The sequence below is a fragment of the Roseibium alexandrii DFL-11 genome (assembly GCF_000158095.2).
GTDB lineage: Bacteria > Pseudomonadota > Alphaproteobacteria > Rhizobiales > Stappiaceae > Roseibium > Roseibium alexandrii.
The window spans coordinates 4,377,703-4,608,388 of the sequence record NZ_CM011002.1 but is presented as its reverse complement, the minus strand read 5'-3'; the positions used below and the strand labels follow the sequence as shown (position 1 = coordinate 4,608,388).

Annotated in this window: 199 protein-coding genes, 3 tRNA genes, 2 rRNA genes, 1 other RNA gene, 2 pseudogenes and 1 riboswitch (1 of these 208 cut by a window edge); of the genes and pseudogenes, 78 read left to right on the top strand and 129 right to left on the bottom strand. The window is 55.3% G+C overall.

Going from position 1 to position 230,686, the window contains the following annotated elements; genetic code table 11:
• Positions 1-5,520 carry the 5' portion of a cadherin domain-containing protein gene (locus SADFL11_RS21320; RefSeq protein ID WP_008191551.1) on the bottom strand. 4,572 nt of this gene lie to the left of the window's left edge, so only the first 5,520 of its 10,092 coding nucleotides appear in the window; the start codon lies at positions 5,518-5,520; its stop codon lies off the left edge, out of view.
• Positions 5,521-5,694: 174 nt separating this feature from the next.
• On the opposite strand from SADFL11_RS21320, the gene SADFL11_RS21315 reads away from it, so the two are divergent.
• From SADFL11_RS21315 to SADFL11_RS21305, 3 genes are read left to right on the top strand one after another with little or no spacing between them, the layout of a single operon-like run.
• The gene (locus tag SADFL11_RS21315) at positions 5,695-7,470 is read left to right on the top strand and encodes a peptidase domain-containing ABC transporter (protein WP_081450504.1); all 1,776 of its coding nucleotides are present in this window, start codon (positions 5,695-5,697) and stop codon (positions 7,468-7,470) included.
• 1 nt (position 7,471) lies between these two features.
• Positions 7,472-9,658, top strand: coding sequence for a peptidase domain-containing ABC transporter (locus SADFL11_RS21310; protein ID WP_008196372.1), 2,187 nt, complete (start codon positions 7,472-7,474; stop codon positions 9,656-9,658).
• Positions 9,659-9,713: 55 nt separating this feature from the next.
• On the top strand, positions 9,714-11,054 hold the full coding sequence (locus SADFL11_RS21305) for an HlyD family type I secretion periplasmic adaptor subunit (protein WP_008192662.1): 1,341 nt from the start codon (positions 9,714-9,716) through the stop codon (positions 11,052-11,054).
• 67 nt (positions 11,055-11,121) lie between these two features.
• Here the strand turns inward: SADFL11_RS21305 and SADFL11_RS21300 are convergent, their stop codons facing one another.
• From SADFL11_RS21300 to SADFL11_RS25885, 5 genes and pseudogenes are all read right to left on the bottom strand, one after another.
• Positions 11,122-12,153: a quaternary amine ABC transporter ATP-binding protein gene (locus tag SADFL11_RS21300; RefSeq protein ID WP_008191930.1), complete on the bottom strand. Its 1,032-nt coding sequence runs from the start codon at positions 12,151-12,153 to the stop codon at positions 11,122-11,124.
• On the bottom strand, positions 12,146-13,033 hold the full coding sequence (locus SADFL11_RS21295; protein ID WP_040451003.1) for an ABC transporter permease: 888 nt from the start codon (positions 13,031-13,033) through the stop codon (positions 12,146-12,148). Before SADFL11_RS21295 ends, SADFL11_RS21300 begins: the two co-directional genes overlap by 8 nt.
• Positions 13,034-13,108: 75 nt before the next feature.
• Entirely contained in the window at positions 13,109-14,101 is a 993-nt protein-coding gene (locus SADFL11_RS21290; RefSeq protein WP_008195388.1) for a glycine betaine ABC transporter substrate-binding protein, read from the bottom strand.
• Positions 14,102-14,562: 461 nt separating this feature from the next.
• Positions 14,563-15,252, bottom strand: a complete 690-nt coding sequence (locus SADFL11_RS21285; RefSeq protein WP_228198228.1) for a LysR substrate-binding domain-containing protein — start codon at positions 15,250-15,252, stop codon at positions 14,563-14,565.
• Between the two features lie 36 nt (positions 15,253-15,288).
• Positions 15,289-15,444, bottom strand: a pseudogene (locus tag SADFL11_RS25885) (helix-turn-helix domain-containing protein); the annotation flags it as partial.
• Positions 15,445-15,548: 104 nt separating this feature from the next.
• Between SADFL11_RS25885 and SADFL11_RS21280 the strand changes: the two are divergent.
• The 3 genes and pseudogenes from SADFL11_RS21280 (at position 15,549) to SADFL11_RS21270 (ending at position 17,823) form a co-directional block, all read left to right on the top strand.
• Complete coding sequence (locus SADFL11_RS21280; protein ID WP_040451004.1) at positions 15,549-15,962, top strand: VOC family protein; 414 nt, start codon at positions 15,549-15,551, stop codon at positions 15,960-15,962.
• On the top strand, positions 15,959-16,906 hold the full coding sequence (locus tag SADFL11_RS21275) for a 2-hydroxyacid dehydrogenase (protein ID WP_008194620.1): 948 nt from the start codon (positions 15,959-15,961) through the stop codon (positions 16,904-16,906). The genes SADFL11_RS21280 and SADFL11_RS21275 overlap by 4 nt, the downstream gene beginning before the upstream one ends.
• A 98-nt stretch (positions 16,907-17,004) precedes the next feature.
• A pseudogene (locus SADFL11_RS21270) lies at positions 17,005-17,823 on the top strand (sugar phosphate isomerase/epimerase family protein).
• 442 nt (positions 17,824-18,265) lie between these two features.
• Here SADFL11_RS21270 and SADFL11_RS21265 read toward each other — a convergent pair.
• Positions 18,266-19,957 carry an AsmA-like C-terminal region-containing protein gene (locus tag SADFL11_RS21265; RefSeq protein ID WP_167579021.1) on the bottom strand — a complete coding sequence of 564 codons (1,692 nt, stop codon included), beginning with the start codon at positions 19,955-19,957 and terminating at the stop codon, positions 18,266-18,268.
• A gap of 650 nt (positions 19,958-20,607) precedes the next feature.
• Positions 20,608-21,174: a TetR/AcrR family transcriptional regulator gene (locus SADFL11_RS21260; protein WP_167579019.1), complete on the bottom strand. Its 567-nt coding sequence runs from the start codon at positions 21,172-21,174 to the stop codon at positions 20,608-20,610.
• Positions 21,175-21,359: 185 nt separating this feature from the next.
• On the opposite strand from SADFL11_RS21260, the gene SADFL11_RS21255 reads away from it, so the two are divergent.
• A complete protein-coding gene (locus SADFL11_RS21255; protein WP_040452547.1) occupies positions 21,360-22,100 on the top strand; it encodes an SDR family oxidoreductase in 741 nt (246 codons plus the stop codon).
• 73 nt (positions 22,101-22,173) lie between these two features.
• Here the strand turns inward: SADFL11_RS21255 and gndA are convergent, their stop codons facing one another.
• A complete protein-coding gene (gene gndA / locus SADFL11_RS21250; protein ID WP_008195137.1) occupies positions 22,174-23,598 on the bottom strand; it encodes an NADP-dependent phosphogluconate dehydrogenase in 1,425 nt (474 codons plus the stop codon).
• 241 nt (positions 23,599-23,839) lie between these two features.
• Here gndA and SADFL11_RS21245 point away from each other — a divergent pair, with 241 nt between their 5' ends.
• Genes SADFL11_RS21245 through SADFL11_RS21235 form a run of 3 tightly spaced genes read left to right on the top strand, consistent with a single transcriptional unit; the run spans position 23,840 to position 27,082 of the window.
• On the top strand, positions 23,840-24,820 hold the full coding sequence (locus SADFL11_RS21245) for an ABC transporter substrate-binding protein (RefSeq protein WP_040452548.1): 981 nt from the start codon (positions 23,840-23,842) through the stop codon (positions 24,818-24,820).
• Between the two features lie 6 nt (positions 24,821-24,826).
• Positions 24,827-26,542, top strand: a complete 1,716-nt coding sequence (locus SADFL11_RS21240) for an ABC transporter permease (RefSeq protein WP_008193617.1) — start codon at positions 24,827-24,829, stop codon at positions 26,540-26,542.
• Positions 26,543-26,566: 24 nt separating this feature from the next.
• The gene (locus SADFL11_RS21235; protein WP_040451006.1) at positions 26,567-27,082 is read left to right on the top strand and encodes a GNAT family N-acetyltransferase; all 516 of its coding nucleotides are present in this window, start codon (positions 26,567-26,569) and stop codon (positions 27,080-27,082) included.
• Here SADFL11_RS21235 and SADFL11_RS21230 read toward each other — a convergent pair.
• Together SADFL11_RS21230 and SADFL11_RS21225 are read right to left on the bottom strand one after the other, a co-directional pair.
• A complete protein-coding gene (locus SADFL11_RS21230; RefSeq protein WP_040451007.1) occupies positions 27,074-28,138 on the bottom strand; it encodes an ABC transporter ATP-binding protein in 1,065 nt (354 codons plus the stop codon). The genes SADFL11_RS21235 and SADFL11_RS21230 overlap by 9 nt on opposite strands.
• Positions 28,139-28,197: 59 nt before the next feature.
• A complete protein-coding gene (locus SADFL11_RS21225) occupies positions 28,198-29,118 on the bottom strand; it encodes an aminoglycoside phosphotransferase family protein (protein ID WP_008192653.1) in 921 nt (306 codons plus the stop codon).
• Between the two features lie 253 nt (positions 29,119-29,371).
• Between SADFL11_RS21225 and SADFL11_RS21220 the strand changes: the two genes are divergently transcribed.
• From SADFL11_RS21220 to SADFL11_RS21210, 3 genes are all read left to right on the top strand, one after another.
• On the top strand, positions 29,372-30,955 hold the full coding sequence (locus tag SADFL11_RS21220; RefSeq protein WP_008191758.1) for a trimethylamine methyltransferase family protein: 1,584 nt from the start codon (positions 29,372-29,374) through the stop codon (positions 30,953-30,955).
• A 62-nt stretch (positions 30,956-31,017) separates the two neighbouring features.
• Positions 31,018-33,453 (top strand): GcvT family protein, encoded by a 2,436-nt coding sequence (locus tag SADFL11_RS21215; RefSeq protein WP_008194572.1) that lies wholly within the window; start codon positions 31,018-31,020, stop codon positions 33,451-33,453.
• 53 nt (positions 33,454-33,506) lie between these two features.
• Positions 33,507-34,883 carry a M24 family metallopeptidase gene (locus SADFL11_RS21210; RefSeq protein WP_008189764.1) on the top strand — a complete coding sequence of 459 codons (1,377 nt, stop codon included), beginning with the start codon at positions 33,507-33,509 and terminating at the stop codon, positions 34,881-34,883.
• A 19-nt stretch (positions 34,884-34,902) separates the two neighbouring features.
• On the opposite strand, the gene SADFL11_RS21205 is transcribed toward SADFL11_RS21210, so the two are convergent.
• Positions 34,903-35,199, bottom strand: a complete 297-nt coding sequence (locus tag SADFL11_RS21205; RefSeq protein ID WP_008190700.1) for a hypothetical protein — start codon at positions 35,197-35,199, stop codon at positions 34,903-34,905.
• 104 nt (positions 35,200-35,303) lie between these two features.
• Positions 35,304-36,215 carry a LysR family transcriptional regulator gene (locus SADFL11_RS21200; RefSeq protein ID WP_008195926.1) on the bottom strand — a complete coding sequence of 304 codons (912 nt, stop codon included), beginning with the start codon at positions 36,213-36,215 and terminating at the stop codon, positions 35,304-35,306.
• Between the two features lie 170 nt (positions 36,216-36,385).
• On the opposite strand from SADFL11_RS21200, the gene SADFL11_RS25720 reads away from it, so the two are divergent.
• Positions 36,386-36,520 (top strand): hypothetical protein, encoded by a 135-nt coding sequence (locus SADFL11_RS25720; protein ID WP_008194590.1) that lies wholly within the window; start codon positions 36,386-36,388, stop codon positions 36,518-36,520.
• A gap of 16 nt (positions 36,521-36,536) precedes the next feature.
• Here the strand turns inward: SADFL11_RS25720 and SADFL11_RS21195 are convergent, their stop codons facing one another.
• Both SADFL11_RS21195 and SADFL11_RS21190 read right to left on the bottom strand, forming a co-directional pair.
• Entirely contained in the window at positions 36,537-37,364 is an 828-nt protein-coding gene (locus SADFL11_RS21195; RefSeq protein WP_008189321.1) for a phosphate/phosphite/phosphonate ABC transporter substrate-binding protein, read from the bottom strand.
• Positions 37,361-38,287 (bottom strand): fatty acid desaturase, encoded by a 927-nt coding sequence (locus tag SADFL11_RS21190; protein WP_050776150.1) that lies wholly within the window; start codon positions 38,285-38,287, stop codon positions 37,361-37,363. Before SADFL11_RS21190 ends, SADFL11_RS21195 begins: the two co-directional genes overlap by 4 nt.
• 536 nt (positions 38,288-38,823) lie before the next feature.
• On the opposite strand from SADFL11_RS21190, the gene SADFL11_RS21185 reads away from it, so the two are divergent.
• Positions 38,824-39,945: an ATP-dependent DNA helicase gene (locus tag SADFL11_RS21185; RefSeq protein WP_008196598.1), complete on the top strand. Its 1,122-nt coding sequence runs from the start codon at positions 38,824-38,826 to the stop codon at positions 39,943-39,945.
• On the opposite strand, the gene SADFL11_RS21180 is transcribed toward SADFL11_RS21185, so the two are convergent.
• Positions 39,929-40,516 (bottom strand): TetR/AcrR family transcriptional regulator, encoded by a 588-nt coding sequence (locus SADFL11_RS21180; protein WP_167579017.1) that lies wholly within the window; start codon positions 40,514-40,516, stop codon positions 39,929-39,931. The genes SADFL11_RS21185 and SADFL11_RS21180 overlap by 17 nt on opposite strands.
• A 508-nt stretch (positions 40,517-41,024) precedes the next feature.
• Between SADFL11_RS21180 and SADFL11_RS21175 the strand changes: the two genes are divergently transcribed.
• Positions 41,025-43,454 carry a Tex family protein gene (locus SADFL11_RS21175; RefSeq protein ID WP_008191539.1) on the top strand — a complete coding sequence of 810 codons (2,430 nt, stop codon included), beginning with the start codon at positions 41,025-41,027 and terminating at the stop codon, positions 43,452-43,454.
• 15 nt (positions 43,455-43,469) lie between these two features.
• Here SADFL11_RS21175 and SADFL11_RS21170 read toward each other — a convergent pair whose 3' ends face one another.
• From SADFL11_RS21170 to SADFL11_RS21135, 8 genes are all read right to left on the bottom strand, one after another.
• The gene (locus SADFL11_RS21170; RefSeq protein ID WP_040452551.1) at positions 43,470-44,711 is read right to left on the bottom strand and encodes an NAD(P)/FAD-dependent oxidoreductase; all 1,242 of its coding nucleotides are present in this window, start codon (positions 44,709-44,711) and stop codon (positions 43,470-43,472) included.
• A 147-nt stretch (positions 44,712-44,858) separates the two neighbouring features.
• Positions 44,859-45,923, bottom strand: coding sequence for an ACR3 family arsenite efflux transporter (gene arsB / locus SADFL11_RS21165; RefSeq protein WP_008196704.1), 1,065 nt, complete (start codon positions 45,921-45,923; stop codon positions 44,859-44,861).
• A 60-nt stretch (positions 45,924-45,983) separates the two neighbouring features.
• A complete protein-coding gene (locus tag SADFL11_RS21160) occupies positions 45,984-46,481 on the bottom strand; it encodes an arsenate reductase ArsC (RefSeq protein ID WP_008196664.1) in 498 nt (165 codons plus the stop codon).
• A 27-nt stretch (positions 46,482-46,508) separates the two neighbouring features.
• Positions 46,509-46,862, bottom strand: coding sequence for an ArsR/SmtB family transcription factor (locus tag SADFL11_RS21155; RefSeq protein WP_008193377.1), 354 nt, complete (start codon positions 46,860-46,862; stop codon positions 46,509-46,511).
• Between the two features lie 209 nt (positions 46,863-47,071).
• A complete protein-coding gene (locus tag SADFL11_RS21150; RefSeq protein ID WP_134853103.1) occupies positions 47,072-48,676 on the bottom strand; it encodes an ABC transporter substrate-binding protein in 1,605 nt (534 codons plus the stop codon).
• Between the two features lie 179 nt (positions 48,677-48,855).
• A complete protein-coding gene (gene glpK, locus SADFL11_RS21145; protein ID WP_008197291.1) occupies positions 48,856-50,349 on the bottom strand; it encodes a glycerol kinase GlpK in 1,494 nt (497 codons plus the stop codon).
• 82 nt (positions 50,350-50,431) lie between these two features.
• A complete protein-coding gene (gene glpD / locus SADFL11_RS21140; protein ID WP_008194130.1) occupies positions 50,432-51,952 on the bottom strand; it encodes a glycerol-3-phosphate dehydrogenase in 1,521 nt (506 codons plus the stop codon).
• A 160-nt stretch (positions 51,953-52,112) separates the two neighbouring features.
• Entirely contained in the window at positions 52,113-54,383 is a 2,271-nt protein-coding gene (locus SADFL11_RS21135) for a mechanosensitive ion channel domain-containing protein (protein ID WP_209002670.1), read from the bottom strand.
• Between the two features lie 272 nt (positions 54,384-54,655).
• Between SADFL11_RS21135 and SADFL11_RS21130 the strand changes: the two genes are divergently transcribed.
• The gene (locus SADFL11_RS21130; protein WP_008192680.1) at positions 54,656-55,771 is read left to right on the top strand and encodes a DUF2336 domain-containing protein; all 1,116 of its coding nucleotides are present in this window, start codon (positions 54,656-54,658) and stop codon (positions 55,769-55,771) included.
• Here SADFL11_RS21130 and SADFL11_RS21125 read toward each other — a convergent pair whose 3' ends face one another.
• The 3 genes from SADFL11_RS21125 to fliI form a co-directional block, all read right to left on the bottom strand.
• The gene (locus SADFL11_RS21125) at positions 55,772-56,215 is read right to left on the bottom strand and encodes a paraquat-inducible protein A (protein ID WP_040451008.1); all 444 of its coding nucleotides are present in this window, start codon (positions 56,213-56,215) and stop codon (positions 55,772-55,774) included. It abuts the gene before it with no gap.
• A gap of 171 nt (positions 56,216-56,386) precedes the next feature.
• Complete coding sequence (gene fliJ / locus SADFL11_RS21120) at positions 56,387-56,797, bottom strand: flagellar export protein FliJ (protein WP_008193062.1); 411 nt, start codon at positions 56,795-56,797, stop codon at positions 56,387-56,389.
• Between the two features lie 28 nt (positions 56,798-56,825).
• Positions 56,826-58,151, bottom strand: a complete 1,326-nt coding sequence (fliI, locus tag SADFL11_RS21115; RefSeq protein WP_008197082.1) for a flagellar protein export ATPase FliI — start codon at positions 58,149-58,151, stop codon at positions 56,826-56,828.
• 373 nt (positions 58,152-58,524) lie between these two features.
• On the opposite strand from fliI, the gene ctrA reads away from it, so the two are divergent.
• The gene (ctrA, locus tag SADFL11_RS21110; protein WP_008194123.1) at positions 58,525-59,217 is read left to right on the top strand and encodes a response regulator transcription factor CtrA; all 693 of its coding nucleotides are present in this window, start codon (positions 58,525-58,527) and stop codon (positions 59,215-59,217) included.
• 130 nt (positions 59,218-59,347) lie between these two features.
• Here ctrA and SADFL11_RS21105 read toward each other — a convergent pair whose 3' ends face one another.
• Positions 59,348-60,319 (bottom strand): MBL fold metallo-hydrolase, encoded by a 972-nt coding sequence (locus tag SADFL11_RS21105; RefSeq protein ID WP_040451009.1) that lies wholly within the window; start codon positions 60,317-60,319, stop codon positions 59,348-59,350.
• Positions 60,320-60,574: 255 nt separating this feature from the next.
• On the opposite strand from SADFL11_RS21105, the gene SADFL11_RS21100 reads away from it, so the two are divergent.
• Positions 60,575-61,471 carry a LytTR family DNA-binding domain-containing protein gene (locus SADFL11_RS21100; RefSeq protein WP_008195524.1) on the top strand — a complete coding sequence of 299 codons (897 nt, stop codon included), beginning with the start codon at positions 60,575-60,577 and terminating at the stop codon, positions 61,469-61,471.
• Between the two features lie 127 nt (positions 61,472-61,598).
• On the opposite strand, the gene SADFL11_RS21095 is transcribed toward SADFL11_RS21100, so the two are convergent.
• The 7 genes from SADFL11_RS21095 to SADFL11_RS21065 form a co-directional block, all read right to left on the bottom strand.
• Complete coding sequence (locus tag SADFL11_RS21095; protein WP_008196371.1) at positions 61,599-62,486, bottom strand: CheR family methyltransferase; 888 nt, start codon at positions 62,484-62,486, stop codon at positions 61,599-61,601.
• Positions 62,483-63,712, bottom strand: a complete 1,230-nt coding sequence (locus SADFL11_RS21090; protein ID WP_040451010.1) for a protein-glutamate methylesterase/protein-glutamine glutaminase — start codon at positions 63,710-63,712, stop codon at positions 62,483-62,485. Before SADFL11_RS21090 ends, SADFL11_RS21095 begins: the two co-directional genes overlap by 4 nt.
• A 15-nt stretch (positions 63,713-63,727) precedes the next feature.
• The gene (locus SADFL11_RS21085) at positions 63,728-64,093 is read right to left on the bottom strand and encodes a response regulator (protein ID WP_008190394.1); all 366 of its coding nucleotides are present in this window, start codon (positions 64,091-64,093) and stop codon (positions 63,728-63,730) included.
• A 38-nt stretch (positions 64,094-64,131) separates the two neighbouring features.
• Positions 64,132-64,623: a chemotaxis protein CheW gene (locus SADFL11_RS21080; protein ID WP_040451011.1), complete on the bottom strand. Its 492-nt coding sequence runs from the start codon at positions 64,621-64,623 to the stop codon at positions 64,132-64,134.
• Positions 64,620-67,415, bottom strand: coding sequence for a hybrid sensor histidine kinase/response regulator (locus SADFL11_RS21075; protein ID WP_040451012.1), 2,796 nt, complete (start codon positions 67,413-67,415; stop codon positions 64,620-64,622). The genes SADFL11_RS21080 and SADFL11_RS21075 overlap by 4 nt, the downstream gene beginning before the upstream one ends.
• Positions 67,416-67,547: 132 nt before the next feature.
• Entirely contained in the window at positions 67,548-68,192 is a 645-nt protein-coding gene (chpT, locus tag SADFL11_RS21070) for a histidine phosphotransferase ChpT (RefSeq protein WP_040451013.1), read from the bottom strand.
• 197 nt (positions 68,193-68,389) lie between these two features.
• The gene (locus SADFL11_RS21065; protein ID WP_050776151.1) at positions 68,390-68,842 is read right to left on the bottom strand and encodes a YHS domain-containing (seleno)protein; all 453 of its coding nucleotides are present in this window, start codon (positions 68,840-68,842) and stop codon (positions 68,390-68,392) included.
• Between the two features lie 156 nt (positions 68,843-68,998).
• On the opposite strand from SADFL11_RS21065, the gene SADFL11_RS21060 reads away from it, so the two are divergent.
• The 3 genes from SADFL11_RS21060 to SADFL11_RS21050 all read left to right on the top strand — a co-directional run bounded on the left by SADFL11_RS21060 (position 68,999) and on the right by SADFL11_RS21050 (position 71,886).
• Entirely contained in the window at positions 68,999-69,604 is a 606-nt protein-coding gene (locus SADFL11_RS21060) for a DUF1134 domain-containing protein (RefSeq protein ID WP_008192942.1), read from the top strand.
• 119 nt (positions 69,605-69,723) lie between these two features.
• A complete protein-coding gene (locus SADFL11_RS21055) occupies positions 69,724-71,031 on the top strand; it encodes a coiled-coil domain-containing protein (RefSeq protein ID WP_134853102.1) in 1,308 nt (435 codons plus the stop codon).
• Positions 71,032-71,112: 81 nt separating this feature from the next.
• The gene (locus SADFL11_RS21050; protein WP_008194524.1) at positions 71,113-71,886 is read left to right on the top strand and encodes a DeoR/GlpR family DNA-binding transcription regulator; all 774 of its coding nucleotides are present in this window, start codon (positions 71,113-71,115) and stop codon (positions 71,884-71,886) included.
• Positions 71,887-71,966: 80 nt separating this feature from the next.
• Here SADFL11_RS21050 and SADFL11_RS21045 read toward each other — a convergent pair.
• Both SADFL11_RS21045 and SADFL11_RS21040 read right to left on the bottom strand, forming a co-directional pair.
• Positions 71,967-72,042, bottom strand: a tRNA-Glu gene (locus tag SADFL11_RS21045).
• A gap of 111 nt (positions 72,043-72,153) precedes the next feature.
• Positions 72,154-72,510 carry a hypothetical protein gene (locus tag SADFL11_RS21040; protein ID WP_040451014.1) on the bottom strand — a complete coding sequence of 119 codons (357 nt, stop codon included), beginning with the start codon at positions 72,508-72,510 and terminating at the stop codon, positions 72,154-72,156.
• Between SADFL11_RS21040 and SADFL11_RS21035 the strand changes: the two genes are divergently transcribed.
• The 3 genes from SADFL11_RS21035 (at position 72,509) to SADFL11_RS21025 (ending at position 76,950) form a co-directional block, all read left to right on the top strand.
• Positions 72,509-73,534, top strand: a complete 1,026-nt coding sequence (locus SADFL11_RS21035) for an RluA family pseudouridine synthase (RefSeq protein WP_008190028.1) — start codon at positions 72,509-72,511, stop codon at positions 73,532-73,534. The two genes, SADFL11_RS21040 and SADFL11_RS21035, sit on opposite strands and share 2 nt — an antisense overlap.
• A gap of 167 nt (positions 73,535-73,701) precedes the next feature.
• Positions 73,702-74,589, top strand: coding sequence for an RNA polymerase sigma factor RpoH (gene rpoH / locus SADFL11_RS21030; RefSeq protein ID WP_040451015.1), 888 nt, complete (start codon positions 73,702-73,704; stop codon positions 74,587-74,589).
• Between the two features lie 141 nt (positions 74,590-74,730).
• Complete coding sequence (locus tag SADFL11_RS21025; RefSeq protein ID WP_008194773.1) at positions 74,731-76,950, top strand: CHASE2 domain-containing protein; 2,220 nt, start codon at positions 74,731-74,733, stop codon at positions 76,948-76,950.
• A 37-nt stretch (positions 76,951-76,987) separates the two neighbouring features.
• Here SADFL11_RS21025 and SADFL11_RS21020 read toward each other — a convergent pair whose 3' ends face one another.
• From SADFL11_RS21020 to SADFL11_RS21005, 4 genes are all read right to left on the bottom strand, one after another.
• Complete coding sequence (locus SADFL11_RS21020) at positions 76,988-77,929, bottom strand: ABC transporter substrate-binding protein (protein ID WP_008193459.1); 942 nt, start codon at positions 77,927-77,929, stop codon at positions 76,988-76,990.
• A 23-nt stretch (positions 77,930-77,952) separates the two neighbouring features.
• Complete coding sequence (locus SADFL11_RS21015; RefSeq protein ID WP_040451016.1) at positions 77,953-78,705, bottom strand: ABC transporter permease; 753 nt, start codon at positions 78,703-78,705, stop codon at positions 77,953-77,955.
• 154 nt (positions 78,706-78,859) lie between these two features.
• Positions 78,860-78,966: riboswitch (TPP riboswitch) on the bottom strand.
• 78 nt (positions 78,967-79,044) lie between these two features.
• On the bottom strand, positions 79,045-80,787 hold the full coding sequence (locus tag SADFL11_RS21010; protein WP_008196437.1) for a hypothetical protein: 1,743 nt from the start codon (positions 80,785-80,787) through the stop codon (positions 79,045-79,047).
• A 239-nt stretch (positions 80,788-81,026) separates the two neighbouring features.
• Entirely contained in the window at positions 81,027-82,319 is a 1,293-nt protein-coding gene (locus tag SADFL11_RS21005) for an adenylosuccinate synthase (RefSeq protein ID WP_008190479.1), read from the bottom strand.
• A 302-nt stretch (positions 82,320-82,621) separates the two neighbouring features.
• Here SADFL11_RS21005 and SADFL11_RS21000 point away from each other — a divergent pair, with 302 nt between their 5' ends.
• A complete protein-coding gene (locus tag SADFL11_RS21000) occupies positions 82,622-83,527 on the top strand; it encodes a DMT family transporter (protein ID WP_008188639.1) in 906 nt (301 codons plus the stop codon).
• 39 nt (positions 83,528-83,566) lie between these two features.
• On the opposite strand, the gene serA is transcribed toward SADFL11_RS21000, so the two are convergent.
• The 18 genes from serA to ruvC all read right to left on the bottom strand — a co-directional run bounded on the left by serA (position 83,567) and on the right by ruvC (position 103,355).
• A complete protein-coding gene (gene serA, locus SADFL11_RS20995; RefSeq protein WP_008196533.1) occupies positions 83,567-85,153 on the bottom strand; it encodes a phosphoglycerate dehydrogenase in 1,587 nt (528 codons plus the stop codon).
• A gap of 78 nt (positions 85,154-85,231) precedes the next feature.
• Complete coding sequence (locus tag SADFL11_RS20990) at positions 85,232-86,410, bottom strand: phosphoserine transaminase (protein WP_040451017.1); 1,179 nt, start codon at positions 86,408-86,410, stop codon at positions 85,232-85,234.
• Between the two features lie 158 nt (positions 86,411-86,568).
• Positions 86,569-87,384 carry an outer membrane protein gene (locus SADFL11_RS20985; protein WP_040452557.1) on the bottom strand — a complete coding sequence of 272 codons (816 nt, stop codon included), beginning with the start codon at positions 87,382-87,384 and terminating at the stop codon, positions 86,569-86,571.
• Between the two features lie 232 nt (positions 87,385-87,616).
• Positions 87,617-88,960, bottom strand: coding sequence for a phosphoglucosamine mutase (glmM, locus tag SADFL11_RS20980; protein WP_008194793.1), 1,344 nt, complete (start codon positions 88,958-88,960; stop codon positions 87,617-87,619).
• Between the two features lie 172 nt (positions 88,961-89,132).
• Positions 89,133-91,049, bottom strand: coding sequence for an ATP-dependent zinc metalloprotease FtsH (gene ftsH, locus SADFL11_RS20975; protein ID WP_008191089.1), 1,917 nt, complete (start codon positions 91,047-91,049; stop codon positions 89,133-89,135).
• Between the two features lie 181 nt (positions 91,050-91,230).
• Positions 91,231-92,610: a tRNA lysidine(34) synthetase TilS gene (gene tilS / locus SADFL11_RS20970; protein ID WP_008194442.1), complete on the bottom strand. Its 1,380-nt coding sequence runs from the start codon at positions 92,608-92,610 to the stop codon at positions 91,231-91,233.
• Positions 92,582-93,517 (bottom strand): tol-pal system protein YbgF, encoded by a 936-nt coding sequence (ybgF, locus tag SADFL11_RS20965; RefSeq protein WP_040451018.1) that lies wholly within the window; start codon positions 93,515-93,517, stop codon positions 92,582-92,584. The genes tilS and ybgF overlap by 29 nt, the downstream gene beginning before the upstream one ends.
• Positions 93,518-93,750: 233 nt before the next feature.
• Positions 93,751-94,236, bottom strand: coding sequence for a peptidoglycan-associated lipoprotein Pal (pal, locus tag SADFL11_RS20960; RefSeq protein WP_040451019.1), 486 nt, complete (start codon positions 94,234-94,236; stop codon positions 93,751-93,753).
• 130 nt (positions 94,237-94,366) lie between these two features.
• Positions 94,367-95,716, bottom strand: a complete 1,350-nt coding sequence (tolB, locus tag SADFL11_RS20955) for a Tol-Pal system beta propeller repeat protein TolB (protein ID WP_008191213.1) — start codon at positions 95,714-95,716, stop codon at positions 94,367-94,369.
• A 46-nt stretch (positions 95,717-95,762) separates the two neighbouring features.
• Positions 95,763-96,704, bottom strand: a complete 942-nt coding sequence (locus tag SADFL11_RS20950; protein ID WP_008189508.1) for a hypothetical protein — start codon at positions 96,702-96,704, stop codon at positions 95,763-95,765.
• A 6-nt stretch (positions 96,705-96,710) separates the two neighbouring features.
• Positions 96,711-97,163 carry an ExbD/TolR family protein gene (locus SADFL11_RS20945; RefSeq protein ID WP_040451020.1) on the bottom strand — a complete coding sequence of 151 codons (453 nt, stop codon included), beginning with the start codon at positions 97,161-97,163 and terminating at the stop codon, positions 96,711-96,713.
• Between the two features lie 3 nt (positions 97,164-97,166).
• Positions 97,167-97,874, bottom strand: coding sequence for a protein TolQ (gene tolQ, locus SADFL11_RS20940; RefSeq protein ID WP_008192718.1), 708 nt, complete (start codon positions 97,872-97,874; stop codon positions 97,167-97,169).
• A 267-nt stretch (positions 97,875-98,141) separates the two neighbouring features.
• Positions 98,142-98,603, bottom strand: a complete 462-nt coding sequence (gene ybgC, locus SADFL11_RS20935; RefSeq protein ID WP_008194127.1) for a tol-pal system-associated acyl-CoA thioesterase — start codon at positions 98,601-98,603, stop codon at positions 98,142-98,144.
• 81 nt (positions 98,604-98,684) lie between these two features.
• Complete coding sequence (locus SADFL11_RS20930; protein ID WP_008197310.1) at positions 98,685-100,796, bottom strand: methyl-accepting chemotaxis protein; 2,112 nt, start codon at positions 100,794-100,796, stop codon at positions 98,685-98,687.
• 154 nt (positions 100,797-100,950) lie between these two features.
• Positions 100,951-101,994, bottom strand: a complete 1,044-nt coding sequence (gene ruvB / locus SADFL11_RS20925) for a Holliday junction branch migration DNA helicase RuvB (protein ID WP_008192220.1) — start codon at positions 101,992-101,994, stop codon at positions 100,951-100,953.
• A complete protein-coding gene (locus SADFL11_RS20920) occupies positions 101,984-102,229 on the bottom strand; it encodes a hypothetical protein (protein WP_008196106.1) in 246 nt (81 codons plus the stop codon). Before SADFL11_RS20920 ends, ruvB begins: the two co-directional genes overlap by 11 nt.
• The gene (gene ruvA / locus SADFL11_RS20915; RefSeq protein ID WP_008196538.1) at positions 102,226-102,843 is read right to left on the bottom strand and encodes a Holliday junction branch migration protein RuvA; all 618 of its coding nucleotides are present in this window, start codon (positions 102,841-102,843) and stop codon (positions 102,226-102,228) included. Before ruvA ends, SADFL11_RS20920 begins: the two co-directional genes overlap by 4 nt.
• Positions 102,840-103,355, bottom strand: a complete 516-nt coding sequence (gene ruvC, locus SADFL11_RS20910) for a crossover junction endodeoxyribonuclease RuvC (RefSeq protein WP_008196595.1) — start codon at positions 103,353-103,355, stop codon at positions 102,840-102,842. Before ruvC ends, ruvA begins: the two co-directional genes overlap by 4 nt.
• 95 nt (positions 103,356-103,450) lie before the next feature.
• Between ruvC and SADFL11_RS20905 the strand changes: the two genes are divergently transcribed.
• Positions 103,451-104,212 (top strand): sulfite exporter TauE/SafE family protein, encoded by a 762-nt coding sequence (locus SADFL11_RS20905; RefSeq protein WP_008192161.1) that lies wholly within the window; start codon positions 103,451-103,453, stop codon positions 104,210-104,212.
• Here SADFL11_RS20905 and SADFL11_RS20900 read toward each other — a convergent pair.
• The 7 genes from SADFL11_RS20900 to SADFL11_RS20870 form a co-directional block, all read right to left on the bottom strand.
• Positions 104,201-104,497, bottom strand: a complete 297-nt coding sequence (locus SADFL11_RS20900) for a MazG-like family protein (protein ID WP_040451021.1) — start codon at positions 104,495-104,497, stop codon at positions 104,201-104,203. The two genes, SADFL11_RS20905 and SADFL11_RS20900, sit on opposite strands and share 12 nt — an antisense overlap.
• A 79-nt stretch (positions 104,498-104,576) precedes the next feature.
• Positions 104,577-105,323, bottom strand: coding sequence for a YebC/PmpR family DNA-binding transcriptional regulator (locus SADFL11_RS20895; protein WP_040451022.1), 747 nt, complete (start codon positions 105,321-105,323; stop codon positions 104,577-104,579).
• Positions 105,324-105,419: 96 nt separating this feature from the next.
• Positions 105,420-106,247, bottom strand: coding sequence for a TIGR00282 family metallophosphoesterase (locus tag SADFL11_RS20890; RefSeq protein ID WP_008189430.1), 828 nt, complete (start codon positions 106,245-106,247; stop codon positions 105,420-105,422).
• Positions 106,248-106,287: 40 nt separating this feature from the next.
• Positions 106,288-106,866 carry a 5-formyltetrahydrofolate cyclo-ligase gene (locus SADFL11_RS20885; RefSeq protein WP_008188888.1) on the bottom strand — a complete coding sequence of 193 codons (579 nt, stop codon included), beginning with the start codon at positions 106,864-106,866 and terminating at the stop codon, positions 106,288-106,290.
• Positions 106,867-106,921: 55 nt separating this feature from the next.
• A non-coding RNA gene (gene ssrS, locus SADFL11_RS20880) (6S RNA) lies at positions 106,922-107,076 on the bottom strand.
• Between the two features lie 89 nt (positions 107,077-107,165).
• Positions 107,166-107,543 carry a cell division protein ZapA gene (locus SADFL11_RS20875; protein ID WP_040451023.1) on the bottom strand — a complete coding sequence of 126 codons (378 nt, stop codon included), beginning with the start codon at positions 107,541-107,543 and terminating at the stop codon, positions 107,166-107,168.
• Positions 107,544-107,549: 6 nt separating this feature from the next.
• Positions 107,550-107,828, bottom strand: a complete 279-nt coding sequence (locus SADFL11_RS20870) for a DUF4164 domain-containing protein (protein ID WP_040452559.1) — start codon at positions 107,826-107,828, stop codon at positions 107,550-107,552.
• A 444-nt stretch (positions 107,829-108,272) separates the two neighbouring features.
• Between SADFL11_RS20870 and tkt the strand changes: the two genes are divergently transcribed.
• From tkt to SADFL11_RS20805, 13 genes are all read left to right on the top strand, one after another.
• The gene (gene tkt / locus SADFL11_RS20865) at positions 108,273-110,261 is read left to right on the top strand and encodes a transketolase (protein ID WP_008188908.1); all 1,989 of its coding nucleotides are present in this window, start codon (positions 108,273-108,275) and stop codon (positions 110,259-110,261) included.
• Between the two features lie 139 nt (positions 110,262-110,400).
• Complete coding sequence (gap, locus tag SADFL11_RS20860) at positions 110,401-111,411, top strand: type I glyceraldehyde-3-phosphate dehydrogenase (protein ID WP_008190614.1); 1,011 nt, start codon at positions 110,401-110,403, stop codon at positions 111,409-111,411.
• 102 nt (positions 111,412-111,513) lie between these two features.
• Complete coding sequence (locus SADFL11_RS20855; protein ID WP_040451024.1) at positions 111,514-112,137, top strand: LysE family translocator; 624 nt, start codon at positions 111,514-111,516, stop codon at positions 112,135-112,137.
• A gap of 16 nt (positions 112,138-112,153) precedes the next feature.
• On the top strand, positions 112,154-113,347 hold the full coding sequence (locus tag SADFL11_RS20850; RefSeq protein ID WP_040451025.1) for a phosphoglycerate kinase: 1,194 nt from the start codon (positions 112,154-112,156) through the stop codon (positions 113,345-113,347).
• Between the two features lie 24 nt (positions 113,348-113,371).
• On the top strand, positions 113,372-113,752 hold the full coding sequence (locus SADFL11_RS20845) for a VOC family protein (protein ID WP_008188624.1): 381 nt from the start codon (positions 113,372-113,374) through the stop codon (positions 113,750-113,752).
• A 216-nt stretch (positions 113,753-113,968) separates the two neighbouring features.
• On the top strand, positions 113,969-115,036 hold the full coding sequence (gene fba, locus SADFL11_RS20840; RefSeq protein WP_008195820.1) for a class II fructose-bisphosphate aldolase: 1,068 nt from the start codon (positions 113,969-113,971) through the stop codon (positions 115,034-115,036).
• A gap of 135 nt (positions 115,037-115,171) precedes the next feature.
• Positions 115,172-115,810 (top strand): thiamine phosphate synthase, encoded by a 639-nt coding sequence (locus SADFL11_RS20835; protein ID WP_040451026.1) that lies wholly within the window; start codon positions 115,172-115,174, stop codon positions 115,808-115,810.
• A 7-nt stretch (positions 115,811-115,817) separates the two neighbouring features.
• Positions 115,818-116,951, top strand: coding sequence for a tetratricopeptide repeat protein (locus SADFL11_RS20830; RefSeq protein ID WP_134853101.1), 1,134 nt, complete (start codon positions 115,818-115,820; stop codon positions 116,949-116,951).
• A 157-nt stretch (positions 116,952-117,108) separates the two neighbouring features.
• A complete protein-coding gene (gene efp, locus SADFL11_RS20825; protein ID WP_008196321.1) occupies positions 117,109-117,672 on the top strand; it encodes an elongation factor P in 564 nt (187 codons plus the stop codon).
• A gap of 66 nt (positions 117,673-117,738) precedes the next feature.
• On the top strand, positions 117,739-118,545 hold the full coding sequence (locus SADFL11_RS20820) for an inositol monophosphatase family protein (protein ID WP_008191746.1): 807 nt from the start codon (positions 117,739-117,741) through the stop codon (positions 118,543-118,545).
• Between the two features lie 168 nt (positions 118,546-118,713).
• Positions 118,714-119,703: a flagellar motor protein MotA gene (locus SADFL11_RS20815; RefSeq protein ID WP_040451027.1), complete on the top strand. Its 990-nt coding sequence runs from the start codon at positions 118,714-118,716 to the stop codon at positions 119,701-119,703.
• Between the two features lie 6 nt (positions 119,704-119,709).
• Complete coding sequence (locus SADFL11_RS20810; RefSeq protein ID WP_008188981.1) at positions 119,710-120,744, top strand: peptidoglycan -binding protein; 1,035 nt, start codon at positions 119,710-119,712, stop codon at positions 120,742-120,744.
• A 61-nt stretch (positions 120,745-120,805) separates the two neighbouring features.
• Positions 120,806-121,189 (top strand): GFA family protein, encoded by a 384-nt coding sequence (locus tag SADFL11_RS20805; RefSeq protein ID WP_040451028.1) that lies wholly within the window; start codon positions 120,806-120,808, stop codon positions 121,187-121,189.
• A gap of 139 nt (positions 121,190-121,328) precedes the next feature.
• On the opposite strand, the gene SADFL11_RS20800 is transcribed toward SADFL11_RS20805, so the two are convergent.
• Together SADFL11_RS20800 and SADFL11_RS20795 are read right to left on the bottom strand one after the other, a co-directional pair.
• Positions 121,329-122,075, bottom strand: a complete 747-nt coding sequence (locus tag SADFL11_RS20800) for a DUF1013 domain-containing protein (protein WP_040451029.1) — start codon at positions 122,073-122,075, stop codon at positions 121,329-121,331.
• Positions 122,076-122,229: 154 nt separating this feature from the next.
• Positions 122,230-123,234: an NAD(P)H-quinone oxidoreductase gene (locus tag SADFL11_RS20795; protein ID WP_008190959.1), complete on the bottom strand. Its 1,005-nt coding sequence runs from the start codon at positions 123,232-123,234 to the stop codon at positions 122,230-122,232.
• A 139-nt stretch (positions 123,235-123,373) separates the two neighbouring features.
• On the opposite strand from SADFL11_RS20795, the gene SADFL11_RS20790 reads away from it, so the two are divergent.
• Together SADFL11_RS20790 and rcdA are read left to right on the top strand one after the other, a co-directional pair.
• Complete coding sequence (locus tag SADFL11_RS20790) at positions 123,374-123,571, top strand: DUF1192 domain-containing protein (protein ID WP_008195307.1); 198 nt, start codon at positions 123,374-123,376, stop codon at positions 123,569-123,571.
• A gap of 404 nt (positions 123,572-123,975) precedes the next feature.
• On the top strand, positions 123,976-124,518 hold the full coding sequence (rcdA, locus tag SADFL11_RS20785; RefSeq protein ID WP_008195268.1) for a protease adaptor protein RcdA: 543 nt from the start codon (positions 123,976-123,978) through the stop codon (positions 124,516-124,518).
• A 128-nt stretch (positions 124,519-124,646) separates the two neighbouring features.
• Here the strand turns inward: rcdA and rpmE are convergent, their stop codons facing one another.
• A complete protein-coding gene (gene rpmE / locus SADFL11_RS20780; protein WP_008196026.1) occupies positions 124,647-124,871 on the bottom strand; it encodes a 50S ribosomal protein L31 in 225 nt (74 codons plus the stop codon).
• 319 nt (positions 124,872-125,190) lie between these two features.
• Here rpmE and SADFL11_RS20775 point away from each other — a divergent pair, with 319 nt between their 5' ends.
• Positions 125,191-126,978 carry an ABC transporter transmembrane domain-containing protein gene (locus tag SADFL11_RS20775; protein ID WP_040451030.1) on the top strand — a complete coding sequence of 596 codons (1,788 nt, stop codon included), beginning with the start codon at positions 125,191-125,193 and terminating at the stop codon, positions 126,976-126,978.
• Between the two features lie 42 nt (positions 126,979-127,020).
• Here SADFL11_RS20775 and SADFL11_RS20770 read toward each other — a convergent pair whose 3' ends face one another.
• Positions 127,021-127,812, bottom strand: a complete 792-nt coding sequence (locus SADFL11_RS20770) for an SDR family NAD(P)-dependent oxidoreductase (protein WP_040451031.1) — start codon at positions 127,810-127,812, stop codon at positions 127,021-127,023.
• 135 nt (positions 127,813-127,947) lie between these two features.
• Positions 127,948-129,855, bottom strand: a complete 1,908-nt coding sequence (locus SADFL11_RS20765; protein ID WP_008195132.1) for a propionyl-CoA synthetase — start codon at positions 129,853-129,855, stop codon at positions 127,948-127,950.
• A gap of 167 nt (positions 129,856-130,022) precedes the next feature.
• Here SADFL11_RS20765 and SADFL11_RS20760 point away from each other — a divergent pair, with 167 nt between their 5' ends.
• Together SADFL11_RS20760 and SADFL11_RS20755 are read left to right on the top strand one after the other, a co-directional pair.
• Positions 130,023-130,787: a sulfite exporter TauE/SafE family protein gene (locus SADFL11_RS20760; protein ID WP_008192987.1), complete on the top strand. Its 765-nt coding sequence runs from the start codon at positions 130,023-130,025 to the stop codon at positions 130,785-130,787.
• Positions 130,788-130,874: 87 nt separating this feature from the next.
• Positions 130,875-132,506: an acyl-CoA synthetase gene (locus SADFL11_RS20755; RefSeq protein ID WP_008190725.1), complete on the top strand. Its 1,632-nt coding sequence runs from the start codon at positions 130,875-130,877 to the stop codon at positions 132,504-132,506.
• A gap of 70 nt (positions 132,507-132,576) precedes the next feature.
• Here the strand turns inward: SADFL11_RS20755 and SADFL11_RS20750 are convergent, their stop codons facing one another.
• Complete coding sequence (locus SADFL11_RS20750) at positions 132,577-132,756, bottom strand: YdcH family protein (RefSeq protein ID WP_040451032.1); 180 nt, start codon at positions 132,754-132,756, stop codon at positions 132,577-132,579.
• A gap of 349 nt (positions 132,757-133,105) precedes the next feature.
• Here SADFL11_RS20750 and SADFL11_RS20745 point away from each other — a divergent pair, with 349 nt between their 5' ends.
• The 3 genes from SADFL11_RS20745 to SADFL11_RS20735 all read left to right on the top strand — a co-directional run bounded on the left by SADFL11_RS20745 (position 133,106) and on the right by SADFL11_RS20735 (position 135,052).
• Entirely contained in the window at positions 133,106-133,303 is a 198-nt protein-coding gene (locus SADFL11_RS20745) for a YdcH family protein (protein ID WP_008193508.1), read from the top strand.
• A 135-nt stretch (positions 133,304-133,438) separates the two neighbouring features.
• Complete coding sequence (gene purE / locus SADFL11_RS20740; protein ID WP_008197025.1) at positions 133,439-133,933, top strand: 5-(carboxyamino)imidazole ribonucleotide mutase; 495 nt, start codon at positions 133,439-133,441, stop codon at positions 133,931-133,933.
• Positions 133,934-133,957: 24 nt separating this feature from the next.
• Positions 133,958-135,052: a 5-(carboxyamino)imidazole ribonucleotide synthase gene (locus SADFL11_RS20735; protein ID WP_040451033.1), complete on the top strand. Its 1,095-nt coding sequence runs from the start codon at positions 133,958-133,960 to the stop codon at positions 135,050-135,052.
• Here SADFL11_RS20735 and SADFL11_RS20730 read toward each other — a convergent pair whose 3' ends face one another.
• Positions 135,053-136,453, bottom strand: coding sequence for an MATE family efflux transporter (locus tag SADFL11_RS20730; RefSeq protein ID WP_008194922.1), 1,401 nt, complete (start codon positions 136,451-136,453; stop codon positions 135,053-135,055).
• Between the two features lie 353 nt (positions 136,454-136,806).
• On the opposite strand from SADFL11_RS20730, the gene rpsU reads away from it, so the two are divergent.
• The 3 genes from rpsU to SADFL11_RS20715 all read left to right on the top strand — a co-directional run bounded on the left by rpsU (position 136,807) and on the right by SADFL11_RS20715 (position 138,755).
• Complete coding sequence (gene rpsU, locus SADFL11_RS20725) at positions 136,807-137,034, top strand: 30S ribosomal protein S21 (RefSeq protein ID WP_008188883.1); 228 nt, start codon at positions 136,807-136,809, stop codon at positions 137,032-137,034.
• Positions 137,035-137,195: 161 nt separating this feature from the next.
• A complete protein-coding gene (locus SADFL11_RS20720) occupies positions 137,196-138,059 on the top strand; it encodes a tetratricopeptide repeat protein (RefSeq protein ID WP_209002668.1) in 864 nt (287 codons plus the stop codon).
• 102 nt (positions 138,060-138,161) lie between these two features.
• Positions 138,162-138,755 (top strand): NAD(P)H-dependent oxidoreductase, encoded by a 594-nt coding sequence (locus tag SADFL11_RS20715; RefSeq protein ID WP_008191632.1) that lies wholly within the window; start codon positions 138,162-138,164, stop codon positions 138,753-138,755.
• A 13-nt stretch (positions 138,756-138,768) separates the two neighbouring features.
• On the opposite strand, the gene SADFL11_RS20710 is transcribed toward SADFL11_RS20715, so the two are convergent.
• From SADFL11_RS20710 to SADFL11_RS20675, 8 genes are all read right to left on the bottom strand, one after another.
• Complete coding sequence (locus SADFL11_RS20710) at positions 138,769-139,440, bottom strand: pseudouridine synthase (protein ID WP_040451035.1); 672 nt, start codon at positions 139,438-139,440, stop codon at positions 138,769-138,771.
• 83 nt (positions 139,441-139,523) lie between these two features.
• Positions 139,524-140,918, bottom strand: coding sequence for an NAD(P)(+) transhydrogenase (Re/Si-specific) subunit beta (locus tag SADFL11_RS20705; protein WP_040451036.1), 1,395 nt, complete (start codon positions 140,916-140,918; stop codon positions 139,524-139,526).
• 12 nt (positions 140,919-140,930) lie between these two features.
• Entirely contained in the window at positions 140,931-141,401 is a 471-nt protein-coding gene (locus tag SADFL11_RS20700) for a proton-translocating transhydrogenase family protein (RefSeq protein WP_008188999.1), read from the bottom strand.
• Positions 141,401-142,552 (bottom strand): Re/Si-specific NAD(P)(+) transhydrogenase subunit alpha, encoded by a 1,152-nt coding sequence (locus SADFL11_RS20695; RefSeq protein ID WP_008195039.1) that lies wholly within the window; start codon positions 142,550-142,552, stop codon positions 141,401-141,403. Before SADFL11_RS20695 ends, SADFL11_RS20700 begins: the two co-directional genes overlap by 1 nt.
• Before the next feature lie 61 nt (positions 142,553-142,613).
• Positions 142,614-142,895, bottom strand: a complete 282-nt coding sequence (locus tag SADFL11_RS20690) for an aa3-type cytochrome c oxidase subunit IV (protein ID WP_008190938.1) — start codon at positions 142,893-142,895, stop codon at positions 142,614-142,616.
• Positions 142,896-143,072: 177 nt separating this feature from the next.
• Positions 143,073-144,452, bottom strand: coding sequence for an ABC1 kinase family protein (locus tag SADFL11_RS20685; RefSeq protein ID WP_008195103.1), 1,380 nt, complete (start codon positions 144,450-144,452; stop codon positions 143,073-143,075).
• Positions 144,453-144,551: 99 nt separating this feature from the next.
• Complete coding sequence (locus SADFL11_RS20680) at positions 144,552-145,466, bottom strand: heme-dependent oxidative N-demethylase family protein (protein ID WP_008196420.1); 915 nt, start codon at positions 145,464-145,466, stop codon at positions 144,552-144,554.
• Positions 145,467-145,488: 22 nt separating this feature from the next.
• On the bottom strand, positions 145,489-147,309 hold the full coding sequence (locus SADFL11_RS20675) for a M3 family oligoendopeptidase (protein WP_008196801.1): 1,821 nt from the start codon (positions 147,307-147,309) through the stop codon (positions 145,489-145,491).
• Between the two features lie 189 nt (positions 147,310-147,498).
• On the opposite strand from SADFL11_RS20675, the gene SADFL11_RS20670 reads away from it, so the two are divergent.
• Complete coding sequence (locus tag SADFL11_RS20670) at positions 147,499-149,061, top strand: sigma-54-dependent transcriptional regulator (RefSeq protein WP_008194989.1); 1,563 nt, start codon at positions 147,499-147,501, stop codon at positions 149,059-149,061.
• Positions 149,062-149,392: 331 nt separating this feature from the next.
• Positions 149,393-151,102: a peptidoglycan L,D-endopeptidase MepK gene (locus SADFL11_RS20665; protein WP_050776003.1), complete on the top strand. Its 1,710-nt coding sequence runs from the start codon at positions 149,393-149,395 to the stop codon at positions 151,100-151,102.
• Positions 151,103-151,173: 71 nt separating this feature from the next.
• On the opposite strand, the gene SADFL11_RS20660 is transcribed toward SADFL11_RS20665, so the two are convergent.
• From SADFL11_RS20660 to SADFL11_RS20650, 3 genes are all read right to left on the bottom strand, one after another.
• A complete protein-coding gene (locus SADFL11_RS20660) occupies positions 151,174-151,440 on the bottom strand; it encodes a DUF2312 domain-containing protein (RefSeq protein ID WP_040451037.1) in 267 nt (88 codons plus the stop codon).
• Positions 151,441-151,579: 139 nt separating this feature from the next.
• Positions 151,580-151,876: a DUF1244 domain-containing protein gene (locus tag SADFL11_RS20655; protein WP_008190008.1), complete on the bottom strand. Its 297-nt coding sequence runs from the start codon at positions 151,874-151,876 to the stop codon at positions 151,580-151,582.
• 41 nt (positions 151,877-151,917) lie between these two features.
• Entirely contained in the window at positions 151,918-152,727 is an 810-nt protein-coding gene (locus SADFL11_RS20650; RefSeq protein WP_008190339.1) for an N-formylglutamate amidohydrolase, read from the bottom strand.
• A 466-nt stretch (positions 152,728-153,193) separates the two neighbouring features.
• Here SADFL11_RS20650 and SADFL11_RS20645 point away from each other — a divergent pair, with 466 nt between their 5' ends.
• Both SADFL11_RS20645 and pyk read left to right on the top strand, forming a co-directional pair.
• Complete coding sequence (locus SADFL11_RS20645; RefSeq protein ID WP_008190404.1) at positions 153,194-153,637, top strand: DUF1036 domain-containing protein; 444 nt, start codon at positions 153,194-153,196, stop codon at positions 153,635-153,637.
• Positions 153,634-155,070, top strand: coding sequence for a pyruvate kinase (pyk, locus tag SADFL11_RS20640; protein ID WP_040451038.1), 1,437 nt, complete (start codon positions 153,634-153,636; stop codon positions 155,068-155,070). Before SADFL11_RS20645 ends, pyk begins: the two co-directional genes overlap by 4 nt.
• 49 nt (positions 155,071-155,119) lie before the next feature.
• Here the strand turns inward: pyk and SADFL11_RS20635 are convergent, their stop codons facing one another.
• The 5 genes from SADFL11_RS20635 to cpdR all read right to left on the bottom strand — a co-directional run bounded on the left by SADFL11_RS20635 (position 155,120) and on the right by cpdR (position 157,837).
• Positions 155,120-155,998: an alpha/beta fold hydrolase gene (locus tag SADFL11_RS20635; protein WP_228198226.1), complete on the bottom strand. Its 879-nt coding sequence runs from the start codon at positions 155,996-155,998 to the stop codon at positions 155,120-155,122.
• A 176-nt stretch (positions 155,999-156,174) separates the two neighbouring features.
• Positions 156,175-156,837, bottom strand: coding sequence for a tetratricopeptide repeat protein (locus SADFL11_RS20630; protein ID WP_008197297.1), 663 nt, complete (start codon positions 156,835-156,837; stop codon positions 156,175-156,177).
• Positions 156,838-156,990: 153 nt separating this feature from the next.
• Complete coding sequence (gene ykgO / locus SADFL11_RS20625; protein WP_008196524.1) at positions 156,991-157,116, bottom strand: type B 50S ribosomal protein L36; 126 nt, start codon at positions 157,114-157,116, stop codon at positions 156,991-156,993.
• A 152-nt stretch (positions 157,117-157,268) separates the two neighbouring features.
• Positions 157,269-157,343, bottom strand: a tRNA-Val gene (locus SADFL11_RS20620).
• A gap of 134 nt (positions 157,344-157,477) precedes the next feature.
• Complete coding sequence (gene cpdR / locus SADFL11_RS20615) at positions 157,478-157,837, bottom strand: cell cycle two-component system response regulator CpdR (RefSeq protein WP_008196017.1); 360 nt, start codon at positions 157,835-157,837, stop codon at positions 157,478-157,480.
• Positions 157,838-158,087: 250 nt separating this feature from the next.
• Here cpdR and SADFL11_RS20610 point away from each other — a divergent pair, with 250 nt between their 5' ends.
• Together SADFL11_RS20610 and hisN are read left to right on the top strand one after the other, a co-directional pair.
• The gene (locus SADFL11_RS20610) at positions 158,088-158,933 is read left to right on the top strand and encodes an N-formylglutamate amidohydrolase (RefSeq protein ID WP_008191454.1); all 846 of its coding nucleotides are present in this window, start codon (positions 158,088-158,090) and stop codon (positions 158,931-158,933) included.
• A 278-nt stretch (positions 158,934-159,211) separates the two neighbouring features.
• Entirely contained in the window at positions 159,212-160,018 is an 807-nt protein-coding gene (gene hisN / locus SADFL11_RS20605) for a histidinol-phosphatase (protein WP_008191679.1), read from the top strand.
• Positions 160,019-160,059: 41 nt separating this feature from the next.
• Here hisN and SADFL11_RS20600 read toward each other — a convergent pair whose 3' ends face one another.
• Both SADFL11_RS20600 and SADFL11_RS20595 read right to left on the bottom strand, forming a co-directional pair.
• Complete coding sequence (locus tag SADFL11_RS20600; RefSeq protein WP_008194915.1) at positions 160,060-161,139, bottom strand: alpha/beta fold hydrolase; 1,080 nt, start codon at positions 161,137-161,139, stop codon at positions 160,060-160,062.
• Positions 161,140-161,245: 106 nt separating this feature from the next.
• Entirely contained in the window at positions 161,246-161,671 is a 426-nt protein-coding gene (locus SADFL11_RS20595) for a hypothetical protein (protein WP_134853098.1), read from the bottom strand.
• Between the two features lie 270 nt (positions 161,672-161,941).
• On the opposite strand from SADFL11_RS20595, the gene SADFL11_RS20590 reads away from it, so the two are divergent.
• Positions 161,942-162,388: an Hsp20 family protein gene (locus SADFL11_RS20590; protein WP_040451040.1), complete on the top strand. Its 447-nt coding sequence runs from the start codon at positions 161,942-161,944 to the stop codon at positions 162,386-162,388.
• Positions 162,389-162,466: 78 nt separating this feature from the next.
• On the opposite strand, the gene SADFL11_RS20585 is transcribed toward SADFL11_RS20590, so the two are convergent.
• From SADFL11_RS20585 to SADFL11_RS20565, 5 genes are all read right to left on the bottom strand, one after another.
• On the bottom strand, positions 162,467-163,525 hold the full coding sequence (locus SADFL11_RS20585) for a threonine aldolase family protein (RefSeq protein ID WP_008192122.1): 1,059 nt from the start codon (positions 163,523-163,525) through the stop codon (positions 162,467-162,469).
• A gap of 45 nt (positions 163,526-163,570) precedes the next feature.
• Entirely contained in the window at positions 163,571-164,149 is a 579-nt protein-coding gene (locus tag SADFL11_RS20580; RefSeq protein WP_008190465.1) for a DoxX family protein, read from the bottom strand.
• Positions 164,150-164,191: 42 nt separating this feature from the next.
• Complete coding sequence (locus SADFL11_RS20575) at positions 164,192-164,983, bottom strand: HvfC/BufC N-terminal domain-containing protein (RefSeq protein WP_008189148.1); 792 nt, start codon at positions 164,981-164,983, stop codon at positions 164,192-164,194.
• Position 164,984: 1 nt separating this feature from the next.
• Complete coding sequence (gene bufB / locus SADFL11_RS20570; protein ID WP_008190335.1) at positions 164,985-165,881, bottom strand: MNIO family bufferin maturase; 897 nt, start codon at positions 165,879-165,881, stop codon at positions 164,985-164,987.
• Between the two features lie 101 nt (positions 165,882-165,982).
• Positions 165,983-166,288: a BufA1 family periplasmic bufferin-type metallophore gene (locus SADFL11_RS20565; RefSeq protein ID WP_008197134.1), complete on the bottom strand. Its 306-nt coding sequence runs from the start codon at positions 166,286-166,288 to the stop codon at positions 165,983-165,985.
• A 600-nt stretch (positions 166,289-166,888) separates the two neighbouring features.
• Between SADFL11_RS20565 and gltB the strand changes: the two genes are divergently transcribed.
• Positions 166,889-171,622, top strand: coding sequence for a glutamate synthase large subunit (gene gltB / locus SADFL11_RS20560; protein WP_040451041.1), 4,734 nt, complete (start codon positions 166,889-166,891; stop codon positions 171,620-171,622).
• An 86-nt stretch (positions 171,623-171,708) separates the two neighbouring features.
• On the top strand, positions 171,709-173,142 hold the full coding sequence (locus SADFL11_RS20555; RefSeq protein ID WP_008196526.1) for a glutamate synthase subunit beta: 1,434 nt from the start codon (positions 171,709-171,711) through the stop codon (positions 173,140-173,142).
• A 90-nt stretch (positions 173,143-173,232) separates the two neighbouring features.
• Here the strand turns inward: SADFL11_RS20555 and SADFL11_RS20550 are convergent, their stop codons facing one another.
• The 3 genes from SADFL11_RS20550 to SADFL11_RS20540 all read right to left on the bottom strand — a co-directional run bounded on the left by SADFL11_RS20550 (position 173,233) and on the right by SADFL11_RS20540 (position 177,287).
• Positions 173,233-174,417 carry an SGNH/GDSL hydrolase family protein gene (locus SADFL11_RS20550; protein ID WP_209002664.1) on the bottom strand — a complete coding sequence of 395 codons (1,185 nt, stop codon included), beginning with the start codon at positions 174,415-174,417 and terminating at the stop codon, positions 173,233-173,235.
• Between the two features lie 37 nt (positions 174,418-174,454).
• On the bottom strand, positions 174,455-175,741 hold the full coding sequence (locus tag SADFL11_RS20545) for a lytic murein transglycosylase (protein ID WP_008193396.1): 1,287 nt from the start codon (positions 175,739-175,741) through the stop codon (positions 174,455-174,457).
• A 73-nt stretch (positions 175,742-175,814) separates the two neighbouring features.
• Positions 175,815-177,287: an outer membrane beta-barrel protein gene (locus SADFL11_RS20540; RefSeq protein WP_008190895.1), complete on the bottom strand. Its 1,473-nt coding sequence runs from the start codon at positions 177,285-177,287 to the stop codon at positions 175,815-175,817.
• Positions 177,288-177,479: 192 nt separating this feature from the next.
• On the opposite strand from SADFL11_RS20540, the gene SADFL11_RS20535 reads away from it, so the two are divergent.
• From SADFL11_RS20535 to SADFL11_RS20525, 3 genes are all read left to right on the top strand, one after another.
• Positions 177,480-178,493: a KpsF/GutQ family sugar-phosphate isomerase gene (locus tag SADFL11_RS20535; protein WP_008193309.1), complete on the top strand. Its 1,014-nt coding sequence runs from the start codon at positions 177,480-177,482 to the stop codon at positions 178,491-178,493.
• A gap of 156 nt (positions 178,494-178,649) precedes the next feature.
• Positions 178,650-179,417 carry a motility protein A gene (locus tag SADFL11_RS20530; RefSeq protein WP_008189559.1) on the top strand — a complete coding sequence of 256 codons (768 nt, stop codon included), beginning with the start codon at positions 178,650-178,652 and terminating at the stop codon, positions 179,415-179,417.
• Positions 179,418-179,443: 26 nt separating this feature from the next.
• Positions 179,444-180,298: an OmpA/MotB family protein gene (locus tag SADFL11_RS20525; protein WP_008191608.1), complete on the top strand. Its 855-nt coding sequence runs from the start codon at positions 179,444-179,446 to the stop codon at positions 180,296-180,298.
• A gap of 27 nt (positions 180,299-180,325) precedes the next feature.
• On the opposite strand, the gene SADFL11_RS20520 is transcribed toward SADFL11_RS20525, so the two are convergent.
• The 10 genes from SADFL11_RS20520 to SADFL11_RS20475 form a co-directional block, all read right to left on the bottom strand.
• Positions 180,326-180,796 carry an NfeD family protein gene (locus SADFL11_RS20520; RefSeq protein ID WP_008191973.1) on the bottom strand — a complete coding sequence of 157 codons (471 nt, stop codon included), beginning with the start codon at positions 180,794-180,796 and terminating at the stop codon, positions 180,326-180,328.
• Positions 180,793-181,779 carry an SPFH domain-containing protein gene (locus SADFL11_RS20515; protein WP_008191273.1) on the bottom strand — a complete coding sequence of 329 codons (987 nt, stop codon included), beginning with the start codon at positions 181,777-181,779 and terminating at the stop codon, positions 180,793-180,795. The genes SADFL11_RS20520 and SADFL11_RS20515 overlap by 4 nt, the downstream gene beginning before the upstream one ends.
• Positions 181,780-181,977: 198 nt before the next feature.
• Positions 181,978-183,054, bottom strand: coding sequence for a ferrochelatase (gene hemH / locus SADFL11_RS20510; protein WP_008195374.1), 1,077 nt, complete (start codon positions 183,052-183,054; stop codon positions 181,978-181,980).
• 130 nt (positions 183,055-183,184) lie between these two features.
• Positions 183,185-184,423, bottom strand: a complete 1,239-nt coding sequence (locus tag SADFL11_RS20505) for a phenylacetate--CoA ligase family protein (RefSeq protein ID WP_008194152.1) — start codon at positions 184,421-184,423, stop codon at positions 183,185-183,187.
• Between the two features lie 26 nt (positions 184,424-184,449).
• Positions 184,450-185,304: an ABC transporter ATP-binding protein gene (locus SADFL11_RS20500; protein WP_008196185.1), complete on the bottom strand. Its 855-nt coding sequence runs from the start codon at positions 185,302-185,304 to the stop codon at positions 184,450-184,452.
• 54 nt (positions 185,305-185,358) lie between these two features.
• Positions 185,359-186,687 carry an ABC transporter substrate-binding protein gene (locus SADFL11_RS20495; RefSeq protein WP_008190380.1) on the bottom strand — a complete coding sequence of 443 codons (1,329 nt, stop codon included), beginning with the start codon at positions 186,685-186,687 and terminating at the stop codon, positions 185,359-185,361.
• 107 nt (positions 186,688-186,794) lie between these two features.
• Positions 186,795-187,871 (bottom strand): branched-chain amino acid ABC transporter permease, encoded by a 1,077-nt coding sequence (locus SADFL11_RS20490; protein WP_008196334.1) that lies wholly within the window; start codon positions 187,869-187,871, stop codon positions 186,795-186,797.
• A gap of 4 nt (positions 187,872-187,875) precedes the next feature.
• Entirely contained in the window at positions 187,876-188,829 is a 954-nt protein-coding gene (locus SADFL11_RS20485) for a branched-chain amino acid ABC transporter permease (RefSeq protein WP_008191716.1), read from the bottom strand.
• 13 nt (positions 188,830-188,842) lie between these two features.
• Positions 188,843-189,670: an ABC transporter ATP-binding protein gene (locus SADFL11_RS20480; protein WP_008191173.1), complete on the bottom strand. Its 828-nt coding sequence runs from the start codon at positions 189,668-189,670 to the stop codon at positions 188,843-188,845.
• Entirely contained in the window at positions 189,667-191,652 is a 1,986-nt protein-coding gene (locus SADFL11_RS20475; RefSeq protein ID WP_008188597.1) for an AMP-dependent synthetase/ligase, read from the bottom strand. The genes SADFL11_RS20480 and SADFL11_RS20475 overlap by 4 nt, the downstream gene beginning before the upstream one ends.
• 166 nt (positions 191,653-191,818) lie before the next feature.
• On the opposite strand from SADFL11_RS20475, the gene SADFL11_RS20470 reads away from it, so the two are divergent.
• A complete protein-coding gene (locus tag SADFL11_RS20470; protein ID WP_008188620.1) occupies positions 191,819-193,861 on the top strand; it encodes a PAS-domain containing protein in 2,043 nt (680 codons plus the stop codon).
• The gene (locus SADFL11_RS20465; protein ID WP_008191452.1) at positions 193,858-194,601 is read left to right on the top strand and encodes a response regulator transcription factor; all 744 of its coding nucleotides are present in this window, start codon (positions 193,858-193,860) and stop codon (positions 194,599-194,601) included. The genes SADFL11_RS20470 and SADFL11_RS20465 overlap by 4 nt, the downstream gene beginning before the upstream one ends.
• An 83-nt stretch (positions 194,602-194,684) precedes the next feature.
• Here the strand turns inward: SADFL11_RS20465 and SADFL11_RS20460 are convergent, their stop codons facing one another.
• The 3 genes from SADFL11_RS20460 to SADFL11_RS20450 all read right to left on the bottom strand — a co-directional run bounded on the left by SADFL11_RS20460 (position 194,685) and on the right by SADFL11_RS20450 (position 199,587).
• On the bottom strand, positions 194,685-197,351 hold the full coding sequence (locus SADFL11_RS20460; protein ID WP_008189715.1) for a TRAP transporter large permease subunit: 2,667 nt from the start codon (positions 197,349-197,351) through the stop codon (positions 194,685-194,687).
• Positions 197,352-197,372: 21 nt separating this feature from the next.
• Entirely contained in the window at positions 197,373-198,407 is a 1,035-nt protein-coding gene (locus SADFL11_RS20455; RefSeq protein WP_008192054.1) for a TRAP transporter small permease subunit, read from the bottom strand.
• 79 nt (positions 198,408-198,486) lie between these two features.
• A complete protein-coding gene (locus tag SADFL11_RS20450; protein WP_008195146.1) occupies positions 198,487-199,587 on the bottom strand; it encodes a TRAP transporter substrate-binding protein in 1,101 nt (366 codons plus the stop codon).
• Positions 199,588-199,776: 189 nt separating this feature from the next.
• Between SADFL11_RS20450 and SADFL11_RS20445 the strand changes: the two genes are divergently transcribed.
• The 3 genes from SADFL11_RS20445 (at position 199,777) to SADFL11_RS20435 (ending at position 202,641) form a co-directional block, all read left to right on the top strand.
• Positions 199,777-201,138, top strand: coding sequence for a cache domain-containing protein (locus tag SADFL11_RS20445; protein WP_050776153.1), 1,362 nt, complete (start codon positions 199,777-199,779; stop codon positions 201,136-201,138).
• A gap of 7 nt (positions 201,139-201,145) precedes the next feature.
• Entirely contained in the window at positions 201,146-201,814 is a 669-nt protein-coding gene (locus tag SADFL11_RS20440; RefSeq protein WP_040452569.1) for a response regulator, read from the top strand.
• A gap of 68 nt (positions 201,815-201,882) precedes the next feature.
• Complete coding sequence (locus SADFL11_RS20435; protein ID WP_008196052.1) at positions 201,883-202,641, top strand: gamma-glutamyl-gamma-aminobutyrate hydrolase family protein; 759 nt, start codon at positions 201,883-201,885, stop codon at positions 202,639-202,641.
• Between the two features lie 41 nt (positions 202,642-202,682).
• Here the strand turns inward: SADFL11_RS20435 and SADFL11_RS20430 are convergent, their stop codons facing one another.
• Positions 202,683-204,596 (bottom strand): HoxN/HupN/NixA family nickel/cobalt transporter, encoded by a 1,914-nt coding sequence (locus SADFL11_RS20430; RefSeq protein ID WP_008194368.1) that lies wholly within the window; start codon positions 204,594-204,596, stop codon positions 202,683-202,685.
• Between the two features lie 246 nt (positions 204,597-204,842).
• Here SADFL11_RS20430 and SADFL11_RS20425 point away from each other — a divergent pair, with 246 nt between their 5' ends.
• On the top strand, positions 204,843-205,916 hold the full coding sequence (locus SADFL11_RS20425; protein ID WP_008192115.1) for a Glu/Leu/Phe/Val dehydrogenase dimerization domain-containing protein: 1,074 nt from the start codon (positions 204,843-204,845) through the stop codon (positions 205,914-205,916).
• A gap of 67 nt (positions 205,917-205,983) precedes the next feature.
• On the opposite strand, the gene SADFL11_RS20420 is transcribed toward SADFL11_RS20425, so the two are convergent.
• The 5 genes from SADFL11_RS20420 to SADFL11_RS20400 all read right to left on the bottom strand — a co-directional run bounded on the left by SADFL11_RS20420 (position 205,984) and on the right by SADFL11_RS20400 (position 210,199).
• A complete protein-coding gene (locus tag SADFL11_RS20420; RefSeq protein ID WP_008191274.1) occupies positions 205,984-206,523 on the bottom strand; it encodes a TetR/AcrR family transcriptional regulator in 540 nt (179 codons plus the stop codon).
• Between the two features lie 82 nt (positions 206,524-206,605).
• Positions 206,606-207,538, bottom strand: coding sequence for a LysR family transcriptional regulator (locus tag SADFL11_RS20415; protein ID WP_040451044.1), 933 nt, complete (start codon positions 207,536-207,538; stop codon positions 206,606-206,608).
• A 45-nt stretch (positions 207,539-207,583) separates the two neighbouring features.
• Complete coding sequence (locus SADFL11_RS20410; RefSeq protein ID WP_040451045.1) at positions 207,584-208,078, bottom strand: DUF2937 family protein; 495 nt, start codon at positions 208,076-208,078, stop codon at positions 207,584-207,586.
• A gap of 63 nt (positions 208,079-208,141) precedes the next feature.
• Positions 208,142-209,122: a WD40 repeat domain-containing protein gene (locus SADFL11_RS20405; RefSeq protein ID WP_040451046.1), complete on the bottom strand. Its 981-nt coding sequence runs from the start codon at positions 209,120-209,122 to the stop codon at positions 208,142-208,144.
• A 9-nt stretch (positions 209,123-209,131) separates the two neighbouring features.
• Positions 209,132-210,199 (bottom strand): CobW family GTP-binding protein, encoded by a 1,068-nt coding sequence (locus tag SADFL11_RS20400; RefSeq protein ID WP_008190468.1) that lies wholly within the window; start codon positions 210,197-210,199, stop codon positions 209,132-209,134.
• A 233-nt stretch (positions 210,200-210,432) separates the two neighbouring features.
• Here SADFL11_RS20400 and SADFL11_RS20395 point away from each other — a divergent pair, with 233 nt between their 5' ends.
• The 4 genes from SADFL11_RS20395 to SADFL11_RS20380 all read left to right on the top strand — a co-directional run bounded on the left by SADFL11_RS20395 (position 210,433) and on the right by SADFL11_RS20380 (position 216,224).
• Positions 210,433-211,608, top strand: a complete 1,176-nt coding sequence (locus SADFL11_RS20395; RefSeq protein ID WP_008195571.1) for a pyridoxal phosphate-dependent aminotransferase — start codon at positions 210,433-210,435, stop codon at positions 211,606-211,608.
• A gap of 149 nt (positions 211,609-211,757) precedes the next feature.
• Complete coding sequence (locus SADFL11_RS20390) at positions 211,758-213,926, top strand: sensor domain-containing diguanylate cyclase (RefSeq protein WP_008194182.1); 2,169 nt, start codon at positions 211,758-211,760, stop codon at positions 213,924-213,926.
• A 216-nt stretch (positions 213,927-214,142) separates the two neighbouring features.
• Complete coding sequence (locus SADFL11_RS20385; protein ID WP_008195424.1) at positions 214,143-214,556, top strand: universal stress protein; 414 nt, start codon at positions 214,143-214,145, stop codon at positions 214,554-214,556.
• A gap of 30 nt (positions 214,557-214,586) precedes the next feature.
• A complete protein-coding gene (locus tag SADFL11_RS20380; RefSeq protein WP_008193376.1) occupies positions 214,587-216,224 on the top strand; it encodes a BCCT family transporter in 1,638 nt (545 codons plus the stop codon).
• Between the two features lie 59 nt (positions 216,225-216,283).
• Here SADFL11_RS20380 and SADFL11_RS20375 read toward each other — a convergent pair whose 3' ends face one another.
• From SADFL11_RS20375 to SADFL11_RS20360, 4 genes are all read right to left on the bottom strand, one after another.
• Positions 216,284-217,375: a LacI family DNA-binding transcriptional regulator gene (locus SADFL11_RS20375; protein WP_008195402.1), complete on the bottom strand. Its 1,092-nt coding sequence runs from the start codon at positions 217,373-217,375 to the stop codon at positions 216,284-216,286.
• An 84-nt stretch (positions 217,376-217,459) separates the two neighbouring features.
• Complete coding sequence (locus tag SADFL11_RS20370; protein ID WP_050776154.1) at positions 217,460-217,987, bottom strand: OmpA family protein; 528 nt, start codon at positions 217,985-217,987, stop codon at positions 217,460-217,462.
• A gap of 41 nt (positions 217,988-218,028) precedes the next feature.
• Entirely contained in the window at positions 218,029-218,646 is a 618-nt protein-coding gene (locus SADFL11_RS20365) for a L,D-transpeptidase (RefSeq protein ID WP_407690695.1), read from the bottom strand.
• A gap of 137 nt (positions 218,647-218,783) precedes the next feature.
• A complete protein-coding gene (locus SADFL11_RS20360; RefSeq protein ID WP_008192096.1) occupies positions 218,784-219,695 on the bottom strand; it encodes a DMT family transporter in 912 nt (303 codons plus the stop codon).
• Between the two features lie 111 nt (positions 219,696-219,806).
• On the opposite strand from SADFL11_RS20360, the gene SADFL11_RS20355 reads away from it, so the two are divergent.
• Complete coding sequence (locus tag SADFL11_RS20355) at positions 219,807-220,262, top strand: methylated-DNA--[protein]-cysteine S-methyltransferase (protein WP_008193336.1); 456 nt, start codon at positions 219,807-219,809, stop codon at positions 220,260-220,262.
• 22 nt (positions 220,263-220,284) lie between these two features.
• On the opposite strand, the gene SADFL11_RS20350 is transcribed toward SADFL11_RS20355, so the two are convergent.
• Entirely contained in the window at positions 220,285-220,515 is a 231-nt protein-coding gene (locus SADFL11_RS20350; RefSeq protein WP_008194245.1) for a hypothetical protein, read from the bottom strand.
• Between the two features lie 150 nt (positions 220,516-220,665).
• Between SADFL11_RS20350 and chrA the strand changes: the two genes are divergently transcribed.
• Positions 220,666-222,024, top strand: coding sequence for a chromate efflux transporter (chrA, locus tag SADFL11_RS20345; protein WP_008194598.1), 1,359 nt, complete (start codon positions 220,666-220,668; stop codon positions 222,022-222,024).
• Between the two features lie 40 nt (positions 222,025-222,064).
• Here the strand turns inward: chrA and SADFL11_RS20340 are convergent, their stop codons facing one another.
• The gene (locus SADFL11_RS20340) at positions 222,065-222,583 is read right to left on the bottom strand and encodes a MarR family winged helix-turn-helix transcriptional regulator (RefSeq protein ID WP_040452572.1); all 519 of its coding nucleotides are present in this window, start codon (positions 222,581-222,583) and stop codon (positions 222,065-222,067) included.
• A gap of 152 nt (positions 222,584-222,735) precedes the next feature.
• Here SADFL11_RS20340 and SADFL11_RS20335 point away from each other — a divergent pair, with 152 nt between their 5' ends.
• Positions 222,736-223,551: a YEATS-associated helix-containing protein gene (locus SADFL11_RS20335; RefSeq protein WP_134853097.1), complete on the top strand. Its 816-nt coding sequence runs from the start codon at positions 222,736-222,738 to the stop codon at positions 223,549-223,551.
• Between the two features lie 37 nt (positions 223,552-223,588).
• On the opposite strand, the gene SADFL11_RS20330 is transcribed toward SADFL11_RS20335, so the two are convergent.
• A complete protein-coding gene (locus tag SADFL11_RS20330) occupies positions 223,589-224,611 on the bottom strand; it encodes a putative metalloprotease CJM1_0395 family protein (protein ID WP_008192812.1) in 1,023 nt (340 codons plus the stop codon).
• 153 nt (positions 224,612-224,764) lie between these two features.
• Between SADFL11_RS20330 and SADFL11_RS20325 the strand changes: the two genes are divergently transcribed.
• Together SADFL11_RS20325 and SADFL11_RS20320 are read left to right on the top strand one after the other, a co-directional pair.
• Entirely contained in the window at positions 224,765-225,565 is an 801-nt protein-coding gene (locus SADFL11_RS20325) for a creatininase family protein (RefSeq protein ID WP_008191722.1), read from the top strand.
• Between the two features lie 171 nt (positions 225,566-225,736).
• The gene (locus SADFL11_RS20320) at positions 225,737-226,675 is read left to right on the top strand and encodes a LysR family transcriptional regulator (protein WP_040451048.1); all 939 of its coding nucleotides are present in this window, start codon (positions 225,737-225,739) and stop codon (positions 226,673-226,675) included.
• A 325-nt stretch (positions 226,676-227,000) separates the two neighbouring features.
• On the opposite strand, the gene SADFL11_RS20315 is transcribed toward SADFL11_RS20320, so the two are convergent.
• The 4 genes from SADFL11_RS20315 to SADFL11_RS20300 all read right to left on the bottom strand — a co-directional run bounded on the left by SADFL11_RS20315 (position 227,001) and on the right by SADFL11_RS20300 (position 230,549).
• Positions 227,001-227,077, bottom strand: a tRNA-Met gene (locus SADFL11_RS20315).
• 95 nt (positions 227,078-227,172) lie between these two features.
• Positions 227,173-227,287 (bottom strand): 5S ribosomal RNA (rrf, locus tag SADFL11_RS20310).
• A gap of 194 nt (positions 227,288-227,481) precedes the next feature.
• A 23S ribosomal RNA gene (locus SADFL11_RS20305) occupies positions 227,482-230,206 on the bottom strand.
• A gap of 97 nt (positions 230,207-230,303) precedes the next feature.
• On the bottom strand, positions 230,304-230,549 hold the full coding sequence (locus SADFL11_RS20300; protein WP_134853068.1) for a hypothetical protein: 246 nt from the start codon (positions 230,547-230,549) through the stop codon (positions 230,304-230,306).
• Between the last annotated feature and the right edge of the window lie 137 nt (positions 230,550-230,686).

Sequence of the window (230,686 nt, the reverse complement as noted above, 5' to 3'; positions counted from 1 at the left end):
TTTTCCGTTGCTCGTCCAGGCACCTGAACTGTCTCCAGAAAATTGGCTCCACTTTCCGGTGGCAACGTCGAAGGACTCGAACGAGCCGTTTTTGATGAGATTGGTGCCGATGTCGCCATACTCAACCACGAGATCCGGCGGCTCGTTGCCGTCTCCCACATCAATAGAGAAAGTATTACTGGACGAAGATCCATCCGTAGACGTTGCCTTGACGGTTACGTCGACAGTCGGTTCAGTTTCCGCATCAAACTGCGCACCGTCTTTCACGGTGATGACGCCGGTAGTCTCGTCGATCTCGAAGCGATCGTTGCCACCCGTCAACTCATAGGTGACGGTGTCGGTTGCATCCTTGTCCTCGGCAAAAGCGGTTATGCCGGTGTCTTCGCCGCCATCAGCAGTCTCAGAAATGGTGTTGTCGCTTGTTTCGACATCTGAAACTGGTCCGATGTCGAACTCGTCTTCATCGCCGACTTCAACCCTGAAGGTTTCGGTCGTCGAAGTCCCGTCCGTAGACGTTGCTTTGACCGTGACATCGATTGACGGGGTCGTCTCGCGATCAATGTCCGCACCAGGTGCGACCGAGAGCACGCCAGACGTCGGATCGATCACAAACGGAGAGTCTTGATCAACGATCTCGTAGGTCACGTCATCGACCGTGTCCGGATCGGTCGCGAAGGCAGTCACACCAACAACAGTGCCTGCATCCGAGTTTTCCGCAACCAGGTTGTCGCTGTTATCGCTATCCGACAGCGGACCGATCGGCTCTGAGTTTTCATCGACATCGATCACGTCGACAATGACGGTTTCAGTGTCTGAAAGACCACCGCTATCGGTCGCTGTTACTTGGACCGTGACCTGCTGCTCGGTCTCATAGTCGAGCGCTTGGTCGTCTTTAAGCTTCAGAAGATATTTGCCGTCAGCGGCAACAACCTCGAACCGGTCATCGGACACAGTGAAGGTGTGCGTATCGCCCACATCGGGGTCGATAACGGAAAGAGGTGCAACTTCAGCGCCCTTGAACTCTTCCAGGATCGCGATGCGGCCATCGGCCTTGATCGACACGGTGTCGATGTAGGTGCCATGACTGTTGTCAGAGCCCTTCTCAACAAACGTCAGCGTGTTGGAGCCGTCACCAGATCCACCAACGATGTCATAGCTGTAGCTTTGCCAGCCACCGCCGCCATCGGTTGGATCAATGGTGTCGATGAGCTCACCGTTCCAATAGACCTCGGCAACGCCTTCGCCAGACCGATTGCCACGCGAGTTCATATTGAACGACAGCGTGTAGACATGCCCGTCCAATTGACCCTCGATGGTCTGAGAGATCGTGCCGTTATCGTCGGCGGTCAGGTCCAGACGGTGTGCGCCATCCGTTGTGCCCTCACCGTGACGGGCGGACTGATGGATATCGACATCATTGTAGCTCCAGCCTTCAATGGTGTCCGGAGTGTCATACCAGCCGGTGCCATCCGTGCCGCTCAAGGTTCCGGAGAAATTCTCGAAACCACCGTTGATAACCAGATCATTCGACGCATTCTCCAGCTCAACGATCAGATCCGGCGGTTCGTTGCCGTCAGTCACGTCAATGGAAAAGGTCTTGCTGGAAGAGGACCCATCCGTGGAGGTCGCCTTGACCGTGACATCAACGGTCGACTCAGTCTCCGCATCGAACTGAGCACCGTCTTTTACCGTAATGACACCCGAAGTCTCATCGATCTCGAAGCGATCGTTGCCACCTGTCAACTCGTAGGTGACGGTGTCGGTTGCATCCTCGTCCTCGGCAAAGGCCGTGATACCGGTGTCTTCGCCGCCGTCAGCAGTTTCCGAAATGGTGTTGTCGCTGGTGTCGGCATCTGAAACAGGACCGATGTCGAACTCGTCCTCATCGCCGACTTCAACCGTGAAGGTCTTCGTTGTCGAAGTCCCGTCCGTAGACGTTGCTTTGACCGTGACATCGATTGACGGCGTCGTCTCCCGGTCAATGTCCGCACCCGGCGCGACCGAGATCACGCCAGAAGTCGGATCGATCACGAATGGAGAGTCTTGATCAACGATCTCATACGATACGGTGTCAATGGTATCAGGATCAGTTGCGAACGCCGTTACGCCCACCACTGTTCCGGCATCGGAATTCTCAGCTACGAGGTTGTCGCTCGTATCGCTGTCGGAGAGCGGCCCAATCGGCTCTTTGCTCTCATTGACATCGATAACGTCAATGATGATGGTTTCCGTGTCGGACAGTCCACCGGTGTCAGTGGCCGTGACCGTTACACTGACCTGTGTCTCGGTTTCGTAATCAAGCTCCTGATCATCTTTCAGTTTCAGGACATACTTGTCCCCGGCGACGACAACCTCAAACCGGTCATCAGACACGGTAAAGGTGTGTGTATCACCCTCATCCGGGTCAATGACCGACAAGGGGGCCGCTTCGGCGCCTTCAACTTCCTCAACGATCGTTGTCCGGTAGTCAAAGTCGGTGTTTTGTGCATCGAAGACAAAATCATCGAAATCCTGATCGCCATTGTTGACCAGATCTTCGAAGCCGATCGTCACACCGCTTTCAACCGTGTGATCCAATCCGTCCGGATTAAGGCTTGCGTCTCCGGAGAAGTAGGCATCGGCCCCGTCCCCAGTCAGAAGTGTTCCATCCTGCGCAACGGCTTGCCAGTTTCCATCGCCGTCTTTCTGGAAAGTTACCATGTCGCCGGCGGCAATACCCGGGTTCTGGTCAGCGCCATCCGGGATAAGGAAATATCCGATATTGGCGGCATCAACATTCGGGAACGCGACATTCACGGTATCGCCCGGTGTAAGCTCATTACCGTTTGTCCAAACGATCTGACCTGCAACCGGATCACCGCTCGCGTCCATCACGAACACACCCAGCGAACTGCTGTAGTTTGCACCTTCGGAGACAAACGTGAGAGTCGCGCTCACGCCATCGACATCGCCGGTCTCAAAGGTGAGATCAGGCGCTTCGTTGACATCCAGGATATTGACTGTGAACGTTCCCGTTGAAGACGATCCATCAGACGAAGTCGCGGTGATTTCAACGTCAACGGCTTTGGTCTGCTCGTAATCGAAGCTAACGCCTGGCTTGACGGTCAGAACACCGGTGTCCGGATCGATATCGAACCGCGGATCATCGGTCGAATAGGTCACCGTGTCGGTCGCATCCGGATCTTCGGCGAAAGCCGTAATACCGACTTCTTCGCCGCCTGTTCCGTTTTCTGCCACTGCGTTCAAGTCATTGTTAGACTTATCGATATCGACGACGGGGCCAATGTCACCCTCGTTGTCATCGCCCACCTCAACCCGGAAGGTTTCCTGAGACGTCGATCCATCTGTGGACGTCGCTTTGACGGTCACATCAATGAACGGGGTTGCCTCACGATCAATATCCGCGTCCGGGCCAACAGTGATAACACCGCTGGCCGGATCAATCACAAATGGCGAGTCGCCAACAATTTCATACGTAACAGTGTCCGCTGTATCCGGGTCTTCCGCAAAGGCAGTGAGACCGACGACGGTGCCTGGATCAGAATTCTCCTGGACAAAGTTCTGCTCTGTATCGGTGTCGGTAACTGGACCGATACCAAACTCGTTGGCGTCACCTACAGTAACACGGAAGGTCTCCTGAGACGTTGAGCCGTCGGTCGAGGTTGCCTGTACCGTCACATCGATGAATGGGGTCTCTTCCCGGTCGATTTCCGCGCCAGGGGCAACAGTGATCACACCAGTTGCAGGATCAATAACAAAGGGCGAATCGCCAATGATTTCATAGGAAACCGTGTCCGTGGCATCCGGATCTTCTGCAAACGCCGTGACGCCTACGATAGTACCGCCATCCGAGTTTTCTTCGACAAAGTTTGTGTCGCCGTCAACATCGGTAACCGGGCCGATCTCGAATTCGTTCTCATCGCCAACTTCCACGCGGAAGGTTTCCTGAGAGGTTGTCCCATCCGTCGAGGTCGCCTGAACGGTCACATCAATGAAAGGGGTCTCTTCCCGGTCGATGACTGCACCGTCCTTGACAGTAAGCACACCTGACACCGGGTCGATAACGAACGGGCTGTCGCCCACGATTTCATAAGATACCGTGTCTGTATCATCGAGATCCTCGGCAAAGGCCGTGACATCAATGCCCGTTCCTCCAACAGCGTTCTCCTGAACGAAGTTGGCGTCTTCGTCTGTATCAATCACCGGGCCGATGGGGAATTCTGAATTGTCGTCGCCTACGGTAATCCGGAAGGTCTCCTGAGAGGTGGATCCATCAGTAGACGTGGCCTGGACCGTCACATCAAAGAACGGCGTGGTTTCCCGGTCGATCTCGGCGCCGGGTGCGACACTGATAACGCCAGTAACCGGATCGATGACAAACGGCGTGTCTCCGATGATTTCATAAGTGACCGTATCGGTGGCATCTGGATCCTCGGCAAATGCCGTCACCCCGACAACCGTGCCCGGATCAGAGTCTTCGAGAATAAAGTTGTCGGTCGTGTCCGTGTCGACAACAGGTCCGATTTGAAATTCGGTGTTGTCATCGCCGACCTCGATTACAAAGGTCTCCACGACAAACGACCCATCGCTGGAGGTCGCTTGCACTGTTACGCTGATAGTCGGTGTTTCTTCACGATCGATGACTGCACCGGGACCAACCGAAATCACACCGGTTTCCGGGTCAATGACGAATGGCGAGTCACCCAAAATCGAATAGGTGACGTCGTCTCCATCCGGATCTTCTGCGAAAGCCACCACGCCGACAGTTGTTCCAGGATCCGCGTTTTCTTCCACGAAATTGGTATCGAGATTGACATCGGTCAGGGGACCAATCGGTTCACCGAGATCATCATCGCCGCCGCCGTCACCATCATCACCGTCATCGCCACCGTCGTCGCCGGCATCACCGCCACCGCCATCGCCACCGCCATCGCCGTCGTCATCGGCCAAGACAGTGGTGCCACCGTCGCCGCCACCGCCGCCGCCGCCAATGCCGTCACCAATACCGTCGTCGCTTGTCGGAATACCCCGTCCACCGAGATCAAACTGGGAAAGCCCAGCATCAAGGCCACGAGCCTCTGGCACTTCGCCATCTCCGATGCCACCGGCATCACCCAAACCGCCGTCAGATGTTTCCGCAACATCCTGAAGGCCATCCGGGAGCGGCACATTGTCGTTACGATTTAGATCCAAACCGTTGCGAGGACCGTCGTTTCCTGCTCCGCCATTCAAGCCCCCGTCGCCGGCGAGGCCTTCGCCGTCATGGAGTGCCGAGCCGCTTCCTTCGTATTCCAAAGGCACAGCCTGGAAGAGGTTGGCAACCGTTGCCTCGCCTGTGTCCTCCGGATTGATGGACAAAGAGTAGTCGTTGCCATCCGCCGGCTTATACGGATCACCAGCCTGAGCTTCCGCACGCGCAGCATTTGGCGAGCTTGCACCTGAATTGGTCCGTGCAGCCGCTTCTGCGCCCGCGCCTTCAGTCGGTTTGCCAGATGTTTTCGGGGTGTCGGTGTCAGCCATACTCGCACAAGCTCCATTAGATCATGAAGCCATTCGCGCAGGCTTGTCTTAACAAAAACCAACCAGAACCTGTGAAATACCACTATATCTTGATGTAAATTAGCGAGTTCCATAGTTCTTGGTAAACGCTTTTGAAACACTTGCGCGCCTTAATAGAGATAGGAGGCGCCAAGTATGGTCAGTTTTATCAGCAATGCTTTAGCTAACACTGCGTTACCTCAGCTGAAATTTCATTCATCTGAGACAGGAGAACAAGTTAAAGCCCCAAATTTGCCGCGTTCGGTGGTAATGGCCTCGATACTCATAAATGTATTGGGCTTGGCGATGCCCCTGACAATTCTTCAAGTATATGACCGAATTCTTCCAAACCAAGCCATTGATACACTGGTCGTTCTAATTGTCGGGCTTGGGATCGTCCTGGCGGTCGATGCAGTATTGAAGATTGCTAGATCATTTGTTGTTGCCTGGTCAGCAGCTTCCTTTACACACAAAGCAAACATGGAAGCGACACACCGGCTGCTCTGCTCCCGTTCTGATGCCGTGACGGATGCCAGTGTTTCCAAGCATCTGGACTCTCTGAAGTCACTTCAGTCCTTGGGAGACCAGTATGGCGGACCGGCGCGACTTTTGACGATTGACCTCCCTGCTAGCCTCATCTTTCTCGTTGTCCTGTTTCTCATCGGCGGCCCAATCGGTTTCATCCCGCCAATTTTGTTGCTGATTTTCGTGTTGCGGACCGCTCACCTGAATTCAAAACTCAACACGCTCGTTGAAAAACGTGCTGTCCAGGACCAGCGTAAATACGATTTCATTTTCGAAGTCCTGTCCGGGCTCAACACGATCAAGGCGATGGCGCTTGAGCCAGTGATCCTCCGGCGATTTGAAAGACTGCAAACCCAGGTCTCCCGCCTCGGCTATGACCAGATCGATCTGAACAACATGGCGCGGAACAGCAGCGGCTTTTTCACCGTCCTGACAACGGTTTGCGTTGTTTCTGCTGGCGCATTGCTGGTGATGGGCGGATTCATAAGCATAGGTGCTGTTGCTGCCTGTACGCTCCTTGCGGGCCAAGTTGTTCAGCCTCTTTTGCGGGGCATCAACCACTGGACGGAGATGCAGAGGGTCAAGCACGATTATCGTGCCGCGCAATCCCTCTTTGATCTGCCGGTGCAAAGCAGACAGCAGTCACGGGATATTCCGGTCATCGGTAATGTACAGATTCAAAACGCTGGATACGATTCAAGGCATGACGTGATCGTCCCGATCCACGGACTGAACCTGGCCGTCAATGCTGGAGAAACCATTGCCTTTGAAGGCAAAGATGGCAGCGGACGATCGACACTCTCCCGATTGATTTCAGGCAGCCTGGAACCGACTTCGGGATCAGTCATGCTTGATGGTCATGATCTTTACGGTGAAGACCATTGGGGCCTCCGGAAACAGATTGCCTACGTCGGCAACGATTCCGAAATGTTCGCCGGAACGATCTTGCAGAATTTGACCTTGTTTGGGTCTCAGTCGACGCCGCAGACCGCACGAATGGCCGCAGAGCTCATCGGCTTGGAGAAAGACATTCACTTGCTCCCGTTGGGCTACGACACACAATTGGGCAACGCGATCGAGGAAAATCTCACGGATTCCATGATCCAGCGGATCGCAATTGCACGTGCTCTGGCCCGCGAACCGAAAATCCTGATCCTGGATGATGCAAACGGCGCTCTTGATCATCGCAGCGAAGCTGAGCTTGCAGAAGGTCTTAAGCGCATCAAAGGCCAGCTCACCATGATCATTGTCAGCCATCGCCCATCTTTCCGGGCGATCGCAGACAAGCAATATCTGGTGGAGGACGGGAAATTGAAATCAGCACCGGCGAAACCCGTCACGACAAAAAAATACAAACTTCAGCCACGTATCCGCAAAGAAGCGCCAAAAATGAGCCAAGGAGCCTGACATGTCCCTGGCAGCGTTTGAAAACACCGCCGCTTATATTCAGGGTTCAGACCCTTCTACCCGGCGCTTAAATCTGGCAAGCCGGGTCCGCCAGCAAGCGGGCACGCATATTGACCGAAACACAGCAGCTGAAGCATGCCTCTTACCGGTGCTGGAAGCACTTGGGTGGGACGGGATGGAGCGGCACCTGTTTGAGGCTTTGCCCCATCTTGAGGGCATCACCGAAATCTATGATTTACGGGCGGTGCTTACCCGGCTCAATTACCGGGTCACCAGTTCCTCAAGGCCGATCAAGCAACTCACAGCGGAGCAATTTCCCTGCCTGTTAAAGGTCGGAGAAAATATCTGTGTTGGCCTTGGACCCAGCGGGGACGGCCGGCTCCGTGTTTTCAGCGGTGAAGCTCAGCAAACGGTAAACCTTGATTACTCTGCCTTGAAAGATGCAGAGCTGTTCCTGATTGCCGAAGATGATCCAACAGCCACAGCCGGCTTTAAACACTGGTCATCCAGATTATTTCACAGATTTCGGGGCACGCTGACCTCGATCATGGCAATCGGCTTTCTTGCCAACCTGTTGGCGCTCGGCCTGCCTTTGTTTGTGATGAACGTCTACGACAAGGCAATTGGCGCAAAGTCCGTTTCCGTTCTCATTACATTAATGATCGGCATCGCAGTGATCTTATGTATGGATTGGCTGGTCAAGGGAACCAAATCCCGCCTTCAAGCGTACCTTGGCGCACGACTGGACGCTGTCGTTGCGAATACGACCTTCCGCCATTTCCTGCACCTGCCTCTGCCATTAACGACTTCGGCACCAATAGGCGCGCAGATTACCCGCCTGAAGCAATTCGACGGTGTCCGGGAAATATTTCACGGCAACCTTGCTAATGCTCTGATTGATCTGCCATTTTCCGCATTGTTCGTGGTGGTTCTTTCGCTGATCGGCGGTCCGCTTGCGCTGCTTCCGCTCGGCTTGCTGGGTCTCTACATCATTGCCGCGCTTCTCATCGTTCCGCGGATGAAACGTGCGATCAACCTGGCCGGGGAAGCAAAATCCCGCGTCCAGAACATCACGGTAGAGATCCTGTCCAAGCGCGACGCGATCCAGAACCTGTCAGCAGATGATGTATGGATCGACAAATTCCGGGCCTTGTCAGCAGATTTCGCGCAAAAGAACCTGAAAACAAAACACCTGTCTCAAATCATGCAGGTCATCTCGCAAATGATGATGACTCTCTGCGGCATCGGTGTTCTGGGTTTCGGCGCCATCATGGTGATGAACCAAAGCCTCACACAAGGCGCCTTGATCGCAGTCATGGCTCTTTCCTGGCGCGCGTTGAACCCGATGCATCAAGCCTTCCTGAGCTTTTCCCAGCTTGGCCAGGCGCAGCAAACCATTGAACGGATCAACGGTCTTTTGAAGATCGACATGGAACGTCAACCGGGTAAACTCCCGAGCTTGCATCGCCAGTTTCAAGGCACTGTCCGCTACTCCAACGTGGTGCTTCGCTATCCGGCCCGCCAGGAACCGGCCTTGCGGAATTTCTCTCTGCAAGTCGAACAAGGCGCAGTCGCTGCGATCACTGGTCCAAGTGGATCAGGGAAAACCTCTCTGGTCCGTGCTACGCTGGGGCTTTACCGGCCACAGATGGGGGCAGTCTTGGTAGATGACCTCGATATCCGCCAATTGGATCCGGGTGAATGGCGCCATGCCATTGGCTATGCGCCCGAACACTACGATTTTTTCTATGGGACCATCGCCCAGAATTTCCGGATGGCCAATCCGCAAGCCGACAATGATCAGGTTCGCGGCGCATTCGAAGACTTTGGCCTCAACAACTACGCAGAACTGCTTCCTCAGGGAGTTGAGACACGCCTCACCGGCCAGCTTCTGCAAGTGCTTCCAGACAATGTGAAACAGCGGATCCTGCTTGCGAGGGCCTTCGTACGGCCGGCCTCCATCTACGTTCTGGATGACCCGGCCGGGAACCTTGATATCGATGGCGACAAGCTGTTGATGAAAAAAATCGAACAGGTTCGCGGCAAATCGACCGTCATCCTGACGACCTATCGGCCGAGCCACATGCGGATCGCCGACCAGCTTGTCTACATGCAGAACGGCATGGTCACCATGGCAGGTCCCCCATCAGAGATTTTGGACGACGTCCTGAAACAGCAATCGAAGTAATTGGAGCGTGCGCTGACCTAAGCCGCACCTCTTAACAACCGCCGAGGAAGAACCGATGGCAGCCAAAGACACCTCAGATCCGCTTCGCAAAGCCGTTTACGGCCGGGTAGGATTGCCACTTGAACTAGAAGACGGCGTTCCGCCGGCCTTCTACACCCGGCTGCTGATCGGTCTTACGATTGCGACCCTGGCGCTCTTGGTATGGGCAGCCATTGGTCAGATCCGTGAGGTCGCCAACACAATCGGCGAAATCACGCCTGCCGGCCAGATCCTTGCTGTTGAACATCTTGAAGGGGGCATTGTCAGCGAGGTCCTCGTTGAAGAAGGCCAGCTCGTGATGGCCGGTGATCCGATAGCGCGCCTGGAAAAAGAGGATACAACCTCGGAACTTGGCCGTATTCAAAGCCGCTTGAGTTATCTGGAACTTGAGGAAGAGCGTTTGATAGCGCAAGAGTACAATGACCCCAATACGGTCGGTCTGCGCCTTGATCCCACTGTCAACGGGCTGAGCGCACAGCAACGCGCCGCTTTGACTGCTAACCGGAGAGCCGTTGCCGACGAACAGGATGCCTACACAGCCCGCGTCGGCCAGAAGCGGGCAGAGGTAGCTAGCCTGGAAGTTCAAGTGGAATTGCAGAAGTCTCAAGTCGAGTTGGAAAAGGAAAAGTTCCAGATTCAAGAAACCCTTCTCAAGGACGGATACACGTCCCGCAGGCGATACCTGGAGTCAAAAGGCGAATACCAACGGTCGCAAGTCACACTCGAACAGTTGGTAGGTAACCTGGCCCAGGCGCGTGAAATGCTCACAGAAGCTCAAGCGAGCCTCAACCAGGCTGGCGCCGAGGTCAATCGGGATGTAGCCGATGAGCGTGCCCGGATTGCCCAGGAACGGGCCGAATTGGCTCAGGAAATCTCCAAACTTAAGGACCGGCAGGATCGCCTGTTTGTAAGGGCGCCGGTCAATGGTTACATCAAAACTCTAGGGCAAACTGGGCGTGGTGCCGTTGTGAACCCGGGAGATATGATAGCGGAAATTGTCCCTCAATCGGAAAGCATGGTCGCCGAGGTGAAGGTCAACCCGCGAGATATCGGCCACATCAACGTTGGCGACAAGGCTGAAATCACGATCACCAGCTATGACCCGAACATCTACGGGACCATCGTTGCGGAAGTGGAGACAATTTCAGCATCCAGTTTCCAGGACGAATATGGTGAATACTATTTCAAGGCTGATCTCGGCTTTCCGGGCAACACGATCGGCACCGGCAATGTCACCAGCCCCGTCCGGCCGGGCATGCAGGTGAATGCGCAGGTTGTGACCGGGTCCAAATCAGTACTTGCCTATCTGCTGAACCCAGTGACCCGCGCGATGCGCACAGTGTTCTCCGAACGCTAAACATGTTGAACATATCAAACAAAAACCCCGATCGATTGACCGGGGTTTTTGTTTGACCTCTTACCGATCAGTGCGTTGCTGGCGTCACCATGGCGCTGATGGTGTCCTGGACATTCAAGACACCGATCGGCTTACCTTCCCCGTTGACAACACAGCATTCACCAAGCCCAGTTTCGGCAAACTTCTTGGCGGCTTCCTCAAGCATTATGCCGCTTTGAACCGTCAAGCCGCCCTCAAAGGTTTTGGACGGATCCATAACCGTATCAACCAGGATAACGCGGCCGCGGTTAACCTCTTTAACAAAGTCAGCGATGTATTCATCTGCCGGATTCAAGACAATATCCTGTCCGCTACCCTGCTGAATCACCGCACCGTCGCGCAAAATCGCAATCTTGTCCCCAAGGCGCAACGCCTCATCAAGGTCGTGCGTGATGAAGACGATGGTCTTATGCAGCTCTTCTTGTAGATCGAGCAAAACAGTCTGCATGTCCATGCGGATAAGCGGGTCGAGAGCCGAGAACGCTTCATCCATCAACAAGATATCGGCGTCATTCGTGAGTGCTCGGGCGAGACCAACCCGCTGCTGCATCCCGCCGGAGAGCTGGTTCGGATAATGGTCTTCAAACCCTTCCAGACCTACACGTGCAATCCACCGAGCAGCGCGTTCTTGCGCTTCCTTCATGGAAACACCCTGGATTTCCAGGCCGTAAACCGTGTTGTTCATAACTGTGCGGTGCGGCAGGAGAGCGAACTTCTGGAAGACCATCGCAGTCTTGTGACGGCGGAACTGGCGCAACTCATTTTGCGACATCTTGCAAACGTCTTCGCTGCCGTAGAGCACTTCCCCATCAGTTGGATCGATCAAGCGGTTGATGTGCCGGATCAGGGTTGATTTCCCCGAACCGGAAAGGCCCATCACCACCTCGATTTTGCCACCTGGCATGGAGATATTGATGTCGTTCAGCCCAAGCACGTGATTATGCTTTTCGTTGAGCTCTGTCTTGGACATGCCATCCTTGACCAACCGCACCATGTCTTTGCCGTTTGGACCAAAAATCTTGTAAAGATTCTTGATCTCAATGCCAGTTGCCTCACCCATGGATCACCTCCGAGTGTTTCTGAAGGCGCTTTCCGTAAGCTTGGGTCGCGCGGTCGAAAATAATTGCGATGGCTACAATCGCGAGGCCGTTCATCACGCCCATCGTCAGATATTGGTTTGCGATGGCATTCAGGACTGGCTGTCCGAGGCCTTTGACGCCAATAAGGGCGGCAACAACAACCATTGCAAGTGCCATCATGATGGTCTGGTTTACGCCGGCCATGATCGTTGGCAGAGCGAGTGGCAACTGAACATTGGTGAGCTTCTGCCACGAACTGGAACCGAAAGCGTCGGCTGCCTCGAGGACATCTGTATCGACGAGGCGAATACCAAGATTTGTCAGTCGGATCATCGGTGGAATGGCGTAAATGACCACGGCAATCATCCCCGGCACCTTGCCAAGGCCGAAGATCATTACGACTGGAATAAGATAAACGAAGCTCGGCATCGTCTGCATGAGGTCGAGCACGGGATTGATGATGCTTTGTATACGGTCAGACCGCGCCATCAGAATTCCAAGAGGGATCCCCAACACGATGGCCATCATCGTACAAACCGTCACCATTGCGATGGTTCGCATGGTGTCTTCCCACATACCGAGGTAACCGATAACACACAGCGCGACGAGTGAACCGATGGTGATTTTCGTGTTGCGGCTCATCAGGTAAACAATACCAACGAGCACAGCCAGAATAATCGGCCAAGGCGAGTTGATAAGCAGATGCTCCAGAAAGATCAGGAAGTCTTTGATTGGATCAAATGCGCTTTCGATCGCATCACCATAGGCGCGGGTGAAATCCTTAAACGCCCCATCGATTGTTTGGCGCATCACGCGCAAATTGTCCCTGCTCATAGCGGGGAATTCTTGTAGCCACTCCATCAGTCCGGTCCCGTCGTTTTGCCCCTAAATTAAAAGCCCGCGCACGTGCGCGGGCTCCTTTTTTGCTTCAACGGATTACAGAGAAGCTTTCACTTTTTCAGCGACTTCCGGGCTAACCCACTGAGTCCACACATCTTCAAAATTCTCAAGGAAGTAGTATGCACCATCTTCGTTGGTCGCCTGATTGTCAGTCATCCAAGCCAGGACCTTACCAGCCGTGCGGTTGTCCCAGGTCCGGCCTTTCACGTAGTCCATGGTCGGACCAGCTTTTTTGGAAAACTCTTCAGTGACAACTGTGAACACTTCGGATTTTACCCATGAGTTCGGCTTCGGATCAGGGCAATCCTCTACAACAGTACACTTGTCCCACTCTTCCTTGTCGTGTTCGACTTCAAAGTCGAGCAGCGTCATGTCGTACTTGCCGAGGATAGCTGTCGGAGCCCAGTAGTAACCGAGCCAGCCTTCGCCGCGCTCGTTGGCGCGTGCCAAGGAACCGTCAAGACCGGCAGCAGAACCCGGATCTACGAGTTCGAAACCAGCTTCGTCAAAACCGTTTGCGCGGAAGAGGTTACCTGTCGTGATGCGGCAGTTCCAACCGGTCGGGCAAGTGAAAAAGCCACCCTTGCTGTCGTCTTCAGCACCTTTGAAGATGTCTGGGCGCTCTTTAGCGGCAGCTACGGTGTAGATGTCATGCTCTTCAGCGATAGCGGTCGGCACCCAAAAGCCTTCCACACCGCCTTCGTTGAGGATTTCACCACCGATGATCAATGATCCTTCAGCGACGGCCTTATCAAGCGGCTCACGCACAGCATTAATCCAGAGTTCTGGAGCCATGTCCGGCTCGCCCTTCTCGTTCATGGACGTGAAGGTCGGCATCGTGTCGCCTGTGACCAGCTCAACATTGCAGCCGTATCCATTTTCAAGAATGATCTTGTCGATGTGCGCAATCGCGCCGGCAGATGCCCAGTTCATTTCCGCGACAGTGACTGTTCCGCATTCTTCGGCCATGGCGGAAGACGCCATCCCGACGAGCGCAGTCGCAGCGACTGTGACAAACAACTTTTTCATGGGGTACTCCTATGCAGTCTGTTTGTTGAGTTTTCCATTGGCGCATCGCGCGAATACTAAGGTTCTAGTATTCGCCTCCCGGCGCATCAATTGGTCATGTAAATTGGGAATGTGGATCAAATCACACAAAAAGGCGGGAAGATCTAAGATCTCCTCGACTGCCTTTACTCGTAGCATTTACTTCGACCCTGCTCCCTAATCTTCAGCATGAACCCATTGGGCCGCACGAGGTCGAAACAGGTATTTCGACCAAGCTCTTGGGCTCACTCTCAATACCATTGCATTATGCGACGGTCAGCACAACAGTTGACCTGCACTTCTTTTGCCGATCATTTCTTTTATTTCCCAGACATGCCAAGCAGCGACATTTTCCTGCCAATAAACGCCACGGAAGATAACATTATGACTTTCAAGTGCATTTCTGAATACACTATTTTGGCTAGTTTCGGAATTAAAACACTTTATAGTTGCACATTTGCGCGATCTGGATTGGATTCACGGGGAGCGCTTAATGCTGTGTTTTGCAAAAGCAAATCTATTTTGGCGACGTGGGACATGGTCCGTTGCAGTAAGACAATAGAACGCTGTGGGATGGATAGAATTGGCACCGCCGAAGCACACAGGTCGGAGTGATGAATTTCGAGACCGGACCAACGAGGCACAGCCGCTTGCCCAAGGCCTTCCTGGACCATCGCAGCAATGGTCTCTGGAGAATCCAGTTCACACAAAACAGGCACATGCGAGATTGCCTTATCGAGATAATGCCTCGCCAGCCCACCTCCCCAAGATGACCGGTCGTAGATAATCCAAGGTAGAACACCGTTCTCATCCTGCCGAAGGTGCGTTTCTGGGTGGATGTGTAGAAAGGGCTCCTCTGCAACCGGGAAACACCGGATCCCCTTCGGCAGCTGAAAGGGAGGTGCGACGCAAATCACGGCATCAACATTTTCAGCCAACAAATCTTCATAGAGCGATTGGGAGCTGCCAGGCTGTACAGTAAGTTGTACATCAGGAGCCGTTTTGCGAAACTCCCGCACAACCTTTGGCACAATATCGAGCAACGCCGTTGAAATAGCCCCAATGCGATAGGGCCCGCTCAACCGGTCCTCGGATATTCCTAACGACAACCGGCCTGCATCACGAACCAGCACGCTTGCTGCCGGGAGGAGGCGCTGACATTCCGGCGATGGACGCACTGTTTTGGCTGAACGGACCAGAAGCGTGCAATTCAACTCGGTTTCCAGCACCTTGATCCGCTGACTGATTGCAGCAGCGGTTAAGCCCTGCTGGCGTGCGGCCGCAGCAATGGATCCTGTCTCGACAACAGCAAGGAGACTTTCCAAAAATCGAGTATCCAAAATTTTTCCTACGCTCAGAGAAGAAAAAACATAGTAATTGTTTTTCTCAGGCTCTGCTATGAAACAAGAACCTCAATTGGAGACGACATATGCAGCCCTGCTTTCACCTCGCGTTTCACGTGACCAATCTTGATGACGCCCGTGCCTTCTACGGTGACCTATTAGGCTGCAAGGAAGGACGCAGCACCGACACATGGGTCGATTACAATTTCTTTGGGCACCAGCTCTCGCTGCATATCGGACAACCCTTTGAGACCACCAAAACCGGAAAAGTTGGCGACCACATGGTTCCGATGCCGCATATGGGGGCGGTGCTTGACATGGACACTTGGAAAAAAGTGGCGGACCGGCTTACGAGCGCGGGCGTCGATTTTGTTATCCCACCCACGATCCGTTTTGAAGGGCAGCCAGGGGAGCAGAGCACCATGTTTTTCCGGGATCCTTCCGGCAATCCAATCGAGATCAAAGGGTTTGCCGATGAAACGGGAGTTTTTGCTAAATGATGCCCGTAATACCGTTCGTTTCCGAGGTCGGCGGTGTGGAGCGGAAAGCCTGGAAAGATGCGCTGCCGGAAGCCCTGAGCGGGATTGCGCAAGTCAAGGCGTTCGATGATCTGACACAGGTCGAACGAGAAGAAGCCACCGTCGCTATCGTCGCAAATCCAGACCCGACAAAAGTGGCCTCCCTCCCCAACCTTGCTTGGGTTCAAAGCTTATGGGCCGGCGTTGAGCGTCTGGTCGCCGAACTGCCGGACACGGGTCCCCAGATCGTACGCCTCGCGGATCCGCAAATGGCGGAAACGATGTCGGAAGCGGTCCTTGCCTGGTCTCTCTATCTCCACCGCGACATGCCTGCATACATGCGGCAGCAGCGGGACCATGTCTGGCAACATCATCTCCTGAAAACGCCTCAGGAAGTAACGATAGGTGTGCTGGGGATTGGAGAACTCGGATCAGCTTCGGCACTGCGCTTGAAAGCCAATGGTTTTAATGTGCTTGGGTGGAGCCGGTCGCGTAAAACACTCAAAGGCATCGAGACGTTTGCCGGAGCAGAAGAACTCGGCACGGTCTTGGCCCGATCCGACATCCTTGTGCTACTGATGCCTTTGACAGGCGACACACGCGGTCTGATCGGCAAACAGGCACTGGCTTCGGTGAAGCCGGGTGCAAAGCTGATCAACTTCGCCAGGGGGCCGATCATAGATACCAACGCGCTCCTTGCCGCGCTTGACGATTGCCGCGTCGGACATGCCGTGCTGGATGTTTTTGACCAGGAACCCTTGGAGACGGACCACCCGTTCTGGTCGCACCCTGAGGTAACTGTCCTGCCTCATATCTCCGCGCCAACAATCACCAGCACTGCATCTGCGATCGTTGCTCAAAACATCAAACAGTATCTGGAAACTGGCAGCATCCCGCAAACCGTCGATCGCCAAAGGGGCTATTAGGGGGCGCCCCACGCCAGCACCGTCAACGGCCGTCGCAAAACTGTCACCGGTTACCGCCTAAGAGGCGGACATCGATATTCAATTTTTCAGAGCCGTATATGTCCAGTCTTCCTATCCTTGGCGCTGCCATGCCGCTGTCGTCTTTCGAACGCCACCGGGATCTTATGCTTGAGAAATAACGGGACCTGGAATTACAGGATTTCGTGACCGGGGAAGTCCTGAATGGAGACTGGATCCCCGTTGCGGACCACGCCAAGAAACTGCTTGATGGACATGAAGGCAGGGTTGGCATTCATGGCCCGTTCTGGGGCTTTACAGTTGATGCAAAAGACCCTGACATACGGGAGATTGTCAAGAAACGTCTGTTGCAGGGGCTAGAGGTTTGCGAGGCCATTGGTGGCACGCATATGGTCGTGCACAGCCCCTACTCGACATGGGATTACAACAATCTCGACAACTATGAGACCGGCCGGGCAAATAAGATCGAACTCTGTCACCTCACGATGCAAGAGGCGGTCAAGCGTGCAGAGGATATCGGTTGCGAACTGGTGCTTGAAAACATTGAAGACAAGGATCCACATGCGCGCATTGAACTTGCCGAGAGTTTCGGTTCGCAAGCTGTAAAGGTATCCATCGACACGGGTCATGCCCATTACGCCCACGGGTCCACAGGCGCACCGCCGGTCGACTATTTCATCAAGGCTGCGGGCAACAACCTACGGCACATTCACCTTCAGGATGCCGATGGCTATGCGGACCGCCATTGGACATTGGGAGAAGGCACCATCAACTGGCCGACCGTGTTTGCAGAACTCCGCAAACTGGACAGCGACCCGCGGCTGATCGTTGAACTGCGTGATGTTTCCGGGCTACCCGCCTCAATTGCCAACATGGAAGCTCTGGGGCTCGCCCAATAGATATTCGGCGTTCTATTTTGGACCTGTGTTTTTGGGAATGACGCACGGGCGGGCGTCTTTGTCGATGGCGCCTGATCCGGAAAAGATGCGACCGAGGACGTTGATGGGAAGTCATAAAACCTCTCCCATGGCTCGGCCCGCTCCGCTGTCTTTTACAATAAGCTCCGGGTCCAAAAGGTTACCCTTGATCTCAAATGGAGACACAATTTCAACAAGTTGCTTTTTCTTCGCGCGCGGCAGAAAGGCCAAGTCCAGATTGCCGTTTTTAAGTTGACTGAGCCGCCTCCGACAATCTGAACATTTTCGGTTTCGACAACCAGCGAGTTGCCTGACGCGTTACCGGATTTGAACCGGAGAGGCAGAACCGCACAGACCAGCTTGGCACCTTGTTCCGAGTTACCGGACATCAGCCAAGTGAAAACACTCAAACCGCTCAGCTCGATCAAACGGTCCGGAAAACGTCCCCCCACAGCGAAGTCGTCATTTTGCCGTTCAACGTATCCAAAAAAGCATCCAGAGAGCGGGTCTCTCCGTGGAGAACGAGACTGGCGTAGACAGTGCTGCTGATCGGCGCCGTGAGGCAAAGCTCATTCATCAGATTTTTGAGCGGAAACTTCTCCATCCGGCCCTTGATCGAAACCACCGGCGGTTCTGTTTTGAAGTTAAAACCGAGATCACCGCCCACCCGTCCGCCGATATATGCCAACGCCAAATCTACAATGCTCAAAACCTCGTCCCCGAAGTGAACATTTGCCGAGATGTCACCTGCTTTCTTTTTGCCCGCGACCAGGCTTTTCGCTGCGACATGAATGCTGGCCGCAAACTGGGATGCGTCACTGTCAGTGATTTCTATTCCGGTCTCCGATCCTTCAAAACCAAGCTCGGCAAGTTGCGCGAGACCCGATAACTCCGATAGGTTCAAAGCTTCAGAGCCAATATCTCCGCTCAAGAGCCATGTGGAGGTCTCAGGCTTTTGGCCGACATTAAGATCGGCCTTGATGGCGCTGCTGCCGGAAACAAACTCACCGAAAAACCCGAGTTCGCCCGATTGCAGGCTGCTTTGTCCGGAGAATGTGATCTCTGGTATGGCCTCTGAAGTTGCCCCTGATACCAACTCCACCACCGCTGCAGGATCTGGTATTGCAAATTCGGTCGCAAATTTGAGCTCATCGACCCGGCGTAGTTCAGGCACGGTCAGATCAAAACTGAAATCCAGCAGGTCGGAGCCTTCAACCGCTGCCTTAAATGTGTTGAGAGCAAACCAGCTATCTGAATCGCTGAGCTCAATCTGCCCGGCGAGCGTTCCAAGGTCCGGTAGTGGTTCTCTGTTCGCATTGAGAAAAAAAGACACCGGATATTCGAAACGTCCGGTAAGCGTAATCCCGTCCAATGCGATCACATCATCGATCTGACCGGTAAGTGTGAGGTTTGGACCGCCAACGGTCCCATTGTTGATAGTCAGCTCTTGTAAACCTACCCGGCCGTCTTCGGACTTAACAATGTGGCCCACGGAGATTGGACGGATCGTCTCAATATCCAGGATAGCGGCATTGGTTTTGACTTGCGCATTGCGGATCGCCAGATCATTCAATGGACCGTAGATTTCGCCGGCCAGCGCCAAAATCTCAATTGCGAGTTCGCTTTCAGCTGACACGAACGGCGCCAAAAGCGCGTTGAACGAGAGATCTACGAACGGGTCCAGGTTAGCGTTTTCAATCGCCCCCGTTATCGTCACCTTGTCGGAGTGCCGGCTTGTGAAATTGATCTCAATGTCTGAAATCGACAACGACTCAAGAGTTCCGGAGAGCTTCCAAGACGCATCGACTTGGCCATCGACTTCACTGGTCAATCCGCTAGAGGCCAATGCCTGAGCCAACGAGCCTGAAGACAATTCCAGCTCACCCTCAACACCGGCGTAGGCTGTCGAGGTATTGATCCTCCCGGAAATTTTGGAGTCTATGCCGGGAAACGTCAGTGCAAGTTCAAAAGCGCCATTTTGCAATGGCCCGTTATGAGGTGGCCGGGCAATTTCACCCGAAATTTGAAGCGGCGTGCCGTTCAAGTCGGCATCCAGGTCAACATCGAGCGTTTCGGCTTCATCTGACGGAGCAATGGTAAGCGAACGTATATTCACACGCTCGTTCCAACCGCTTTGGACGCCCAGATAATGCAAAGTAACGTCGGTCAGTTTCAGTGCTGCAAACACCGGCAGATTGATAAGTTCGGAAGGCAGCTGGTAATAGGCAATTTCTCCTCGGTGATCTCACCCGGAGACGCCAGCAATTCTATGTCAGCGCCAGCCATTTCAAAATTGGAGATGCCGGATAAGTCGCTCAAAAGAAGTCGATAAGGTGCATCAAACCGGACATAATCAAAGAACCTTCCGATGCCCCCTTTTGGCTAGCTGTACCGCTCGACAACGGCATCCTCAATCCGCACAACCATCTGAGATCCAAATTTAATCTGGACAGCACCTTGCACCTCAGCCTGCCGGTTGAGCTGCTCCGTCAAAATGCGGCTCGCAATGGATTGCCGGAACGCCTCGAATACGCCATGCTCAGAGTCGAGAGCACAAGGGCAGCCAATACCAACAGACCGACCACACAGCCGGCTAAAACACGCCGGACAATTATAATGGTAGGCCTGACCGCCACTTTCGGGGTTCCTGTTGCCATCTTGGAGACCGCTTGTCTTGCAGCCCCCCGCCGGGGGATCTGAGTGCGCATGACAATTACAGATCAAACAGGTATCGCTTTCAACTGAGAACTCTCCAAAGCGTAGATTTTACCCTTGATCGCCCCCGCGCGCGGGACCCGCTGGCAGCACCGACAAACTGACATCGATCATCCTTTCCAGCTCGGTCGGCGAGAGGCCTGCCTGCGCCATGGACGAAATGGCAGCGGCTTGTCCCGCGAAAAAATCTGCAATTGCATTGATATCGGTGCTAGCCGGCAGCTCGCATTCCGTTTGGGCACGCTTGAGACGGAGCAGAAAAGCGTTCCGCCGTTCAACATTGAGATCTTGCAGCGCCTGTTTCAAATGCTCGCTTTGGGCCGAACAAGAAAAGATATTGTTGATGATGAAACAGCCCTCGGGCAGCCCGCTCCCTTCTTGAGCGTGAAGAACCCCTCGCAAAGCGGTGCGCAAACTCTGTTTCAGGGAGTCGGGCGAGTGCACAAGATCTTTGATAAGTGGCGCGCCAATTTCTTCCTGATAAAGCCGCAAAGCTTTTTGGAAAATCTCGTCCTTGTCACCAAGGTTGGCATAAAGGCCTGGCTTGGCCATTCCGGTAGCGGAGACAAGGTCGGCCATGGACGTGCGGTCATAACCCTGCTCCCACAAAGTGTGCATCGCGGTTTTAAGCGCATCCTGGGGATCAATTTTTCTCGGCCGGCCTCTCGGCATGTGCTGGTTGCCCTGCTTGATCGTAAATTAAAATACCAATCCGTATTTTATTGTCTTGAATCCCGGTTTCAAGTGCTTATTAAAATACCGTATCGTACTTTATCCTATCTCCCACCAGAGGACGTATGCAAATGTCGAAAGTTGAAGGAAAGGCCGTCTTGGTTACTGGCGCGAACCGGGGCATCGGACGGGCGTTCGTCACTGCGCTGCTCGAACGCGGTGCCGCAAAAGTCTATGCAGCTGCGCGCCAGCCAGAAACACTGAGTGATGTTGTTGCGGAGAGCAATGGCAAGGTGATTCCAGTCAAGCTAGATGTGACTAAACCGGAAGAGATTGCCGCTGCGGCCAAGCACAAGGATGTGGCGCTTTTGATCAACAACGCGGGAACCGCGGGTTTCTCAAGCTTCACAAACCCGGATGCAGCAGATCTCGGGCGCTTTGAAATGGAGACCAACTATTTCGGAACCTTGAATGTGTCCCAAGCCTTTGCTCCGACCCTGAAAGCCAACGGCGGAGGCGCAATCATCAACCTCGGGTCGATCGCTTCACACGTGAACTTCCCGGTCTTGGGGACCTACAGCGCGTCGAAAGCGGCCGTACACTCGCTGACGCAGGGCCTTCGTGCTGAATTGGCAGAGCAGGGAACGCAAGTTGTAGGTGTTTACCCAGGACCGGTGGACACCGATATGGCGGAGAAGTTTGAAACTGACAAAACCTCGCCTCAGGAGGTCGTCCGGCAGATCCTCGACGCTCTGGAACGGGGGGAAGAGAATGTCTTCCCAGACCCGACATCGACGCAATTGTATGAGCAATTCCTCGCAGCGCCGGATGCAACGGCAAAGTTTGTTGGTCAAACCTATCTGCCTGCCTGACGCACCGAAAAACTCGAGCGCGCTAATCGGCGCGCTCGAGCATTAGTATTTAATCTGGCCCAATAATTCGGACTTAGCCCATCGCCCAGGGACCGTGATAACCACCGCCGTCTGTGTCAGTACGTTCAAATCCGTGGGCTCCAAAGAAGTCGCGCTGGCCTTGAAGCATGTTCGCTGTCGAACGCTGGGTCCGCATAATGTCGAAATACGACAGCGCCGCCGATAGGGCCGGAACCGGCAGACCATGAAGCGCGGCCTGCGCAACGACCTGGCGCAGTTTTACTTCCGTTTCTTTCAGTTTTTTGGTGAAGAACGGGGCCAGCATCAGGTTGCGGCTCGCATCGTCCGACAGTGCGGACGACATGTCGTTCAACATGGCAGAGCGGATGATACAGCCGTTGCGCCAGATCCTGGCGATCTCCGGCAGCGGCATGTCCCAGCCATACTGTTTTGCCGCTTCGAGAATGAGACCGAAGCCTTGTGCGTAACAGATGATTTTTCCGGCAACGAGCGCAGCTTCCAGAGCGTCAATACCAATGAGATCCTTGTCCATGCGCTGAGGCGCAGCGCCGAACACCTGTTCGCCCTTTTCACGCTCTCCAAGCCTTGCAGACATGTTGCGTGCGGCAACGGCAGCCTCGATTGCACTGGCAGGCGTGCCAAGCATCAACGCCTCGATCGCTGTCCAGCGGCCCGTGCCCTTCTGACCCGCGGTGTCCAGAATGATATCCAGCATCGGCTTGCCGGTCTCCGGATCTGCCGTCTTGGCGACCTTCCCTGAGATTTCGATCAGGTACGACTGCAGTATCCCGCCATTCCAGCGGTCAAAGACCTCACCCACGTCGGCTGCACTCATACCGAAGCCATCACGCATCACACCATAGACCTCGGCGATCATCTGCATGTCGGCATATTCAATGCCGTTGTGCACCGTCTTGACAAGATGGCCAGCACCATCGGCTCCGAGGAATGCAGCGCAGGGCTCGTCCTCATACTTGGCCGAGATAGCCTCAAGAATATGCCCGACACGGTCCCATGCGGACTTGTCGCCGCCGCCCATGATCGACGGGCCGAAACGCGCACCCTCTTCGCCGCCCGACACTCCAATCCCCATGAAGCGGGGTCCCTTCTTACCAGCTTCTTGCGCCCGCCGATTCGTATCGTGGTAGTTGGCATTGCCCGCATCGATAATCAGATCATCCGCCTCCAGAAGCGGACGAAGAGCCGCGATCTGGGCGTCAACGGCGTCCCCTGCCGGAACCATCAGAATAATGGCACGCGGGGAAGAGATCGACGCGACGAAGTCTTCGAGAGACTTGTTTGGCAAGAGTTTCTCGGCCAGCGGACCTGCCTTTTCCATGAACTGATCGGTTTTTTCCGGTGTCCGGTTGAACACGGCAATCTGAAAACCATTATCGGCGATATTGAGCGCCAGATTACCACCCATCGTGCCCAGGCCGATCAGGCCGATTTCCGCATTAGCGCCGTCAGTTGTCATGCAATGTGCCCGCAAGTTTTATTTATATCGATTTGACGTGGTGATAGCCGACCTCATGACAATCAGCAATCTCCTGGTGTCATCGTCAATTAGGCGGAGCGTATTTTATCAGTCATCCGCCGATAGGGCGAAGGCTCCAATCACGTACATTTACCTAGCAGACAAAAAAATCTGTCACACAAGCCTGATAGCCAAGGCCATCTGTTATTCACCTATGGCCTTTCGCAAAAGGATCCGTGACATGAAAAAGTTCCTGATGGCTGCCGGCATTCTAGCCGGTGCAACCGCATCCGCATTTGCCGGCGATGTTTCCGGCAAACTGGTTCTTTATACCTCCCAGCCGAACCAGGACGCCCAGGCAACGGTCGACGCTTTCACCGCAAAACACCCGGGCGTTGAAATCGAATGGGTGCGCGACGGCACCACAAAAATGATGGCCAAGCTGCGCACGGAAATTGAGGCAGGCGCACCAAAGCCGGACGTTCTTCTGATCGCGGATATGGTCACCATGGAAGGACTGAAGCAGGAAGGCCGCTTGATGGCCCACGAAGGCGCCGATGTATCCGCCTATGATCCGGCTCTGATGGACGATGACAAGACATACTTCTCCACCAAACTGATCACCAGCGGCATTGTCTACAACACCAACGCACCGATGAAGCCGTCCTCCTACAAGGATCTCCTGAAGCCGGAAGCCAAAGACAAATTGGCCATGCCGTCTCCGCTGACATCCGGTGCAGCTACCATCCACATGGCAGCTCTGACCTCCAACCCGGATCTCGGCTGGGCCTATTACGAGGGCCTTGCAGATCAGGGCGCCAATCCGAAAGGCGGCAACGGCGGCACCTACAAGGCCATCGCCGGCGGCGAAAAACTCTATGGTTTTGTCGTGGATTTCCTGCCCATCCGCGAAAAGCTGAAAGGTGCTCCGGTTGAGTTCGTTTTCCCAGAAGAAGGCGTCTCCGCTGTCACCGAACCGGTTGCGATCCTGTCCACCGCCCAGAACCCGGACGCTGCCAAGGCTTTTGTTGACTTCCTTCTTTCTGAAGAAGGCCAGAAACTGGCATCGTCACAAGGGTATCTGCCAGCCCATCCGGCTGTTGCAGCACCGGAAGGTTTCCCTGCGCGCGATCAGATCAAACTGATGGACTTCGATCCAGCAAAAGCCCTTGAGCAGGATCAAGCCAACAAGATCAAGTTCACCGAGATCTTCGGTGGCTAAGGCTTGATGGCGCAAGCCCAGAATTCAAAACTGCTGAATGGCGAGAGGATCTCTCTCGCCATTTTGCTTCTCTGCGCGACACTCCTGTGTGGGTTGCCGCTGCTCCTAGTGTTCAAGATCGGATTGACCCAGGACGGCGCGCTTGCTTTGACGCCGTTGGCAGAAGCCATATCCAGCCGGTCTGTCCAAAGGGCACTTTGGCACTCCATGGAAAGCAGCCTTTTGTCGGCGCTCGCGGCGACGGTCTTGGGAACAGTTCTGGCCCTGGTTGTCGGACTGACAGACGTTCGCGCCAAGGGATTGCTCGTCTTTTTGATCCTCCTGCCGATGATGATCCCGCCGCATGTCACGGCAATTGCCTGGATCCAGGCACTAGGGCCGGCAAGTCCGGTGCTTCGGTGGATTGGACTGGCACCCGAAATCGGTTCTACGCATCCGCTTTATTCACGCGAGGGTCTTGTTCTTCTTCTGACACTCCAGCACAGCCCCTTGGTGTTCCTGCTGGTTCGGGCAGCGCTCCGGTCCTTTCCGAGGGAATTGTCTGATGCTGCGCGCGTGTCGGGCGCAGGAGCATTCCGCCTGCTGACAAGAGTTACGCTGCCACTCCTCGCACCAGCTTTGCTCGCCGGCTTTGCTCTTGCGTTTATCGCAGCGCTTGGAAACTTCGGCATCAACGCGCTGATCGGCATTCCGGCGCGCTATACGACGCTGCCTGTCCTGATCTGGAGACGGCTGGCGAGTTTCGGCCCGGATGTCCTCCCGAATGTCGCTGTCATTTCGGTCATCCTGGCGATGGTGGCTCTTGCGGCCCTTCTGATACAGGGGTTTTTGCAAAGACGAATGCGCGCCAGCCTCATTGGCCTGCCGCAGGACCCGTTGGCAATCTCGCTTGGCTCAAAACGCATATGGGTAGAAGTGGGTCTATGGAGTTTTGTTGGCCTGGTTTTGTTGCTTCCCGCAGCTTCGCTTTTGGCGACTTCTTTGGTGAAGACATACGGGCTCCCACTTTCATCAAGCACCTTGAATCTGGACAATTTCGCGGAAGTTCTCTGGCGTCAGTCTGTGACGCTGAGAGCCTTTGCGAATTCGACGCTGATTGCCGCTATCGCAGCGGGCGTCATCGCGGTCATCAGCATCTTCTTGGGCTACTTCGTCAGTCACCGATACAAAGCTTATCGCCGTACAGGGACCGCAACGGCCGCACAGGCGGAGATCGCTTTTGCCGTGCCAGGTCTGGTCATGTCCATCGCCTTTATTTTGGCGTTCATCCATCCCCTGCCGTTCTTGAACATCTCCCTCTACAACACGCTCTGGATCATTTTGATTGCCTATATCTCCGCTTTTCTCGCGGTCGGATTAAAACCCGTTGCAGCTGCCTTTGTGCAGATGGATAGGTCGCTCGAAGACGCCGCCCGTGTATCCGGCGCAGGATTTTTCCGGAGAATCCGGCGCGTATTTGCGCCGCTTGTTGCGCCGTCCGCAGCTTCCGGCGCCATTCTGGTGTTCCTCACTGCCTACAACGAGGTCACCGTCTCGGCACTGCTGTGGTCAACGGGAAACGAGACAATCGGGACCACCATTTTCAATTACGAAGACGGTGGTTACACAACGCTCGCAGCAGCCATGTCTGTAGTGGTTGTTCTGGCAACAATTTTAGTCATGCTCGGCATGAACGGTCTGGCTAAACGGGTGCCCTCTGGAACGATCCCCTGGAAGGACTAGTATCAGCCTTGGAAAGTGTGAGATTTGAGAATAAGAAAAACGCACAAAAGCGATATATCAGCTCTTCAGACCGTGGAGATTTCCGCCAGCAAAGTCTTTCTGACAATCGAAGGATTGGAAACCTTCGCGGATGACAGCTGCGCGACCGACGAACAGCAGTTGTCTGCAATCGAACCAGGCACAAGCTGGACCGCGGAAACAGATGACGGACAACAGGTCGGCTTTCTGGCCGCGATCCCTGAAGACACCGCTCTGCATGTCTATGAGATTTCCGTCCATTCCGATTACCAGAAGACGGGGGTCGGCAAAGCGCTGATGGAACACGCTGAAGCCGATGCAAGAGCGCTCGGACTGTCAGAAATGACATTAACGACATTCAGGCACGTGCCCTGGAATGCGCCGTTTTATGAAAGACTGGGGTTCCAGATCCTGAAGCCCAAAGAGTGTGATGGACGGCTCGGCAGTATCCTCGCAGAAGAACTCGGCCGCGGATTACCCATGCCCGAACAACGCTGCGCCATGCGCAAAACGCTAACTTGAGAAGGCCAATTGCTCAGGTAATATCCATCCGCGGAGAATGTCCAGAAACAGAGTTTCACCGGGCGCAGCCGGGCGATTGAGGGTCATTAGCAATGGCTCTGTAAGCCCTTCGATGGCCACAAAAACCTCCCAGAAACCGCCGCGGTAAATCGTTCTCTCAACGTTTGCTTTAAGACCGTGCCCACCAACAGATGGCACCAGGTGTTCGGGCCGCAGCATCAACGTTGCCGAACCGGTTCTGGTATCATTAGGGCAATCCACGTCGATCCGGTGCGCGGCAAGCGTGACATTCGCATAGCCAGCTTCAACGTGGTTGACCTCAACGCCAACCAGACTGCTGCGCCCGATAAAACCGGCAACCCGCCGCGATGTGGGGCGCCGATAAAGCACATCCGGCTCGGCAACCTGCAAGATTTCGCCGTCCCACATAACCGCGACCTGATCGGCGAGAGCCATCGCTTCGCGCTGATCATGGGTGATAAACAGCGTCGTTGCGCCACTGGCCTTGTGAAACGCGGCAAGCTCTTCCTCCATGGCACCGCGCAAGTGCGGATCAAGGTTTGCGAGCGGCTCGTCCATCAACACTGTTTTTGCGCCTTGCGCCAAACAGCGGGCGAGTGCAACCCTCTGGCGCTGCCCGCCGGAAAGATCGGCCGGTTTGCGGTCGCGAAACGCCGTCAATTCCACCGTGGCAAGATGTTCATTGGTGCGCGATTTGATGTCAGCCGTTTTCAACCCAGCCGTTTCCATTGGAAAGGCGACATTTGCAGCAACGCTCATGTGCGGCCAGAGAGCGTACGACTGGAACACGACGCCAGTTTTCCTCCGCTCTGGCTCCAAATGGTACCCGTCTCGAGCGACTGTCTCGCCGCCCAGCGCGATTTCTCCACTGTCGATGGGCTCCAGTCCTGCGATCGTACGCAACAGAGTGGACTTGCCGCAACCAGACGGGCCAAGCACAACGAAGAATGTGCCATCCGGGATCGAGAGAGATACGTCCTTCAGAGCTTTGTGTGACCCGAACGACTTGGTAACGGACGCAATTTCAATAGACATAGGACCCCGTTACCGGCTTCCTATGACAGCCGGATTACACCCATTCATGGCCGCTTTGTTCACTTTCCGCGCAGTCTGAGGAGAAGGTCGACCTCTTCCTCCAGGGCACGTGCATAGGCACGTGAGGCCGGTGCATTTTCGTGGGTCAAGGTTTCCTGCCGAAACAGACAATATGCGGCCAATCGCCAATGGTAGGCGGATCGTTCAGCCAAGAAACGATCAACAATCGTGCGGTCCGGATAATGCTCCAAAAACAGGTCCTCGGCATAAAGGACGAGTGGCTTCAGGCCATAGAGCGTGAGGAGACCGGGGGAGAGAAAACAAGCGATATCTTCAACGGGATCTCCGAGACCAGCATATTGCCAATCGATCAGAGCGGGTCCGGCCGCCGTCATTTGGACTGTACCGAGGCAAAGGGACCTGTGAATCAGGGTGCACTGCGGCGCGGCAGATACTTTGATGGCACTGTCTTGAGGTCGGAGGCGTTTCAAATTGGCGGCCCGGCGACTGTTCGGAATCTTGCCCAAAATAGCATCAGCGTGAGCGAGCACCTGATGATACCCAGACGGCACCATACTGATGTCCTCAGGTGCAAGCTCCAAAGCTGCAAAGCGTCCGAGCAATTGAGCTGCATCACGCACATCAATTTCAGCTTCCGAGCCGCGTTCATATCCATAAATCACCAAAGGCGATCCAGCTGGACTATCCAGAAAACATTCCAAACGCGGTGCCAATCGATGACGTTCCAGCAAAGTCAGGGCAGTCGCTTCTTCCTGGGGCAGCGTCGGGTAGAGTGGATTGTTCTCAAGGCCCGGAAAATACTCCTTGATGACGTAATCCCGCTCGCGCGTTCGCAGGCGCCAAAACCGGTGTGTGTAGGAACTCGGAAGAGGTCGTAGCCGCGCTCCGCTCAGATCACCGAACGGATAGCGGCCTTGCAAAAAGTCCAGCAATTCAGCGTCGGTCATTCTGTCAGTCACGCAACACCTTCAAAATCCAATTCATTTTTTGAAGCCTTTGCAACGCAGACGTCAAGCTTCGTCAATAGCCGGACAGACCCGATTGACCGCCGGTTCTCGAAATGTCGCGAAAGTGGCAACTGCCGTCGTTCTGAGACGCCGTAAAAAAATAGCCCTCTCGATTAAGGTTGAACGACAGGTTTGGGCAGACATCTGCTCACGACCCCAAAGTCTTTCACGCTCTGCGTATACGGCCACGGAAAGGTGTCTCGCCATGTCCAGTCAGCTCGATCTTGTTGAGACCACGGAAGCGGCGCCAACGAGGCGTGGCCGCCGCCGGCGCGGTGGTGGAGACAAAGCGGGGGGCCCGGAGCTTTTCCCTCAAAAGCCATTCAAACAACCTCGCCACATCTACAAGCCTGTCGAGGCTGTCTCCGCTGATGAGCTGGAATCCATTCACGAAGCTTCAATGCGGGTGCTCGAAGACATCGGCATCGACTTCTTGCATGAGGAAGCGAAGGAAATCCTGAAGGCAGCCGGTGCGGATGTGACACCGGGATCAGACCGGGTTCGCATGGACCGGGCCATGGTTGAAGAGCTGGTCGGAAAAACGCCGGAGCAGTTTACTGTCCACGCCAGGAACCCCGCGCACAATTTGACCCTTGGCGGCGGGCATATTGCCTTTTCATGTGTCGCAAGTGCGCCGAATGCTGTCGACCGCGAGCGCGGGCGCCGCCCTGGCAACCAGACGGATTACCGCAATTTCCTGAAGCTTGCGCAGTTCTTCAACATCATCCACTGCGTCATGGGGTATCCGGTCGAACCGGTCGACATTCACGCCTCTGTCCGGCATCTGGATTGTGTGTCCGACATGATCCGCCTGATGGACAAGGTGTTTCACATCTATTCGCTCGGCAAGGAGCGAAACCGCGACGGCCTGGAGATGACCCGCATCGCGATGGGGCTATCGGAAGAAGAGTTCCGTAAGACCCCGAGTGTCATCACGATCATCAATTCTTCCTCCCCGCTTCGGCTCGATACGCCGATGCTCCAGGGCCTTATCGAAATGGCACGGGCCGGACAAGTAAGTGTCTTGACACCATTCACGTTGGCCGGCGCGATGGCTCCAGTAACGGTCGCAGGAGCATTGACGCTCCAAAATGCCGAAGCACTAGCGGGCATTGCCTTCACCCAAATGGTCAATCCCGGCGCGCCGATGGTCTATGGCGGTTTCACGTCGAATGTGGACATGAAATCCGGCGCACCGGCCTTCGGAACGCCAGAATACATCAAGGCTGCTCTTGTAAGCGGTCAACTTGCCCGGCGCTATAACCTTCCCTTCCGCACCTCCGGCGTATGCGCGGCCAATACGGTAGACTATCAGGCTGCACTTGAAACGACATTGTCAGAGTGGGGCGCGATCAATGGCGGCGGCAACCTGATCAAGCATGCCGCTGGATGGCTCGAAGGTGGTCTATCGGCCGGATTTGAGAAATTCATCACGGACATCGACCTTCTGCAAATGCTGGCCGAATATCTGACGCCCCTCGATGTGTCGGAAGAGGCGCTTGCCATTGAGGCCATCCGAGACGTGGGCCCGGCAGGCCACTTCTTTGGAACCGAGCACACTCAGGCGCGCTACAAGGATGCATTCTACGCTCCGATCGTTTCCGATTGGCGCAATTATGAGACGTGGCAAGAAGCTGGGAGCCCGATCGCTTACGACAAGGCGAACACGCTCTACAAGAAAGCACTTGAGGCTTACGAAGCCCCGGCACTTGATCCCGCTATTGATGAAGAACTTTCTGCCTTTGTTGCAAAGCGCAAGGAAGAAGGTGGCGCGCCAACCGACTTCTAACGAGCCAATTTAGACATGCCGCGCTTCAGGCGGATAAAACTGACTTTTTGGAGCAATTGAGAATGAAGTCCCATACTCAGGTCGTCGTGATTGGTGGCGGTGTCGTTGGCTGCAGTGTGCTCTATCACCTGACCAAGCTTGGCTGGACGGACGTGGTCCTGGTTGAACGGAGCGAACTCACATCAGGTTCCTCCTGGCACGCAGCCGGCGGCTTTCACACCCTAAACGGTGACCCGAACGTCTCCCAGCTTCAAAGCTACACAGTCGATCTCTACAAGGAACTGGAAGAGATCTCCGGCCAGTCCTGCAGTTTGCATCTGACCGGTGGCGTGATGCTGGCCGACACTCCCGAGCGGATGGATTTTCTACGCCTCGCCCAGGCCAAAGGCCGGTATCTCGGCATGGATCTGGAACTGATCTCGGTCTCTGAGGCCAAGAAGATGTTTCCGATTCTCGATGAGAAATACTTCATCGGCGCCTTGTGGGATCCGATCGAAGGGCATCTCGATCCTTCCGGCACCACCCACGCCTACGCAAAGGCCGCGCGGATCAATGGCGCAGAGATCTATCGGCACACCAAGGTCGAGGAGATGGTGCAGACCCCGGAAGGTACTTGGGACGTCATCACGGACAAAGGCACCATCCGGGCTGAACATGTCGTCAACGCGGGCGGTCTCTGGGCCCGTGAATGCGGCCGCATGGTCGGTATAGAATTGCCGGTGCTGGCCATGGAGCACATGTATCTGCTTACCGATGAAATGCCCGAGGTCGTCGCGCATAACGAGGCAACCGGCAAGGAGCTGATTGGCGTCCTTGATTTTGGCGGTGAGATCTACACCCGGCAGGAAGGCAAGGGCATGCTGCTCGGCACTTATGAGCAGAATTGCCGTCCCTGGAGCCCGAAGGAGACGCCGTGGGATTTCGGGCACGAGCTCCTGGCACCGGACCTTGACCGGATCTCCCCGGAGCTAGAGGTCGGCTTTGAGCATTTCCCGGCGCTACAAAATGCCGGCATCAAGCAGATCATCAATGGGCCTTTCACCTTCGCACCGGACGGCAATCCATTGGTTGGCCCGGTGCGGGGTCTCAAGAACTATTGGGTTGCTTGCGGGGTCATGGCCGGCTTCAGCCAGGGCGGCGGCGTCGGGTTGACACTTGCCAACTGGATGATCGACGGCGATCCGGGCTACGACATCTGGGGAATGGATGTCGCCCGGTACGGCGACTGGGCGACACTTGCCTACACAAACAAGAAAGTTCAGGAGAACTACAGCCGCCGGTTCCGCATCCGCTTCCCGAACGAGGAATTGCCCGCCGGGCGTCCACACCAGACAACACCGCTCTACGACAAGATGTTGGCGCAAGGGGCTGTGATGGGCGACAGCTGGGGGCTCGAAACTCCCCTTTGGTTTGCTCCCGATGGCGAAAAGGCTGAAGACGTCGTCTCGTTCCGGCGGTCCAACGACTTTGACGCGATAGGAGAGGAATGCCGGGCGGTACGAACCGGGGTTGGCATTACCGAAATCGCCAACTTCGCCAAGTACAAGATAACCGGCGCAGGTGCTGAGGACTACCTGTCCTACCTGATGACCAACACCATGCCGAAGGTGGGACGGATCGTGCTGACGCCGATGCTGAACGAAGCCGGCAAGCTGATCGGCGACTTCACCATCGTCCGCGCCAGTGACGAGACATTCTACATGTTCGGGTCAAGTCAGGCCGAAGTCTATCACATGCGGTGGTTCGAAAAGCACTTGCCGGATGATGGCAGTGTTGCGATTGAGGCCATCAATCTTAGCTTGGTAGGTCTTTCCATTGCAGGTCCGAGAGCCCGCGATGTCCTTGCGAAAGTTGCCGGGGACGATGTCTCCAATGACGCTTTCCGGTTCATGGACTTCCGCGAAATGGATGTCGCCAATGCGCCCTGCAAGGTCAATCGGATCAGCTACACCGGTGACCTCGGCTACGAGATCTGGATGACACCGGAATACGAGCGTCAGGTCTACACGGCTCTAATGGAGGCCGGGGCGGAGTTCGGCATCCAAAACTTTGGTATGCGCGCGCTGCTCGCCATGCGCCTGGAAAAGAACTTTGGGACCTGGTTCCGGGAGTTCCGACCGATTTATGGGCCATTCGAAGCCGATCTCGGCCGCTTTGTGAAACTCGGCAAAAACAACTTCATCGGCCAGGAAGCCGCCCGCCGGGAATTCGAGGATGGACCGAAACGATCCCGGGTGTCCTTCGTAGTAGATGCACTTGATGCTGATGTAATGGGCGATGAACCTATCTGGCACGGGAACGACGTGATCGGCTGGATCACATCGGGCGGCTACGCACACCATGTCCAGAAGTCTTTGGCTCAGGGCTATGTCCCCACTGAGTTTTCGGTAAACACGGATGACGGAGCCTTCGAGATCGAAATTCTCGGAGAACGCCGCAAGGCCACTCTCATCACGGATCCATTGTTCGACCCCAAAGCGGAACGCATGCGGATGTAGGCGGGACACGGCATTTACGGGATTGACCAGTTGGCGGAGGAGAACAGGCGGTCATGAATACGGAACACTTTGGCCGGCACCGGCGAAAAATCATGCCGGCCGTCTTGCCCGATCATCCTGGTGATGCAGCTGGATACGAGGCACTGTCAGCCTACGCGACCGAAAAGGCTTCTGCGCTCAATCGTCATGTCCTTGGATATGGCGAGCTCGCAGAAACAGAGTGGTCAGCGCTTGCCCTTGCAGCACCTGACCTGGATGCTGTGCGGGAATACCGGCTTCAACGAATTCGCCAACAACTCCAGTCCTTCGGCTTGAGCGCGGCCATTCTGTGTGACCCGCTGAACGTTCGGTATGCGACCGACAGCACCAACATGCAGGTCTGGAGCACTCACAATGCGGTGCGCTACACACTTGTGACGCTGAACGGCCCTGTCATAGCCTTTGACTTTCACAACTGCGAACATCTGTCCGCACACAACATGCTCGTTGATGAAGTCCGTCACGGTGTGCCCTGGTTCTATTTTGAATCGGGACCGCGGTCCGCGGAACTCGCACAGAAGTGGGCTGATGAGCTGGCTGATCTGATCAAGACTTATTGTGGACCAAACGCGCGGATCGCCGTCGACAAATGCCGCCGGGAAGGCGTTGCAGCACTTCAAGGCCATGGTTTAAAGCTGCATGACGGTGAAGAGGTCATGGAACTTGCCCGTGCCGTTAAATGCTCCGACGAAATCAAGGCGATGCGCCGGTCCATTGCTGCCTGTGAAGCTGCAATGTCGGAAATGGAAGCGGCCCTCCGTCCCGGCATGACTGAATGGGATCTTTGGGCACTGCTGCATGCAGGAAACATCCGTCGCGGCGGCGAGTGGATTGAAACACATTTGCTCGCTTCCGGCCCACGCACAAATCCCTGGTTTCAAGAGGCCTCAGCGCGCGAAATCCAATCCGGTGAGTTGGTCGCCTTCGACACCGATCTTGTTGGGCCCTACGGCATGTGCTGCGACATTTCCCGCACATGGCTCTGCGGCGACGGGCAACCGACCAACGAGCAGAGATCGCTCTATCAAATGGCGGTGGATCAGATTGAAGCGAACATAGAAATGCTCGCACCAGGGCGCAGTTTCCATGAGCTTTCACACAGCGCCAAGAACCTACCGGAAGACTATCAGGCGAACCGGTACTCGGTTCTGTTTCACGGTGTTGGCCTGTGTGATGAATACCCGGCAGTCCCCTACCCCGCAGACTGGGCAAGCGGTGGTTATGATGGGGTATTGGTACCTGGGATGGTGGTCTGTGTGGAAAGCTATGTTGGCCGCCACGGCGGACATGAAGGCGTAAAGCTGGAGGAGCAACTGCTCATTACAGAAACTGGCTACGAACGCCTCAGCACGTATCCGTACGATGCCCGGTTGATGGGCCGTCAGATCTGACGGCCTATTCCAACCAAGACTACTTCAGACGGACAATCTTGGCACCAAGTCCGCGGACATAGTCATCTTGGCTCATGACGACCACGTTGGTCTCATTGATTTCTGTTTGCCGGAGCTCCAGTGGCGTCTTGCCACCTGGATTAATAATCACCTTTCGGGTTGGCGGTAGACCGCGGAAAACCAACACGCCCGCTTCCTTGGTCACGATGGCGCCATACGGCTCGTCATGAAGAATACGGGTTGTGTCGCCCGCATAAGCCGATCCGGCAACAACGATCGCCGCCGCTGCGACAAAAGTTTTTGTCAGGATATTCATTTGAGCGCCTCTTCGCTGAAAACGATATGCATTATGCGAAAGAGTAACTCTTTGTTAACCATGTGGCGATGTGTTTTTACGATCTGTTAACTTTATGGTTAATGTCATCCAGATGCGAGCGCACCGCCAAGCGTGATTTCTTTGAAGCATTCCTCCACATGCTCGGCAAAAGCGTGGGTTGCGCGCCCAGCGCGCGGACGCTGCTTCATTACAATATGATAGTCACCGATCTTAGGCAGTCCGTGACGATCATCCAGGACTTGCAGAGGTGGCTCAACAACACTGGCCGGAAACGGTGCAACTGCGAGATCAGCTAACAAAGCGGCCTCCTGCCCCGCGCTGTGAAAGCTTGTGTAAGAGATGCGATAGGGTTTCTGGGCTCCGTCTAGCGCAATCCGGGCCGCACGCCGCCACGGACACCCAGGGGTCGACACAGCCAATGGAAGCGGGTCCCGGTCGTAGGCGATCCCACCCTCCAAACCCACCCAAACAAGTGGTTCGGAAAAGACAACATCCGTTCCCGTTGGCATCGGTACTCCAGGACGGACTGTTGACAGCACTAGATCCAACTCGCCCTTGCGGATTTTATCGTCCAAGGCCGAACTGCCATCCAGATGCACGTCGACATTCACGCCGGGGTGAGACCGGGCAAAGCGGGACAGGAAATTTGGCAAGAATCGTGTCCCAAAATCCGCCGGTGCGCCGAACCGCACTTCACCCTCGACAGATGGCGAAACAAACAGGCTCACAGCCTCTTCGTTCAACATCAATATCCGGCGAGCGTATCCCAGCAATGCCTCACCTTCTGGAGTTAACCGCACAGCGCGACCCTCCCTTGCAAAAACTGCAACGCCGAGAATGGTTTCCAGCTTCTTAATTTGCATGGAAACGGCAGATGGTGTCCGGCCAATTAGGTCAGATGCCTTTGAAAAACTGGATGTTTCAGCGATAACAAGGAACGTTCGATAAAGATCCATATCGATCAGTTCAGTTCCCGTACCTGGCAATTTTTTCATTGGTGAATTCCGGATTTTCTGTGTTCAATTTTTTTGAACGAACCAATGAATACTATTCGATTGATTGAACCGCAAGTTATGCCCATATAGCAGTCAAGCGGCCCGTTATTTAAGCAGCGGACCGCATTTTCAAAATCAAACTTCAAACTGAACTCAGGATTGGGAAGACCATGACCTATCTTGCACAAGCCCTCGGCACCAACCTCATGGGTGTTGTCTCCGGCCGCTCCGCTGCTGAACTCGCCCGTATGAACCAGACCCTGCGTCTGGGCGAAGCAGAAAAAGCTCGTATTCGCGGCCGCTAATCGCCGGGTGGAAGCATCAGGCAAGGACGGAGTAGTTTCGCGCCCTTGCATCAGCTTCCATATCCAGGATGATTTGATAGTCAGCCAAAGACAGTTTTGAAAAGCCGCAAATGCGAAGGCGTTTGCGGCTTTTTTCTGTCTGCGGATTTGAAAGAACACGCGACACTGCCGCACATATCTCCGCATGTGTTTCCGTGCCCAGATGCGTCGAGGTTACGAACGGCAAACTCGGAGCCTGCGCGGTTTGCGCCAGAACGCGCAACTGGTTGGCAAGACCAGGCTTTTCTTGTTCAGCAAGGGCCCAGCACACTGCATCAATGGCAGCAACATCTGTACGCCCGTTGGCAACAGCATCCATCGACGCCAAGTGACCACCACTCTCTGCGACGCTTGCAAAGAAGGGGCACCCATCCGACGTTGGTGCGATGGTATCTCGAAACGCATTCATGCCAGATTGACTGTCCGGACCGTTGAAGACAGCGCGCGCCCCTTTCAGATCGGCCAATGATTGAAATGTGCCGTTTTTCGCGACCACGATCTGACTACAATACTTCGCGCCAGTGCATCCAGTGGCCAGGTAGTTCGGCGCGCCCAGAAGATGGACCTTTCCAGCCAGTTTGTGGGTGAGCGGATACCCGCAGGTCTGTGCGAGAAGCAAGGCCGGATCGTTCCACAAATCGTAAAGACCGACTTCTGGATCCCACGGCTCCAAATCAGACGGAGCGATGGCGAGCGCGCTACAGATCTCATCCGTAAGCGCTGCCTCCAGGTCTCGGGTTTCATCGGCCACTTCCGGCCAATCGTACATCGGCAATCGAACCGGCCGGAATTTTCCATGGGTCATGACGGTGGCACTGCCCGGTCAGCATTCACAGTGCGATGGAGAGGATGCGGGACAGGTTCCTTGACCTTGAACAGAAAGGCTTTGGCCATTTCCAGATAACTCTTGAACACATACCCCTGATTGCGCACCTGCCATTCGTCCCGAGCATCACGGTACAACTTTGGAAGCGTATACCAGGGCGCCCGTGGGTGTGAATGGTGCACGACATGCAGATTGTTGTTCAAGAAGAGCAGCGAAAACAGAGGGCAAAACTCTACGATCACAGATCGCGCCTCGGCACTTTCGTGAGCCCTGTGCTCTGCGTAGGTGCGCAACATCAACAAGCTCATTCCGGGATAGGCCACTGCTAATACGTAGAACCAGAGGGGGATGCCGCCAACAATCGATACGAACGCCAGGACTAGAACAAGGCCCGCCACATGATGCGCCCAGGCTCGTGCAACACGCTTGTCTCCGGACGCTACCGCCCGAATTTCCGATCCATAGAACCCGACCAATGACACTGCCGGACCAATCAACAATCGACCGGCAAGCGTATTGTTCAAGGTCAATACAACTCGCAAGGCCTTGGGCATTTTCTGCCAGTCTCCCCAAGAGAGGTAAAAACTCTCCGGGTCATCATAGGGATCCGTCAACCGGTCATCATTGTGGTGGCGTAAGTGCAGCATCTTGAACCGGCGATACGGGATAAACAGCCCGAAAGAACAATAGATCAGGGCCTCATTCAAAACTGCATTGCGCGTCGGATGACCATGCAGGACTTCATGCTGAAGGGAAGATTGAAGCGTCACAAGGAGGACGGCCAGCGGGCAAACGATCCAGCCTCCCCACTCGGAATAGGATGAAATTAACAAAGTCCAAGCCGCCGTGGTCGCTATAATTAGCCCCAAAGTCGGCCACTCGCAGGATTTCCCAAGCGGCACGTTTTCCCCCAAATATCTGATACATTTTGAAAAATCGAAATGGTTCTGGGAGGATGCGGAGTTGGCACGTTGCATTCAACGGGAAACTTGGGAACAAATTCTACAATGTGTAATTTTTAAAATAAACTGATGATAAATATCTCATTTGTTGATTATTGACACGCCTGCGATGACCGAAAAGCGATTGTCTCAGCAAGCCGGTTCGAACGATTATCCAGAGACCTGAGCGATCGGGCTCTCACCTACGCTTATCGCTATTCCCAAAGACTGCCGAGTCCGGGCGTTTCATAACAATCGATGGGTGTCACAGACGTGTACGACGCCACGGACGACTGTCTACCTAATTACAACTGCAGCGATGTTGGAGGCTACTACCTTGCGATTGGAACCAGTGGCAATCAATGCAACAACGCTCCGATAGCCGGACAGCGCAGTCTCTGCACTCAGCTAAGACTGTTCCAGCTGGGCTTACCCTTGGCGCAAGCTGCCAAATCAGGCTATGGAGGCAACTCGATAGAGAATCCCGGAGATACGATTTGGCCTGGTCGCCACAACAAGACACCGCCTTGAAGGAAGCCGCTGCCTGGTTGAAACGCGGCGACCGGCAGGTATTCAGACTGTTCGGCTTTGCCGGGACCGGCAAGACAACCCTTGCGAGGCATCTGGCGGAAGACATAGACGGAGATGTCTGTTTTGGGGCTTTCACAGGCAAGGCAGCACATGTTCTACGCCAGAAAGGATGTGAAGACGCTGGCACTATTCATTCCCTGATCTATCGCCCCCGTTCCGCCAAGGAAGAAGAAGCGGTCGATGACGATGAAGAAGACGCAGGCCCGCAGTTTGCCATTAAGCGGGACAGCGCAGCGGCGACAGCCCGGTTGATTGTTATCGACGAATGCTCGATGGTCGACGAGGAACTTGGCCGTGACCTTCTGTCTTTCGGAACGCCTGTTCTTGTTCTGGGCGACCCGGCGCAGCTGCCACCTGTAAAAGGCGGAGGCTTTTTCACTGAAGCCGAGCCGGACATTATGCTGACGGAGGTCCACCGCCAGGCACAAGACAATCCCATTGTTCGCATGTCGATGACCATCCGCGATGGCGGCAAACTGGAATATGGTGATTTTGGCGAGAGCAAGGTGATCAACCGCCGCCAGATAGACAAGGATCAGATCCTTGCCGCCGATCAGGTTTTGGTCGGGACCAACAAGACGCGGCGGCTGTACAACAGCCGCATTCGTGAACTGAAGGACTTCACCACTCCGATGCCGGCCGTTGGCGACAAGCTGGTGTGTCTGCGCAACGACAAAACCAAAGGCTTGCTGAATGGCGGCCTCTGGACCGTCAAACGTTTGCGTCAGCCGCGCGGCAACACCTTGCGCTTCGACGTCGTGTCGGAAGACGAGCTCATCAAGACAGCGGTCAAGGTCAAAGTGCTCCCTTCAATGTTCGAAGACGGAGCTGAGAGCATTCCATACGCCATCCGGCGCAAGGCGGACGAATTCGACTACGGCTATGCCCTCACCGTCCACAAGGCCCAGGGCTCACAGTGGGACGATGTCGTGCTGTTTGACGAAAGCTGGGCCTTCCGTGAGCACCGGGACCGCTGGCTTTATACAGCCGTGACCCGTGCGGCCGAGCGGATCACTGTCGTAAAGTGAATTCCGGCAAATCGTCGAAATCAAACGGTGTCGCAGAAGGCAACGCCTTTACAGCGGTTTCGACGAACTGGTCTATCCGGAATTTGCTTGCCCCGGTTCGAGCCAGAATGGACACGGCCCCAAGCTGACCATCGACGTAGGTCGCCAGGGCATCGATGTCAGCGTCGTCTCCCAACTCGCCAGAGTCGACGGCCTTCAACAAGCGGGTCCGGATGCCCTCGTATCTCGTCTGCCCCAGATCCGACAACAGAACCTTGTGCTTTTCAGTTCCATAGGCGTTTTCAACCTGTGCGTTGAAAAGGAAACAGCCAAGCGGAGTAGCCTTGTCCGCGGCGAGATATCCGACGGTCTGAATGAGGTTCCGGATGTCGATGAGGTAGTGTTTTTCCGCCCTCATCAAGGGACCGAAAACGGTATCGCCGTAACAGTCGAAATAGTGCAGAAGCGATTTTTCAAACATCGCTTCCTTGTCACCGAACGCAGCATAAAGGCTGGGCTTCGCCATCCCTGAGGCACCGACAAGATCGTTCATGGATGTCGCCTTGTAGCCGTTCTGCCAAAAGGCGCGCATGATGCCATGCAACGCGTCTTGCGTTTCTGTTTTCCTCGGTCGGCCTCTTGTCACACCCACATCCCCACTTGCCATTGTCTGCTGATAACGTCGGCGCCCAAACCGACGGTGAGCACAAAGAACCAACTTTCTTCGCACGCACTTTGTTTTCCAACGCGCAAAGCAGTATTATCCGCTTTTCAGCACTGTCGAAACTACCAAATAACAGTGGCGCAAGAATACGCAAAACTAAGCAAATCGTTCGATTGTTGAAATTTTACGCAATATTACCGACCAATCGCCGAACAAAACTGCACTCATTACGCGATGTTCATCAACTATCTATCTTGAGTTTACAGGGTCCAGGTCTGTTGCTGGGCGTTCAAAGGTTCCTGATTTGGAAGCGCATGGCGACCGACACACCAGATATCGAGAATTGCCAGTGGATCATAGACTGGACCTCTTTTGCACGGAGAGTGTCCGAATTATCGTCCCTGTCTCGTTTCCAGTCCTGAAAGTGTAGACCCAGATGACAAGCGTCACTGCTCCAGAGCCGACATCCCAAAAGTCAGCAAACACCCTTGCCGCAGAAACCGCGCTGCGGATCGCAAGAAAAATTGCAGACGAAATCGGCTGCCAGGCCGGCCAGGTGAACGCAACAGTTCATTTGCTGGATGAAGGATCGACGGTGCCTTTCATCGCGCGGTACCGGAAAGAAGCGACGGGCGGTCTGGACGACAGCCAATTGCGCAAGCTCGAGGAGCGCCTGATTTACCTGCGCGAACTTGAAGACCGGCGCGGTGCAATCACCCGGTCCATCGATGAGCAGGGCAAGATGACCGAGGCCCTCGCCGCAAGCATTCAAGCAGCCGAGACCAAGTCTCAGCTCGAAGATATTTACCTGCCCTTCAAGAAGAAGCGCCGCACCAAGGCTCAGATTGCGCGAGAAGCGGGACTGGAACCGCTCGCGGACCTGCTGCTGGCCGATCCTGGAAAAACACCGGAAACGGAGGCTGCAGGTTTCATCGACGACGCCAAGGGCGTTGCCGATACGAAAGCAGCGCTTGATGGCGCTCGGCAGATCCTGATGGAACGATTCGCAGAAAACGCAGAGCTCGTGGGCAGGCTGCGCCGGTATATCGAAACGCGCGGAGTGGTGCAGTCGAAGCTGATCGACGGCATGGGCGACAAAGGCGCAAAGTTCGCCGATTATTTCGAGTATTCGGAGAGCTGGTCAAAGATCCCGAGCCACCGGGCTCTTGCCCTTTTCCGTGGCCGCAATGAAGGAATTCTGTCTGTCGATCTGGCGGTCGACGCCGATGATCCGGCGCCAATCCTGCCAGCCGTGAAGATGGTCGCAGACACCTACGGCATCGTCGATCAAGGCCGACCGGCCGACAAATGGCTGATGGATGTCGCCCGCTTTGCCTGGAAGGTCAAACTGGCCCTTCATCTGGAACTTGACCTGATGGGTGTTCTTCGGGACAAGGCCGAGGAAGAAGCCATCCAGGTGTTCGCCAAGAACCTCAAGGATCTGCTGCTCGCCGCTCCTGCAGGATCGAAAGCAACGCTCGGTCTGGATCCGGGTATCCGAACCGGGGTGAAGGTCGCGGTGGTAGACGAGACTGGCAAGCTGATCGACACCGCAACAATCTATCCTTTCCAGCCGCGCAATGATCTTGCCGGATCCCGCAACACGCTTCTGGCACTGATCGCAAAGCACAAGGTTGGCCTGATCGCCATCGGCAACGGCACGGCGAGCAGGGAAACCGACAAGCTGACTGGTGACGTCCTAGCGGATATTCCAGCGGCACAGAGGCCAGTGAAGGTGATCGTCAACGAGGCCGGCGCATCAGTCTATTCCGCGTCGGAACTGGCCGCGAAGGAAATGCCGGACGTTGATGTCTCGCTGCGCGGTGCCGCGTCGATTGCCCGGCGCCTCCAGGATCCTTTGGCAGAACTCGTCAAGATCGAGCCGAAGTCCATCGGCGTTGGCCAGTATCAGCACGACGTCAACCAGACGAAACTTGCCCGCGCCCTTGATGCAGTTGTCGAAGACGCTGTGAACGCGGTTGGCGTTGATCTCAACACTGCCTCCTCGGCTCTTCTTTCGCGAATTTCCGGTCTGTCCGATAGTCTTGCAAAAGCGGTCGTTGAACACCGCGATACAATTGGCCGGTTTGACAAGCGCTCGCAATTGAAGGACGTGCCGCGTCTAGGCGCAAAGGCGTTTGAACTCTGTGCCGGCTTCCTGCGCATCAACGAGGGAACTGAACCTCTCGATTCGTCCTCGGTTCACCCGGAAGCCTATCCGCTCGCCAAGCGCATCGTGAAAGCCTGTGGCCGGGATGTCCCCCATTTGATGGGCGACAGCGGCATTCTCCAGAATCTGGAACCGAAAGACTTCATCGACGAGAAATTCGGATTGCCGACGGTGAAGGACATCCTGTCCGAACTTGAAAAGCCGGGCCGTGATCCGCGCCCCGAATTCAAGACCGCAGCGCTTCAGGACGGTGTCGAGGAAATCTTGGATCTGAAACCGGGCATGAAACTGGAAGGTACGGTGACCAACGTCACGAACTTCGGCGCCTTCGTCGACGTCGGTGTACACCAGGACGGTCTGGTGCATGTCTCCCAGCTTGCGGACAAGTTCGTTGGTGATCCGCACACGGTCGTCAAGGCCGGTGACATCGTCAAGGTCACCATTCTGGAAGTCGACATTCCGCGTAAACGCATCTCTATGACAATGAAGTCACAAGCCGACTATCAGGGGCAAAAGGAGCGGACTGCGCAAAACCGGCCGGGTGGTGCCGGCGGGAAAGGATCAGGTGGTGGCCGAGGCCCGGGTAACGCCCCACACGGTGGCAAGGGCGGTCCTCAGAAGTCCTCAGGCAATGACGGCGGAAACAACGCCATGGCCGCAGCTCTTGCGGCAGCCATGAACAAGAAACGGAAGTAACTCTTTCTTTTCTGGTCAAAACCGGTCGGCGCGGAACGGGTTCGGGTCGACGGATGGCGTTGCACCGTCGATCATGTCGGTGATCATCTCCCCGGTCACTGCGGCTTCCGTCAGACCATGATGGGCATGACCGAAGGCGTAATAGACCCCATCCGCCTGCGGCGCGGCACCAATGACAGGCAGACTGTCTGGAATAGAGGGACGAAAACCCATCCAGCGCTTGCCTCCTTCGGTCTTGAGATCCGGAAAGAAACGCCGTGCCTTGGCAACCATGGCATCCACGCGTTTCCAGTTTTCAGGTAAATCCAGCCCGCCGAACTCAACAGCTCCGCCAACCCGCAGTCCGGTCGACAGCGGCGACAGGACAAACCCGTGCCCCGGCAACATGATGAAACGGTTCACGGTGACACCGGGCTCCGGAATCGTGATGTTGTACCCCCGCTCTGTATCCAAGGGGATCTTGTCGCCAAGTTGTGCCGCAAGTTTTTTGGACCAGGCACCACAAGCGATGACCAACCGGTCCGGATGTACGGTTCGGCCATCTGCAAGCGTCACCAACACTCCTGAAGGCTTAGACTGGACGCCCGCGACTTCGCCAACATCGAAAACTACCCCTTGGCTTTTCAGCCAATCGGCCAGCGACAAACACAACAATTTCGGGTCATCCACCTGCGCCCACTCGGGCACGAGGGCACCACCCACCACGCGATCGGACAATCCCGGTTCCATATCGCGGATAGCCGCCAGATCGAGCTCCTGGACATCGATGCCGAAAGCTCGCTGTTCCTCCCATCCCAAATGCGCATCTTTCAATGAGCTGACGGTATCGAACAGCTCCAGGCATCCGTCCTTGCGCACCTGATTGTGCGTTCCGGATACGCGCCACAAACGCTCCCAGGATGGCCAGGCTTCCGCATTGAGTGCGGCCAGGGCCTCAGTACTGCGCTTCATCTGGCTGTGATTGGAGGCCGCCATAAAGCGGAGCATCCATGGCAGGATCTTGACGGCGTAAGCTGGGCGAACAGTCAGCGGCCCAAGCGGATCCATCAACCACTTGATCGCCTGTTTCCAAAGGCCGGGACTTGCGAGCGGGGCAACATCAGTCCAAGCAATCGCTCCGGCGTTGCCCTGACTTGCGCCAGCTGCCGGTCCTTCCCGGTCGACAATTGTCACGTGATATCCGCGCTGCACAAGGTTGGCGGCCGTGGCAAGCCCGATAATACCGGCCCCCACTATGGTGACGTCAGGTTTGGTCATGCGGTTGATGCTTTGAGAAAGAAGGATTGCCAGAACAAGCGTGAAGCATAGCCAACTCATATAAAAATGGCCACAGGCTGAACTCCTCAGCCTGCGGCCAGTTTCGGCTTTAGTCTCAAGCCGTCAAAACTCGAGCACGAGCACCGACTATTGATAGACAGCCGCCCTGCCATCAACAAACCAATGACGGGTGCGATTGGCGAATGCGACCAGTGACAGCATCACGGGGACTTCGACCAGAACCCCGACAACCGTGGCCAAAGCAGCTCCCGAGTTCAGCCCAAAGAGACTGATCGCGACCGCAACCGCCAGCTCGAAAAAGTTCGAAGTTCCGATCAACGCAGCCGGAGCGGCGGTTGTGAACGGCACCCTCCACAAATACCCCCAGACGTAAGCGACCGCAAAGATGCCGTAGCTTTGAACCAAAAGCGGTGCCGCAATGAGTGCAATGACGCTTGGCTTTTCAACAATCGTCTGGGCCTGGAACCCGAACAGAAGCACGACAGTCGCAAGCAAACCCATGACCGAAAACGGTTTGACCCTCTCGGTAAACCTCGCGATCTGCTCATGATCCCCGGATTTGTCCAAAGACTTGCGGGTCACGTATCCAGCAGCGAGCGGGAAAACAACATACAGGATCACCGACAAGAGCAGGGTTTCCCACGGCACCACAATATCTGTCACACCGAGCAGAAATGCTGCGATCGGCGCAAAGGCAAAGACCATGATGATGTCATTGATCGACACTTGCACCAATGTGTAGTTGGCATCCCCGCGCACCAATTGGCTCCACACGAACACCATGGCCGTGCACGGAGCAACGCCCAGCAAGATCATCCCGGCAATGTATTCCTGCGCGCTTTGCGGATCGACCCAGCCGGCAAAAAGGTAGTTGAAGAAGAGTACCCCGAGCGCTGCCATCGTGAACGGCTTGATCAGCCAGTTGATCACTAGGGTAATGCAAAGGCCCTTGGGTTTCCGCCCCACATCCTTGAGGGAAGCGAAATCGACATTGACCATCATCGGATAAATCATCACCCAGATGAAGACTGCCACAACGAGATTGACGCTGGCATATTCTACGGAGGCAATAGCGGCAAAGACTCCGGGAAGAACGAGCCCCAGCACCACCCCTGCACCAATACAAAGGGCAACCCAAACCGACAGATACCTCTCAAACAGCCCGAGAGGCGACTGATCCGCATTCGACATTTTTATACTCCTGAAAGAAACGGGCATTCGAAATTCCGTGAACCCTGGTTTTTGAACAGATCAGCCGTGCGTGACTGCATTTGTCTGGATCGCAGAAAGTTGCGCCTTGCCGCCGGGTGCTGAGAAGACATCATCGCCAAGCGCGAGCATCGCAGCGATCCGGCGCTCAAGACGGTCATAAGCAAGGTCGAAAGCCTCAGCGCGGGTCGCATCATCGCCCTCAACGGAGGCTGGATCGGCAATGCCCCAATGCACGACAAACGGATGCCCCGGCCAAACCGGGCAGGCCTCGCCGGCTGCGCTGTCACAAACAGTAATGATCAGGTCCATTTTCGGCGCTGCCGCACCCGCAAACTCTTCCCAGCTCTTCGATCTGAAACCGTCAGTTGGCAGGTTCTTGCGCTGTAGGCAGGAAATTGCGTCCGGATTGACCATGCCCCGCGGTGTCGAGCCCGCTGAATAGGTGTTGAATTTTCCCTCGCTCATATGGCGTAGGATCGCTTCGCCTAATACAGAGCGCGCAGAATTGGCCGTGCAAACAAACAAGGCGTTACGCATATTATGAAGCCCCACTTCTGTCCGGTTCTAACACCGGTCCTTTTCAACGCTCACACTATCGCCGAGCATGGTCATTATCGGGGCGCACATTTCCGGATTTCCGCCGCAACAGTCTTGCAGCAGATACGTTGTGAGCGCGCCCATGGCGGAGAGATCCGCGCGGTAATGGATTGAGCGCCCGTCCCGTTCGGCGTGCACAAGGCCGGAGCGGGACAGGGCGCTCAAGTGGGTCGATAGGGTATTCGGACGCACGCTGAGAGCATCTGAAATGGCGCCCGCTGCCATGCCTTCTTTTCCCGCTTTCACCAATAGGCGAAAGACGTCGAGGCGGGTTTCCTGACCCAAGGCCGCCAATGCTCTCAAGGCATCTTCTTTTTCCATATTTCGATAATACTCGAATTATGGAAAAATGCAACCCAATCTCAAATCGAAAAAGAACCTCAAGCGGAGAAAGGCACCCAAAACAACAATGGAAGCTGGAAGAAAATGGCTAGGAGATAAAGTGCCAGGACGGAACTGATACAAAACCGTCCAGCCGACCTGACACCCCAAACCCTGACGGGGCTAACTGTCTTTAATAGCAATTGCGCTTAATCGGTCAGATCTACGCCCTTAAACGAATGACCACCGAGCGGATCCATAACGTATCCAGTGACTTTTGCAGACATCGGAACGTATGCCATGGAATGCGCAATGGTCACCCAAGGGGCTTCTTCGCTAAACACCCTTTGAGCCTCTTCGTAGAGCCTTGCGCGCTCTGCTGGATCAAAAGTAGTTCGGGCCTTCTTGATCAGAGCTTCAAACGCGTCGTTACACCATTGGGCCCGGTTGGAACCGCCCACACGCTCACAACTCAGAAGTTCGTTCAGAAAGTTGTCCGGGTCACCATTTCGACCGGTCCATCCGAACAGGACAGCCCCCTGCCGATTAATGTCTTTCGATAACGACAGGTACTTGCCCCATTTGTGGGAAACGATCTCAACGCGCACACCAGCCTTCTCCAAGTCAGCTTTGATGTATTCAGCCATCAGACGCGCATTCGGATTGTACGAGCGCGGAATCGGCATCGCCCAGATCGTTAGGGAAAGATCTTCAATGCCGGCCGCGGCAAGCATTTCCCTCGCGAGTTCGGGGTTATATCCATCGTCTTCGATTGCTGTGTCGTGTGACCAGACTGTCGGCGGGAACGGATTTCTCGCAACCTGACCAGCTCCCTGGTAAACCGCCTCAATAATCTCCTGCTTGTTGATGGCGTGATACAGAGCCTTACGAACCTCCTTGCGATCGAACGGAGGCACCTTGGTATTGTACGCCAGATAGCCGATGTTCAAGCTCGGCTGCTCCTTCAAAGTCAGATCGCTGTCTGTGCGAACATCATCGATATCCGTTGGAGCAGGACGTGACATCACATGACATTCGCCCGCCTTGAGTTTTTGAAGCCGGACTGCTGCATCCGGGGTGATTGCGAAGGTCAGGTTGTCGATAGCTTGCTTGCCATCCCAGTAGTTGGAATGCGCGGAGAAGCGAACGATCGCGCCTTTTTGGTAGCCAACAAAGGCGAAAGGCCCCGTACCGACAGGCCGGACATTCAACTGGTCTTTGGCGCCCGCGTCCTCTAGCTGATCAGCATATTCAGCTGACAAAATGGACGCGAAATCCATCGCAAGGTTTGCAAATATCGGCGCTTCCCGGCGTGTCAACACAAACTTCACAGTATGGTCATCGACTTTGACGATGTCCTTGATGAACTCCGGCATAGACATGGCATCGAAAAACTCCCAAGCTGTGCCCGGCATGTAGGCGTGCCAGGAATGGCTCTTCTTACGCTGGCGCTCGAGAGAGAACAGCACGTCGTCAGCATTCAACTCACGGCTCGGCTTGAAAAATGATGTGCTGTGGAATGTAACGCCTTTGCGGAGATTGAATGTGATCTCCAATCCATCATCAGACACATCCCAGCTCTCAGCCAAGCCAGGTTCGACTTCAGTCGTTCCGGGTTTGAACTCGACCAAACGATTGTAGAGGGGTTTGGAAGACGCGTCGAAAGTGATCTTTGAGGTGTGAAGTGCAGGGTCAAAACCTTCCGGTGAGCCTTCTGAGCAAAACACCAACGTCTTAGCTGCGGATCCCGAAGCGGCCGCCATCACAAAACAGGCGCCCAGCAGTGCGGACTTCAGTGTTCTCGAAACAGTCATCAAGCGCATCTCTTCTTTGATAAAAAAGCATAGCCCGTGACCATTGGGACGTTCTTTATGAGTAGAACTTGAGCCCGTAGGAAACAGGATGCCACGGTTTGAAAGATAACCAGATTCGATATGTTGGAAATGCGTTGCTACAAAAAAGCCCCGGCAATGCCGGGGCCTTAATTGTCTGCCTAGTCCAGACTGGAGCGCGTTCTTCTGACCGCGTCTTTCCAACCGGCCAGCAGCTGCTCCCGCCGGTCCTGGTCAAGATGGGGTTCAAACCGTTTTTCCAGTTTCCATTTGGCGGAGAATTCTTTTTGTCCAGGCCAGATCCCGGCCCGACTTCCCGCGAGCCAGGCGGCGCCGAGTGCTGTGGTCTCAGCAACGGTGGGGCGATCCACCGGTGCGCCGAGGATATCGGACAGGAATTGCATCGTCCAGTCGGACGCCGTCATGCCGCCGTCGACCCGCAATACCGGCGAATGCGCATCCGGCCAGTCAGACTGCATCGCAGAGATGAGATCACTCGTCTGATAACCGACACTTTGCAGAACCGAACGGACGATTTCCTTCGGCCCGGTATTCCGGGTCAACCCGAACATTGCCCCGCGCGCGTCCGCGTCCCAATAAGGCGCGCCGAGACCGACGAAGGCCGGGACCAGATAGACGTCCTGGTTTGGGTCGGCTTGTTCGGCAAGAGCCTGAGAGTCGGCTGCATTTTCAATGAGGCCAACGCCATCGCGAAGCCATTGGACAGCGGCACCTGCAACAAAAATCGACCCTTCGAGCGCATAAGTCGTCTCACCGTTTAGCCGATAAGCGATCGTCGTTAGCATCCGATTTGCTGATGCGACCGGCTTTGCGCCCGTATTCATCAAGGCAAAACAACCGGTTCCATAGGTCGACTTCACCATGCCAGGCTCAAAACACGCTTGCCCAACAGTGGCAGCCTGTTGGTCCCCGGCAACACCAAGGATCGGCAATTCCCGTCCGAACAGATCCGCCTTGGCTACACCGAAGTCATCCGCACTGTCTTTGACGACGGGCAGAAGACTCATTGGAATTTTCAAAAGCTCGCAAAGCTCAGCATCCCAGGCGTTGTCATGGATATTATAAATCAGTGTCCGGGATGCATTCGTGGCGTCAGTGGCGTGCACCTCGCCTTCCGTTAGATGCCAGATCAGCCAGCTGTCAACCGTACCAAATGCAAGTTCGCCGCGTTCGGCTCGTGCACGGACGCCGTCGACATTGTCCAGAATCCAGGCAATTTTTGTTCCGGAGAAATAGGGATCTAGCAGCAAGCCGGTCTTGGCTGTGAATTTTGCTTCAAGACCTTCTGCGCGAAGTCTTGCGCAAAAGTCGGCGGTCCGGCGGTCCTGCCACACAATCGCATTATAGACCGGCTCACCGGTTTTGCGATCCCAGACAAGCGTTGTTTCACGCTGGTTTGTGATTCCGATCGCTGCGACATCGGCACCGTTGCCCGGTGCGTTTTCCATCGCCTCACGGCAAACCCGGAGCGTGCTGGTCCATATATCCGATGGTGAATGCTCAACCCAACCAGACTTTGGAAAGTGTTGCGGAAACTCCTGCTGCCCGACACTTACCGGCTGAAAATCTTCACCAAAGACAATGGCACGGCTTGACGTAGTGCCCTGGTCAATCGCCAACACACATCCGGCCATGGCGCTCCTCCCAAATTTCATGCTTGTTGTTTTTAAAAAAACCGCCGGCGGCTCCCAGCGGTTCGGTCAGGGTGTGACAGCACTATGCAGCAGTGCCAACCAATTCCGCAAGATGAGCAGAGAGGTAGTTGTCGAGCGCAGCTGTTTCCACTTCGCTCAAACGCAAACCCAATTTGGTCCGCCGCCACAAGACATCTTCTGCGGTCCGGGCCCACTCACGGCTGACGAGCCACTTCACTTCAGCTTCATAAAGATTGTAGCCGAACAGCTGACCAAGATCAGAAAGCTGCGCTGCCTTGCCCAGGATAGACCGGGCATCAGTGCCGTAAAGGCGAATTAGGCGCGTGGCGAAGGTCTTGTCGAGGAAAGGATAATGAGCCTGCAGCGCTGAGACTTCTTCCTCAAAAGCCAGAACGTTGAAGTTTCCGCCTGGCAACACGTCCTGGTCCGTCCACTCATCGCGTTTGAATGGGAGATGCGGTTTCAGTTTTTCCAGAACATGTTCGGACAGCTTCCTGTACGTCGTGATTTTCCCGCCAAATACAGACAGAACTGCCGGTTTATGGTCCCCGGCATCCAACTCCAGAACATAGTCGCGTGTTGCAGCCTTCGCATCTTTCGCGCCGTCATCATAAAGTGGGCGCACACCGGAATAGGTGTGGACGACGACGTCTGGAGTGACCGGCGTCTCGAGGTATTCGCTCACCGCCTTGCACAGATACTCAACCTCGTCTTGTGAGATCTGCACCTTGCCCAGATCATCCTGGTAATCGACGTCGGTGGTCCCGATTAGCGTGAAGTCATTTTCATACGGGATCGCAAATACAATCCGGCCGTCGCCGTTCTGGAAAATGAAGCACCGGTCGTGCTCGAACTGACGCGGCACGATGATATGACTGCCTTTGACAAGGCGGATGGCCGACGAATTGTTCGCTCCGACAACCCCGCGCAACATTTCCGCAACCCAAGGCCCTGCAGCGTTCACCAAGACGGAGGCAGTCACGGTACGCTCAGTGCCGGACGACAGATCTTTCAGGACAACTTGCCAATGATCTCCATCACGGCGGGCGCTGACGCATTTTGTACGGGTCAGGACTTCTGCCCCGCGATCGGCTGCATCGCGGGCATTCAGAACCACCAGCCGCGCGTCGTCGACCCAGCAATCTGAGTACTCAAACCCCTTCTTGAAAAGCTTTTTCAAGCCCTTGCTGTAGGTTCCTTGATCCAGGGGCACGGTGTTTGTCGCCGGAAGAAGTTTGCGGCCGCCAAGATGGTCATACATGAACAGGCCAAGGCGCAGCAGCCACGCCGGACGCAGGTCCTTGTGATGGGGCAGGATGAAACGCAGCGGCCAGGCGATATGCGGTGCCAGCTTCCAGAGGACCTCGCGTTCCTTCAGCGCTTTGCGCACCAAATCAAACTCGCAATATTCAAGGTAGCGCAAGCCGCCATGGATGAGCTTGGTCGATGCAGACGAGGTCGCTCCCGCAAGATCCCCCATCTCAACAAGCATGACCGACGCGCCCCGGCCTACGGCATCACGGGCAATGCCCGCACCATTGATCCCGCCACCAATTACCAAAAGATCGTAGTCCGCCGCCATGGTCCTCTAAGGCTCCGTATATTTCGCGCGATTTCTAAAACGAAAATAATTCGAAACCAGTCGAAAATCAATCACAATTCATTCACGCATAATAAAAGCCCCTGCCAGAGGACAAGCCAGCCAGCAGAGGCTCAGAAAAATGCAGGATGGACGTGTGAGGCTAGCGGTCGCCATCCTCCGCCGGCGCATCGTCGGCGACCGGTTTCGGTTTCTTAGTTGCCTTGACTTGCGTTACTTTTGGCACGTCGTCCTGCGCATAGGCTGGCGTTGCTGCATGGTATGTCACTTGCGGGAACGGGATTTCGATGCTGCGCTCATCAAAAACCTGTTTGACAAACTCATTATAAGCCCGGCCGACCGACCATTGATCACCTGGCGTGGTTTTGATCCGGGCACGAATGTCGATCGAACTTGCGCCGAAGTTTGTGACCCCGTGCATTTCAAGGTCTTCATATATCTTTGAACCGTAGTCGGTTGCCTTGAGGCGCCGGAAGGCCTCCTGCATAGCTTCTTTCGCGTCGGCGATATCTGTGTCGTAGGACACCCCAATCAAGGCCACGTGATACGAGAACCCGCGCATGAAGTTGGACACCATGTCCACAGACGAGAACGGGATAATGTGGGTCGTCCCATTCAGATCGCGAATTCGGACAGATCTCACGGTGATGCCTTCAACAGTGCCGGTAATGCCAGCAACGGTCACAACATCTCCCTGGTTGATTGCATTCTCAATCTGAATGAAGGCGCCCGTGATGATGTCCTTAACCAGGGTCTGCGCACCGAATGAAATCGCGAGACCAACCACACCTGCACCGGCGATCAGCGGACCGATATCAATCCCGATTTCCGACAGTCCGAGCAATACGGTCATCACAAGAATGACGACGGTCGCGGCATTCCGAAACAGTTGGAAAAGTGTTCGCTCGCGCGCGGTCACGATGTGCCCACGGCGCGATTGCAGACGTAGATCCACCCATGACATCAACGCCAGCCAGATCGCGAAACCAACCAGAATAACAAGGAATGCGGACCCATAGCTGTTGATCAGCCGGCTGCCAGTTTCAGACGACAGCCAATTTAGAATGCTGAAGAGGCCCCAAACCTCAAAGAGCAGAAGGACTGTTGCGACAAAGACGAAGAAACGGACCAGCCTCAAGAGTCGCGGAACGAATGCATTTAGCCGGTGCTGAAGAGCCGGAAGCTTTGCGTTCAAATCATCCGGCAGCCGGATCCCGCCCTTGATGGCCCGGGTGACGATCAACGATAATGCCATCCCCGCCATGATCGTGACAATCGATAGGACTGTCGCCCGCAAGATAATGGTTGTTGCATCAAAGGGCCGTGTGACCCAGACAACAAAAATCGCGATGATGTAGCCAAGTGCCCCTACATGCCAAAGCTTTCCAAGGTTGGATAGAGCCCTTTGCGCCAGAGTGCTCTGCAGCGTTTCCGCATAGCCTTGCGTTCCCTCCCGTACCCGGACACGATTCCGCACAATCAGCGCCATCAGGTAGATCATCCCGCTGAGCACGATCAGGAAGCGAAGCGCATTTCCAAGAACAAATGAGACAGCAACGTTGGAAACGGGAACCAGCAAAAATATGCCGAAGTTGTTCCAGTACATGTACAGCCGAAGCCGGGTGTACCAGTAGAGCGCATTCTCGTCATCGAAGGGTAGCAAGCGCAACTCCGGACGGCGCGGCGCAAACACAAACCGAAGCGCTACATTGGCCATACCGGTTATGAAAAACGCATTGAGCGCAAGACTTTCCTGAATAGTGACGCCTGCTGCGAACCCGCCGTACGCCAAAAGAGCAACAAAATACCCAACGCCCAAACCGATGGCGACCGTGATCCCGTCAATCACCGTCGATAGGATCAGAATGGACGTGCGCATGAGCCCGCCGCCATACCGCGCCTTGAGAGCAAGCCCGGCATAGGCTTTTCGAGCAACCAACTGACCTGACCAGAAGGCCAAGTATGCGGCAATCAAGACAGCTGCGACTTGCACAAATACCGTTTGAACCCGATCCCACTTGATCGGAATATCCCCTTTGAGGATCAAAATCAGTCCGTTCAGCGAATGCCCAGCTCTGTCGAAGAAGATGCCAACTTCATCTGCAAGTTTGCGGGTGTATTCGCCTACCCTCAGCACAAAGCTCTCATTGGCCTCATTCGGGGTCGCTGTAGCGGGCTCGGACTGCGCGCCAGTTTGCCCACTGGCGTCGTCCGACGGCTGCTGGTCTTGGCTCAGTTGTTTGATGAGTGCCGCGCGGGTATCGGGATCCTCCAAAATCTTGATCAGAGCATCGCGTGCCTGGCTGATTTCATTTGCTTGCTGAGTTGAATCTGCAGTCTCTTGCGCGATCGCCGCACCTGGAACAAACACAAGGAAAATAATCAGGCAAAGACTACGCATCAAGACGGTCATAAAGGCTTCCACCGGCATAGAATTATTGCTGGAAAGACAGCATGCTAGAGGGGACGTAGGTCCGCGGCAATCCCGGTTTTATGTCTTCACCCGTTTGCTCAACAGGAGTCATGCCTGCTGCCAAGTTCAAAAAGATTGCGATTTCTGACAATATACGTCGCAAAATATCAAGAAATATCCTAAATTTCCGCAAGGTCATATTTGAATTTCGGACTAAATGGTAACGTATTAATAACAGTATCAAGCTTTCCTTCGTGTTAAGAGGAGGAAAGATGTCAGTCACGCTGTTAAAACTTGCCGAAGAGGGTACAGATTCCGCACGGGCGGCGCTGTTCGGTGAGCTTTGCAGGCTCGTCACTGATGATCTAGACCAGCGCACCACACCGGAACTCACAATATTTGCTGAGGTAACGCTCAAGCTTTACAGCGACGCAACGGCCGACGACCGCGTACGCCTCGCGCAGAAACTGTCAAACTGCCCGGACATACCCGATACGTTGGCCAAAAAAATCGCGGAAGATGATGCGCCAATTGCGTCCCCCCTCCTGGCATCTTCTCCTGTCTTCTCACAAGAAGATCTCCTTCAGTTCATTCAAGAACTGAGCAATGCTCACTTGCAAGCCATCGCCCATCGTCCGGACCTCAGCTCTGAAGTGTCTGACGCACTAGCACAAAAGGGCGACACACCGATCCACCGTATCCTTGCCGGAAACCGGGAAATTCGATTGTCCCGGGACGCCATGGTGTGCCTTGTGCGGCTGGCTGCGGAAGACAGTAAAGTCCGGGATAGTTTGTCGCATAGATCGGATCTGACGCCTGCGATCTGCCAGCAATTGCTACCCATGGTCAATGAGGACGCAAAGAAGCGTCTGACGTCAATCATTCAAGGCGCACTCTCACAGGAACAGCTTGATCAGATTGCAAAGATCAAGAACCTGAGACGAGAATTAGGGCATGCCCTGGACAACAACGACATGAGCTTGTTGTGGCCCGATGCGCAACGCGCTGGTGCAACGCCAGATGAGCTGGTCACGCTGCTGCTCCAGGACCAGCGGTTCAATCATGTCGTTGAACTGATGAGCTTGCGCGGAAGGATCGCACAAAAGGCCTTCAAGGACGCCGTTTTCAACGGAAAACTGCAAACTGTCATGCGGACTGCGGCGCGATGCGGACTGCAGCCTCAAACCTTTTCATTGTTTGTGAAAGCACGGTGCACCCACCTTAGAATTCCTGCCAAGAAGGGTTCCAGCTGGATCGGCGCATACGCTGCGCACCTCAAGGAGCTGGAAGCTTCCAAAGAGAGCCGGTGCTCAGATTTCCAGGCAAATCGCAAAGGCAGGAAATCCGAAGCATCTGCGACGGTTTCTAGCAGGCTCGCTTTTGCGTAATCATCCGCCGGTAGCCCGCCGGCATAAAGCGGCAGCAAGTGCGGTTGCAAGAGTAGCGCTGGCATAAAACCACAGCCCCGGCAGGATCGCTGCGGCAGCCAAACCGCTGGTCTTCGCCGCAAAGAGGACCAGCGCGACAAGCATTACATCCAGCATGGACCACTTGCTGAGCGTCGACAGCAACGCCAGCGATCTCAACCGTGCGCCTGTTATCACGGCGACATGCACAACGATAATCTTTGCAGCAGGGAAGACGACGGAAAACATTGCGATGATTGCTGCCAGCGCACCATCCCCTTCCAGCCACAAACCGTGAATGACCTCTAGCAGAGACGGCCGCTCCTCCAGAAAATAGAGTTTTTCAAGCCGCATCAGCGGGAGGGTAATGCCGAGTGTGAATGAAAAAGTTGCGATTGGCAGGAGTAGTGCAATCATCAACCGCATACTGGTTGCTCCTGCAGCAGGTTTATTCAAATTCAAACGACGAAGTAGTCCCACAGAATACTTCGCGAGAATAACAATCCAAATATCGCTTTAGGAAGGCGACTAGGTCACACGAACTCTACGCCGGGGCCAACCCTGCCGCTGCGCCTCATTCGCACCCGGTTATTAATGTCAGTATCTGGACCGTCCACGCGCAGCAACTTCATCCAATTGTTCCTGCTCGGCGGCTTCCTGAGCGGTGCGTTCGCGCTGCTGATCCCGCTCTTCCAGCTGTTCGAACTTCTTCAGATCCTCAATTGCCTCGCTGAGCTCGTCTTGAGCGCGCTGCAACTGATCGTCCAGTTCATGGGCCGAATTGCGCAAATTGTCTCTACGATCGGCAGCAGCCTTTGCGAATGTCGGGTAGGCGAAATGACTGACGTCGGTAATCCCTGTCCGCTCCTGCTCGGTGCGAATCTGATCATCGAGCTCGTCCGCCATCCGGTTGAACTCGGATATCATGCTCTCGATCTGGGCGAGTTGCCGCCGTTTTTCGTCAACCTGAAACCGCTTCAAACGGATCAAACTGTCTCGGGTTTTCATTACTCAATACTCCCCTTACACGGGTAGTCTATTCCTGAGTCATTTCCAAAAGGTTGGCAAGCTGCACATAACCTTCAAAAAGTGTTGTCGACTCGTCTTTGCCCTGATTCAGGAAATCATCAATTGGCCCGAAACGATAGATTGCCTCGTCAACTGTCGGGTCCGATCCCCTTCTGTAGGCTCCAAGCCGAATGAGTTCTTCCATATCTGTATATGTGGAGAGAAGCTGCTTTGCCTTTCTCAAGACAGGCTGCTGTTCTGGTGGAACACAACGCGGCATGGTCCGCGATACGGATTTCAAGACATTAATCGCTGGATACCGTCCCCGTTCCGCAATTCCCCGCTCCATCACAACGTGCCCGTCCAGAATTCCCCGCACAGCATCTGCAACAGGTTCGTTATGATTGTCGCCTTCCACAAGAACAGTGAAGAGCCCCGTAATCGAACCTGATCCGGATTTACCGGGTCCGGCCCTCTCCAGAAGGCGCGGCAGTTCGGTAAAGACCGTTGGCGTATATCCTTTTGATGTGGGTGGCTCCCCGATTGAAAGGCCGATTTCGCGTTGCGCCATGGCAAACCGGGTCACCGAATCCATCATGCACAGGACTTTGTCGCCCTCATCACGGAAATGTTCTGCAACAGTCATGGCAAGATAAGCTGCCTGCCGCCGCATCAAGACACTTTCATCAGATGTCGCGACAACAACAACCGACCGGGCCAATCCTTCTTCGCCAAGATCGTCTTCAATAAACTCTTGCACTTCGCGGCCACGTTCGCCGATCAACCCGATCACAGCTGTGTCGCACTGGGTGTTTCGGGCCAGCATCGACATGAGCACGGATTTACCTACGCCTGAACCGGCGAAGATACCCATACGCTGACCTTCACAGCAGGTAACGAAAGTATTGAGTGCCCGGACGCCGAGATCCAGCGGCGGCCCCACCCGGGCCCGTTCAGAGGCAGGCGGTGGTGCGCTTCGCAATTTGCGAGGCAGACCGCCATTTGGAAGAGGTCCTTTACCATCAATTGGTTCACCAAGAGCATTAATCACTCGGCCAAGCCAGGCGTTACTCGGATGAACAGCGCTCTCCCGGGAGGTGATAACGGCCTTGCATCCCATCCGCACACCTTCAAGCCCAGAGAAAGGCATGCACAACGCGTGCCCCTCCCGGAACCCTACAACTTCTGCAGGAACCTGCGGGTTATCCTCACCGCTGTCGATCAACAGGCGGGATCCGACACTCATCTCGTGAATGGGTCCGGCAATCTCGACAAGCAGCCCCTGAACGGCGGCTACACGGCCGTAAATTTCCGTGGCCATAAGCGAATCAATTTCCGCAAAAAGCGCCTTCACCTAAGAATCCTCTAACCATTAATGGTTTTGGTAACCGATCGTTTACGAGTCTGGTTAATCTTAACCTTTGAAAGGCAGACGAGCGAGGGTCATTTCTAAGTTAATCTGGCTTTGTTGAAAGGAATCTGAACGGAATCGGTTACGCCGGTTTCTTAACGCACCACTTTAAGAAAGATGAATCGGGATTCTTTCCGGGGATTCAATTAGTTGGGTGTTGTTCACAGAAACGTTCCAACGAGCCTTGCCGCTATGAAAGAGAATTTGTTAACCATTAACCGATAATAAATGAGTCGGGGTTAATAGCAGTCCTTCGTAGCAGGCGCCGACACAGCCGTTGCGACTTGCCCAGGAAAGGCAGAATAAGGGGATTGGCATGCGTGTATTGTTGATTGAGGATGATAACGCGACAGCGCAAAGCATCGAATTGATGCTGAAGTCCGAGAACTTCAACGTCTACACGACAGATCTTGGCGAGGAAGGTATCGACCTCGGCAAGCTGTACGATTACGACATAATTATGCTGGATCTTAACCTGCCGGACATGTCCGGGTATGAGGTTCTCCGCACACTTCGGGTATCCAAAGTTAAGACACCGATCTTGATCCTGTCCGGTAACGCCGGCATCGAGGACAAGGTTCGTGGCCTGGGCTTTGGCGCTGACGACTATATGACCAAGCCGTTCCACAAGGACGAGCTTGTGGCCCGCATCCATGCGATCGTGCGCCGCTCGAAAGGTCATGCACAGTCCGTCATCGTCACCGGCGACCTGAAGGTCAATCTGGACACCAAGACCGTTGAGGTCGGTGGACAGCGTGTGCATCTGACCGGCAAAGAATATCAGATGCTCGAACTTCTCTCCCTTCGGAAAGGCACGACCCTGACCAAGGAGATGTTCCTGAACCACCTGTATGGCGGCATGGACGAGCCCGAGCTGAAGATCATCGACGTCTTTATCTGTAAGCTGCGCAAGAAATTGGCCGCTGCGACGTCTGGAAAGAACTACATCGAAACAGTCTGGGGCCGCGGATACGTTCTGCGCGAACCGGATGTTGAAGCAGCCGCATAAACACGCTGTTGCAATAAAAATCGAAAAACCCGGCTGGAAAGAGCCGGGTTTTTTATTGGTTGAATGAGAAGCGGCTGGATCGAGCTCCAGCCGCTTCCGCCTCTCCAGTTTCAGGGATGGGGCCTGTGCACTAGAGGCTAAGCTGATAAGACGCTGGTACGTAACGGAAGCCGTCACCGTCCGTTGCGACATATCCCACGGCCGGGAATGGCATATGGTAGCCGACAAACGGGATTCGGTCGGATGCCAGCATGCTGAGGACAGATGTCCGGGTTGCTGCCGCCGCTTCCTTGTCCATGTCAAATCGGACTTCCCAGTCAGGACGCGCCAACGACCAGACGTAGTGGTTTGCCAGGTCGGCAGCGAGAAGAAGCTGCTTGCCGCCATCTTCCAGCATGTACAGCGTGTGCCCCGGTGTATGACCGTAGGCTGCCATTGCTGTAATCCCGCCAGCAACGCGGCCACCGTCATCCAGGAAAGTCATCTTGTCCGCGAGCGGCTTGACGTTTTTGGTCATCAGTTTGGTGACACCATTCGCTTCCGGATCCATGCCCGCCCAAAAGTCATACTCTTTTTGAGCAATCACATACCGCGCGTTCGGGAAAGCTGGCGCACCGCCCTCCATCAGGCCGCCGATGTGGTCCGGATGCATATGGGTGATAACTACGACGTCGACCTGCTCCGGGGTGTAGCCTGCACTTTCCAGGGCAGCACGCATGTTTCCGCGTGCCGGCCGTCCACCTTCGCCAACACCTGTGTCAAAGAGAACCAGCTCAGAGCCTGTGTTGACAAGCGTTGGCGTGAAGAACGCTTTGAATGAATCCGCGGGGATAAAGGACTCTGCCGATTTTGCCGCAAATGTGTCCGCATCGACATTCATGCCGAAGGTCTTTTGTGGCTCACCGACGGTCACGGCGCCATCCAGCAACGTGTTGACCTCAAAAGAGCCGACATTGTACCGGGCGACGGGTGCAGCCATCGGGCCTTGCTTCTCGGCAGCAGCATACACCGCGCCGGAAGACACCACTCCTGCTCCCACTGCAGCAGCCCCTGCCCCGAGAAGCGCAGCGCGCCGCGTCAGTTGGACTTGGATATCACTCATGTGTATTTCCCCTGATTGATCAACTTGGGTCCAAGGCTCTTTTGATTTCGTCGTACAACGAAGCCATGAACGAACACATTTGGATAACTGGGACATAGTAGCTGATGGGAAAGCGCCTCAGACCATTTGAGCCCTCATTAATTCGTGAATTCTTAAGCGCTCAAATAATTTCAATATTTTCAGACGCTTATTGAAGTTTCCCATTCATGCATCATCAATGGTATGGTAATTTCCGCCCGATGGAGGGAATTTTGAATGACGCGGCACGGGTCGCTGACACTGTTTGGGCTGACCCTCGCCGCAGCAGGATTGCTGGCCGCGAACCAACAGACGCGGCCGGAGGGATGGCCGGTCATCGGCGTCTATGGCTATTGGTTGGTACGGATCGGAATTGAATCCACACTGTTTATAGCCTTTTTGCAGCTTCTCAGCTTGTTGCCGAGAATTGCCAACCATACCCTTTGGGCAATCTGCCTCGCGGCATTGGCGAGCTACATTCCCTTTGTCCTATCTGTAACCGCACTGGACATTGTTCTTGGACTTCCGGAGCTCGATGCACCCCCATTGGGCGAAGCCGCATCCGCAATACGGCTTGGGGCGTTCCTGCAAGAGCTTGTCTATCTCTTGGACAATCATATCTTTCTGTGCGCCATGCTGAGCATTCCCATGGTACTGCAGGCTTGCTGGATACCGGCACAGCTTCACCCGCCCATCGCCAAACAGTCTGGCCCAGCGGACATGTTAACCGCAGACCAAACCGACCTAGCCATAACATCTCCCGATAAAGCGCCGACAAAAACATCCTTTCTGGAGAGCCTGTCACCACCATTTGCCGACCGCATTCTCCGCGCAGAAGCGCAAGAACACTATGTAAAATTGGTTGGCCCGAATGACACACAAATGGTGCTCTACAGGTTCAGCGATATTCTACGGGAACTGCCGGAAAAAACGGGCATGCAGGTTCACCGGAGCCACTGGATCGCCCACGAGGCCATTCAGCAGGTCCAGAAGGAGGGCAACAACACGCGGCTTGTGTTGAAAGATGGAACGCAAATCCCGGTAAGCCGACGCTATGTCAGCACGGTAAGAGCCTGGGCAAAGCAAAATCTGGGACAACCAACAGCAGATGTTGCAGCTCAAATCAATAAATAAGACCCTTAGGCCGTCAGGACGAGTGGAAATGGCACTCCGCAGAGAATAGCATCGCTCCAGCGCAAAAGAAAAAGCCCGCTGGCTTTCGGGGAAACCAGCGGGCTTTTCAAATATTTGGAGCTTCGCTTTAACGGAGCGTTGTTGCACCAACCGCCAACCGTGATGTTGCCCCCGCCAAAGCAGGTCGTGTCGCCGTCTGAGCAGCCTGCTTTTTCTGAAAAAGACCGCGCTTCCCAGGAACCGGTTTGAAGGCATCAGTCAAGCCAACCACCGTTTCAGCTGCGCCCAGAACCAGGAAACCATCGTCCGGAAGAGCTTTTGCAATCCTGTCGAGGATCTCGGTCTTCGTGGGCTGATCAAAGTAGATCAAGACGTTCCGGCAGAAGACGATATCGAACTCCCCAATATGGGAGAACTGCTCCAGAAGATTCAGTTTCTTCCATTCGATCATGGCCCGCAATCCGGCATTGATCTGCCACATGTCGCCTTTTTGATCGAAATACTTCAACAAAAGCTGGATCGGCAGTCCGCGTTGAACCTCGAACTGGCTATAAAGTCCAGTTTTCGCCTTTTCCAGCACTTCCTGCGAGAGGTCTGTTCCCAGGATCCGAATGCGCCAGCCGCCAACTTTTGCCGCTGCCTCTTTCAGACAAATCGCGAGCGAATAGGGTTCCTGGCCGGTAGACGCAGCCGCACACCAGATTTTCATCTGTTTGCGTGTGGCACGATTTTGAAGCATCGCCGGGAGCATTGTCTCTTTGAAATGCTCAAAGGGCGTTTTATCGCGGAAGAAAAACGACTCGTTAGTCGTCATGGCTTCGACAACTTCCGTTTCCAAAGCCCGGTTGCCACCTTTCTGCAGCGACTGAATCAGCGCGCTCAAGGTTTCGAGCTTCGAGCTGCGGGCGATCGGCAATAATCGGCTTTCCACCAGATACTGCTTGTCGTTTGACAGAACGAGGCCAGAACGGGTCTTCAAGAATGTCTTGAGGAAATCAAATTCCAAAGGAGTCATCGTGTGCTCCCCTTCAAGACCCGGGACACTTTCGGTCCAATTGCCTTCAACGGCAGAACTTCAGAGCACATTCCGGTGTTTGCAGCTGCGCCTGGCATGCCCCAAACAACACTTGTTTCTTCATCCTGAGTGATAATGCTACCGCCTCCTGCGGCAATTGTCCGGACGCCATTGGCCCCATCGGAACCCATGCCGGTCAAAATCAAACCAAGGCAGGCCGACCCATAGGCCTTCGACACACTGTCGAAAAGCGGATCAACTGCTGGTTTACAGAAATTGACAGGCGGTCCGTCATTGAGCCGTATTTTTACAGCTCCACCCTCTTTTTCCACGGTCATATGCTTACCACCCGGAGCGACATAGATGTTTCCGGGTTTCAATATCTCGCCGTCCTCGCCTTCCTTTGACGGACGTAGCGCGGCTTTCCCCATATGTTCGGCGAGAATCGCCGTAAACGTGGGCGGCATATGCTGTGTGATAACCACAGGCACATCATTCATTGCCGTGCCAATTTCCTTCATGACTTCCTGCAAAGCCTGAGGTCCACCGGTCGACGACCCGATTGCCAGGATCCGGGGGCGTGCTGAAGAATACGGCCGGGTTTTGAACTTTGGCGCAGCTACTGCCCCTTGCGGACCAGCTCCACGAAAGCTTGCTCGCGTATCAACATTTGAACGGGCGGCCGGAGAGGTCGGTGCAGATGGTTGCGAGGTCTGCCCTGCCCGCGTCTCCGCGCGCATTGTCCGCACCGGCGCGCGCATCCGGATCGCTCTGGCGCCAAGCGCTTTGACCTTGTCGATCAACTCACGGCGGAAATCGACGGAAGTTGTAACTTCAGACGTAGATTCTGGCTTTGGCACATAATCTGCGGCACCCAAAGATAGTGCCTTGAGACTGACCTCGGCATTCCGTCGTGTCAGCGTCGATGCCATAATGACAATGAGATCCCGCTTTTTAGCCAACATGAGCGGCAAAGCGGTCATTCCATCCATTTCCGGCATTTCAATATCGAGGACCACAACATCCGGATTGCTTTTCTCGATGTCTTCAACGGCCAACCTGCCGTTCCGATGAGACCCGACGACCTTGAGCGCCTTGTCTTCACCGAGCCACCTAGTCAAAAGCCCACGGATCACGACGGCATCATCCACCACCATGACCTTAATCGGGTCTGCACCCGGCGTGACTCCTGCCGTCACATTTCGTTGAGCAAATGCCATAATGATCGACCAACTCTGTACTTAGATAAGCCCAACTTCTTGAAACTTGGCTTCCACGATCTCACGATCAAACGGCTTCATGATGTATTCGTTTGCACCCGCACGAATGGCCCGGGCGATATGAGCGACATCATTTTCCGTCGTACAAAACACGACCACAGGGCTTTCGCCGCCTTCCTCTGCGCGCAGGCTGGTCAAGAACTCCAGCCCATCCATCACGGGCATGTTCCAGTCCAGAAGTATGGCATCCGGCATAGTCTTCCGGCATTCATCAAGCGCCTTCTGACCGTCCTCCGCCTCGACAATCTCGAAGTTCATATCCTCAAGGATCCGGCGTGCAACCTTTCGAATGACGCTAGAGTCATCGACGACAAGGCACTGTTTCATCGGGCGTAACTCCACTATCGACCTTCTTGCAGGTCTTTTTATGCTGCTGCCATGGGTTCGGTGAACATTGCGCCAAGCAAGCGGTCCACGTCCAAGATTACCATCAACTGACCATCAAGCCGATGGACGCCGCCTGCAATCTCGGCCCAACGGCGGTCAAGATTTGACGGATTCGGCTCGGCCGAACTAGACGTAAGGGTCAGAACCTCGCCCACCGTATCAATGACCAGACCATAGCTTTCATGTTTGTATTCGATGCCGACAGCCATCATCTGCTCGTCCTGTAGCGGCGGCAGATGCAGCCGTCGCCGCATGTTGATAGCGGTCACGATACGTCCGCGCAGGTTCAAAACACCCTGCACTTCGGGTGCCGACATCGGAACCCGGGTCACGCTTTCGGGAACGAACACATCGTGAACCTGAGAGATAGGCAACCCAAACAACTGACCACCAATCACAACGGTCACATATTGGATCATGTCATTGCCGGCACTTTTGTCTCCGGCAACCTTGTTTTCCAACATACTCATGCGGCAGCTCCCAAATCACCGGCAAATACATCTTTCAACGCTGCAATCAGGCCCGGACGGTCGAATTTTGCGACATAGTCATCAAATCCAGCCTGGCGGCCACGCTCGATGGACGCAGGTGTCACGAGCGATGACAAGGCCAAAATTGGCATCTGCCGGAACCGCGGATCACGGCGAATCGCCTCGCAGAATTCGAAACCGTTAATCTCAGGCATCTCAATATCGCTGACAATCGCGTGGAACTTGTCACCGTTCTCGAGCAACTCGAATGCCTGCGACGCACTCACACAGGTAGTCACGTCGTAACCGGCTGCTTTCAGAACCGGTGTCAGCATGTTGCGGAAGAAGGAAGAGTCATCGACAAAGAGAACTTTCTTCGTCAGCGCCTCAATGTCCATTTCTTTCCGCATGAACCAGTCTTCGAACGCCTGCGGCAGGTAGAAGCCAAGGTCGATGATCTCGGTCGCACGGTCTTTGACGATCGCAGAGCCGAGAACACCAGGGCGTTCCGAGCCGACTTCGATATTCATCAGGTCTTCGACAATGTCGACGATTTCGTCGACCACAAGGCCCATGGATCGACCCGCATCGGAGAACACAAGCATCGGCTGTGTACCCTCGGTTTTGTGGGTGTCGCCGTCGTTGACGTACACGAGCGGCATGAGCGCACCGCGGTATTGCACGAGGTCGCGGCCATTGGAACGTTCGATCTTGGAAATGTCGAATTCTTCCAGTCGCGTGACCAGCGAGAGCGGAACCGCCTTTGGTTCTGGAGCACCGGCACGGAAAAGAAGAAGCGAAATCGCGTTCTGTCCGGTCATTGCCTTTTGCTGCAAACCCTCTTGTTCGTCTTCGCTATTTTCAGCGACAGCGCTGGATGCATGGCTTGCCATTGCCCCTGCAATGCCATTCGGGTCGATGATCATGATCACCGAACCATCACCAAGGATGGTGTTGCCGGAGAACATGTCGAGATTACGCAGCATGGTGGACATCGGCTTGACCACGATTTCTTCCGTGTGGAAGACACCGTCTACGACAACACCGAAAGTCTGACTGCCGACCTGCATCACAACGATGAAGCCGTTATCGGCATCAATCGCCTCGTCTGCGTTTTCACCTTCGTAGATACCCAAGAGCTGGGACAGGTGGACGAGTGGCAGCAGCTTGTTGCGCAACCGCAGTACAGGCGTGTCCTTGATACGTTCAATCCGATGCTCGGAGTTCTTCTGAACACGCACCAGTTCCACGACAGACAGCTGCGGGATTGCAAACCGGTCACCACCAGCTTCAACGATCAATGTAGATACGATCGCGAGGGTCAGCGGGATCTTGATAATGAAGCTCGACCCCTTGCCGGCAACCGACCGTAGATCAACGGTACCGCCGATCAATTCGATGTTGTTGCGGACAACGTCCATCCCTACACCGCGGCCAGAAACGCTGGTCACTGCTGCGGCTGTCGAGAACCCTGCGTGGAAGATGAATTTCTGAACTTGGGCATCCGTCATCTTCTCGACTTCAGCCTCAGTCGCAAGACCACGCTCAATGATCTTGGCCTTCACACGTTCAACGTCGATTCCCTTACCATCATCGCGAACTTCGATGATGATGTGGCCGCCTTCATGGTAGGCCGCAAGGGTGATGATTCCCTTTTCCGGTTTGCCCGCCGCGCGGCGGTCTTCAGGAAGCTCCAAGCCGTGGTCGGCCGAGTTCCGAACCATGTGCGTCAGCGGATCCTTGATCATCTCAAGAACCTGACGGTCAAGTTCGGTATCAGCGCCGATCATTTCCAGTTCGATCGGCTTTTCCAGATCCTGGCTCAAATCGCGAACGATCCGCGGCAGTTTCTGCCAAGCATTGCCAATCGGCTGCATGCGGGTCGCCATCACGCCCTCTTGCAACTCGGCAGTCACGTTTGATAGGCGCTGAAGCGGTACCTTGAATTCGCTGTCTTCGTGGCGGCGAACGATTTCCAGAAGCTGGTTCCGGGTCAGCACCAGCTCCGACACCATCGTCATGAGGTGTTCAAGCGTATCGACCGCGACACGGATGCTCTGGTTGGATACACCACCGCCGGATGCTTTTTTCTCACCGCCTTCACTGGAAGGCTTGGCTTTCGCCGCCGGTTTCGCTTCTGCAGATTTTTCCGGGGCTTTTGCTGCCGCCGGAGCCGGGGCCTCAGTTTCTTCCGGCTGCTCGTCTTGCGCTTCGTTTTCGGCGCTTTCGGCAACCTCGACCTCAATGTCGGTTTCACGGAAAGCACGCTCGAGCTCGTCGAGCGATACCTCACCTGGCCGCAACGGCCGTTCAATGGACTGCTCAGGAAGCGTAAAATCGTCTTCGACTTTCTCTTCCGCAGGCTCCTCGGCCGCCGTAGCATCAGCGGCTCCACCGCCGGCCATCGCCACATCGGCTTCAGCCGACATAGCTTCCAGTTTGCCGATCAGCTCACTGTCGTCGCCTTGAGGTTCATCGCCCTCGGCGGCTTCGAGATCGCCAAGGATCTCCTTGATCTGATCAATGGAAATCAGAATGAGCGACACCGCATCCTGCGTCACAGGCGCACCGTCGCGGAACTTGCCCATGAGGGTCTCAGCCGCGTGTGCAATTCCTTCAAGCCGGGGAAGGCCCAAGAATCCACAGGTACCCTTAATCGTATGTACCAGACGGAATATGTTGTCTAGAATCGTAGCGTTGTTCGGTTCTTGCTCGAATTTTACGAGCTCCACGTCTACAACATCGAGACTCTCATTGGTCTCGGTAATAAATTCCCTGAGGAGGTCGTCCATGGCCTGCTCTCACCCGACTTGTTACTGGTTCCGCACCCTGAAGAGGATGTCTGGACCGGGAAGTCCATGAGAGTAGATTGGCGTCAAAGCGTTAAGATACGCTGAAGCAAAAAGATTCTTTTCAGGCCTAAGTTATTCGGTCGGAAGAGCTGTTATTTTTACGCAGTCTTCGTCTTTATCTATTGTTAACTCCATCCCGCACTCACGCGCCAGAAGCAACGAGTAAATCGGCTGAACAGAGTGTGCATCAACGCGCTCAGGCTCCTCTCCGCTCAAGGTTTCCTTCATTCCAAGCGGAATTCGCGGGTTCAAACCAGCCGCATTCAAAGTAAAGGACGGAGATTGTGGTGTCCCGCTCATTTCAACCTTGATCTCGCCGCCACGCGGAACGCACTGATTGGCGATCAGGATGAGATTTAGAAGCAACTTCACAAAATTTTTCGGCATCAAGTGCCGTTCCAGTTGCCAGTTCAGGTTGGATTTTTCATTTTCCATAAACCCGGTGGCAACCACCTGGGCGTCGCCAAGATCAATTTCAGCGCCTGCAGATCCGGCAGCACCAAAGGCGAGACGCGCGAACTGCAACTTTGCAGATGCCTGTCGCGCGCTCTTACGGATCAGATCCATGGCGAATTCGCGCATGTCCTCGGACCCTTCTTCATCCAGCACTTCCAGCCCGTTGGTGATCGCACCAACCGGGCTGATGATGTCGTGACAGACACGGCTTGCCACCAGGGCCGCAAGATCCATGGATGAAAGCTCTTTAAGTGCGGACATAGTTCGACGCTGCTCTTTGTATAAAACCTGCCAAAACGACCTGATTCGCAGATCGATACAGCAGCGTTACACATCCACAAAGGCCCTGCCAAGGCGGCAAATCAGCCGATTTCCCAGTCATCCAAGCTATTTTAGAAGATACTTCAGCCGAAATCGGCAAACCCAACTCAAATACGCACCAATGGCCGGAGGAACCGTTATTCCGGCAAGCAGCCGACAGTTTCAGCATGCGAACGGGCTTCGTTGAGCCTTTGGGTGCCATTCACAATGAACAGAAACCTGTTGACCACAGAATAGAAGAACATCAGCCGTCCCTCGACGATCGCATAGATGAAAGGATTTCCGGCCGTTGCGAAGCCTTCCGACAGGCCATATCCGCCGCAAGCCGCAAACATAGGGGCATAGGCATTGGGGTGCAGCTTGAAGGCTTCCATGTTGCCCTTGTTGACGAAAACCCACTCAGTATCGCCCCATTTATATGTGTATTCCCGGCTTCCTTTCCGCGGATATCCATCGACAAAGTAGCTGACTGGGTCGTGCCCACCAATTGCGTACCCGGTGATCGGGTCCGGCACAAAGCTCCTGGGGCGGGCATTTCCGTCGAAGCTCCACAGGCAAATAACCGCCACAAGGATTGCAGAAAGACACATCCAGGTCTTTTTTGGGGGCCAACGTTTCATTGATTCGGCGGACACGTCTTTCATCAATTGAACTGCGAATCATCACTGCATTCGTTAAGTTTAACATCGAAGAGACGCAACGCAGCGAGAAAGACGTCGCCGGTCTGGCGACAAGGAGTTTACTGAATGGCACATATGTCACGGCTCATATTATCAATTCTTCCAGCCGCCGCAGTCATTCTGCTTTTGTCTGTCGGACCCAAAATTGCGTTCGCACAAGCCACGACCAACACGCAGACACCTCCCGCCAACACCTACGATCAAGATCAAATCCTGCAAACAGGGCATCAGTTCTTCGGATCTGTATCCGGTGGGTTGGCCTCCGTTTTGGAGAGAGCTTTTGCGAGTTACGGCGAACCAAATGGGTACATTCTTGGGGAAGAAGGCTCTGGTGCATTCGTTGCAGGTGCCCGGTTTGGAGAAGGTCAGCTTTACACCCGCAATGCAGGCAACCATAAAATCTTCTGGCAAGGCCCGTCTATCGGCTTCGACTTTGGAGCGGACGGCGCACGCGTCATGATGCTGATCTATAATCTGCCGAGTATTGACCGGGTTTATGACCGGTTCAGCGGCGTCAATGGGTCCGCCTATCTGGTTGGCGGCGTCGGCATGACAGTCCTTGCAAAAGACTCAGTCTTCGTGGTCCCCATCAAGGCCGGGGTCGGCGCACGCCTCGGGTTGAATCTCGGTTACTTGAAATTCACAAGAGAACCGACTTGGAATCCTTTTTAGTGGCCTGCAAAAACTATCAAGGGCCAGCCTCAACTGGAGCCCAGACTTGGCTATTAAACCGATGTCCTCTAATGATGATGTAACGTCTTGATGCTTTAAACGGCCACCGGGAGCCTGATGTGATAGAAGCGGCGATGTATGTGGCACTAGGGTTTTGCACGGCCGGGCTGATTTGCCTTGCGATCCTGCCAGCTTTCTATCGCCGAGCTGCCAGACTGACAGAAGAGGCTCTGCGGGCTGTCAACCCATCAAGTTACGCTGAAGTCCGTGCTGCGCAAGACCAGGCGCGCGCGCAGCATGCCGTCGATCTGCGCCGCGTTGAACAATCCCTGAACGCCGAGCGGGAAAAGGCTGCGAAGTGGCATGTGGATGCGACACGGCTGAAAACAGAAATGGCTGCGCTGGAGAAAAGCCACGAAGGCGAGATTGCCAACCTCAAAGAAGAACTCTCTGCGAAAGCCTCCGATGAGAAATCAGCTGACATGCTATCTTCGGAAGTCGCACAACTAAAACAAAAACTCGCCGAAGCTGAGAAAACTCTGGCGGAAAGCTGGTCACAGAAACAAGAAACCGGCGAAGACGTGCCCGCAAAAGGCACGCAAGGCGAAGACACTTCCGATTGGCTGCCCGCAACAGACACTATGGCACTTGCGACCATCACGGGGCTGGAAGCTGAAGTTGCGACCTTGAAAGCACGTCTTGCCCGGGCGGAACCGTCCGTTGCCGGTGAACTCGACGCTGAACGAACAGAGACTGCGCGGGCCCGGCTTGCAGACCTAGAGGCCCAACTCGTGGATACTGAGGCGAATTTCATAACCGCTCAGGCGGAAGTGACACGGCTTTCCCTGCAGCTGGACGCAGCCGACATCAAAGACAGCGATCTTCAGAAGCATTTGACCGAGCAGTTGGAAGCGCTGGCGACAGAAAACGCGCAAAGACTTTCTCAGCTAAAAGACAAGGACCGCACGGTCAATCGGCTAACTGGGGAGATTAAGAAGCTTCGGCAGGACCTTTCCGCCACCTCTGCCCTTGCGCAGGTGCGTCAGGATTTCCGGCAACTGGTCGCACAAGTGTCAGCGGACCCGGCCGACAAAAAGAAAGCCGCTGCCAAACCCTCCAGCAAAACAGCCGGCAAATCGGCATCTGTGTCGAATAAAGCTGGTGACATGAAGCCCAAGAGGAGAACGCGCCGCACTGCCGCTGGTGCCGAAAAGCCAAACACAGCGCCTCCACCAACTCCCAAAGCGGCAGAGAGTTCGTCTACCACAGACATCGCCAACGCGGCGGAAGCCCTTGTTAGCCGGATTGTTGCGTCGACCCGAAAAAACAAAGAGTCCTCGAGTGACAACGATCAAGTGCCCCCGGAAAAGACAGATCCGCCGACTGTAAAAAAGCCGAAACAGCGGCGGACCGCCGGAGCTGTCTGACAAAAGCTCTGCTGCGACAGAATACGTCAATTTGTATGCGTTTTGAATTTTTGAACTTACTGCCTACCGGACCGATACCTCATGCTTATTGAACGCCATAACGCCATTCTCGAACTGGCCCGCCAGATGGGTCGTGTCAGCGTGGACGACTTGGCGAAAAGATTCGAAGTCAGTCCACAGACCATCCGAAAAGACTTGAATGAGCTGTGTGAGCGCCGTCTTCTCGCACGCACGCACGGGGGAGCCTTGCTCTCATCTGGTATTGAAAACGTCGGCTATGAAGCAAGGCGCATCATCTCCAGTAAGGAAAAGGCTGACATCGGCTCCAGTGTTGCTGCACTCATTCCCGACAATGCGTCTATTTTCATCAATATCGGCACGACAACTGAGGCGGTCGCACAGGCACTGTTGCAACACCACGGGCTGATGGTGATCACCAACAACCTAAATGTCGCCAGCTTGATGCGGGGTTATTCCCAGATTGAAGTGGTTGTTGCCGGCGGGGTTTTAAGGCATGCGGACGGCGGAATTGTCGGAGAAGCCGCGGTTGATTTCATGCGCCAGTTCAAAGTGGATTTTGCGGTGATAGGCGCATCCGCCATTGATCCGGACGGGTCTTTGCTCGACTACGATTATCGCGAAGTCAAAGTCACCAAAACGATCATGGAAAATGCTCGGCATGTGATCCTGGCGGCGGACAGCACCAAGTTTGAGCGCACCGCGCCCGTCCGGGTTGGCCACCTCTCGCAAGTTACAACGCTGGTAACCGACCGTTGCCCGAGCCCGGAATTCGCGACGATTGCAAAAGACTCAGATACGCAACTTATCGAAACTGAAAACCTGCCGGCCATCTAGAAACGGGCAAGTGGTAAGGCTTTTCGAAACCAGCCACTAGTGACCAGTTTAAAAATAGACCCTAGATATCGAGAGAAAGTTGGCACGCCCAACGGGACTCGAACCCGTGTTTCCGCCGTGAAAGGGCGGCGTCCTAGACCGCTAGACGATGGGCGCGCGGGGCTTGAAAGTTGTTTGTTCCAAGCCGAGGTCCGTGCGTATAAAGGGGGATAGAGCAGGACGCAAGCCCCCTTGGTCATTTTTTTGAAGTCAACCGGTCTATATCCACTACCGGCCTACGAAAACCGTCCGGCCCAATAATTTTCCATCTTGCGGATCAAACCGGAGCAAGGCGGTGGTGGTGCCTTCACGCACGAGAACGAGCATAATCCCTTCTGATATCGTTGCCTGCAGAACTTCGGCATCAGCACCGACATTTAGGGTTTCAACGATTGCGGCCTCAGATGGATCCGCCTCATAAGTGTTGATCTTGTAAAGGATTGCTGCAAAGACAGCGATAAACCCGGCAAACATGATCAGGGACGACCCGAGCAACAGGCGCTTCAGTTTTGCCTGAACGCGTTCGGTCGCAGGATCTAAAGGGGCATCTTCCGGACCTTCATCCCGGAAATCAGGTTGAGACATGACAGACAATTCCCAAGACGATCCGGCCAGCTTTGACGCGGATTTCATTTTAACGGTTGATCCTGAGGACGCCGGGAAGCGGATAGACGCCGTCCTTGCATCGCATTTGGAAACATTGAGCCGGAACAGAATTCAGTCACTGATCAAGGCGGGCGACGTTTCCATCGGAGGCGCGAAAATAGGGGAGCCGAAATACCGGGTCAATGAAGGTGACGAGATTACTTTGCATCTTCCTGAACCGGAGGATCCGGATCCCAAAGGCGAAGACATTCCGCTCAGTGTGGTTTTCGAAGATGCACATGTCATCGTAATCGACAAACCGGCTGGGTTGGTCGTTCACCCCGGCGCCGGCAACTGGACCGGCACACTGGTCAACGCCTTGATCCATCATTGCGGCGACAGCCTGTCGGGAATAGGCGGAGTGAAACGTCCCGGCATTGTTCACCGGATTGATAAAGACACGTCAGGTTTGCTGGTTGTCGCTAAAACAGATCAGGCACATCAAGGGCTCGCAGCACAGTTTGCCGATCATGGCCGGACAGGACCTTTAGAGCGCGCATACTCCGCACTTGTTTGGGGCGCACCTTCCAGCCTCAAGGGTACGATTGATGCCAATCTGGCCCGTTCTCAGGCAAACCGGCAGAAGATGGCGGTTGTGAAAACGAGCGGGCGTCATGCAATTACGCATTGGCAGGTCAAGGAACGTTTCGGCGCCGCGGACCAACCTCCACTTGCCTCGCTCATGGAGTGCAGACTCGAGACAGGCCGAACTCATCAGATCCGGGTCCATATGGCGCATATTGGCCATCCACTGCTTGGCGACGATGATTATGGCTCCGGCTTCAAGACAAAAATCAACCGGTTGGAAGAGCCATTAAAGAGCCTTGTCGGCGGCTTCACCCGGCAAGCTTTGCATGCTGGACTGTTGGCATTTGAACATCCGGTTTCAGGCGAGACGCTGCGCTTTGAAAGCCCATATCCCAATGATTTTGCAAATCTTTTATCCGGATTACAAAAATTTTAGAAAGCCAATTCGCATTGAAGCCATGCAATCGGCTAAATTCAACCTATATCAGTTGTTCGCGTGTGCCGATTGGGCACGCATTGTAACTTGGTTGCCTCAGCCAAACGCCTGCGCTCTGCGGGGCAAAGTGGGAAACCGGGTGATTTCGACGAGAGGGGGTGCATTCAATGGCCCAGAACTTACCGACACTCACTGCAGGGGAAGGCGGACTTAGCCGCTACCTTGATGAGATTCGCAAGTTTCCGATGCTTCAGCCGCAGGAGGAGTACATGCTCGCCAAGCGGTACAAGGAGCACGAAGATCCGGAAGCTGCAGAGCGCCTTGTAAATTCACACCTGCGCCTCGTTGCCAAGATCGCCATGGGTTATCGCGGGTATGGTCTCCCGATTGGCGAGGTCGTATCCGAAGGCAACGTTGGCCTCATGCAAGCTGTTAAACGTTTTGAGCCCGACAAAGGGTTCCGTTTGGCGACCTATGCTATGTGGTGGATCAAGGCTGCCATCCAGGAATACATTCTCCGTTCTTGGTCACTCGTCAAAATGGGGACGACAGCCAACCAAAAACGCCTGTTTTTCAATCTGCGCCGCCTGAAGGGCAAGATACAAGCGCTGGAAGAGGGCGATCTGAAGCCGCACCAGGTACAGGAAATCGCAACCCGTCTCGGCGTTTCGGAAGAAGAAGTCGTGTCGATGAACCGCCGCCTCGGCGGCGACGCAAGCCTGAACGCACCGATCCGGGCGGAAGCAGATGCTGGCGAATGGCAGGATTGGCTCGTCGACGAAAGCGATAGCCAGGAAACCTTGCTTGCCAATCAGGAAGAACTCGACATGCGTCGCAAAATGCTCAGCGACGCGATGGACGTTCTAAATGATCGGGAACGCCGGATTTTCGAGGCCCGCCGCCTGTCGGAGGACCCAATGACGCTGGAAGATCTTTCCGGAGAGTTTGGTGTCAGCCGGGAGCGCGTGCGGCAAATCGAGGTCCGTGCTTTTGAAAAGGTTCAAAAAGCGGTCCGGAACAGTGCTCGCACGCTTGACCAACAACCAGCCGCGTAAGCGTCTGGAACATAGATTTACTGAAACGCCGGGCAAAACGCCCGGCGTTTTTTGTCTGCGGGTCCGTCTGAGCTTGCTCCTTGGCGCCTTACCACCCTAGGGTCAGACCACTGCTGGTTAGTTTCAAGACATCAGGCACCAATGGCGTTTCGGATAGACCCTTTTTTTTCACGGCGCGGTTTTGTTGCGCTCACCGCAACCATCGTCCTGATTCTCATGACCGGGCTTCGGATTGCCAATCCGGACTTTCTCGTTGCTGTTCGGGAGCTCACATTCGATTACTATCAACGTTTCAGTCCGCGCGAGTATATGCCCGCCCCAGTTCGGATCGTTGACATTGACGAGACCTCCATCACCGAAATCGGGCAATGGCCGTGGCCACGCACCAAAGTTGCCGAGCTGGTTGAAATCCTGACTCAAATGGGCGCAGCCGCCATTGCATTCGACGTTGTTTTCGCTGAACCGGATCGAACGTCGCCAACACAAATCCGTGCGTCCCTTCCCCCCGAGACGCCAGCGAGTGTTCAGGAAGCTTTGCAACAGCTGCCGGACAATGATGAACGTTTCGCCGCGACAATAGCCAGCGCACCGGTTGTTCTCGGCTTCGCGATCTCGGATCAGTTAACCGGCCGAACGCCTCTGAAAAAAGCCGGCATTGCCTATGGGGGAGCAGATCCTGTTACGATCCTGCCGCCCTTCCCAGCCGCAGTCCCCAGCCTCGACGCACTTCAACAAACAGCGAGCGGAATTGGATCGATTTCTGTTTCCCTCGATGATCGCGATGGCGTCATCCGCCGCATTCCGTTGATTACGAGCGACGGGACCAACGTTTATCCCGGCCTGATCACAGAGGCCCTTCGGGTGGCCCAGGGAGCAAGCGGCTTGATAGTCCGAACGACCAGTGCCAGCGGCGAAGTGGACAGCGGTACTCCGGCAATAACAGACGTAAAGATCGGCACCTTTGAAGTTCCCACAACAGCTGCAGGGGAGATGTGGATCCATTACACACCGGACAGATCAGATCGATATGTCCGCGCGATGGATTTTTATGAACAAGAGAAACACGGCGAACTTGCACCGTTGATCGAAGGGCAAATTGTACTGGTCGGCACGTCTGCAGCAGGCTTACGAGATATCCGCGCAACTGCGATCGGCGAACTGGTTCCTGGTGTGGCAGTGCATGCTCAGGCACTAGAGCAAATCATCAGCGGTCAGTTTCTGACCCGGCCAGACTGGGCGAGTGGTCTGGAGACACTCACGACATTTTTGATCGGTGCGGTCTTCATTCTCATGTTGCCCATTATCGGCAGCCTGGGAACAGCCCTGCTTGGCGGCATAGTCGCTGCGGTGCTGATTGGCGGTTCTTTCTACTTCTTTTTGGAGAAAGGCCTTCTCATCGACCCGATATACCCAAGTCTGTCGGTGTTTCTTGTCTTCGCAGCAGCAACGGTCATGCTCTATTTTCTGACCGAGCGTGAAAAACGCTTCGTCCGGCAGGCATTCAGCCAGTACCTTTCTCCGGATCTCGTGACACAGCTGGAAAAAGCGCCGGAGCAACTGACATTGGGCGGTGAGATACGGCCAATGACTATCCTTTTCATGGACATTCGCGGTTTCACGCCAATCTCCGAGCAACTGACGCCGACAGAGCTCGTCACCTTCCTCAATACACTACTTTCTCCGTTGTCCGATGCCATCCAGGCCGAAGGAGGAACGATCGACAAGTACATCGGTGACAGCATCATGGCGTTCTGGAATGCGCCGATACCCGTGCCAGACCACGCGGAAAAAGCCGGCCGGGCCAGTCTCGCCATGCTGAGGATTGTCGATGAACTGAACGAGAAAGACGCATTCGGTTTCAAGGCGCGCGGATTGAAAGCACAGACAGTTCAGATCGGCATAGGTCTGAACAGCGGCGATGCCTGCGTTGGCAACATGGGCTCAGAGCACCGGTTCAATTATTCGGTGATCGGCGATTCGGTAAACGTGGCATCAAGAATTGAATCAAGTTGCAAGGCAGTTGGCGCAGATCTCCTCGTCTCGGAAGAGACAAGAAATCAAGCTCCGGAGCTGGCCTACCTGGAAGCCGGCGAGATTTCACTCAAGGGCAAAAGTGAAACCGTCACACTGTTTGCGCTGATCGGCGACGAGGACTACGCAAAATCCGAGGACTTTCAGAAGCTATCTCAAACTCACGATGCACTTTTAAGTGCGATCGAAGCAGGCAATGCAAAAGCCGCACATGGTGCTCTCACCGCATCCCAGCAATCCGCAGCACGGCTCAGCAGCTTTTACGCCCCGTTTGCCGCTCGGATTGCGGACCTCCCCTTGGCGCAAAATGAAAGCAGCGCGGCATCCTGAGACACCGCGCTGCCGATTTCCGAGTGGTCCGTGGTGATCAGCGGATCTCGACCGCATAGGTATCGACAGGAACCACTTTAGAAATCAGGTCATTTTCAGCCATGAACTCAGCAAAACGCTGATAGCGGCCTTCATCGAGGGCTGCAGGGCGTTTTGCGAAACGCGGGAGCGTATCGGCCCAGGCGCGTTTGTTCAGCTCGTCATTCAGGTTCGGGTAGGCTTCGATAAACGCATTCCAAGCCTCGTCCGGATGGTTCGTAAGGAAAATCGTGGCCGCTTCGATGGCTGCCATGAATTTTGCGTAGCGCGGATCATCCGTCTTGTCCTTGTGAACAACGTAAATCAGCTCGTCAAAAATCGGCACACCGTTCTCTTCCGGATAGAACGCCTTGCCTTCCTTGCCTTCAATCTCAATCTGAGTGAGTTCGAAATTCCGGTAAGCACCGATGACCGCATCGACTTGACCGGACATCAGCGACGGTGACAGAGCAAAGTTGACGTTGATCAGCTCGACATCGTCGACACTGAGGTCGACGGACCGCAGCATCTGGCCGAGCATGGCGTCTTCAAACCCGGACACCGAGAATCCAATCTTTTTCCCCTTAAGGTCTTTCAACTCCTTGATCGGACCGTCTTTGAGAACGATCAGGGAATTCAATGGTGTCTCTACGAGCGTACCGATCCACTTGAGCGGAAGTCCTTCCTCGATCTGGGCGTGTAAGGTCGGCTGATAGGAAATGGCAATGTCCGCCTGGCCCGCTGCAACCAGTTTCGGCGGCATCGCGGGGTCGGCGGGTTCTATCAATTCGACATCCAGACCTTCCGCCTCAAAGAACCCCATTGCTTGAGCGGTGATCAGCGGCGCGTGGTCGGGATTGGTGAACCAATCCATCAGGACCGTTAGCTTTTCGGCAGCCTGCACAGGTGCTGACGCAAAAAGAGTGGCTGCGAAAGCGGCAGAGAGCAGTGTTTTTTTCATTCAATCCTCCAAGGAAAAGCAGGTCAGTCTTCAACCTGCCAAGGAACAAGAAACCGGGTGAAATGGTCTACAGCGAACCGCAATAACAGAACCATGAGAGCAAGCAGGATCAGCGCGGCAAACATCACATCGGTCTGCATCCGCGCGTTGCTTTGAAGCATGATGAAAGCGAGCCCGCCCTTCGCGCCGACCCACTCTCCGACAATCGCGCCGATTGGCGCAAAAACAGCAGCGATCCTCAAGCCAGAGGCCAAGGCAGGCATGGCAGACGGCAGCCGGAACACCCAGAGTTCCTTGAGGCGAGACACACGATAAAGGCGGCTGAGGTCAGAAAGCCCGGGATCAAGGCGGCGCAGCCCATCATAGAACGTGGAGGTCACGGCAAAGAAGATCACCAAAACCGCCATGACAATTTTGGAGGCAAGGCCAAATCCGAGCCACAGAACGAGGATCGGCGCGATTGCAAAAACGGGCAAGGCCTGGGTAACGAGGATCGTCGGCATGATCGCCCGTTTGGCAACGGGAAACACCCAAATCAGGATCGCCAAAAGGCACCCTGCAGCGACCCCAAAGACGAATCCGAGAAGTGTCTCGGAAAAGGTAATGCTTGCATGGTGCAGGAGAAACAGGCCCTGGTTCTGAAACGCAACAAAAACACGCTCAGGACCAGGCAGCATATACGGTGGGATTTCAAAGAAATGGACCAAGGCCGCCCAGATAAGAACGGCAACCGCCACACCCGCACAGCGTTTTAGTAGAAAACCCAAAACCCTCATAATCTGCCGCTCCTGCACAGAAGGGCATATGGATATTTGGTTTTATAGACGGCACACAGCTGATGTGCAGCGTGTGCCCGGCGCATAAGCGCATAAGCAGACATAAGGATCTCCTGCCTTCGGCAAAGCCGAAAATGACACTGGAGATCCGGGAAGAGGCTAAGGTTTCCGTCCCTTCGCCGGCATGACCCGGATCAGGTTCTAAGGGTTCGGCGCGTTGCCATCTCAGTTCCGGAAACCGGAACACCCCTCGGACCAAGCGGGACAATGCCCCGCCAATTTACAAATTGCAAGAGAAACTGCCGACCACCGGCTAAAACGCAAGATGGCTGGATGTGTTTAGCCGGCTTGCCAGGCAGAGACTGCCTTTTCAACGGCATCTTCGCCGATCGGGCCCTTCTCGAGTGTGAGAATGCCGCGTTTGCCATTCTCATAAAGCATCGGGATGTCGATCCACCCGCGCTCACGCAGAAGGGCCAAATTGCGTTGTTGCTCATTGGGCAAGCTGGAAAGGGCGATCCAGAAGAAGCCAGGAGAGACCTTGACGGAAGCCCCGATCAACGCATCGCCGCGCGCTTCCTCGGTCGGCTTCATGACCAAGCCAGGAACGTTAACGATATCGCCACCGGAAAACCCTTCTGGTAGCTCATATTTGATTTCAACCAGGTGGCTTGCCGGAAGGGACGTATCATCGTTGGGCTTGATGCGGATATCGACTTTGATATCCCGCTCAGGAATTTCGACGGCAGCGGAAAGAACAGACTGCGCTTCACCGCCAAGATCGGTCTCTTCGCCAAGTGTCCAGATGACGGCACCTTGAGCCGCGGTGCCGGTTGAGCTGGCATCTGCCCCTTCCTCATAAAGGATGGAACGTTGCGCACCGGAAGCAGGCACCTGAGCTGCCGGGGCCGGTTCGGTTTGCTCTGGGCTCACTGCTGCTAGACTGTCCGGCTGAACGCCCTGGCTTACACCGGCACCGTCCGTTGCCGGAGTATCGACATCGGCGGGCGGAGTGCTTTCCACATTCGTCACGATCGACGGCTGAGCAACAGTCCCCGGCGCGGTGTCTTGCGGGTTGATGGTCGTAGTTGTCACTGCGCGCGCATCAGGTGCAACCACATTTGCATCGGTCTCATTCAAAAGACGATCGGTGTTCTTGCTCGCATCGTCTGCATCTTCCGAGGATGCGGACACGGTGTCTTCGACGGGTGCCGCTGGTTCCGTAACAGCCGTTTTTTCCGGCTCTTGTGAAACCGCCGGTGCGGCGTCGGTGAAAGTTTCCTCAGACGGCGCAGACAAGAAGAAATAGGCGGCGGCCCCAAGCACCAGGACGGCAACCACGGCAGCAGCTGCAATCGGCACTGTCCGGCTTTTTTCTTCCGAACTTCGGAGTGCTGCAGAAGCAGACGATCTTGAACGGCTGGCGCGGGGCGTTACTGGAGCGTCCGTTAAACCCGCTGTGCTGGTCTGCGGTTGAACCACTTCATCTTCAAAGAGAGGTTCTGTTTGAGACACTTGATCATCCGAGACCGGACCCGGTTCGACTGAAACAGGGTCATAGCCCGGATGTGTCTCAGGTGAGGATATTGGGCCTTCCGGCTCCGTCAGACTTGAACCAGCCGTACCTGACAGAGTCGAGGCTTGAGGCTGGCTTTCATATGAGGCGTCGGACGAAGGAACACTTACAGGCTCTTCGGCTGGATAGGCAGACGGCTCCGGAGATGTCACCGGCGGTGCTGGTGGAGCCGAAGTCTCAACTGGAGAAGTTGTGGCGGCTGCCGGGACCGACGGCGCGGGCTCCGGCTCGCGAACCGGCGGTGCAGCTGGTGTGGCAGGCGCCTGCGGTGCGGATGGCTGCAATCCCAGGCTTTCTCGAGCGGCTTCCGCCTCGACCTTCCGGATTGCCTCTTCCAGGCGAAGTTGCTCTGCCGTGATTTCCGATGGCGACAGCGGCGGCTCGTAGGCCTTGAGCTGATTCACGATGGCATTACGCGCACGGCTGTAAACGCTTCGCCGCGCTGCACCGTTGCTTTCGGGCAAGGACGCGATCGTTTTCTTTAATATCGAATAGTAATCAGCCATCTTCCTGCCTACCGGCCAACTGCACTCCTGCGTCTCCTGGATCAGATTCGCGACTTCTTCGTGACTTGTACCAAGTTTTCGAAGAGATTTTCGCCTACCAGATCGCGCGAGACGCGCACAATTGTCGTTCCATTTTGCTTTTGATGCCGGAGATCCCGGACTTCAAAAGCTGTCGAGTGCGTAGCGATTCGCAACGCACTCTAAGCATCTTTAATATTGTCTTGTTTACGTCAATTCGCTCAGTCTTGGAAAGGATTCTGCACAAGAATTGTGTCATCACGTTCCGGACTGGTCGATAAGATCGCTACCGGTGCACCGATCAGCTCTTCAACATGCCGTACATATTTGATCGCTTGCGCCGGAAGTTCAGCCCAGGTGCGCGCACCTTCAGTGGATTCTTTCCAACCCGGCATGCTCTCATAGATCGGCTTGACCCGTTCCTGTGCGCCTTGCGACGCTGGAAGATAGTCGAGGCGCTCGCCGTCGAGTTCGTAGCCAACGCAGATCTTGATTTCCTCAAGACCATCCAGAACATCAAGCTTGGTCAGTGCGATACCATTGATACCGGACGTACAAACGGTCTGACGCACAAGAACCGCATCGAACCAGCCGCAGCGGCGGCGGCGGCCGGTCACCGTGCCGAACTCATGACCACGCGTCCCAAGAAACTCACCAACCTCGTTTTGTTGCTCGGTCGGGAAAGGCCCCTCACCCACACGCGTGGTGTAAGCCTTCGTAATCCCAAGGACATAGTCGACGGAACCTGGCCCGAGACCGCAACCTGTCGCGGCCTGTCCGGCAACAGTGTTGGAAGATGTCACGAACGGGTATGTACCATGATCGATGTCGAGAAGAGCCCCTTGAGCCCCTTCGAAGAGAATCCGTTTGCCTTGTCGGCGTTGCTCGTCGAGCAAGTACCAGACCTTATCCATGTAAGGCAGAACCTGATCTGCGACACTGGACAGCTCTTCGAAAATGGCGTCCGCTGAGACTTCGTCCTGCCCCAGACCCCGGCGCAAAGCATTGTGGTGGGTCAGAAGCCGGTCGATTTTCGCCGGAAGCGTTGTAAGGTTTTTCAGATCCATCAAACGGATCGCACGGCGGCCAACCTTATCTTCATATGCCGGACCGATACCGCGCTTTGTTGTGCCGATCTTGGTGCCGGTGTTGGAATTTTCGCGAAGCGCGTCCAGTTCCCGGTGCAAAGACAGGATCAAGGTTGCGTTTTCAGCCACCCGCAGGCTTTCAGGCGTAACAACAACGCCTTGCTCGCCGAGCCGCTTGACCTCTTCGGCCAACGCATGGGGATCCAGCACCACACCATTGCCGATCACAGACAGTTTGCCTGGACGAGCCACACCGGATGGCAGCAAGGAGAGCTTGTAGCTCACACCGTCAATGACGAGTGTATGTCCAGCGTTGTGTCCGCCCTGGAACCTTACAATGACATCGGCTTGTTCCGACAACCAGTCGACAATCTTGCCTTTGCCTTCGTCACCCCATTGCGAACCGACAACAACCACATTCGCCATCTAGCTTTTGCTCTCCTAAAGCAGGTTCGTGACGTCCTTGACGCCAACACAACAAGCCCCGGACAAGTCCCCGGGGCAAACGGCGCGGACTATAGACAGGATTGGTTGGCCGCGCGAGTCTTCCCGGCCATTTAATTGAAGAATTGCGCAAGCTACCGATCAAACTCTCCTCAATTCCGGTGCTTGTTCATTTTATCGCTGCGCAAGACAAGCCTGCGCATCCAACATTCGCTCGGTTTTCGGGTGTCGGGAACCGAAAACACATGGTACCCGGTAGACATTCACCTGGTTGGAGCTCCCTCATGAAATTGCAGCATTGGATCTTGCTGATTTGTCTCGGCGCGATTTGGGGAGGATCGTTTATCTTTGCCAAGGTTGCGGTTGCCGAGATCCCTGCGTTGACCCTGGTGTTTTTCCGCGTCGCATCCGCCTGTCTCGCGCTTTGGCTTGTGCTCTGGGCCCAAGGCACTTTGGAGCAGTTTCCCTTAAAGATGGCGGCCTCGTTTCTGGCTATGGGCCTCTTGAACAACGTTATCCCGTTTTCACTGCTCTTTGCCGGACAGACTGTGATCGGGGCGGGTCTTGCGTCTATCCTAAACGCGACGACACCGGTCTTCACGGTTTTGGTAGCCGGTGTCCTGTTCCGCCAGGAAACTCTCGGCATTCACAAGATTGCCGGTATTGCTCTCGGAATCGCCGGCGTCGCAACGATGCTCTCCGGCAGCTTGTCCGGCATAGTCTCAGACCCTTTGTGGGCTCAGGCGGCATGTCTGGGAGCAGCGCTATCCTATGCCTTTGCAGCGACCTTTGCCAAACGCTTCAAAGGCCTCCCGCCCCTGATCTCGGCAACCGGTCAATTGTCCGGATCAACCCTGATCATGGCCCCGATCGCTCTGTTCGCATCCCGTTCTTGGAGCGTAGCGGATCCAAGCGTCATTGCCTGGCTCAACGTTCTCGCCCTCGGGATCTTCGCGACTGCACTTGCTTACCTGATGTACTTCCGGCTTCTTGCAGAAGCGGGAGCAACCAACGCTTCACTGGTCACGCTACTGGTGCCCGCCAGCGCCTTGTTTTTTGGATGGCTTTTATTGGGTGAAGAATTGTCGGCGATTCAACTGGCCGGCTTCGCACTCTTGTTAAGTGGGTTGGTCGTTCTTGATGGGCGGCTCTTCGCCCGTTTCAAACCAGTATCCACATCAGCAAAATAGCGAGCGCCCGGCTGACATCTCATCCGGGCGCTATTGGTGTCAAAAGCGAAGCGGCTTGACTTGCTTCACATGGGAGACCGTCTCCAAGCGGGCCATGACCTCTTTTGAGACCGGGGCATCCACTTCAACAAGACATATCGCTTCCTCTCCTGGCGCTGTCCGGCCGAGGTTGAAGGTCGCAATATTTACCTCGTTGTTACCCAGTTCCATTCCAAGGTGGCCGATAAAGCCCGGTTTGTCTTCATTGGTGATGTAAAGCATGTGCTCGCCGAGCTCAGCTTCCATATTGATGCCCTTCACCTGGATGATCCGGGGCTTCCCGTCAGCGAACACCGTCCCGGCGACGGAGCGGCTTTGGCGCTCCGTTTCCACAGTCAGGCGGATGTAGGTCTCATACGCCCCCTGTTTGTCGCGCCGGACCTCTTCGATCTGCATGCCCCTTTCCTTCGCCAGGATGGGTGCAGAGACCATGTTGACGGTCTGTAAAAGCGGCGTCAGCAAACCAGTGAGTGCAGCCGACGTCAGTGCCTGAACGTTCATGTCGGCAACTGCACCGGCATATTCCAGGCGAACGCGCTCAATCCCGGTTTCAGTAAGCTGTCCGGCAAAAGACCCCAACTGCTCAGCCAACCGGACAAAAGGCGCCAGTTTCGGCGCCTCTTCTGCCGTAATTGACGGCATGTTGAGCGCATTCCGGACGGCACCGCTCAAAAGGTAATCACACATTTGCTCGGCAACCTGCAGAGCAACGTTCTCTTGGGCTTCCTCCGTTGAGGCTCCAAGATGCGGTGTGGACACGAAGGTCGGCGCGCCGAAAAGCACATTTTCCTTGGCCGGTTCATCGACAAAGACGTCGAAAGCAGCGCCCGCAAGTTTCCCGCTATCAAGCGCATCACGGACGGCCTGTTCATCAGCAAGACCGCCGCGGGCACAGTTGATGAGGTAGGCCCCGTCCCGCATTTGAGCGATCGCGGCAGCATCAATGGTGTTCCGCGTCTTGTCAGTCAGCGGTGTGTGCAACGTGATGAAGTCCGACCGAGAGAGAAGCCCATCCAACTCCACCTTCTCGACGCCGAGCGCCAGTGCCCGTTCCGGCGTCAGGAAAGGGTCAAAGGCAATCACCTTCATCTTGAGACCGATACCCCGCTCGGCAACGATCGATCCGATGTTTCCGCAGCCGATCAGGCCCAAGGTTTTGCCGGTGATCTCGCGGCCCATGAACCGGGACTTTTCCCATTTGCCGGCCTGGGTCGACGCATCAGCGGCCGGTATTTGACGGGCCACCGCCATCATCATGGATATCGCATGTTCGGCCGTCGTAATGGCATTGCCGAAAGGCGTGTTCATCACGATGATGCCACGTGCCGTGGCCTTGGGAATGTCAACATTGTCGACGCCAATCCCTGCACGGCCGACAACCTTCAGGTTGTCCGCTGCAGCGATGATCTTTTCCGTCACCTTCGTAGCAGAGCGGATTGCCAGGCCATCATACTGACCGATGATCTCGCGCAGCTTTTCCTTGTCCTTGCCAACATCGGGCAGGAAATCCGCCTCCACACCGCGATCCTTGAAGATCTGTACGGCAGCTGGAGACAACTTGTCAGAAATCAATACTTTCGGGGCCATATGAGCCTCTCCTTGACATCAATACCTGTCCGGGCAGCGTACCACCCGGCATTGGACTTAGTTGTTCAAAGAACAGGCTCAGGCGGCCTGAGCGTGTTTCGCTTTTTCGGTTTGGAAGGCCCAGTCCAGCCAGGACGTCAGCGCTTTCAGATCACTGGCCTCAACGGTTGCACCTGCCCAGATCCGAAGGCCGGATGGTGCATCCCGGTAAGCGCCGATGTCATAAGCAACGCCTTCACTGTCGAGCATGGAAACCATGCCCTTCGCGAAAGCGGCCTGGTGCTCATCGGACAGCGCCAGAATGTCCGGATCAACCACAGTCAGACAGACAGATGTGTTGGACCGGGTCACAGGATCCTTCGGCAAGAAATCAACCCAGGAGGTCTGGTCAACCCAATCAGCCAGAACCTCAAGGTTGCCGTCAGCGCGCGCCACAAGACCGGCCAAACCACCCAGATCTTCCGCCCACTTCAGGGCATCGAGATAGTCTTCAACGCACAGCATGGACGGCGTGTTGATCGTCTCGCCGCGGAAAATCCCTTCAATCAGCTTCCCGCCTTTGGTCAGGCGGAAAATCTTCGGCAAGGGCCAAGCCGGAGAATAAGTTTCAAGGCGTTCGACAGCGCGCGGGCTGAGGATCAGCATGCCATGTGCGGCTTCACCGCCAAGCACCTTTTGCCAGGAAAACGTCACCACATCGAGCTTGGCAAAGTCCAGCTCCTGCGCGAATGCGGCCGAAGTCGCATCGCAGATTGTCAAACCTTCACGGTTCGCTGGAATCCAGTCTCCGTCCGGCACACGGACGCCGGATGTGGTCCCATTCCATGTGAAGACGACATCATTCGAAAAGTCGACCGTCGAAAGGTCCGGCAGCTCGCCATAAGGCGCTTCTATCTTGCGGACATTTTCCAGCTTCAGCTGTTTGACCACATCGGTCACCCAACCAGATCCGAAGCTTTCCCAGGCAAGCATGTCGACGCCCCGGGCACCGAGCAGCGACCACATGGCCATTTCAACTGCGCCGGTATCGGAAGCCGGAACGATGCCAATGCGGTAATCGTCCGGCACGTTCAGCACCTTGCGTGTCAGCTCAATGGCTTCCGCAAGTTTGGCCTTGCCCGGCTTGGCGCGGTGCGACCGTCCAAGCGGCGCATCGGAAAGCGCTTCCAGCGACCAGCCGGGACGCTTGGAACAGGGACCAGAAGAAAAATTAGGATTGGCCGGACGCACGTCCGGCTTGGAGATTACTATGCTCATTTCAAGTCTACCCTCACAGATAGGAGCCCCTCGTTGGGGAGGGGTGGCCCACCTATGGGGATAAAGCTGAAAGGCAGTTACGTCAATTCAATTGCGAAAAAGACAAGAAAAAGGGCCGGTCGATGACCGGCCCTTTCGCCAACACGTATGCTGGAAAATCAGAAATTACTCGTGATCGGCCCGGCTGGATAATATGCCGGAGCCGCTGCAGGTGCGTTGAATGTGTAGCGCGCACCAATGCGGAATTCGTGAGCGGTCAAGTCTTCCCACACTTCACGGGATTCACCCGTACCAACGTTATAAAGCTTCACGGTTTTCGCCTCGCCGAGGTCCTTATACCGGTAGCCAGCGTCGATGCTCCAATTCGGCGTGACAGCATATTCTGCACCTGCCATCAAGGCCCAGGCGAAATTCCAGTCGCCGTTGCTGCCGTCGTAGCTGGAGAACGTGCCGTCCGGATTGAGCGACGTTTTGTTGCTTGCACTCACGTATGATGCACCGATACCGGCACCGACATAAGGTGTGATCCGGTTCCAGGTCGCAAGATCGACATAACCGTTCAGCATGACTGTCCAGACGTCAATGTCGGCCTTCTCGGTTGAGAATTGACCTGCAGCTGCACAGCCACCACACGGCGCGTAGCCAGTTGCGGTTGCCTTGGCCTCATAGTCGACCGTCACATCACTTCTGAAGTAGCGGTTGAACTGGTAACCGACACCTGCACCAATCATCCAGGTGTTGTCGAGGCTCTCGCGCTCATAGCGCAGTCCACCGATCGCGGAGTCGTTGAAGCTTCCACTTGGGTCGCCGTAGACCTTGTAGCCGATGTCACCCCGCAGGTAGAAACCGCCGACGGCCGCCGGAGCGACCGGTACGTGTTCAATGACCGGCGTCGGCAAGTCTGCTGCAAAACCCGCAGTGGACAGCACAACAGCAAAGCCGGTCAAAGACAAACGTTTAAAAAATCTATCCATGTCTTCGTCCTCTTCCGATGTAGCGTCTGCATTTAATTGCCGACACACCAATCTCGAGGCCAAAAATGACGCCTATTCATTAAGGTTGACTTAACTGTGTTCTTTAACCGAGTTTTTTTACGTAAATGAATGGTAAATCTTGCCCCCTGCTTTTTACCAAACATTAAAAAAGCCAGCTGAATCAGCTGGCTTTATTGTTAAGAACATAAGCGATTCCAAGAGGCCGCAAGCGCTACGCAGCGGAAGACGCAACAACCCCGGCAATATCGTTCACAACTTGTTTAACCAAATCCGCGTCATCGCCTTCGGCCATAACCCGAATCAACGGTTCTGTCCCAGAGGCTCTGATCACGAGACGTCCGGATGTGCCGAGGCGGGCTTCGCCGTCCTCAATCGCAGATTTTACCTCGGAATGCTGAAGCGGCGCACCGCCTTTGTAGCGGACGTTTTTCAGGATTTGCGGAACAGGTTCAAACCGGCGGCAAACTTCTGACACAGGTTTATCCTGCTGCTTGATACAAGCCATAATCTGAAGTGCGGCAATCAGCCCGTCACCTGTGGTCGCGAAGTCCGACAGCACAATATGACCGGACTGCTCCCCGCCCACGTTGAAGCCATTGGCGCGCATATGTTCGACCACATAACGGTCGCCGACTTTTGTGCGCTCAAGTCCGAGCCCCAGATCCCCCAAATACCGTTCCAAGCCAAGATTGGACATAACAGTTGCAACGATACCGTTGCCCGCCAAGCGACCATTGGCTTGCCAGGATTGGGCAACCACCGCCATCAGCTGGTCACCGTCAACTACAGTTCCGTTTTCATCTACGATGATTACCCGATCCGCATCACCATCAAGGGCAATGCCGATGTCCGCGCGCACTTCATGAACCTTCTTGGACAACGCATCTGTGGACGTCGACCCGCAATCCTTGTTGATGTTAAACCCGTCCGGAGAAACGCCCATACGGATTACATCAGCACCGAGCTCAAAAAGAGCATCCGGCGCAACTTTGTAGGCAGCTCCGTTGGCGCAATCGACAACGACCCGCAGGCCTTCCAGGCTCATTTTGCGCGGCAGGGTGCGCTTTGCAGTTTCGATATAGCGCTCTTGGGCACCATCAATCCGTTTGGCACGCCCAAGCTCCTGAGCGTTGGCGAGATGCGGTGTCAGATCGCTTTCGACGAGGGTTTCGATGGACTTCTCGATTTCGTCACTCAGTTTGAAGCCATCAGGCCCGAAGAATTTGATGCCATTGTCCTGGAAGGGATTGTGAGATGCGGAGATCATCACACCAAGATCCGTACGCAAGGAACGGGTCAACATCGCAACGGCAGGGGTTGGAAGAGGCCCAAGCAGGAAAACATCCATACCGACTGATGTGAAACCCGCCACCAGAGCATTTTCCAGCATGTAACCGGATAGTCTCGTGTCTTTTCCGATGACAACGCGATGGCGATGCCCGCCATTCTTGAACACCAGGCCCGCCGCCATGCCGATCTTAAGTGCCATCTCCGCGGTCATTGGATAGGCATTCGCCTGCCCGCGAATCCCGTCGGTGCCGAAGAACTTGCGCATAAACCAAACCTTGTCGTTTTCGAATCTTTGTCGTTGTAACCGAGATTTCCGGCGCCGTGTGTCACATCTTATGAGCAAATGTTACCACCAGCAGCCGGTTCATATCTATTCAAACACATGAAAAGTGCCCGGTGAGACACCGGGCACTTTTGTTGTTCAGTCGTAGAGCGTATTAGGCCTGTGGCTGAGGCTCCATGCCGCCGCTTGGCTCATCGCCGCCGCGCTTGGCTCCCGCTTTCGGCACCGCAGAGGACCGGCCAATCGGCTGATCGTCATCAGTGTCCCGCACCGGCGGCTTGCCATCCAGCAAGCCCTTGATCTCATCGCCGGAGAGCGTCTCGTATTCGAGTAGACCTTTGGCAATGCTGTGCAATTGGTCTTCGTGATCACCAAGGATTTTCTTCGCTGTCTCATATCCCTGATTGACGAAGGATTTGATTTCAGCATCGACGATCTTCTGGGTCTCATCCGCCACGTTCTGGTTCTTTGCGACGGAATGACCGAGGAAAACCTCTTCCTGGTTTTCGCCGTACAGCAATGGCCCAAGCTTGTCGGACATACCGAATTGGGTTGCCATCGCGCGGGCAAGTTTGGTCGCCATCTGGATGTCACCAGATGCGCCTGAGGTCACCTTCTCATATCCGAAGATCATTTCTTCGGCAACGCGACCACCCATGGCAACAGCCAAATCGGCTTTACACTTGGCACGTGTCAAAGACACCTGATCTTTTTCCGGCAACCGCATGACCATACCAAGCGCGCGCCCGCGCGGGATGATCGTTGCCTTGTGGATGGGATCAGAAGCTTCCTGATGAAGAGCGACAAGTGCATGCCCGGCTTCATGGTAGGCGGTCAGCTTCTTTTCTTCCTCAGTCATCACCAAGGTGCGGCGCTCTGCACCCATCATGACCTTATCCTTGGCGTCCTCGAACTCGGCCATCGTGACCAAGCGCTTGGACCGGCGGGCGGCAAGAAGGGCGGCCTCGTTCACAAGGTTCATGAGATCGGCACCCGAGAAGCCTGGTGTGCCGCGTGCCAGTGTGCGCACATCGACATCCGGAGCCAGTGGCACTTTCCGCATGTGGACCTTGAGGATCTTTTCGCGGCCAGTCACGTCCGGGTTCGGAACGACAATCTGACGGTCGAACCGGCCCGGGCGCAGAAGCGCAGGATCAAGTACGTCCGGACGGTTGGTTGCCGCGATGATGATGATGCCCTCGTTCGGCTCAAACCCGTCCATCTCGACGAGAAGCTGGTTGAGCGTCTGCTCACGCTCATCATTCCCACCACCAAGGCCTGCACCGCGGTGACGGCCAACGGCGTCAATCTCATCGATAAAGATGATGCACGGTGCATTTTTCTTGGCTTGCTCGAACATGTCGCGCACGCGGCTTGCACCCACGCCGACAAACATTTCCACAAAGTCAGAGCCGGAGATCGTGAAGAATGGCACGTTTGCTTCACCCGCAACCGCACGGGCGGTCAGGGTTTTACCGGTACCCGGAGGGCCGACCAGTAGCACGCCGCGCGGAATCCGACCGCCGAGCCGCTGGAATTTTTGCGGATCACGCAAGAACTCAACGATTTCCTGAAGATCTTCTTTAGCTTCATCTATGCCGGCAACGTCTTCGAATGTGACCCGGCCGTGCGCTTCGGTCAGCAGTTTCGCTTTGGACTTGCCAAAGCCCATGGCTTTGCCGCCAGAGCCTTGCATTTGCCGCATTACGAAAATCCAGATGCCAAGAATGATGAGCATCGGAAGCCAAGAGAACAGAGCGCCGAGGAGCGGTGAGCTTTCAGCCGGCGGACGAGCGTTGATCAGGACGCCTTTTGTGCGAAGTTCCTCGACATATTGCGCGCCTTCGGGCGCGTATGTCTGGAACGGACCCGTCGTCGAGCTGCCGGAGATCTTCTGTTCCTGAATTGTCACCGATCGCACGTCACCGCGATCGACTTTATTCATGAACTCAGAGAAAGCGATCTCGTCCGTTACGCTGTTCTGTGTTGGGCTCTGAAACAGCTGGAACAAAGCGATCAGCAGAAGGGCGATTATCACCCAGAGCGCGAAGTTGCGAAAATGTGCGTTCATTTCTATCCCTTAACCGCCCGACGCGACTTTATTAGAATGCGCGCGGTTACATTTCTTTTAGCGAAGATAGGTCGCCCATAGCCCTATGCCAAGGTGGTGCGCCATATTGCGCATGCACACTGACTATTTTCTTAAGACACACCCCTAACAGATGTTTGCGCCCGCGAAAACCGCGGAAAACCTAAGACCCCTCAAGATCTGTCCTATAGTTACCGGCCAATTTTACCGGAACGGGGATACGCTGAAGTGAAATTTCGCACCCGCCACGCCCTGCATCATGCCAGATCAATGAGGCCGCACACCGAACGCCCACCGGCCCGTTTCCAATCCAGAAAACCGGCGCGCTTTCAAACGCCTCCTTTGGCCACCCATTTGGCCAGGAAACCTGCCGCCGGTCGACCGGCGCATTGAACAGCGGGCCGAGGCTGACAGCCATACTGCTCGAAGGTGCGCCGGCGGCGGCTTGAACATCGAACAAAAATCGGGCATCCCAATTTCCCTCTCCGCGGAGGTTCTCAAGAACCTCAGGCGGTGATCGGCCGATTTCTTTCCAAACAAATAGAGTATCCCGTTTTATTTCCAGAACGGCTCCACCCAATGTTTGGCGCCCTGCGTTGTTGTTCAAAATCCAGTGATCGAGGGCTTCGATCTTCCGTAACTTCGGCTGATAAACCCGGCCCGTTACCCGCTCGATCATGAGAATGAGCAAACGCAGCCTGAATTCTTCTGACTGGGCGCGAAACACCAGTGTCGAAGTCTTGACCGGTCCTGCCGGATGTTCCTCGACATGCTGTCGAAAAAGCTCCGCGAGGACCATCTCCAGAGCTTCGCGCGCACGCCTCAGCTGCCGTGCTGTTGTGGCAATCCGGCTCGGCGACAACCCCTCTTCGGAGAGAGTGCTCGAAATCGACCGCAAACGGCTGCGCTTGTATTTCAAACTCTTATTTGAAGGATCGTCACACCATTTTTGATCCCGTTCTTCTAAGGTTGCTAAAAGACGGCTTTTGGGCACACCGAGAAACGGGCGCAGCAAACGAAGACCGGCAGGTCCTTCAGGTTCATCTGAAGCCATGGCGCCAAGCCCGTTTAATCCGCTCCCACGGGTCAAACGATCGAGAAACGTTTCAGCCTGGTCATCGAGATGATGCGCGAGAAGAACGGCCTCAAAACCCGACACAGCTGTCTGTTTTGCGATCAACTGGTATCGCGCGCCGCGCGCCGCCTCTTGAACACCAGTTTCCGGCTTGTCATCCGTCCATTTCAGAATATGGCAGCGCAAACCATGTTGTTCACTCAGTTCCCGAACAAAGCACGCTTCTTGAGAGCTTTCTGGACGCAGTTGGTGATCAACAACGACCACCTCGCACGCTCCTTCCCAGTTTCGTCTCGATCGCCATTCACAAAAGGCGAGCAGCAAACAAACTGAGTCTCCACCACCGGAGACAGCAAGAGCAATTTTTGAGAAGTTTTTCAATGAATGAAATAGTTGGTCAATTTCCCGGTCAGTGAGCCCGGAATACGGATCCGGCTGGTTACGAACACTGGGCACTTTGGCGTTCATCCCGCGCTTGTGACAAAACCGCCGGCGCAGCATTTGGAAATTTGCTCAAGAGTTCTGAAAACGTCGCGCAGGCAACATCAGTTTCCCCGAGCCCGCGAAGCGACACGCCGAGCTTCAGCAAACTGTCCGGGCTTTTTGAATTGCCAGGATGATCCCGGTAGGTTTTCAAAAATGCGTCCGCTGCCTCGCGGAAGTTCTGCTGGGCCAGGAGGCTTTCGCCGAGCCAGTACTGCGCATTTGCCGCCAGTTGATTGTCCGGATAGCTCTCCAAGAAGGTACGAAAACCAGCCTCTGCCGCAGCATAATCTCCATTCACTGCCATGGAATATGCTCGGTCGTAATCCGTCCGCGGGTCACCACTTCCAATGATACCGGCAATCTGGTCATCGTCTGTCGAGAACTCTGGGCTGGGCGTGGTGTCTTGCGCTGCTCCCGGTGGCACGACCTGACCTTGTGCCAACGAAGACAAATCAATCGGTCCATTCGACGGAATGCCTGAGCCGGCTTCATATCCGCCCGATTGGGACCAATCACCATCTCCAGAACCGTCGGCAGGAAGGGTTGCTAATCCACCGCCGGGTGCGACCAGGCCTTCAGACTGAGGTGTGCCATCCGGCACCAGCCCAGGTGAAGCGTCCGACCGTTTGCCGGGCGTCCCGCCTTCAAGCTGCTGAAAACGGTATTCGTTGTCTTCCTGCATCCGGCGCATTTGATCCTGCAATTCACGCATTTGAAACGCCATTTGCTCGATTTGGCCGGTTAAGACCCGAATTTGCTCTTCCAACTGTCCGATACGGACACTGGAATCGTCATTCCGTTTACCGAAAAGTTGCGCATGAGATGGCGTTGCCACTGAGATGAGCATTACGGCCAATACAGGGCATACCAGCCTGTAAAACTGTTTCATTCGTCCCTCCGCTGTGCAGCCACTTGTCATATACCAATACCGATAAATGGAAAGCCATCTGATTGGCAGGGAGAGGTACTCACCCGGATGGCCGCACGCTGAATTCTAGCGCAAATGGCGCTCCGAGTTCGGCCAAATTTTGACAAACAAGCCTGGAAACGGCGTGTTTTTGCTCCGGGCAAATAAAAACGCCGGGCAAAAACCCGGCGTTTGTAGCGTTATTCGAGCGTTGATCAGTTGGTCGCGTTGTTCAACACAGTGACCGCCCGCCGGTTCTGAGACCAGCAGCTGTTGTCGTTACAAACGGCAACTGGCCGTTCTTTGCCGTACGAAATCGTTTTGATCCGGGAGGCAGAAACACCCTGGGATACGAGGTAATCACGAGCAGCTTGTGCACGTCTTGCACCAAGCGCAATATTATACTGGCGGGTACCGCGCTCATCAGCATGACCTTCAACGGTGATCGTGTACTTAGAATACCGGCTGAGCCACTTCGCCTGATTGGCCAGCGTTGCCTGACCTTGCGAGTTCAAAGTTGATTGGTCCTCTTCGAAGAACACTCGGTCCCCGACATTCACCACGAAATCCTGTCCGGTCCCCGGCTTGACGTTTGTCGCCAATCCGTCCGGCTTCGTTTGCGCACAAGCCGCGGCAAAAAGGACTGCAAAACAGACTGCAATCCAACGCGCGCCACTGGAGGCACTCACCATATTGAACATTCCTGTCTCCTTACCCCAGCCCGCGACACCGGCTTTTCCAATGTGCCCAAATATCTTGGTAAACGCTTTCTAGCCAAAGTCGGTTAATGCGCTCTCAATAAGGCTGGTAAACAAATCGTTATTCGTTGTCTCAATCGATCAATGGCGACCAAGACGGATCTGATGCAAATGCCGGGGTTTCCAGCCTTTGTTCATTGTATCCGGTTAAGTCTACGGTCCATACTTGAGGACCGCCATTGGCCCCGGGAGTATCGCGGAAAAACACAAGCACGCGGCCATTCGGAGACCATGCTGGCCCTTCGTTATGATAGCCCTCAGTGAGAACCCGCTCGCCTTTCCCATCAGGCCGCATCACGCCAATCATAAACCGGCCCTGGTGCTGCTTGGTAAAGGCGATCAGATCGCCCCGCGGAGACCAGACCGGTGTCGAATAGCGCCCCGGGCCAAAGGAAATCCGCTGAGCTTGGCCGCCAGATGCACTCATCACATAAAGCTGCTGTGAGCCTCCCCGATCGGATTCGAACACAATGCGTTGGCTGTCCGGGGAGAACGACGGGCTCGTATCAATGGCAGCTGAATTGGTCAAGCGGGTCGTCTGCCGCGACCGCAAATCCATCTTGAAGATGTTTGCATTGCTACCCTGCTGCAAGCTCATGACAACACTCTGCCCATCGGGTGAGAACCGCGGTGCAAAGGTCATACCTGGAAAGTTGCCTACAATCTCCCGCTGACCGGTCTCGATGTTCAAAAGGTACACGCTTGGATCCGCACCGGCATAAGACATGTAGGTGATTTCCTGGCTCGTCGGCGAAAAGCGCGGTGTCAAAACCAGATCATCGCCCCGGGTAAGGTACCGGACATTGGCACCGTCCTGATCCATCAGTGCCAAGCGTTTTACGCGCTTATCTTTCGGCCCCGTCTCGTCGACAAACACAATGCGCGTGTCGAAATAGCCTTTTTCGCCGGTGATGCGCTCGTAAACGGCATCCGCAATGATATGAGCGAGTCGCCGCCAGTTTTCCGGTGTCGTATAGAACTGCTGTCCGAGCATTTGTTCTGCAGCAAAGACATCCCAAAGCCGGAATTCAGCGCGCAAGCGGCCATCGGCCTGTTTGGTCACGGTACCAGTGACAAGCGCCTGTGCACTGATCGTGCGCCAATCCCCGAAGCGCGGCGTGGAATTCACGCTCATGTTCTTCTGTATGAAGCTCGCCGGGTCCAGAGGATTGAAGAGACCGGACCGTTTGAGATCCGCCGCGATCACCGCGGTCATGTCGGCAGCCAGTTTGCTGTCGCCACCTTCGGCGGAGAACTGCGGCAGGGCAATCGGCAACGGTTCGACATTCCCTTGAGTGATGTCTATTTCGACCAGGGCAGCGACCGGTAGCGGGGTTAGTGCTGCGAACAAAAAAACGAAGCCGCCGCGAACGCGGGCCGAAGACCCGACGATCCCTAGAAACTGTTTCCAAATCTGACGCATGAGCAATACCGCTCCTTCACCTTTGGGTTCCGACTGCGAAATCGGCTTAGCCCCCGAGCATCTCTCTCGGGTCAAAATTGATAATCACTTCCTGCCACGCATCATATTTCGCTATTGGCAGGCTGTAGGGCTGGCAACGCATCACGGCACGGACCGCACTGCTTGCTGCTGCGCGGAAGGCCGGATTTGCATTGGAATTCATGACTTCCGGACCATTGGACACTTCGCCGTTCTGCGACAGGTTGAAACGAACCCGCACATTCAGATCTTCCGCACCCACTGCCCCGACAGGAGGGCTCCAACACATGGCAACTTGGGAGCGTAACGCATCCAACTCCGACTGTGTCATGCGGATGTTCGGCGTACCTTGTCGTGTTCCCAGCGAAGCAGGCGTTTCGGGTTGCCCGCCGGTCTGGCCAGCTGGTTCCACCTTGTTGAGCAGGGCCGCAACGTCGCTGACAATGGATTCGTCCCTCGGTTCCTGCCGCTGCGGCCGTGGCGGTGCCGGTTTTGTCCTTGGCGCAATGCTTGTCAGGATCGGCTGAACTGCCGGTGCGGCTTCCTGCTGCGGCACAGGCTCCGGTTCAGGAGCCGGCTCCGGCTCAGCAGCCGGTACCGGTTCGGGCGCAGGTGCAGGTTCTGGGGCGTCTTCAGGCTCGGCGACTGGTTCCGGTTCAGGCGGCGTCGGAGTTGGCGCTGGCGCCGTAGTGGGAGGCGACGGCTGCTGAACTTGACTATCACCAGGTTTGTCGGCCGGTTGCGGGGTCTCTTCAGCCGGTGTATCGCTCGGCTGAAGCGCTGCAACGTCCCGGACTTCCGCGTTTTTTTCACCCAAGCGAAGCTGCGTAAATTCCTCGATTGGAACGAGATCCACCGGCAGCGTTTCGACTTGAGGAACGGAAAAACTCTTCGCGTCCGGAAAGGCAATCAAGCCCCAGACCAAAAAGACCGAGTGACCGGCCAAAGACGCAATGAGACCTGCGCGCATTCTGCGTTACGAGTCCCGTTCTTCCAGAGTGACAAGGCCGAGCCGTTTAAAGCCAGCCGCGTTGATCCGGCCCATGAGTTTCATCATGGTGCCGTAATCAGCATCCTGATCTCCGCGCACATAGATGCGCTCTTCGTACCCATTGGCTGCAATCGCCTCCAGTTTGGGAACGACTTCATCAATGAGGATCGGAGTATCCTGAATGAAAATTTCGCCTGCCGAATTGATGGAAATCGTTATCGGTTCGGTGTCCCCTTCAAGGGCCTTTGCACGTGTCTCCGGAAGATCGATTGGCACGCCAACCGTCAGCAAAGGCGCTGCAACCATGAAGATGATGAGGAGCACCAGCATCACGTCGACGAAGGGTGTGACGTTGATCTCACTTATCGGCAGACTGCGCCGGCGCCGCCGGCCGCGGCGGCCTCCGCCTGCTTGTCCACCTCCGGCCTGCATGCCCATGGATCAGACCCTCTCGTCGATCTGCCGCGACAAGATCGCGGAGAACTCGTCAGCAAAGCCTTCCATACGGGCAACTGCCCGACCGACATCCGAAGAGAATTTGTTATATGCGATAACCGCAGGAATGGCGGCCAGAAGACCCAGAGCCGTCGCGAACAGGGCTTCGGCAATCCCGGGCGCCACGACCGCAAGGTTGGTGCTCTCAGAGGCAGCAATTGCCTGGAATGCGGTCATGATGCCCCAAACGGTTCCGAACAGTCCGATGAACGGAGCAGATGATCCAACGGTCGCCAGGATCAGCAACCGATTTTCCAGCCGCTCCTGCTCGCGCTGGATTGTCACATCCATGACCCGGTCGATCCGTTGCTGAAGGCTGCCAATTGCCGGACGTGCGCCCTCGTGACTGCGCTTCCACTCCCGCATGGCTGCGACGAACAGCGCCGCCATGGAATGGTTCACGCGATTGTGCAGCGTTCCATAGAGCTCTTCCAAAGACTGCCCCGACCAGAACACGGTCTCGAACCGGTTCATTTGCCGTTTTGTCTTTCCGAAAATCATGATCTTGTCGACGATGATCGCCCAGCACCAAACCGATGCCGCAAGCAATCCCAACATTACGACCTGTACGACAATGTGCGCTTGCCAGAACAAGGCATAGAAAGAAAGATCGCCTTTAGGCGCCGCCAATGTCGTTTCGACTAGTGTTTCCATAAACCCGATGACCTCTCGGCCGAATGATGCGTGTTGCATTCAGAGAACCGGTGCTTTGATTGCACCGGTCACGGGGGAATCCGCCCCTATTCGCCGACCGCTTCTCTGACGTTTGATTTTGTCAAAACTGGGACTGATTACGCGCAATTGAGCGCTTTACTAAAAGAATCAATTAAGGTTACTGCAAGATTAACAGCCACTCGTGAGGCAGAGTATTTTGCTGTCAGCACACTCAATTATCCGTATGCGAGTGACTAGGGACAACACTCAGTCTTGCTCTGAAGGCCTGTGTTTAAGCAGCTTCTCTGAAAGGACAGACGGCAGGCGCGTTGGTCGGCCTTCAGATGAAATGACAGCAACGGTTACCGCTACCGAAACAAGAAGCTCATCGCCTCTGTAAATGAGCTGATCAAGCTTGATCCTGGCACCCTTGTACTCGGCCAGCGACGTTCGCACTTCCAGGACATCATCTATCTTCGCAGGTTTCTGGAAATCCAGAGTCATTGTGCGCACGGCAAAGGCCAGCGATGTGCCATCGTCCCCTTCTGCCAACTCACTGTGGTGAATACCTATCAGCCTCAAAAAGTCGGACCGGGCCCGCTCAAAGAACCGGACGTAGGCGCCGTGATATACGATCCCGGTAAAATCAGTGTCTTCATAGTAGACGCGTACGGGCAGAACGTGACCGCTTTGGTCCAAACGGCCTGCAAGATCCGGCCAATCATTCACGATGCAGTCTCCAAAAATCCAAAAAGGGCTCTCCAATCACAAAACCGGAAAGCCCATAACAATTCAGATTTAGGAAGACGGTCAGGCCGCTGCAACCTCATTGAGAAATTTTTCGACAGATCCTCTCAAGCGATCCGCCTGCTGTTTCATCTCGATCGTCGCGGACAACATGTCATCGACCGCGCGTGAATTCTCGGTCACACCATCGTTGAGAGACGCAACCGTGGTGGCAACAGAACGGGTCCCGTCGGCAGCTTCGGCGACGTTTCTAGAGATTTCGTTCGTCGCAGCGCCCTGTTGCTGAACCGCATCCTGGATGGTGGATGTGTACTCATTGACTTCACCAACGGAATCCGAGACACGCGCGATTTCAGCAACCGCCTCTGTGGTCGACGCCTGAATGGCCGCAATCTGCGTTGAAATCTCTTCGGTCGCCTTGGCCGTTTGCCCCGCGAGCGACTTTACCTCAGAGGCAACAACGGCAAACCCGCGGCCCGCTTCACCAGCACGTGCTGCCTCAATCGTCGCATTGAGCGCCAGCAGATTGGTCTGCTCGGCAATTTCTGAGATCAAGGAGACCACGTCACCAATCCGGTTGGCGGCGTCAGCCAATCCGGAGATTTTGCCGTTAGACACCTGCGCAGCAGTGGTTGTTTGAGCCACGATGCCAGCCGTCGTTTCCACCTGGCGGGAGATTTCCGAAATCGAAGCATTGAGCTCTTCTGTTGCAGAGGCAACGGCTTGAACGTTTGCAGATGCATTTTCGGACGACACCACAGCGGTTTGTCCTTCGTCTGCTGCGGCTCCAGACCGTTCACGCAATTCTGCCGTGACGGCCTCAACCCGGCCGATATTGGCCTCAACCAACTCCAGAACGCCCTGGGCTTCTGCGCGGAAGCCATTGATCAACGCATCGATATGCTTCTCGCGCTTCTCGCGGGCAATATGGCCAACTTTCCGTTCAGAGGCCAGCCTCTCGCGCTCTAACGAGTTGTCTTTGAAGACTTCAATACAGCGCGCCATCTCGCCGATCTCATCTGAGCGTTCGGTCGCATCTACAGGGACCTCAAGATCACCGTCTGCAATTTGCCGCGCTGCCGCAGATAGTCCCTGGAGCGGGGCAAACATCCGGCCCGTCACCCACCAGATGAGACCAACGATTGGAACCAGGCACAAAAACCCGGAAATAACCGCACCATAAGTAATTCGGTCAGCAGCAGCGGACAGCTTGGTCTGGAGAACAGCATCCACAATCCCGAACGGGGTACTTGCGAATGAGGCGTCAGCTTCCGCATACCGATAGTCGTTTTCGTCCAAAACAAGCGTTTGATTGCCCGCATAGACCGCTTGCTTGTCGTGGACGACTTCAGCAGCCCCTGTCTCGTCCAGACCGACCAACTGCCCGGCGGTGTCAATCAGAAAAACCTTTTCGCCATCTTCAAGTTCACCCGATCCGCTGACCAGGTTTGCGAATTTGGCCATGTTCACAGAGAAGGCTGCGGCACCAAAAAACCGGTCGAGATAGAAAACCGGTGTGGCGATGATCATGGAAACCTTGCCGTCTTCACCGGTCATGAAACCTGACGTAAAGATCTGGCCCGCCTCAATCGTCTCATTTGACACCGCGTCAAACAGAGGACTGAAAGCTATTTGCACAGGGTGCCCTGAGATCTCAGCATCGCCGATGTGAAACGCGAACTCATCACCCTTTGCATACGTGTAGGTGATCACACCGTCCGGAGTTGCCAGCGCCACATCCGAGAACACGCCTTGGCTGACCAAATCCTGGAAGATCGGGTGCACCACTTTGTGGTTGTTCGTGTATTGATTCCCTTCCGCCGGCTCGATCAGCAAGTGCCGTTCGTCCGGAGAATGTGGGTTGTTGGTGACATAGATCCCACGCAGGATCGCGTTCTGGCCTTCTTTGAGGTTCTTCCAGCCAACCAGTGTTTTCATCAGGCTGTTCTTGGCATCTTCGAGTGATGCAAAGAACTTTGCACTATCGGCTGCCTGACCCAAGGCGAGCTCAGCGACTTTCAATTTCGCTTTAGTTCCGCTTTGCAAAGCGGCGTCGGCCTGACCATTTGCCACATCACGCGAGAGCATCGATGTGACTGTGACAATCGCGATGCACATCGTGAGTGCACCAGCCAAAAACATAACAGCAAGTTTAGTTGAAAGCCGCTTACGCATAGGTCCCCCCAGAATTTGGACGAACCCTAGGAAAGAATTGGAAATTATTGGTTAACTAGTAAAAATCCCTACCGTTAAAACTGCAGACATCTTTAGAAGCATTTGCTCAAAGAGATAAGTTAGCCGAAACCTCAAGGAACGCTCGTCTTAAGGGTCACTGATCAGATTCGAGAAACAAACCCATTTGCGGCCCGTCCGGCCGGGAGGGCACGGCAAGGCCAAGATGCGAAAATGCGGTCGGCGTCAATATGCGTCCACGCGGTGTCCGCTGCAAAAATCCGTTTTGTATAAGGTAGGGTTCCACGATTTCTTCAATGGCATCGCGCGGCTCAGACAAGGCGGCTGCGATCGTCTCGATCCCAACCGGCCCGCCGCCGAAGTTGACGGCGATCTGATTGAGATAGCGCCGATCCAGGCTATCGAGCCCAGCGCCATCAACCTCCAGCTGCCGCAGGGCCTTATCCGCCAAGGCTCGGTCGACCTTTTCGGCACCTTCGAAAACCGCAAAATCCCGCACCCGGCGCAGCAGTCGCCCCGCGATACGCGGCGTTCCCCGGGATCGTTTCGCGATCTCAAGAGCGCCATCTTCAGCAATACCGATCCCAAGGATGGATGCACCGCGTTTAACAATGTGCTCCAGCTCTGGCACCGTATAGAACTCCAGACGAACCGGAATACCGAACCGGTCGCGCAGAGGTGTTGTGAGAAGTCCCAGACGCGTGGTGGCTGCAACCAGTGTGAATTTCGCAAGATCAATCTTCACTGAGCGCGCGGCTGGTCCCTCCCCGATTATCAGATCCAGCTGATAGTCTTCCATTGCAGGATAAAGGACTTCCTCAACGGCCGGGTTGAGCCGGTGGATCTCGTCAATAAAAAGAACGTCGCGCTCTTCCAGATTTGTCAGCAGAGCTGCAAGGTCACCCGCCTTGGCAATGACCGGCCCGGAAGTCGCCCGGAAGTTCACGCCAAGTTCGCGCGCCATGATCTGGGCAAGGGTTGTTTTGCCGAGCCCGGGAGGCCCGACGAACAAGACGTGATCCAAAGCTTCCCCACGCGCCTTGGCCGCACCAATGAAGACCTTCAGATTCGCACGGGCTTGCGCCTGACCGACAAAGTCATCAAGCGCTTGCGGGCGCATTGTGCTGTCGATCTCATCGCCCCGGATTTCCGGAGATACGATGCGCTGGTCATCCGACATGGCTGACCACCACGAACAACAAGACGAGTAGGAACAATGAGTAGGCGACTCGGATGGCATAGAACTTCCGGAACTGTTTCCGGACAAAAGGATCATCGGTCTCGATCCGGCGACCCTTAATCGCGAACGGCCGATCACCAACCGTCAGAGAAAATCGATGGTCCAGATACATGATCCCGCCGATCCCGAGCACGACGAAAGAAATCGCAATAACGGCATAGGTAAAAACAATCATCCCGCGAGCTCCTTCAGCCCAAGACGTATCAAGGTTTCCGTTGTCGCATCTTCGCCCGCAGACTGCATCGCCTTAGCAACAGCGGCACTCGCTTGAGGTTGCCCATAGCCAAGATTTGTCAAGGCCGATACGGCCTCTGCAACCGGACGAGCCGCGACATTGTCCGCCACCGTCTGAGAGACAGCAATCGTATCCTGATCAATGCTCGCAAGACCGGGCGCCTTGTCTTTCAGCTCGCTGAGGATCCGCTCTGCGACCCGTTTGCCAACACCAGGCGCCCGGGAAATCGTGGCCTTGTCGCCCAGCGCGATGGCATTGGCAACTTCGCTTGCCTTCAAGATCCCGAGTATGCCCAGCGCCACTTTTGCACCAACGCCCTGCACCGTCATCAGAATACGGAACCATTCCCGTTCGGCTTCCGCCGCAAATCCATAAAGTCGGATCATGTCTTCGCGCACAATTGTCTCGATAAACAGGACGGCTGCCTCCCCTGCCCGCGGCAAAGCTTGAAGAATCCGCGACGGGCAGTGCACCTGGTACCCGACGCCATGGACATCAAGGATCACGTGATCCTCACCATAGCTGTCGATTGTACCCTTCAGTTTTCCGATCATGCTGCCCCCCGCGCTTTGAGCTGCGCAGCCGTGGTAGCCCGGTGCTGGGCGTGACAGACGGCGATCGCGAGCGCATCGGCAGCGTCGTCCGAATTGAAGGTTGCTCGCGGCATCAAGACTTTCACCATCGCCCGGATCTGTTCCTTTTCCGCATGCCCGGTTCCGACCACGGTTTTCTTCACCAGGTTAGGAGCATATTCGGCCACAGACAGCCCGGCGAGAGAAGGAACAAGAAGTGCTACACCACGCGCTTGACCAAGTTTGAGAGTTGCACCTGCGTCTTTGTTGACAAAGGTGTGCTCGACTGCAGCCTCCGCCGGATTGTGCTGACGCACAACTGCGGTCAACCCGTCATGCAATTCGACCAGGCGCTCTGCAAGGCTCTTCTTGTTGTCGGAAGTCACGGTCCCTGAAGCAATGAAGGAGAGCCGGTTTCCGGCCGCCTCGATCATGCCCCACCCGGTCCGCCGGAGGCCGGGGTCAATGCCCAGCAATCGAATCGCATGTGTCATGGAACAAATCGGTAACAAAACTTGCCCATTGACGCCAGTTAAAGCGCTGCTTACGAACATTTCCCACAGCGTCTTTCCGCAAATTGCGAGATTGCATGTTCGACATTCTGGCGTCTTTTTCCCCACAGTTGCTGGTTTTTCTGGCGGCGATCCTGTTTGTTTCCGGGTATATCCGGGGCTTTGCAGGATTTGGCGCAGGAATGATTTTCATGCCGATCGCCGCAAGTGTGATGCTCCCTTCAACGGCGGCCGCCACGTTTCTCTTCATCGACAGCATCGTCTCATTGCCTCTGGTCCGCCGGGCACTTCATTTGTGCGACTGGTCGACGGTGCTTCCTGCAGTGTTTGGATCTGTCCTATTTGTCCATGCCGGAGCGTGGCTTCTGGCGACCATGGACGTATTGACCTTGCGCTGGATAATCAGTGCTGTCGTCGCAGCCACCCTGGCACTCGTGGTGTCCGGGTGGCGCTATCAAAAACACCCAACGCCTCCGGTTTCATTTGGCGTTGGAGCAGTATCCGGAGTTCTGGGCGGTGTCTCACAGGTCTCTGCACCGCCGGTTGCCGCTTTCTGGCTTTCCGGCAGGAACGACACGCCCGTCATCCGCGCCAACCTGATCATGTTTTTCCCGCTGGCGAGCATAGGAGCATTTGTCGCCTACATCCTGAATGGATTTTTCACGATTGAGGTCGCCCGGCTTCTGGTCATGGCCATACCGGTATACGGAATTGCGCTTTTTCTCGGGTCCAAGGGCTTTACAGGTTCAAACCAGCGGACATACAGGTGGATCGCAAACATGCTCATCGCCATTGCAGCCATCACCAGTCTGCCGCTATTAGATCCATTACTCCGCTAGTTTCGCCTGCCACTTGGCAGACTTTTCTCGCATCAAGCGGTCAAGTTCTGCCGAAAATTCTTCGGAAGTTTCGCACGTTTGCGCCAAAACACTTAAGGCAACCAAAGCCGCATCGGCCGCTTCCTCGCGCACATCGTGAAGCGTATGCGCCTTGTAGGCACTTCCAGGCGCATCGGTGACTGAAAGCACAGCTTCCGCCAACTCGCCGGTTTCCTCGGACAGTTTCAAGGTGCGCTGAAGGAGAGACTTCGGATCTGCTTGGGTGAGTTCGAAAATCTGAAACATAGCGCCGAGCTTTAGGTTCAATGATCAAAAAGAAAAACCCCGGAAAATCCGGGGTCTGACAATCGGTGTTTCGAGGGCCTTACGAAGCCAGTTCTGCCATTGTTTCTTCATCAACATCGAAGTTGGTGTAGACGTTTTGGACGTCATCATCATCTTCCAGCATGTCGATCAGTTTCATCAGCGTTTGGGCCTTGTCGGCATCGACCGGTGTCAAATTCTGCGGCTTCCAGATGATTTTTGTGGAGTCTGCTTCGCCCAGCGCCTCTTCCAATGCCTTTGCGACATCGTTCAGATCTTCAAATGCCGTGTAGATCGTGTGTCCGTTTTCATCGGATTGAACGTCCTCGGCACCGGCTTCGATGGCCGCTTCAAGAACGGCATCCGCCTCGCCGGCTTCCGGCTTGTAAATGATCTCGCCAACGCGGTCAAACATGAAAGACACAGAACCGGTTTCACCAAGAGACCCGCCACACTTGGTGAAGTAGGATCGAATGTTGGACGCCGACCGGTTGCGATTATCCGTCAAGGCCTCAACAACGACAGCAACACCGGCCGGACCGTAGCCCTCATAGCGGATTTCGTCATAACTCTCCGCATCGCCAGCTTGCGACTTATTAATCGCGCGCTGAATGTTGTCTTTCGGCATGGACTGAGCTTTGGCGTTGTTCACCGCCAGGCGCAAACGCGGATTGGAGTCCGGATCCGGGTCGCCCATCTTCGCAGCGACAGTGATTTCCTTGGACAGTTTGGAGAACATCTTGGAACGAACGGCGTCCTGACGTCCCTTGCGGTGCATGATGTTCTTGAATTTTGAATGGCCTGCCATGGCTCTTCTCGGCTCTCAGTCGGATTTGCTTTTAACGAAAACTGCGCCGCTTATAGGCAAGTTGGCACGGAAAATCCAGTTCCTGAAAATGCGGAACTAACTTGCAGACCAGAAAGGCGGCAGAACCGGTTCAAGACGCCCGCCAATTCTGACGGGTGCAATCGCTTGGGCCAGTCCGGTCCTATCATCTGTTTCGATCGCCACACCACAAATGGTCGCGGCACCAGTTGCCGGTGTGAATCTGGAGCCAGGGATCTTGCGCTGGAAGCGATTGACCGGCTCTTCCTTGTCCATCCCCAGCACACTGTCATAAGCGCCGCACATCCCGGCATCAGACATGTAGGCTGTGCCGTTTTCCAGAATCTGATGATCTGCCGTCGGCACATGCGTGTGCGTGCCAACCACCAGGCTCACCCGGCCGTCGAGGAAATGGCCCATCGCCTGTTTCTCGCTGGTGGCTTCTGCATGAACATCGATAATAATGGCATCTGCGACATCCCCAAGCGGACAGTCGCCAACCATCTTGTCAATCGCCGCAAACGGATCATCGAGTGCATCCATATAGACACGTCCCATGACGTTGGCGACCATGACCTGGGCACCATTTCGCGCGGTAAAAAGATGCGCACCCCGCCCCGGCGTCCCCGCCGGATAGTTGACCGGCCGCAGCAAACGGTCCTGACGTTCGATGTAGACGAGTGTATCCCGCTGGTCCCACACATGGTTGCCAGTGGTCACAACATCTGCACCAGCATCCAAAACATCTTGAAGGATCGCTTCGGTGATCCCGAAACCGGATGCGGAGTTTTCGCCGTTGACGATGACAAAATCGAGCTGCTGTTCTTCTACCAAGTCCGGCAGTTGTTCAATGACTGCCGTTCGGCCGACACGGCCCACCAAATCCCCCAGAAAAAGAATACGCATCAATCCTCACAGAACGCCGACTTCGCCAAACGGCCATCCATTAGCAGAACGATCGGTAACCGTCTTCCGTTAATATCCCAGCGAGGGGTTTGTCGTGCCCTTCTGCCGAGACAAGCTCCACCTCCTGCAAGGCAAACGCAAGGCCAATGCAAAGAAGCGGACCTGATTTCTCAAGAGAAGAGATCGCGGTGTCATAATGGCCTTTGCCATACCCGATCCGATTGCCCTGCCGGTCAAACCCTGCAAGCGGCATCAACAGAACATCCGGCCGCAGCTCCTCTGCATCCGGTCCAGGTGCCATTGTTCCAAAACCGGCGTCTTCCATTGCACATCCCCGGTCCAGCTTCCGGAAAATCAAATAAGGGTCTGCGACAACGGGCAAACACAAGGTATGGCCATTCTGACGAAGACGGTCCAGCAAAGGACGCGGATCGATCTCGTCCCGGATCGGCCAAAAGCCTGCAACGACTGCTCCCTCCGGGATCGGGAGATCAGAAACGTGATCGGCAAGAGCCAGGCTTTTCTCGATCCTCACGACCTCGGGCATGGCCTTGCGGCGCGCCAGAGCTTCTTTGCGGAGCCGCTGTTTTTCGTCTGCGAGTGAGAGATTTGTCGTCATGGGCGCTCATATCATCTGTTTTGACCGGCCCGGCTTAAACGAGACTTGTTCAAGCTGCGTAGCCACCCGACCGTTGGATGTGCAATCCCGGAGAACCTACAAAGTAGGTGGGCGCCGTATGCAACGGACCACGGCCCAAAGCAGGGACAGCTCCCTAAGGAATGCGTAAGGCCCCGGGGATAAGTGTCCTGACAAATCGGGCAGCCACGATTACCGCATATAGAGGCAAGCCTGCGCAATTACCAGTGCGGCGCCGCGTTGATCGCAAACGAAGTCTTGAGAAGCGCGGATTTGGCCGCTCAGTCGTTGGCCGTGCGCAGGCTCTTCGTAAGTCCGTCCGCAAGGCTTTCAATGCGCGCCGCAGCGGTGTTTACGGCTCTCGAAAGATCCTGTTCATTCTGGCTCATATTATTAAGGGCAGCCACTTGCTGATCTTTGGCGACCGCCAACTCCTGTTCCAGCCGTGTGACTTTACGTTCCAGTTCCGACAACTGATCGGTTGCCATGATGCCGGCCATCACAGTCAGGCGCTGATCACCGATCTCACCGAAGGCGGATTTGAGCTCGCCAATCCAGCCATCGAACCGCGCAGCCAATCCTTCGAGGCGCTGCTCTTCGCCATCATCACACGCCATCCGGAAGGACTTGCCATTGATGGTTACGCTAATCTGAGCCAAACCGCATCAGCCTCCGTGGGTATCCAAAACGCTGCGGATCGTTTCCATGGCGGTTACCAGCCGACGGGAAACATCTTTGTTGGCTTCTTCAAGCCGGGACGCGCGTGCTTCGCTTTCGTCCAAAGAGGCAGCCAACTGAGACCTGTCCTCCCCCATACGCTGCAGATCGTCCTGAAGGGAATTGAGAGAACGGTCTGCATCCAAACGGCGCTGGACGGCAGTCTCTAACTGGCCGAGGGCGGTTTCAAGGCGCTTTACGGCATCGGACAGGCTCGTCTTTTCCATGACATCGACTTCCGCCATATAAAGCGTCACCTCAATCCCTCTTGGAGCAGCTTTTGCCGCTTTGTGTTATGCCATACCCTCAGCGTAGCTTTTTCGCATGAAAAAAGCAGCGTCCGCAAACAACCAGCGGGTTTCGCGCTTTTCCTGGCAACCTGATAAATCAAAAAAGGCAAATCCGGCTCCGGCAGCTGAGATTAGGTGCACCGTATTCTTCCCGTCAATGGCACCATTGTTAGTTTCCTCAATTCGATAACCCCCAAATGCGGAATTTATTCCCTCTTTCCCTATTCAGGGCTTTATTGACTCGCTGACCGTTCCTGATATTTGTCTGGCGCCTGATCGGAACTGACAACAGTTGCCTTTAAAGAAACAACGCACCTTACACCTCCACGCCGGACGGTCCACGCTGGCGGCAGGGGCTCCAACGCAAGCGACGGGACACAGATGAGCGATCTTGAAAAACACCAGCGCATGGCGAATGCAATCCGCTTTCTTGCCATTGATGCCGTGGAACAGGCCAAATCCGGACACCCTGGATTGCCAATGGGCGCGGCCGATATCGCCACTGTCCTTTTTACAGAATTTTTGAAGTTTGACCCGACCGCGCCGAGCTGGGCTGACCGCGACCGGTTTGTTCTGTCGGCGGGTCACGGATCCATGCTGCTTTACAGCCTTTTGTATCTGCTCGGCTATGAAGACTTCCCGCTCGAAGAATTGAAAAACTTCCGTCAGCTGGGCGCAAAGACCGCTGGTCACCCGGAATTTGGTCATGGTGCGGGTATCGAAACGACCACAGGCCCGCTGGGTCAGGGCCTCGGCAATGCCGTCGGTATGGCGATCGCGGAACGCCTGCAAGAAGAGCGTTTCGGCAAGGATCTCGTCAATCACTATACTTACGTGCTGGCCGGCGACGGCTGCCTGATGGAAGGTATCAGTCAGGAAGCCCTGTCGCTCGCAGGTCACTTGAAACTGAACAAACTGATTGTGATCTGGGACGACAACGGCATCTCGATCGACGGCGCTGTCAGCATCACAGACTCCACCGATCAGGTCGCCCGTTTTGCTGCTTCCGGATGGAACACGCTGAATGTCGACGGGCACGACCCTGATGGCATCGCAGCTGCAATCCGGCAGGCACAGGCCAGCGACAAACCAACACTGATCGCAGCAAAAACAACCATCGGCTTCGGCGCCCCGACAAAGGCCGGTACGGCCAAGGTTCATGGCGCTCCCCTCGGCGCTGAGGAAATCGCAGGCACCCGCGAGACACTGAACTGGCCGCATGAGCCATTTGAGGTTCCAAGCGACATTCTGGACGCCTGGCGCATTGCCGGCCTTCGTTCAGCCCACGCTCACAAGGATTGGCAGAAGCGCTTTAACGATGCGGACACCGAAACCCGCGCTGAATTTGAACGCCGCAACCGCGGTGATCTTCCGGCAGGGTTTGAGCAGGCTGTACTCGACTACAAGAAGAAGCTTGCCGAAGAACAACCGACCATGGCAACGCGCAAAGCGTCCGAGGCTGTCCTTGGTGTCATCAACGGTGTCATCCCGGAAACGATCGGTGGATCTGCCGATCTGACGGGGTCCAACAACACCAAAACGGCTCAAACCAACCCTGTCACCCCGGATGACTTCTCAGGCCGCTACATCCACTACGGCATTCGCGAACACGGCATGGCAGCCGCGATGAACGGCATGGCCCTGCATGGCGGCCTGATCCCCTATTCCGGCGGGTTCCTGATTTTCTCCGACTACTGCCGTCCATCGATCCGCCTCGCAGCCCTGATGAACCAGCGCGTTATTCACGTCATGACGCACGATTCCATCGGTCTGGGTGAAGACGGCCCGACCCACCAGCCGGTTGAACATTTTGCCGCGCTTCGGGCGATCCCGAACCTGACGTTCTTCCGTCCGGCTGATATCACCGAGACGCTGGAATGCTGGCAATTGTCGCTGGAGAACAAGGATGGACCGTCCGTTCTTGCCCTGACACGTCAAAACCTGCCGTCCCAGCGTAAGACTTTTGAAGAGAAGAACCTGAGCGCAAACGGCGCGTATGTTCTGATCGACAGCGAAGATGACGCAGCCGTTACGATCTTTGCCTCGGGTTCTGAGGTGGAGATCGCCGTTGACGCGCACAAGGAACTGATGGGCTCAGGCATTGCCGCTCGCGTTGTTTCCGTGCCGAGCTTTGAACTCTTCGAAGCACAGTCTGCAGATTACAAGGAGGCCGTCATTGGCTCCAGCCCGGTCAAGGTCGCCGTCGAAGCCGGCATCCGCATGGGGTGGGACCGGTTTATTGGCAATGACGGTCTGTTCATCGGCATGACCGGCTTTGGTGCCAGTGCACCTTACAAGGAACTGTACGAGCACTTCGGCATCACGAAGGATGCTGTTGTTGCTGCAGCCAAGGAAAATCTCAACGCTTGATGTAACGTTTCCCGGCAGCGCGGCGTCTCAGCACGCTGCCGGGATTTTTTTGGCGTTCATTTTGCCTTTAAATCGATTAGATATAGTAGCCTTTGAATAGGCGCAGGGCCTAAGCTGGCTCCAAATGCGGGAGAAAACTATGGTAACCAAGGTAGCAATCAACGGCTTTGGCCGTATCGGCCGCAACATTCTGCGTGCCATTGTCGAATCTGGCCGCACTGATATTGAGGTCGTCGGCATCAACGATCTCGGCCCGGTCGAGACGAACGCTCACCTGCTGCGCTATGATTCCGTCCACGGTAAATTTCCGGCAACGGTCACAGTTGACGGTGACACGATTTCCATCGACGGCGGTAAACCGATCAGGGTAACCGCGATCCGCGACCCGAAAGAACTGCCTTGGGGAGAACTGGGTGTCGACATCGCCATGGAATGCACAGGCATTTTCAATTCGAAGGACAAAGCAGCCGCACACCTCGATGCCGGCGCAAAGCGCGTCCTCGTCTCTGCACCAGCGTCTGGTGCCGACAAGACGATCGTTTACGGAGTCAACCATGACACCCTGACGGCTGAAGACCTTGTCGTTTCCAACGCATCCTGCACCACCAACTGTCTGGCACCGGTCGCCAAGGTTCTGCACGATTCCGTCGGCATCGAAAAAGGCATGATGACGACAATTCACTCCTACACCGGCGACCAGCCGACCCTGGATACGATGCACAAGGATCTTTATCGCGCCCGTGCAGCGGCCATGTCCATGATCCCGACCTCAACCGGTGCGGCCAAAGCTGTAGGCCTTGTCCTGCCGGAACTGAACGGCAAGCTGGACGGCTTCGCAATGCGCGTTCCGACCCCGAATGTCTCAGTGGTTGACCTCAAGTTCATCGCCAAGCGCGAAACCACGGTTGAAGAAATCAATGCTGCTGTCAAAGCGGCAGCTGGCGGCGCGCTCAAAGGCGTTCTCGGCTACACCGAAGACAAGAACGTCTCCGTCGACTTCAACCACGATCCGCACTCCTCAATCTACCATATGGATCAGACCAAGGTCATGGACGGTACGATGGTGTCGGTGCTGTCCTGGTATGACAACGAGTGGGGCTTCTCCAACCGGATGGCAGACACAGCCATTGCGATGGCAAAACTGATCTAATACATGGTCTGGATGGACAGCCATCTGCTATGACATATAGGCGGATGCAGGTCTCCTGCATCCGCTTTTTGTTTGCTTAAAACATCCAACCTGGGGGCACGCTTGCTCGAGCTTTTCACTGTAATTTCACTAACGATTGTTGTTGCCATCGTTCCTGGCCCCGATTTCGCCGTTGTCCTTCGCAACGCGCTCATCGGCGGTCGTTTGGCCGGTATCATGACCGCACTTGGCATCGCCCTCGCCTTGGGCGTTCACGTTACTTACGCTCTTGCCGGGATCGGCCTGATCGTCTCGCAGTCCATTTTTCTCTTTAACGCACTCAAGCTCATCGGCGCAGCCTATCTGGTGTTTCTAGGCGTCACCATGTACCGGACAGCTTCAAGGGAAATGCCCGCAGACAGCGCACTTGCCGGTATGCCGCCGCTCAAGGCCCTGCGCTGGGGTTTCTTCACCAACGTGACAAATCCCAAGGCGACAATGTTCGCTCTCAGCGTCTTTCTGCAGGTCACCTCCCCGGAAACAGCGCTTTGGACCAAGGTCAGCTACGGTGTGATCATGGCCAGCGGCGTATTCCTTTGGTTCGTGCTTGTCACCTTCTTCTTCACGCTGCCGCCAGTGCGCCAGCAATTCATCCGCGCAAAACTCTGGATGGAACGGTCCTTCGGCGTTCTCTTGACCCTTTTCGGGATCGGCATCGCTGTTACAACCAGTTCAACCCGCCCCTGACAACTAGGTGGATCTCATGACTTTCAAGACAATCGACGACATCACCGATCTTGCAGGCAAACGTGTCCTCGTACGCGTTGACCTCAACGTTCCGATGGACAATTACAAAGTCACCGACACAACCCGTATCGAACGGGTTCTGCCAACGATCAAGGAACTCTCCGAAAAAGGCGCCAAGGTCATTCTGCTTGCACACTTTGGCCGCCCAAAAGGAGAAAAGGTGAAGGAAATGTCCCTTGCAGCAGTTGCGCGAGCCGTTTCCGACTTGCTTGGCAAGACCGTTGGCTTTGCGGAAGACTGCATGGGCCCCTCAGCGGCCGGCGCCGTTGCGGTCATGCAAAGCGGCCAGGTCCTTCTGATGGAAAACACCCGTTTCCACAAAGGCGAAGAAAAGAACGATCCGGAGTTTGCAAAAGCGCTCGCCGCCAACGGCGACGTTTATGTAAATGACGCGTTTTCCGCAGCCCACCGGGCGCATGGTTCGACGGAAGGCATCGCCCAACTTCTGCCAGCATATGCAGGCCGGACGATGCAGGCAGAGCTAGAAGCACTCGGCTCCGCGCTTGGTGAACCGGTTCGCCCTGTTTTGGCTGTTGTGGGCGGCGCTAAGGTCTCGTCCAAGATCGACCTTCTGGAGAACCTCGTTGCCAAAGTGAACATGCTGGTGATTGGCGGTGGCATGGCCAACACTTTCCTGGCCGCCAAAGGCGTCAATGTCGGCAAGTCGCTGTGCGAACATGACCTCGCGGACACGGCAAAGAAGATCATGGCTGCTGCGGAAACCGCTGGCTGCGAAATCGTGCTGCCGGTCGATGCCGTTGTCGCCAAGGAGTTCAAGGCAGGCGCTGACAACGAAACCGTGTCGGTGGACGCTATACCTGAGGATGGCATGATCCTGGATGTTGGCGCAGCGTCCGTTGAGGTGGTGAAGTCGAAAATCGACGCTGCCAAGACCCTGGTCTGGAATGGGCCCCTCGGTGCCTTTGAAATCGCCCCGTTTGATATTGCGACTGTGGCGGCTGCCAAGCACGCTGCCGAGAACACCAAATCCGGCAAACTGAACTCTGTTGCCGGTGGCGGTGACACGGTGGCAGCACTCAATCATGCAGGAGCTGCAAGCGATTTCTCCTATGTATCGACCGCAGGCGGCGCATTCCTTGAATGGCTTGAAGGAAAGGAACTGCCGGGCGTAAAGGCTTTGGAAAGCTGATCAACAGCGCTTCGGGAGATTGAAATGCAGCGCGCTTTTACAAACATTCTGACTGAAGAGGTCGCGGTCACCGCGGCCTTTTATCAGAAGCTCCTGGGTTACACGGTGAAGTTCTCTTCTGACTGGTTTGTAAACCTGGAGGCCCCTGATCGAACGGGCTTGGAGCTTGGTATACTTCTCACAAGTCATGAGATTGTGCCTGAGGCCGCCCGGCATCAACCCGCAGGCATCATCTTGACGTTTGTCGTTGACGATTGCGATGCGGTTCACGACAGAGCATCGGAGTTGGGTGCAAACATCATAGAAGCACCGCGCGACATGCCCTATGGACAGCGACGGATGATCTTGCGCGATCCAGCAGGAACCATCATCGATGTGAGCTCACTGATCAAGGCTGGCGGCTGAAGCCTCGAAAAATGCATGATTTAATTCATAGGTCAAATTAATCACAACCGGGTAGAAACCGGCATCGCCTTGAAATTAAATTGATTTAAGAAACCTCTCGCCCCTTTTCCTCTGCCGGATTCTTGATAGAACCACCGGAGATTGACGCACCGCAACACCCGGATCGTAATACAACCCTAATGTGGATGCTGCGATACCGGCTTCTGGGAGACATAGATGGCCCGCATTACACTCCGCCAGCTGCTTGATCACGCTGCCGAAAACGATTACGGCGTGCCGGCATTCAACATCAACAACATGGAACAGGCGCTGGCCATCATGGCGGCAGCCGACCAGACCGATTCGCCAGTGATCATTCAGGCCTCCCGCGGAGCACGGGCCTACGCACATGATGTTATGCTCAAGCACATGATGGATGCGGTTGTCGAAATCTACCCGCACATCCCGGTCTGTGTTCACCTGGACCACGGCAATGCGGCTCAGACCTGCATGACAGCCATTCAGGCTGGCTTTACATCCGTCATGATGGACGGCTCTTTGGAAGCGGACGGCAAAACTCCTGCGTCCTGGGATTACAACGTCGGCGTCACAAAAACCGTGACCGACATGGCGCATCTCGGCGGCATCTCGGTCGAGGGTGAATTGGGTGTTCTAGGTTCCCTTGAAACCGGAATGGGCGACAAGGAAGACGGTCACGGTGCTGAAGGCAAGCTGACAGAAGATCAGCTCCTGACCGATCCGGATGAAGCGGTAAAATTCGTCAAGGAAACCAAGGTCGACGCGCTGGCAATTGCCATGGGCACAAGCCACGGCGCCTACAAATTCACCCGCAAGCCAGACGGTGACATCCTTGCAATGCACGTAATCGAAGAGATCCACCGCCGCCTGCCGGATACACATCTTGTGATGCACGGGTCCTCTTCGGTGCCACAAGATCTTCAGGACATTATCAACCAGTATGGTGGAGAAATGCCGCAAACCTGGGGAGTGCCGGTCGAAGAAATCCAGCGTGGGATCAAAAACGGCGTGCGCAAGGTCAACATCGACACCGACAACCGCATGGCCATCACAGGTCAAATCCGCAAGATCTTGCAGGATAACCCTGGCGAATTCGATCCGCGCAAATACCTGAAGCCAGCACGCGAAGCGATGCAAAAGCTTTGCGTGGCCCGTCTGGAAGCGTTCAACACCGCAGGCCAAGCGTCCAAGATCAAGAAAATCGTCACGCTGTCCGACATGGCTGCCCGCTACCAAAATGGTAGCTTGGATCCGAAGATCGCCTGAGTATTGGCAGCATCTGACACGATGGTCAGATCAAAAACTTGAAAGAGGGGCCTTGCGTCCCTCTTTCGCCGTCTTTAGGGACAAGAAACAGCGGCAATACGTTGCCAAATTCAAGATGTATCAGGACAGACATTCGTGAACCGACCCCGCCTTTTCCTTGTGACACCGCCTGCGTTCGATACCGCAACGCTTGCAGATCAGCTGAAGCAAGCTTTCGCGGGCGGAGATATCGCGTGTGTGATGATCTACATGCCGGATGCGTCAACAAAAGACATTCAGGCTGCGGCAGATGTTCTTGTCCCGATCATCCAGGACGGCAGCGCAGCCGCCCTGGTCTATGGTGACACACAAGCTGCAGGCCGCTCTGGCGCCGATGGGGTCCATGTCGACAAGTCCCCTGAAGACGTAAAGCTCGCCGTGGAGAGCTTCCAGCCAGACCGGGTCGTCGGGACAGGTGGAACCAAAACGAAACATGATGCCATGGAATTGGCAGAGACCGGCGTCGACTACCTGTTCTTCGGCAAGCTGGATCTGACGGAAAAAGAAACCGCCCACGACAAGACCCTGTCAGGCGCCAATTGGTGGGCGGAACTTTTCGAGACACCCTGTGTCGCCTTGGCGGGCAACACACTTGATACACTTGCCGAAGTGGCGGCCACTGGCGCCGACTTCGTTGCCCTGAAGGACGCTGTCTGGCATTCTGAAGACATCGCCAAAACAATTTCAGATGCCAACACGGTGCTTGAAGCGCACCCGTTCCCGGAGGTTGACTGACAGCCGTATGAGAGGTCTCAAACCGGCCATGGATAAACTGATCACCACCCCCGTGGTTCGGCAAACTACAGCAGCAGCATTCGTGTCTGCCGCTTTGTTTGGATTACCTTCTGCCGCATCCGCACAAGCGGAAACACCGGCGGCAGATATCTCGGCAGTTGAAGCCCCAGGCACTGCGAAACTTCCTGCACTTGTCGATGTCACGACACGGGACAAGACCATTGCCAGCCTGATCGATTCTGGCCCCCCGTCTCTGGCCGATGGGGAAACGGCTTCCTCAAACACAGCCTACAGCGCCTTCCAGCGGGGCTGGCATTTGACCGCTTTGGCTCTGGCAACGCCCCTCGCGGAGAACGGCGACCGATCCGCGCAAGCGTTGTTGGGTGTTCTCCACGAGGCAGGGCTTGGTATCAAGCAGGACAAGGCAAAAGCTGCAGACTGGTATGGTCTTGCAGCGGCACAAGGCGACAATGGGTCTGCGCTTCAGCTCGCGCAACTATATCTGCTCGGCGATGCCATACCCCAGGACAAGGCCAAGGCGGCCGAACTCTTCGAACAAGCTGCCGAAGCGGACAATCCATCCGCGCTCTATAATCTTGCGATCCTTTACAAGGAGGGCGAAGGGCGGCCTTACAATGAGGAAAAGGCACGGGAACTTCTCGAAGAAGCTGCTCAACTCAACGACCCTGAAGCGCAATACACACTCGCCTTGGCATACCTTGAATCCGGTGACGGTCTCAATGATCCTGGCAAAGGCGCCTTCTGGATGGGGCGCGCTGCCCGCAGAGGTCATACCTTTGCGCAAGTCTACTACGGCATTCTCCGGTTTCAGGGCCGCGGCGTAGATCCCGATGAAAGCGAAGCTGCCGATTGGTTTGAACGCGCAGCAACTGCTGGAAACCCCGTCGCCATGAACCGGCTTGCCCGGGTCTATGCCTATGGCCGCGGGCGCGAGCATGACAATGCTGCGGCTGCCGGATGGCATCTCATTGCCCGGACACTTGGAGTGTCCGACCCGACACTGGACGGCATCTTCGGGACCCTGGACGACGAGACGCTTGCTGCTGCAAGAAAGCTGGCGGAGCAGTATTCCGCGACCTTGATGGCACCATCGGACGAATCGTACCTGAACTCTCCGTAATCCTGGCAATTGCCCGAATGTTTGTGGCCGGAGCTCGCTTTTTTCCTTGAAAGAAGCGAGCATTTATGGTGGACAGGCGCAATCCTTTGTTGGCGCGGTCTATTGAACTGATTTTTGCGCCGTACAAGATCCAGACAAATCAAAAATCGGTCGTTCCATGAAAATCAACGGTAACGAAATCAAGCCGGGCAACGTGCTTCAGCATCAGGAAACCCTGTGGGCCGTCGTCAAGGTTCAACACGTAAAGCCTGGTAAGGGCGGTGCGTTTGCACAGGTCGAAATGAAAAACCTGCTCGACGGCCGCAAGCTCAATGAGCGCTTCCGGTCTGAAGATAAAGTCGAACGCGTCCGTCTTGAGCAAAAGGACTTCCAGTACCTTTACACGCAAGACGACATGCTGATCTTCATGGACACAGAGACATACGAACAGCTGGAATTGCAGACAGAGTTTGTTGGCGATCGCGCCGCCTTCCTGCAGGACGGCATGATGGTGACCGTGGAACTCCATGAAGAGCGCCCGATCGGCATCACACTGCCGCAACACGTCACGCTGGAGATCAGCGAAGCCGATGCGGTGGTAAAAGGCCAGACCCAGTCTTCGTCCTACAAGCCGGCACTCATGGAAAATGGCGTTCGTGTGATGGTTCCGCCGTTCATCACCGCTGGCGAGAAGATTATCGTCGACACCGGTACGCTGGAATACGTGAAGCGCGCAGACTGACGCCTCAGCTAGCTGAACATCTGGCGCAGCGGGTCTGCCGTTGCGCCCAACAACAAGTGAAACAACATGGCCCGCACAGCAATCCTCAACGTCATGGTTCAAGCCGCGACCAAAGCCGGTCGCAGCCTTGTCCGCGACTTTGGTGAAGTTGAAAACCTGCAGGTATCCCGTAAAGGTCCTGGAGATTTCGTTTCGGCTGCCGACCGTAAGGCTGAGGAAATCGTGCGGTCCGAGCTGACCAAGGCCCGTCCGACTTTCGGGCTCGTTATGGAAGAAAGCGGTGAAGTTGAGGGAACGGACGGTCAGCATCGCTGGCACATTGACCCTCTCGACGGTACGACCAACTTTCTGCACGGCATTCCGATTTTCGCAACATCCATTGCGCTTGAGCGGAACGGCGAGATTGTTGCCGGGGTGATTTACAATCCGGTCATGGACGAGCTGTACACCGCCGAACGTGGCCGCGGCGCTTTTCTCAACGACCGAAGACTTCGCGTTGCGGGACGGACGGAACTGCCGGAGATGGTGTTCGGAACCGGCTTGCCGTTCATCGGACGCGGTGATCATGGCCGTACCTTGCGCGAGCTGCGCCACATCATGCCGGAAGTGGCGGGTATTCGCCGGGCTGGCGCCGCAGCGCTCGATCTGGCCTGGACAGCGTCCGGCCGGCTCGACGGGTATTGGGAGCGTGACCTAAACTCCTGGGACATAGCAGCCGGTCTGTTGATGGTCCGCGAAGCAGGCGGCTTCGTCAGCGATCTAGACGGCAAATCCAAGATGCTGGAGACCGGCGATGTTGTGGTCGGCAATGAGGATGCCCATAAGCACCTCTTGCGCCTGCTTAAAAAAGCAGCGGCCCCGCAACAAGCTTAATACCCCACATGCACCCGCAAATGTCATCTGCCGGCAGCCCAATGAGGCCTGCCGGTTTTTGTGCTTTCCAAATTTAATTGGGGTTGCAGGGCCGATTCACGGTTTCCAAGAGGTTAAAAATCACGCTATCAATCAATGACCTCTGCAGAATGGTGATTGACAGCAAACATGGCACGTGAATTTGACCCCTACAGCCTGTCGAGCCCGAGGGCCTATCTGACGTTCATGATCATCTTCCTGGTGATCGTCGCTTTCATTGCCTTCATTCTATTTCCGCAAGTCTCGACGGCTTTCATGAGTAACCCGGGCCTCAACGGCCTGATTGTCTTTGTAGGCGCCTTTGGAGTGCTCCTCCTTTTTGGCCGCGTTATTCGTTTGTTTCCCGAAATTGCATGGGTCAACAGCTTCCGGATTGGAGATCCTGCGCTCGACACCCGGTCTCCCGTTCTGCTCGCACCGATGGCAGCCCTGCTCGGCAACAAATCCGGCGACATGGCGCTGACCCCGACAATTGCTCGTTCCATTCTCGATTCCATTGGCATGCGCCTTGAAGAATCCCGGGAAATATCCCGATATCTGACCGGGCTGCTGGTTTTTCTCGGTCTGCTCGGGACGTTTTGGGGCCTCTTGCAAACAGTGAGTTCGGTTGGCGCGACCATCCAGTCCTTGGATGTCGGCTCTGGCGACGCTAATGTCATCTTTGAGGACCTGAAAGCTGGCTTGGAAGCCCCATTGTCCGGTATGGGTACTGCGTTTTCATCATCCCTCTTCGGTCTGACGGGATCCTTGATCCTCGGATTTTTGGATCTGCAAGCAGGTCAGGCACAGAACCGGTTCTACAACGAATTGGAAGACTGGCTATCAACCGTCACGGACATCGATCCGGAAGACGGTATGTTTGCCTCCGGCGATTCCCCGGGCGTCGAACAGATCCAGGCTTCGATTTCTGCCTTGCAAAAAAGCGTTGAAGAGGGCGGAAGCAAAACCGCCTCCCAAGCCATGGCAAACCTCGCCGAAGGTATTCAGGGTCTGGTCAAACATGTGCGCTCCGAACAGCAGATGATGCGCGACTGGGCAGAATCTCAAGGCGAACAACAAAAACGGATTGAGGGTCTACTGGCCTCAATCTCCGCCGCGTTCGACCGGGCGAAGGAGTAATCGCGGATGGCTGGCAGCCTCAGATCGCGCCGCCGCGCCCAACAGACCGACTACTGGCCCGGCTTCGTAGATGCGATGGCCACGCTCCTGTTGGTTATTATCTTCCTTTTGTCGATCTTCATGATCGCGCAGTTTTTTCTCTCACAGCAACTGTCCGGACGCGACACGGTTCTGAACCGGCTGAACGCCCAAATCAGCGAACTGACCGAGCTGCTCGCACTGGAACGCGCCTCCTCGGGCGAACTGGAAGACACCATTCTTGGACTTCAGGCCAGCCTCAGCAGCGCTGAAGCTGAACAATCTCGCCTACTCGGCCTTCTGGAAAGCAGCTCGGGAGATGCCGAGGCAGCCGGCGGCAGAGCAGCACAACTTGAGAATCTCCTCGACGATGAGCGTCAGGTCAGCCAGGAGGCCTTGGCGCAAGTCGAACTGCTCAACCAGCAAATTGCGGCTCTTCGCCGTCAGATCGCAGCAGCAAATGCCGCGCTTGAAGCCTCTGAAGCCAAGGAAGCCGAAAGCCAGGCAAAAATCGCGAGCCTTGGCAGACGGCTGAACGCCGCTCTGGTGCAGCGGGTTCAAGAGCTATCGCGCTACCGGTCAGACTTCTTCGGAAGGCTTCGTGAAATCCTTTCCCAACGCTCCGACATTTCGGTCGTCGGCGACCGCTTTGTCTTCCAGTCGGAGGTGCTATTTGATTCAGGCTCTGAGGATATCAACCCGGAAGGCCAGCAGGAATTGGACAAGCTTGCGGAAGCAATCCTCGAATTAAGCGGACAGATCCCGGATGAGATCAACTGGGTCTTGCGTGTGGATGGTCATACCGATGCCCGGCCGCTTTCCGGCACTGGACGCCTGCGCAACAACTGGGAACTGTCGGCAGCCCGTGCCATCTCGGTTGTCCGGTATCTCATTGAGAAGGGTGTCGACCCAAAACGGCTGGTAGCTGCGGGCTTTGGCGAGTTCCAACCGCTGGAGGAAAGTGAGACGCCGGATGCTTTGGCGAAAAACCGCCGGATTGAGCTGAAACTAACTGAGCGCTAAACTGCTAGACCCATCTCGATCTATGAAATCCGTTCTTTAAGGAAATTTTCAGGAGGCAGTATTGCTCAAAGGTCGTTGCGATTGCGGAAAAGTCCGGTTTGAAGTCCCAGAAGTTAGAAAAACAGTCACGATCTGCCATTGCGGACAATGCCGCCGCTCCAGCGGACATACTTGGGCGTCGACCCACGCCCCTTTCGAGGAATTGCAGTTCACAACTGACGAAGGCCTGACTTGGTATGAGTCTTCTGATTTTGCCAAACGCGGCTTTTGCAAATTCTGCGGGTCCAGCCTGTTTTACCGCATGAACACCGAAGATGGCATCGGAATAGCCGCCGGATGTCTGGAGAGCCCGACCGGGCTGGAAATTGGCAAACATATCTTTGTCAAAGACAAAGGTGACTACTATGACATCACCGACGACGCCCCACAGATCCAGAAATTTTAGCCGACGTCCGCACCTCGTCGCAGGTTAGGAAGAGAAACAGACGCCGGGCCGCATTGGTTTCCACCACTGACATGCAAAACAAAAAACCACCGGATGACACCTCACCCGGTGGCTCAAGAATTGTTGCTGTCACGAGCGCTTAGAGCTTGTTCGAGCTGTCGCCGTCTGTTTCGTCATCGCCATCTGCTTCTTTTGGAGAATTCAGATTCGCGAACACGGCGTCGACATCGATCTCTTCTTCTTCCTCGCGCTTCGGCGCGGTATTCGGATCGAGCGAGAACGCAGCAGCAATTGCATCTTCGCTTGTGCTATCATCAACCGACATCAGCGTTTCTGCCGGCTCGCCTACCATCGGCTGCGGTGCATTCTTCGCAGCCTTTTCGACTTCGATGTCGAGTTCAAGCTGGCTGCACAGGCCGAGCGTCACCGGATCGGAGGGCGTCAGGTTCGCCGAGTTCCAGTGGGTACGGTCGCGAATGGCGGCAATCGTCGGCTTGGTGGTTCCAACGAGACGCATGATCTGCGCGTCTTTCAGCTCCGGGTGATTGCGCACCAGCCAGAGGATTGCATTCGGACGGTCCTGACGGCGGGACACCGGCGTGTAGCGCGGCCCCCTGCGTTTGGTTTCAGGAACAACAACCTTAGAACCATGCAGCTTGAGTTGGTAGTTCGGGTCGTTCTGAGCGCGTTCAACTTCTTCACGCGTCAGCTGGCCGGTCAGAACCGGATCCAAACCCTTGATGCCCTGGGCCGCTTCGCCATCTGCAATAGCTTTCACTTCAAGCGGATGCAGCTTGCAGAACGTCGCAATCTGCGTGAAGCTCAGCGCAGTGTTGTCCACGAGCCAGACGGCAGTTGCCTTCGGCATAAGCGGCGTGTTCGCCATCGGTCAAATTCCTCTTGTCTGCTCCCCCGGCCGGCAGGACGGAAGAGCGGTGTTCCATTTCAATTTAATGGGAATTGGCGCGAATATAGGCTGAACGCGGCGGAAACGCAAATGATCTTGCGAACCACCACGGCGCACAAATCCGGCAAGTGTATCAGGATCCAACCGTCATGACGATTTTGCCAATATGGCCAGAGCTTTCCATGCGCCGATGAGCTTCGGCGGCCTCACTTAACGGAAAGGTGGAATCGATCAGCGGCTTGATCTGACCTGATTCGATCAATGGCCAAACTTTGAATCGGAGGCTATCGGCAATAGCAGACTTGAATGCATCATCTCTCGGCCGCAGCGTCGTGCCGGTGTGTGTCAGCCGCTTCACCATGAGGCGTGAGAAATTCACATCGTGGGAAACGCCGTTCAGGGTCGCGATCTGACATATCCGGCCTTCAATGGCGGCAGCCTTCCAATTCCGCTCGACATAATCACCACCAACCATATCCAAGATGACATCAACACCCTGTCCGCCAGTGACCTCAAGGATGACCTTCTCGAATGCTTGTTCCCGGTAATTGATGACGTGGTCCGCACCAAGGGCTTTCACCGCTTCGATCTTCTCTGACGAACCGACCGTGGTGAACACCTCAGCACCGAAGGCCTTCGCCAACTGAATGGCACATGTGCCAATTCCGGATGCCCCACCATGAACCAGAAAGCGCTCGCCCTTCCTTAGACCGCAACGGTCGAAAACGTTGGTCCACACAGTGAAGAATGTTTCCGGCAGCGCAGCCGCTTCGAATACACTCATACCAGCTGGCACCGGCAAGGCATGGCCCGCTGGCACCTTACAGTACTCCGCATAGCCTCCGCCCGGGCAAAGAGCTGTAACCTTGTCACCCGCAGAATGCCCCTTAACGGCCGCCCCGACAGCAACCACTTCACCGGCAACCTCAAGGCCTGGAAGATCCGATGCGCCCTTCGGCGGCGGATAGGCGCCCATCCGCTGAAGGACATCGGGGCGGTTCACACCAGCAGCCTCCACCCGGATCAGGATATCACCTTCACCCACGTCCGGCAGGGCGCGTTGTTCCAAAATGAGAACTTCAGGTCCGCCCGGTTCTGAAATCGCAACAACTTTCATGGTGTCCGGCAAATTCTGCATATGGAGCTGTCCTTATGATCCAAATTGGGACATACGGCTGCGCTTGTCCCGGTTCTATGGTAAATAATGGCCAAGTTTATGAGGATCAAACATGGGTGAGCAAGGCTGCCATTCGCGCAGATCCGGCAGGAGATATGACATGGGCCACTTTGACGATGATATCCCCAAAAAGCAGGAACCGAATGTGGTTACCGTTGGCGAAGATCTGAGCCGCTTGTCAGAGGACGAACTCCGGGACCGGATCGAAGCATTAACCCGGGAAGTTAACCGCACAAGAGAGGCGCTAGAGCAACGCAGCACTATTCGCAATGCCGCAGACGCATTCTTTCAAAAATAACCTTGTAACTATCTGCAAAAATTATGAATTTATTCGAAATAGACGCCTTTTATCCTTAACGCCTTTAATAGGTTTTTATTCATTTACCAATCATTAATCTTTCCAAATTATAAATTTATGCATCCAGTCATCTGGATAGGAGTGGTTCAGACCACTCTGTTTGACGCCTCCCTGTTAAAGACTTAGAGCCGCAGCCGTGCGGCTCTTTTTTTTGCCCTTCGAGCGTAGTACTCTGCGGTAGTTCTGGTTAACGCGGCTCAAGCGACTGCATCTGGCACACAGATTGCTGTGTAAAGGACACAAGTGCTCGCACTGTTCCAAATGTGCACACCTGACCAGAGGTGACACAAACGGGACAACAAACCGCGGGCAACCAGAATAAGTAACCGAGGCGTAGTAAGCTCATGACGGAAGATATCAAGACAATGGACCGCTCTTCTGATGCCGTGCACATCGCGCATCATCTGGCTAGCTCCGACAACTTCCAGACGCTCTTCCAGGAAGGCATGTCCCTCGTCGAAGAAACAGCGCTATATCTTGATGGCGATGGGCGCGAAGAGGCCAAGAAACTGCCACGCCCGGCTTCGCTGGCTTATGCGACTGAATCCATGCGCCTGACAACGCGCCTTATGCAGCTGGCATCCTGGCTGCTGCTGCAACGCGCCGTCAATGAAGGCGAGATGTCCCATGAACAAGCCGGCAGTGACAAAAACAAAGTCCGCCTCGACAAACTCAGCAGTGCGATGGGCGGCCCGGCTTGGGACGACCTGCCGGAAAGCCTGCGCAATCTTGTAGAACGTTCGACCCGGCTGCAGGAGCGCGTCGTTCATCTCGACAAGATGCTCTATAGGGCTGAAGAAGCCGCACCGCAGGAAGAAGCGAACAACGACAACCCTGTGGCATCTCAGATCAACCAGCTTCACGCAGCCTTCGGCAAAATCGGCTGATAGATCGTCTTCAGGTTTTTCTTCTTTTCAGCCGCCCCTTGGGGCGGCTTTTTTGTCACCAGAAAACAAGGCAACAAAAAACCCGGCCTTTCAGCCGGGTTTTGAACAGTCACGCTGTTAGCTCGGATTTAGGAACCCAGGAAGCCAGCGAACTTGTTCTTGAAGCGGGACACGCGGCCGCCGCGGTCCATCAACTGACGGTCACCACCGGTCCAAGCCGGGTGAGACGTCGGGTCAATGTCAAGCTGCAGGGTGTCGCCTTCCGCGCCATAAGTGGAGCGGGTGGTGAATTCGGTGCCATCGGTCATTACGACCTTGATGGTGTGGTAGTCGGGATGGATATCCGCTTTCATGACCGGTCCTTTCCAGCGCCTTCAAGCCATCTTTAGTCAGAATGCTATGGAGCGCAAACAAGATAAAGGGCCGCCGATCCAGTTGCGGATGCCGCCCTTAGAAACATGAGGCGGGGATATACCCCAAGGCAGCGCACAAGACAAGACCGAATTTCCCGCAAATCCGGACATTTCCGGGAAACAAATTCGCTACAGCATTTCACCGCATACATGGCTGTAGAAACCTACGGTTAGACCAATACGGGATTGGCATACCGCACCTGTCCAATTAAGTAGGCTGAGACACAGTTTTGGAAGACCGGTTTTCGCAAGGCAGTACATGACAACAAATGCCCCCTCTGACCCCAGAAGGTCTTTGCGCCCATTGAGCCGGCTGCTTCCGTACCTGTTGAAGCACAAAGGCATGGTGCTGGCCGCACTCGCTGCCCTGTTCTCCGCCGCGATCATCACATTGATACTGCCAGCCGCCGTCCGGCGCATGATCGACTCTGGTTTTGGCGCCGATGATCCGGCGCTGGTCAATTCCTACTTCGCTGTTCTGATTGGGGTGGTATGCGCCCTCGCATGCGCCAGCTCTGTCCGATACTTCCTGGTCATGTGGCTGGGGGAACGCGTTGTAGCAGAGGTTCGGGCAGATGTATTTGCCCACATGACCCGGCTGAGCCCATCATTTTACGACAGCGCAAAGTCAGGCGAAATACTGTCCCGACTGACAGCAGACACAACTCAGATCAAAGCGGCATTTGGCGCAAGTGCGTCGCTTGCAATGCGGAACACGATCATGTTCACCGGCGCCTCGGTGATGATGGTGGTAACCAGCCCGCGCTTGTCGGTCATTGTGCTGGCCGCGATCCCGATCATACTCATCCCGATCATCGGGTTTGGCCGGAAGGTCAGAAAGCGCTCGCGTTTTGCGCAAGATATGTTGGCGGACGCCTCAGCCTATGCCGGGGAAATGCTCGGATCGGTTCGGACATTGCAAGCTTTCACGCACGAAAGCCGCAGCTCCGGGATTTACCGGTCTGCTGTGGAAACGGCGTTTACCGCTGCGCGCCAGGCCATCACGGCCCGCGCCGCATTGACGGGATTTGCCATCCTCGTCATTGGCTCTTCCATCGTTGCTGTTCTCTGGATTGGCGCAAGTGACGTATTTGCCGGACGCATGACCGGCGGAGAACTTAGCCAGTTCCTTCTTTATTCAATCCTCGCCGCCGGTTCATTGGCCGCTTTGTCCGAAGTCTGGGGCGAGCTGTCACAGGCCGCTGGCGCCGCTGAACGTCTCTCCGAACTTCTGGAGATCACGCCCGAGATTCGGGCCCCTCTCAATCCCATTCCCCTGCCGGACACACCACGGGGTGAAATTCGTTTTGAGGACATGTCATTCGCTTACCAAGCAGCGGGCAATCTGCCGGTGGTGCAGGATCTGACCTTGACCATTGCTCCGGGGGAGAAAGTTGCGGTCGTCGGGCCCTCGGGCGCCGGCAAAAGCACGCTTTTCAGTCTGCTGATGCGCTTCTATGACCCGACATCCGGGGCCATTCGAATGAATGGCGTGGACCTGCGTGACCTCGACCCGGACGCACTTCGGCGCAACATTGCGCTGGTTCCGCAGGACACTGCTGTATTCGGCGCCAGCATCGCCGAGAACATTGCCTATGGCCTTCCTGATGCAAAACGTCAGGACATCATCAATGCGGCCACGGCCGCCCTTGCCTCCCCTTTCATCGAAACGATGACAAATGGCTACGACACACTCGTCGGCGAACGCGGCATCACCTTGTCGGGCGGGCAACGCCAACGCATTGCCATTGCCCGTGCCGTGTTGAAACAGGCACCTGTGCTGTTGCTTGACGAAGCAACCAGCGCCCTGGATGCTGAAAGCGAACAACTCGTCCAAAGGGCTTTGGATCAATTGATGGAAGGGCGAACGACCCTGATCATCGCACACCGGTTAGCCACGGTGCTGAAAGCGGATCGTATCGTCGTCATGGACGAGGGACGGATCGTTGAAACCGGGACACATCAGCAATTGAGTGCAGCCGGAGGCCTTTACGCCAAACTTGCAGACTTGCAGTTTGGAAACGGAAAAGAGGCGAAAGCCGTCTAGCTTCCACCCCTTTTGCGTTCTGACCCAGTCTACCGGATATAATCAGTCGTCGTCCGGAACGGCTACGGTATAATTCAGTGGCATCCGGCCGCCATCTGCGAAGATCGTCTGACCCGTGACGTATCCGGCATCTTCAGAAGCAAGGAAGGCCGCGACACCTGCAATTTCCGATGGCTCCCCGATACGCAGCATCGGTGTGCGCGACATGATCCGGTTTTTCGCTGCCGGGTCGCTGTTCACGGAGGCAAGCATCTCGGTCATGATCGAGCCGGGTCCGATCGCATTGACGCGGATACCATACTTCGCAAGAGACAGAGCCGTCGTTTTGGTCAGCTGTGTCATCCCGCCTTTGGAGACGCAGTACGGGATCTGATTCGGGATCGCGACCACCGAGTTGATCGATGACATGTTGATGATGCATCCTGGATCGCCGCCATTGTCAACCTTCTCGACCATATGCCGGGCCACCGCCTGGGAACACAGGAAAGCCCCTTTCAGGTTGATCGACAGGACCTTGTCGAAATCGTCTTCTTCCAGATCAAGAAACTCGGCTCCAACAACGATCCCGGCATTGTTGACCAAAACATCGATATCGCCATAAGCATTCAGAGTTTCGGCGACCATATTGCGAACATCCAGCCGCTCCGCAACGTTGCAGTGGATGTACATAACGGTGCCGAGACCGCTCAGGTCTTCAACAGCCGCTTCACCAGCCTCATCATCAACGTCGGCAATCACAACCTTGGCGCCGTCCATGACAAAACGCTTGGCAACAGCAAAACCGATACCTCGGGCTGCGCCGGTTACGATGGCGACTTTATTTTCTAAAGACACGGAAAACCTCACGGCTGTGCTAACAAAAACACCGCCGCAAATGCGACGGGCCGCTTCGCGGCGGCCCGACCATAAGTCCGAAAAGTACGTCTGTCGATGCCCCTGGCACACCTCCAGTTGCGTCAACTTTCCCGCTTATGCAGAAATCCCATGCGATTTCAGCGCATCGGTGATTTCATCCAGGATTGCGGGGTCATCAATCGTTGCCGGCATCTTGTACTCTTCGCCATCGGCGATCTGACGCATTGTCCCACGCAAGATTTTGCCAGAGCGGGTTTTCGGCAATCGATCGACCGTGATGGCAATTTTGAACGCCGCCACCGGGCCGATCTTCTCACGCACGAGCTTGATCAGCTCCTTTTCAATATCTGCATGGTCACGATCCACACCGGCTTTCAAGACAACAAAGCCGCATGGCAATTGGCCCTTCAGCTTGTCAGCAATCCCGATAACGGCACATTCGGCGACATCCTGATGGGTCGCCAGCACTTCTTCCATGCCCCCGGTTGACAGACGGTGTCCGGCAACATTGATGATGTCGTCCGTCCGCGCCATGATCGACAGGTATCCGTCGTCGTCGATCACACCCGCATCCGCCGTTTTGTAGTAGCCGGGGAATTCGGCAAGATAAGCGTCATGGAAACGTTTGTCCGCATTCCAGAGGGTCGGAAATGCGCCGGGCGGCAATGGTAATTTCACAACAATATTGCCAAGCGTGTTTGGACCCAGCGGGTGCCCGGCATCGTCCAAAATCTGGACATCGTATCCGGGCATCGGAACTGTAGGCGACCCAGGCTTGACGGGAAGTGCCCCCAGCCCGAGCGGGTTGCCGACAATGCACCAACCCGTTTCTGTCTGCCACCAATGGTCAATGACAGGCACCTGCAACTGATCAATCGCCCAGTTCACCGTCTCCGGATCGGCACGCTCTCCTGCAAGGAACAAAGAGCGGTAGGTCGACAGATCGTATTTCTTGATCAGCTCGCCGTTCGGATCTTCCTTACGAATTGCCCGGAACGCAGTTGGCGCGGTGAAAAGGGACGCGACGCTGTGTTCAGAGATCACACGCCAGAAGGTGCCTGCATCCGGCGTTCCCACAGGTTTGCCCTCAAATACAATCGTGGTGCAGCCATGAAGAAGCGGTGCGTACGCGATGTAACTGTGGCCGACGACCCACCCCACGTCTGACGCTGCCCAGAAAACTTCGCCGGGCTGAATGTCATAGAGGTTCGACATGGACCACTTGAGCGCGACCATATGGCCGCCATTGTCACGGACCACGCCCTTCGGCTGCCCGGTTGTGCCTGAAGTGTAGAGAATATAGAGCGGATCGGTCGCCTTGACCGGCACCGGCGGCACACGGCGGCCAGCGGCAACCGCATCTTCCATCAGCTTGCCAAGATCATGGTCCCTGCCCTCTACCAGCGAGGCAATCTCAGCCTCACGTTGATAGACGAACACGCTGTCCGGCTTGTGCGTGGACAGCCCGATAGCGTCGTCAATGAGAGGCTTGTAGGAAATGACCCTGCCCGGCTCGATCCCGCAGGACGCTGCGATAATCGTTTTAGGGGTCGCATCATTGATCCGGGTGGCAAGTTCATTGGCTGCAAAGCCACCAAACACCACAGAGTGGATCACGCCAAGACGCGCGCAGGCCAACATCGCCATGACCGCTTGCGGGATCATCGGCATGTAGATGATTGCCCGATCTCCCTTCTCCAGTCCGTTGTCCTGAAGAACAGCCGCCAGTGCCTCGACCTCTTCGAGCAGCTCAGCGTAGGTGTAGGTTGCTTGCGCTCCAGTGATCGGGCTGTCGTAGATGAGCGCCGGTTGGCCGGGCCGGCCGCGCTCCACATGACGGTCCAGGCAATTGTAGCAGGTGTTACATTCCCAATCTGGAAACCAGCGGCCGAATTGACCTTGATCGGGGTCGAAGACCTTGTCTGTCGTGCTGATCCAATCAATTTCGGAAGCGGCATTTTTCCAAAACCCCATCGGATCGGAATGCCAGCCTTGATAAACGTCATGATACCGGCTTGCCATCGTCTTCCTCCCAAACAGCAGCACTCATCGATTTTGGCGAGTGTGTTGCAAGTGTGGTTTGAAAAGCAAGTGTCACTGACTTAGCAATTCGATGAGCGGACCTTTACGTAATCCCTCCGTCGTGCTTGTTTGCAGCGCCTTTTTCCACGTCATAACAGTGATTTTTGATGCTTCTCATCACCGACCCTTGGTTCTATGCAGCTGCTGTCCCTGCCGTAATCTGCGTAGGCTTGTCAAAGGGAGGGTTCGGCGGAACGTTCGCCATGCTTGGCGTCCCCATCATGTCATTGGTGATTTCGCCGCTTCAGGCCGCCGGGATCATGTTGCCGATCCTGCTGGTGATGGATGCCGTTGCGTTGATGGCTTACAAAGGCAAAGCAGATTGGCGCAGCCTGGCTATTTTGCTGCCGGCAGCAATGCTCGGGATCGGTATCGGCTGGGGCACTGCTGCTTACGTGAATGATACATTCGTCACGCTGATGATCGGGGTGATCTCGCTGGCGTTTGTCGCCGACTACGTTTTCAAACGTAGAAAAGAGGCTGCGGCGCTCAGCCACAACATACCGAAAGGATCTTTCTGGGGAGCGGTCGCTGGTTTTACAAGCTTCATCAGCCACACGGGCGGCCCGCCGTTTCAGATGTATATGCTGCCCCTGAAACTGGCACCGATGTTGTTCGCCGGGACAGCGGTGATCTTCTTTGCCACGGTGAACGCGGTAAAGGTCATCCCCTATTTCTTTCTCGGACAATTTGATACGACGAACCTTACAACATCGGCGGTTCTGTTCCCGGTCGCACTTGTTGCCACGCTGGCCGGTGTGCGTCTTGTCCGCATCATCAAGGCGGAAACGTTTTACACCATCATTTATGTCGTTATGGGCCTAATCGGCGCAAAATTGACATACGATGGGCTCGCCGGACTGCTTGCCTGACTGCAGTACCACAAACACCCTTTGTTGCATTGCTCCCAAAGACTTTTCCGGCTTTGATACCGGACAAAGACGATTGGGAGGAATATCATGGACGCGACAGTTAGCCCCTTTGCAAAAGGACTGGACAAGACTGACGCTAACTATGCAGCGCTGAGCCCCTTGAGCTTTTTGGCGCGAGCCGCAGATGTGTTTCCAGATCACACGGCGATCATCCACGGCAAACAGCGGACTGATTATAGGACGTTCTACAAGCGCTCGAAACAACTCGCATCGGCCTTGAGCAGACACGGCATTGGAAAAGAAGACACCGTCAGCGTGATGCTGCCCAATGTCCCGCCAATGCTTGAAGCCCACTACGGTGTGCCGATGACAAAAGCCGTCCTGCATTCCCTCAACACACGACTTGATGCTGCGATCATCGCGTTCCAGCTCGATCACGCCAACTGCAAGGTCCTGATTACGGATCGAGAATATGCATCCGTCATGAAAGAAGCACTGGAACTGGCCACCGTCAAACCGACCGTGATCGATTATTCAGACCCCGAATTCCCGCAGGATAGCGAGCAGTTGGGGTCACTGGATTATGAGGACTTCCTTCAATCCGGAGACACGGAGTTCACTTGGTCCCTCCCCGATGATGAATGGGATGCCATCACGCTGAATTACACATCCGGCACCACTGGAAATCCCAAAGGTGTCGTATACCATCATCGCGGCGCCTACCTGCTGGCCCAAGCAAACGTTATCACCGCTTCGATGGCCAAGCATCCTGTCTATCTTTGGACATTGCCAATGTTCCATTGCAATGGCTGGTGCTTTCCCTGGTCCTTATCTATTGTCGCCGGGACGCATGTGTGTTTGCGCTGGGTCCGGCCAAAAGCCATGTGGGATCTGATCGCAGATGAAGGCGTGACTCACTTGTGCGGTGCACCGATTATCATGTCGACACTGCTCAATGCCGGCGACGACAAGCGCGATCTGGACCGTGAGGTTGAGTTCTTCACCGCTGCAGCGCCCCCACCGGAAAGCGTTCTGGCAGCGATGAAAACCGCCGGGTTCAACGTGACCCACCTTTATGGTTTGACTGAAGTCTATGGCCCGGCAGTGGTCAATGATTGGAAGGGCGAATGGGATTCGCTGCCTCTTGAACAACAAGCTCAGAAAAAAGCGCGGCAGGGTGTTCGCTACGTTGCGCTCGAAGATCTCAAGGTCCTCAACCCAGAGACCATGGAGCCCGTTCCAGCCGACGGCCAAACCATCGGCGAGGTCATGTTCCGCGGCAATGTCGTTATGAAAGGCTACCTGAAAAATCAGGACGCGACAGATGAAGCCTTCAAAGGTGGCTGGTTCCATTCCGGCGATCTTGGTGTGATGCATCCGGACGGCTACATCCAATTGAAAGACCGGTCTAAAGACATCATAATTTCGGGTGGAGAGAACATTTCCTCTATCGAAGTCGAAGATGTTCTTTACAAACATCCTGATGTTCAGGCTGCGGCGGTGGTGGCCCGTCCGGATGAAAAGTGGGGCGAAACGCCCTGCGCCTTTGTTGAGTTGAAATCAGGATCAGACACCACGGAAAACGAGCTGATGGCCTTTTGCAAAGAACACCTGGCCAGCTTCAAGTCACCCAGGAAAATTGTGTTTTGTGACCTGCCGAAGACCTCGACCGGCAAGATCCAGAAGTTTGCCCTGCGGGAGCAAGCGAAAGCCTTATGAGCAAAGTCTACTAAGCAATAAAAAACGCCGCACAAATCGCGCGGCGTTGAAATTTCCAAAGGCCGGACGATCAGTGGATCGTCACATCTTTTCGTATTCGCTCAATCTCATCCTTGATCTTGAGTTTTCGCCGTTTCATGTCAGCCAATTTCAGGGAGTCCGTACTCGGATGTAACAAAGCGTCTTCGATCTTGCGTTCCATTTCCGCATGACGGCGCTCAAGTTCTGCGAGATGTGACTGCATTGACATGGATAAACCTCCTGTCTGTTGGCTCAACGGAATTCATCGTGCCACACATTTTCAGGCGTTGTCGATTGCAGATTCTGCATACCGGAACCATTTTGCCGTCGTAGAATGAGTTCTCACCAGTATCCTTTAAAAATCCTAAATTCCGGCTCACACTTAAGACACTAAAAACTATCAGTTTTTGATCATGACAGATTTGCCATCTCAGAAACTTCAGCACTTAGAAAAAAGTAGCCGTCGGGACCGGACTGTTCGCCATCAGTGAATAAACAGCAAAAACCAAAGCTGTCTTGCCCGTACACCCAAAAATGGACTAGGACTAGGAACCGGTTCTTGGGGATTAAAGGCACGAATGGATACTGAGGCTTTGCGGGTGGAGCTTGCGCAGCTCCGTCAGGAACACAGGGATCTAGACGTCGCCGTAGAGGCATTGGCGGCAACACCCAATCACGACGCTCTTCAGCTTCAGCGCTTGAAGAAAAAGAAACTGATGATCAAGGACCGGATCATGGTTTTGGAAGATCAGCTGCGCCCCGACATTATTGCCTAATCTCAGCTGGTCATTGCCAAAGAGCCCTGCTTGACAGAGCTCCCTGATGTTTAGTCTGCATTGATGCTTGCGAAGCAGCGCTCCGTGCCTATACTCCGCGGCTCTTCCGGCCTCCCACAACACTTGGAGTAGAGAATGGCGCAGGCAGACGTTGCAATTATTATGGGCAGTCAGTCCGACTGGCCGACCATGAAACACGCTGCCGACACGCTTGCCGAGCTTGGCATCTCCTTCGAAGCGCGCATTGTTTCCGCGCACCGGACACCAGACCGGATGTATGAGTTTGCTAAGGGCGCCAAGGCCGAAGGTTTCAAGGTTATCATCGCTGGCGCCGGCGGTGCGGCTCACTTGCCCGGGATGACCGCAGCTCTGACCCCGCTACCGGTATTCGGCGTCCCGGTCGAAAGCCGCGCGCTTTCCGGCGAGGACAGCCTTCTGTCGATCGTACAGATGCCCGGCGGCATCCCGGTTGGCACATTGGCAATCGGCAAGGCGGGAGCAACCAACGCAGCTTTGTTGGCGGGTGCGGTCCTTGCCCTCAACAATTCCGATGTTGAAGAAGCCCTCGAAACATATCGGGCCGAGCGTACTGCCGCAGTCGCCGAATTCCCAGTCGACGACACCAATTAATCACCAGACGCAGGATAGGCTGCCATGAGCGCTTCCATTCGCCTTCAACCCGGTGACACGATCGGCATTCTTGGCGGCGGCCAGTTGGGTCGCATGTTGGCTCAATCGGCAGCCAGCATGGGCCTTAAGACCCACATTTTCTGTCCTGAGCAAAACAGCCCTGCGTTTGATGTCAGTGCCCAAAACACGATCGCAGCTTACGAGGATACAGCTGCGCTGGCGGCGTTTGCGGACGCCGTATCCGTCGTGACCTATGAGTTTGAAAATGTTCCCGGACCAACCGCGCAGCATCTTGCTAGCAAGGTACCGGTACGCCCGGGCGTCCGCGCTCTTGAAGTTTCTCAGGATCGCCTGTTTGAGAAAGAATTCCTGAAAAAATCAGGTGTGGCGATTGCTGATTTTGCAGAAATCACCTCCCAGGCAGATGTCGAAACAGCTGTTCAAAACTTTGGCGGCCAAGGCGTCTTGAAAACCCGGCGGTTCGGATATGACGGCAAAGGCCAGACCATGATCCGCTCGAAAAAGGATATTGGCGGTGCATTCGAACGGATCGGCAATACTCCTGCGGTTCTGGAAGCCCTGATCGGCTTTGACTGTGAAGTCTCGGTCATCGTCGCACGGGACTTGGACGGCAACTGCGAAAGTTATGACATTGCCCGAAACCATCACGAAAACCACATCCTGAAAACATCAACTGTTCCGGCGGGCGTCTCTGAGCAAACGCAGACGGCAGCCCGGAAAATGGCCGAACGGATCGTTTCAAGTCTCGACTATGTTGGCGTGATGGGCGTTGAGATGTTCCTTGTTCGCGACGGCGATACCGAAAAGCTGCTGGTCAACGAGATCGCGCCGCGCGTTCACAATTCAGGTCATTGGACTCAGGATGCGTGTTTGACGTCGCAGTTTGATCAGCACATTCGTGCGGTCGCCGGTTGGCCCCTGGGCTCCGCAGACCGGCATTCTGATGCCGTTATGGAAAATCTCATCGGCCGTGATGCCGAAGACTGGCACGCCGTCCTTAAAGACCCGGCGGCCCAAATGCACCTCTATGGCAAGGCCGAAATCAGGGATGGCCGCAAGATGGGGCATGTGAACCGGATCTCTCCCAAGACCGGCTGATCAATTGCGCTGAAGCAACCCGAGTTTTTCCCGGCGGGCAAAGCGGGCATTGGACAAGATCGCGACCGACAAGAGACCCCCAGCAAGACCGCACCAGACCCCGACGCCACCCCAGCCCGCCAGAAACCCTAGGCCGAGTGATAGGCTGATCCCAACGACCCAGTAGCCGAAGAGGGCATAAAATAGCGGAATGGTGGTGTCGCCAAGCCCACGCAGGTTGTTGACGCCGATGATCTGACCGCCGTCGGCCAGCTGGAAAAGTGCTGCAACCAGAATGAACGACACGCCGTAGGCGAGCACCTCTTGCGACTGCGGATCTCTGAGATCCAGATAAAGCCCGACAAGCGTCTCCGGTACAGTCCAGAACAGGACCGCGAATGCCCCCATGAATGTCATTGTGACACCGAGTGCTGTCCAGCCGGCACGGCCCACGCCTTCGCTATCGCCACGTCCGTCCGCAAGGCTCACCCGGGTCATCGCTGCAACAGACAATCCAACGGGAACCATGAATGTCAGCGATGCGATCTGGAGCGCAATGCCATGGCCGGCCAGCGGTATGGTGCCTAGCCATCCGATCATTATCGCAGATGCCGTGAACAATGATCCTTCGGCCACAATCGTAATCGCGATCGGCGTCCCCAATCGAACGATCTGGAAGAAAACGGGCCAGTCCGACCGCCAGATCCGGCCAAGAATGTGATACCGCCGCAGCCTTGGATGGTAGAGCGCATAAACGAGCAGGAACAGGAATGTGGTCGTCGCACTGAAAACGGAAGCGATACCGGCACCGATCAACTCCAGGCGCGGAAACCCGAATTCGCCGAAAATCAGAACATAATCAAGCGCCGCATTGACCAGAGCTCCGCCAATTGTCGCCCACAGAACCACCTGCGTGCGTTCCATCACGGTCAAAAAACCGCGAACCGCCATGATCAATAGCGCCGGCAGCATGGTCCATAGCAAAACGCCCATATAGACGTTGGCAAGACGGGCAAGCTCCGGGTCTTGACCAAACAGAAGCAACAACTCTTCGGTAAAGAAAAGAAGCACCCAGATTGGCAAACAATACAAAACCGAGACCCAAAACCCCATCCGGACCGCACGGCGGAGCTCCCGCGGCTGGCGGCGTCCACGGGCGCGGGCTGCAAGGGGGATCACTGCTTGCAAAAGTCCCATACCGAAGAACCAAAGCAACATATAAAAATTGAATGCCAGAACAGAGGCAGCCAGTTCTTCTGCGCCCAGGCGGCCAATCATCAACACATCGGTTGTATTGATCGCCATCTGCGCCAACTGTGCACCAGCCAAAGGCAGACCGAGCGACAGGGTCGGCAGAATATCGCTCTGCCATAGAGTTTGTTTTTTGGTCGAATCAGGAGCCCCTGCAGCGCGCTGCGCCATTCGTCACTCCAAAGTCTGGGCGGGAATTGAGTATCCACCTCTACTCGTCCCGGTCACCGGTGTCCACCACGTTTCCCTACTTGCGGAAGTTGTCGGAAATGACCAAATCACCGTTTTGCGCCATTTCTTTTTCAAATCACTGTGGACTCAATCCGCGGCCTCTGGTAATAACCCGGCTCAAAGTGAGCGACGCGTCAGCGGCGATCCGGTTTCTGTGACATAGTGGATGCATTCTTGCGTTGACTGCATGTTGTTCAGAGCAGTCGCAAGATCGTTTGACGAAGTCTCGCTTCAATCATGGTCTTAATTAGCTGCGGAATTGACCGTAGCGTATTAAAAACGGGAAAAAACGCGTGCAGGTTCTGGTTCGCGACAATAATGTCGATCAAGCGCTTAAGGCGCTCAAGAAAAAGATGCAGCGCGAAGGCATCTTCCGTGAAATGAAGCTTCGCGGTCACTTCGAAAAACCGTCTGAAAAGAAAGCGCGTGAGAAGGCTGAAGCTATCCGCCGCGCACGCAAGCTGGCGCGCAAGCGGGCTCAGCGCGAAGGTCTTTTGCCGGGCAAATCCGCTCGCCGTTAATACCGGCTTGAGCGCGCTGCTGGGAGCAAGCTTCTTGCACATCATATCTGCCGAGAGGCCGGCCGTAAGATCGGTCGGCTTTTTGGCGTTTGACGGGGATACCCGCTCCGTCTTTGATGGCGGCGGAGCCAAAAGCCACATTACCGCCCAATTGGAGGCAGATGAACGGCATGTCCATTGGCTTTAACGAAATGAGTTCCATGCGCCGGATCAGGAAGTTTGTGCCATACGCTGCCCTTTTCGGGATTGCCACGCTTCTGGGTGCCTGTCAGGGCAGCGGGGTCTATCAAGGTGTGCCGGTGAACTCGTCTGCAGGTTCTTCGACGAACATCGCCTCCCTGACATCCGTGATTGAAGCCAACCCGTCGGATGCCAACGCATACAGCACACGCGGCATTGCGTATGGTCAGGCGGGAAAACTCGATAACGCGATCGAGGACTTCAATCGGGCCCTGCAGCTCAATCCGCAGTCTTTCCAGACGTATGCCAACAGAGCTTTGGTATACCGCCGGATGGGCCAAAATGATCTGGCCATCTCCGACTACACGCGGGCGATCAACATCAAGCCGGACTATGACGTCGCCTATGTCGGCCGCGGGAACATCTACCGTCAGCAGGGCAACTTCACTGCGGCTTTGAACGACTTCAACTCCGTGATTTCTCGGGACAGCAGCGACGCACGGGCTTTCTATAATCGCGGACTAATCTATCAGGCGCAGAACCAGAACCCGCGCGCCATCGAAGATTTTGCAACAGCTATCGGCCTAAACCCGAAAGCCAGTGCTCCTTACATCGCCCGGGGAATTTCCTATCTCGCTGTCAACGACCCGAATGCAGCCTTCTCTGACCTGTCTATGGCGGTCAATCTGGACCGCGATTCGTCCGTTGCTTGGGCAAACCGGGGGCTTGCATTGGAAATGCTGGATAAGCCAAAGGACGCGCGGCGCAATTTCACCCGCGCCATGACCCTCGACAATTCGAACCAGGTCGCACGGGACGGGCTGCGCCGGGTTGGCGGCGCATAACCGGCCGACGCAGTTTATTCCTTATTTGATTGACTGGCCTCAAGGCGATCAAATGCAAAGACGATAGAATGCCATTTTCTCCAACAGATTTCGGAGAGGTCAATGGCCATTGCAAAGCGTATCGTCATCTTGGACGGGCACCCGGACCCTGCCCCCAACCATCTGTGCCACGCCCTTGCGGAGAATTATCGAAGCGGAGCTATCGAAGCCGGTCACGATGCAACGTTGATTCGGATTGCCGATCTGGATTTCCCGATCCTCCAAACACCGTCCGACTTTCAAAAACAGCCGACACCAGTCCCTTTGCAAGCTACCAGAGACGTCCTCTTCGCTGCGGACCATGTTGTGCTGATTTACCCCCTGTGGCTCGGCACGTTGCCAGCCTACACAAAAGCCTTCCTGGAACAGATATTTCATTACGACACCGCGTTCGAACGCGGCGCGGATGACGCTTGGCCTAAAGGTAAAATGAAGGGAAAGTCAGCGCGAATAGTTGTGACGATGGGGATGCCTTCGCTCTTCTACCGCCTCTGGTACCGGGCCCACAGTCTAAAAAGCCTCGAGCGGAACATCTTTCGCTTCATCGGGTTTTCGCACGTCAGGTCAACGATATTCGGAATGGTTGATGCCGCAGATGACACCAAGATCTCAGGGTGGAAGCGAAAAATAAGCACCCTTGGACAAAAAGCAGCCTAGGGCATTTCAGAGCTCAAAACTCACAGGCTGTCTCGAACGTAACACGCTTCCCACCGGTTGGATGATGCAGGGTCAGACTTTCTGCATGCAAGCGCAAGCGCGGCGAAGCTTCAAGCGCATCACCAGTCGCATAAAAACGGTCACCAACGATCGGGTGGCCGAGTGACAGCATGTGTACACGCAGTTGATGAGACCGGCCGGTAAACGGGAACAGCCGGACACGCGTGGTCCGCTCGTTCCGCATAATCACCTGCCATCTGGTCAAGGCCGGTTTGCCGTGTTCAAAGCTCACCATTTGCTTTGGACGATTCGGCCAGTCACAGACAAGCGGCAGATCGATCACTCCGGCATTCTTCTCAATCTGCCCCCAAACCTCGGCCACGTAGGTCTTCTCCGTTTTACGCCGCTCGAATTGAAGACCAAGGTGACGGTGGGCCTGTGCATTCATGGCAAGCACCATGACACCGGAGGTATCCATATCCAGCCGATGGACGATCCGCGCCTCAGGATGGGTTTGCTGCGCGCGGGCCTCGATGCAGTCAGAGTGCTCCAGGGCTTTTCCTGGAACACTGAGCAGCCCGCTTGGCTTATCGACCACCAAAAGATCCGCATCCACGTGGAGAACGTCAAGGAAAGGCTCGCGTGGTGGATCATAAACAAATGTGGCTGGTGCACTCGGGCTCATGAACCGGTTTATAGCGGGATCTCCCAAAAACAAAAGGCGCGGCCAGTGCCGCGCCTTCCGATATCCAAGCCTCAGTGCGCTTGCTAAAGCGCCTTGACGATTTCCTCGGTCATTTTCTTGGCATCGCCGAAGAGCATCATTGTCCGGTCGTTGAAGAAGAGCTCGTTCTGAATGCCCGCATAACCAGAAGCCATGCCGCGCTTGACAAAGAGGACAGTACCAGCCTTGTCAACATCCAGGATCGGCATGCCGAAGATCGGCGATTGCGGATCATCGCGAGCGGCCGGGTTGGTGACATCGTTCGCCCCGATTACGTAGACAACATCTGCCTGCGCAAATTCGGAATTGATATCCTCCAACTCGAACACTTCATCATACGGCACGTTTGCTTCGGCAAGGAGCACGTTCATATGACCCGGCATACGGCCTGCAACAGGGTGGATGGCGTATTTGACTTCAACGCCCTCCTCCTTGAGCTGGTCGGCGAGCTCACGCAGCGAGTGCTGTGCTTGCGCGACGGCCATACCGTAACCTGGAACGATGATCACCTTGGACGCGTTCTTCATGATGAAGGCCGCATCGTCCGCGGCACCTTGTTTGACAGGACGCTCTTCGCCATCATCGCCGCCGGCTGCAGCCGTTTCGCCGCCGAAGCCGCCAAGGATAACGGAGATGAACGACCGGTTCATGCCCTTACACATGATGTAGGACAGGATCGCACCGGAGGAGCCCACAAGCGCACCGGTGATGATCAGCGCCATGTTGGACACCGTGAAACCGATGCCGGCCGCGGCCCATCCGGAATAGGAGTTCAGCATCGATACGACCACCGGCATATCCGCGCCGCCGATCGGGATGATGATCAAGACGCCGAAGATGAACGCTACGATCACCAAGGCCCAGAACACCGTCATGCTTTCCGAGCCGACCAGAATGATCGTCAGCACGACCATACCGACTGCCAAAGCTAAGTTGATGGCATGACGCATCGGCAACATGATCGGCTTGCCGGACATGCGGCCGTCGAGCTTCAAGAAGGCAATAACCGACCCTGTGAAGGTGATTGCACCAATTGCGGCACCAATGGAGGCTTCCACCATTGCAGAGGTGTAGATTTGCCCTGGCGCACCGATCCCGAAAGCGCCGGGCGCATAGAGTGCACTGGCCGCGACAAACACTGCCGCGAGACCAACCAGCGAGTGAAAGGCTGCCACAAGCTGTGGCATGGCCGTCATCGGGATGCGCTGAGCAATATACGCGCCCAAGCCCCCGCCGACGCCGACACCGATGACGATCAGGAAGAACGATCCTGCCGTGAGGCCTGTTGCAAACAGCGTTGTAAGGACGGCAATAGCCATCCCGACCATGCCGTAAGTGTTGCCTTGACGAGACGTTTCCGGACTGGACAGGCCACGAAGGGCCATAATGAACAAGACTGCGGATATGAGGTAGAGAACCGCCGTTAGATTAGCTGACATGGGTCCGGCCTCCTATCGCTGCTTTTTCTTGTACATAGCGAGCATTCGGCTGGTCACGAGAAACCCGCCAAATATGTTCACGCTTGCAAGGACAAGGGCCAAAAATCCAAACACCCGCGCCATGTAGGCGCCGTCGCTTTGGGTCAAGTCAACACCAACTGCGAGCAATGCACCAACTACGATAACCGATGAAATCGCGTTGGTCACCGCCATGAGCGGTGTGTGCAGAGCCGGCGTTACCGACCAGACAACATAGTATCCGACGAAGATCGCCAGGACGAAGACCGAGAACAGGAACACAAACGGTTCGATTGCACTCGTTGATGCTGCCTGAACGGCTACATCGGCAGCTCCGCCTGCGATCTGATCCACATAACTTTGAGCTGCCGTTGCAGCTTCCTGCGCATTGGACGCGGCTTCCCTGGCTGCTTCCGCGGCCGCTTCTGCGCGTTCCAAGGCTTCAGTTTGAGACAAGTCGCTCATCACTCTCCCCCTGAGCTTTCCGCAGGAGCGAAGGCGGGGTGAACCACCTTGCCATCGCGGGTCAATACGGTTGCCTGCAGCAGCTCATCCTCAAAATCGGGTTTCAAGGCCTTGGCTTCTTTGTCGATCATAGTCTCAAGAAAAGCGAACAGGTTCTTTGCGTACAAAGCCGACGCGGAAGCACCGATCCGGGCTGCCATATTGAGATGACCAACGACTTTCACTCCGGCGACGGTTGCGATCTTTCCAGGTTTTGCTCCTTCCACGTTGCCGCCTCGCTCGACTGCCAGATCAACAACGATGGCCCCAGGACGCATGCTTTCCAGCATCGCCTTGCTGACAAGTTGCGGAGCCGGGCGCCCAGGGATCAACGCAGTGGTGATCACAATGTCCTGCTTGGCAATATGGGTCGCGACAAGTTCCGCTTGCTTCTTCTGATATTCTTCAGACATCTGCTTGGCATAACCGCCTGCGGTCTCCGCCTGCTTGAACTCTTCGTCCTCAACGGCAACAAATTTTGCACCAAGGGATTCAACCTGTTCCTTGGCAGCTGGCCGCACATCTGTTGCGGTGACAACAGCACCGAGACGCCGAGCGGTCGCAATGGCTTGAAGACCGGCAACGCCAGCGCCCATGACGAAGACGCGCGCGGCAGGGACAGTTCCTGCTGCCGTCATCATCATCGGCATGGCGCGATCATACTCGGCCGCCCCTTCGATGACGGCTTGATAACCTGCCAGGTTGGCTTGGGAGGAAAGGACGTCCATGACCTGCGCGCGGGTAATGCGCGGCATGAATTCCATTGCGAAGGCCGTGATGCCAGCTTTCGCCATGGCCTCAACATCCTTCTCGTTGCCATAGGGATCCATGGACGCCAGAACGAGCGCGCCTTTCTTCATGGCTCCGAGCTCACCTGCGGATGGGCGGCGGACTTTCAACACCACGTCGGCGTCGCCAACCGTCGATGCATAGTCGGCTGCGATTTCCGCGCCAGCGTCTTTGTAATCCTGGTCGGGAATACGCGAAAGCTTGCCGGCGTCCTTCTCAACAACCACGGTTGCGCCGAAGCCGATCAGTTTCTTGATCGTGTCAGGCGTGGCGGACACGCGTGTTTCAACCGCGTCGGTTTCGCGCGGTACAGCAATTTTCATATACCCCTCCCCAGGATTTGCGGCCCCGGGATCCGGGGCCAGAGCGTATGTCAGGTAAGGCTTAGACCAGCAGGATGCACAGAACGCCGGTCAGAGCAAATACGACTGTTGGCGGGACCCATCCTTTTTCCCCCAGCGCCATGCCAATGCCAGAGGCAACAAGCGTCGCGATGAGCATCAACCAACCAAAGACAACAGCAGAAGTGCCACCAAATGCGAACAGGATCAGGCAAAGAACAATGTTCAAAACCGCGACAGTGCCGATCTTGGAGAAGTTGATGAACCCCTCGTAAGTGCTCTCGTGCGTTTCGTAGTCCATTGCCGGTGCAGTTTCGTCAGACATAAAGTCCCCCAAATAAATTCCTCATTCAGTGGTCTTCCTTACAATAAACCCTTGCCGCTCGGCAATCTTTTGCATTGCAAATTCGAAGGAAGCATAGCAGCAATTCCGCTTACGTAAACGGAATATATATCCAACTTTCGAGTTAAGCCTGCGAGCCAACAAAGATAGGAACCGTACCTAAGCAGCCCGTCCAGCCTCAAGAAGTCCGGCAGCTTCAAGCGCAGTTTCCTGCCGATTGCGAACTGTACTTGCTTCAAATCCGTCAATTTGCTCATTGAACAGTTGAAAGAAATTCAACTCTGCCCGCAGGTGCAAAAAGACACCTCCTAGGCCAATTGCGGCCCGATCCATGAAAACGAACTCCTGCGGCACTGTAACAGGGCCAAGTTCTTTCAGCGCAGAGTGCACCCGGAACGCTTCTTTCCGGCCGTATTCAGCCGCCGAAACACCATCTGCGATCGACCGGACACGATCCGTGAGAAGCGGACCGTAAATAAAGCGGGCCCAAATATTCAGGACCTCAATGACTTCCTTTTTCAGGTTTTGAAATCCCCAGCGTTCATATGCGGCAACCACACGATCATTGTCCTCTTCCAAAAGCCCTTTGTAGAGTTCAACAACGCCTTCTACAAAAGCTTCCGGGAAGATCCGGATGCAGCCATAGTCCAGAAGATTGATACCGGATGGCACGCCATCTTCCTCAAAGACCGTGTAATTGCCCAAATGAGGATCACCATGGATCACACCGTAGCGGCTGAAAGGATGCCACCACGCGTGAAACATAGTCCGCGCCAACCGGTTGCGGTCTTCTTGATCATGCTCTTTGAAATCAAGCAATGGACGTCCGTGCATCCAGTTCATCGTCAAGAGCCGCTTGGTCGACAGATCCGGTACAACGTCGGGAACACGGATATGCGGCGCATCCTCGAGGATCTGCTTGTACAGCCCGATGTGCCCAGCCTCGCGGCCATAGTCGAGCTCCTCGCGAACGCGGGCACTGATTTCTTTCGCAATCTCGCTGGTATCAATTGCCGGCTTCATACGCCGGTGTAATGAAAACAGCATTTGAAGTTGCTTGAGATCAGCCTCTACTGCGGATGCCATATCCGGATACTGAAGTTTACAGGCCAGCACACGTCCGTCGTGTCCAGCAGCGCGATGCACTTGGCCAAGCGATGCGGCAGCAGCCGGTTCGCGCTCAAAACTTTCAAAACGTTTTTCCCAGCCGGCACCAAGCTCAGCCCGCATGCGCCGTTTGACAAACGCCCAACCCATAGGGGGGGCACTGGCCTGGAGCTTTGCAAGTTCGGTGGTGTATTCCGGCGGCAATGCATCGGGGATCGTGGATAGAAGTTGCGCTACCTTCATCAACGGACCTTTGAGCCCTCCCAAGGCAGCAGCCAGCTCGGAAGCGTTCTTGCCGTTATCAAGATCCATGCCCAGTAGTTTCGCGCCGGCAACTTTGGCAGCAATGCCACCAACGTTGGTGCCGACCCGTGCATATCGGCCCATACGTGCGCTGAAACGGTTGCTTTCCCGATCCTTGTCCTGAGGCATGTGCCCAGATGCTCCTTACCGAACGAAACGTTTCTATTGACCGGTACATATAAAATTGCCCGCCAACTTCCAGTCCAGAGGCTTAGAAACGACGATCTGTCACATCACTCCGGCTTCAGAAGTGAAGAGTTCGGACAAGGCGCGCGCCAACTCATCCCGCGCATTGGCCAACCCTTTGTATCGCAGTTGGTCCGGATCCAACACCATCAACTGCGTTCTGAGTTGCCCGGCCAACTGCTCCCGATCTGGATGCGCCTCCAATGCGCGCAACGGATCATGATGGATCTTAATCGTGAAAATGATGTCCCCACTTCCCGGCAAGCGGCGCAGAGTTTGGCGTTCAACTCTAAGGAAAAGGCGCGACAGGACAGAATCGCTGTCCCGCAAATCGATGCGATGCGGCTTCGGATTGTAGAGCTCATCATCCGGGTAAATCGACCAGTTAAAGCGGCATACATATTGGCCCACCTTCAGGTTATCGAAAAGGCGAGCGACCATTACGCCCATACGCTTTCCGTTAAAACCCGGGACGGTCTCGTGGATTGCGCTCATGGATTTCGAGAACTTTTCGGCCAATGACCAAGAGGACGGAAAACTGAGGCTGGCCGCCGCCAACCTGTAGCCGTCCGGCCCCGGACGCATCAGAACCAAGTCTTCTTGGACAAGGCGCGCGGCTGTCAGAAGTGCTGGCTTGCTGGACAGGTCGACGACCGGCCCTCGACCCGCAATCACCACTCGATTGGCCACAAACTTGTGGGTCTTGGAGTGATACCGATTCAAGTTTTCGACAATAAGCGCAAGCACCTCCTGCTGGGCCTCTTCCGTGCCGTCCTCAGCGCGGAAAACAGCATCACGGCGTTCGGATACCAAGCGGTCCTTTTCCGCAAGATGCGGAACAAGGAAAGCGTCCGGCTCGAGCCACTCCCCTTCGCTGATCGGCTTTAGACCCACTGTGAATGGATGGCTGGAGCCATCATAGGGGGTATGCTGAAACCGGATTGTTTCCTGGGACATCAAAGCGGACCGTTTCTCAGGCCTAGTCCAGAGTTTCCAGCTCATCGATCAAACGCTCGATGACGGACAGGCCTTTCTTCCAGAAATCAGGATCGGTCGCATCGAGACCAAATGGCTTCAACAATTCTGAATGATGCTTGGTCCCGCCAGCTTTCAGGAGTTCAAAATACTTCTCCTGGAAACCAGTCTCAGCTTCCTCGTAAACCGCATAAAGCGAGTTCACGAGGCAATCCCCGAATGCGTAGGCATAGACATAGAACGGTGAATGAATGAAATGCGGGATATAAGTCCAGAAAGTCTCATACCCTGCATTGAGCTTGATGGCCGGACCAAGGCTCTCGCCCTGCACCGACAGCCAGAGTTCCCCGATCTTGTCCGCGGTCAACTCGCCATTGCGCCGCTCCGTGTGAAGTTTCCGCTCGAAAGTGTAAAAAGCGATCTGCCGGACGACCGTGTTGATCATGTCCTCGGCCTTGGAGGCGAGCATGACTTTTTTGGTTTTCGGGTCTTCTGCTTTTGCCAAGAGGGATTTGAAGGTCAGCATTTCGCCAAAGACACTCGCGGTTTCAGCAAGTGTCAGGGGGGTCGGCGCCATTAGCGGACCATTCGGACCGGCCAGTACCTGGTGAACGCCATGGCCGAGTTCATGAGCCAGGGTCATGACATCCCGGACTTTGCCCTGGTAGTTGACCAGAACATAAGGATGCGCGCTTGGCACGGTTGGATGGGCAAAGGCACCGGGTGCCTTGCCGGACCTTGCTGGGGCATCAATCCAGCCCTTGTCGAAGAACCGGCTCGCGATCTCCGCCATGTCCGGGGAGAAGGTATTATAGGCAGAAAGCACCGTGTCCTTGGCTTCAGCCCAAGGAATGATCCGCGTATCGGCATCGGGTAGCGGAGCGTTTCGGTCCCAGGTGTTGAGTTGATCAACGCCGAGCCACTTTGCCTTGAGTTTGTAGTATCGGTGCGAAAGCCGCGGATAGGCCTCCCGGACTGCGGATACCATTGCGTCGACGACTTCACGCTCAACACGATTGGCCAGGTGCCTGCTATCGGCAATATCGGAGAAGTTCCGCCACCGGTCGGAAATCTCCTTGTCCTTGGTCAATGTGTTTGTGATCAGCGCAAAGGTGCTCAGATTTTTTGAAAACGTTTCAGTGAGCGCCTTTGACGCTTCTTCCCGCTTTTCCGGTGAAGGGTCGGTCAACAGATTAAGGGTTTGCTCTACCGGCAACTCTTCGCCCGAAACGGTGAAGGTCAACCGCGCCATCGTCTCGTCAAACAAGCGGTTCCAGGCACTGCTGCCCGTAACTGACTTTTCATGAAAAAGCTGCTCGACCCGATCTTCCAGCTGGTACGGCTTGTCCTTACGAAGATCTTCGATCCAGGGCCGATAATGGGCGAGATGTGCGTCCTCTAATGCGGCATCGACCACAGCATCTTCGATCCGGTTCAGTTCCAAGCTGAAGAACAGCAGATGCGAGCTTGCCGTCGTGATTTGCTCTTGAACATCTCCGTAGAACTTTTGTGCAGCTGCGTCTGTTGTATTGCCTGCATAAACCAGTCCGGCAAAAGAGATCAGGCGGCCCATGAGGTCTTCCAGATCTTCATACGCTCGAATGGCTGTCACCAAAGCCGCAACATTGTTTGCCGCCAAATCTGCAAGCCGTCCCTTGTAGGACGCCTCGAATGTTTTTGCGCGATCGAGCGCTTCTTTCAGGTCAGAGGTGACTTTCGGTGCGTCGACGGAAGGATAGAGGTCCGTCAGATCCCAAACCGGGAGATCGCCAAGCTCTGCATTTCCTGAGGCGGCAGGCGCAAATTTTGGGCTCAAAAAGGGCATTTCATACTCCGGAAAACGGCGGAACGATTGGTTGCTCCGATGGGATACCTAGGGAATTTGTAGGCCCTAGCCACCTTTAGCTGCAATCGAAAAACAGCATCTTTTTTCAATTGGGCTGGAGAATTTGTTTACCGCTTTACGACCAGAATGGCCCGAAACGAGACACCTTGACGAGTTCAAAGGCACCTGATGCAAGCACTCAGCGGCAAAATACTCATTGTTGACGACGATCCAATTCAGCGTCGGCTCCTGCAGGAAGCTGTGCACAAATTTGGCTACAGATCCAAAACTGCCGAAAACGGCGCAGAAGCTGTGCGGATCATGACCGGCCCTGAAGCCAGCGAAATCGATCTGATTATCCTCGATATGGTGATGCCGGAACTTGACGGCCTGGGCGTACTGGAGCGCCTGCGCGCGGACAAGATTTCCACCCCCGTGATCGTCCAAACAGCACATGGCGGCATCGACACGGTTGTTTCGGTAATGAATGCCGGCGCACAGGACTTTGCGGTCAAGCCGGTCGCACCTGAGCGGCTAAACGTTTCAATCCGAAACCTCCTGAAAACGTCCGCCCTGGAAGGAGAAATCACTCGGATCCAGAAGAAGGCCTCCGGGACCCTGACCTTCGCCGACATCATTACTCATTCGCCCGCAATGGAGAGGGTGATTAATCTGGGCAAGCGGGCCGCAGCCTCCAACATTCCGATCCTGATCGAAGGAGAGAGCGGTGTTGGCAAGGAAATGATTGCAAGCGCGATCCAGGGCTCCAGTGACCGCAAGTCAAAACCATTGATCACGGTCAACTGCGGCGCCATCCCCGATAATTTGGTGGAATCAATCCTTTTCGGCCACGAGAAAGGCGCTTTCACCGGAGCAGTCGACAAGCATGTCGGCAAATTTCAGGAAGCCCATGGCGGCACCCTTTTTCTAGATGAAGTGGGTGAGTTGCCACAAGATGTGCAGGTCAAACTGCTCCGCGCCATACAGGAAAACGAGATTGATCCGATCGGTTCCCGCCGTCCGGTCAAAGTGGATTTCAGGCTCATCTCTGCAACGAATCGCAGGCTCATTGATCAAGTTAAGGACAGTGCGTTCCGTGAAGACCTTTATTACCGTTTGAACGTTTTCCCCATTTGGATCCCGCCATTGCGAGACCGCCGGGAAGACATCCCAGCGCTCGTGCGGCATTTCCTGGCACGATTTGCGGCTGAAGAAGGCAAGCCCCAGGTGTCCGGTGTTGCCCAAGACGCATTGGCCATGCTTCAGGAGTACGCTTGGCCCGGCAACATTCGGCAATTGCAGAACACCGTCTTCCGGGCAGTCGTCTTATGTGATGGAGCCCAGCTAACCATCGACGATTTTCCGCAAGTTTCCGCCGCAATTGAGCACCCTGGTAGCCAGTCCGGCGTTTTGCCCCCAAGCGTTGCAGCCCCCTTTGCTGCGGCTCCGCAAGACCCCGCTGCTGTTACGCCGCCGCCACCTGCCCAACCGGGTGCCCCGACAGTAGCGAACACCACAACGCCGGCCGGATTTGAGGGATCAGCACCCTTCGGCTTCATGCGGAACCTCGACCCGGAAGGGCATGTCAGAAAACTGACTGATATTGAGGAAGAGATTATCCGGGCCGCCATCAAGCATTACTCCGGACGGATGACAGAGGTTGCCAAACGGCTGGGCATTGGCCGGTCCACCCTCTATCGCAAGCTCAAGGAATACGGTCTGGACGATGGCGGCACGGATGCAGCTGCCTAATTTCCAGACACTTTAAGCCTCCCACTCGGCTTTGGCCGATTTTTGAACACATTCGAGCGGTACGGGATTTCCTCGGGGTATCGCGCGCAATCCGTTGCCGATAACCGCCCAACAAGTTGCAATTTTACCACGATTTCTGCAGAACTGAGATTAGGGTAAAAACTTCTTAACCTGCGGCATGTAAAACGCGGGTTCTGCTGGGGAGCACGGGATGGGTGCAAGCCACCACAAAACGGCGGGATAGAAATTGCGTAAACGGTCTGTTGGTTTCGACGCCGTCGCCTGGATAAAACGCGCCGCGATTTCCGCGGCAGTGATCGTGGCGTTTGCCATGACATTTGCAGGCACGGTTCAAGCAGAAACCAGAACCTTGAAGCTATATAACACGCATACCAAAGAGCGTGTTTCGATCACTTTCAAGAAGAACGGCCGGTATATTCCGTCCGGTCTGCGGGAAGCCAATCGGTTTCTGCGCGACTGGCGGCGCAACGAAATCACAAAGATTGATCCGGAACTGCTCGATCTTGTTTGGGAAGTCTATCAAAAGGTTCGGGCCGGGGATTACATTCACGTTGTATCCAGCTACCGGTCGCCTGCGACAAACAACATGTTGCGCAAGCGCTCCAAAGGCGTTGCCAGAAACAGCCAGCATACGCTCGGCAAAGCCATGGACTTCTTTATTCCGGGCGTGAACATCAGAAAGCTCCGTGAAACCGGCTTGCGCAAGCAAGTTGGCGGGGTCGGCTATTATCCGCGTTCTGGCTCTCCGTTTGTCCATTTGGATACGGGCAGTGTTCGGCATTGGCCGAAGATGAGCCGATCGCAGCTTGCGCGGGTGTTCCCGAACGGCAGGACTTTGCATATCCCCTCTGACGGCAAGCCGATGAAGGGCTACAAGATCGCCCTTGCGGAATCCAAATCGGGCCGGCGGAGTTCAACACGGCCGACCATTGTCGCATCAAACGACACGTCTGCCGCGCGGAACATCAATGATCGAGACCAAGGCGCACGGACGCTTACAACCCGGAACCAGAGTGTCCGCAGCGCTCCAGTCCCCACGCCTCCGGCAAATGTCACACGTGAAGCACCAGAGGGTGGGGGTAATTTGTTTGCCAGCCTGTTTGGTGGCGGCGAGCGCACTGGGAACTCCGATGCAACCCGGCCAGGCGCAGTCGGAGGCCGCCAGACGGCATCGCAGGCTGAGACAGTTTCTCCGGTCGTAGCCAATCCCCCTGTGCCCACCCGCAAGATCATAGACACGCCTGAGGAAGCCCCGGTCACTGCAGTGGCAAGCGCGGCTCCGGAGTTGAAGCCAATCGACGAGCAGCCGGCTCAAATTGCAAGCGCGGCATCTGTTCCAACACCCGCACCCAACACGCTCGATGGTCAACGGGCAGCTTTGAATGACGGCCAGCCTTCAGCTGCAAGCGAACCACTGGACGCGCGTTTCCAGATTGCCAGGGCTCCGGCACAAAAGCCTGCAGCGAGCCTCCAAGCAGCAGCACAAGCTGCAGCAGAGAAAGTAGGTGGCTCTGAGGGAACGACAGTTGACGATCCGGTGGCGGCAATTGCTGCTGCAACGGGCACTGCGATCCCGTCACCAGCCCCTGCTCCGCGCTCAGATACCACTCTTGCCTATGCATCGGCGGCGCCGACACCGCCTGAATTGACCCGGTCACTACGGCCTGGCACCGCCACGAACCAACAGGCCGCAGCGCCGCGTCCGGCGGCTGCACCTGCAGTGGCCGCGCGGCCATCGGTATCCGGGCGAATTCCGAAAGACCAGATTGTTGATCCGCTTGCTGGATTCGCAAGCCTGCCGGACCGGTCCGAACCACTTCTGCTAACTGGCGCTGGTACAGCCCGCCACCAAACATTTGCGTGGTTGAGCCATCCCAATCAGCGGCAACTGAACAATGTCATGAAGCCGGGCAACCGGTTCGTAGCTGCAAGCTTCCAGCAAGATCCCTACGGCAATCTGCGCACCGACCGATTCGACGGGCCCGCCATCGTAGTGCTGCCTGTCCGGTTTGCCAGATAGCAGGGTTTCAGAGCGCTCTGACAAAAAAACGCCGGGTCAACAGCCCGGCGTTTTCTGTATCGATAAGTAGCTCAGCCCTCCGAAGGCCCAGCTCCCGCCATGCCGAGCGCATGCAGGTAGAGGTCGAGAACAGCTTCTTCTTCCTCGCGCTCATGCGGCTGCTTCTTGCGAAGAGAGACAACCTTGCGCAGGATTTTGACGTCGTAGCCATTACCCTTGGCTTCGGCGTAGACGTCCTTGATGTCATCCGAGATGACCTTCTTTTCTTCTTCCAGACGCTCAATACGTTCAATGAAGGCACGCAGCTGGTCTGCGGCCACTCCACCCGGATCGGACATACGAGTGTTTCTCCTTGGCTAGTTGTGTTCTTCTTTTGCGTCAAAGTCACGGACGGTGTCACAACACCAGTCCGCGTTAATTCCGGCCGGTGCCGTGCCAGACTTCAAGAGGCACGTCAAGCGGACCAGACCAAAGCCCTCAATGCTCAGGCTTGTTTTTATCAAAAGCGGCTTTTTGCGCGGCTGTGGCCTCGGTTTGATACTTTGCCTTCCAGTCACCGTAGGGCATGCCGTAGACGATCTCGCGAGCTGCGTCCTTGTCCAGGCTCATGTCCTTTTCGGCAGCCGCATCGGCATACCAATTGGACAGGCAATTCCGGCAGAACCCCGCAAGGTTCATCATGTCAATGTTCTGAACATCGGTACGCCCACGCAGGTGTTCGACCAACCGGCGGAAAACGGCAGCTTCCAGCTCAATTTTCGTTTGCTCATCCATATCAACTCATCTCCCTCAACTCTGCTCATGAAACCGAGCGGTCATTTGCTGACACAACGCGAAACATAGTGCCGAACCTGACGGCATTCTGACGATTGCGAGAGGTCCTTCAGTATTGGCTCCAGCCGATCGGCCCACTCCATCGCCCCTCGGTTATCTCCGATCAGGTCTTGCCGAATCTCCAGCAGCGCTTGAGACAGGCCCCGCTTGGTTGCGTGCCGGTACATCGTGTCATTTTCAAGAGCACCATCGTAGGGCTCGTTGTCTCCGACAACCAGATCGGCTTGTGCCCGCAAACCTGCCAGTATGGGATCGACAGCGCGCGGGTCGCTGTCCCAGAGCACCGTGACATGCCAAGGTCTTGGGACGCCCCGCCAGACTGGCGTGAAACTATGGATCGAAATGATCACTGGCGCCGGCGCAACCGCCATCATCCGATCCAGCGCTGCATCGATCAGGTCATGATACGGCTTGTGAAAAAGATCAATCCGCCGCCGCCTCTCAGTCGCATCAACTGCTGCATTCCCTGGGACAATGGCACCATCCGACAAGCGCATGATCAGGGTTGGGTCATCTTCGCCCCGATTGGGATCAATCAACAATCTTGAGAACGTCGACAAGCAAGCCGGAGCATTGAGACGGCGAGCCAGTTCCATCGTGACAGCACGAGCTCCAATATCATACCCAATGTGCCGCTCGAACTGCGCGGCAGGGACCCCAAGATCACCATACTCATCCGGAACCGTGTTCCGCGCATGGTCACACAAGAGCAAGATGCCTGCGGTCTCGTCACCATGAACATATTCAAACGGCTGAAAGGATGTGTCCGGCATCGGGACAGGATCGGTCATCGTGATCTTCTTGATTTCAAAATGCAGGTGTCGAGGCAGGGCGCCAGATTTACGACAAAGGCTCAACGGAACCAAGCCCAATTCCAATGACCACCGCTTATATCGGCCCCGGATCGAAAAAAATCAGCTCATTTAGTGATCGCACCGGCAAGCAATCAACAACATAGGTTTTTGATGTGGATGAAAGTGTTTGGTTACCCTTTTTTGACGGCTAACGGCTACCTACGGAGGAACGGTCATGTTCCCGCCCCAATTATAACTTCATAGGATAGCTTGGTTTCATCTGGGTGGGCCCAAGAGATGGAAGCGATGGATGTCAAGGGGTTTTCCTCCCGCACATATCTTGTTAACGACGTTGACAAGACACTTCTGTCCACGCAAAAAGCCAATGTCTGTAAAGCAGCAAAGTGAACGACTGCGTATGTTAGAGGTAGGGGAACGGCACCGGGGCTGGTCGCAAACGTGGATGCGTACATCCATTCAGACCTTCTGCGCCTTAAGTCTGGCCTTCTTCCTGAACACCATTTTCAGCGGAAACGCACACGCTGATCTCCGTCTATGCAACAAGACGGACAGCCAGGTCGGTGTGGCTATTGGATACAAGGACAAGTCCGACTGGATCACTGAAGGTTGGTGGAACCTTGCGTCCAACAGCTGCGAAACACTGGTCCCGGGCGCTCTGGTGTCACGATACTATTACATCTATGCGGTGGATTACGACCAGTTCGGCGAATGGGGTGGGCGCGCTTTCATGTGCACCCGGGAAAAAGAATTCACCATTCGCGGAATTGAAGATTGCGTTGCTCGGGGTTTCGAGCGGACAGGCTTTTTTGAAATCGACACGGGAGAACAAAGCAGCTGGACAGTCCAGCTCACAGAACCCGTGCAACAAGGGACAGGTGGGCGATGAGGCGAAACCGACGAGTTAAAATTCTCGCAACTCTCGGACCCTCCTCCTCAGAACAAGACATCATCGAAAAATTGTATGTAGCTGGTGCTGATGTGTTTCGCATCAACATGAGCCATACCGATCATGATCGTCTCAAGATGCTGGTTAGCCGCATCCGTGCTGTGGAGGAAGTGACAGGAAGACCGATTGGGATTCTTGCCGACTTACAGGGACCAAAACTGCGTGTAGGCACATTTGGCGATGGGCCGGTGATGCTTGAGAACGGCGCAGTCTTTACTTTGGATGCAGACACATCACCAGGCGATGTTCATCGCGTTCATCTCCCTCATCCGGAAATCTTGAAGGCTCTGGAACCAGGCCACAGGTTGCTTCTTGACGATGGCAAGATCCAACTGCGCGTGACAGAATCCTCTCCGGCGAAAGCTCAAACCGAAGTTATCGTTGGCGGCAAGCTCTCTGACCGTAAGGGCGTCAGTGTTCCAGACTCTGAAATCGCGACCAGCGCGATGACGGAAAAGGATCACAAGGACCTGATTGCAGCGCTGGAGCAGAACGTCGACTGGGTTGCCTTGTCCTTCGTTCAACGCCCGGACGACCTCGCAGAAGTGCGCAAAATCACTCGCGGCCGCGCCGGTGTTCTTGCAAAGATTGAAAAGCCACAAGCGATCGGCCGCCTTGATGAAATCATCGAGCTGTCAGACGCGATCATGGTGGCTCGTGGCGATCTTGGCGTTGAAATGCCACTGGAACAGGTTCCAGGTTTGCAAAAACGGATCACACGCGCTTGCCGCCGCGCGGGCAAGCCGGTGGTCATCGCAACTCAAATGCTTGAGTCCATGATCACTGCACCGGTGCCAACCCGTGCAGAAGTTTCGGACGTTGCGACTGCCGTCTTTGAAGGTGCTGACGCTGTTATGCTCTCAGCGGAATCGGCAGCTGGCGACTTTCCGATCGAGGCCGTATCCACAATGGACCGGATCGCGCAACAGGTGGAACAGGATCCGAACTACCGGACCATCATTTACGCCCAGCGCACAGAACCAGAAGCGACCGGCTCTGATGCGATCTCTGCGGCTGCACGCCAAATTGCGGAAACGCTTAATCTGGCTGCTGTGGTTTGCTACACGACATCCGGCGCCACGGGTTTGCGCGCTTCGCGGGAACGCCCGTCCAGCCCGATCATCGTATTGTCGCCCGTCATGGCAACGGCCCGCCGGCTGTCGCTCGGCTGGGGTCTCCACTGCGTGGTCAGTGAAGATGCTGCCAACGAAGAGGATATGATCGATCGCGCCTGCCGGATTTCTCATTCGGAAGGATGGGCAAAACCGGGTCAACGGATCATCATTACCGCCGGCGTCCCGTTCGGCACACCAGGATCCACCAATATGTTGCGGATTGCGTTTGTTGGCACAGACGGCCAGGGCGGCATTTGACGATCTAATCGGTTGAAATTTCCAGAGGGCGGCACCTGGCCGCCCTTTTTTATTCGCTGCTCCGGCCCTCCGATACGGCTGCCTTCCCGACCCGGAGAACAAGCTGGTCCAAAACCTCGACAATGGCCTCAGTTCGGGTGTGATGCGGCATGTGCCCAGCCCCCTCCAAAACCACAAGCTCCGCATTTGGAAGATCGCGCAGCAAACCTTCGCTATGAATAGATGGCCACACGACCGTGTCTTCTGTGCCGGTTAAGATGACAGCAGGCTGCTCCAGATCACCATAATCCTTGGACTGCGCTGTTACGTGAGGCTTCAAGCGAGCGATGTCTGTGGCATTTGAACGGAAAGCGTCCGGCAAAAAGAGCAAAGGCAATCGTGTTGCCTGATTGTAGCTCTCTGGCTGGGGCTCTGGATGAAAAACGTGCCGGATGGACCGTGGCGCCAAATACTCGGCTACGGGAAGCGTCAAGATCCGGCAGAACAACCACCCGATTACTGGCGCAGCTGCCACATGATAATACCATGCAACACCGCCTGGCCACGGGTGCGTTGCAGGCGCTAAAAACGCCAAGCCGCATATCCGGTCCGGCGCCCTTAGACCAAGTGCGGCCGTTACAGACGCGCCCAATGAGTGACCGATGGCAATACACTGATCAATGCCCAATTCTCGAAGCAGTCCTTCAATCACCTCTGCCTGACGAGCGGGCGAGTTCTTTCCATCCGATATAGCACCGGAAAAACCCAAGCCAGGCCGGTCTACAAAAAGCAACGGATAACGCCCTTTCAGCGGCTTTAGAAACGCTAGTTGAGAATCATAAGCGTTCCCGCTTGCACCATGCAGGAAGACCAAGGTCGGCGTATCGGGAGACCCGTTTTCCGCTGAGAAAAAATGATAGTGGAGTTGAACACCGTCCACGGTGCACATTTCCCCATCGGGTCGGATCGAACGTCTGATCTGATTAAACCGCAAGGCCGAGTAACCTGCAAGCGATGCGAACACAACAAGGATTGCTAGCAGAACTGAGAGCATATTGAGGGACTGAAACCGTATAGTTGGAATGCGTTATACGGGTTAAGTGGCGCAGGATCTGCGCATTTCCATCAAACGGGCTCACCCTCTGCGTCTTTTTCCAGCGACTCAACAGCTTCACTGGCGTTTTCCAGACCTGGATGGATTTCCAAGGCCCGCCGGAACGTGGACAGCGCTTGCTCGTTGAATCCCAGGCGGCGCTGGATGATCGCAAGGCCCGATAGCGCGCCCCAATGCCGGGGTTCCAAGGCCAAGGTCCGTTCAATATCGACAAGAGACTTGCCGAAATCTTCCTTCATGTAGTGCACGGTCGCCCTGCGGTTCCACCCTTCGGCAAAGGACGGCTCGAGTACGACAACGACATCGAGAAGATCAAGCGCAAGCCCATGATCCTCGGCCTGGATCGCGCGCCCAGCGCGCGCCATCAACAGATCGACAGTATCAGATCCTGAGTCCATCCAGATGCGCCGGATGTCGCGTGCAACGCGTTGGCGTGCTGCCAGATCTTCGGCACCCGCCAGATCTTCATAAAGACCATCCAGCTTGGAAAGAGTTTCGCCGGGGTCGGTTTCTTCCACGACCACCTGCCCGCCTTCCTCCGGCTCTGCATCCGGCAAAGCATCAAAATCGTCAACAGAGGGCGTGTCTGTCTCTGGCCCGAGATCAGGCACCGGTTGGGCAAGACCAACAACCGGAGACAGAAATAGAAAGGTGGCAAACACAAAAATCCGCATACAACGATTATGGGTCGTTGAATGCGGCGGTCAATCCCGAAAACTCACACTTTCACACAAACACCATTGCGTACAGTGTCGCCCGGCACTTCGCCAATGCGACCAACTGACGATGGCTGTTATATGACGCTGCTAAAAGCAGCGTCAGAACACTTAGCCCTGACGTGCCTTGAAGCGCGGGTTTTTCTTGTTGATGATGTAAACGCGGCCCTTACGGCGAACCATGCGGTTTTCCCGGTGACGGGTCATCAACGCTTTGAGCGAATTCTTGATCTTCATGTCATTGTCCCCGTGGGGTCGTCTGTTTAGCTTCAAACCAAATGAGCGCCCGAGGCGCCCATTCTTCTCAGTCGTTTTTGCCGGAAGTCGCTGCAGATTTTTGCGCAAGTCTTCCAAGCTAGAGCGCATCACATGTCTGATCTGCGCAATAATGGTGGGCGTGACAGGGATTGAACCTGTGACCCCTTCGATGTCAACGAAGTGCTCTCCCGCTGAGCTACACGCCCGAATTTCTTCGGCCACCGGCGCCCCAACGCCGTGGTGGGGTGCGATATAGCGGGGATCCAAAGTCTGTGCAACCCCCTTTTCACCGAACTGTCAAAAAATCCTTTTTCGCTCTTTAGCCTGTTGAAAGTGACGCTTAGGCCGCAAGCATTCGTTCCACTTCCTGCACCAAGTCCTTGAGGTGGAAGGGCTTTGAAAGAACCTTTGCATCTTTCGGCGCGTCCGATTCAGGATTAAGCGCAACGGCTGCAAATCCGGTAATGAACATCACCTTCAGATCAGGGTCGAGCTGCGTGGCACGCCTTGCAAGCTCAATGCCGTCCATCTCCGGCATCACAATATCGGTCAGGAGCAGGGAAAACGGTTCTTCGCGCAGTCTCTCGTACGCGCTTTTGCCGTTATCAAATGACACGACGTCATACCCGGCATTTTCCAGAGCCTTCGCCAAGAACCGGCGCATGTCGTTATCGTCTTCGGCAAGCAGGATACGCGGCATAGTTTGCAACCAATTTCATTCGCATTACGGAGCGTTCAAGTCTTTCGCCGGTTATAGCCCGAAATCAACAGAAAGATAGGGTGAATTGGTTCTCCTAAGCTTTTGCGCGCTCGACTGTGGACTGCGTGTTGATTCCTTGGCACGATAGGCAATCGCCGCAAACGGAACACACATATTGACAAGTTCAACGCCCAGCGCCCCAAACAGACAGTTCGAAGTCGACTTCAATGGCTTTCCTGCATTTGATGTGTTGTCCCCTGCCGATCAACGGCTGCCCTTCGTTTTTAATTCTCCTCATTCGGGCCGCCAGTATCCTGAGAGTTTCCTGGCTGCCTCACGGCTTGATGCGCGCTCGATCCGGCGGTCTGAAGATGCTTATGTAGACGAGCTCTTTTCGCATGTGGTGCCACTTGGTGCCCCGATGCTGCGGGCACACTTTCCGCGGGCCTACCTGGATGTGAACCGGGAACCTTATGAGCTCGATCCGAAGATGTTTGACGGCCGGCTCCCGTCTTATGCAAACATCCGCTCAATCCGTGTTGCCGGCGGCCTTGGAACCGTCGCACGTATTGTCAGCGAGAACCATGAGATCTACCGGCACAGGCTGCCGGTTGAAGAAGCGCTCAGCCGCGTCGAAACCATCTACAAGCCCTACCACTCGACACTGAGGCGTCTGCTCGCCCAAACGCATGTCACATTCGGACATGCAGTCCTTATTGACTGCCACTCAATGCCATCAACAGTGAAATGTCAGACAACAGACACACGGCCCGATTTCATTCTTGGTGATCGCTACGGCACCAGCTGCAACAGCGACCTCACCGACTTTGCGTTCGAAACCTTGCGGAGCAAAGGTTACAGCGTGAGCCGTAACAAGCCGTATGCGGGCGGCTTCATAACGGAGCATTACGGGCGGCCGTCCAGCGGCCTGCATGCCCTTCAAATCGAAATTAATCGCGGCCTGTACATGGACGAAGCGACCCATGAGCCGACGGCCCATTTCGGACAATTGTTCCACGATCTGAAAGACTTCGTCCGGGAATTGACCGCAATGCCGGACGCCGGTCTCGTCGCAGATTCAATCGCGGCCGAATAATTCCTGAATTAAATCGAATAAAAAAAAGGCCGCACTCGAATGAGGCGGCCGAAGTCTAGGGAGGAAACGCCCAAGGAGGGCGGCACGACAGAAAGCTCTATCGCACCGCAATAAGATCGCACCGCACCGCACAAAATGCAACCCCAGCAACAGGTGTTTCATGCTCAAAATATGAGCACCAATTCAGGTATTCCGAATTCTTTTTTTGCAAATCAGGTTATAAGACAGCCACCTGCGGTCGTTCTGACCGAAAAGCGACACATCCGACTGGAGGCCATATGTCCATGCCGCTCGCTGCCAGTGCAAACCCGCTGGCTCCATTTCTCGATCGCCTGGCAGACGCTTCCAGCGCTGCAATCATGCCGCACTTCCGGCAAGGCTTCTCGGTCGACAACAAGTTGGACAGCGGCTTCGATCCGGTCACAATCGCCGACAAAAACGGCGAAACAGCCATGCGGGCGTTGATCAACGAACATCACCCCGACCATGGCATCCTGGGTGAGGAACATGGATCGGAGAACCTTGATTCTGATCATGTTTGGGTTCTGGATCCGATCGATGGCACACGCGCCTTTATCACCGGCCTCCCGACCTGGGGATCGCTGATCGGCCTCCGGTCGAACGGCAAACCGAGCCTTGGGATGATGGTCCAGCCATATATCGGCGAGCGCTATAGCGGCGATTGTGAACGCGCTTGGTATCATGGCCCGCTCGGCCAAAAGGAGCTAAGGTCCCGGGCTTGTGCATCACTCGGCAGTGCGACCCTTTTCACCACAACACCTGCGCTTTTCAACGCCAGCGAACGGCCTGTCTTTGATCAACTGGAGGCAAAGGCGCAGCTGACGAGATACGGTACGGATTGTTACGCCTATTGCATGGTCGCAGCGGGCCATGGCGACGCCGTCATAGAGTCCGGGCTGCAAGCCTATGACATCGTCGCATTGGTCCCGATTATTGAAGGAGCCGGCGGCGTTGTGACGACCTGGACAGGTGGTTCACCGGCAGATGGCGGCCAGATCGTTGCATCCGGCGACAAACGCCTTCATGACTTCTTGTTGACCGAACTGGCGAAGGCTGCCGTCTGACGATTGTCTCAAAGAGCGGCCTGGCGGCAAATCCCTGACACTCACTCAGCGCCCGCCTGGTCCAACACCAAATCTGCTTCCAATCCAGGGACAAACGCATCAAATGCGGCCCATACCTGGTCGCGATATCTGTCGGCTTCCACGAGAAGCTCGTGTTCCGCGCCCGAGATCTCGATATAAGATGCATTTTTTGTGCGGGAGACAAACTCTTCAATTGCAGGCGTGGAAACAATCCTGTCCCGACCAGCGCCAAGTATCAGGCACGGCAACCTCATTTCAGGTCCGGCGCTGCGCTGACGCATCGACTTCATGGCCTTGGCAGCTGCGTTCAGCCAACTCATCGTCGGCGATCCGATACCGATTTCCGGGTGCTCTTCCAGAATCTTGGAAAACCTGTGATACCGCTGACGGTCTGCCGTCTGGCGGTTTTCTTCGAATGGGAGTGTAAGCTTCCCGTTTCCACCTGGAACATAGAGCCGGCCCAAAAAGGTCCAGGCGCAAATACGGGCAAGGCCAAAACCAAGTGTCTCGGTCAACCGGGAAGTGGAGGGGCGGGTCGCCCTGAGCTGAGGTCTTCCGAACAGTCCCAACGTCAGAATGCGAAGCAGCTTTCGCAAAGCGGCCGTCAGATCGCTCTCCCAATCCCTTGGCGCGATCGCCAAAAGCGGCGCAGTAATAACCGCCCGGTCCAGCATTGTCCGCAGTCGCTGTGAACAAGACATGAGTATGAGACCGCCCGTTGAGTGCGCCAGTGCAAAATGCGGCCCCGGGTAGGTTGCAAGGGAAACGTTTTTCAAGATCGCCAGCAGATCCTGCTGATATCTCTTGAAGTTCGTAACATGTCCCCGGGCCGGGCTTCGGGTCAAACGCGTCGAACCGCCCTGTCCACGCCAATCGAATGCAACGACAGCATATCCCCGCGAACGCAGGTCTGAGACAACTTCAAAGTATTTTTCGATAAACTCGGCGCGTCCCTGGAGGATGGTGACAGTGCCCCGACAAGACTCACCTGGTGCAGCGGGCCAATGCGCATACCGCAGCTTGATCCGGCCATTCATCTCCAAAAACCCGGAGACGGCCCCATCCGGGATCGGATTATCCTTGGTGTCAATCAGGCTCATCTTGATCCGATTCGCTTATCGCAACGCTCAGTGATAGCCGCCTGGGCCCCAGCTCTCAATATACTTTGAGCCGGCCCCGCAGGGCCGGCCGCAAAAGTGACTAGAGTTACCACCGGCTGTGCCGGTTGTACCGCGGGCCTAGAGGGCGGCTGCGCACGATATCTGCATTGCGGGAATCGACGACCAGTCTAACAGGAAAACCACGCCAGCCACGTGCTTTGATGACGTACATCGGGCCGCGGCGATCAATGATTTTGATCCGGTGAAACCCGCGATGGCGCAAGCTGCGGCGAATTTGCCTCGGTCCCAACTCGTATTGATGCCGACCGTGCCCACGATCCCAACCGCGTCCTGGCCCACCGCGGTGATCTACTGTGATCGTCATGCCGCTGACCACGGGTGCTTTTGCGCCCAAACCTGAGACAGTTACAGCCTGCGCGTGCGTTGCTGCACCGGCGGCCAAGAGCAAAACCGCGCCTGCAATCGGGGCAGAAGCTCTAGTGGAAATGCGTTTCATGAGTGACATCGACATTGTGTGATCTCCTAGTTCCGCCAGCTCCGTGCTGGCGATAACCGGAGAATGCTCAAGAGCGTTTGAACGGGACCGGAAGGGCCTATTCATCTTCAGTTCATCGCCGATATTTCCACTTGCCCACGGCCTCTTGAATTCAAAAAACAGAATGCCCATTTCGATTAGTGCAGGCGCCAAAATGGGTCTGCGCAGCGTTCCAGTCTCGCCAATGATGGGGGACAGGAGATCGCAAACATCAGAAGTAACAGTTGCTCAAAGAGAGGACAGACTATGCGTCACTTCGACTTTACCCCACTTCACCGTTCTACAATCGGTTTTGACCGTCTTTTTTCCATGCTGGATGCAGCTGGCAATGAAGCTCCCAGCTATCCGCCTTACAACATCGAGCGGACAGGCGAAAACGCCTACCGGATTACCATGGCTGTTGCAGGCTTCAGCGATGCCGAACTTTCCGTTGAAGCCAAAGAACACGTTCTGACGATCAAGGGTGAAAAAGCAGAAGAATCTGCTGATCGCGAAATCCTATATCGCGGTATCGCATCCCGGACGTTCGAACGCCGCTTCCAGATCGCGGAATACGTCCGCGTTGATGGCGCAAGCCTCGAAAACGGTCTCCTTCACGTCGACTTGGTCCGTGAACTGCCTGAGGCCATGAAGCCCCGCAAAATCGAGATCACATCTGGCGGGACCAAACAGATTGAAAGCACCGCTCACTAACCGGCAGCTTCTCCCCTGAGCTGAAGCGGTGCGGAGGCGCCTGTTCAACAGGCGCCTCTTTTCGTATTTGCTGCTGCCTCAAGATGTCCCGGAAAGCGCGTTCAAGAACGCTGCAACGTCGTCTTCGGTCGTCGCAAAGCTGCAGACCATGCGTACGCAAACTTCATCCGCCTGCGGAGCGTGGCCCTCTGGCAGATCTTTCGCTGGCCATTCGTAAATCATTGCGCCTTTGGCCTCCAACTGTTCGAACTGGCGTCGCTTCAAAACTGGAAACAGTTCATTGGCTTCAACAGGCCACGCTGTTCTTCCACCAGCTGTCCGTATGCCTTCGGCAAGTTTTAGTGCCATCGCATTAGCGTGTGCTGCCGTATCCAGCCAGCTGTCTTCATTGAAATATCCATCAAACTGAGCAGCAACAAAACGGCTCTTGGAGAAAAGATGCCCGCCGCGCTTACGGAAATACTCAAAGCCCTTGGCAGCTTCCAGGTCGAAGAAGACGACCGCTTCCGCGCACCAGCACCCATTCTTGGTGGCACCAAAGGAAAGAACATCCACGCCAGACTTCCAGGTCATGTCGGCGGGTGAACATCCAAGCGTTACGAGCGCATTTGCAAAACGAGCGCCGTCCATATGCAAGGGAACGGATCGGGAAGCAGCCACCTCCTTAATCGCGGCAATCTCTTCCAGTGTGTAGACTGTTCCGCTTTCAGTTGCCTGGCTGATCGAGACACTTGCGACCTGGCCATGATGCACAATGCCATCGGGGAAAGGGTACATGGCCTCGATCAAACCGTTTGCGTCAAATTTCCCACTTGGCCCAGGAACGCTGACAAGCTTGCCACCGCTGGTCATGAACTCCGGACAATTGCACTCATCGACCTGAATGTGCGAGTCGCGGTGGCAGAAAATGGCGCCACCCGGTTTGCCGTACGCTGCAAGAGCGAGCGAGTTTGCAGCCGTCCCTGTTGCCACAAAAAAAACAGCAACCTCCCGTTCAAACAGCTCATTGAACTTGTTGGAGACGCTTTCGGTGAGGGGGTCACTGCCGTAAGCCGGCGCATGCCCATTATTATGTCGGGTCAGCGCCGACATCACCGCCGGAGCTGCACCCGCCCAATTGTCACTGGCAAAATTCATGGGGCCGTTAAATCACCACGGCCCCAACCGGGCAACCGCTATTTCCTAGTAGTACATTTCCCGCTTGCGGTACTGCACACCAAGCAGCGCGTCGAGCGAAATCAATCCCGGTCCTTTCAAAGTCGGCACCAGAAGCAGGAAGATCCACAACAGCCGATCATCAGCAATAATCGCGTAAGGATCTCCGTCAAAAAGGGCTCCGATCGTCTTGGCATCGGCCCCATGACCTGTGATGTCGACATAGGTCATGACAATAATGAAGACGATCATGCCAAGACTCGCCGCGCGCGTGAAAAGACCAACAACTACAAGAACCGGCAAAATGAACTCGCCCCAGGTTCCGAGGAGGACAATCAGCCCATATGGAAAAAAGGCGATCTGGCTGGTGTCATAGCTGACCTGCTCCATCATGGCCGGTAGCATTTGGGCATAGGCGCCAGCCGTCGGCGTGAAGATGTTCATGATGCTGCCGCCAATTTTTGTGAGCGCCGAGTTCCAGAAAAACTGGAAAAGCACAGCAGCAAAAATAAGACGGGAGGCAAGACCTAAAAACCAGCCTTCAGTCAGCCGCTCAATTGCGCCGAACACCAACGTGTAAAGCCTTACAAAAAAACCAATTACCATCCGCTTCATAGCCTCTTTTGTTGTTTCTAGCCGGATCCCCGCTTAGGCGGGTTCTTTGGTCTGCAAACCGGCAAGAGCCCCATTTGAAAGAAAGTTCGACAAACAATCAGCCAGTGTAAATCCGCTGTCTATTTCAAGTGCCGTTTCAGCCGCTTCACCCAACGACGCTCCGGAAAAAATTGCACTCCCGAACGCAGCATGGCTTGGTTCCAAAACTCGGACATCGACATCGAACTCTGGCCGGACGATCAGCACGGGCTGGGCAACAGAGAGATCGATCTGCGATTGCTCTGCCTCTTTGAACCGATTGACCTTCACGAGATCCCAGATCGGCCACTCTGAAGCCACGATCGTTGCCGCAGGGTGGCGCCAAAATCTCACATCCCCAAGATCTGCGGGCGGGATCGACGCAAGCGCTGCCGGATCGAATACTTCGCAGTCTCTCGCGTGGTAGGACTGAAGCCAAGCCCATTCCAGGCGCGAGACGTCTTCCAGATAAGGATAGGCCTTCAACGGCGGGAATGCGGCAAGAAAACTTGGAAACTCTGCCCCATACCAGATCAGAACAGGGTTTGACGGTTGATGCTCGGCGACAAACGCTCGGGCCAAAGCAGCAAAATACTCCTCACCAAGGAGCGCTTTGACAGACGGATAGGTCTCGCCCAGCGCCTCACAAAGGCTGACTATGACATTGTTCCGATAGACATTGAAGCGTTTCATATCCGGAAGACCATCGGGCCCAACAGCACCTTCGGGCGTCCCGAGTTCCGGATTGATAAGAGCATCGCCGAAATCAGAGGTGGAGAGCCTTGGCAGTGATAACGCCTGCGCCATGTCAGCTGACCGCTTTCAGGTCTGCGTCTTCGGCACGAAGCAGGATTTCCTGCGCAGCATCTGCTTCACGAAGCAAAACGGGCCATGCTGGAACGTCATTGTCCCATTCAATCAATGTCGGCAGAGCGCCGTGCATTCCAATCACGTCTTTATAAAGCGCCCAAACAGCGTCATCGACGGCGCGGTCATGCGCATCAATCAACAGCGGCCGTCCCGCCTCGTCCCTATCCGGAGCATGGCCTCCGAGATGGATCTCACCGACACATTGCATGGGGAATTCAGCCAGGTAAGCGGCCGGTGACTGTTCCTGATTCGTGCAGGACACATAGACGTTGTTAACGTCGAGCAGCAGACCGCACCCTGTCCGGCGGGTCACCTCTTTCAGGAAATCCAATTCACTGATCGTGCTCTGAGCGTAGGCGATGTAAGTGGACGGGTTCTCTAGGAGCATCTGCCGCCCCATCACATCTTGAACTTCATCGATGTGATCACACACACGCGTCAAAGTCGCATGATCGTATGGAACCGGTAAAAGATCATTGTAGTAGGTCGTCTCGTGTGTCGACCACGCCAGGTGTTCAGAAAACAGACCCGGCTCATAGCGCTTGTTCAACTCTGCGAGCCGACTCAGATGATCTTTGTCGAGCGGACTTTCGCCGCCAATGGACAGACCAACCCCGTGAAGCGATAACGGATAGATATCGCGGATTGCTGTGAGCTGTTGATGCGGCCGCCCTCCGGCACCCATGTAGTTTTCGGCGTGAACTTCGAAAAAGCCGATGTCCGGGCGACTTTGAAGAATGTCGGCGACATGTTCCGCTTTCAAACCAGCACCGGGCCGTTTCGGAACGGCAGCCGGAGTGCAAAAAGCAGAGACAGGTTGCGTATCGGACCGCATGGCAAGCTCCAGACCTTGAACTACGGTATGAGGCGGGCGGTGCAAACCGCCAGCCTGAGTTCGTTTGATCGACTGTTAAAGACCGATTCGAATTGGTTAAATTACGCTTCCGGGAGGTCGCGAGGCAATTCCGTCAAAGACCCCTTGCGGCCGTCCGGCAGTTCCATGGACACGCATGTGCCTTTCGGAACCAGCGTCCAAGCGTTACCTTGGTAGTCAACGGTTGAAGAACCCGCACACGTCGTGCCCGGACCGGCTTTACAATCGTTCTGTCCTTTCAGGGAAACACCGTAGCACTTCTCTTTGGCTTGAGCATGGGCTGGTGTCGAAGTGGTCCCCGAAAGACCTGCAATTGCGGTGGCAACAGCGCCAGCAACAACTGCTGCAGACATAGCCTTGTTTTTCATATCAAACTCCTCTGTTCAAAAAATCACCGCAGCAACCACGATGCCGGATAAGTGCTGCTACACCCGTTACATGGCCGGAATGGCGTTCAATGGGAAATCAAACGCCTGTGACACCGCTGCGAGCTGTCACCTACCTTTGACTATTAAACGAAAGATTCTTACTCAAACCCAACTCAACGCGACGTTTCCGGACGATTGGCACTTTATGGACGAAACAATTATAATAGCGGCAAAGAAACACACTTGCTCCTTGCAATGAAATCTGTCATGTTCCGCTCGCTTGGAATAGGACAGGCATACTGTCCTTTTGAAATTAGGGAAACACCGCCGGACCGCCGGTCGTGAAAAATGTAAGATCCAAGCAGCCGCTTGCTCAGTCCGGGGAGGGCCTCCAGCAAGATGAGGCAATTGTGTTTCAACGGCGCTAAGTGGCGCTGCGGCAATGCGACGGTTTGCCAGAACAAGCCGCTGCAGTAAGTACATCGACAGAGCCGGGGCAACAGCCAGGGTTCACCGAGCCGCACTCTTGATGGAATGCGACCCGAACGGAACCCGACGCTCCAAACCACGGCTAACACTGGGGTAACAGTGAGGGCGCACATGACGAAGACAGAGCTGACGACCAGCACAGCCATGCAAGCAGGCCAGACGGAAACAAACACCGTGACAGCCACAACACTTGCCGATCGACTGGGCACGGCCGCCGACAAAGGGCTCTACAATCCGTCGCGCGAACACGATGCCTGCGGTGTTGGCTTTGTTGCCCACATGAAGGGCGCTAAATCCCACAAGATTGTTTCGGATGGACTGCAGGTTCTGGAGAACCTCACACACCGCGGTGCAGTTGGTGCAGATCCACTGATGGGCGACGGCGCCGGAATGCTGGTTCAGATCCCGCACAGGTTCTTCGAAGCAGAGATGTCTGCAGCTGGCACACCAATCCCGGAATTCGGCGACTATGGTGTGGGCGTTATATTCCTGCCACAGGACGATGTCCTGCGTGCCACGTGCGAAGAGATAGTAGAACGGGTCATCAAGACCGAAGGACAGGAGCTGATTGGCTGGCGCGATGTGCCGGTCGACAACGCATCCCTTTCCAAAGCCCCGGACATTGCCGCAACCGAGCCAGTGTCCCGTCAGGTCTTCATCAAACGTTCGAATGGCGACGATCAGGATGCCTTCGAGCGCCGGCTTTATGTTCTGCGCAAAGTGATTTCCAATACGGTTCGCGCGGAAACAGATGCGGTCACCAAGGGCTTCTACATCGTCTCGCTGTCGAGCCAGACGATTGTCTATAAGGGCATGTTCCTCGCCTATCAGCTTGGTGCTTACTACAGCGACCTGAAGGATGAGCGGTTTACCTCTGCTCTCGCGTTGGTTCACCAACGTTTCTCGACCAACACGTTCCCGTCCTGGGACCTGTCTCACCCTTACCGGATGGTGGCCCATAACGGTGAAATCAACACGCTCCGCGGCAACGTTAACTGGATGGCTGCCCGCCAGGCATCTGTTTCATCCGCGCTGATCGGAGACGACATTTCGAAGCTCTGGCCGATTTCCTATGAGGGACAATCAGACACAGCCTGTTTCGACAATGCGCTCGAATTCCTGGTGATGGGCGGTTACTCGCTCGCGCATGCTGCGATGATGCTGATCCCGGAGGCTTGGGCCGGCAACCCGCTGATGGACGACAATCGCCGTGCCTTTTACGAGTATCACGCTGCACTGATGGAGCCGTGGGACGGCCCTGCCGCCGTTGCTTTCACCGATGGCCGTCAGATCGGTGCGACGCTTGACCGAAACGGTCTGCGCCCAGCGCGCTACATCGTGACCGAAGACGATTTCGTAATCATGTCTTCTGAAGTCGGTGTACTGCCGGTTGAAGAAGAAAAGATCGTCCAGAAATGGCGCCTGCAACCGGGCAAGATGCTGCTTATCGACCTGGAAGAAGGCCGGATCGTTTCTGACGATGAAATCAAGCGCCAGCTTTCCACGGCCAACCCGTATAAAGACTGGCTGCACAAGACACAGATCGTTCTGGAAGATCTGCCGGGCGTCCGCCAGATGGCCCCGATCGCAGGCGAAAGCCTGCTCGACCGTCAGCAAGCCTTTGGCTACACTCAGGAAGACATCAAGCTTTTGATGACCCCGATGGCAACAGTCGGTCAGGAAGCCATTGGTTCCATGGGCACCGACACGCCAATCTCGGCGTTGTCAGACAAATCAAAGCTTCTTTACACATATTTCAAACAGAACTTCGCTCAGGTCACCAACCCGCCGATCGACCCGATCCGTGAGGAACTGGTGATGAGCCTGGTTTCTTTCATCGGTCCGCGCCCGAACCTGTTTGATCTGAAGGGTTTGTCGACGTCCAAACGCCTGGAAGTCCGTCAGCCGATTCTGACCAACGAAGACCTGGAAAAAATCCGGGTTATCGGCGACATCGCTGACAATCAGTTCTCGGCGAAAACTCTGGACATCACCTACAACGCCGACAAGAACGCTGAAGGTATGGAAGGAGCATTGGCCGAACTCTGCGAGCGCGCAGAAAAAGCGGTGCTCGACGGATACAACATCATCATCCTGTCGGATCGCATGATCAACCGCTCGCGGATTGCGATCCCGGCCCTCTTGGCAACAGCTGCGGTCCATCACCACTTGATCCGCAAAGGCCTGCGCACATCTGTCGGCTTGGTCGTTGAGACGGGTGAAGCACGCGAAGTGCATCATTTCTGCGTTCTGGCAGGTTTTGGTGCCGAAGCCATCAACCCGTATCTCGCATTCGAAACTCTTCTTTCCATGCACATGGAGATGGATTTCCCAGAAGAAGTCGATCAGTACGAAGTCGTTGAGCGTTACATCAAATCGATCGACAAGGGCATTTTGAAGGTCATGTCCAAGATGGGCATTTCGACCTATCAGTCCTATTGCGGTGCCCAGATTTTTGACGCAGTTGGCCTGTCCTCTGAATTCGTCGAGAAGTACTTCTTCGGCACAGCGACAATGATCGAAGGCATTGGCCTGAGTGAAGTCGCCCAGGAGACCGTTCAGCGCCATTTTGAGGCGTTCGGCGATGTGGCTATCTTGCGCCGGTCTTTGGATGTCGGCGGCGAATACGCTTACCGGATCCGCGGCGAAAACCACATGTGGACGCCGGACTCCATCGCCAACCTGCAGCACGCTGTTCGCTCCAAACTCCCGGACATGTACCGGACATTTGCAAAGGAAGTGAACGAAGAAAGCGGACGCTTCGCGATCCGTGGCCATTTCCGCATCAAAAATGCAGATGAGATCGGCCGCTCCGAAATCGATATCTCCAAGGTTGAACCTGCTGAGAACATCGTCAAGCGGTTCGTGACCGGGGCAATGTCTTTCGGATCGATTTCGAAAGAAGCCCATTCCAGTCTTGCCGTCGCCATGAACAAGATTGGCGGCAAGTCGAACACAGGTGAAGGCGGCGAAGAGCCAGAACGCTTCAATCCGCTGCCGGATGGCACCATGAACCCGCAACGGTCGGCCATCAAGCAGGTCGCCTCGGGACGTTTCGGCGTGACAACCGAATATCTGGTCAACTCCGATATGATCCAGATTAAGGTTGCTCAGGGTGCAAAGCCAGGCGAAGGCGGTCAGTTGCCGGGCCACAAGGTTGACGCGGTCATCGCAAAAGTCCGCCACTCGACCCCGGGCGTTGGCCTCATCTCTCCTCCCCCGCACCACGACATCTATTCCATCGAAGATCTTGCACAGCTGATCTACGACCTGAAGAACGTGAACCCGGTCGCGGACATCTCGGTGAAGCTTGTCTCCGAAGTTGGCGTCGGGACTGTGGCCGCAGGCGTTGCCAAGGCGCGGGCGGACCACATCACGATTTCAGGCTTTGACGGCGGCACCGGCGCATCACCACTGACCTCGCTCAAGCATGCCGGTTCTCCGTGGGAGATTGGCCTTGCAGAGACCCAACAGACCCTCGTTCTAAACGGCTTGCGCTCACGTATTGCGCTGCAAGTTGACGGTGGGCTTCGCACAGGCCGTGATGTGATCATCGGCGCTCTTCTGGGCGCGGACGAGTTCGGGTTTTCAACCGCACCTCTGATCGCGGCCGGTTGTCTGATGATGCGCAAGTGCCACTTGAACACCTGCCCGGTCGGGATTGCGACGCAGGACCCGGTTCTCCGCAAGCGCTTCAAAGGCACTCCGGAGCACGTCATCAATTACTTCTTTTTCGTCGCTGAAGAAGTCCGTGAACTGATGGCATCCCTCGGCGTTGAAAAACTCGATGACCTCATTGGCCGATCCGACTTCCTCGACAAGGAAGCCGCGCTCGATCATTGGAAAGCCAACGGCCTTGATTTCTCCAGGATTTTCTTCCAGCCGGATGCAAAACCGGAAGAAACCCGCTGGACAGAGCGTCAAGAGCACCCAATCGTCGACATTCTCGACCGCCGCTTGATTGCAGCTGCGCAACATACGCTGGACACCAAGGAACAGTCGACGATCGAAGAGACCATCTGTTCGGTGGACCGGTCGGTTGGCGCCATGCTGTCTGGCGAGATTGCCAAGCGCTACGGCAACAAAGGCCTCAAGAAGCCGGACACATTGACAGTTAAGCTCAAGGGCACAGCGGGTCAGGCGTTTGGCGCATTCGTCGCCAAAGGCGTCACAATGGACCTGGAAGGCGATGCCAACGATTATGTCGGCAAAGGCCTGTCTGGCGGCAAGATCATCGTCCGCCCACCGGAAAACACCCGGATCGTTGCCGAAGACTCCATCATTGTCGGCAACACCGTGCTCTATGGAGCAACCGAGGGCGAATGCTATTTCCGCGGCGTCGCAGGGGAGCGGTTCGCAGTCCGCAACTCCGGTGCGGTCGCCGTTGTTGAAGGCGTCGGCGATCACGGTTGTGAATACATGACCGGTGGTGTCATTGTGGTCATCGGTCAGACAGGACGTAACTTCGCAGCTGGCATGTCCGGCGGCATCGCCTACGTTCTCGATGAGGATGGAACCTTCGGATCCCGTTGTAACCTGGCAATGGTGGAACTTGAGCCGGTCACCGAAGAAGACGACCTGCTTGAGAAGCTGCATCACCATGGCGGTGACATTGAGCACAAGGGCCGTGTAGACCTGTCCTGCGACATGACCCGTCATGATGATGAGCGCCTGCGGCAGATGCTGACCAAGCACAAGGAGTTGACCGGCTCGACCAAGGCAGCAGCGATCCTGGACGATTGGGCCACTTACCGGCCGAAGTTCGTGAAAGTCATGCCGGTCGAGTACCGCCGCGCATTGCGGGAAATGGAAGAGCAACGCCTCGGCATGGTCGCGGCGGAGTAACCGGCACATTGAACAAAATGGCTCTCGGCCGCCGATCGTGGCCGATTGCAGCCACCTTGAGGACGCACAAATTTGAGGAGGTCGCCTTGGGCAAGGTAACCGGTTTTTTGGAAATCGATCGTCAGGAACAGAAGTACCAACCAGCTTCTGACCGCATTCGCCATTTCCGCGAATTTACGATCCCGCTCAACGATCAGGAAGTCGCCAACCAGGCGGCACGTTGCATGGATTGCGGCATCCCGTTTTGCCATGGACCAAGCGGGTGTCCGGTCAACAACCAGATCCCGGATTGGAATGATCTGGTCTTTCAGGGCGACTGGGACATCGCACTGCGCAACCTGCACTCCACAAACAACTTTCCGGAATTTACCGGACGCATCTGCCCTGCTCCTTGCGAAGAAGCCTGCACGCTCAACCTTGAAGACATTCCGGTCAACATCAAGAGCATTGAGCAGGCGATCGCCGACAAGGGCTGGGAAGAGGGCTGGATCGCACCGGAACCGTCCGCCACGAAGACAGGCAAGGCCGTTGCCATCATCGGGTCCGGCCCCGCAGGCATGGCCGCGGCCCAGCAACTCGCGCGGGCAGGCCATACGGTGCACGTCTATGAACGGGAGCCCAAGGCCGGCGGTCTGCTGCGCTACGGCATCCCGGACTTCAAGATGGAAAAGCACTTCATCGACCGCCGCGTCAAACAGATGGAGGGCGAGGGTGTTACTTTCCACTACAACGTCGATGTAGGCGTCACGGTCAGCATGGACGAGCTCACCGAGCGCCACGATGCTGTGATCCTGTGCGCCGGCGCTGAACGTCCGCGCGATCCTGGTGTTGAAGGCATGGACCTTCAGGGCTGCCATTGGGCGATGGACTACCTGGTTCAACAGAACCGCCGCGTTGGCGGCGAACCAGAAGGCGATGCAGCTCCGATCTGGGCCGGCGGAAAGCATGTTATCGTCATTGGCGGCGGCGACACCGCATCCGACTGTGTTGGAACTGCATTCCGTCAGGGTGCGCTGTCGGTTACTCAGCTGGACATTCGTCCGATCCCGCCCTTGAAAGAAGACAAGCTGACAATCTGGCCCTACTGGCCAACCAAGTTCCGTACATCTTCTTCTCAGGCGGAAGGGGCAGAGCGCGAATTCTCTGCTGCAACGCTCGGTCTGGTCGCAGATGAAGATGGTGTCGTAACCGGTGTGAAATGCGCCCGTGTTGACGAGAAGCGCAAGCCAATCGAAGGCACGGAATTCATCCTGCGTGCCGATCTTGTCTTTGCAGCGATCGGTTTTTCCGGACCACGCTTGGACACCTACATCGCACAGGCCGGTGAGAAACTCGAACTGGATGGCCGCACCAACGTCAAGGCCAACACTGACGACTATAAAACGTCGATCGACAAAGTGTTTGCAGCGGGAGATGTTCGCAAAGGGCAGTCGCTGGTCGTCTGGGCAATCCGTGAAGGCCGCCAGGCAGCACGCGCCGTAGACGAGTACTTGACCGGGTCAAGCGACCTGCCGCGCTGATCGAAACACGTCAAACGACATACAAAAGCCGCCGAAATTTCGGCGGCTTTTTTGTTGCGTTGAAACGTTCATCTGACGTGCAACAGATACTTATGTATCTCCGCCCCCGGCCTCTATCAATGTAGACACGCTGTCGTTCCCGATCATGCGCGGATCATCAACACGCCCGGACACCGGCGCAAGTGGCTCGCCTTCAACGAAGAACCGGTAGGCCGTGCTGCTGGTGTCATTTTCGGCATCGTCTTCGCCGCCAAGCAAAAAACCTTCAGGTGATGTTGTCCGGCCCGTCAAAACGATGAAATTAGGGTCATCCTCAACACCTTCAAAGGCCAGTCCGCCATAGCCGCCAAGAAGACGTGACAACTCGCGCTCGACAAAGAAAGCAACCTTCCGGTACCCGGCCCAGGTAAATGCTATCCTGTCATTCGTCCGAAGACGGGTGTTTTTACCGTCCACATCGGGACCAAAGGATGTATAGGCACCGTCCTCTGAGAGGAAGATATCCCACAAATCAACATATCGGACACGGCGCTCTTCCGCTGCCCCGGCAAAAATAGAGTTCAGTTGGGTGAAATCGCCATTGAGTAGTTCATCATTGGTGGGCGGCAACCCCACCCAGACAATTGGAAGCTTCTCCTGCCGAACACTGCGAACCAGCGCCATGACCTTGTTTCGATAGCTTTCAAGCCATTCCGCTGTCATATACTCGATGGACGGATCGCCCGGAAACTCTTCGTCCCGGTCGCGCCATCCCATCATCACGACAACCGCTTTGACATCCGCGCCCCGAATACGGGAGAGCGTACGTGTGGCCCACTCCGGCGGCTCTGCACCTGCAAAACCCTCGCGGTCTTCAGTGATTTCCTCAACCTTGATTTTTGGTTGTTGCGCCAGCGTAAATCGCAGACCGTCGGCCACACCCCGCGCCATTCGGTCTCCGACCACAAGGATCAAACCGGCGTCGGGGTCTTTTTCCACTTCCTCAAAACGCGGCGGGAGGCCGGCAGGCCGAACCACTTTTGGAGCTTGCTGAACTGGAGCTTGCCGTTTTTTCTCGCGGCCACCACCAAACAAACGCTGAATTGGGGCGAATGGGTTGAAGCCCCGAAACCCATTGTTCTGAGCAAGCACAATGGGCTCTTCTGCCATGGCCTCTTTTTGAAACCATCCAGTTGGCTCAGCCGGACTGGCGAGAAGTGCCAGAGCAATTGCTAACGGTAACGCAGATGGCCGGGCCATCTGCGTCAAACCACGAAGTGAAGTTTTGAAAGCCACTGTTCGCGTCCCGACACCGATCCGTGTTCAGGTCAGTTTAGCGGCCTGTTTTCAGGTGCGCCAGCAAAACAACTGACGGATGCCCATCTGGCACCATCCCCTTTGACCGCTGATATGCCCGGATGCCCCTGCGGGTGGCCGGGCCGACTTTGCCGTCGGCAGCCCCAACGGAAAAACCTTTCTGGTTCAACAGCGCCTGTAACTCGGTCGTTTCAGACCTGGTCAGAGGAAGATACTCCTTCGACCAATTTCCGGCCAGAGGTCCACCACCAATAATACGATCCGCCAGATGGCCAACTGCCAAGGCATAAGCCGTTGCGTTGTTGTACCGCTTGATCACATAAAAATTGCGCAACATCAGGAAAGCGGGGCCGGAGGCGCCGGCCGGCAGGACCAGAATGCCGTTGTCGGATTGACGCGGAAACCCTCGGCCATTGACCCGGCGGATGCCATAACGCTGCCATTCACCGAGTGTGAGTGTCTTCTCACCATCGGCAAGATTGTAGTCAAAACCATTGGGGAGCTGAACTTCATAGCCCCAGGTTTTGCCCGTCTGCCAACCATGGCGTTTCAAATAGTAGGCGGTGGACGCCAGAGCATCCGGTATGGAGGTCCAGATATCCCGCTTGCCATCACCGTTGTAATCCGCGGAATAGGCTTTCCAGCTTGATGGCATGAACTGGGTATGCCCCATCGCTCCGGCCCAGGAGCCCTCCATCTCGGAAAACTTCACATGTCCGGCCTGAACAATCGCAAGTGCCGTCACGAGTTCTTTGCGCCAGAAGTCTGTCCGCCTCGGCGCGGCATAAGCCAGCGTCGCAAGTGCCTGAATAACGTTGTGTCGGCCCATGAAGCCGCCGTAATTGGTTTCCATGCCCCAAATGGCGAGCACGGCCTCACGGTCGACACCGTAGCGAGATTCGATTTGGCGCAGGACACCATCGTACTCAATCAGAAGCTCACGGCCCTTTTCGACACGCGTATCGGAAACTGCACTATCGAGGTATTCCCAAATCGGCTTTACGAACTCCGACTGCTTGCTCATCAGGCGGATCGTATCATTGTCGGGTTGCATACCCGTAAAAACCGCATTGTAGGTCTGTGCAGAGATACCGGCAGACCGGGCTGTCGGCCAGAAATCCTTAATAAAGCGGGTAAACCCTGGATCCGATGCCCCACCGCTCGTAGCGTAGGCATAACTGGCACTAAAGCTGCCAACCGCGATGACAAGCGCGCGCATGCCGTTGCGCAGCACTGGTTTTATGGAAGAAATCGAAGGCATTCCGCCGATCACACGTGTCGTTTGCCGAAAAATATCCCGCATACGGGCCTCCTAATGCCCTAACCGTAGTGTCGCCCCGCTTCGTCCAAATGATCTGTTTTTGGTTACCGTGCAGTTAATGCCGGAAACGAAGGCCGGCTTCAATGGCATTTTCGGTGTAATCACCACCGTCTTGGGAACTTTCAAAGCGGCGATGAATGTAATTTGCAGTGAGCGCAACATTTTGCGTCAACGCGTATGTCATTCCCCCAAAGCCGGTCAGCGTGTTTTCCTCGATCGAAACACCCTCATAAGTCCGATAACTGTAACCAAGACCAGCCTCGCCTACCCACCGGTCGCTGAAGGCATGCGCAAGCCGAAGATCTCCGGAGTAGATAATGGAGCCGCTTGCATTGTCGATATCCGTCGCGTCAAAACTCGTTCCAACGCCAGCTGTGACAGTTGTCAGGCGGCTGGGCGACCAGACTAACGATCCGTCGATCACAAGCCCCGACAGGTTTTTCAAACGGCTGTCTTCAATATCTTCCAAGCGCCAACCGGCACTGACTTCACCGACGAGTTTCGGGCCGGCTGCAATAGCAAGACCGCCACGAAGCTCATACCCGTCGGCATCCCGGATTTCGCAGATACTGTCGCTGCAGGTTTGATCGAACCGGCGGAAAAGGAGCGAGCCTTGAGCAAACGGTGATAACAAGCCTCCGGCGTTGCTACCGAGCCTCAAACTCGCTGAATAGACTGTATTGTCACGCCCGCTTTCGATGGTGCTGTCTGAATCATAGACCCTGCGGTCTGCGCCGACGGCTGCAGTCGCGGCAAGAAGACCCACATTGCGCGTGACACCAAGGTCGATATTGCCTTCATGGATGAAGGTGTCATTTCCGAGCGACTCGGCGCTCCCATCTTCCTCCCGGCTAATGCCGTAGCTGATGTCCGCATCAACCCGTGTTGCCTCAGTAATATCGAGACGCAGGCCCGCAGCGGCGGACCCGAAAATATCATCGTCGTCCGAATTTCCAGGATAACCGATGTAACTGCCGCGCAGGGAAGCATCAAACTGATGCCGGACCCAGTCTGACGTCAGAGAAATGTCCGGGGCAATTCTGTAAAGACTGCCCGCACCACCTGTTGCTGATCTTGAGGTGTTGTCGGTGTAACCGGTGGTGACGGTCAATTGCGGTGTCAAAATGAACGAACCGAGCCGAATCCCGTCTGGTGCATCAAACGTGGTGTCGCCTCCAAAGACAGTATCGTCAATTCCACCCTGAGCGAGGGGGACCGCACGCGTCACGGCAGTTATCCTGTCAGAGAATGGCCGCACGGGCTGAACACGTCCAGCTGCACCAAGGCCCGTTGATCCATCCTCTTCTTCAGCGATATTGACAGAAGGGCGCAGGGCAAAAACGTTTGATTGTGCCGGATTCACACCTGCCCGAGTTTCTGCTTCTTCCCGGCCATCCTCATCTGCCGCATTGGCACGTCCAGGATCATCCGAACCACGCAGACCCGGCACCGCAGTCTGAGCGAACGACGGTTCCGCAAGCGCAAAGGCGAGCGGGAGACAGATGATGCATGTCAAAAATCGGGTCATTCACAGCCAGAAAGCAGTCAGATTATACCCGCCCAACCTGACGAAGGATGGTTAATGCTTCGTTTCCATATTGCAAAATGCCAAGGCTGATTAACCATAGCTGCTGGATATGGACATAAAATAAACAGGTTCTTGAACGAAAGCCTGCGGTGGCCTAATTCTAGCGCCGAAAAGCAAGAAAGACCGCGATCCATGACCAGCCCAGCTCAAGACCCCAACACTTCGGAAAGCGCAGAGCTGCACATGGAGTATATTGTCTCCGCTGAGCGGGCCCTGGAAACCGAAATGGCTGGGCTGAGTGCTTTGCGGGTGGCTCTAAAAGATGGGCTAGCGGCACCCTTCCAGAAAGCTTGTAGCCTGATCCAAAGCATTTCCGGGCGTGTCATTGTCTCGGGCATCGGCAAGAGCGGGCATATCGGCACCAAGATCGCAGCCAGTCTGGCCTCCACAGGTACACCAGCGTTTTTTGTCCATGCCACTGAGGCCAGCCACGGTGATCTCGGAATGATCACGCAGGACGACGTTGTCCTGGCCCTCTCATGGTCGGGAGAAACCCAGGAACTGGCGAGCCTTGTAGCTTACACACGGCGCTTCAAGGTTCCCTTGGTCGCCATGACATCGCGTCTGGACAGCACTCTGGGCAATGCCTCCGATATTGTCCTGAAACTGCCAAGCGTTGCAGAGGCATGCCCTCACGGACTGGCGCCGACGACATCCGCCCTGGTGCAGCTTGCACTCGGTGATGCTTTGACTGTGGCGCTTCTCGAGGGACGCGGTTTTACAGTTCAGGACTACAAGCTCTTTCACCCTGGAGGACGCCTTGGTGCCAGCCTCAAATCCGCGAAAGACATCATGCATTCCGGTGAGGCGCTGCCACTTGTCACGGCATCGACACCGATGACAGACGGTATCGTCGTGATGTCACAAAAAGGCTTCGGCGTTCTGGGTGTCGTGGACGAGTTGAACCAGTTGATGGGCATCATCACCGATGGTGATTTGCGCCGCCATGTGACAACCAATCTTCTGGAAAAAACGGCTGGCGACATCATGACACGCGGGCCAAAGACGGTTCATCCGGGAGCGCTTTCAGCGTCGATCCTGGAGCTCCTGAACAGCTCCTCAATCACGACTGTGTTTGTCGTTGAAGACAGCCGGCCGGTTGGAATTGTTCACATGCATGACCTTCTTCGAGTCGGCGCCGCTTAATCGAGAGCTTTACGTTCACAAGCTGGTCACGGATTCTGACATTTTCTAAGTGCTGCGAAATTTAAATCGCAGCATTAGCATTTGATTAGCCATAGGCCGCCTACACTGCACTCAAGTTTGACTGGGCTTATCGCCCGAGACCTTGGTGTGTGTAGTATGGATCTCGCGACCCTACTTGGAATTGTCGGTGCGTTTGCCATTGTTATTACCGCTATTTTTCTTGGCGGAAGTTTTGGCCAATTCGTAGATGTTCCATCTATGCTGATCGTTATCGGTGGCGGCCTTGCAGCTACCCTTATCCGATTTCAGGTTTCTGATATCGCAGCGGCATTCGCGACCGCTTTCAAGGTTGCTTTATCTGGGAAAAGCGCCAGTCCACGAGACCTCATCTCCGAAATCACCAATCTCGGCGAAATTGTCCGGAAGTCCGGCCCGCTGGGGCTTGAGAACGTGGACGTTTCCGATCCAGTCCTTGCAAAGGGTGTGCAGTATATTGCGGATGGCTACGAGCTTGAATTCATCAAGGAGGCGATGGAGCGCGAGCGTGACTTGCAACTGAGTCGCCTGTCGGAGGGCAAGCGCGTGATGAAAGCCCTCGGCGATTCCGCACCCGCCTTCGGTATGATCGGAACTCTGGTCGGTCTGGTTCAGATGCTTGCGAATATGGATGATCCGGCCGCAATCGGCCCGTCCATGGCGGTCGCCCTATTAACGACGCTATATGGAGCCTTGATTTCCAACATCCTGTGTCTGCCGATGGTCGACAAACTTGACGCTAAGTTTGATGTCGACGAGTTGAACCAAACCCTGATCATCGATGGCGTTTGCCAGATCCGCGAATCCAAGAGCCCTGCTCTGATCAAGGAAATGCTGGTCGCGTACCTGCCGGAGAAAGCCCGGGCTGATTTGGCAGAAGCTGCGTAGTTTGGATTAAGGTCGAGTAACGCGTTATGGCGAGAAAAAAACCACAAGGAGGAGGCGGAGCACCGGATTGGCTGGTGACGTTCGCCGACCTGATGTCGCTCCTTGTGTGTTTCTTTGTTCTGATCATTTCATTTTCCATTCAGGACAAGGAAAAACTTCAGGTCGTCGCCGGTTCGATGCGTGAAGCCTTCGGGGTGAAGGACAGTTCGCGCAAGACTGGTATCATCGAAGTCGAAGGCATCCCGATCCGCGACTATATGAAAGACATCAGTCAGGTCGAGCAGGAGCTGGACTCCGATTTTGCGCAAGAGCGGCACGAAAAACGCCGCAAACAGGGGCCGGAAGCCAACACGCACGACACGATGGAAGCGGAGATCGAAAAACCGCGTCAGTTCGCAACCGCGGCGGCGTCCCTTCGGCAGGCTTGGCAGGAGATGCCGGAAATCACGGAAGTTTCGACCAACATCATTTTGGAAGAGACCGAGGAAGGTCTTAACATCATGCTGGTTGATCAGGATGGCCGATCCATGTTCCGTGAAGGGTCGAAATATCCCTACGAAACAACGCGGCGGCTGATCGCCCAAATGGCGCCGGTGCTCTCCCGAATGCCCAACCGGATCGAGATCACCGGTCACACGACTGCAGGTGCAGCAACGGTAGACCCCAGTTACACCGGATGGGATCTGTCAACGGAGCGTGCAAATGTCGCTCGTCAGATCCTTTCAGAATATGGTGTGCCGGACGGGCAATTTTATTCGGTGGTTGGAAAGTCGGACACAGAACCGCTGTTCCCGAACGATCCGTATCTTGCTGCCAACCGGCGGGTTGGCATCCTGTTGATGGCCGAAGAACCGCCGATCCCGCCGGGTCACAAGCTGTGAGGCTAGTGTCACGATCTTCGGACGCGACTATGAAGTCTTCTCCGCGTTAACGTCGGAAACGACCAACCGAGCGCCGTCGACACCGTCGACACGCACTTTTGTGCCCGCAGGCATATCGGGACCAGAAATCCGCCAAATCGTATCATCAATTGACAGCTTCCCGGCGCCTTCACTCAACGGCGTCGTGAGAGTGAATTCACGTCCAATGTAACGGCTGCCGCGCTTGTTCAGCCCCGGATCCCCAGTTTCAGAAGCCGCTTTCAGCATCAGCTTGCGCCCAATCAACAAGCTGACAATCGACAGGACAACAAAGAGGCCGACATGAACCTGCCAGCTGAAGTCGAAGAGAAGCGCAACAACCCCGACTACTATTGCAGACAGTCCAAACCACAGGAAAACGGTGCCAGGAGCCAGGATTTCCAGTCCAAGCAGGATCAACCCAAGGACGACCCAGCTCCAGGACCCGAGAGCCTGAATGATGCTCTCTGTGAGACTCATTGCTCCTCTCCGGGCGACGTCCGTGTAACCGGTACCCCAGATGATGACCGTTGAGGTTTATCGCCATCACCAAAAGCTTCCTTGGCGATCTCGCCAATACCACTCAACGAGCCAAGAAGGGACGTTGCTTCCATCGGTAAAATCAGGGTCTTTTGGTTGCGGGACGTCGCCAGCGCCGTAAATGCTTCGACGTATTTATTGGCAACGAAGTAGTTGATCGCCTGCACATCACCATTGGCAATGGCTTCACTGACCATTTGTGTTGCCTTGGCCTCAGCTTCTGCCTCACGCTCCCTGGCTTCCGCATCCCTGAACGCGGATTCCTTACGGCCTTCGGCCTCAAGGATGAGCGATTGCTTCTCGCCTTCCGCCTTCAGGATCTCAGACTGACGTTTGCCTTCCGCTTCAAGGATCGATGCCCGTTTTTCCCGCTCGGCCTTCATCTGGCGGCCCATCGCATCAACAAGATCACGCGGCGGATTGATGTCCTTGATCTCAATCCTGGTGATCTTGATACCCCATGGCTCTGCGGCAGCGTCCACAACCCTCAGGATTTGGGCGTTGATTTCGTCGCGGTTGGACAACAGACTATCGAGATCCATGGATCCCATGACGGAACGGATATTGGTCATGGTGAGGTTGAGGATCGCGTTCTGCAAACCCAGGACTTCATAGGCAGCACGGGCGGCATCAAGGACTTGATAGAACGTAACGCCATCGGCTGTCACAGTCGCGTTGTCACGGGTGATCACCTCTTGTGACGGAACATCCAGGACTTGCTCCATCATGTTCAGTTTATGACCGATCCGGTCGATGAACGGGATGATGAAGTTCAGTCCTGGCGTCAATGTCTTGCGGTACCGGCCAAAGCGCTCAATCGTGTAGTTGTATCCTTGCGGTACCGTTTTAACCCCGGCAAAGAACACAAGGATGACCAGCAGAAGCACACCGATCAAAACAATATCAAATCCGGCAATCGGCATTTCAGCCTCCTAAAATCATTATCTGACAACACACTACGACGTGAGGGCGGGTTGTTCCAGACGAAACGCCCTGCGTCAATGCGGTGTAACTGTTTTCAGAATGATCTTAGGCGCTTGTGCCTGGCTGGATTATGACGGTCTCAAAACACCGGGCATTGCTGTTCGCAACGCCCAATGGTTCTCGACCGTAACTTATGATTAAATCCAGCCGCCGAGCTCGCGGCGAACGATCGTGTTCAGGACATCCATACCGAGATCGCTGTCGTTGAGGCACGGGATATGAGTGAAGTTTTCGCCACCCGCCTCCTCAAAGATCTCACCAGCCTCTCCGGCGATTTCTTCGAGTGTTTCCAGGCAATCCGACACGAAACCCGGATTCATGACGGCGATATTCTTCATCCCGTCTTTGGCGAGTTGTTCAACGGTCTTGTCGGTGTAGGGCTGCAACCACTCTTCGGGCCCAAAACGCGACTGGAATGTCGTTCTCAGTTTGGTTTCGTCCATGCCAAGCACTTCACGCATCAGGCGCGTCGTCTTCATGCAGTGGCAATGGTAAGGGTCGCCACGCTTGAAATAGGACTGCGGGATACCGTGGTAAGACGTAAGGATTGTTTCCGGCTCAAAGTCCAGGCTTTCCAGATGTCTCTCGACTGATTTCGCCAGCGCGTTCACGTAGATCGGATCATCATGATAGGGCGGCACAGTACGGATTGCCGGTTGCCAACGCATGTCGAGCAGGGTTTTGCAGACGACGTCGTTCACAGTGGCAGTGGTTGTGGCCGAATACTGCGGGTAAAGCGGAAACACGAGAATTCTGTCGCAGCCCGCATCCTTTAGCGCTTTCAGCTTGTCCGGGATCGACGGCTGACCATACCGCATCGCCCAGTCCACTTTCAGCCGGCCATTGGCATCGCCCAGCATTTCAGTGAGCTTGTCCGACTGACTGCGGGTGATGGTGCGCAGGGGCGACTCATTCTTTTCGTTGTTCCAGATTTCCTCATAGGCCTTGCCGGATTTCCCCGGGCGGGTCATCAGAACAATGCCATAGAGGATTGGATACCAAATCGCCTTCGGCCATTCGATCACGCGTTTGTCCGACAAGAACTCGCGAAGATACCGGCGCATTGGCCAGTAGTCCGTCGCATCCGGCGTGCCGAGATTCACGAGAAGCACGCCGACTTTTCCGGCTTTCACATCCGGGTGTCCCTCAGGCAGGCGGACTTTTTGGAACTCAGCCGCCTGATCGAGGATGGGAGCTGTCGGTTGAACGTTCATCTGCTTTCATTACCCTTACGCTTTGCGTCACTTTCGCCCATACATAGGACAACGGCTGCGGAAGGCCAATGCGGCATCACCGGCGCGGATGATCTTTTCTTAACATAGACCGACCAGGCGACTGGCAGGCTTAGCCGTAGTCGCGTTCGTCAGCGATGACCTTCCCATCGTTTGGCAGCGTCCCGGGAGACACAAGTTCCACATCTCCCTTCAGCCGTGTCACATCCCGCAAGGTATCTGCAACACGCTCAGCAAGCCCGTTGCCCATGACCTCCGTCTCGACAGACAGCTTCATGGCATCACTTGCGCCAGCACGGCTGACAGACAAGCGCGCTTTCTTGACTTCCGGATGGTTGCTGAGGATCTGAGCGATTTGGGACGGGTCGACGAACATACCTTTGATTTTGGTTCGCTGATCGGCCCGCCCCATCCACCCGGCCAGCCGCATGTTGGTCCGCCCGCAGGGCGACTGACCAGGCATAACCATCGACAGGTCCCCGGTTCCAAACCGGATCAAGGGGTAGAGAGGATTGAAGTTGGTGACCACAAGCTCACCGACTTCCCCATCGGCAACCGGCTCTCCGGTTCCCGGGCGCACTATCTCGACAATGTAGTCCTCATTGACCACCATGCCTTCGCGAGCTTCAGTCTCATATGCGATGACACCTAGGTCTGCCGTCGCATAACACTGCGCAACGGATATGCCCTTGCATGCATATTCCTCGCGCAAGGCCGGGAACAAAGCTCCGCCGGAGACCAGCGCAACCTTGATGGAGGACATGTCCCGGCCCTGCTCTGCACCTCGGTCGAGGAGAACCTTGAGGTAGTCTGGAGTTCCCGTGAAACCGGTCGGCTGCAACACTTCGACCGCTTCCACTTGCATATCCGTGTTGCCAACACCGGCAGGAAACACGGAGCAGCCCATGGCAATCGCAGCCTGGTCCAGGATGAACCCCCCAGGTGTCAAATGATAAGAGAAGGCATTCAGAACCGTATCACCCGCTTTGAAGCCCGCAGCATGCAAGGCCCGCGCCCCGTTCCACGGATCAAGACCGGGTGCTTGAGGTTCCCAGATCGGGCCAGGCGACATGAACACGCGCGCGGCCGTGACACCGTTTTGCGACAGGAAACCGCCGAACGGAGGAGCCGATTTCTGCTTCTCCAGCATCTCGGACTTGCGCAGGACCGGCAATTTCGCAAGCGCTGCGCGGTCTGTCACGGAATGCGCATCGATACCGTCCAATTGCGCCGCCCATCCCGGGGCGGACTGCATGGCACCATGCAATTGCTCCGGAAGCCGGGCAAAGAGATCCTGTTCGCGCTGAGCAGGGCTTTGCTGCTCGCGCGCCTCATATGGTTGATTGCTCATGGTCGTCTCCGCCTGTAAGCCCTTGTTTAGGCCAGCCAGCGCTTTCTTCGTTTGTAGTGTTTGACGTCCTTGAAGGAGCGGCGTCCTTCGCCGCCAACACCAAGGTAAAACTCCTTGACGTCTTCGTTCTCCAGAAGGGATTTCCCAGCCCCATCAAGAACAATCCGTCCGGATTCCATTATATAGCCGTAGGTTGCGTATTTGAGCGCAACGTTGGTGTTCTGCTCAGCCAAGAGGAAGGAAACACCTTCGTTTTGGTTGAGCTTGCGAACAATTTCGAAAATTTCTTCCACGAGCTGCGGCGCAAGGCCCATGCTCGGTTCGTCCAGCAGGATCATCTTGGGCCGGCTCATCAAGGCGCGGCCGATCGCACACATCTGCTGCTCACCGCCTGAGGTATACCCCGCCTGGCTCTGGCGGCGTTCTCTCAAACGGGGAAAATAGTCATAGACCATCTCCAGATCTGCCTTGACCGCGGCATGCCCGTCCTTGCGGGTATAAGCACCTGTCAGCAGGTTTTCTTCAATTGAGAGGTGGCCAAAGCAATGCCGACCTTCCATGACCTGAATACACCCGCGGCGGACCAGATCATTTGGGGACAGCGCTTGAACTTCTTCCCCTTCAAAGAGGATCTTGCCCTTTGTCACATCTCCGCGCTCAGCGCCGAGCAGATTGGATATGGCCTTCAATGTGGTTGATTTGCCAGCGCCGTTCGCCCCGAGCAGAGCCACGATCCCACCCTTCGGCACAGTCAGGGAAACGCCCTTGAGCACCAGTATCACGTGGTCATAAATCACTTCGATATTGTTGACCGACAGGATCGTTTCAGCCGGCTCAGCGGCAGCTTCCGTGTTCGGCGTTTCTACATCCAATAAAGCCATTCCGTCCTCTCCTGAGAGGCTCCGCCGCAGTCGTGCGGCGGAGCGGGCTGCCAATCAGTTCGGGCAGGGTTCGGTCCGTGCCGGCCACGGAGCGTTTTTCTCTGCGTATTCCTTGGCCGCAGCTTCGATCAGCGGACGAACGACATCGGTCATCGGCTCAATCCAACCAGATGCCTGCTGCCACTGTGTGCCGCTCCATTCTTGAATGAACACAGGATGGCTGCCGGAGTGATCTTCACAAGTCACTTTCATGGGGTGCGCAAAGCCTTTCAGGCCCAACTCTGCAAGACGAGCTTCGTCCAGGTTCAGGGCTTCCAGACCCATCCGCATGTCTTCGCCGGTAATGACTTTCTTGCCGGTCAGTTCCTGAGCCGTGCGAATGCCTTCTGCGACGATCACAGAGTTCAAGACACCGCGGTTGTAGAGGGTCTGACCAAGTGTTTCGCCGTCGGTCGAAGACAGGCCGGCGTCAATGACATACTTCTGGATGTCATCCAGCGCCGGGAAGTCACGGCCAACACCAGAGAAGTTCATAGCCTTGTAGCCCTTGGCATCCTGACCACCTGCAGCCGCATCATCATCACCTGCAGACCACCAGACACCAATAAACTTGTCCATCGGATAGCGGATCTTGACAGCTTCCTTGATCGCGGTCGGGTTCATTGCACCCCAACCCCACATGATCATGTAATCCGGACGATCACGGCGCACGTTCAGCCACTGCGAGGACTGGTTCTGCATTTCCTTCAGACCAACCGGATACTTCATGAGCTCAAAGCCGTGCTTTTCAGCAAGCTGTTCCAGAAGCGGGATCGGCTCGCGGCCATAGCCCGCATCCAGGAAGATGTAGCCGATCTTCTTGCCGTTCAGGTTATCCAGTCCGCCTTCCTGTTCACCAATGTATTTGATGACCACGGAAGCACCGTCCCAGTAGGTGTCCGGCACATTAAAGACCCATGGGAAGGTGTTGCCGTCTGCGGCCGCAGACAAACCATAGCCCATGGAAAGAACCGGGATCTTGTCAACGCTGGCCTTTGGGATCAGCTGGAGTGTAATGCCCGTTGAATACGGATTATAGACCAGCGCGCCTTTGCCTTTGGTTGCTTCGTAGCACTCAACGCCTTTTTGGGCGTTGTAACCGGTTTCGCACTCTTCTAGAGCCAGCTTGACACCGCCGATACCACCATCGCGCTCATTGAGCATTTTCAGGTAGTCATGCATGCCGTTGGCGATGTGAATGCCTGAAGCTGCGAACGGTCCAGTCCGGTAAGTCAGCAGCGGAACATAGTTGGCGTCTTCGGCTTGGGCGACAGGCGTCATAGCACCAGACAAGCCCACACCGACGGCAACAGCTGTTCCAAGAGCAAGTTGCTTGAAGTTCATTTTTTACTCCTCCCATGCGGACCGGACGATCCGGTACCGCCAGACCAGTGACGCCATTCCTCCCCGGACTGGTCCAAGTCCGGATGGCGGGCATAAGGCTGGCCGCCTTAGTACGGGAACGGCCAGACCCTGAGCTTTTGTTTCCCGATCTGCCATAGCCGGGCAAATCCGTGCGGCTCGACAATCAGGAAGAAGATGATCAATGCGCCGACGATCATGAAAGTAACATGCTCGACTGCTTCGGCCGCCACATCAATCCCGAGAACACCAGGAATGAACTTCAGGAAGACCGGCAAGATCCAAATAAAGGCTGCTCCCATGAAGGCACCACCAAGACTCCCCAGACCGCCCAGAATCACCATAAACAGCACCTGGAAGGAGAGTTGAATAGAATAGGACGAGGGTTCAGCTGCATTTAGCCAGAAGAAAACCATCATCGCACCCGCCACGCCGCAGATGTAGGATGACACGGCAAATGCCAGAAGTTTCGTCTGCAGCGGGCGGATCCCCATCAGCTCAGCGGCAATGTCCATGTCGCGGATCATCATCCAGGACCGCCCGATCCGGCCGCGCAAGACGTTTGCCATCAAGACTGCGATGCCAACCGTGATTGTCAGAACGATGAAGTACCGAACCAGCGGGGTCGATTCAGCACCCGACACCACGACACCGAATGCCTCACGATGCGGGACTTCGATCGCACCCGAAGCATTGTAGTTATAGAGCCACGGAATACGGATGAAGCACCATTCCAGGAAGAACTGTGCCGCTAGTGTAGTCACCGCCAGATAGAGGCCTTTGATCCGCAGGCTCGGAAGCCCGAAGATAGCGCCGACACCGGCAGAGAAGATCCCTGACAAGAGCACCATCAAGATGACATTTGCATCAGGAAAGATGGTAGTCAGCTTGTAGGCAGCATAGGCTCCGACACCCATGAAGGCGCCTGTACCGAGGGACAACTGCCCGCAGAACCCCGTCAGAACATTCAGTCCGATCGCCGCCAGGGAGAACACCAGGAACGGGATCATGATGGATGTCAGAAAGAAGTCGTTGGCAAAGGCCGGAACTGCGACAAATGCAATCAGCAGGATTGCCGCAAGACCGATCCGGTCCTGACGGATCGGCATTAGCGCCTGATCCGCCTGGTAACTTGTTTTGAATTGGCCAGCTTCGCGATAAAACATGGTGTCAAACCCGCTCGATGATCTTTTCGCCGAACAGCCCTTGCGGCCGGAACAGCAGGAAAATGAGTGCGATGATGTAGGCCAGCCACGATTCGATGCCGCCGCCGACAAGACCACCCCAGTAAAGTTCACCGATCTTTTCGCCGAACCCGATGATAAGACCGCCGACAATCGCCCCCGGGATCGAGGTGAAGCCGCCGAGGATCAAGACCGGCAAGGCCTTGAAGGCTACGATTTCCAGCGCGAAGGACACGTCGGAGCGTGCCCCCCACATGATACCCGTTGCGAGCGCAACCAAGCCGGCTGCGAACCAGACGATAGCCCAGATTTGATTGAGCGAAATGCCGACAGAAAGAGCTGCCTGGTGATCATCCGCCACCGCGCGCAAGGCGCGTCCGATTCGCGTCTTGTTAAAGAACAGTCCGAGCGAGGCCACCATGATGACTGCAATCACAGCCGCTGCAATATCAATATGTTGCAGGATAACCAGACCGCGCTCACCGAATTCGAATGCCGTCGAGCCGGTTGGCAGGCCAAGCTCCTGAGTGATCATTTGCTTGGGCTCACCACCGAAGACAAATTCACCGAACCCAATCAGGAAGTAGGTCAGACCGATGGTCGCCATCAGCAAGATGATGTCCGGCTGATTGACCAGCGGGCGCATCACAACCCGTTCCACGCTGTAGGCCAGCACACCCATGACACCAATGGTCAGCAGCAAGGCCAGATACGCCGGAACGCCGTTTTCATGAAGCCCCACAAGCGTCAGACCGGCGAACACCACCATGATGCCCTGGGCAAAATTGAAGACACCGGAGGCCTTGAAGATAAGCACAAACCCCAGCGCAATGAGCGCATACAGGATCCCGGCAACAAATCCTTCCCAAAGCACCTGCAGGAAAAAGTCCGGCATCTGGTACATTTGGACGAAGGGATCAATGAAAATATCGTAGAGCATTTGGTTCCCCCCGTTAGTGGCTCACACCGAGATAAGCGTCGATAACTGCCTGGCTGGCCTGAACTTCCTCGGGAGGACCGTCCGCGATCTTCTTGCCGTAGTCGAGCACGACGACACGGTCGGAGAGATCCATGACAACACCCATATCGTGTTCAATCAGGGCGATGGTTGTTCCAAATTCCTGATTCACATCGATGATGAAGCGGCTCATGTCTTCTTTTTCTTCAAGGTTCATGCCGGCCATCGGCTCGTCCAGGAGAAGAAGATCGGGCTCCATGGCAAGCGCACGGCCCAGCTCGACCCGCTTTTGCAGGCCATAAGGCAAGCGGCCAACCGGCGTTTTGCGGATCGCCTGGATCTCGAGAAAATCGATGATGTCCTCGACCTTTTTGCGGTGTTCGATCTCCTCGTTTTCCGCAGGTCCCCGCCACATCAGCTGCCAGAAGAAGTTTTTGTGCATCTTCAAGGACCGACCGGACATGATGTTGTCCAGCGTCGTCATGCCTTTGAACAGCGCAACGTTCTGGAAGGTCCGGGCGATGCCATTGCTGGCCGCCTCATACGGTTTCATCTTTCGGCGCACTTTGCCCTGCCAGGTAATGGTGCCTTCCTGCGGATGATAGAACCCGTTGATAACGTTCAACATTGAGGTCTTACCGGCCCCGTTCGGACCGATGATGGCGCGGATTTCCCCTTTCAGGATGTCGAAAGAGATGTTGGTGATCGCTTTCACGCCGCCGAACGACAAGGATACGTTGTCCACGCGCAAGAGCTCTTCACCCGCGGCAGGTGCTCCAGCCGCAGCCGGTGAAAGTTCTTTCTCTGATACTAGAGCGTTCATTCGGCTGCCTCCTGGAACCCTGCACCGGGCTCGTAGGTCTTCATGTCGCGAATTTCGACAGTCGCCTCAATGGCGCCCTTGCGCCCGTCTTCGAAGGTGACTTCCGTGCGCACGTGCTTGCTGGTCGAACCGTCATAAAGGGCATCGATTAGCGGGGCGTAACGATCCGCAATGAATGAACGGCGAACCTTCTGTGTCCGGGTTAACTCGCCATCATCGGCGTCCAGTTCTTTATGCAAAACCAGGAACCGCTTGATCTGAGCACCGGCCATCATCGGCTCTCCGGCAAGATCCCGGTTGACGTGATCAACGTGGCTTTCGATCATCGCATAGACTTCCGGGTTGGACGCCAGCTCCTGATAGGATGCATAGTTGACGTTGTTCCGCTCGGCCCAAGATCCCACTGATGTCAAATCGATATTGATGAACACGGTCACCATGTCCCGTTCATGGCCGAAGGCGACAACCTCCTTGATGTTCGGGAAGAACTTCAGCTTGTTCTCGATGTATTTCGGAGCAAACAAGGCCCCATCATTGAGTTTGCCCACGTCCTTGGCACGATCGATAATTTTCAGGTGGCCATTATCGGCAATAATGCCAGCGTCGCCCGTATGTACCCAGCCATCCGGTGTTTTGGTGCTGGCCGTCGCTTCATCGTTCTTGAAATAGCCGACAAATACGCCTGGTGACCGATACATGACCTCGCCGTTGTCGGCGATCTTGAGTTCGACGTCCGGCGCCGGCTTGCCGACTGTATCGCCGTAGATCTCACCATCCGGCTGAAGTGTGATGTAAACACTGGCCTCGGTCTGGCCGTAGAGCTGCTTGAGATTGAGACCCAGCGACCGGAAGAACTGGAAGATCTCCGGACCAATCGCTTCGCCCGCCGTGTAACCAACTTTCAGACGCGTCAGGCCCATCCGGTTTTTCAGCGGACCGTAAACGCAGAACTCTCCGATGTTGTAAAGGAGACGGTCGCCAAACGAGACCTGCTCGCCATTCAGGATTTTCTCGCCGACTTTCCGGGCAACACCCATGAAATAGTCGAACATCTTTTTCTTGAACTTACCCGCGTCTTCCATCTGGACCATGATCCGGGTCAGCAGGTTTTCATAAACACGCGGCGGAGCAAAGAAATAGGTCGGGGCAATCTCGAGGCGATCGGTATCGATCGTATCCATGCTTTCCGGGCAATTTACGCAGTACCCGGCTGTAAATGCCTGGGCGAGAGAGAACACGTGGTCCCCAATCCAGGCCATCGGCAGATAAGCGAGAACCTCTTCCGTTTCATCCAGGTTATCGAACGCGTTTCCGTTGCGTGCCGATATTACCAAATTGTCAAACGAAAGCATCACCCCCTTCGGACGCCCGGTTGTTCCTGAGGTGTACAACATCACTGCGATGTCGCTGCCTTGATATCCGGAGAAACCATTGACCCACTCGGCTTCAAGGCCAGAGTTCTGAGCCATCAGGCTGCGCCCAGTCTCCTGGACGGTTTCGAAGGCGTGCAGATTCTCTTGTTCATAATCGCGGAGCCCGCGCGGATCATCATAGATCACATGTTCAAGCGTTGGGACTTCATCTCCCATGCTGAGGAGCTTGTCGACCTGCTCCTGGTCTTCGACCATTGCAAATCGGACTTCCCCATGGCCGAGGACGTACGCCATCTCCTCCGCAACCGAGTCGGAATACACGGGTACCGGCACAGCGCCCAGAGTTTGAGCAGCCACCATCGACCAGTAAAGCCGTGGCCGATTTGCCCCGACAATTGCGATTTTGTCCTTGGGCTTGAGCCCCAAGGATTGCAGTCCGATTGAAAAAGCACGGATTTCATCGAGCACCTCGGACCAGGTCCAGCTTTGCCAGATCCCCCGATCCTTTTCCCGGAACGCGGTCCGAGACCCGAAAACCTTCCCATTGCTCAGAAGGATTTTCGGAAAGGTGTCCTCCGCACGCTGTCCAGCGCTGGCCGACCCTACCATTGATGTTTCTTCCCTTAGAAGGCGCCCCGGTTATCCGAGGTCGTTCTCATGCTGGTCATGAAACTACCTAGAGCCGTCCCATTCAACCAGAATCTGGTTTGTCGAACGGACAAAGGCTTGATCCACTTCCAACGCCTTCACGCTAATTCGGGTGGTTTGCAGCAGTATGTTCAAATCTTATCGAAATGTTGCAAGTTCGCTGCGAGTGCGAAACAAGGCAGTAGCCAAAGCCTCCATCGCACCTTACTGTTCGGGTATGGAGGAGACCAAACAACTCAAAGCACAGATCGACCTGCTGCAGGCAGCTCTTGATCATATTAATCAGGGGTTTACCGTCTTCGACAGCGACCTTCGGCTGGTCGCTTGGAACCGCGGCTTGTACGACATGCTGGACATGCCGGAGAGCATTGTGCGGCGCGGTGCTCACCTGGAAGATTTTATTCGCGTTAATGCCGAACGGGGCGAATATGGCCCGGGAGACATAGAAGCGAAGATCGAACGCCGGATCGAACGCGCCAAGCTGTTCGAGCCGCATTATTTCGAACGCATCCGCCCAAACGGTCAGATCATCGCGGTTTCCGGCACGCCGCTTCCCCAAGGCGGGTTCGTGACGATCTACTCTGACGTCACCGAAGAACGGCACCGGCAGGAAAAGCTTGAACGAACTGTTGAAGAAAGAACGCACGCTTTGCAGCAGAGTGAAGACTGGCTGCGCCTCGTAACGGACAACATTCCGGCCCTCATTGCTTACCTTTCACCGGGACCGGTTTTCAGGTTTGCGAACCGCAGATACGCGGACTGGTTCGGTCATTCCATAGTGTCGATTGCCGGGCGTCCAGCGCGGGATATTGTAGGCGACGAACTGTTTGCAGAGCTTGAACCTCATATCAATCGCGCCTTTGAGGGCAACGCGGTCAGCTATGAGTATCAAAGGGAACGGCTAGATGGCACGATGGCCTATATGCGCTCAACGCTCATCCCCGATATGACCATCGACGGGCGGACACTCGGAATTTTCGTGCTGTCCCTCGACGCAAGCGATCAAAAGGCAGCGGAAGCGGCCCTGGTTCAATCCCAGCGTATGGATGCCGTCGGCAAACTGACTGGGGGGTTGGCGCACGACTTCAACAATCTCCTGGCCATTATGATGGGCAATCTTCTTACGCTTGGCCGGATGGAACCACCTGTTGGCAAGGAAGCGCTCGACAGCAAGATCACCCCAATGCTGGAGGCTGCCAAACGCGGATCTGATCTAATCCAGCGGCTACTGGCCTTCAGCCGTGGCAAGCCGGTCGATCCGCAAAAGGTTCCGGTCTCGGATGTGATTGGCTCCGCGGCGAGGCTGCTTGAAGGTTCACTTCCGTCCTCCATCACGCTCACAATAGATGCCGAAGATCGCTGCATTGGCGCTTTGATCGATCCCACCCAGATGGAAACAACGTTCATCAACATGGCCTTCAATGCGCGGGACGCGATGCCGGATGGCGGCTCGTTCTCCATCGCCTTGAGGGCAACTGATCTGGATTCCCAACAAGCCCAAGATTTGTCGGTGCCGGCGGGAGAATATGCCGTGATTACCGTTGCTGATACAGGCAGCGGTATGGATGAAGACAGTCAGCTCAAAATCTTTGAACCCTTTTTTACGACCAAGGCTTTCGGCACTGGCAGCGGCTTGGGTCTGTCAATGGTTTATGGCTTCATTCAGCAGTCCGGCGGTGCGATCCAAGTGCGTAGTAAGCTGGGAGAAGGTACAGCACTTACGATCTACCTGCCGCTTGTCAGGCTGCAGAACGCGGGTGACATCGGCGAAAGCGAAAACAAAGCATCCTTGAAATACGGCTCGGGAGAATTGCTTCTTCTGATCGAGGATGATCCGGATTTAAGCAAAACCATCGCTGATCAGCTGCAAAACCTCGGGTTCGCGATATTGAAGGCGGAAAACGCGGACGATGCCCGCCAACTTGCGCTGGATCTGCCCGAACTTCGTGCGGTGCTGAGCGACATCATCATGCCAGGGCAAACCAACGGTTTGAAGCTCGCCCGTGAGATACGCCAGAACCGGCCAGAGTTGGGGATTGCTTTGATGACGGGGTATGCGGATTGGTCTGCACTCGCTGACAACAGCAGCATTTGTGAATTTCCTGTTTTAGCTAAACCTTTTAACGACTTCCAACTTGCGGAAACACTCCGCAAAATACTGCAACCATGACATCAGAACGCTCTTCGCACTCAAAGCCTTTACCAGCAGGAAAGACCCGCGCATTCATCGTCGATGACGAACCAGAAATCGGTCGTCTGTTGATTGAGGCAATGCAGCCCTTCGATATGGAAGGTGAGGTATTTTCAACTGCAGCGCAGATGCTGGCCGCTCTTGAATCCGATACACCTGATGCCTGCATTGTTGACCTTGGCCTCCCGGACATGGAGGGCATGGCTTTGATCAATGAGATCCGTCGGCACTCTTCGGTACCAATTATTGTTCTGTCTGCCCGGGCACATGCAACGGACCGGGTTCTTGGTCTGGAGCTCGGCGCAGATGACTATGTGGTCAAACCGTTCGATCCGAGAGAAGTGGTGGCACGCATTCGGTCAATTCTTCGAAGATCGGGAGGTGAAACAGTCCGTGCTGCGAAAAGGGAAGAAACCGCGCACTTTGCAGACTGGAGTTACAAACCGTCTTCCCACTGCCTGACATCTCCGGAAGGGGAAGAGACATTTTTGTCGACCGGAGAAGCAACACTCCTGGAGGCGCTCTTGCGTGCACCAAAGCGGGTACTCACACGGGATTACCTGCTTGAACACGGCGGCAGAGATGAGAGCCTCGACCGGTCCATCGACGTTCGCATTTCACGGATCCGCAAGAAACTGAATAGGAAAGACGGCCCAGCGCACATCCGGACGATTTACGGATCCGGTTACATGCTGACCTGCGATGTAAGGTGGGATTGAGCTCAGCCCCCCAAAGCATCAGCCGCCTATTCAAGCAAAAAAGCGGGAAGTTTTCTCTCCCCGCTTTTTTCGTTCCTAGCGACTTAGAAGCTGAGTGAAATATCTCTGTGATCTGAGAGACATCCGGCGACTTCTAGAGCCATTGCGTCCGGCAAACGGTCTTGTTGGCGCAGACCGATGTTATTGCCAACGGCGGCGTCATACGCCTCCAATTGCGGCAACAGCTCCGATGCTGCACGTTGACGCCAGACAAGATCGGCCTGGACTGCAGCAATCGACTTGTCGATCTCCGCAATCGCCTCTTCTGCATTCGGTGTGCGGCTCCGCATAATCTTGCGGGCCTCCGTCAGGCCTTTGCGAATATCGCTCGTGCCTTCAGCAGACCCGACCTTCGACCGCATCTCGGCAATCGCGTCCACAGCAGCTTCAGGCTCCAGCTGGGCAACCTGCTCTTTCAAAACCTCAAGTTCGGCTTCGAAACCGGCGACAACGTCGACGTCGCGCAGGATTGCCTTCAGCTCAAGCACTGGCTCATAAGCTTGGTCCGCATTGCGGCGGTACGTCAAACGTGCCGTATTTTCCGCTTTCTGGATCTGCGAGAAAGTCGCATAGGTGTCGTTCCATTCCTCAGGGATCTGAGCCAGGAGCGCATCATGCTCGGCCTGGAGAGCGTCGATCCGTGCCTGAGCCCGTTCGCCTTGCTCCGCCGTATAGATGCCTCCCGGTCCAGACCGACTGACGACAACCTCAAGCTCTTCGATTGTCTCGTCGATCCGGCGAGCATCCCGCTCCAGAGCCCGGACAAGACCATGGATTGGTCGATAATCACCCGCAGCTGCCGCAACGTCTGCTTCTGCGTTCTTGATCTCCTGCATCAGCGAAAGAGCGTTCTGCGCTTTTTCAAAGCCTTCGGCCAAGTCTTCGCGCAGATCCTCCGGCAGGTAGCTCATGTCCACGTTTGCCGTCGACTGGATTGCTGCAAGAATGCCATCGCCATTCTGCTGGAAATCCTCATGAACGATTTTTTCCATGCAGTACTGAAGACGCGGGTTCTTCGGCGGCGGTGCCGTCTCCGACAACAAGGTCGAGCGGTTCGGAAGATAGTTCACGAGCTGCGGATTAAAGCCGACAATCGCGAGCGCAACGAGCTGCAGTGCAATGAACGCGATTACGCCCTTGTACATATCGACCGTCTTCACGATCGCAGGCGCAACCCCGCGCAAGTAGAACAGCGCAAAGCCAAATGGCGGTGTCAGGAAGGAGGTCTGGATGTTCAGGCCAATCATGACACCGAGCCAAACCGCGGTCACGTTTGCAGACGGGTCAGCAAGCAGGATCGGCGCAACAATCGGTACGACCACTACGGCAATCTCGATGAAATCGAGGAAGAAGCCAAGGATGAAGATCACCAGCATGACGATGAGGAACTGCGCCCAGAAACCGCCAGGCAGCCCCTGCAGGAAGTCCTTCACGAGGTCTTCACCACCGAAGGCCCGGAACGCGGATGTCAGCATCGCCGCACCAAGCAGGATGATAAAGACCAGCGACGTTGTTTTCGCAGTTTCCACCATTACACCACGGAGGGTGTCTTCCAGCTTCAAGGTGCGCCAGCCGGACCAGAAGATCGCAATCAGCAGCAACGAAACCGCAATCAGAGCCAACACAAGACCAAGAAGATCTTGGCTTGTCTGGATCAGCTTGATGTTGACGGCACCGATGAAGCTAATCACGATGGCGATCGCGAGCAACGCCACGATCGCGATGATCGCAGGCGTATATGCCCCCTTCTCACCATCACGTAGCCTGTACCCAGCCATGATCATGGCACCGACTGCACCGATTGCACCGGCCTGGTTCACGGTTGCAATACCCGCGATGATCGAGCCCAGAACCAGGAAGATCAGGGCCAGTGGTGGAACCAGTGTAATGAAAACCTTCACCGCGAACTGGCGGGTAAAGGTACCTTCCTCATGCACTGCAGGTGCAGCGCTTGGCTTCAGAAGTGCGAAGCCGAGGATGAACAGCATGTACAGCCCAACAAGGACAAGGCCTGGCAAGAACGCGCCAAGGAACATCTCACCGGCACTGGTCGACACGACCGAGAAGTCGGACGGCATCGAAAGTTCGCCAGTGTTGTCCTTGTAAAGCGCCTGCCGGATGGACCCGGCCTGGTCGACCGCACTTGCGAGCTGGTCAGCCAAAATGATCAAAACGATAGAAGGCGGGATAATCTGTCCGAGCGTCCCGGAGGCCGCGATCGTACCCGTTGCCAGCGGCACCGAATATTTGTTTCGAAGCATTGCCGGCAAGGAGATCAGACCCATCGCCACAACGGTCGCACCAACGATGCCCGTTGTTGCCGCAAGCAGCGCGCCCACGAAAACAACAGAAATGCCGAGACCGCCTGGAACCGGACCGAAAAGCCGGGCCATGGTCACGAGAAGATCCTCAGCGATCTTGGACCGCTGGAGCATGATGCCCATGAACACGAAAAGCGGAATCGCTATGAGCGTATCTCGTTCCGCTTCCCAATAAATACCCCGGAAGTTTGTCACGCCAGCACTCAGCCATTGAGCCGCGCTGCCAGAGTGGAAGAACGCATCCGCCCCGCCGCCGAAGAGTGCGCCGACACCGGCCGCAAGTCCGATTGTGATGATTGCCGCGCCTGGAAGGGCGAATGCCACCGGAAAACCGCAGCCAAGCGCAAACGCCATGATCACGACAAGAAGAAGAAGGAAGAAAAGTTCCATATCAAACGATCTCGTCTGGCTCTAGTTAACAGGGTGGTTTTCGTGATCCCGTCCGCCAGGTTCACCGCGAATGTCGGCAATGGCGTCCAGGAAATAGGCCACGAACTGAATCATCATGGAGGTGGCAAACACTCCCAGAAAACCGGCCATGAGGTATTTCACGTAAAGACCAAATCCTGCCTGTGTCACTTCGTAGGCCAGGATCGGGCTGTTGATGATGTTCTGTTTTCCGCCCATGCCGAGAACAAGGATCGTCGTGCAAAGGCTCATGCCGAGTACAACCGACCCGATCGCGTTGACGTAGCCTTTGGTCTTCGGAGCCATACCGGCATAAAACACATCCACTCGAACGTGCCCTTCTTCAAGCAGCGTATAGGCACTCGCGAACAGGAAGAGTGCTGCGTACCAAAAGCGCACCAAGTCGGCGAGGAAGGCCTGCTCGTAGGAGAACACAAAACGGCCAATCACGATGGCCAGCTCGGCCACCACCACAAGCAGTGCGAGCCAGGTAAACCCGAGCGTTCTTGTAAAGGCGGCAATCACAATCGACAGGGCTATCAGCGGCATATGAACGTAGGCGCCGCGGAACCGCGACTTGCCAAGCTCGTCTGCCAGGTCTTGCCCAACAATGGCAGGCAGCAGCTCCTCAATCCGCAGGAACGAGATGGCGCTGTCCATCAATCCAACGATCAAAACCGCAAAAAATGCGGCCCTAATTATGAAGGTGTTGATGTTGCTGATCCGCCCGCTGTCGACGCGCAGCGGTGTTGTACTCCGCATCACATAAACGAACACGGCAGCCAAAAAACCGGCGTAAACAGCCAATTGCAACCAAGACCAGACGATCGGCAGCGACCCGTTTGCAGCACCACCATAAATGGGCGCAATGCCAGGCAAATCTTGCCAATACGTCAGGTAATTGTTCAACAGATATGCGGCCATTATGGCCAGTACGCCCCAACCGAACAGGCGGAAAAGACGCGCGCTTTCTGGTGTTGGTCCCGTGCCGGTATTCATGGCTGGAGATCCGTCTTGAACACTGTCCAAGGCAGTCATCGTGGCGGAGCCTTTTTTATCGTGTCAATAAAAAGAAGGGACGGGAAGTTTCCCGCCCCTATCCGTAGGAGAGCATCGCTTATGAAGGGATGCCCAACACGCGGTTCCGCTTGTTGCTGTATGCAACGTCGGAAATTGCCATCCAGCTGCCGATGTCCTTGCGGGCATTGATGAAGCTTTCGAAGATTTTCTTGGCCATCGGAGAATGGTCCATTGCCTCTTCGAGAACTTCCTGAGCTGCTTCACCGAACGCATCATAGATTTCGTCGTTGAATTCACGCAGCTCAACGCCGTGCTCGTTGATCAGGCGGTTGAGGTAAACACCGTTGTTGGCGTTCGTCTCAGCCATGGTAAGGGAGTTTTCTTCGTTACACGCAGCCTGAATGATCGCTTGATCAGTCGCGTCAAGTGTATCCCACCATGCCTTGTTGATGCCCATGGCCAGCTGTGCGCCCGGCTCGTGCATGCCCGGGAAGTAGTAGTACTTCGCCGCTTCGTAGAACTTCATGAAGTAGTCGTTGAACGGACCAACCCACTCGGTTGCGTCAATAGCACCGGAAACGAGGTTTTCGTAGATCTGGCCGCCCGGCAGAGAAACCGGAGATGCACCGAGTTTCGCCATGACGTCGCCGCCCTGACCCGGAATACGCATCTTCAGACCTTTCAGGTCGTCAGCTGTCTCGATTTCCTTGTTGAACCACCCGCCCATCTGAACGCCGGTGTTACCCATTGCGAAGTTCTTGAGGCCGAATTCACCTGCAAGCTCATCCCAAAGCTCCTGACCGCCGCCAAACTTAATCCAGGCGTCCATTTCGGTGAAGGTGAGACCGAACGGTACTGCAGTAAACGCAGCCCAACCCGGGTGCTTACCTTTCCAGTAGTAATCTGCGCCGATGTAAGCCTGCGCGTTGCCGGAAGCAACTTCATCGAAGGAGTCGAAAGCACCAACGCGCTCGCCAGCGGCGAAGTACTGAACGTTGATGCGGCCTTCGGTTAGCTCTGCAATGCGAGCTGCAAGACGCTGAGCCGGAATACCAAGACCCGGGAAGTCCCGCGGCCAGGTTGACACAATGACCATGTCCTTGGTGCCCTGCGCGATGGCCGGAGCTGCAAGAGCAGAACCTGCAGCAATACCACCAGCACCAAGACCAGCTTTTTTGATAAACGAACGACGATCCATTAGTTTCCTCCCTAAACGGACCTGATATCGGACCGGAATACACCCTTGCACCGATCTCGCCGTATGTCTAGTTGACCGAACGGCACTGATGCTATTCGTGGTTCTGCGCATCTTTTCAGTAGTACTACTGAATTCCACGCAAGAGAGTGCTGTTAGGGCGCCAGTTCGCGCAATATGAGGAACAAGTGGGTGACGTTTAAGACAAAATTGCTGCTGATCACGATCTTGCCACTGATCGCTGTCTCGTTGCTGATCGGCGGCGTCAGCTATTACCAGTCGAGCGCACTCATTGATGCCGAGACCCGTTCCGTTGAAACGCGGATCCTGGCCGCGAAACGCCAGGAAATCCGGAATTACGTGAGCCTTGCCCTCACCTCGATCGAGCAGATCTACGAAAATGAACCGGACGGACAGCTAGCGGCTCAGGCCGAGGTCAAGGAAATCTTGAAAAACCTGACCTTCGATTATGACGGCTATTTTTTCGTCTACACGCTGGACGGCACCAACGTTGTGCACCCCAAATTGCCGCAGCTCGTCGGCAACAATTGGTGGGACTTACAGGACAAGACCGGCGATTTTGTCATTCAGAACCTCATCAAGGCAGCGCAGCAAGGCGGCGGCTTTCACCAATACGTATGGCACAAGCCGTCGACTGGAACAGTGGAAGAAAAACTTGGTTATGCCATCTTGCTGGATAAATGGGGCTGGATGCTTGGAACCGGTCTTTATACCGACGATATCGCGAAGGAAATTGCCGCCATACGTGCCGATTTTGCTCGCAGCATCCGTCAAACACTTTTCGTAATTTTTCTGATTACGCTTGCCGCGATCATAATCGTTGGCACCTTGATCGCTGCCGTCAGGTTCTCTGAGCAGCGCTTTGCCGACACCCGTTTGAAGGCGTTGACCAACCGGATCCTTGAAGTTCAGGAACAAGAACGCAAACGCGTTTCCACAGAACTTCATGACAGTATATCGCAGCTGTTGGTCTCCGTGAGGTATGGCCTTGAGCTGATCCATAGCGAAGCCAATCAAAACGCGGACCTTCAGGCCCAAGCAGCCAAATGCCTGAACATCATCGACGGAACCATTGCCGAGGTCCGCCGTATCTCGCGAGATCTGCGGCCAAGTGTTCTGGACGACATGGGGCTGGCCGCAGCACTCGGGAGCCTTGGCAAGGAGTTCCAGGCCCAATCGGGCATCACCGTCAATGTCGAGGCAGAACGATGCCACGCCCGCTTGTCGGAGGGCGCAAAAACATCACTCTATCGCGTTGTGCAGGAGTGCATGACAAATGTGGCCCGCCACGCCGAAGCCGGGGAAGTCAACATCTCCCTGACCGTCGGCGCGCGCACTCTAAAGCTGCGGGTTGAAGACGATGGGATTGGATTGCCGTATCCGCTGCCAAAAACTGGCGGTCTGGGCTTCCGGAACATGCGCGAACGCATTGAAACATACGGCGGCAAATTATTCATGAGCCGCGGCAAGTTCGGCGGCACACAGATCGACGTTGAAATGCCTCTCGACAACGCCACTGCAATGGCTGCATGATATGAACATGACAGTTCACTCACCTAACCTTGAGCCAATGACCAAACCGATACGGGTTTTGCTGGCCGATGATCATGCCCTTGTCCGCGACGGGATAAGGGCCCGGTTGAACAAGGTTCCGGAAATCGAAGTTGTGGGCGAAGCAACGAATGGCCGGGAAGCCGTTAAACTGGCGCATGAACTCCGGCCGGATGTCCTTTTGATGGATGTCTCGATGCCTGTCATGAACGGCCTGGAAGCCGCTGCGGAAGTTCGTAAATCCTTCCCGGAAATCGCGGTGCTGATCCTGTCGATCTATGACAACTCTGAATACGTGCGCGGCGTTGTTCAAGCCGGTGCACGCGGTTACATCCTGAAGGACATTTCCGCTCCCGAAATGATCACTGCGATTTCGAGTGTCGCGTCCGGCGGATACTATTTCTCCTCTGCGGTGGGGCCGACACTTGTTGGCACAGCAACCTCCGCTCCGATAGAAGACCCCTATGGATTGACTGACCGTGAGCGCCAGGTGCTCACAGCAATTGCCAAAGGCCTGCCCAACAAGGAAGTTGCCAAGAGCCTGGGGATCAGTGTGCGGACGGTTGAGTCCCATCGTCTGAACTTGCGGGAGAAGGTCGGCAACAAGAACGCAGCGCAGCTCTACAAGGTTGCACAGGATCTTGGATTGCTCGATTGATCGGCAGGCGGTATCACTCTCTGCTGATCTCGTTACGTTCTGTCCAGACAATCTGATAAGGCAAGACCATGTCCAAACCGCTGGTTCTCGTGACCGCCGATGTCAAATCCATCGATGGCTTCAACTGGCACGCAACAATCTCCACCTATTTACAGGCGGTTCTCAAAGGCGCAGACGCCATACCCATGATCCTGCCGGCTCTTGGAGCGGACCTGGATATCGATGCTGCTCTGGACAACGTTGATGGCGTTCTGGTGACCGGATCCCGGTCAAATGTAAATCCGCAACTCTACGGACAAGAACCGACAGAAGCCAACGGCCCCTACGATCCGGACCGCGACGCGACCACCTTACCACTAATCAAGAGGGCCGTGGAACGCGGCGTTCCGGTATTCGCAATCTGCCGCGGCATGCAAGAGATGAACGTGGCCTTTGGCGGGACGCTTTTGACAGAAGTTCAGGAGATTGCGGGGCGCAAGGACCACCGGCCGCCGACATCAGACAGTCAGGACGAACGTTTTCGTATTGCCCATACAGTCGAGATCCACTCAGGTGGTCCCTTGGAAACCGTGCTAGGCGAGGAACCGTTTGAGGTAAACTCCCTTCACCGGCAGGCGGTCGGGGAGCTCGGCAAAGGGCTTGTGATCGAAGCCAAAGCAGAAGACGGCACAATTGAAGCCATGACCATCAAGGATGCGCCAGGCTATGTGATGGCAACCCAATGGCACCCGGAATACTGGGTGATGACAGACGGGCCCTCCAAGAAATTGTTTTCAGCTTTTGGAGACGCCGTTCGTACCTACAGACAAAAAAGGCTGGCACTCTAAGCGCCAGCCTAAATTCTTTTTCTTTCGGAACAAATCAGTCCTTATCCCCAGCCGACAGCGGCGATCAAAAGGGTAATCCCGAGCAAAAATACAACCGCGGCGCCGAGGATCTCGATCGTACGGTGTACTCTGACCGCCATGGGGCTACCCTCGCCGAAGAGGCGGACGGCCAGATCCTTGGCCGAGACAGCAAGCCCGGCCAGAAGCGCAACGGTAATCCCGGTCCCAACGGCCATCGCAAGCGTTGAGGCAATCCCGGCAGCGATCATGCCCTGCGACAAAGCAAAGACCAGCACGACAAGCGCGCCCGTGCAGGGCCGCAAGCCCACTGCCAAAACGATGGACACGGCCTTGGACATCGTGATCTTGCCCTGAAGCATATCCGGCGTCGGTGCATGGGCATGCCCACAACTGGAGCACACACCGTCCGGGCCGATGTGACGATCATGGTCGTGATGATGGTGGTGGTGGCCGTGATGGTGGTCATGGCCATGATGACCGCCCGCGTGGGCACCAGCAAAAGCGAGCCCCTCGTTGGCCTGACGGTTCAGCATGCCTGCCAAAACGGGTTTTCCCGCCTTCTGCCACAGGAGCCATGCGCCCAGCGCTGTGATCAGGACATAAGACCCAATCTCAAACCAGCGCGCGGTATCCTGAATTGCGATACTCGTGAGATTGAACACAACGGCAAGCCCACCCACCAGAACGATCGCGGTGACAGCTTGAGCGAAGGCAGAGGCGAAGGAAAGTACAATCCCCTTCTTCAGGGTTTCGTTGTTGGCGACGACATAAGACGTGATGATCGCCTTCCCGTGCCCCGGACCTGCCGCATGGAAAATTCCGTAGGCGAAGGAAAGGCCGACAAGCAGCCAAAACGCATTCGGATTGGTCCTGAAGGACCTTAAGCTCGCCACCAGCTTTTGATAGAAGTCCCTCTGCATCTGGGCAATCGATCCGAAAATCTGATCCATCAATCCCGGCTCTATCGTAATGGTCTGCTGCGTGTTTTGCAGAACATCTGAAGCCCGGGACATAGGTTCTGTACCTGAGCCTTGTGCAATTGCGCTTTCAATTGCCGCTACCGCAGTCTCTGGCGAAGCATTTCCTGCCGTAGGTTGTTGTTCTGATAGCTCTGCGGCATTGGGAGCAGCGGCTACGTGTGCGGCAGCGCCACAGGCCACAATCATCTGATTGACTTGTGTCGCGGCGGCGGATTGCAGCTCGGGCGGCAGGTCTCTCTGATCCGGTCCGATCTGAGCAAGAGCATAGGCGGTCGCATCATCAAGCGGCGGCGGTTCCTTGCGCGTAATCTGACACGCGCCCGGAGCATTTACTGTTCCGAGTGCGCTATTCTCTTGGCCGAAACGAAAGTCGACGTAATAAGTCGGGTCATAGACATCAAGCGTGATCGGTGCAGACGCATCACTTGGATCTTTGAGCGGCAACGTGAAATGCAGCTCAAGGAGCTTCACGTCTTCGGGCATTGTGCCGCCGTTCATCTGAACATCTTCGGCGATCGCCTCAAAGTCCTCTGGCTTCATAACCCAGTAGTCTTCCAATGCGACGGTCTTCACCTCAAGCCAGTAATCGGTCGGCGTTGTGAAATCCAACTCAATGCGCGTGTTGTCGCCAAACGTGAAATAGCCGAAATCAGCCATACTCTCGACATTGACGTCAGCCAGTTCCGAAAGCTCTTCCCGAGAATAGATCCCGTCCTGATTGGTATCGAAGCCCTGAATGGCAAAGGCTGAAAACGCATCATCGAAGCGGAAGATATGCCGAACGGCGACAGCGTCGCCGTTGTCATCGAACACAAGAGAAGAGCGCGCCTCCACGAACACGTGCGGGTGCGCCTGAGCACCTGTCGTGGCAACCACAGCAAAACCGAACGCCGCAAACAGCAAGACTGCCCTGGCGTTCATCAAGTTCCATGCGCGAACGATTTGCTGACGCACATCTTGCTCCTGTTCGAATCCCTGAGCCTTAATATAGCGCAATCAGTTTGTTGTCCCAGAAGGCGGCAACAAGATGACCCAAACTGTTCGCAGGCGCAAAAACGAAATGAAATATTTTTCGCATTTAATCCGGAAAGTAGGAAGGAACGCTCGATCAAAAGCGCGAAGATGAGCAAGAAAAGCAGCAAATTTCAAACAACCCGAATAAAATCTACCGAACAATAATCATTTCGAATTGAGCCAACCATGAACGCCATCCATAAAGCTGTCCATCATACGGCCGTCTTTGACCATCCGGAGATGGAAGATCACGAAAACATCGTGATAGTTCAAGATGCAAATACCGGGCTGAAAGCCATCATCGCGGTCCACGACACCCGGCTTGGCCCCGCCCTCGGTGGCTGCCGCATCTGGCCTTACCCCACGCCGTCCGAAGCTTTGAATGATGCGCTCCGGCTGTCCCGTGGCATGACCTACAAGAACTCCCTCGCAGGCCTTGAGCTTGGTGGCGGTAAGGCCGTCATCATCGCTGATCCGCGCAAGGATAAGTCAGAAGCTTTGATGGAAGCCTTTGGACGGCACGTGGAGCGGTTGTCCGGCACTTACATCACAGCTGAAGACGTCGGCGTCTCACCAGAAGATATGGAGGCGGTTGCGCGCCACACAGACCATGTTCGCGGTACGCAGGCAACCGGACTGGGAGACCCATCTCCTTACACCGCCCTCGGTGTCTTTGAGGGCATCAAAGCATCTGTTGTGCATGCGTTCGGTGATCCGTCCTTGTCCGGCCGTACAGTATCGGTTCAAGGTCTTGGCCATGTCGGGTTCGATGTCGCCCGCCAACTTCATGAAGCTGGCGCAAACCTGGTAGTTTCCGATATCCATAAGCCGGCCGTTGAGAAGGCTGTTGAAGCCTTTGGCGCAAAAACGGTTGAACCAGCTGATGCGCACAAAGTGGAGGCCGATGTGTTTGCACCGTGTGCTTTAGGCGCAGGTCTCAACGCCCGCACTATTCCGGAAATCAAGGCGCGGATCGTGGCGGGCGCCGCGAACAACCAACTGCAGACACCGGCTGATGGCGTGGCTCTCAAAAACCGCGGCATTCTTTATGCACCGGACTATGCGATCAACGCTGGTGGAGTTATTTCGATCGCCTTGGCAAAGCCAGGCGGCAATGACCAGGAAGTCCGGAAAAAAACAATTGCAATCGGCGATACGCTGACCCGGATCTACGACCGGGCTGTCCGCGAGAATGCTGCACCGGAACAGATTGCCGACAGAATGGCCGAAGAACGCCTCTCAGCCGCACGTTCGAACTGAGCCTTGTAGAAAAAAGTCTTAGGAATGGCGGGCATGGTCCCGCCGTTTCATAGTGAGAGTGCCGTCTTCAAGAGTATTTGCTCTCGTTCGCGCTCTTGAACATTTGGCGCACCAGGCGTTTGGCATCTTCTACAGCTTGTTCGCCCAGTTCCGCGTAAGAAGCGGTCACACCTTCGTGGAGAAGATAGAGCGTTGAAGCAAACTGCATCTTACCGCTGAGATTTCCAAAAAACGTCAGCAGCTCCGATTTGTGCCGGTTTACTGTCTCAGCGATGTCTGTGCTGTCAGGGTTTGCCGCGAGAGCTTGCCGGAAGAAACACTCTTTTCCCTCCGTCATCCGCATCCAGCCACCCAGTTTATCAAACAACTGCTCGGCAGCACTCAGACCAGGTTCTTCGACACCATCCGTGACGTACCGCATGTACCGTTGATGCCGGAACTCCAGAGCGCCCAAGATCATCGCCTCACGGGAGGGAAAATACCGGTAGAGGGTCCGCATGCTGACACCGACGCCGGCACGCAAGACGGGAACGCTTGGTTCCGCAAAACCCCGGCTCCAGAAAACCTGTTCCAAGCCTGCAGCAATATCGTCTTTGGAGTCACTCATGCTGAGATTGTGAGCCTGTATTTTTTTTAATCAAGAAAAAATTGCGCTTATTTTCGCCTTGCAGGATCTTATTTACCCTAAGTCACTCAAGTTCCTCGCGCAAAGCCTCCGTTCGCACTTCCGCTCTTGATCGAGCCGCGTACCAGCTCACAAGGAAATCGACCAACGCCCGGACCTTCACAGTCAGATGGCGCCGATGCGGGTAAACGGCATATATCCCGCGCATTGGCTCTTCATGTTCCGCCAGCACAATCTTGAGTCGGCCTTCGTTGATGTATTCTGAGACAAAAAACAGTGGCATCCGGATGAAGCCAAGCCCCTGAAGCGCGGCCTCACAGACCGCCTCGGCACTGTTGACCTCAACCGGCCCTTTTACAGTGACCATTTGGCGTTCGCCTTGGCTGCCAAACGCCCAGTTTTGCTTGTACCGGTAATTTGTATCGATGATGCAGGGGCGATCCGCAAGGTCGGCCGGTATGTTTGGAACGCCAACTTTAGCCAGCAGCTCCGGACTGGCACAAATCACTGTCCGAAAGGGCGCTATTTTTCTCGCAATCAGGCTTGAGTCTTCGAGCTGGGTCACCCGCACCGCGATGTCGAACCCCTCCTCCACCAAGTCCACGAATCGGTCTTCAAGCCTGAGATCAAGAACGACGTCAGGATGTTGTGCAAGAAACTCCATCATGGCTGCGTTCAAAAGCTTGTCGCCCATGGACCGTGGCGCCGACACGCGCAGACGTCCGCGAATCTCCTGTTGGGATGACTGAACAGATGCCTGAAGATCGTCAATGCGCTGGAGGATTTCAGAGGCTTCCTTGTAGTAAGACTCTCCAACTTCGGTCATGGAGACCTGCCGGGTTGTCCGGTTCAGCAACCGGACTCCCAACTCGTCTTCCAACTCGCTGACGTATTTGGAGACGAGCGCCTTGGACCGCCCCATGTCTCTGGCAGCGGCGGAAAACCCCTTGGAATCCACGACCTGAATAAAACAACGCATACGCGTTAGCGCGTCCATAGGGCAAAGCCTCCACCGAATCTGAGGTGTTCACATCACCACAGTTCAAGCGGGGGCGCGACGGCGCGTCAAGCGGACAAGTCCCGACAAGAACCAAACGAGAATGAAACCACCCGCAGCGCCAGCCCCCGCGCTCACCAGACCGACCGGGGTGACCGGAATAGCTGGAGCATAATCCTCTGCGGTCGCTTGCGCCAGTTCGCGGTCCGGGCTCTGGACGAGGATCAAGATCCGCTCAAACGGACTGGCTGTTTCAAAACCGGATCTTTGATCTTTGAGATGAACAAGACGCTGGCTCGTCCGCTCGATGCTGGCGCCCCGCGCCTGAATGAACGGATCTGTTGACGCCTTCTGCCGGTCAATCGCCTCTGGAACTGTGAGACCATAATCCGCTGCATCTCGCTGGAAGTCCGCCATCACCTGCTCCAACGCATCGATAGCACCACCGAGGCGCTGCCGGTATTGTTGCGCGAACTCCGGAAGCTGTGATGTCAGCGTACCGCTGGCGAGCATCGTCAAAACCGTGAAGATCCGCAGCATCCCAGCCACTCCATGAAATGATGCAAGCCTACTTCACAGCCAAGACAATCAGATCACAAAGACCTACCCGTCCTGAAGAGAGATAATGCCTGCTTCGTTCTTTTCGCTGCCAAAAGCGAGCCGAAGGCCTGCGTTATCCCAGTCAAGGCTGGTGATTGGATGGCCTCCAGGACGCCGCAGCAGGACTTCCGCGTTATCTTCAAACCGGCTCATCATGACCATGCCGTCCTGATAGCCCAGCGCGACGGCCTCTTCCTTTGGATGGCAGGCAACCGCCGTAACCAAGACGTCGCTCCGTGTCCCAAGCTGCAATGGGGATTGGCCCATGGGACCGGTTTTTCCAAAAAACGGCCAAACGATCGCGGCATTGGCTCCGGAGGTTGCAAGATACTTGCCTTTGGCCGACCAGCTGAAAGACTTCACTTTCGCAGGATATCCCGTCATGCGCATGTCTTGATTGTCAGACAGACGCCAGCCATGCAGCGCGTTTTCCTGCATAGCCGTCACAAGGTATTTGCCGTCGGGTGAAAAACTTGTTCCAAGATGGGCACCTTTCCAGGTCAGGTTGACCGGCTTGCCTTCGGTGCCGGCCCACCACAATGTGGCGCCGTCGTACCGGGAAACAGCTAACCGCAGCCCCTTGGGCGCAAACGCAATGCCTCCTACGGCCCGATCGTGGGCAAACTCTTTTTCCCGGCCATCCGACAAGCGAACCCACGCTGTCCGGCCGCTCGCAAAGGCAACAGCGCCGTTGGGCCCACAGGCAATCAGATCAATCCACTTGCGAGGACGTTCTGCCAGAAGCTCGCTCGATCCATCCGGCGACGAGGCATAAATCGCACCATCATCGCCCGAAGTGATCAGGGACTTGCCATCAAACGATGGCTCCGCCGCCAAGAGACCATTCTTATGCGGCGCCAGATGAGTTTCGCCTACTTCAACGAAGTGTATGGCGCCCTCACCGGTCGCGACATACGCAGCATCACCCAAAAAACCGGCTCGGACGACGAAGCCGTCCACGTCCATAGGAGCAACAATTGGCACCCTGCGCTCCTATTCCGCGGCACAAGCCTTGAAGTTTGCTTTCAGGACATCCCAGTTCAGATCCCGGCCGATAAAGACAAGCCGGCTTTCACGCGGTTCGTCGCTCTTCCAGTCCCGCTGATGATCTCCCTCGACGATCATATGAACGCCCTGGATGACGTAACGCTGTGGGTCACCCTTGAACGCGAGGATCCCCTTCATTCGAAGAATATTCGGTCCTTGGATCTGGGTCACCTGATTGATCCAAGGGAAAAACATTTCGGGGTCAAGGTCACCCGCCGTCAGTGAAATGCTTTTGACGGAATGTGTCTCTTCGTGGCCATGATGGTGGTGACCATGATCATGGCTGTGGTCATGATGATGATGGTCGTGGTCATGATCACAGTCTGGGCTGCATTCGTGGGCGTGATGACCGTGTTCCAGGAAATGCGGGTCGAGCGACAAGATCCGATCCAGATCAAAAGCGCCACGATCAAGCACCTTCGCAATATCGACACCGCATCGTTCGCTATGATGGAGAACCGCATACGGGTTGATCGACCGGATGCGCGCTTCAACCGCACTCAATTCATCAGCGGATACCAAGTCGGTCTTGTTGATCAGGATAACGTCCGCAAAGGCAACCTGATCTTCAGCCTCCTGAGTGTCTTCCAAACGTTGCAATACGTGGCGCGCATCCACGACCGCGACGACAGCATCCAATTTCGCCGCGGCTCGCACGTCGTCATCCATAAAAAACGTCTGTGCAACGGGCGCAGGATCGGCGACGCCCGTGGTCTCCACGATAATGGCATCGAAGGCGCCCTTGCGCTTCATCAGGTTTTGAACGGTTCGGATCAAATCGCCACGAACTGTGCAGCAAATACAGCCGTTGTTCATTTCGAAGATTTCTTCATCCGACTCGACCAACAAGTCGTTGTCGATACCGACTTCTCCGAACTCATTGACGATAACGGCGTACCGCTGACCGTGGTTTTCGGTAAGGATCCGATTGAGCAAGGTGGTTTTTCCGGCCCCCAGATATCCTGTCAAAACGGTGACCGGAATCTGAGCCGGTGTCTCCTGGGTCGCAGACATTGCGTATCTTCCTGGAAAATTGAAAAAGGCGGGCTCATCAGAGCCCCGGTTAGCCGCCATATAATCATATCCTTGCCGAATTGGGAGAGCAGATCGCGATTTTTGCAGCTGTTGAAAGCCAGGCGGCAAAGTGCCAACCCCCGAACCGCTTTCGGCACAAGCGGCCTTTAAGGCATCACGCAGCGTGCTATCACTGGAAGTAAGTCAGCTTTGCAACGTGGAACGAAGGCGTCATGAAAACGATTTCTGGGTTTGATCGGATCGGTGAAGAAAATGCATTTGCCGTTCTAGCGCGGGCAACACAGCTGGCGTCCGAAGGGCATGACATCATAAATCTTGGTATTGGCCAGCCTGATTTTCAAACGCCGGACCACATCGTTGAAGCGGCTATCAAGGCCCTCCGGGATGGCCACCATGGATACACACCGGCAACCGGCATTGCGCCGTTGCGCGAAGCGGTATCAGCCGATCTTCATAAGCGTCACAACGTCGACAGCAATCCGGACAATGTCGTCATTCTGCCAGGTGGCAAGGTCACCATGTTCATGGCGATCTTGATGTTTGGCGAACCCGGAGTGGATATTCTTTACCCGGACCCCGGCTTTCCAATTTATCGGTCAATGATTGAGTTCACGGGCGCACGCCCGGTTCCAGTGCCAATTCGCGAAGAAAACAACTTTGCGTTTTCCGCAGAAGAAACCCTGTCGCTAATGACCGACAAGACCCGTCTCCTCATCCTCAATTCACCAGCAAATCCAACGGGTGGTGTCACGCCGAGATCGGAAATCGAAAGACTTGTCAAAGGTCTGGCTGCCTTTCCCGATGCGGCTGTTCTATCTGACGAGATCTACTCTCAGATGACCTATGACGGCATGGAGCACGTGTCGTTGCTGTCGTTTCCGGAAATACGCGACCGCCTGATTTTGCTGGACGGCTGGTCCAAAACCTATGCCATGACTGGATGGCGGCTTGGGTTTTCCTTGTGGCCGGATCAACTGATCGACAAGGCACGCAAGCTTGCGGTCAATGCCTGGTCCTGCGTCAACGCCCCTGCCCAATATGCTGCACTTGCCGCCCTGACTGGTCCGCAAGACGCCGTTCATGCGATGGTTCGGGAGTTTGATCAGCGGCGGAAGATCGTCGTCGAGGGGCTGAACGCTATCGACGGGATTACCTGTAAAACACCACTCGGCGCATTCTATGCCTATCCAAACATCAAACAGACCGGATGGCAGGCTAAGAAATTGGCGTCTGCACTCTTGGAAGACGCCGGCGTTGCCGTGATCGGAGGCCCGGACTTCGGTGTACTCGGAGAAGGTTACATCCGCCTTAGCTATGCAAACTCATCCGAAAACATCCAGAGAGCGCTTAAGAGGATAGAAATTTTCCTATCCGGTCAAAAATCATAAGTCTTTATCCACACCCATCTTAAGATACTTCTGAATAAGACATAATTTACCTTAAGAAAATTCGAATTACGCTACGTATTGTTTTATTAAACCTTTAGGCCGTTCAATGCCGCTCAAGCTGAAAAAAGCGCGATGGTGGGAAACGAGAGATGGCGACAAATATTGCCTTGGATCTGGAGCAATCCTTTGGAGAGCTCAATGAGTGTGTTTTGGTCACGCAACCCGACCGTACGATCATCTTCGTCAACAAGGCGATGGAAAACTTGCTCAAGGTGGATCGTCAAGACCTGATCGGCACGACGACAGAGCGCTTTTTCGCAGACAAAAAGCATTTCGAAAATCTTAGCGAGATCTACGACACGCCGGCCGATCAGCGGCATCGCAAGTCCTATGCCTTCGACATCAAAACAGGGGACGGAAGTATTGTCCCACTGGAGGTCGTGAGCGCACCACTCTTTGACGCTGATCACGAACTGACCGGCATATTGTTCATCTCACGCGACCAATCTGAGCGGATCGCGCTGGAAAACCGGGTCAAAAACATCGCGGAAACGCTGGACGACGCGTTGGATGCAATTTCGGAAGGCTTTGCAATCTACGACACGGATGACAAGCTGGTTGTCTGCAACAACACCTACCGCGAAATCTACGCGCCTTCAGCGCCCGCCATGCAGCCGGGCAAGTCCTTTAAGGCCATCCTGAAATATGGTCTCGATAGAGATCAGTACGACACCAAAGGCCTGACGAAAGAGGAATGGCTCCAGGAACGCCTGAGCCATCACAAAGCTGCCGACGGCAAGGTGATTGAACAATCCCTGGCAGATGGCCGGTGGCTTCGTATTTCAGAGACCAAAACCCGGAGTGGCCGGAGGGCAGGTATTCGGGCAGACATCACGGAGATGAAAACGGCCAAAGCTGAGGCCGAATCCGCTTACCGGAACCTCTCGCTGATTGCCGATAACGTTTCCTGTTCCATCACTGAGGTTGATCTTGAAGGCCGGTGCGTCTTCATCAACAAAATCGGCTGCGAATGGTTCAACGGAACCCAGGAAGAGCTTATTGGCACCCGTCTTCGCGAACGCCTTCCGTGGAAAGAGCGCGAGCAGGTTCGCCAGGCATTTCAAAAAGCCTATGCTGGCGAGAAGTCTACCGCAGACATTGCTTTCCACTTTCCGGACGGCATTTCCCGCGAATGCCAGTTTGAGGCAACACCTCGGTTTGACGAGGCGGGTGACGTCTCAGGCCTCGTGGTCATGATTGTCGACATCACGGACAAGATAAAGACAGAGCGCACACTTGCAGAACTCTATGCGATCACGTCAACCAACGAACTTACATACGAAGACAAGATTGCAGAGATCCTTCGGCTCGGATGTGAACATCTCGACGTGCCGTGCGGGATCATCAGTCACGTCATTGATGACCGCTATTCCATCAGCCATGCGCACAGCCCGGGATGTGTCATCGAACCGGGGACATCCTTCCCGCTCGAAGACACCTATTGCACACTGACTTTGGATGCCGATGGCCCGATCGCAACGGCAGAGGCGTCAAAGTCTGAGTTCGCAAAACATCCTTGCTACAGGGTTTTCGGCCTGGAAACCTACATCGGTGCTCCTCTCCTGGTGGACGGGGAAATCCATGGGACAATCAACTTCACGTCCGAAGAGGTGAGAAAACGTCCGTTTACGGAAGCCGATGTTCAAATCGTCCGGCAGTTTGCGGATTGGGTCGGTCATGAGATCGCCCGCGACCGTGCCCACAAGGCTCTGATGCAAGCCAAGATTAACCTGGAGCGGATCGCGAGTATCGACGACCTGACAGGCATCATGAACCGCCGGGCTTTCCTCGAAGCCGCCAACACGGAAGTCGCCCGCTACCGCCGGACACAACGCCTCTTCACGGCTGTCATGATCGACATCGATAACTTCAAGCGTATCAACGACCGGTGCGGCCACGCTGTCGGCGATGAAGTGCTGAAGAAGTTTACCGGTATTATCGGCGGTGCCCTACGCGCGGTTGACGTATTTGGACGCGTCGGCGGCGAAGAGTTCTGCATGATCCTGCACAACACCACCATGGAAGATGCCATGCTGGTGTCACAGAGGCTTCGCGAAAAAATCGTAGAAGAGTGCCAGTTCGACAATGTCGACCAAGCGATTACCTGCAGCATGGGGCTTGCATCCATCGCACGTGAAGACGTCGAGTTTTCCACGCTCATGCAGCGCGCCGACACGGCCCTTTACACCGCGAAAGAAACCGGCAGGAATCGCTGTGTCGAATTCACGCCTGCACTAGAGCCAGACGCTGCGGTATAGGCACAACACCCGACTTTGCGACAGGATGTCGCAGGTCAGCCGGAGCATGCCGTACATTTGACAGTCGAACATCACGGTGAGACCCTACCGTGGTGTTTGGCGCATGAGTACGTGAGCATAAACCAAGTCCATCACAGAAAAATTTGGAACGCGACCGCGCCATTACGGTTTACCTCGATGACAACATCTTGGTGAGCACAACCATGGGAGGTTCGCTTGTTTAAAAAAATACTTGTTCCAATTGACCTTAGACACCCTGATGCGCTTGAGAAGGCGATCTCGGCCACGGCAGCAATCGCCAAGTCTGAAAACATTCCGGTTGTCTTTGCCGCGGTATCAACGGCAGCCCCTTCTGCGCTCGCCCACAATCCGGATGAACTCAAATCCAAGATGGCGGAGTTTGCCGAAGCACAAGGCAGGCAGCATGGGATTAATGCGACGGGACAGGCGTTTTTTTCGCATGACCCGTCGATTGATCTGGAAAACGCTCTCTTAAAGGCGATCGACGAAACCGGCGCGGATCTGGTGGTTATGGCAACGCACGTGCCCCACCTGTCAGATCGGTTATGGCCGTCCAACGGCGGCCGAATTGCGTCCCACGCGGGCGTTTCGGTCTTCCTTGTCCGCTAGACCCGCCTCTCACCTTAAAAGGAACGCTCCATGAGCGACGATACAAGCAATCAGGGCATCCCGGACCCCGACGGCGCTGCCAACATGATCGATACCGACTACGAGATCGGCCAAGACAATATCGAAACACAGGTTGGACCATTTAACCTGGACATCCACAATCCTGTCTTCCTGGTTTCCGGCCTGACAATCGTAGCGTTTGTCTTTCTTACACTCGCCTTTCAGACGGAAGTTGGGCCAATTTTCGACGCCATGCGCAAGTGGCTAACGTCCAATCTCGATTGGTTCTTTATTCTATCTGGCAATGTCTTCGTTTTGGTGTGCCTCACCCTAATCGTCACGCCGCTCGGCAGTGTGCGTATTGGAGGCAAAGACGCGGATCCCGACTATACGTATTTCGGCTGGTTCGCGATGCTGTTCGCCGCTGGCATGGGCATCGGTCTGATGTTCTTCGGCGTGCTCGAACCTGTTTATCATATGGCGTTTTCATCGCCGCTTGGCGTGCCGTCACCCTTTGATGCCGATGGCAATCTCATTGAAGAGAATGTCGCCGCAGCCAAAGCCATGGGTATGGCTGCAACGATCTATCACTGGGGGCTGCACCCCTGGGCGATCTATGCCGTTGTTGCGCTTTCGCTGGCCTTGTTCTCCTTTAACAAAGGCCTGCCATTGACCATGCGTTCGGTCTTCTACCCAATCTTCGGGGAACGGACTTGGGGATGGCCGGGGCATGTGATCGACATTCTTGCCGTTTTCGCGACCCTCTTTGGCCTTGCCACATCCCTCGGATTTGGTGCTCAGCAAGCCAATGCCGGGCTGGAGTTTGTCTTCGGCATTCCGGTCAGCAGCACAGCACAGGTGTTCCTGATCATTGGGATCACACTTGTCGCGCTTGTTTCGGTCATGCGGGGTCTCGACGGCGGCGTGAAGGTGCTGTCAGAGATCAATATGATGATTGCGGCTTTGCTGCTGCTGTTCGTAATCATTGCCGGTCCAACCATGACGATCGTCAGCGATTTCTTTGCCAACCTGGGCGCCTATGCGCGAGAAGTCGTGCCGCTTTCCATGCCCTTCGGGCGGGAAGATGACGGTTTCCGGCAGGGCTGGACTGCGTTTTATTGGGCGTGGTGGATTTCCTGGTCGCCGTTTGTCGGCATGTTTATCGCCCGGGTCAGCCGCGGCCGCACGGTGCGCGAGTTCGTAATCTGCGTTCTGATCATTCCATCTATCGTCTCGGTGCTCTGGATGACCGCGTTTGGCGGCACTGCGATCCACCAAGTGCTGACGGATTCGGGAAGTCAGGTTCGTGAATACGTGATCGCATCCTACAGCCCCGAGCTATCCTTGTTCGGAATGCTTGCGGACCTGCCGTTTGCATCCATCACGTCGTTCATTGCCATCATCCTGGTAATCGTCTTCTTCGTGACCTCATCGGACTCCGGATCCCTGGTCATTGATACGATCACCGCCGGTGGCAAGGTGGATGCGCCTGTTTCTCAACGGGTCTTCTGGTGCACGTTCGAGGGCTTGGTCGCGATTGCGCTCTTACTGGGCGGCGGCCTCGGGGCCTTGCAGGCCATGGCAGTCTCTACGGGCTTTCCCTTCACAATCGTCTTGTTGCTCGCGTGTTATACGATCTTCAAGGGATTGAAAGACGAACCGCGTTAGGTGAAACGTCATCTGGACAAAGGGATGGGCGGCCATGCCGCCCATTTTTGTCGAAGTGTTTAGTCAGGTAACTGCGGCGCCAACCGCACTCCCGGCGGCGGCGAACTCTCCCGGACGCGGAGCTGCGGCTCGATAACAATTGGGGTGTTCGGAACACGGTCACCCGCGATTTGCCGAAGCAGAGTCAGTGCTGCCAATCGGCCAATCTTGTCTGGTTGCGCGCCGACCGTTGTCAGAGCCGGTGTTCGGGCATCGGCACCATCAATGTCGTCATAACCGGTGATTGCCATTTCCGGCCCAGGTTCGACACCCGCCCGCCGCAAGGTGGTCATCATGCCAAAGGCCACCAAATCATTGAAACAGACAGCCGCTGTCGGCCTTTCAGCGGCTCCCAAGATCGCCGGTACAGCCGAGCGCCCATCGGCTTGGGTCATCAGCTCCGGCATATCAACTTGCGCATCCGGGTCTAATCCAGCATCCAGCATGGCCTGCCACCACCCCGTATGCCGGTATCTGCCGGTGGAGCTGTCACGGCGGCCGCCCAGCATGGCGATCTGACTGTGCCCCTGATCAATGAGGTGTTTTGTGATCTGGTACATGCCGGCTTCATCGTCGCCACGCACACAGGGCGCCCAGACACCCGGCACCTCACGCGCAACCAAAGTGACAGGGATGCCCTGATCAACCAGACGGTTTATCTCTTCAGCGGAGGTTCCGACCGAGGGACAGAGGATCAGACCGTCGGCACGGTGCTGGAGCAAGGTATTCACGAACGCCTTTTGCCGCTTCACGTCATCCCTGTGATTACAGATGAAAATCATCTGCCCCTGCTCTTCCAGAACATCCTCAAGAGCTGAAAACACTTCGGCGAAGAACGGGTTCAAGATGTCATGGACCGCCACCCCGACAATCTGGCTTCTCGAAGTCCGAAGCGAAGCCGCAGACCTATTGTAAATATACCCGATCTCTTCGGCTGTCTGCTTGACCTTTGCCCGGGTTTCTTCAGCGACCAGCGGACTGTCCCGCAAGGCCAAAGAGACCGTAGCTGTCGATATCCCAAGCTGGTCGGCAATATGGCCTAAAGTCAGGCGTTTTCCGGGTTGTTGGGGCCCTTCCGGTGTGCGGGACTTGTTATTTTCACTGTCGGGCATGCCGTATACTCAAAGTTCGGTTGCAGCGGGCGGCAGTTTGGAACGCTGCGCCAGCCGGAACAATACCGCGTAACAATACTCTGATCAGTTGCTTTGGGGAGCGGAAGCGTCGAATTCTTCTCGCAGATTCACGACAACGCGGCGGTTTTGCGACTGACAAGTTACTGCATCGCAATCGGTTACAGGACGCTCCACGCCATAGCCCTTGACCCACATGCGTTTGGCATTGACACCCCGTTCTATCAGCGCGTTGTAAACCGCTGTTGCCCTTTGTGTCGACAGTGTTTTTTGGGCCGCTTCGCTGCCCGGATCATCGGCATGGCCCTGTACTTTCACCAACCAGGACTTGTTCTGCTTCAACCATTTTGCCTGGTTATCAAGGGTCATTTTCGCTTCGTCAGAAACCGTGGCCGATCCTCTGTCGAAATAGATCCTTCTGCCCACATTGATGATGAACTCTTCTTCAGATCCCGGACGGATTTCGGCAAAACCGGCCGCCGGAGCATTCGTCACGTTCGGAGAAGCAAGGTTTGACGCCGTATTGCAGCTGGCAAGCCCCAGGCCAAAGACGACAGCCAAACAGATGCCGCCTGTCGTACGGCCAAATCGAATAGTCAAAAACGCCCCCAATTGTTTTTCATTTATGACCGGGTTCAACCGGCATTTGCCCCAAGGTGTTCCAGCACCAGCACACCTGTGCCCTTCGGACAGCGCTGGTAGAGATCGATCACGTCCTCCGGGAACATCCGGATACAGCCACTCGACACATCATGACCAATGCTCCAGGGCTCCAAGGTGCTGTGCAAACGGTATCCAAGATCGACGCCATCACGGTAAAGATAAAGTGCCCGCGGCCCAAGCGGGTTGTTCGCCGCCCCGCCGTCCACTTTGCGCGGCAATTCAGGCTGGCGTTTCAGCATTTCGGGGGGCGGAACCCAGCGCGGCCATAAGGCCTTCCGATCAATGCGGGCACGCCCGTACCATTTAAAGCCTTCCCGGCCGACTCCGACCCCGTAGCGGAGCGCAGTGTTGTTTTCCCAGACCCAATAAAGAAAATGGTTGTTGGTATCGATCACCACAGTGCCTGGAGGCTCCAGACTGAAGTACTTGACCATCTGACGGTGCCAGACCGGATCAATCTTTTTGAAGTTGGTCCGGCGATACCGATACCCGTTGTCATCCTGGTATCCGGTAAAATAGGCATTAGCTGCCGCACTTGCGCGCGCAGCTGCGGGCAATGCCATGGTTCCAGCAACAACAGTTGCACCCATGAGCAGCGTTCGGCGGTCAAATTCCATCCCGATCCTCCCAGGCAATCCAGCCGATTGAGACCTGACGTTTCAAATCTGGGATTATTAAGCCGTCAACTCCAGCGCAGGGTCAACAGGGCAGGCACCGGAATTGCGGCTTACGCTGCCTTCACTTGCTCCCGGTAGAGGATGTAGAGGCCGGAGGCGACAACAATCGACGCTCCCAGGATCGTCGTCACGATCGGAACATCGTCAAAAATCAGATAGCCAAGAACAATCATCCAAACGATCTGAACATAAATCAGAGGCGCAAGGACCGGCGCTGGGGCCATACGGTGTGCCAGAATGAAGAGAAAGTGGCCTCCACCGCCGAGTGCCCCGGTCGCAATCAGCAAGGTCCACTCCCAAAGCCCATTGGGCTCTTGCCACACAGAAATGCCCACAGGCGCCATGGCAACCGCGGCAACGACACCTGAAATGATCAGCATTCCGGCGGAGCTTTCGGTCGCAGCCAGTTTCCGGGTAAGGAGCGCATAAACGGCATAGAACGTCATCGCGGCCAGCGAATAGACGACGGCCCAATGGAGCCCTCCGAGCCCCGGCCGTGTCACCACAAGTACGCCAATGAACCCGACAACAATGGCAGCCCACCTGCGAATTCCGGCCCACTCCCCAAGAAATGGCCCGGCAAGAGCGGTAATAACAAACGGCGCTGCGAACATGATCGACATCGTTTCTGCAAGCTGCAGATAGCGAACCGCCAAAAAATTGAAGATCGTCGTCCCTAACAGGCAGAAGGCACGCACGATCTGGAGTCCCCATCGGTCAGTGCGCAAGTACTGCGGTGATCTCCAGACCTGGAACAAGACAAGGGCGAGAACCACGTGGCTGACAAACCGGACCCAAACAATTTGAAGCGTTGGCAGGCTTGCGGACAGGTACTTTGCGGTCGCATCCAGAACGGAGAAACACAGGCAAGCAAGAATGATCAGCCCGATCCCGGCAATTGGAGCCGTGGTATTGGCAGCACCGCTACCATGTTTTTGTCCTTGACCCGAGCCTGCAGACATCGCCGGTTGACCTTTTTAGAATACTGCAGTTGGTGTTGAAGAGAACCAAAAACGCAGAGAACGACCCTGCCTCGGCTTAGAGACGCAGGTGCAGGGCCACAAGGATACAAGATGCCAGTTGCAGGAGTTGAAACATGGCTGGGCTGCCTGACCGTGACAGAAACCGATGGCGCCATCACCGACCTACAATGGAATGGTGAACCAAGCCAAGCGGAAACGCCTCTTCTGCGAGAAACAATCCGGCAGTTGTCAGCCTATTTAGACGGTGACTTGAAAAACTTCGATTTGCCTCTGAGCCCGAAAGGCGGTGATCTGCACCAGGCCGTATTCAAAGCCATGCTGGAGATCCCATATGGCGAGACACGAACCTATGGGGACCTGGCACGGGACTTGGCTACCTATGGACAACCTATCGGCCAAGCCTGCGGAGCCAATCCGATCCCGGTCATCATCCCATGTCACAGGATTTTATCGGCCAACGGGCTTGGCGGTTATTCCGGTTCTGGCGGCGCGGAGACAAAAATCGCGCTCCTTAAACTTGAGGGCGGCTTTCCGTTTTTGATTTAGCCCGCATTCTAGGGCTTACACGTTAGAGGAAGAGCGTCGCGGACATGACCAGAAGTGCAGCGACAAGCCAAAACGCCAAGGCTTTGCTCTGAGAATTGTACCGGGAAGTATCTGAGCGCCGCCCAATATCCATGTTGAACGGATTTCGCGATCCACTGCCCCCCAAAGAAGCAGTCGAGACCTTCTTGAACCGTTTGCGCAATTCCTCAGCCCGTTTAGCGCCCCGCTCATTGTCGATTGTATGGCCGGACATAACCGCCCTCTCTTTCTCCTTGGAATTCAGATCGTTCGATTTTGAGGTGGGTCGGCTACAAGAAAATTCAAATGAGCGTTTTGTAATCTTTGGCACGATGAATTCTGTCTTGCTGGGGTCATACAGGCGCACTAGGAAACCGAAACACCAATGCGCGTGACCGGAACCCACATGTCAGTCAGTCCCGACACCAATAAAAATAACGAAAACCTCAATGACAACTTGCCGTCTCTTGTGGAGGTGACGAAAGTCGCGTCGAAAGTCGGGCTTCTGTCTTTTGGTGGACCTGCGGCGCAAATCTCGGTGATGCACCACGAGTTTGTCGAAACACGTAAATGGCTGTCCGAAGAGCGTTTTCTTCATGCCTTGAATTACTGCATGCTGCTGCCCGGTCCGGAAGCCCAGCAATTGGCAACCTATTGTGGCTGGTTGACTGGCAAGACTTTGGGCGGGCTGATCGCCGGTTTACTTTTTATCCTGCCCGGCGCTCTCACAATGGCTGTCGTGAGCTACATCTATGCGGCATATGGCGAAACCCAGATTATCAACGCGCTGTTTTACGGCATCAAGGCCGGAGTGCTGGCAATCGTACTGCAAGCGTTGTTCCGGATTGGCGCAAAGGCATTAAAGACCCGATTGAACTGGATGCTATGCGGTCTTTCGTTTTGCGCACTGTTTTTTTTCGCAGTTCCCTTTCCGTTTGTCATCGTCGCGGCCGGAGCTATCGGGCTTGTCTTTGACAAGCGTGATGAAGAAAGCGAGCGACCGGCAGACACATCGCAATCTCATCCATCTGCCATCAACACGCTCAAGACGCTCGCAATCGGTGGGATTGTCTGGCTGACGCCGCCGTTCCTGGCTGCTCTATTGCTGACACCGCAGTCCGTCATCGTTGATGTTGCAGGTTTCTTTGCAACTCTTGCGGTGGTCAGTTTTGGCGGAGCCTATGCACTCCTCAGCTATATGGCCCAGGTCGCTGTTGACACAAAAGGCTGGTTGACTGCGGGTCAAATGCTGGATGGCCTCGGCCTTGCCGAAACAACTCCGGGCCCACTAATTCTGGTGACGCAGTTCGTCGGGTTCCTGGGAGGCTGGCAAAACCCAGGACCGCTCACACCAGCAACCATGGCGTTGCTCGCAGCAGCAATGACCACCTGGGTAACGTTTGTACCAAGTTTCTTGTTCGTTTTGGCCGGCGCGCCCTGGATGGAACGGCTGTATGGGAATGCGTATTTGGCAAGCGCTCTGTCAGCGATCACTGCTGCCGTTGCGGGCACAATCTTGAACCTTGCTGTGTGGTTCGCAATCAATGTCTTGTTTACTGAAACAAAGACCGCGTCGATCGGTCCCGTGGCAGTTATAGCGCCGGCCCCCGGCAGCTTAGACACGATCCTTTTTGCGATCGCAGTTACCGCCGCCATCCTTGTTTTTTGGGCAAAGCGTGGGATGTTCACGGTTATCGGAACAACGGCTGCCCTCGGTCTGGCCGCAAAAATGCTAACCAGCTAAAGCACACTTAGCTTTCGATTGTGCCGTTGATCGCCCCCTATCAAGCGGCATTCAATTCCTTGCTGGTCTTGCTCGCTGTGTCCGCTTCATCGGGTTCCAGATCCTCTTCGTGATCCGGGTCATCATCAACCGAGACAGACAGATTTTTCTCAACCTGCCGCAAGAGCTTGCGCAGTCTCTTGCGGTCCTTATCTTCGATGCCCGCCATCGCCTCACGTTCCAAACGCTTCCAGGCTTTGTCGACAGAGACGACAAGGTCCCGGCCGGTTTCTGTCAGATAGACACGTGCAAGGCGGCCATCTGAATCTGACACCTGACGGCGGACATATCCCTGGCTGGAGAGCCGGGTAACCATTTTTGTGACCGTCGGCGGCTGGACCCCAAGGGCCAAAGCAAGCTGGCTCATGGTCCGGCCGTCGGCATCCGCCAGAACCTTCAAAACAAGCTCTTGCCCTGGATGCAAGCCAATCCGCATCAGATGCGCACCGGACCGGGCACGCTGTGCTTTGGCGGCCTGAAGCAGACGGAATGTAATGCTCTTTTTGTAGTTGAAAGGCATTAAGGGATCCCCGAACGCAGATTCATTCAAATCGTTCATCTTGAACGGGGGCAACCTAACCAAGTTATTTAACCGTCAAATGACAGTCTGAATCCGTGCATCCGGCAAGCGTGATCCGCGCTAAAAACTTGCCGCAGCTAAGAAGCTTCAGATTGGCAATTTCACAACAAACTGCCTCAAACGTCTCTCCAAGTGAACGTGTAATCTCAAGCCACTGGCAGCATGAGCTGTCGTTGAAACCTATGGCGGATGTCATATCATTCCTGGAAGCGCTTTTACCATTGAGCCTGACGATCTTGATCGCTGGGGGATTAGGTGGCATCGCTGCATTTCTAACCACATCAAAGACCGCTTCTACGCAGGTCCGGTTCGGTATAACCGGTTTTGCGATGGTTGGTATCACCGCCGCTTTCACTGTTCCCCTTTTCCTGTCACTTCTGCAATCGAACATCCTGAGCGAAGTAAAGAGCGGCGAAAACAGTGAGGCCTATCTCATTTTTGGAGGCTTCTGCATTCTGGCCGGTTTCTCGGCAAAGGCTTTTCTGTCGACATTGTCGGATCGTGTCATCAATGAGTTGACAAACAAGATGGCCGACGGCCAAGAGCGCGCTGAAGTTCAAATTCAGGAGCTTAAGGACAATCTCGCTTACCAACTTCAAATGAAAGAAACCGCTACTGCTGACCAAAACAGTCCTTTGTCGCCCAAACTTAGCCAAACAGGCAGGTCGCTGAGCGATCTTGAGAAAACGGTCTTGAGCGCATTGGGCGATTTGGCTGTCCGGACGATAGACGGCATTTCCCAGGATTCTGCGATCACAAACAACCAGACAGAAGACGCCGTCGTGAAACTGATCGACCGCAAGCTTGCTACCCACCGGTCACCTTTCGGCACCGGCCGGAGACTTGTTTCACTAACGGAAGACGGTCTCGAATTGGCGGCCCGTCTTGCAACCGGTGGGATACTCTAGCATCACGCTGTCATCACGAATGGCTCCGAAAGCGTCTTCAGGCAAAAAACGATCCTGCAGTTTGTTGCAAATCATTCGCCCGCTCCAAGGCTGCTTGGTATGCTTCTATGGCGCTGGTGTCAGGTCTGTTACGCGTGGAGCTGCCACTGTCATCTTCATTACCCGAATTGGCAGTGCTTAATGACTTTGCCTCATTGGCACCGGCCACATTTTCAGATGAGTTCTTCCTGCTCGCCGAGCTGTTCTCGGCACCCGAGACTTCTGACGTTTCATCAGTGCCATCGCCGCGCAACTCTTCCAGCTTTTGCTGGCGCAGCTCAGCCTGGGCCTCAGACAATTGTGAACGTGCCTGTTGCGCAACTTTCAGGTCTTGCCCAGACGGTTCGGCCGGGGCCAGAGCAGCGCTGATCACCACGCGCATTTTCCGGATCGTTGCCTCAGGAGTGCGTTCTGTTGACGTATCGATCTGAACCTCACCGCCAACGGCATAACGCTTGCCGTCAGGACCTTGCTGGAACGTGTAGGTCGGCGCACTTGCGTAAGCACCGCCCACCCGGGCATGAGCCTGCTCATGTGCCCGGACTTCACGGTCTCTTTGTTTCAGTTCCTGGACCTGTTTTTCCTCAGCCTCCGTCAGGCCATCTCCATTTGCATCGTCGTCCGTCTCTGTCTGCTGTGTCGCTTCTTGAGCCGAAGACGCTGGGTTGGCAGGCAATTGCGTGTTGGCAGATTTTAGTGCTGCGGAGCCGGACGACTGAGCTTGGTCCTGGTCACTTTCTGCAGATGATTGGCGCCCATCACTTGACGGTTCCGCCTGGGATTTTCGGCGCGCTGGGGCGTCCGATTCATCGGTTTCTTGCAAGGCAAGGATCGCTTGGGGCGTTAGAATGGGCGCCGCCCCCGCACGCACAGCAACAGCCCTTGGGCTCGCCTGACTGTCGCGCACAGCAGAGCCATCCCGGTTCTGGGTTATCTCCTCAGAGCCGGGAGCCGCATCGCCAGCGACACCGCTGCTTCTCAATAGGTTCGCCGGCGTATTGGATAAAAGTGCGCCGATCATCAGGTTATGTATCGCCGAAAAACATCGCCAAATTATTAATTTGCATTAAGAATTCGACATCAAAACTTTGAGAGGATGGTTCGGCCCCCATTTTCGTCAGACAAGCGAAATTCGGGTATCAAGAAGGCCAGACTTAGAATCAGGATACCAAGAATGCTGCCCAAACCTTTCTGGCAAGACATGACAACAGAGGATTTTAAAAGTGCGGGCCGCGAAGACTGGATCGCAGTTCTGCCTGTGGCGGCCGTTGAGCAGCACGGTCCACATTTGCCACTGTCGACAGATACCACGCTTGCCGAAGGTCAGATCCAACGGGTAATCGAGCTTATCCCTAAGCACCTTCCCGTGACGTTCCTTCCAGTACAGACTATTGGCAAATCAGACGAACATATCGATTATCCGGGGACACTAACGCTTAGCTGGGACACCATCACCAAATGCTGGATCGAGATTGGTGAGTCCGTCGCCCGTGCCGGAATACGGAAACTGGTTATCATCAATTCCCATGGCGGTAATGTTCCCGTGATTGATATCGTAAGCCGGGAATTGCGCATTAAGCACGATATGTTTGTGCTTGGAACGAACTGGCTCCGTTTTGGACAGCCAGAGGGACTTTTTCCGGACGACGAATTTACCTACGGCATCCACGGCGGTGACATTGAAACATCGCTTATGCTTGCCCTGCGGCCGGATTTGGTACGGGTCGAACTATCACAGGACTTCTCATCCGAGCAACAGAGTTTTCTCAAAGAATTTAGATATTTAAGGGGGCACGGGAAAGCACAATTCGGCTGGAAAGCCCAAGATCTCAACCCGCACGGCACTCAAGGTAACGCTTCAGCAGCGACCGTAGAAAAGGGGCGACAATCACTGAACCACGCGGCTCAAGCCTTTATCGAACTCTTGGAAGATGTGCAAAGCTATAACCTTCACCGGCTTATGCGCCGTTCATGAAACATCCGCTTCCCAACGCAGATTTCACAACGGAAAGTATACTGTGTTATGTTCGAAAAGCTCTAAGTGAATGCTGCAAGTTGAATTTTTCCAACAACGACAAGCAGTTGACGATGGCTAAAATCAGTTCCACAGTGTGAGGGGATTTGCAGATTGTAACATAGAGCTTCTATGAACCTTTCAATCAGGCAGCTTGCGACCTTTCGGGAAGTCATGCGGTGCGGATCAATATCTGAAGCCGCACGAACGCTTGGGCGAACGCAACCGGCCATCAGTTCAACCATATCCGGCCTGGAAACCGAACTCGAACTCAAACTTTTTGTTAGAGAACAGGGTCGGCTCGTGCCCACACCCGAAGCTGAATTCTTCCTTGAGGAAGCGGACGCCATTCTGAAACGCCTCGAAATTTCCAAACGTACCTTGCGCGGGCTTGCCAATCGAGAACAAGGTCAGCTTCGTATCGCTTGCATCCCGGAAGTCGTGGAAGATTTCTTGCCTGATGTGATATCGCGTTTTTTGTCCGATAAGACGAAAGTGAATATCGCACTAGCCAGCAAGTCGTCCGCAGAAATTGAAGACCTGATTGCAGCGCAGCACTTTGATATCGGCATTGCTGAAACTCCGAAGGTTAGAAGTTCTTTTGATCAAGTTGATTTCGAGTTGGAGTGCATGTGCGCGCTGTCCGCTTCAGATCCACTGGCATCTAAAGAAGTGATCACGCCGGCAGATCTCGATGGGTATCCGCTTGCTTTGCTACATCCGGAACACCGCAGTCACAAGCAAACCTTGGACCGGTTTCGGGATACAGGTGTCCAAATAAATCAACGATTTGAACTGCAGACATCCAAACCTGGTTTGAAATTCGTCGAAGCCGGGCTTTGTGCACTCATTTGCGACATGGTAACAGCCTTCAAAACTCAAGAGATATACAAGCATGGATTTGGCCCACCCCTGATAGTCTTTAGACCCTTTCGGCCCCGTATCCAAAACAACCTGTCCATACTAACTCCGACCCACCGTCCGATTTCTATCGTGGCAAAGGAGTTTTCCGATACGCTAGGGAAACGCATTACCGGAATCCGGTCATCAATGATTAGGTTGGTTGTTTGAAGTACAAAAGAATTTCTAGTTCGGAGCGGGTCATATTGAAAATATTACGTATCAGTCTCGACCATGTCCGCTGTAGATTTTTTTGTAGTCAAAGGCGTTTTGCGGTCATCCGGCGACCAAAGCAGCTTTCACTCAGTTGATGTCCGACCCCTTTGATGTATCCGCTCTTCGGATATGCAAACAGGCGCCCTTTAGGACGTTTTTTTAGTATTAGTTTTGGAATGGGAGATCCGCAGCGCTAGCTGTGTCCTCTGCCAGGAGATCCGAGCGCATTAGGAAAACAAAAATAGCCCCGCATGTGCGAGGCTTTGATTTTTTTGAGATTTGGTTGCGGGAGCAGGATTTGAACCTGCGACCTTCAGGTTATGAGCCTGACGAGCTACCGGGCTGCTCCATCCCGCGTTAAGGTGGAGGCTATCGTTGAAGAGATGTGCTCAAGGTGCCCGAAGGGCGGTAGCACACTTTGAATGAAGAGCTTTCCAAATTGCGCTTTGCAGGCCTGGCAGCGACCTACTCTCCCACACCTTAAGATGCAGTACCATTAGCGCTGGGGAGTTTCACGGCCGAGTTCGGGATGGGATCGGGTGGGGGCTCCCCGCTAGAGCCACCAGGCCGGCGAAGGGCAATTTGGATGTAAAACTGGTCTGTTTTGTTTTTTTTAGATGATTTCAAACGTGCTCAAGTAGGCCGAAGGCCGGTAGCACACTAAAATGATCTTTTACAAGGCGCCAAGGGCGCTTTTAAAACTCGCGCTCAAGTAGGCCGAAGGCCGGTAGCGCAAGATAAGATGAACATTGACTAATGAGAGGATCAAGCCGAACGAGCTATTAGTAAAGCTAAGCTTCATGCATTGCTGCACTTCCACACGCTTCCTATCGACGTGGTGGTCTTCCACGGCTCTTCAGGGAGAACTGGTTTTGAGGTGGGTTTCCCGCTTAGATGCTTTCAGCGGTTATCCCGTCCGTACATAGCTACCCTGCAATGCGGCTGGCGCCACAACAGGTCCACCAGAGGTACGTCCATCCCGGTCCTCTCGTACTAGGGACAGATCCTCTCAATTCTCCTACACCCACGGCAGATAGGGACCGAACTGTCTCGCGACGTTCTGAACCCAACTCACGTACCACTTTAATTGGCGAACAGCCAAACCCTTGGGACCTGCTCCAGCCCCAGGATGTGATGAGTCGACATCGAGGTGCCAAACAATGCCGTCGATATGGACTCTTGGGCATCATCAGCCTGTTATCCCCGGCGTACCTTTTATCCGTTGAGCGATGGCCCTTCCACGAGGGACCACCGGATCACTATGGCCGACTTTCGTCTCTGCTCGACTTGTCAGTCTCGCAGTCAGGCAGGCTTATGCCATTGCACTCAACGAGCGATTTCCGACCGCTCTGAGCCCACCTTCGCGCGCCTCCGTTACCATTTGGGAGGCGACCGCCCCAGTCAAACTACCCGCCACACACGGTCCCGGACGTTGTTGCGCCGCGGTTAGATATCCATAAGGACAAGGGTGGTATTTCAAGGGTGACTCCACATCTGCTGGCGCAAATGCTTCAACGTCTACCACCTATCCTACACATGTCATTACGAATACCAGTGTGAAGCTGTAGTAAAGGTGCACGGGGTCTTTCCGTCTGACCGCAGGAACCCCGCATCTTCACGGGGAATTCAATTTCACTGAGTCTATGCTGGAGACAGCGGGGAAGTCGTTACGCCATTCGTGCAGGTCGGAACTTACCCGACAAGGAATTTCGCTACCTTAGGACCGTTATAGTTACGGCCGCCGTTTACTGGGGCTTCAATTCGGTGCTTGCACACCTCCTCTTAACCTTCCAGCACCGGGCAGGCGTCAGACCCTATACGTCGTCTTGCGACTTCGCAGAGCCCTGTGTTTTTGATAAACAGTCGCCACCCCCATTTCTGTGCCACCTATACCTGGTTGCCCAAGCACAGGTCTCCCTTCTCGCGAACTTACGGGAGCATTTTGCCGAGTTCCTTCAGCATAGTTCTCTCAAGCGCCTTGGTATTCTCTACCAGTCCACCTGTGTCGGTTTCGGGTACGGTTTATACGGTGGAGCTATTTCCTGGAACACCTTCGCTGCACCTGCAATCCAATAAGCAAGTACAACACACGGCATCCGTCACTACCACCAAGTACAGGAATATTAACCTGTTTCCCATCGACTACGCCTTTCGGCCTCGCCTTAGGGGCCGACTAACCCTGCTCCGATTAGCGTTGAGCAGGAACCCTTGGACTTTCGGCGAGGGAGTCTCTCACTCCCTTTATCGTTACTCATGTCAGCATTCGCACTTCTGATATCTCCAGGAGCCCTCACGGGTCCCCCTTCGCAGACTTACAGAACGCTCCGCTACCGCGCACACAAAGTGTGCACCCGCAGTTTCGGTGTATGGCTTGAGCCCCGGTACATTTTCGGCGCGGAACCCCTTATTTAGACCAGTGAGCTGTTACGCTTTCTTTAAATGATGGCTGCTTCTAAGCCAACATCCTGGTTGTTTTGGGAGTTCTACATCCTTTCCCACTTAGCCATAACTTAGGGACCTTAACTGGCGGTCAGGGTTGTTTCCCTCTCCACAATGGACGTTAGCACCCACTGTGTGTCTGCCGGATAGTACTTCTCGGTATTCGGAGTTTGGTTAGGATCAGTAAGGCGGTAAGCCCCCATAGCCCATCCAGTGCTCTACCCCCGAGAGTATTCATCCGACGCTCTACCTAAATAGATTTCGCGGAGAACCAGCTATTTCCGAGTTTGATTGGCCTTTCACCCCTAGCCACAGCTCATCCCCGACTTTTTCAACAGGCGTGGGTTCGGTCCTCCAGTGCGTGTTACCGCACCTTCAACCTGGCCATGGCTAGATCACTCGGTTTCGGGTCTAATCCAACGAACTAAAACGCCCTATTCAGACTCGCTTTCGCTACGCCTACACCTACCGGCTTAAGCTTGCTCGTTAAATTAAGTCGCTGACCCATTATACAAAAGGTACGCTGTCAGGCACGAAGCCCTCCAACTGTTTGTAGGCGTCCGGTTTCAGGATCTGTTTCACTCCCCTCGTCGGGGTGCTTTTCACCTTTCCCTCACGGTACTTGTTCGCTATCGGTCGACAAGGAGTACTTAGGCTTGGAGGGTGGTCCCCCCATGTTCAGACAGAATTTCACGTGTTCCGCCCTACTCGAGGACTATAAAGATTTCTACCCGTACGGGGCTATCACCCGCTGAGGCCCGACTTTCCAGACGGTTCCGGTTCTTACTCTATAGCCACTGGCCTGGTCCGCGTTCGCTCGCCACTACTAGCGGAGTCTCGGTTGATGTCCTTTCCTCCGGGTACTTAGATGTTTCAGTTCCCCGGGTTTGCTCCCTTGCGGGTACTCCATACGGAGTGGGTTGCCCCATTCAGAAATCCATGGATCAAAGCTTATTCGCAGCTCCCCATAGCTTATCGCAGCGTATCACGTCTTTCATCGCCTCTTGTCGCCAAGGCATCCACCGAACGCCCTTAAGACACTTGATCACTCTCATTATCAATGTTCATCTTTTTCAAGGTGCTCGCGCACCCTTAAAAAGATCATGTTTGCTGGCACTACCGCCCTTCGGGCTACTTGAGTGCGTTACACCCAACCACCTTCAGAGCAATAAAAACCAACAAAGTTTGCTTCAAACCAATCAAGCATGGGCCCCTTTGTAAAAACCCAAGCCATCAAAGGCTCAAACACAAACAGATCTTGATAATTAAGACCAGTTTCACGAGATCTTTTCGACAACCATGCGGTCAAGCTGGCTACCCACTTAAATGTGGGTTCCTTCAAAACACACCCAAAACCATAAGGCCTCAAATGCACTTCAAAGAAGTCCAAAAAATCTTCTCTTCAACGATGTCAAGAACAGGCGGCGATCCAGATGATCACCGCAAAACGGATACTCTCTTCAAAACGAGTTTTTTCTCATGCGCTCACCCGAAGGGAGAGCAGCAATCCAGCACTCAAGTAGCTGC

Bases quoted from the DNA above. Each gene is read 5' to 3' on its own strand.
- SADFL11_RS21315 (WP_081450504.1), top strand. From the start codon at position 5,695: ATGGTCAGTTTTATCAGCAATGCTTTAGCTAACACTGCGTTACCTCAG.
- SADFL11_RS21310 (WP_008196372.1), top strand. From the start codon at position 7,472: ATGTCCCTGGCAGCGTTTGAAAACACCGCCGCTTATATTCAGGGTTCA.
- SADFL11_RS21305 (WP_008192662.1), top strand. From the start codon at position 9,714: ATGGCAGCCAAAGACACCTCAGATCCGCTTCGCAAAGCCGTTTACGGC.
- SADFL11_RS21300 (WP_008191930.1), bottom strand. From the start codon at position 12,153: ATGGGTGAGGCAACTGGCATTGAGATCAAGAATCTTTACAAGATTTTT.
- SADFL11_RS21295 (WP_040451003.1), bottom strand. From the start codon at position 13,033: ATGGAGTGGCTACAAGAATTCCCCGCTATGAGCAGGGACAATTTGCGC.
- SADFL11_RS21290 (WP_008195388.1), bottom strand. From the start codon at position 14,101: ATGAAAAAGTTGTTTGTCACAGTCGCTGCGACTGCGCTCGTCGGGATG.
- SADFL11_RS21280 (WP_040451004.1), top strand. From the start codon at position 15,549: ATGCAGCCCTGCTTTCACCTCGCGTTTCACGTGACCAATCTTGATGAC.
- SADFL11_RS21275 (WP_008194620.1), top strand. From the start codon at position 15,959: ATGATGCCCGTAATACCGTTCGTTTCCGAGGTCGGCGGTGTGGAGCGG.
- SADFL11_RS21260 (WP_167579019.1), bottom strand. From the start codon at position 21,174: ATGCACACTTTGTGGGAGCAGGGTTATGACCGCACGTCCATGGCCGAC.
- SADFL11_RS21255 (WP_040452547.1), top strand. From the start codon at position 21,360: ATGTCGAAAGTTGAAGGAAAGGCCGTCTTGGTTACTGGCGCGAACCGG.
- gndA (WP_008195137.1), bottom strand. From the start codon at position 23,598: ATGACAACTGACGGCGCTAATGCGGAAATCGGCCTGATCGGCCTGGGC.
- SADFL11_RS21245 (WP_040452548.1), top strand. From the start codon at position 23,840: ATGAAAAAGTTCCTGATGGCTGCCGGCATTCTAGCCGGTGCAACCGCA.
- SADFL11_RS21240 (WP_008193617.1), top strand. From the start codon at position 24,827: ATGGCGCAAGCCCAGAATTCAAAACTGCTGAATGGCGAGAGGATCTCT.
- SADFL11_RS21230 (WP_040451007.1), bottom strand. From the start codon at position 28,138: ATGTCTATTGAAATTGCGTCCGTTACCAAGTCGTTCGGGTCACACAAA.
- SADFL11_RS21220 (WP_008191758.1), top strand. From the start codon at position 29,372: ATGTCCAGTCAGCTCGATCTTGTTGAGACCACGGAAGCGGCGCCAACG.
- SADFL11_RS21215 (WP_008194572.1), top strand. From the start codon at position 31,018: ATGAAGTCCCATACTCAGGTCGTCGTGATTGGTGGCGGTGTCGTTGGC.
- SADFL11_RS21210 (WP_008189764.1), top strand. From the start codon at position 33,507: ATGAATACGGAACACTTTGGCCGGCACCGGCGAAAAATCATGCCGGCC.
- SADFL11_RS21205 (WP_008190700.1), bottom strand. From the start codon at position 35,199: ATGAATATCCTGACAAAAACTTTTGTCGCAGCGGCGGCGATCGTTGTT.
- SADFL11_RS21200 (WP_008195926.1), bottom strand. From the start codon at position 36,215: ATGAAAAAATTGCCAGGTACGGGAACTGAACTGATCGATATGGATCTT.
- SADFL11_RS25720 (WP_008194590.1), top strand. From the start codon at position 36,386: ATGACCTATCTTGCACAAGCCCTCGGCACCAACCTCATGGGTGTTGTC.
- SADFL11_RS21195 (WP_008189321.1), bottom strand. From the start codon at position 37,364: ATGACCCATGGAAAATTCCGGCCGGTTCGATTGCCGATGTACGATTGG.
- SADFL11_RS21180 (WP_167579017.1), bottom strand. From the start codon at position 40,516: ATGCGCGCCTTTTGGCAGAACGGCTACAAGGCGACATCCATGAACGAT.
- SADFL11_RS21175 (WP_008191539.1), top strand. From the start codon at position 41,025: ATGACAAGCGTCACTGCTCCAGAGCCGACATCCCAAAAGTCAGCAAAC.
- SADFL11_RS21170 (WP_040452551.1), bottom strand. From the start codon at position 44,711: ATGACCAAACCTGACGTCACCATAGTGGGGGCCGGTATTATCGGGCTT.
- arsB (WP_008196704.1), bottom strand. From the start codon at position 45,923: ATGTCGAATGCGGATCAGTCGCCTCTCGGGCTGTTTGAGAGGTATCTG.
- SADFL11_RS21160 (WP_008196664.1), bottom strand. From the start codon at position 46,481: ATGCGTAACGCCTTGTTTGTTTGCACGGCCAATTCTGCGCGCTCTGTA.
- SADFL11_RS21155 (WP_008193377.1), bottom strand. From the start codon at position 46,862: ATGGAAAAAGAAGATGCCTTGAGAGCATTGGCGGCCTTGGGTCAGGAA.
- SADFL11_RS21150 (WP_134853103.1), bottom strand. From the start codon at position 48,676: ATGACTGTTTCGAGAACACTGAAGTCCGCACTGCTGGGCGCCTGTTTT.
- glpK (WP_008197291.1), bottom strand. From the start codon at position 50,349: ATGGCCGGATGTGTGTTGGCGATTGACCAGGGCACTACGTCAAGCCGT.
- glpD (WP_008194130.1), bottom strand. From the start codon at position 51,952: ATGGCGGCGGACTACGATCTTTTGGTAATTGGTGGCGGGATCAATGGT.
- SADFL11_RS21135 (WP_209002670.1), bottom strand. From the start codon at position 54,383: ATGACCGTCTTGATGCGTAGTCTTTGCCTGATTATTTTCCTTGTGTTT.
- SADFL11_RS21130 (WP_008192680.1), top strand. From the start codon at position 54,656: ATGTCAGTCACGCTGTTAAAACTTGCCGAAGAGGGTACAGATTCCGCA.
- SADFL11_RS21125 (WP_040451008.1), bottom strand. From the start codon at position 56,215: ATGCGGTTGATGATTGCACTACTCCTGCCAATCGCAACTTTTTCATTC.
- fliJ (WP_008193062.1), bottom strand. From the start codon at position 56,797: ATGAAAACCCGAGACAGTTTGATCCGTTTGAAGCGGTTTCAGGTTGAC.
- ctrA (WP_008194123.1), top strand. From the start codon at position 58,525: ATGCGTGTATTGTTGATTGAGGATGATAACGCGACAGCGCAAAGCATC.
- SADFL11_RS21105 (WP_040451009.1), bottom strand. From the start codon at position 60,319: ATGAGTGATATCCAAGTCCAACTGACGCGGCGCGCTGCGCTTCTCGGG.
- SADFL11_RS21100 (WP_008195524.1), top strand. From the start codon at position 60,575: ATGACGCGGCACGGGTCGCTGACACTGTTTGGGCTGACCCTCGCCGCA.
- SADFL11_RS21095 (WP_008196371.1), bottom strand. From the start codon at position 62,486: ATGACTCCTTTGGAATTTGATTTCCTCAAGACATTCTTGAAGACCCGT.
- SADFL11_RS21085 (WP_008190394.1), bottom strand. From the start codon at position 64,093: ATGAAACAGTGCCTTGTCGTCGATGACTCTAGCGTCATTCGAAAGGTT.
- SADFL11_RS21080 (WP_040451011.1), bottom strand. From the start codon at position 64,623: ATGAGTATGTTGGAAAACAAGGTTGCCGGAGACAAAAGTGCCGGCAAT.
- SADFL11_RS21075 (WP_040451012.1), bottom strand. From the start codon at position 67,415: ATGGACGACCTCCTCAGGGAATTTATTACCGAGACCAATGAGAGTCTC.
- chpT (WP_040451013.1), bottom strand. From the start codon at position 68,192: ATGTCCGCACTTAAAGAGCTTTCATCCATGGATCTTGCGGCCCTGGTG.
- SADFL11_RS21065 (WP_050776151.1), bottom strand. From the start codon at position 68,842: ATGTGTCTTTCTGCAATCCTTGTGGCGGTTATTTGCCTGTGGAGCTTC.
- SADFL11_RS21060 (WP_008192942.1), top strand. From the start codon at position 68,999: ATGGCACATATGTCACGGCTCATATTATCAATTCTTCCAGCCGCCGCA.
- SADFL11_RS21050 (WP_008194524.1), top strand. From the start codon at position 71,113: ATGCTTATTGAACGCCATAACGCCATTCTCGAACTGGCCCGCCAGATG.
- SADFL11_RS21035 (WP_008190028.1), top strand. From the start codon at position 72,509: ATGACAGACAATTCCCAAGACGATCCGGCCAGCTTTGACGCGGATTTC.
- SADFL11_RS21040 (WP_040451014.1), bottom strand. From the start codon at position 72,510: ATGTCTCAACCTGATTTCCGGGATGAAGGTCCGGAAGATGCCCCTTTA.
- rpoH (WP_040451015.1), top strand. From the start codon at position 73,702: ATGGCCCAGAACTTACCGACACTCACTGCAGGGGAAGGCGGACTTAGC.
- SADFL11_RS21025 (WP_008194773.1), top strand. From the start codon at position 74,731: ATGGCGTTTCGGATAGACCCTTTTTTTTCACGGCGCGGTTTTGTTGCG.
- SADFL11_RS21020 (WP_008193459.1), bottom strand. From the start codon at position 77,929: ATGAAAAAAACACTGCTCTCTGCCGCTTTCGCAGCCACTCTTTTTGCG.
- SADFL11_RS21015 (WP_040451016.1), bottom strand. From the start codon at position 78,705: ATGAGGGTTTTGGGTTTTCTACTAAAACGCTGTGCGGGTGTGGCGGTT.
- SADFL11_RS21010 (WP_008196437.1), bottom strand. From the start codon at position 80,787: ATGGCTGATTACTATTCGATATTAAAGAAAACGATCGCGTCCTTGCCC.
- SADFL11_RS21005 (WP_008190479.1), bottom strand. From the start codon at position 82,319: ATGGCGAATGTGGTTGTTGTCGGTTCGCAATGGGGTGACGAAGGCAAA.
- SADFL11_RS21000 (WP_008188639.1), top strand. From the start codon at position 82,622: ATGAAATTGCAGCATTGGATCTTGCTGATTTGTCTCGGCGCGATTTGG.
- serA (WP_008196533.1), bottom strand. From the start codon at position 85,153: ATGGCCCCGAAAGTATTGATTTCTGACAAGTTGTCTCCAGCTGCCGTA.
- SADFL11_RS20990 (WP_040451017.1), bottom strand. From the start codon at position 86,410: ATGAGCATAGTAATCTCCAAGCCGGACGTGCGTCCGGCCAATCCTAAT.
- SADFL11_RS20985 (WP_040452557.1), bottom strand. From the start codon at position 87,384: ATGGATAGATTTTTTAAACGTTTGTCTTTGACCGGCTTTGCTGTTGTG.
- glmM (WP_008194793.1), bottom strand. From the start codon at position 88,960: ATGCGCAAGTTCTTCGGCACCGACGGGATTCGCGGGCAGGCGAATGCC.
- ftsH (WP_008191089.1), bottom strand. From the start codon at position 91,049: ATGAACGCACATTTTCGCAACTTCGCGCTCTGGGTGATAATCGCCCTT.
- tilS (WP_008194442.1), bottom strand. From the start codon at position 92,610: ATGAACGCCAAAGTGCCCAGTGTTCGTAACCAGCCGGATCCGTATTCC.
- ybgF (WP_040451018.1), bottom strand. From the start codon at position 93,517: ATGAAACAGTTTTACAGGCTGGTATGCCCTGTATTGGCCGTAATGCTC.
- pal (WP_040451019.1), bottom strand. From the start codon at position 94,236: ATGTTCAATATGGTGAGTGCCTCCAGTGGCGCGCGTTGGATTGCAGTC.
- tolB (WP_008191213.1), bottom strand. From the start codon at position 95,716: ATGCGTCAGATTTGGAAACAGTTTCTAGGGATCGTCGGGTCTTCGGCC.
- SADFL11_RS20950 (WP_008189508.1), bottom strand. From the start codon at position 96,704: ATGCGCGCAGGTCTCATTGCGTCTTTGGCCGGTCACTCGGTCTTTTTG.
- SADFL11_RS20945 (WP_040451020.1), bottom strand. From the start codon at position 97,163: ATGGGCATGCAGGCCGGAGGTGGACAAGCAGGCGGAGGCCGCCGCGGC.
- tolQ (WP_008192718.1), bottom strand. From the start codon at position 97,874: ATGGAAACACTAGTCGAAACGACATTGGCGGCGCCTAAAGGCGATCTT.
- SADFL11_RS20930 (WP_008197310.1), bottom strand. From the start codon at position 100,796: ATGCGTAAGCGGCTTTCAACTAAACTTGCTGTTATGTTTTTGGCTGGT.
- ruvB (WP_008192220.1), bottom strand. From the start codon at position 101,994: ATGTCGGATGACCAGCGCATCGTATCTCCGGAAATCCGGGGCGATGAG.
- SADFL11_RS20920 (WP_008196106.1), bottom strand. From the start codon at position 102,229: ATGATTGTTTTTACCTATGCCGTTATTGCGATTTCTTTCGTCGTGCTC.
- ruvA (WP_008196538.1), bottom strand. From the start codon at position 102,843: ATGATCGGAAAACTGAAGGGTACAATCGACAGCTATGGTGAGGATCAC.
- ruvC (WP_008196595.1), bottom strand. From the start codon at position 103,355: ATGACACATGCGATTCGATTGCTGGGCATTGACCCCGGCCTCCGGCGG.
- SADFL11_RS20905 (WP_008192161.1), top strand. From the start codon at position 103,451: ATGTTCGACATTCTGGCGTCTTTTTCCCCACAGTTGCTGGTTTTTCTG.
- SADFL11_RS20900 (WP_040451021.1), bottom strand. From the start codon at position 104,497: ATGTTTCAGATTTTCGAACTCACCCAAGCAGATCCGAAGTCTCTCCTT.
- SADFL11_RS20895 (WP_040451022.1), bottom strand. From the start codon at position 105,323: ATGGCAGGCCATTCAAAATTCAAGAACATCATGCACCGCAAGGGACGT.
- SADFL11_RS20890 (WP_008189430.1), bottom strand. From the start codon at position 106,247: ATGCGTATTCTTTTTCTGGGGGATTTGGTGGGCCGTGTCGGCCGAACG.
- SADFL11_RS20885 (WP_008188888.1), bottom strand. From the start codon at position 106,866: ATGACGACAAATCTCTCACTCGCAGACGAAAAACAGCGGCTCCGCAAA.
- SADFL11_RS20870 (WP_040452559.1), bottom strand. From the start codon at position 107,828: ATGGAAAAGACGAGCCTGTCCGATGCCGTAAAGCGCCTTGAAACCGCC.
- tkt (WP_008188908.1), top strand. From the start codon at position 108,273: ATGAGCGATCTTGAAAAACACCAGCGCATGGCGAATGCAATCCGCTTT.
- gap (WP_008190614.1), top strand. From the start codon at position 110,401: ATGGTAACCAAGGTAGCAATCAACGGCTTTGGCCGTATCGGCCGCAAC.
- SADFL11_RS20850 (WP_040451025.1), top strand. From the start codon at position 112,154: ATGACTTTCAAGACAATCGACGACATCACCGATCTTGCAGGCAAACGT.
- SADFL11_RS20845 (WP_008188624.1), top strand. From the start codon at position 113,372: ATGCAGCGCGCTTTTACAAACATTCTGACTGAAGAGGTCGCGGTCACC.
- fba (WP_008195820.1), top strand. From the start codon at position 113,969: ATGGCCCGCATTACACTCCGCCAGCTGCTTGATCACGCTGCCGAAAAC.
- SADFL11_RS20830 (WP_134853101.1), top strand. From the start codon at position 115,818: ATGAGAGGTCTCAAACCGGCCATGGATAAACTGATCACCACCCCCGTG.
- efp (WP_008196321.1), top strand. From the start codon at position 117,109: ATGAAAATCAACGGTAACGAAATCAAGCCGGGCAACGTGCTTCAGCAT.
- SADFL11_RS20820 (WP_008191746.1), top strand. From the start codon at position 117,739: ATGGCCCGCACAGCAATCCTCAACGTCATGGTTCAAGCCGCGACCAAA.
- SADFL11_RS20815 (WP_040451027.1), top strand. From the start codon at position 118,714: ATGGCACGTGAATTTGACCCCTACAGCCTGTCGAGCCCGAGGGCCTAT.
- SADFL11_RS20810 (WP_008188981.1), top strand. From the start codon at position 119,710: ATGGCTGGCAGCCTCAGATCGCGCCGCCGCGCCCAACAGACCGACTAC.
- SADFL11_RS20800 (WP_040451029.1), bottom strand. From the start codon at position 122,075: ATGGCGAACACGCCGCTTATGCCGAAGGCAACTGCCGTCTGGCTCGTG.
- SADFL11_RS20795 (WP_008190959.1), bottom strand. From the start codon at position 123,234: ATGCAGAATTTGCCGGACACCATGAAAGTTGTTGCGATTTCAGAACCG.
- SADFL11_RS20790 (WP_008195307.1), top strand. From the start codon at position 123,374: ATGGGCCACTTTGACGATGATATCCCCAAAAAGCAGGAACCGAATGTG.
- rcdA (WP_008195268.1), top strand. From the start codon at position 123,976: ATGACGGAAGATATCAAGACAATGGACCGCTCTTCTGATGCCGTGCAC.
- rpmE (WP_008196026.1), bottom strand. From the start codon at position 124,871: ATGAAAGCGGATATCCATCCCGACTACCACACCATCAAGGTCGTAATG.
- SADFL11_RS20775 (WP_040451030.1), top strand. From the start codon at position 125,191: ATGACAACAAATGCCCCCTCTGACCCCAGAAGGTCTTTGCGCCCATTG.
- SADFL11_RS20765 (WP_008195132.1), bottom strand. From the start codon at position 129,855: ATGGCAAGCCGGTATCATGACGTTTATCAAGGCTGGCATTCCGATCCG.
- SADFL11_RS20760 (WP_008192987.1), top strand. From the start codon at position 130,023: ATGCTTCTCATCACCGACCCTTGGTTCTATGCAGCTGCTGTCCCTGCC.
- SADFL11_RS20755 (WP_008190725.1), top strand. From the start codon at position 130,875: ATGGACGCGACAGTTAGCCCCTTTGCAAAAGGACTGGACAAGACTGAC.
- SADFL11_RS20750 (WP_040451032.1), bottom strand. From the start codon at position 132,756: ATGTCAATGCAGTCACATCTCGCAGAACTTGAGCGCCGTCATGCGGAA.
- SADFL11_RS20745 (WP_008193508.1), top strand. From the start codon at position 133,106: ATGGATACTGAGGCTTTGCGGGTGGAGCTTGCGCAGCTCCGTCAGGAA.
- purE (WP_008197025.1), top strand. From the start codon at position 133,439: ATGGCGCAGGCAGACGTTGCAATTATTATGGGCAGTCAGTCCGACTGG.
- SADFL11_RS20735 (WP_040451033.1), top strand. From the start codon at position 133,958: ATGAGCGCTTCCATTCGCCTTCAACCCGGTGACACGATCGGCATTCTT.
- SADFL11_RS20730 (WP_008194922.1), bottom strand. From the start codon at position 136,453: ATGGCGCAGCGCGCTGCAGGGGCTCCTGATTCGACCAAAAAACAAACT.
- SADFL11_RS20720 (WP_209002668.1), top strand. From the start codon at position 137,196: ATGAACGGCATGTCCATTGGCTTTAACGAAATGAGTTCCATGCGCCGG.
- SADFL11_RS20715 (WP_008191632.1), top strand. From the start codon at position 138,162: ATGGCCATTGCAAAGCGTATCGTCATCTTGGACGGGCACCCGGACCCT.
- SADFL11_RS20710 (WP_040451035.1), bottom strand. From the start codon at position 139,440: ATGAGCCCGAGTGCACCAGCCACATTTGTTTATGATCCACCACGCGAG.
- SADFL11_RS20705 (WP_040451036.1), bottom strand. From the start codon at position 140,918: ATGTCAGCTAATCTAACGGCGGTTCTCTACCTCATATCCGCAGTCTTG.
- SADFL11_RS20700 (WP_008188999.1), bottom strand. From the start codon at position 141,401: ATGAGCGACTTGTCTCAAACTGAAGCCTTGGAACGCGCAGAAGCGGCC.
- SADFL11_RS20695 (WP_008195039.1), bottom strand. From the start codon at position 142,552: ATGAAAATTGCTGTACCGCGCGAAACCGACGCGGTTGAAACACGCGTG.
- SADFL11_RS20690 (WP_008190938.1), bottom strand. From the start codon at position 142,895: ATGTCTGACGAAACTGCACCGGCAATGGACTACGAAACGCACGAGAGC.
- SADFL11_RS20685 (WP_008195103.1), bottom strand. From the start codon at position 144,452: ATGCCTCAGGACAAGGATCGGGAAAGCAACCGTTTCAGCGCACGTATG.
- SADFL11_RS20680 (WP_008196420.1), bottom strand. From the start codon at position 145,466: ATGTCCCAGGAAACAATCCGGTTTCAGCATACCCCCTATGATGGCTCC.
- SADFL11_RS20675 (WP_008196801.1), bottom strand. From the start codon at position 147,309: ATGCCCTTTTTGAGCCCAAAATTTGCGCCTGCCGCCTCAGGAAATGCA.
- SADFL11_RS20670 (WP_008194989.1), top strand. From the start codon at position 147,499: ATGCAAGCACTCAGCGGCAAAATACTCATTGTTGACGACGATCCAATT.
- SADFL11_RS20665 (WP_050776003.1), top strand. From the start codon at position 149,393: ATGACATTTGCAGGCACGGTTCAAGCAGAAACCAGAACCTTGAAGCTA.
- SADFL11_RS20660 (WP_040451037.1), bottom strand. From the start codon at position 151,440: ATGTCCGATCCGGGTGGAGTGGCCGCAGACCAGCTGCGTGCCTTCATT.
- SADFL11_RS20655 (WP_008190008.1), bottom strand. From the start codon at position 151,876: ATGGATGAGCAAACGAAAATTGAGCTGGAAGCTGCCGTTTTCCGCCGG.
- SADFL11_RS20650 (WP_008190339.1), bottom strand. From the start codon at position 152,727: ATGACCGATCCTGTCCCGATGCCGGACACATCCTTTCAGCCGTTTGAA.
- SADFL11_RS20645 (WP_008190404.1), top strand. From the start codon at position 153,194: ATGCGTACATCCATTCAGACCTTCTGCGCCTTAAGTCTGGCCTTCTTC.
- pyk (WP_040451038.1), top strand. From the start codon at position 153,634: ATGAGGCGAAACCGACGAGTTAAAATTCTCGCAACTCTCGGACCCTCC.
- SADFL11_RS20635 (WP_228198226.1), bottom strand. From the start codon at position 155,998: ATGTGCACCGTGGACGGTGTTCAACTCCACTATCATTTTTTCTCAGCG.
- SADFL11_RS20630 (WP_008197297.1), bottom strand. From the start codon at position 156,837: ATGCGGATTTTTGTGTTTGCCACCTTTCTATTTCTGTCTCCGGTTGTT.
- ykgO (WP_008196524.1), bottom strand. From the start codon at position 157,116: ATGAAGATCAAGAATTCGCTCAAAGCGTTGATGACCCGTCACCGGGAA.
- cpdR (WP_008196017.1), bottom strand. From the start codon at position 157,837: ATGCCGCGTATCCTGCTTGCCGAAGACGATAACGACATGCGCCGGTTC.
- hisN (WP_008191679.1), top strand. From the start codon at position 159,212: ATGTCCATGCCGCTCGCTGCCAGTGCAAACCCGCTGGCTCCATTTCTC.
- SADFL11_RS20600 (WP_008194915.1), bottom strand. From the start codon at position 161,139: ATGAGCCTGATTGACACCAAGGATAATCCGATCCCGGATGGGGCCGTC.
- SADFL11_RS20595 (WP_134853098.1), bottom strand. From the start codon at position 161,671: ATGTCGATGTCACTCATGAAACGCATTTCCACTAGAGCTTCTGCCCCG.
- SADFL11_RS20590 (WP_040451040.1), top strand. From the start codon at position 161,942: ATGCGTCACTTCGACTTTACCCCACTTCACCGTTCTACAATCGGTTTT.
- SADFL11_RS20585 (WP_008192122.1), bottom strand. From the start codon at position 163,525: ATGAATTTTGCCAGTGACAATTGGGCGGGTGCAGCTCCGGCGGTGATG.
- SADFL11_RS20580 (WP_008190465.1), bottom strand. From the start codon at position 164,149: ATGGTAATTGGTTTTTTTGTAAGGCTTTACACGTTGGTGTTCGGCGCA.
- SADFL11_RS20575 (WP_008189148.1), bottom strand. From the start codon at position 164,983: ATGGCGCAGGCGTTATCACTGCCAAGGCTCTCCACCTCTGATTTCGGC.
- bufB (WP_008190335.1), bottom strand. From the start codon at position 165,881: ATGCGGTCCGATACGCAACCTGTCTCTGCTTTTTGCACTCCGGCTGCC.
- SADFL11_RS20565 (WP_008197134.1), bottom strand. From the start codon at position 166,288: ATGAAAAACAAGGCTATGTCTGCAGCAGTTGTTGCTGGCGCTGTTGCC.
- gltB (WP_040451041.1), top strand. From the start codon at position 166,889: ATGACGAAGACAGAGCTGACGACCAGCACAGCCATGCAAGCAGGCCAG.
- SADFL11_RS20545 (WP_008193396.1), bottom strand. From the start codon at position 175,741: ATGCGGGATATTTTTCGGCAAACGACACGTGTGATCGGCGGAATGCCT.
- SADFL11_RS20540 (WP_008190895.1), bottom strand. From the start codon at position 177,287: ATGACCCGATTTTTGACATGCATCATCTGTCTCCCGCTCGCCTTTGCG.
- SADFL11_RS20535 (WP_008193309.1), top strand. From the start codon at position 177,480: ATGACCAGCCCAGCTCAAGACCCCAACACTTCGGAAAGCGCAGAGCTG.
- SADFL11_RS20530 (WP_008189559.1), top strand. From the start codon at position 178,650: ATGGATCTCGCGACCCTACTTGGAATTGTCGGTGCGTTTGCCATTGTT.
- SADFL11_RS20525 (WP_008191608.1), top strand. From the start codon at position 179,444: ATGGCGAGAAAAAAACCACAAGGAGGAGGCGGAGCACCGGATTGGCTG.
- SADFL11_RS20520 (WP_008191973.1), bottom strand. From the start codon at position 180,796: ATGAGTCTCACAGAGAGCATCATTCAGGCTCTCGGGTCCTGGAGCTGG.
- SADFL11_RS20515 (WP_008191273.1), bottom strand. From the start codon at position 181,779: ATGCCGATTGCCGGATTTGATATTGTTTTGATCGGTGTGCTTCTGCTG.
- hemH (WP_008195374.1), bottom strand. From the start codon at position 183,054: ATGAACGTTCAACCGACAGCTCCCATCCTCGATCAGGCGGCTGAGTTC.
- SADFL11_RS20505 (WP_008194152.1), bottom strand. From the start codon at position 184,423: ATGAGCAATCAACCATATGAGGCGCGCGAGCAGCAAAGCCCTGCTCAG.
- SADFL11_RS20500 (WP_008196185.1), bottom strand. From the start codon at position 185,304: ATGGCTTTATTGGATGTAGAAACGCCGAACACGGAAGCTGCCGCTGAG.
- SADFL11_RS20495 (WP_008190380.1), bottom strand. From the start codon at position 186,687: ATGAACTTCAAGCAACTTGCTCTTGGAACAGCTGTTGCCGTCGGTGTG.
- SADFL11_RS20490 (WP_008196334.1), bottom strand. From the start codon at position 187,871: ATGTTTTATCGCGAAGCTGGCCAATTCAAAACAAGTTACCAGGCGGAT.
- SADFL11_RS20485 (WP_008191716.1), bottom strand. From the start codon at position 188,829: ATGCTCTACGATATTTTCATTGATCCCTTCGTCCAAATGTACCAGATG.
- SADFL11_RS20480 (WP_008191173.1), bottom strand. From the start codon at position 189,670: ATGAACGCTCTAGTATCAGAGAAAGAACTTTCACCGGCTGCGGCTGGA.
- SADFL11_RS20475 (WP_008188597.1), bottom strand. From the start codon at position 191,652: ATGGTAGGGTCGGCCAGCGCTGGACAGCGTGCGGAGGACACCTTTCCG.
- SADFL11_RS20470 (WP_008188620.1), top strand. From the start codon at position 191,819: ATGTTCAAATCTTATCGAAATGTTGCAAGTTCGCTGCGAGTGCGAAAC.
- SADFL11_RS20465 (WP_008191452.1), top strand. From the start codon at position 193,858: ATGACATCAGAACGCTCTTCGCACTCAAAGCCTTTACCAGCAGGAAAG.
- SADFL11_RS20460 (WP_008189715.1), bottom strand. From the start codon at position 197,351: ATGGAACTTTTCTTCCTTCTTCTTCTTGTCGTGATCATGGCGTTTGCG.
- SADFL11_RS20455 (WP_008192054.1), bottom strand. From the start codon at position 198,407: ATGACTGCCTTGGACAGTGTTCAAGACGGATCTCCAGCCATGAATACC.
- SADFL11_RS20450 (WP_008195146.1), bottom strand. From the start codon at position 199,587: ATGGATCGTCGTTCGTTTATCAAAAAAGCTGGTCTTGGTGCTGGTGGT.
- SADFL11_RS20440 (WP_040452569.1), top strand. From the start codon at position 201,146: ATGACAGTTCACTCACCTAACCTTGAGCCAATGACCAAACCGATACGG.
- SADFL11_RS20435 (WP_008196052.1), top strand. From the start codon at position 201,883: ATGTCCAAACCGCTGGTTCTCGTGACCGCCGATGTCAAATCCATCGAT.
- SADFL11_RS20425 (WP_008192115.1), top strand. From the start codon at position 204,843: ATGAACGCCATCCATAAAGCTGTCCATCATACGGCCGTCTTTGACCAT.
- SADFL11_RS20420 (WP_008191274.1), bottom strand. From the start codon at position 206,523: ATGAGTGACTCCAAAGACGATATTGCTGCAGGCTTGGAACAGGTTTTC.
- SADFL11_RS20415 (WP_040451044.1), bottom strand. From the start codon at position 207,538: ATGGACGCGCTAACGCGTATGCGTTGTTTTATTCAGGTCGTGGATTCC.
- SADFL11_RS20410 (WP_040451045.1), bottom strand. From the start codon at position 208,078: ATGCTGCGGATCTTCACGGTTTTGACGATGCTCGCCAGCGGTACGCTG.
- SADFL11_RS20400 (WP_008190468.1), bottom strand. From the start codon at position 210,199: ATGTCTGCGACCCAGGAGACACCGGCTCAGATTCCGGTCACCGTTTTG.
- SADFL11_RS20395 (WP_008195571.1), top strand. From the start codon at position 210,433: ATGAAAACGATTTCTGGGTTTGATCGGATCGGTGAAGAAAATGCATTT.
- SADFL11_RS20390 (WP_008194182.1), top strand. From the start codon at position 211,758: ATGGCGACAAATATTGCCTTGGATCTGGAGCAATCCTTTGGAGAGCTC.
- SADFL11_RS20380 (WP_008193376.1), top strand. From the start codon at position 214,587: ATGAGCGACGATACAAGCAATCAGGGCATCCCGGACCCCGACGGCGCT.
- SADFL11_RS20375 (WP_008195402.1), bottom strand. From the start codon at position 217,375: ATGCCCGACAGTGAAAATAACAAGTCCCGCACACCGGAAGGGCCCCAA.
- SADFL11_RS20365 (WP_407690695.1), bottom strand. From the start codon at position 218,646: ATGGGTGCAACTGTTGTTGCTGGAACCATGGCATTGCCCGCAGCTGCG.
- SADFL11_RS20360 (WP_008192096.1), bottom strand. From the start codon at position 219,695: ATGTCTGCAGGCTCGGGTCAAGGACAAAAACATGGTAGCGGTGCTGCC.
- SADFL11_RS20355 (WP_008193336.1), top strand. From the start codon at position 219,807: ATGCCAGTTGCAGGAGTTGAAACATGGCTGGGCTGCCTGACCGTGACA.
- SADFL11_RS20350 (WP_008194245.1), bottom strand. From the start codon at position 220,515: ATGTCCGGCCATACAATCGACAATGAGCGGGGCGCTAAACGGGCTGAG.
- chrA (WP_008194598.1), top strand. From the start codon at position 220,666: ATGCGCGTGACCGGAACCCACATGTCAGTCAGTCCCGACACCAATAAA.
- SADFL11_RS20340 (WP_040452572.1), bottom strand. From the start codon at position 222,583: ATGCCTTTCAACTACAAAAAGAGCATTACATTCCGTCTGCTTCAGGCC.
- SADFL11_RS20330 (WP_008192812.1), bottom strand. From the start codon at position 224,611: ATGATCGGCGCACTTTTATCCAATACGCCGGCGAACCTATTGAGAAGC.
- SADFL11_RS20325 (WP_008191722.1), top strand. From the start codon at position 224,765: ATGCTGCCCAAACCTTTCTGGCAAGACATGACAACAGAGGATTTTAAA.
- SADFL11_RS20320 (WP_040451048.1), top strand. From the start codon at position 225,737: ATGAACCTTTCAATCAGGCAGCTTGCGACCTTTCGGGAAGTCATGCGG.